This is a genomic window from Mucilaginibacter rigui, assembly GCF_014773275.1.
Classification (GTDB): Bacteria; Bacteroidota; Bacteroidia; order Sphingobacteriales; family Sphingobacteriaceae; genus Mucilaginibacter; species Mucilaginibacter rigui_A.
In genome coordinates this window covers 1,151,673-1,382,358 of sequence record NZ_JACWMW010000002.1, presented here as the reverse complement: position 1 = coordinate 1,382,358, position 230,686 = coordinate 1,151,673, and the positions used below count along the sequence as shown (strand labels likewise).

Annotated in this window: 217 protein-coding genes, 8 tRNA genes and 2 pseudogenes (2 of these 227 only partly in view); 64 read left to right on the top strand and 163 right to left on the bottom strand. The window is 42.1% G+C overall.

The genetic code is table 11. The features are described from left to right. The 3 genes from IDJ75_RS13245 to IDJ75_RS13235 all read left to right on the top strand — a co-directional run. Positions 1–3,668: the 3' portion of a translocation/assembly module TamB domain-containing protein gene (locus tag IDJ75_RS13245; RefSeq protein WP_191176067.1), read on the top strand. 1,447 nt of this gene lie to the left of the window's left edge; the window shows 3,668 of its 5,115 coding nt (coding positions 1,448–5,115); the start codon falls outside the window, past its left edge; its stop codon occupies positions 3,666–3,668. Between the two features lie 26 nt (positions 3,669–3,694). Next, on the top strand, positions 3,695–5,926 hold the full coding sequence (tamL, locus tag IDJ75_RS13240; protein ID WP_191176066.1) for a translocation and assembly module lipoprotein TamL: 2,232 nt from the start codon (positions 3,695–3,697) through the stop codon (positions 5,924–5,926). Between the two features lie 224 nt (positions 5,927–6,150). Then, positions 6,151–6,582: an aspartyl protease family protein gene (locus IDJ75_RS13235; RefSeq protein WP_191176065.1), complete on the top strand. Its 432-nt coding sequence runs from the start codon at positions 6,151–6,153 to the stop codon at positions 6,580–6,582. Between the two features lie 6 nt (positions 6,583–6,588). Here the strand turns inward: IDJ75_RS13235 and IDJ75_RS13230 are convergent, their stop codons facing one another. The 4 genes from IDJ75_RS13230 to gyrB form a co-directional block, all read right to left on the bottom strand. Then, a complete protein-coding gene (locus tag IDJ75_RS13230) occupies positions 6,589–7,269 on the bottom strand; it encodes a hypothetical protein (protein ID WP_191176064.1) in 681 nt (226 codons plus the stop codon). Beyond that, the gene (locus IDJ75_RS13225; protein ID WP_191176063.1) at positions 7,266–7,934 is read right to left on the bottom strand and encodes a hypothetical protein; all 669 of its coding nucleotides are present in this window, start codon (positions 7,932–7,934) and stop codon (positions 7,266–7,268) included. The genes IDJ75_RS13230 and IDJ75_RS13225 overlap by 4 nt, the downstream gene beginning before the upstream one ends. Next, entirely contained in the window at positions 7,931–8,269 is a 339-nt protein-coding gene (locus IDJ75_RS13220) for a PadR family transcriptional regulator (protein WP_191176062.1), read from the bottom strand. Before IDJ75_RS13220 ends, IDJ75_RS13225 begins: the two co-directional genes overlap by 4 nt. Before the next feature lie 259 nt (positions 8,270–8,528). Continuing rightward, a complete protein-coding gene (gene gyrB / locus IDJ75_RS13215; RefSeq protein ID WP_191176061.1) occupies positions 8,529–10,487 on the bottom strand; it encodes a DNA topoisomerase (ATP-hydrolyzing) subunit B in 1,959 nt (652 codons plus the stop codon). Between the two features lie 176 nt (positions 10,488–10,663). On the opposite strand from gyrB, the gene IDJ75_RS13210 reads away from it, so the two are divergent. Continuing rightward, positions 10,664–11,263 carry an OmpH family outer membrane protein gene (locus IDJ75_RS13210; protein WP_191176060.1) on the top strand — a complete coding sequence of 200 codons (600 nt, stop codon included), beginning with the start codon at positions 10,664–10,666 and terminating at the stop codon, positions 11,261–11,263. Between the two features lie 102 nt (positions 11,264–11,365). After that, positions 11,366–11,845, top strand: coding sequence for a nucleoside deaminase (locus IDJ75_RS13205; protein WP_191176059.1), 480 nt, complete (start codon positions 11,366–11,368; stop codon positions 11,843–11,845). On the opposite strand, the gene IDJ75_RS13200 is transcribed toward IDJ75_RS13205, so the two are convergent. The 29 genes from IDJ75_RS13200 to IDJ75_RS13060 form a co-directional block, all read right to left on the bottom strand. After that, positions 11,842–12,180: a DUF6122 family protein gene (locus IDJ75_RS13200; RefSeq protein ID WP_191176058.1), complete on the bottom strand. Its 339-nt coding sequence runs from the start codon at positions 12,178–12,180 to the stop codon at positions 11,842–11,844. The genes IDJ75_RS13205 and IDJ75_RS13200 overlap by 4 nt on opposite strands. Positions 12,181–12,207: 27 nt before the next feature. Continuing rightward, complete coding sequence (gene kdsA / locus IDJ75_RS13195; RefSeq protein WP_191176057.1) at positions 12,208–12,987, bottom strand: 3-deoxy-8-phosphooctulonate synthase; 780 nt, start codon at positions 12,985–12,987, stop codon at positions 12,208–12,210. Beyond that, positions 12,974–13,714, bottom strand: coding sequence for a 3-deoxy-manno-octulosonate cytidylyltransferase (gene kdsB, locus IDJ75_RS13190; protein ID WP_191176056.1), 741 nt, complete (start codon positions 13,712–13,714; stop codon positions 12,974–12,976). Before kdsB ends, kdsA begins: the two co-directional genes overlap by 14 nt. A 3-nt stretch (positions 13,715–13,717) precedes the next feature. Continuing rightward, on the bottom strand, positions 13,718–14,653 hold the full coding sequence (locus IDJ75_RS13185) for a KpsF/GutQ family sugar-phosphate isomerase (RefSeq protein ID WP_191176055.1): 936 nt from the start codon (positions 14,651–14,653) through the stop codon (positions 13,718–13,720). 117 nt (positions 14,654–14,770) lie between these two features. Continuing rightward, positions 14,771–16,717: a polysaccharide biosynthesis protein gene (locus IDJ75_RS13180; RefSeq protein WP_191176054.1), complete on the bottom strand. Its 1,947-nt coding sequence runs from the start codon at positions 16,715–16,717 to the stop codon at positions 14,771–14,773. 271 nt (positions 16,718–16,988) lie between these two features. Then, positions 16,989–17,948, bottom strand: a complete 960-nt coding sequence (locus IDJ75_RS13175; protein ID WP_224746577.1) for an MraY family glycosyltransferase — start codon at positions 17,946–17,948, stop codon at positions 16,989–16,991. 6 nt (positions 17,949–17,954) lie between these two features. Next, positions 17,955–18,887 carry an NAD-dependent epimerase/dehydratase family protein gene (locus tag IDJ75_RS13170; RefSeq protein WP_191176053.1) on the bottom strand — a complete coding sequence of 311 codons (933 nt, stop codon included), beginning with the start codon at positions 18,885–18,887 and terminating at the stop codon, positions 17,955–17,957. After that, entirely contained in the window at positions 18,887–20,053 is a 1,167-nt protein-coding gene (locus IDJ75_RS13165) for a glycosyltransferase family 4 protein (protein WP_191176052.1), read from the bottom strand. The genes IDJ75_RS13170 and IDJ75_RS13165 overlap by 1 nt, the downstream gene beginning before the upstream one ends. Next, entirely contained in the window at positions 20,053–21,228 is a 1,176-nt protein-coding gene (locus tag IDJ75_RS13160; protein ID WP_224746599.1) for an alginate lyase family protein, read from the bottom strand. Before IDJ75_RS13160 ends, IDJ75_RS13165 begins: the two co-directional genes overlap by 1 nt. A 420-nt stretch (positions 21,229–21,648) precedes the next feature. Further along, positions 21,649–22,740 (bottom strand): non-hydrolyzing UDP-N-acetylglucosamine 2-epimerase, encoded by a 1,092-nt coding sequence (wecB, locus tag IDJ75_RS13155; RefSeq protein WP_191176050.1) that lies wholly within the window; start codon positions 22,738–22,740, stop codon positions 21,649–21,651. Between the two features lie 7 nt (positions 22,741–22,747). Further along, positions 22,748–24,913 (bottom strand): discoidin domain-containing protein, encoded by a 2,166-nt coding sequence (locus IDJ75_RS13150; protein WP_191176049.1) that lies wholly within the window; start codon positions 24,911–24,913, stop codon positions 22,748–22,750. A gap of 10 nt (positions 24,914–24,923) precedes the next feature. After that, complete coding sequence (locus tag IDJ75_RS13145; protein WP_191176048.1) at positions 24,924–27,047, bottom strand: bi-domain-containing oxidoreductase; 2,124 nt, start codon at positions 27,045–27,047, stop codon at positions 24,924–24,926. 4 nt (positions 27,048–27,051) lie between these two features. Next, complete coding sequence (locus IDJ75_RS13140; protein ID WP_191176047.1) at positions 27,052–27,537, bottom strand: acyltransferase; 486 nt, start codon at positions 27,535–27,537, stop codon at positions 27,052–27,054. Beyond that, positions 27,521–28,897, bottom strand: a complete 1,377-nt coding sequence (locus IDJ75_RS13135; RefSeq protein ID WP_191176046.1) for a hypothetical protein — start codon at positions 28,895–28,897, stop codon at positions 27,521–27,523. Before IDJ75_RS13135 ends, IDJ75_RS13140 begins: the two co-directional genes overlap by 17 nt. Before the next feature lie 5 nt (positions 28,898–28,902). Continuing rightward, positions 28,903–30,102: a glycosyltransferase family 4 protein gene (locus IDJ75_RS13130; RefSeq protein WP_191176045.1), complete on the bottom strand. Its 1,200-nt coding sequence runs from the start codon at positions 30,100–30,102 to the stop codon at positions 28,903–28,905. Further along, on the bottom strand, positions 30,099–31,607 hold the full coding sequence (locus tag IDJ75_RS13125; RefSeq protein WP_191176044.1) for an oligosaccharide flippase family protein: 1,509 nt from the start codon (positions 31,605–31,607) through the stop codon (positions 30,099–30,101). Before IDJ75_RS13125 ends, IDJ75_RS13130 begins: the two co-directional genes overlap by 4 nt. A gap of 9 nt (positions 31,608–31,616) precedes the next feature. Further along, positions 31,617–32,525, bottom strand: a complete 909-nt coding sequence (locus IDJ75_RS13120; protein ID WP_191176043.1) for a hypothetical protein — start codon at positions 32,523–32,525, stop codon at positions 31,617–31,619. 358 nt (positions 32,526–32,883) lie between these two features. Continuing rightward, positions 32,884–33,591 (bottom strand): acylneuraminate cytidylyltransferase family protein, encoded by a 708-nt coding sequence (locus IDJ75_RS13115; RefSeq protein ID WP_191176042.1) that lies wholly within the window; start codon positions 33,589–33,591, stop codon positions 32,884–32,886. Beyond that, on the bottom strand, positions 33,591–34,637 hold the full coding sequence (locus IDJ75_RS13110) for a nucleotidyltransferase family protein (protein WP_191176041.1): 1,047 nt from the start codon (positions 34,635–34,637) through the stop codon (positions 33,591–33,593). Before IDJ75_RS13110 ends, IDJ75_RS13115 begins: the two co-directional genes overlap by 1 nt. Continuing rightward, the gene (neuC, locus tag IDJ75_RS13105) at positions 34,624–35,736 is read right to left on the bottom strand and encodes a UDP-N-acetylglucosamine 2-epimerase (protein ID WP_191176040.1); all 1,113 of its coding nucleotides are present in this window, start codon (positions 35,734–35,736) and stop codon (positions 34,624–34,626) included. Before neuC ends, IDJ75_RS13110 begins: the two co-directional genes overlap by 14 nt. A gap of 5 nt (positions 35,737–35,741) precedes the next feature. Next, a complete protein-coding gene (neuB, locus tag IDJ75_RS13100; protein WP_191176039.1) occupies positions 35,742–36,758 on the bottom strand; it encodes an N-acetylneuraminate synthase in 1,017 nt (338 codons plus the stop codon). Next, complete coding sequence (locus tag IDJ75_RS13095) at positions 36,755–37,378, bottom strand: acetyltransferase (protein WP_191176038.1); 624 nt, start codon at positions 37,376–37,378, stop codon at positions 36,755–36,757. Before IDJ75_RS13095 ends, neuB begins: the two co-directional genes overlap by 4 nt. Then, complete coding sequence (locus IDJ75_RS13090; RefSeq protein ID WP_191176037.1) at positions 37,368–38,510, bottom strand: LegC family aminotransferase; 1,143 nt, start codon at positions 38,508–38,510, stop codon at positions 37,368–37,370. The genes IDJ75_RS13095 and IDJ75_RS13090 overlap by 11 nt, the downstream gene beginning before the upstream one ends. Next, positions 38,510–39,697: a UDP-N-acetylglucosamine 4,6-dehydratase gene (locus tag IDJ75_RS13085; RefSeq protein ID WP_191176036.1), complete on the bottom strand. Its 1,188-nt coding sequence runs from the start codon at positions 39,695–39,697 to the stop codon at positions 38,510–38,512. The genes IDJ75_RS13090 and IDJ75_RS13085 overlap by 1 nt, the downstream gene beginning before the upstream one ends. An 11-nt stretch (positions 39,698–39,708) precedes the next feature. Then, complete coding sequence (locus IDJ75_RS13080) at positions 39,709–41,022, bottom strand: nucleotide sugar dehydrogenase (protein ID WP_191176035.1); 1,314 nt, start codon at positions 41,020–41,022, stop codon at positions 39,709–39,711. Positions 41,023–41,063: 41 nt separating this feature from the next. After that, positions 41,064–43,436 carry a GumC family protein gene (locus IDJ75_RS13075; RefSeq protein WP_191176034.1) on the bottom strand — a complete coding sequence of 791 codons (2,373 nt, stop codon included), beginning with the start codon at positions 43,434–43,436 and terminating at the stop codon, positions 41,064–41,066. Positions 43,437–43,466: 30 nt separating this feature from the next. Continuing rightward, entirely contained in the window at positions 43,467–44,273 is an 807-nt protein-coding gene (locus IDJ75_RS13070) for a polysaccharide biosynthesis/export family protein (RefSeq protein WP_191176033.1), read from the bottom strand. A 223-nt stretch (positions 44,274–44,496) separates the two neighbouring features. Next, positions 44,497–44,889 carry an RNA-binding S4 domain-containing protein gene (locus IDJ75_RS13065; RefSeq protein WP_191176032.1) on the bottom strand — a complete coding sequence of 131 codons (393 nt, stop codon included), beginning with the start codon at positions 44,887–44,889 and terminating at the stop codon, positions 44,497–44,499. Positions 44,890–44,895: 6 nt separating this feature from the next. Then, positions 44,896–45,846, bottom strand: coding sequence for an ADP-ribosylglycohydrolase family protein (locus tag IDJ75_RS13060; protein WP_317173768.1), 951 nt, complete (start codon positions 45,844–45,846; stop codon positions 44,896–44,898). 76 nt (positions 45,847–45,922) lie between these two features. Between IDJ75_RS13060 and IDJ75_RS13055 the strand changes: the two genes are divergently transcribed. From IDJ75_RS13055 to miaA, 6 genes are all read left to right on the top strand, one after another. Beyond that, complete coding sequence (locus tag IDJ75_RS13055; RefSeq protein ID WP_224746576.1) at positions 45,923–46,738, top strand: 2,3,4,5-tetrahydropyridine-2,6-dicarboxylate N-succinyltransferase; 816 nt, start codon at positions 45,923–45,925, stop codon at positions 46,736–46,738. A gap of 92 nt (positions 46,739–46,830) precedes the next feature. Then, positions 46,831–47,817, top strand: coding sequence for a glycosyltransferase family 9 protein (locus IDJ75_RS13050; RefSeq protein ID WP_191176031.1), 987 nt, complete (start codon positions 46,831–46,833; stop codon positions 47,815–47,817). After that, complete coding sequence (locus IDJ75_RS13045) at positions 47,810–48,376, top strand: L-threonylcarbamoyladenylate synthase (protein WP_191176030.1); 567 nt, start codon at positions 47,810–47,812, stop codon at positions 48,374–48,376. Before IDJ75_RS13050 ends, IDJ75_RS13045 begins: the two co-directional genes overlap by 8 nt. 53 nt (positions 48,377–48,429) lie before the next feature. Beyond that, positions 48,430–49,842 carry a CCA tRNA nucleotidyltransferase gene (locus tag IDJ75_RS13040; RefSeq protein WP_191176029.1) on the top strand — a complete coding sequence of 471 codons (1,413 nt, stop codon included), beginning with the start codon at positions 48,430–48,432 and terminating at the stop codon, positions 49,840–49,842. Between the two features lie 39 nt (positions 49,843–49,881). Beyond that, complete coding sequence (locus tag IDJ75_RS13035) at positions 49,882–50,529, top strand: IS1096 element passenger TnpR family protein (RefSeq protein ID WP_191176028.1); 648 nt, start codon at positions 49,882–49,884, stop codon at positions 50,527–50,529. 94 nt (positions 50,530–50,623) lie between these two features. Beyond that, complete coding sequence (gene miaA / locus IDJ75_RS13030; RefSeq protein WP_191176027.1) at positions 50,624–51,550, top strand: tRNA (adenosine(37)-N6)-dimethylallyltransferase MiaA; 927 nt, start codon at positions 50,624–50,626, stop codon at positions 51,548–51,550. Positions 51,551–51,735: 185 nt separating this feature from the next. On the opposite strand, the gene rfbA is transcribed toward miaA, so the two are convergent. The 32 genes from rfbA to IDJ75_RS12870 all read right to left on the bottom strand — a co-directional run bounded on the left by rfbA (position 51,736) and on the right by IDJ75_RS12870 (position 82,898). Further along, on the bottom strand, positions 51,736–52,602 hold the full coding sequence (gene rfbA / locus IDJ75_RS13025) for a glucose-1-phosphate thymidylyltransferase RfbA (protein WP_191176026.1): 867 nt from the start codon (positions 52,600–52,602) through the stop codon (positions 51,736–51,738). Positions 52,603–52,680: 78 nt separating this feature from the next. Next, on the bottom strand, positions 52,681–53,547 hold the full coding sequence (gene rfbD / locus IDJ75_RS13020; RefSeq protein WP_191176025.1) for a dTDP-4-dehydrorhamnose reductase: 867 nt from the start codon (positions 53,545–53,547) through the stop codon (positions 52,681–52,683). Positions 53,548–53,606: 59 nt separating this feature from the next. Continuing rightward, entirely contained in the window at positions 53,607–55,004 is a 1,398-nt protein-coding gene (locus IDJ75_RS13015; RefSeq protein ID WP_191176024.1) for a UDP-glucose 6-dehydrogenase, read from the bottom strand. A 50-nt stretch (positions 55,005–55,054) separates the two neighbouring features. After that, complete coding sequence (gene fcl / locus IDJ75_RS13010; RefSeq protein ID WP_191176023.1) at positions 55,055–55,999, bottom strand: GDP-L-fucose synthase; 945 nt, start codon at positions 55,997–55,999, stop codon at positions 55,055–55,057. A gap of 82 nt (positions 56,000–56,081) precedes the next feature. Next, positions 56,082–56,393 (bottom strand): DUF3467 domain-containing protein, encoded by a 312-nt coding sequence (locus IDJ75_RS13005; RefSeq protein ID WP_191176022.1) that lies wholly within the window; start codon positions 56,391–56,393, stop codon positions 56,082–56,084. 68 nt (positions 56,394–56,461) lie between these two features. Then, positions 56,462–60,748 (bottom strand): DNA-directed RNA polymerase subunit beta', encoded by a 4,287-nt coding sequence (gene rpoC / locus IDJ75_RS13000; RefSeq protein WP_191176021.1) that lies wholly within the window; start codon positions 60,746–60,748, stop codon positions 56,462–56,464. Positions 60,749–60,884: 136 nt separating this feature from the next. Continuing rightward, complete coding sequence (gene rpoB, locus IDJ75_RS12995; protein ID WP_191176020.1) at positions 60,885–64,688, bottom strand: DNA-directed RNA polymerase subunit beta; 3,804 nt, start codon at positions 64,686–64,688, stop codon at positions 60,885–60,887. A 189-nt stretch (positions 64,689–64,877) separates the two neighbouring features. Next, positions 64,878–65,261, bottom strand: a complete 384-nt coding sequence (gene rplL / locus IDJ75_RS12990; protein WP_191176019.1) for a 50S ribosomal protein L7/L12 — start codon at positions 65,259–65,261, stop codon at positions 64,878–64,880. Between the two features lie 58 nt (positions 65,262–65,319). Beyond that, positions 65,320–65,838: a 50S ribosomal protein L10 gene (rplJ, locus tag IDJ75_RS12985; protein WP_191176018.1), complete on the bottom strand. Its 519-nt coding sequence runs from the start codon at positions 65,836–65,838 to the stop codon at positions 65,320–65,322. A 2-nt stretch (positions 65,839–65,840) separates the two neighbouring features. Then, entirely contained in the window at positions 65,841–66,539 is a 699-nt protein-coding gene (rplA, locus tag IDJ75_RS12980; RefSeq protein ID WP_191176017.1) for a 50S ribosomal protein L1, read from the bottom strand. A gap of 27 nt (positions 66,540–66,566) precedes the next feature. Next, a complete protein-coding gene (gene rplK, locus IDJ75_RS12975) occupies positions 66,567–67,007 on the bottom strand; it encodes a 50S ribosomal protein L11 (protein ID WP_191176016.1) in 441 nt (146 codons plus the stop codon). Positions 67,008–67,204: 197 nt separating this feature from the next. Then, a complete protein-coding gene (gene nusG / locus IDJ75_RS12970; RefSeq protein WP_191176015.1) occupies positions 67,205–67,747 on the bottom strand; it encodes a transcription termination/antitermination protein NusG in 543 nt (180 codons plus the stop codon). Positions 67,748–67,758: 11 nt separating this feature from the next. Continuing rightward, entirely contained in the window at positions 67,759–67,953 is a 195-nt protein-coding gene (gene secE, locus IDJ75_RS12965; protein WP_191176014.1) for a preprotein translocase subunit SecE, read from the bottom strand. A gap of 17 nt (positions 67,954–67,970) precedes the next feature. After that, positions 67,971–68,041, bottom strand: a tRNA-Trp gene (locus tag IDJ75_RS12960). A 126-nt stretch (positions 68,042–68,167) separates the two neighbouring features. Beyond that, entirely contained in the window at positions 68,168–69,355 is a 1,188-nt protein-coding gene (gene tuf, locus IDJ75_RS12955) for an elongation factor Tu (RefSeq protein ID WP_191176013.1), read from the bottom strand. Positions 69,356–69,421: 66 nt separating this feature from the next. Continuing rightward, positions 69,422–69,493, bottom strand: a tRNA-Thr gene (locus tag IDJ75_RS12950). Between the two features lie 79 nt (positions 69,494–69,572). Then, a tRNA-Gly gene (locus IDJ75_RS12945) sits at positions 69,573–69,645 on the bottom strand. A gap of 85 nt (positions 69,646–69,730) precedes the next feature. Then, positions 69,731–69,811: transfer RNA gene (locus IDJ75_RS12940), tRNA-Tyr, on the bottom strand. A gap of 64 nt (positions 69,812–69,875) precedes the next feature. After that, positions 69,876–69,948: transfer RNA gene (locus IDJ75_RS12935), tRNA-Thr, on the bottom strand. A 243-nt stretch (positions 69,949–70,191) separates the two neighbouring features. Continuing rightward, positions 70,192–70,539 (bottom strand): ribosome hibernation-promoting factor, HPF/YfiA family, encoded by a 348-nt coding sequence (gene hpf, locus IDJ75_RS12930; RefSeq protein ID WP_067059688.1) that lies wholly within the window; start codon positions 70,537–70,539, stop codon positions 70,192–70,194. A gap of 12 nt (positions 70,540–70,551) precedes the next feature. Beyond that, positions 70,552–71,466: a tyrosine-type recombinase/integrase gene (locus IDJ75_RS12925; protein ID WP_191176012.1), complete on the bottom strand. Its 915-nt coding sequence runs from the start codon at positions 71,464–71,466 to the stop codon at positions 70,552–70,554. Positions 71,467–71,553: 87 nt separating this feature from the next. After that, positions 71,554–71,748 (bottom strand): 30S ribosomal protein S21, encoded by a 195-nt coding sequence (gene rpsU / locus IDJ75_RS12920; protein WP_067059690.1) that lies wholly within the window; start codon positions 71,746–71,748, stop codon positions 71,554–71,556. Between the two features lie 108 nt (positions 71,749–71,856). Continuing rightward, the gene (locus tag IDJ75_RS12915) at positions 71,857–72,540 is read right to left on the bottom strand and encodes a peptidase associated/transthyretin-like domain-containing protein (RefSeq protein ID WP_191176011.1); all 684 of its coding nucleotides are present in this window, start codon (positions 72,538–72,540) and stop codon (positions 71,857–71,859) included. 107 nt (positions 72,541–72,647) lie between these two features. Further along, complete coding sequence (locus IDJ75_RS12910; protein WP_191176010.1) at positions 72,648–74,627, bottom strand: M1 family metallopeptidase; 1,980 nt, start codon at positions 74,625–74,627, stop codon at positions 72,648–72,650. Between the two features lie 125 nt (positions 74,628–74,752). Further along, entirely contained in the window at positions 74,753–75,433 is a 681-nt protein-coding gene (locus IDJ75_RS12905; protein WP_191176009.1) for a hypothetical protein, read from the bottom strand. An 86-nt stretch (positions 75,434–75,519) separates the two neighbouring features. Continuing rightward, positions 75,520–75,864, bottom strand: coding sequence for a Spx/MgsR family RNA polymerase-binding regulatory protein (locus tag IDJ75_RS12900; RefSeq protein WP_191176008.1), 345 nt, complete (start codon positions 75,862–75,864; stop codon positions 75,520–75,522). A gap of 29 nt (positions 75,865–75,893) precedes the next feature. Then, positions 75,894–78,311 carry an outer membrane beta-barrel family protein gene (locus tag IDJ75_RS12895; protein ID WP_191176007.1) on the bottom strand — a complete coding sequence of 806 codons (2,418 nt, stop codon included), beginning with the start codon at positions 78,309–78,311 and terminating at the stop codon, positions 75,894–75,896. Positions 78,312–78,398: 87 nt separating this feature from the next. Then, positions 78,399–78,959, bottom strand: a complete 561-nt coding sequence (gene pth, locus IDJ75_RS12890) for an aminoacyl-tRNA hydrolase (protein ID WP_191176006.1) — start codon at positions 78,957–78,959, stop codon at positions 78,399–78,401. A 148-nt stretch (positions 78,960–79,107) separates the two neighbouring features. Beyond that, on the bottom strand, positions 79,108–80,964 hold the full coding sequence (locus IDJ75_RS12885; RefSeq protein WP_191176005.1) for a DUF4185 domain-containing protein: 1,857 nt from the start codon (positions 80,962–80,964) through the stop codon (positions 79,108–79,110). Between the two features lie 179 nt (positions 80,965–81,143). Further along, positions 81,144–81,722 (bottom strand): 50S ribosomal protein L25/general stress protein Ctc, encoded by a 579-nt coding sequence (locus IDJ75_RS12880; RefSeq protein ID WP_191176004.1) that lies wholly within the window; start codon positions 81,720–81,722, stop codon positions 81,144–81,146. Between the two features lie 54 nt (positions 81,723–81,776). Further along, positions 81,777–82,721 (bottom strand): ribose-phosphate pyrophosphokinase, encoded by a 945-nt coding sequence (locus tag IDJ75_RS12875; RefSeq protein WP_191176003.1) that lies wholly within the window; start codon positions 82,719–82,721, stop codon positions 81,777–81,779. A 106-nt stretch (positions 82,722–82,827) separates the two neighbouring features. Beyond that, positions 82,828–82,898 (bottom strand) — tRNA-Gln (locus IDJ75_RS12870). A gap of 212 nt (positions 82,899–83,110) precedes the next feature. On the opposite strand from IDJ75_RS12870, the gene IDJ75_RS12865 reads away from it, so the two are divergent. Further along, positions 83,111–86,254 carry a glycosyltransferase family 117 protein gene (locus IDJ75_RS12865; protein ID WP_191176002.1) on the top strand — a complete coding sequence of 1,048 codons (3,144 nt, stop codon included), beginning with the start codon at positions 83,111–83,113 and terminating at the stop codon, positions 86,252–86,254. A gap of 140 nt (positions 86,255–86,394) precedes the next feature. Then, positions 86,395–87,771, top strand: a complete 1,377-nt coding sequence (locus tag IDJ75_RS12860; protein WP_191176001.1) for a serine hydrolase — start codon at positions 86,395–86,397, stop codon at positions 87,769–87,771. Positions 87,772–87,957: 186 nt separating this feature from the next. Here IDJ75_RS12860 and IDJ75_RS12855 read toward each other — a convergent pair whose 3' ends face one another. The 3 genes from IDJ75_RS12855 to IDJ75_RS12845 all read right to left on the bottom strand — a co-directional run bounded on the left by IDJ75_RS12855 (position 87,958) and on the right by IDJ75_RS12845 (position 91,312). Beyond that, positions 87,958–88,914, bottom strand: coding sequence for an acetyl-CoA carboxylase carboxyltransferase subunit alpha (locus IDJ75_RS12855; protein ID WP_191176000.1), 957 nt, complete (start codon positions 88,912–88,914; stop codon positions 87,958–87,960). Between the two features lie 51 nt (positions 88,915–88,965). Beyond that, positions 88,966–89,466: a hypothetical protein gene (locus tag IDJ75_RS12850; RefSeq protein WP_191175999.1), complete on the bottom strand. Its 501-nt coding sequence runs from the start codon at positions 89,464–89,466 to the stop codon at positions 88,966–88,968. A 94-nt stretch (positions 89,467–89,560) separates the two neighbouring features. Continuing rightward, positions 89,561–91,312: a family 43 glycosylhydrolase gene (locus tag IDJ75_RS12845; RefSeq protein WP_191175998.1), complete on the bottom strand. Its 1,752-nt coding sequence runs from the start codon at positions 91,310–91,312 to the stop codon at positions 89,561–89,563. 283 nt (positions 91,313–91,595) lie between these two features. Here IDJ75_RS12845 and IDJ75_RS12840 point away from each other — a divergent pair, with 283 nt between their 5' ends. Then, positions 91,596–92,582 (top strand): aldo/keto reductase, encoded by a 987-nt coding sequence (locus IDJ75_RS12840; protein WP_191175997.1) that lies wholly within the window; start codon positions 91,596–91,598, stop codon positions 92,580–92,582. A 1-nt stretch (position 92,583) separates the two neighbouring features. Here the strand turns inward: IDJ75_RS12840 and IDJ75_RS12835 are convergent, their stop codons facing one another. Further along, positions 92,584–93,576 (bottom strand): hypothetical protein, encoded by a 993-nt coding sequence (locus tag IDJ75_RS12835; protein ID WP_191175996.1) that lies wholly within the window; start codon positions 93,574–93,576, stop codon positions 92,584–92,586. Positions 93,577–93,691: 115 nt separating this feature from the next. Here IDJ75_RS12835 and IDJ75_RS12830 point away from each other — a divergent pair, with 115 nt between their 5' ends. Then, positions 93,692–94,129 (top strand): hypothetical protein, encoded by a 438-nt coding sequence (locus tag IDJ75_RS12830; RefSeq protein ID WP_191175995.1) that lies wholly within the window; start codon positions 93,692–93,694, stop codon positions 94,127–94,129. On the opposite strand, the gene IDJ75_RS12825 is transcribed toward IDJ75_RS12830, so the two are convergent. Continuing rightward, positions 94,130–96,559 carry an AsmA family protein gene (locus IDJ75_RS12825; RefSeq protein WP_191175994.1) on the bottom strand — a complete coding sequence of 810 codons (2,430 nt, stop codon included), beginning with the start codon at positions 96,557–96,559 and terminating at the stop codon, positions 94,130–94,132. 174 nt (positions 96,560–96,733) lie between these two features. On the opposite strand from IDJ75_RS12825, the gene IDJ75_RS12820 reads away from it, so the two are divergent. Together IDJ75_RS12820 and IDJ75_RS12815 are read left to right on the top strand one after the other, a co-directional pair. After that, positions 96,734–97,528: a HipA family kinase gene (locus IDJ75_RS12820; RefSeq protein WP_191175993.1), complete on the top strand. Its 795-nt coding sequence runs from the start codon at positions 96,734–96,736 to the stop codon at positions 97,526–97,528. Beyond that, positions 97,506–97,898 (top strand): DUF3037 domain-containing protein, encoded by a 393-nt coding sequence (locus tag IDJ75_RS12815; protein ID WP_191175992.1) that lies wholly within the window; start codon positions 97,506–97,508, stop codon positions 97,896–97,898. Before IDJ75_RS12820 ends, IDJ75_RS12815 begins: the two co-directional genes overlap by 23 nt. Here the strand turns inward: IDJ75_RS12815 and IDJ75_RS12810 are convergent. Further along, positions 97,895–98,620: a hypothetical protein gene (locus IDJ75_RS12810; protein ID WP_191175991.1), complete on the bottom strand. Its 726-nt coding sequence runs from the start codon at positions 98,618–98,620 to the stop codon at positions 97,895–97,897. The two genes, IDJ75_RS12815 and IDJ75_RS12810, sit on opposite strands and share 4 nt — an antisense overlap. Before the next feature lie 194 nt (positions 98,621–98,814). Between IDJ75_RS12810 and IDJ75_RS12805 the strand changes: the two genes are divergently transcribed. Both IDJ75_RS12805 and IDJ75_RS12800 read left to right on the top strand, forming a co-directional pair. After that, a complete protein-coding gene (locus IDJ75_RS12805; RefSeq protein ID WP_191175990.1) occupies positions 98,815–99,666 on the top strand; it encodes a ThuA domain-containing protein in 852 nt (283 codons plus the stop codon). A 42-nt stretch (positions 99,667–99,708) separates the two neighbouring features. After that, on the top strand, positions 99,709–101,172 hold the full coding sequence (locus IDJ75_RS12800) for a glycoside hydrolase family 30 protein (protein WP_191175989.1): 1,464 nt from the start codon (positions 99,709–99,711) through the stop codon (positions 101,170–101,172). A gap of 169 nt (positions 101,173–101,341) precedes the next feature. On the opposite strand, the gene IDJ75_RS12795 is transcribed toward IDJ75_RS12800, so the two are convergent. Beyond that, positions 101,342–102,034, bottom strand: coding sequence for a hypothetical protein (locus tag IDJ75_RS12795; RefSeq protein ID WP_191175988.1), 693 nt, complete (start codon positions 102,032–102,034; stop codon positions 101,342–101,344). Between the two features lie 193 nt (positions 102,035–102,227). Then, positions 102,228–103,232, bottom strand: a complete 1,005-nt coding sequence (locus IDJ75_RS12790; protein WP_224746575.1) for a coiled-coil domain-containing protein — start codon at positions 103,230–103,232, stop codon at positions 102,228–102,230. Between the two features lie 399 nt (positions 103,233–103,631). Between IDJ75_RS12790 and IDJ75_RS12785 the strand changes: the two genes are divergently transcribed. Beyond that, a complete protein-coding gene (locus IDJ75_RS12785; protein ID WP_191175987.1) occupies positions 103,632–104,915 on the top strand; it encodes a PAS domain S-box protein in 1,284 nt (427 codons plus the stop codon). Positions 104,916–104,919: 4 nt separating this feature from the next. Here the strand turns inward: IDJ75_RS12785 and IDJ75_RS12780 are convergent, their stop codons facing one another. Further along, positions 104,920–105,678, bottom strand: coding sequence for a DUF72 domain-containing protein (locus IDJ75_RS12780; protein WP_191175986.1), 759 nt, complete (start codon positions 105,676–105,678; stop codon positions 104,920–104,922). 74 nt (positions 105,679–105,752) lie between these two features. Between IDJ75_RS12780 and IDJ75_RS12775 the strand changes: the two genes are divergently transcribed. After that, entirely contained in the window at positions 105,753–106,220 is a 468-nt protein-coding gene (locus IDJ75_RS12775) for a hypothetical protein (RefSeq protein ID WP_191175985.1), read from the top strand. A gap of 3 nt (positions 106,221–106,223) precedes the next feature. Here IDJ75_RS12775 and IDJ75_RS12770 read toward each other — a convergent pair whose 3' ends face one another. Beyond that, positions 106,224–106,940: an SIP domain-containing protein gene (locus IDJ75_RS12770; RefSeq protein ID WP_191175984.1), complete on the bottom strand. Its 717-nt coding sequence runs from the start codon at positions 106,938–106,940 to the stop codon at positions 106,224–106,226. 75 nt (positions 106,941–107,015) lie between these two features. After that, a complete protein-coding gene (locus IDJ75_RS12765) occupies positions 107,016–107,876 on the bottom strand; it encodes an AraC family transcriptional regulator (RefSeq protein ID WP_191175983.1) in 861 nt (286 codons plus the stop codon). 135 nt (positions 107,877–108,011) lie between these two features. On the opposite strand from IDJ75_RS12765, the gene IDJ75_RS12760 reads away from it, so the two are divergent. From IDJ75_RS12760 to IDJ75_RS12750, 3 genes are all read left to right on the top strand, one after another. After that, positions 108,012–108,566 carry a carboxymuconolactone decarboxylase family protein gene (locus IDJ75_RS12760; RefSeq protein ID WP_191175982.1) on the top strand — a complete coding sequence of 185 codons (555 nt, stop codon included), beginning with the start codon at positions 108,012–108,014 and terminating at the stop codon, positions 108,564–108,566. A gap of 103 nt (positions 108,567–108,669) precedes the next feature. Further along, complete coding sequence (locus tag IDJ75_RS12755; protein WP_191175981.1) at positions 108,670–109,086, top strand: nuclear transport factor 2 family protein; 417 nt, start codon at positions 108,670–108,672, stop codon at positions 109,084–109,086. A 6-nt stretch (positions 109,087–109,092) separates the two neighbouring features. Further along, the gene (locus tag IDJ75_RS12750; protein WP_191175980.1) at positions 109,093–109,992 is read left to right on the top strand and encodes a helix-turn-helix domain-containing protein; all 900 of its coding nucleotides are present in this window, start codon (positions 109,093–109,095) and stop codon (positions 109,990–109,992) included. Here the strand turns inward: IDJ75_RS12750 and IDJ75_RS12745 are convergent. Continuing rightward, positions 109,989–110,918 carry an AraC family transcriptional regulator gene (locus tag IDJ75_RS12745; RefSeq protein ID WP_191175979.1) on the bottom strand — a complete coding sequence of 310 codons (930 nt, stop codon included), beginning with the start codon at positions 110,916–110,918 and terminating at the stop codon, positions 109,989–109,991. The two genes, IDJ75_RS12750 and IDJ75_RS12745, sit on opposite strands and share 4 nt — an antisense overlap. Before the next feature lie 156 nt (positions 110,919–111,074). Here IDJ75_RS12745 and IDJ75_RS12740 point away from each other — a divergent pair, with 156 nt between their 5' ends. From IDJ75_RS12740 to IDJ75_RS12730, 3 genes are all read left to right on the top strand, one after another. Continuing rightward, positions 111,075–112,577, top strand: coding sequence for an aldehyde dehydrogenase family protein (locus IDJ75_RS12740; RefSeq protein ID WP_191175978.1), 1,503 nt, complete (start codon positions 111,075–111,077; stop codon positions 112,575–112,577). Between the two features lie 139 nt (positions 112,578–112,716). After that, complete coding sequence (locus IDJ75_RS12735; protein ID WP_191175977.1) at positions 112,717–113,091, top strand: DUF779 domain-containing protein; 375 nt, start codon at positions 112,717–112,719, stop codon at positions 113,089–113,091. 84 nt (positions 113,092–113,175) lie between these two features. After that, positions 113,176–114,282 carry a DNA alkylation repair protein gene (locus IDJ75_RS12730; RefSeq protein WP_191175976.1) on the top strand — a complete coding sequence of 369 codons (1,107 nt, stop codon included), beginning with the start codon at positions 113,176–113,178 and terminating at the stop codon, positions 114,280–114,282. A gap of 7 nt (positions 114,283–114,289) precedes the next feature. Here the strand turns inward: IDJ75_RS12730 and IDJ75_RS12725 are convergent, their stop codons facing one another. From IDJ75_RS12725 to IDJ75_RS12650, 16 genes are all read right to left on the bottom strand, one after another. Then, positions 114,290–114,577: a type II toxin-antitoxin system RelE/ParE family toxin gene (locus tag IDJ75_RS12725; RefSeq protein WP_191175975.1), complete on the bottom strand. Its 288-nt coding sequence runs from the start codon at positions 114,575–114,577 to the stop codon at positions 114,290–114,292. A 1-nt stretch (position 114,578) separates the two neighbouring features. Next, positions 114,579–114,779 (bottom strand): DUF2683 family protein, encoded by a 201-nt coding sequence (locus IDJ75_RS12720; RefSeq protein ID WP_191175974.1) that lies wholly within the window; start codon positions 114,777–114,779, stop codon positions 114,579–114,581. A gap of 61 nt (positions 114,780–114,840) precedes the next feature. Next, positions 114,841–116,760 carry a glucosamine-6-phosphate deaminase gene (gene nagB, locus IDJ75_RS12715; RefSeq protein ID WP_191175973.1) on the bottom strand — a complete coding sequence of 640 codons (1,920 nt, stop codon included), beginning with the start codon at positions 116,758–116,760 and terminating at the stop codon, positions 114,841–114,843. Positions 116,761–116,764: 4 nt separating this feature from the next. After that, positions 116,765–117,796, bottom strand: coding sequence for a UDP-glucose 4-epimerase GalE (gene galE / locus IDJ75_RS12710; protein WP_191175972.1), 1,032 nt, complete (start codon positions 117,794–117,796; stop codon positions 116,765–116,767). A gap of 14 nt (positions 117,797–117,810) precedes the next feature. Further along, a complete protein-coding gene (locus IDJ75_RS12705) occupies positions 117,811–119,160 on the bottom strand; it encodes a Gfo/Idh/MocA family protein (protein WP_191175971.1) in 1,350 nt (449 codons plus the stop codon). A gap of 26 nt (positions 119,161–119,186) precedes the next feature. After that, positions 119,187–120,479 (bottom strand): sugar MFS transporter, encoded by a 1,293-nt coding sequence (locus IDJ75_RS12700; RefSeq protein WP_191175970.1) that lies wholly within the window; start codon positions 120,477–120,479, stop codon positions 119,187–119,189. A 23-nt stretch (positions 120,480–120,502) separates the two neighbouring features. Continuing rightward, the gene (locus IDJ75_RS12695; RefSeq protein ID WP_191175969.1) at positions 120,503–121,162 is read right to left on the bottom strand and encodes a carbohydrate-binding family 9-like protein; all 660 of its coding nucleotides are present in this window, start codon (positions 121,160–121,162) and stop codon (positions 120,503–120,505) included. After that, the gene (locus tag IDJ75_RS12690) at positions 121,162–122,286 is read right to left on the bottom strand and encodes a phosphotransferase enzyme family protein (protein WP_191175968.1); all 1,125 of its coding nucleotides are present in this window, start codon (positions 122,284–122,286) and stop codon (positions 121,162–121,164) included. The genes IDJ75_RS12695 and IDJ75_RS12690 overlap by 1 nt, the downstream gene beginning before the upstream one ends. A gap of 279 nt (positions 122,287–122,565) precedes the next feature. After that, positions 122,566–124,173: a glycoside hydrolase family 31 protein gene (locus IDJ75_RS12685; protein WP_191175967.1), complete on the bottom strand. Its 1,608-nt coding sequence runs from the start codon at positions 124,171–124,173 to the stop codon at positions 122,566–122,568. A gap of 14 nt (positions 124,174–124,187) precedes the next feature. After that, positions 124,188–125,735: a DUF4832 domain-containing protein gene (locus IDJ75_RS12680; protein WP_191175966.1), complete on the bottom strand. Its 1,548-nt coding sequence runs from the start codon at positions 125,733–125,735 to the stop codon at positions 124,188–124,190. An 11-nt stretch (positions 125,736–125,746) separates the two neighbouring features. Next, on the bottom strand, positions 125,747–126,871 hold the full coding sequence (locus IDJ75_RS12675) for an acyltransferase family protein (RefSeq protein WP_191175965.1): 1,125 nt from the start codon (positions 126,869–126,871) through the stop codon (positions 125,747–125,749). A gap of 57 nt (positions 126,872–126,928) precedes the next feature. Continuing rightward, positions 126,929–127,795, bottom strand: a complete 867-nt coding sequence (locus tag IDJ75_RS12670; protein ID WP_191175964.1) for a PKD domain-containing protein — start codon at positions 127,793–127,795, stop codon at positions 126,929–126,931. Between the two features lie 32 nt (positions 127,796–127,827). Continuing rightward, the gene (locus IDJ75_RS12665) at positions 127,828–129,345 is read right to left on the bottom strand and encodes a RagB/SusD family nutrient uptake outer membrane protein (RefSeq protein WP_191175963.1); all 1,518 of its coding nucleotides are present in this window, start codon (positions 129,343–129,345) and stop codon (positions 127,828–127,830) included. Between the two features lie 29 nt (positions 129,346–129,374). Continuing rightward, positions 129,375–132,383 (bottom strand): SusC/RagA family TonB-linked outer membrane protein, encoded by a 3,009-nt coding sequence (locus IDJ75_RS12660; RefSeq protein WP_224746574.1) that lies wholly within the window; start codon positions 132,381–132,383, stop codon positions 129,375–129,377. Positions 132,384–132,649: 266 nt separating this feature from the next. Further along, positions 132,650–133,684 (bottom strand): LacI family DNA-binding transcriptional regulator, encoded by a 1,035-nt coding sequence (locus IDJ75_RS12655; protein ID WP_191175962.1) that lies wholly within the window; start codon positions 133,682–133,684, stop codon positions 132,650–132,652. Positions 133,685–133,872: 188 nt separating this feature from the next. Further along, positions 133,873–136,074: an alpha-galactosidase gene (locus IDJ75_RS12650; protein WP_191175961.1), complete on the bottom strand. Its 2,202-nt coding sequence runs from the start codon at positions 136,072–136,074 to the stop codon at positions 133,873–133,875. A 334-nt stretch (positions 136,075–136,408) separates the two neighbouring features. Between IDJ75_RS12650 and IDJ75_RS12645 the strand changes: the two genes are divergently transcribed. Together IDJ75_RS12645 and IDJ75_RS12640 are read left to right on the top strand one after the other, a co-directional pair. Beyond that, complete coding sequence (locus IDJ75_RS12645) at positions 136,409–137,014, top strand: DUF1684 domain-containing protein (protein WP_191175960.1); 606 nt, start codon at positions 136,409–136,411, stop codon at positions 137,012–137,014. A 67-nt stretch (positions 137,015–137,081) separates the two neighbouring features. Next, positions 137,082–137,885, top strand: a complete 804-nt coding sequence (locus tag IDJ75_RS12640) for a DoxX family protein (RefSeq protein ID WP_191175959.1) — start codon at positions 137,082–137,084, stop codon at positions 137,883–137,885. A gap of 19 nt (positions 137,886–137,904) precedes the next feature. On the opposite strand, the gene IDJ75_RS12635 is transcribed toward IDJ75_RS12640, so the two are convergent. Continuing rightward, positions 137,905–138,633: a tetratricopeptide repeat protein gene (locus IDJ75_RS12635; RefSeq protein ID WP_191175958.1), complete on the bottom strand. Its 729-nt coding sequence runs from the start codon at positions 138,631–138,633 to the stop codon at positions 137,905–137,907. A gap of 12 nt (positions 138,634–138,645) precedes the next feature. Continuing rightward, complete coding sequence (locus IDJ75_RS12630; RefSeq protein ID WP_191175957.1) at positions 138,646–139,200, bottom strand: RNA polymerase sigma factor; 555 nt, start codon at positions 139,198–139,200, stop codon at positions 138,646–138,648. 166 nt (positions 139,201–139,366) lie between these two features. On the opposite strand from IDJ75_RS12630, the gene IDJ75_RS12625 reads away from it, so the two are divergent. The 3 genes from IDJ75_RS12625 (at position 139,367) to IDJ75_RS12615 (ending at position 145,176) form a co-directional block, all read left to right on the top strand. Beyond that, positions 139,367–140,368 carry a hypothetical protein gene (locus IDJ75_RS12625; protein ID WP_191175956.1) on the top strand — a complete coding sequence of 334 codons (1,002 nt, stop codon included), beginning with the start codon at positions 139,367–139,369 and terminating at the stop codon, positions 140,366–140,368. Positions 140,369–140,479: 111 nt separating this feature from the next. After that, positions 140,480–142,489: a DUF7849 domain-containing protein gene (locus IDJ75_RS12620; protein WP_191175955.1), complete on the top strand. Its 2,010-nt coding sequence runs from the start codon at positions 140,480–140,482 to the stop codon at positions 142,487–142,489. Between the two features lie 38 nt (positions 142,490–142,527). Further along, positions 142,528–145,176 carry a CHAT domain-containing tetratricopeptide repeat protein gene (locus IDJ75_RS12615; protein WP_191175954.1) on the top strand — a complete coding sequence of 883 codons (2,649 nt, stop codon included), beginning with the start codon at positions 142,528–142,530 and terminating at the stop codon, positions 145,174–145,176. Between the two features lie 3 nt (positions 145,177–145,179). Here the strand turns inward: IDJ75_RS12615 and IDJ75_RS12610 are convergent, their stop codons facing one another. The 3 genes and pseudogenes from IDJ75_RS12610 to IDJ75_RS12600 form a co-directional block, all read right to left on the bottom strand. Continuing rightward, on the bottom strand, positions 145,180–146,157 hold the full coding sequence (locus tag IDJ75_RS12610; RefSeq protein WP_191175953.1) for a ligand-gated ion channel: 978 nt from the start codon (positions 146,155–146,157) through the stop codon (positions 145,180–145,182). Positions 146,158–146,296: 139 nt separating this feature from the next. Continuing rightward, positions 146,297–147,013 (bottom strand): 2OG-Fe(II) oxygenase, encoded by a 717-nt coding sequence (locus IDJ75_RS12605; protein ID WP_191175952.1) that lies wholly within the window; start codon positions 147,011–147,013, stop codon positions 146,297–146,299. Between the two features lie 523 nt (positions 147,014–147,536). After that, positions 147,537–148,391 (bottom strand): annotated as a pseudogene (locus tag IDJ75_RS12600) (ROK family protein). A 366-nt stretch (positions 148,392–148,757) separates the two neighbouring features. Between IDJ75_RS12600 and IDJ75_RS12595 the strand changes: the two are divergent. The 6 genes from IDJ75_RS12595 to IDJ75_RS12570 all read left to right on the top strand — a co-directional run bounded on the left by IDJ75_RS12595 (position 148,758) and on the right by IDJ75_RS12570 (position 156,504). Beyond that, the gene (locus IDJ75_RS12595) at positions 148,758–149,081 is read left to right on the top strand and encodes a hypothetical protein (RefSeq protein WP_191175951.1); all 324 of its coding nucleotides are present in this window, start codon (positions 148,758–148,760) and stop codon (positions 149,079–149,081) included. Positions 149,082–149,214: 133 nt separating this feature from the next. After that, positions 149,215–150,570, top strand: a complete 1,356-nt coding sequence (locus IDJ75_RS12590) for a TolC family protein (RefSeq protein WP_224746573.1) — start codon at positions 149,215–149,217, stop codon at positions 150,568–150,570. A gap of 6 nt (positions 150,571–150,576) precedes the next feature. Then, complete coding sequence (locus IDJ75_RS12585; protein ID WP_191175949.1) at positions 150,577–153,816, top strand: efflux RND transporter permease subunit; 3,240 nt, start codon at positions 150,577–150,579, stop codon at positions 153,814–153,816. Between the two features lie 3 nt (positions 153,817–153,819). Next, positions 153,820–154,902 (top strand): efflux RND transporter periplasmic adaptor subunit, encoded by a 1,083-nt coding sequence (locus IDJ75_RS12580; RefSeq protein ID WP_191175948.1) that lies wholly within the window; start codon positions 153,820–153,822, stop codon positions 154,900–154,902. An 87-nt stretch (positions 154,903–154,989) separates the two neighbouring features. Continuing rightward, complete coding sequence (locus IDJ75_RS12575; RefSeq protein ID WP_191175947.1) at positions 154,990–156,018, top strand: c-type cytochrome; 1,029 nt, start codon at positions 154,990–154,992, stop codon at positions 156,016–156,018. A 30-nt stretch (positions 156,019–156,048) separates the two neighbouring features. Beyond that, complete coding sequence (locus tag IDJ75_RS12570; RefSeq protein ID WP_191175946.1) at positions 156,049–156,504, top strand: DsrE family protein; 456 nt, start codon at positions 156,049–156,051, stop codon at positions 156,502–156,504. A gap of 94 nt (positions 156,505–156,598) precedes the next feature. Here IDJ75_RS12570 and IDJ75_RS12565 read toward each other — a convergent pair whose 3' ends face one another. The 4 genes from IDJ75_RS12565 to IDJ75_RS12550 form a co-directional block, all read right to left on the bottom strand. Beyond that, positions 156,599–157,033 carry a VOC family protein gene (locus IDJ75_RS12565; protein WP_191175945.1) on the bottom strand — a complete coding sequence of 145 codons (435 nt, stop codon included), beginning with the start codon at positions 157,031–157,033 and terminating at the stop codon, positions 156,599–156,601. A 41-nt stretch (positions 157,034–157,074) separates the two neighbouring features. Further along, a complete protein-coding gene (locus IDJ75_RS12560) occupies positions 157,075–157,566 on the bottom strand; it encodes an SRPBCC family protein (RefSeq protein WP_191175944.1) in 492 nt (163 codons plus the stop codon). Beyond that, positions 157,566–157,883: an ArsR/SmtB family transcription factor gene (locus tag IDJ75_RS12555; protein WP_191175943.1), complete on the bottom strand. Its 318-nt coding sequence runs from the start codon at positions 157,881–157,883 to the stop codon at positions 157,566–157,568. Before IDJ75_RS12555 ends, IDJ75_RS12560 begins: the two co-directional genes overlap by 1 nt. A 386-nt stretch (positions 157,884–158,269) precedes the next feature. Then, complete coding sequence (locus IDJ75_RS12550) at positions 158,270–158,635, bottom strand: winged helix-turn-helix transcriptional regulator (RefSeq protein ID WP_191175942.1); 366 nt, start codon at positions 158,633–158,635, stop codon at positions 158,270–158,272. Positions 158,636–158,766: 131 nt separating this feature from the next. Between IDJ75_RS12550 and IDJ75_RS12545 the strand changes: the two genes are divergently transcribed. The 3 genes and pseudogenes from IDJ75_RS12545 (at position 158,767) to IDJ75_RS12535 (ending at position 160,574) form a co-directional block, all read left to right on the top strand. Then, entirely contained in the window at positions 158,767–159,141 is a 375-nt protein-coding gene (locus IDJ75_RS12545; RefSeq protein ID WP_191175941.1) for a DoxX family protein, read from the top strand. Positions 159,142–159,144: 3 nt separating this feature from the next. Further along, positions 159,145–159,858: pseudogene (locus tag IDJ75_RS12540) on the top strand (DsbA family oxidoreductase). A 29-nt stretch (positions 159,859–159,887) separates the two neighbouring features. After that, on the top strand, positions 159,888–160,574 hold the full coding sequence (locus IDJ75_RS12535; protein ID WP_191175940.1) for an SDR family NAD(P)-dependent oxidoreductase: 687 nt from the start codon (positions 159,888–159,890) through the stop codon (positions 160,572–160,574). A gap of 359 nt (positions 160,575–160,933) precedes the next feature. On the opposite strand, the gene IDJ75_RS12530 is transcribed toward IDJ75_RS12535, so the two are convergent. Next, positions 160,934–161,007, bottom strand: a tRNA-Asn gene (locus IDJ75_RS12530). An 87-nt stretch (positions 161,008–161,094) separates the two neighbouring features. Here IDJ75_RS12530 and IDJ75_RS12525 point away from each other — a divergent pair. Beyond that, positions 161,095–162,012 (top strand): PfkB family carbohydrate kinase, encoded by a 918-nt coding sequence (locus tag IDJ75_RS12525; RefSeq protein ID WP_191175939.1) that lies wholly within the window; start codon positions 161,095–161,097, stop codon positions 162,010–162,012. Positions 162,013–162,311: 299 nt separating this feature from the next. On the opposite strand, the gene IDJ75_RS12520 is transcribed toward IDJ75_RS12525, so the two are convergent. From IDJ75_RS12520 to IDJ75_RS12500, 5 genes are all read right to left on the bottom strand, one after another. Then, entirely contained in the window at positions 162,312–163,310 is a 999-nt protein-coding gene (locus IDJ75_RS12520; RefSeq protein ID WP_191175938.1) for an ABC transporter ATP-binding protein, read from the bottom strand. Positions 163,311–163,471: 161 nt separating this feature from the next. Next, positions 163,472–163,795, bottom strand: a complete 324-nt coding sequence (locus IDJ75_RS12515) for a hypothetical protein (RefSeq protein WP_191175937.1) — start codon at positions 163,793–163,795, stop codon at positions 163,472–163,474. 179 nt (positions 163,796–163,974) lie between these two features. Next, positions 163,975–164,790 (bottom strand): outer membrane beta-barrel protein, encoded by an 816-nt coding sequence (locus IDJ75_RS12510; protein WP_191175936.1) that lies wholly within the window; start codon positions 164,788–164,790, stop codon positions 163,975–163,977. A 96-nt stretch (positions 164,791–164,886) separates the two neighbouring features. Next, positions 164,887–165,651 carry a hypothetical protein gene (locus tag IDJ75_RS12505; RefSeq protein ID WP_191175935.1) on the bottom strand — a complete coding sequence of 255 codons (765 nt, stop codon included), beginning with the start codon at positions 165,649–165,651 and terminating at the stop codon, positions 164,887–164,889. Next, the gene (locus IDJ75_RS12500; protein ID WP_394368097.1) at positions 165,635–166,207 is read right to left on the bottom strand and encodes an RNA polymerase sigma factor; all 573 of its coding nucleotides are present in this window, start codon (positions 166,205–166,207) and stop codon (positions 165,635–165,637) included. The genes IDJ75_RS12505 and IDJ75_RS12500 overlap by 17 nt, the downstream gene beginning before the upstream one ends. Before the next feature lie 116 nt (positions 166,208–166,323). Between IDJ75_RS12500 and IDJ75_RS12495 the strand changes: the two genes are divergently transcribed. Beyond that, the gene (locus IDJ75_RS12495) at positions 166,324–166,824 is read left to right on the top strand and encodes a hypothetical protein (protein ID WP_191175934.1); all 501 of its coding nucleotides are present in this window, start codon (positions 166,324–166,326) and stop codon (positions 166,822–166,824) included. Between the two features lie 276 nt (positions 166,825–167,100). Here IDJ75_RS12495 and hemJ read toward each other — a convergent pair whose 3' ends face one another. The 9 genes from hemJ to hemA all read right to left on the bottom strand — a co-directional run bounded on the left by hemJ (position 167,101) and on the right by hemA (position 176,387). Beyond that, positions 167,101–167,634 carry a protoporphyrinogen oxidase HemJ gene (hemJ, locus tag IDJ75_RS12490; RefSeq protein ID WP_191175933.1) on the bottom strand — a complete coding sequence of 178 codons (534 nt, stop codon included), beginning with the start codon at positions 167,632–167,634 and terminating at the stop codon, positions 167,101–167,103. A gap of 109 nt (positions 167,635–167,743) precedes the next feature. Continuing rightward, on the bottom strand, positions 167,744–168,769 hold the full coding sequence (hemE, locus tag IDJ75_RS12485) for a uroporphyrinogen decarboxylase (protein WP_191175932.1): 1,026 nt from the start codon (positions 168,767–168,769) through the stop codon (positions 167,744–167,746). Positions 168,770–168,856: 87 nt separating this feature from the next. After that, positions 168,857–169,384 carry a tetratricopeptide repeat protein gene (locus tag IDJ75_RS12480; protein ID WP_191175931.1) on the bottom strand — a complete coding sequence of 176 codons (528 nt, stop codon included), beginning with the start codon at positions 169,382–169,384 and terminating at the stop codon, positions 168,857–168,859. A gap of 3 nt (positions 169,385–169,387) precedes the next feature. Continuing rightward, a complete protein-coding gene (locus IDJ75_RS12475) occupies positions 169,388–170,095 on the bottom strand; it encodes a response regulator transcription factor (protein WP_191175930.1) in 708 nt (235 codons plus the stop codon). 13 nt (positions 170,096–170,108) lie between these two features. Beyond that, positions 170,109–170,984 carry a sensor histidine kinase gene (locus IDJ75_RS12470; RefSeq protein ID WP_191175929.1) on the bottom strand — a complete coding sequence of 292 codons (876 nt, stop codon included), beginning with the start codon at positions 170,982–170,984 and terminating at the stop codon, positions 170,109–170,111. A gap of 49 nt (positions 170,985–171,033) precedes the next feature. Further along, positions 171,034–172,344: a glutamate-1-semialdehyde 2,1-aminomutase gene (gene hemL / locus IDJ75_RS12465; RefSeq protein WP_191175928.1), complete on the bottom strand. Its 1,311-nt coding sequence runs from the start codon at positions 172,342–172,344 to the stop codon at positions 171,034–171,036. A gap of 22 nt (positions 172,345–172,366) precedes the next feature. Further along, positions 172,367–173,338 (bottom strand): porphobilinogen synthase, encoded by a 972-nt coding sequence (hemB, locus tag IDJ75_RS12460; protein WP_191175927.1) that lies wholly within the window; start codon positions 173,336–173,338, stop codon positions 172,367–172,369. A gap of 81 nt (positions 173,339–173,419) precedes the next feature. Next, positions 173,420–174,994, bottom strand: a complete 1,575-nt coding sequence (gene hemC, locus IDJ75_RS12455; RefSeq protein WP_191175926.1) for a hydroxymethylbilane synthase — start codon at positions 174,992–174,994, stop codon at positions 173,420–173,422. 169 nt (positions 174,995–175,163) lie between these two features. Then, positions 175,164–176,387, bottom strand: coding sequence for a glutamyl-tRNA reductase (gene hemA / locus IDJ75_RS12450; RefSeq protein ID WP_191175925.1), 1,224 nt, complete (start codon positions 176,385–176,387; stop codon positions 175,164–175,166). A gap of 166 nt (positions 176,388–176,553) precedes the next feature. Between hemA and IDJ75_RS12445 the strand changes: the two genes are divergently transcribed. The 8 genes from IDJ75_RS12445 (at position 176,554) to trxA (ending at position 184,364) form a co-directional block, all read left to right on the top strand. After that, positions 176,554–176,949: a DoxX family protein gene (locus IDJ75_RS12445; protein WP_191175924.1), complete on the top strand. Its 396-nt coding sequence runs from the start codon at positions 176,554–176,556 to the stop codon at positions 176,947–176,949. 86 nt (positions 176,950–177,035) lie between these two features. Next, positions 177,036–178,562, top strand: a complete 1,527-nt coding sequence (locus IDJ75_RS12440; RefSeq protein WP_191175923.1) for a carbon-nitrogen hydrolase family protein — start codon at positions 177,036–177,038, stop codon at positions 178,560–178,562. Between the two features lie 105 nt (positions 178,563–178,667). After that, positions 178,668–178,943, top strand: a complete 276-nt coding sequence (locus IDJ75_RS12435; protein ID WP_191175922.1) for an ArsR/SmtB family transcription factor — start codon at positions 178,668–178,670, stop codon at positions 178,941–178,943. 75 nt (positions 178,944–179,018) lie between these two features. Beyond that, complete coding sequence (locus IDJ75_RS12430) at positions 179,019–180,212, top strand: MFS transporter (RefSeq protein WP_191175921.1); 1,194 nt, start codon at positions 179,019–179,021, stop codon at positions 180,210–180,212. Positions 180,213–180,903: 691 nt separating this feature from the next. After that, complete coding sequence (locus tag IDJ75_RS12425; protein ID WP_191175920.1) at positions 180,904–181,734, top strand: alpha/beta hydrolase; 831 nt, start codon at positions 180,904–180,906, stop codon at positions 181,732–181,734. Between the two features lie 75 nt (positions 181,735–181,809). Next, positions 181,810–182,808, top strand: a complete 999-nt coding sequence (locus IDJ75_RS12420; RefSeq protein ID WP_191175919.1) for an MBL fold metallo-hydrolase — start codon at positions 181,810–181,812, stop codon at positions 182,806–182,808. Between the two features lie 16 nt (positions 182,809–182,824). Further along, a complete protein-coding gene (locus tag IDJ75_RS12415; RefSeq protein WP_191175918.1) occupies positions 182,825–183,700 on the top strand; it encodes an alpha/beta hydrolase in 876 nt (291 codons plus the stop codon). A gap of 361 nt (positions 183,701–184,061) precedes the next feature. Beyond that, entirely contained in the window at positions 184,062–184,364 is a 303-nt protein-coding gene (trxA, locus tag IDJ75_RS12410; RefSeq protein WP_191175917.1) for a thioredoxin, read from the top strand. 3 nt (positions 184,365–184,367) lie between these two features. Here the strand turns inward: trxA and IDJ75_RS12405 are convergent, their stop codons facing one another. The 33 genes from IDJ75_RS12405 to IDJ75_RS12245 form a co-directional block, all read right to left on the bottom strand. Further along, positions 184,368–185,558 carry a DUF1624 domain-containing protein gene (locus IDJ75_RS12405; RefSeq protein ID WP_191175916.1) on the bottom strand — a complete coding sequence of 397 codons (1,191 nt, stop codon included), beginning with the start codon at positions 185,556–185,558 and terminating at the stop codon, positions 184,368–184,370. 209 nt (positions 185,559–185,767) lie between these two features. Beyond that, the gene (locus IDJ75_RS12400; RefSeq protein WP_191175915.1) at positions 185,768–186,433 is read right to left on the bottom strand and encodes a phosphatase PAP2 family protein; all 666 of its coding nucleotides are present in this window, start codon (positions 186,431–186,433) and stop codon (positions 185,768–185,770) included. Positions 186,434–186,436: 3 nt separating this feature from the next. Further along, positions 186,437–188,173, bottom strand: a complete 1,737-nt coding sequence (locus IDJ75_RS12395; protein ID WP_191175914.1) for a thiamine pyrophosphate-dependent enzyme — start codon at positions 188,171–188,173, stop codon at positions 186,437–186,439. Positions 188,174–188,312: 139 nt separating this feature from the next. Further along, the gene (gene rplQ, locus IDJ75_RS12390; protein ID WP_191175913.1) at positions 188,313–188,915 is read right to left on the bottom strand and encodes a 50S ribosomal protein L17; all 603 of its coding nucleotides are present in this window, start codon (positions 188,913–188,915) and stop codon (positions 188,313–188,315) included. Positions 188,916–189,102: 187 nt separating this feature from the next. After that, complete coding sequence (locus IDJ75_RS12385) at positions 189,103–190,095, bottom strand: DNA-directed RNA polymerase subunit alpha (protein WP_191175912.1); 993 nt, start codon at positions 190,093–190,095, stop codon at positions 189,103–189,105. Between the two features lie 96 nt (positions 190,096–190,191). Continuing rightward, positions 190,192–190,800, bottom strand: a complete 609-nt coding sequence (gene rpsD / locus IDJ75_RS12380) for a 30S ribosomal protein S4 (RefSeq protein WP_121245928.1) — start codon at positions 190,798–190,800, stop codon at positions 190,192–190,194. Between the two features lie 66 nt (positions 190,801–190,866). Continuing rightward, positions 190,867–191,256, bottom strand: coding sequence for a 30S ribosomal protein S11 (rpsK, locus tag IDJ75_RS12375; RefSeq protein ID WP_191175911.1), 390 nt, complete (start codon positions 191,254–191,256; stop codon positions 190,867–190,869). 129 nt (positions 191,257–191,385) lie between these two features. After that, a complete protein-coding gene (gene rpsM / locus IDJ75_RS12370; RefSeq protein WP_121245926.1) occupies positions 191,386–191,763 on the bottom strand; it encodes a 30S ribosomal protein S13 in 378 nt (125 codons plus the stop codon). Positions 191,764–191,832: 69 nt separating this feature from the next. Continuing rightward, positions 191,833–191,949 (bottom strand): 50S ribosomal protein L36, encoded by a 117-nt coding sequence (gene rpmJ, locus IDJ75_RS12365; RefSeq protein ID WP_082855993.1) that lies wholly within the window; start codon positions 191,947–191,949, stop codon positions 191,833–191,835. 8 nt (positions 191,950–191,957) lie between these two features. Then, positions 191,958–192,176 carry a translation initiation factor IF-1 gene (gene infA, locus IDJ75_RS12360; RefSeq protein WP_022833270.1) on the bottom strand — a complete coding sequence of 73 codons (219 nt, stop codon included), beginning with the start codon at positions 192,174–192,176 and terminating at the stop codon, positions 191,958–191,960. 63 nt (positions 192,177–192,239) lie between these two features. After that, entirely contained in the window at positions 192,240–193,031 is a 792-nt protein-coding gene (map, locus tag IDJ75_RS12355; protein ID WP_191175910.1) for a type I methionyl aminopeptidase, read from the bottom strand. Positions 193,032–193,038: 7 nt separating this feature from the next. Beyond that, complete coding sequence (gene secY, locus IDJ75_RS12350; RefSeq protein WP_191175909.1) at positions 193,039–194,382, bottom strand: preprotein translocase subunit SecY; 1,344 nt, start codon at positions 194,380–194,382, stop codon at positions 193,039–193,041. A gap of 5 nt (positions 194,383–194,387) precedes the next feature. Next, entirely contained in the window at positions 194,388–194,834 is a 447-nt protein-coding gene (rplO, locus tag IDJ75_RS12345; RefSeq protein WP_067059735.1) for a 50S ribosomal protein L15, read from the bottom strand. A gap of 4 nt (positions 194,835–194,838) precedes the next feature. Continuing rightward, positions 194,839–195,018 (bottom strand): 50S ribosomal protein L30, encoded by a 180-nt coding sequence (rpmD, locus tag IDJ75_RS12340; protein WP_067059736.1) that lies wholly within the window; start codon positions 195,016–195,018, stop codon positions 194,839–194,841. 6 nt (positions 195,019–195,024) lie between these two features. Next, on the bottom strand, positions 195,025–195,543 hold the full coding sequence (gene rpsE / locus IDJ75_RS12335) for a 30S ribosomal protein S5 (protein WP_138806717.1): 519 nt from the start codon (positions 195,541–195,543) through the stop codon (positions 195,025–195,027). Positions 195,544–195,555: 12 nt separating this feature from the next. Beyond that, positions 195,556–195,903, bottom strand: a complete 348-nt coding sequence (gene rplR, locus IDJ75_RS12330) for a 50S ribosomal protein L18 (protein WP_191175908.1) — start codon at positions 195,901–195,903, stop codon at positions 195,556–195,558. Positions 195,904–195,908: 5 nt separating this feature from the next. After that, entirely contained in the window at positions 195,909–196,466 is a 558-nt protein-coding gene (rplF, locus tag IDJ75_RS12325) for a 50S ribosomal protein L6 (protein ID WP_191175907.1), read from the bottom strand. 17 nt (positions 196,467–196,483) lie between these two features. Next, entirely contained in the window at positions 196,484–196,882 is a 399-nt protein-coding gene (gene rpsH, locus IDJ75_RS12320) for a 30S ribosomal protein S8 (RefSeq protein WP_191175906.1), read from the bottom strand. A 161-nt stretch (positions 196,883–197,043) separates the two neighbouring features. Further along, positions 197,044–197,313 carry a 30S ribosomal protein S14 gene (gene rpsN, locus IDJ75_RS12315; protein ID WP_067059741.1) on the bottom strand — a complete coding sequence of 90 codons (270 nt, stop codon included), beginning with the start codon at positions 197,311–197,313 and terminating at the stop codon, positions 197,044–197,046. Further along, complete coding sequence (gene rplE / locus IDJ75_RS12310; protein ID WP_224746572.1) at positions 197,306–197,875, bottom strand: 50S ribosomal protein L5; 570 nt, start codon at positions 197,873–197,875, stop codon at positions 197,306–197,308. Before rplE ends, rpsN begins: the two co-directional genes overlap by 8 nt. Then, complete coding sequence (gene rplX / locus IDJ75_RS12305; protein WP_067059743.1) at positions 197,875–198,219, bottom strand: 50S ribosomal protein L24; 345 nt, start codon at positions 198,217–198,219, stop codon at positions 197,875–197,877. Before rplX ends, rplE begins: the two co-directional genes overlap by 1 nt. Before the next feature lies 1 nt (position 198,220). Continuing rightward, complete coding sequence (gene rplN, locus IDJ75_RS12300; protein WP_067059744.1) at positions 198,221–198,589, bottom strand: 50S ribosomal protein L14; 369 nt, start codon at positions 198,587–198,589, stop codon at positions 198,221–198,223. Position 198,590: 1 nt separating this feature from the next. After that, positions 198,591–198,845 carry a 30S ribosomal protein S17 gene (gene rpsQ, locus IDJ75_RS12295; protein WP_129876199.1) on the bottom strand — a complete coding sequence of 85 codons (255 nt, stop codon included), beginning with the start codon at positions 198,843–198,845 and terminating at the stop codon, positions 198,591–198,593. A 20-nt stretch (positions 198,846–198,865) separates the two neighbouring features. Further along, entirely contained in the window at positions 198,866–199,075 is a 210-nt protein-coding gene (rpmC, locus tag IDJ75_RS12290) for a 50S ribosomal protein L29 (RefSeq protein ID WP_067059746.1), read from the bottom strand. Between the two features lie 111 nt (positions 199,076–199,186). Next, positions 199,187–199,609: a 50S ribosomal protein L16 gene (gene rplP, locus IDJ75_RS12285; RefSeq protein WP_067059747.1), complete on the bottom strand. Its 423-nt coding sequence runs from the start codon at positions 199,607–199,609 to the stop codon at positions 199,187–199,189. A gap of 47 nt (positions 199,610–199,656) precedes the next feature. Continuing rightward, complete coding sequence (gene rpsC / locus IDJ75_RS12280) at positions 199,657–200,517, bottom strand: 30S ribosomal protein S3 (RefSeq protein WP_191175905.1); 861 nt, start codon at positions 200,515–200,517, stop codon at positions 199,657–199,659. Positions 200,518–200,523: 6 nt separating this feature from the next. Next, on the bottom strand, positions 200,524–200,952 hold the full coding sequence (gene rplV, locus IDJ75_RS12275; protein WP_067059749.1) for a 50S ribosomal protein L22: 429 nt from the start codon (positions 200,950–200,952) through the stop codon (positions 200,524–200,526). A gap of 3 nt (positions 200,953–200,955) precedes the next feature. Continuing rightward, positions 200,956–201,222 (bottom strand): 30S ribosomal protein S19, encoded by a 267-nt coding sequence (gene rpsS, locus IDJ75_RS12270; RefSeq protein WP_067059750.1) that lies wholly within the window; start codon positions 201,220–201,222, stop codon positions 200,956–200,958. 2 nt (positions 201,223–201,224) lie between these two features. Beyond that, a complete protein-coding gene (gene rplB, locus IDJ75_RS12265) occupies positions 201,225–202,052 on the bottom strand; it encodes a 50S ribosomal protein L2 (RefSeq protein WP_191175904.1) in 828 nt (275 codons plus the stop codon). An 8-nt stretch (positions 202,053–202,060) separates the two neighbouring features. After that, the gene (gene rplW / locus IDJ75_RS12260; RefSeq protein WP_067059752.1) at positions 202,061–202,351 is read right to left on the bottom strand and encodes a 50S ribosomal protein L23; all 291 of its coding nucleotides are present in this window, start codon (positions 202,349–202,351) and stop codon (positions 202,061–202,063) included. A gap of 2 nt (positions 202,352–202,353) precedes the next feature. Then, positions 202,354–202,983 carry a 50S ribosomal protein L4 gene (gene rplD, locus IDJ75_RS12255; protein ID WP_191175903.1) on the bottom strand — a complete coding sequence of 210 codons (630 nt, stop codon included), beginning with the start codon at positions 202,981–202,983 and terminating at the stop codon, positions 202,354–202,356. 1 nt (position 202,984) lies between these two features. Further along, a complete protein-coding gene (gene rplC / locus IDJ75_RS12250; RefSeq protein WP_191176130.1) occupies positions 202,985–203,602 on the bottom strand; it encodes a 50S ribosomal protein L3 in 618 nt (205 codons plus the stop codon). A gap of 411 nt (positions 203,603–204,013) precedes the next feature. After that, positions 204,014–205,273: a prephenate dehydrogenase gene (locus tag IDJ75_RS12245; protein ID WP_191175902.1), complete on the bottom strand. Its 1,260-nt coding sequence runs from the start codon at positions 205,271–205,273 to the stop codon at positions 204,014–204,016. Positions 205,274–205,501: 228 nt separating this feature from the next. Between IDJ75_RS12245 and IDJ75_RS12240 the strand changes: the two genes are divergently transcribed. From IDJ75_RS12240 to IDJ75_RS12225, 4 genes are all read left to right on the top strand, one after another. Continuing rightward, the gene (locus IDJ75_RS12240) at positions 205,502–206,230 is read left to right on the top strand and encodes a hypothetical protein (RefSeq protein ID WP_191175901.1); all 729 of its coding nucleotides are present in this window, start codon (positions 205,502–205,504) and stop codon (positions 206,228–206,230) included. Beyond that, positions 206,230–206,673 carry a hypothetical protein gene (locus IDJ75_RS12235; RefSeq protein ID WP_191175900.1) on the top strand — a complete coding sequence of 148 codons (444 nt, stop codon included), beginning with the start codon at positions 206,230–206,232 and terminating at the stop codon, positions 206,671–206,673. The genes IDJ75_RS12240 and IDJ75_RS12235 overlap by 1 nt, the downstream gene beginning before the upstream one ends. Next, the gene (locus IDJ75_RS12230) at positions 206,670–207,035 is read left to right on the top strand and encodes a glyoxalase superfamily protein (RefSeq protein WP_191175899.1); all 366 of its coding nucleotides are present in this window, start codon (positions 206,670–206,672) and stop codon (positions 207,033–207,035) included. The genes IDJ75_RS12235 and IDJ75_RS12230 overlap by 4 nt, the downstream gene beginning before the upstream one ends. 93 nt (positions 207,036–207,128) lie before the next feature. Continuing rightward, positions 207,129–207,539, top strand: a complete 411-nt coding sequence (locus IDJ75_RS12225) for a VOC family protein (protein WP_191175898.1) — start codon at positions 207,129–207,131, stop codon at positions 207,537–207,539. 175 nt (positions 207,540–207,714) lie between these two features. On the opposite strand, the gene rpsJ is transcribed toward IDJ75_RS12225, so the two are convergent. The 4 genes from rpsJ to rpsL form a co-directional block, all read right to left on the bottom strand. Further along, entirely contained in the window at positions 207,715–208,020 is a 306-nt protein-coding gene (gene rpsJ, locus IDJ75_RS12220) for a 30S ribosomal protein S10 (RefSeq protein ID WP_022830652.1), read from the bottom strand. 106 nt (positions 208,021–208,126) lie between these two features. Then, positions 208,127–210,238, bottom strand: a complete 2,112-nt coding sequence (gene fusA / locus IDJ75_RS12215; RefSeq protein WP_191175897.1) for an elongation factor G — start codon at positions 210,236–210,238, stop codon at positions 208,127–208,129. 101 nt (positions 210,239–210,339) lie between these two features. Further along, a complete protein-coding gene (gene rpsG / locus IDJ75_RS12210; RefSeq protein WP_067063090.1) occupies positions 210,340–210,807 on the bottom strand; it encodes a 30S ribosomal protein S7 in 468 nt (155 codons plus the stop codon). Positions 210,808–210,826: 19 nt separating this feature from the next. Then, on the bottom strand, positions 210,827–211,240 hold the full coding sequence (gene rpsL, locus IDJ75_RS12205; protein WP_067063087.1) for a 30S ribosomal protein S12: 414 nt from the start codon (positions 211,238–211,240) through the stop codon (positions 210,827–210,829). 711 nt (positions 211,241–211,951) lie between these two features. Between rpsL and IDJ75_RS12200 the strand changes: the two genes are divergently transcribed. Continuing rightward, positions 211,952–212,024, top strand: a tRNA-Gly gene (locus tag IDJ75_RS12200). A 111-nt stretch (positions 212,025–212,135) separates the two neighbouring features. Further along, positions 212,136–213,020 (top strand): hypothetical protein, encoded by an 885-nt coding sequence (locus tag IDJ75_RS12195; protein ID WP_191175896.1) that lies wholly within the window; start codon positions 212,136–212,138, stop codon positions 213,018–213,020. A gap of 4 nt (positions 213,021–213,024) precedes the next feature. Here IDJ75_RS12195 and IDJ75_RS12190 read toward each other — a convergent pair whose 3' ends face one another. Further along, positions 213,025–213,720, bottom strand: coding sequence for a hypothetical protein (locus IDJ75_RS12190; protein WP_191175895.1), 696 nt, complete (start codon positions 213,718–213,720; stop codon positions 213,025–213,027). Between the two features lie 114 nt (positions 213,721–213,834). Between IDJ75_RS12190 and IDJ75_RS12185 the strand changes: the two genes are divergently transcribed. Beyond that, a complete protein-coding gene (locus tag IDJ75_RS12185; protein ID WP_191175894.1) occupies positions 213,835–214,086 on the top strand; it encodes a hypothetical protein in 252 nt (83 codons plus the stop codon). Between the two features lie 195 nt (positions 214,087–214,281). On the opposite strand, the gene IDJ75_RS12180 is transcribed toward IDJ75_RS12185, so the two are convergent. Together IDJ75_RS12180 and IDJ75_RS12175 are read right to left on the bottom strand one after the other, a co-directional pair. Then, positions 214,282–215,946 carry a serine hydrolase domain-containing protein gene (locus tag IDJ75_RS12180; protein WP_191175893.1) on the bottom strand — a complete coding sequence of 555 codons (1,665 nt, stop codon included), beginning with the start codon at positions 215,944–215,946 and terminating at the stop codon, positions 214,282–214,284. A gap of 218 nt (positions 215,947–216,164) precedes the next feature. Next, positions 216,165–217,337, bottom strand: a complete 1,173-nt coding sequence (locus IDJ75_RS12175; RefSeq protein WP_317173767.1) for an acyl-CoA dehydrogenase family protein — start codon at positions 217,335–217,337, stop codon at positions 216,165–216,167. 250 nt (positions 217,338–217,587) lie between these two features. Between IDJ75_RS12175 and IDJ75_RS12170 the strand changes: the two genes are divergently transcribed. Continuing rightward, positions 217,588–218,106, top strand: coding sequence for a DinB family protein (locus IDJ75_RS12170; RefSeq protein ID WP_191175892.1), 519 nt, complete (start codon positions 217,588–217,590; stop codon positions 218,104–218,106). Here IDJ75_RS12170 and IDJ75_RS12165 read toward each other — a convergent pair. The 3 genes from IDJ75_RS12165 to IDJ75_RS12155 are packed head-to-tail and all read right to left on the bottom strand — an operon-like array spanning position 218,103 to position 220,205. Further along, a complete protein-coding gene (locus tag IDJ75_RS12165; RefSeq protein ID WP_191175891.1) occupies positions 218,103–218,558 on the bottom strand; it encodes a DinB family protein in 456 nt (151 codons plus the stop codon). The genes IDJ75_RS12170 and IDJ75_RS12165 overlap by 4 nt on opposite strands. 2 nt (positions 218,559–218,560) lie before the next feature. After that, complete coding sequence (locus tag IDJ75_RS12160; protein ID WP_191175890.1) at positions 218,561–219,862, bottom strand: alpha-L-fucosidase; 1,302 nt, start codon at positions 219,860–219,862, stop codon at positions 218,561–218,563. 13 nt (positions 219,863–219,875) lie between these two features. Continuing rightward, positions 219,876–220,205 (bottom strand): L-rhamnose mutarotase, encoded by a 330-nt coding sequence (locus IDJ75_RS12155; RefSeq protein ID WP_191175889.1) that lies wholly within the window; start codon positions 220,203–220,205, stop codon positions 219,876–219,878. Between the two features lie 200 nt (positions 220,206–220,405). Here IDJ75_RS12155 and IDJ75_RS12150 point away from each other — a divergent pair, with 200 nt between their 5' ends. Next, positions 220,406–220,921 (top strand): GNAT family N-acetyltransferase, encoded by a 516-nt coding sequence (locus IDJ75_RS12150; protein ID WP_191175888.1) that lies wholly within the window; start codon positions 220,406–220,408, stop codon positions 220,919–220,921. Positions 220,922–220,981: 60 nt separating this feature from the next. Next, entirely contained in the window at positions 220,982–223,546 is a 2,565-nt protein-coding gene (locus tag IDJ75_RS12145; RefSeq protein WP_191175887.1) for a phosphocholine-specific phospholipase C, read from the top strand. A 202-nt stretch (positions 223,547–223,748) separates the two neighbouring features. On the opposite strand, the gene IDJ75_RS12140 is transcribed toward IDJ75_RS12145, so the two are convergent. Continuing rightward, the gene (locus IDJ75_RS12140; protein WP_191175886.1) at positions 223,749–225,413 is read right to left on the bottom strand and encodes an ArnT family glycosyltransferase; all 1,665 of its coding nucleotides are present in this window, start codon (positions 225,411–225,413) and stop codon (positions 223,749–223,751) included. Between the two features lie 522 nt (positions 225,414–225,935). Between IDJ75_RS12140 and IDJ75_RS12135 the strand changes: the two genes are divergently transcribed. The 3 genes from IDJ75_RS12135 to IDJ75_RS12125 all read left to right on the top strand — a co-directional run bounded on the left by IDJ75_RS12135 (position 225,936) and on the right by IDJ75_RS12125 (position 228,535). Then, positions 225,936–226,793 (top strand): alpha/beta hydrolase, encoded by an 858-nt coding sequence (locus IDJ75_RS12135; RefSeq protein ID WP_191175885.1) that lies wholly within the window; start codon positions 225,936–225,938, stop codon positions 226,791–226,793. A 95-nt stretch (positions 226,794–226,888) separates the two neighbouring features. Continuing rightward, positions 226,889–227,785, top strand: coding sequence for an MBL fold metallo-hydrolase (locus IDJ75_RS12130; protein WP_191175884.1), 897 nt, complete (start codon positions 226,889–226,891; stop codon positions 227,783–227,785). Positions 227,786–227,806: 21 nt separating this feature from the next. Beyond that, complete coding sequence (locus tag IDJ75_RS12125; RefSeq protein ID WP_191175883.1) at positions 227,807–228,535, top strand: LolA-like protein; 729 nt, start codon at positions 227,807–227,809, stop codon at positions 228,533–228,535. A gap of 48 nt (positions 228,536–228,583) precedes the next feature. Here IDJ75_RS12125 and IDJ75_RS12120 read toward each other — a convergent pair whose 3' ends face one another. Together IDJ75_RS12120 and IDJ75_RS12115 are read right to left on the bottom strand one after the other, a co-directional pair. Next, positions 228,584–229,069, bottom strand: coding sequence for a hypothetical protein (locus IDJ75_RS12120; RefSeq protein WP_191175882.1), 486 nt, complete (start codon positions 229,067–229,069; stop codon positions 228,584–228,586). An 84-nt stretch (positions 229,070–229,153) separates the two neighbouring features. Continuing rightward, a protein-coding gene (locus IDJ75_RS12115) for a penicillin acylase family protein (protein ID WP_191175881.1) crosses the window boundary here: on the bottom strand, positions 229,154–230,686 show its 3' portion. 657 nt of this gene lie beyond the right edge of the window; 1,533 of the gene's 2,190 nt are visible here — the last part of the coding sequence; the start codon falls outside the window, past its right edge — the gene reads right to left on this strand; it ends in the stop codon at positions 229,154–229,156.

Genomic DNA, 230,686 nt, shown 5'->3' with positions numbered 1-230,686 from the left:
GCAGGGTTAGCGGGCAGGTAAATAACCTGCGCATCCCTAATATCGAGATCAGCGGGTTTGGCAATACTTATGTGAAAGCATCGGCTACCATGCGCGGCTTACCTGATGTGGAGAAAGCATATTTCGACCTAACGATAAATGATTTCCGTACCACCCGTACAGATATTGCCCGCCTTGTACCAAAGGGAACCATCCCGCCCAATGTAAGCGTGCCCGAAAACATGGACCTGAAAGGTACTTTTAAGGGTACCATGAAAACCTTTAACACCAAAATGGCGCTGCGCAGCAGCTATGGCGCGGTTGATCTGGTAGCTGCTATGAAGAGCGGCAAACGCAAAGGCAGCGAAACCTACTCGGCCAATATTAAGGCTAATAATTTAAACGTTGGCGCATTAACCAAACAGCCGCAAATGGTAGGTTTTGTAACCATGAAAGCCAACATCAGCGGTACCGGCCTCGACCCTAAAACCGCCAGCCTTAAATTTAACGGCGATGTGGTAAGCGCAAATGTTAAGGGTTATACCTACCGTAATTTAGTAATGAATGGTACGGCGCATAACGGGGCCTATGTGGCCAAAGCCCGTATGAAAGACCCTAACATCAACTTTACACTTGATGCTAAGGCCAACATGAACAAAAAATACCCATCAGTTAACGCTACCTTAATGGTAGATAGCATAGACCTGCAAAAACTGAATTTTGTAAAAGGCCCGATGCGTTTTCATGGTAAAATTATTGCCGATGTGCCAACTGCCGACCCTGATTACCTGAACGCCAACATATTGGCAACCGACCTTTTGGTGATTAATAAAGGCGAGCGCATCAATTTAGATACCGTTAGCCTGATATCAACCGCCACTGCCGATAGCAGCACACTGCGCTTAAAAACGCCTATGTTTTACGCACACATGGCCGGTAAGTATAAGCTAACCCAAATTGCCCCTGCCCTGCAGGATGTGATTGATAAATACTACAACACCAGCCTTGGCAGTAAAACCCCAAGGGCAAAAGTTAAATACTCGCCGCAGCAGTTCACGTTTGATGCCCGCCTGGTGAAAACCCCGCTGGTAGCTAAATTTGCCCCTGATTTAAAACAGCTTGACCCGGTTTTATTTAACGGCCGCTTTAACAGCACCACCGGCGAGCTTATTGTAAATGGTGCTGCACCTAAAGTTATTTATGGCACTAATACAGTAAATAACTTAAAGCTGGCTATTAACACGGGTAATAATGCCTTAAATTACAATTTAACGGTTGATGAAATAAAAGTGGGTTCGTCATTAGATCTGCTTTATACCAGTGTATCGGGTAACGCCCAAAACAATAAGCTGGGCATTAGCTTACAGGTGCGCGACAAACTAAAGAAAGAACGCTACCGCATGGCCGGCCAGTTTAGTGTATTGCCAGATCAGTATCAGTTCAGCTTTTTACAAAACGGGCTGATGTTTGATTACACCCCATGGGATGTTAACCCGGATAACGCGCTGTTTTATGGCGCAAAAGGGATACTGGCGCGTAACTTTAGCATCACCAACAGCAACCAGGTATTAAGCGCCAATAGCTCGGGGGGCGTAAATTCGCCTATTACGGTTGATTTTAAAAACTTCAGGATAGAAACCCTGACCAAAATAGCACAGCAGGATTCACTGTTTGTAGGCGGAACCATCAATGGCAACGCGGTAGTAAGCAATTTCCAGAAATCGCCGGTGTTTACTGCCGATATGAATGTGAGCGACTTTAACTTTAAAGGCGATACCGTAGGTAATATAGCGCTTAAGGTAAATAACCAAACTCAAAACGCATTTGCGCTGCAGGCAAGTGTTACCGGCAAAGGCAACCAGGTTGATTTGAACGGTATGTACTATACCACTCCCGAAAGCCGGTTTGACATGAACCTGAATATTGTAAACCTGGGCATGAAGAGTATAGAGGGCTTTAGCTTTGGGGCTATTAAAAACTCGAGCGGTAATATTACCGGCCAGCTAAAAATAACCGGTACCACCGCCGCACCAGCTGTGCGGGGCGATGTGCACTTCAATAAAGTTGCGTTTAACGTAAGCATGCTTAACTCCTACTTCACCATGCCGCAGGAAAGCATTACGTTTAATGATGAAGGGATAAGGTTCAACGATTTTACACTGGTTGATTCAACCAACAACAAGGCGGTTGTTTCGGGTTCTATCTACACCAAAACTTATACCGACTTTAAATTCGGGGTGAATATACGTGCAAACAACTTTAGGGTTATCAACTCTACCAAGGCAGATAACAAGCTGTTTTATGGCAAGTTGTTTATGGATACCGATATAAAAGTAAGGGGCGATATGGCCAAACCTGTGGTTGATGCAACATTGACCGTTAATGATAAAACAGACTTTGCTATTGTATTGCCAACCAGCGACCCCGGTGTGGAAGACCGCAAGGGGGTAGTTGAGTTTTTTGACGCAAGCGCACCAAACACAGATTCGATACTCATAGCCCGACAGCTTGATTCGCTAAAACAATCGGAAGTTACCGGGCTTGATGTAAATGCTACGGTGAACATTGATAAAAACGCGGCCTTTACTATTGTAGTTGATGAGCGTAACGGCGATGTGGTACACTTAAAAGGCGAAGCACACCTGAGCGGCGGTATAGACCCAAGCGGCAAAACAAGTTTAACCGGTACTTATGTGGTTAGCAGCGGCTCGTACAACCTGTCGTATGCCACCGTATCGCGTAAGTTTAACTTTAAGCCGGGCAGCACCATTACCTGGACGGGCGACCCAACAAGCGCTAATATAGACCTTACTGCCATTTACATAGCCAACGTGCCACCGATAGACCTGGTTGCTAACCAACTAACCGACCAAAACTCGACCCAATACAAGCAAAAGTTACCGTTTAATGTAAACCTTAACTTACGTAACGAGTTAATGAAACCCGATATCAGCTTTGATATTACCCTGCCGGATAGTAATTACAACGTATCGTCTGAAGTAACCACCACTGTTGGTACCCGCCTTGCCCAGGTAAGGCAGGACCCTAACGAGTTAAATAAACAAGTATTGGGTGTGCTGGTACTTGGCCACTTTATTGGCGATAACCCACTGCAAAGCCAGGGCGGCAGCGCCGGTGTTGAAGGTGCTATACGCAGCAGCGTGAGCGGTTTACTTACCGACCAGTTGAATAACCTGGCTGGCGACCTGATCACAGGGGTCGACCTTAATTTCGGGTTAACATCCGGCGAAGACTACTCATCCGGAACGGCAACAAACCGAACAGACCTTAACGTTGGGCTAAGTAAACGCTTCCTTAACGATAGGCTAACAGTGAGCGTAGGTAACAACTTTAACCTGGAAGGCGCACAGGCCGGGCAAAAAACATCAAACATTGCCGGCAACGTATCGGTTAATTACAAACTGAGCAAGGATGGGCGCTATACCCTGCGCGCGTATCGTAAGGATGAATTTATAGTTATACAAGGCCAGGTAGTTGAAACCGGTATAGGGTTTTCGCTCACGGTAGATTATAACCGTTTCCGCGAGATCTTCCGTAAACGCACAGCAAAAGAAAGGGAGATGCGTAAAAAATATAAAGAAGAGCAAAAGCTAAAAGACGAGCAGGAAAAAGCATCGCAGCAAAAAGATAAAGACGAAAGAACCAAGACACAGACCACAACCTTATGATTAAACGTATAATATATTTAGTACTTATGGCTGTAGTGTTAAACGCCTGCAGCACTACCAGGTACCTGCCGCCAAACGAAAAGCTTTATACCGGCGGTACTGTTAAGGTTGATGATAAAAATATACCTAAAAGCGATGCAAAGGCTCTGGAGTCGGAATTGAAAACCTATATCAGGCCTAAACCAAACTCATCTTTATTAGGGATGAGAATAAAACTTTGGTTGTATTACAAAACCCGCAACCGCCATGGGTTTATTCAAAAATTTCTGAGCAAATACGGCGAGCCGCCGGTATTGGTTAGCCAGGTAGATCTGGCTAAAAACAGCACCATTATGCAAAACCGCCTGCAAAATATCAGCTACTTCCAGGCAACGGTTAGCGGCGATACTATAGGCAAAAAGAAAACGGCCAAAGCTTTATTCACCGCGCTGCCGGGGCCATCATACACCATCAATAACGTTACCTTCCCTGCCGCTACAGATAATAGCCTTGATACCGCCGTTAAAGGCACCATGGCGCAAACACTGTTAAAAAAAGGCGAAAAATACAACCTTGATGTGATCAAGAACGAACGCATCAGGATTGATACCCGCCTTAAGGAAGAGGGCTTTTTTTACTTTGCGCCCGAGCAATTGGTTGTAAGGGTTGACAGTACCATTGAAGACCATAAAGTAAACATGATAGTTCGTATTAAACCCGAAACACCAGAGAGGGCACGCGAAATTTATTCTGTCCGTAATATTTACGTGTACCCAAATTACTCGTTAAGGGATACATCCTTAAGGTTAGACCAGGCAAAACCTTACCGCAATTACAACATCATTGACCCGCGTAACACCGTGAGGCCATATTTATTCTCCAATACCGTGTTGCTGCATCCTAATGATGTATACAGCCGCACCACCCATAACAATTCGTTAAACAGGTTTATTAACCTGGGGCCGTACCGTTATGTAAAAAACAGGTTTGAAGATGTAACGCCCGATTCGCCCAAGCTGGATGTTTATTATTTCCTTACCCCGTATAAACGCAAATCGTTACAGGCCGAGATCATAGGCCGTACATCATCTGCCAACTATACCGGTACGCAAATAAACCTGAGCTGGAAAAACCGCAATGCTTTTAAAGGCGGCGAGCTTTTAACAGTTACCCTATTTGGTAGTACCGATGTGCAGGTGGGCGGCCAAAACAGCGGCTACAACGTTTACCAGTATGGTGTGCAAACCAGCCTTTCGTGGCCAAGGCTGATAAGTCCGTTTGCTTTGCGGGCCGATAACGGGTACATCCCGCGCACTATATTAACGCTGGGTTACACCTCTGTTGTACGGCAAAAACTGTACTCACTTAACTCGTTCACAGGGTCGTTCGGGTACCAGTTTAAAACAAGCGAGCATAAGATACACGAGTTAAATGTACTGGAGGCCACTTTTGTAAAGCCACGTAATATAAGCCAGTTATATTTGGATAGCATACGTAATCCAAACAACCGCAACCCGGCGCTTAAACACGTAATTGACCCGCAATTTACTTTAGGCCCAAGCTATGCTTATACATTTGATAACACCACCGAAGACTATCGTACCAACAGCCTTTACTTCCGTGGCAAGCTTAGTTTATCAAACAACCTTTATGGCATTATAAGCGGTGCCGATACCCTTGGCGGCAAAGTGAAAACACTGTTTGGTACCGTATTTAACCAATACGTTAAAGCAGAGAGCGAGATCCGCTTTTTCCATAAACTTAGCGCTAACAGCAAAATTGCTACCAGGCTTATTGCAGGTGTTGGTTTGCCATACGGTAACTCAACCATTTTACCGTATAACCAGCAATTCTTTATTGGCGGGCCTAACAGCTTAAGAGGGTTCAGGCCAAGAACACTGGGCCCGGGAACCGTAGACCCGACCAGTGCAAACGGTAACGCCTTTATTGCAGACCAATCGGGCGATATAAAACTGGAGGCTAATATTGAGTACCGCCAAAAGCTATTCAGCATTGTGTACGGTGCGTTATTTGCCGATGCCGGTAACATCTGGAACGCTAAACCACACCAGCCGGGCGGCACATTTGGCCCTAATTTTTTATCGCAAATGGCTGTTGATGCGGGCTTTGGTTTAAGGTTTGATGCTACCATCCTGGTACTGCGTACCGATCTTGGTTTCCCGCTGGTAAGGCCGTATACACCGGCAGGCGGGCAGCGCTCTATAAGCCCGAGTTTTAAAAACAGCATCTTAAACATTGCCATAGGGTATCCGTTTTAATTGGCTCAATAATGGATTGGCAGCTAACTTTACCGCAGAGAACCACAGAGTGGAAACACAAAGGTCACAGAGATATTTCATACAATATGCAAAAAGCAATCCCCATTCATCTCTGTGCAACCTCTGATAATGCTGTGGTTAACCTGCTTAAAACCATATAATTGTTACGTTGATTTTATTGATTGAATTATAGTTGGATAGCTATATTGCACCAACACGACTAAATGGCTAAAAAAACTATATCTATTCCGCTAAACATCATCGACCTGCATGGCGATGGCTTTCACCCTGTGCTGGATATTGTGATCTTCAATAAGCCTTTTAAAGTGGTACTGGATACCGGCGCATCGCGTACAGCCTTTGACCGCGACCTGCTGATACTGGCCAATGAGATGGCTGATATAGTAGCCAGCGAGAGGCTTTCAACCGGTTTGGGTACCAACACCATGGAATCGGCAACGGCAGTAATAGAAAATATATGGATAGGCGATATGATGATCCCCGAATTGGAAGTAGCCGTGCTTGACCTGTCAACCATCAACATAGCTTACCGCGAACTGGGGTACCCTGAGGTACTGGGTGTTTTGGGCAGCGATATATTAATGAAGTACCACGCGGTAATTGATTTTGGGAAGAAAACGTTAAAGCTGAAGTAAGAAAGACTACCCTCTTTTCTTTAACACCTGGTTACAAAGCGTTATCGAACTCAAATTCAGCACCGCAAAAAATATCAATATTACCATTAGCGCCGGCAAGGGCCAATGCTGCATTATTTTAAACCCGTTAACATCATCGCCGCCTTTAAAAAGCACAGGCAGGTAAATAATGCCGTTCAGCAGCATACCCGGCAGGTAAGTTTGCGATATTAAACGCCCTTTTAACAGGGACTTCTTCCCTTTTACAGATGTTCCCTTGCGGGATATTAATAAAAAGGCATACAGCAACGGCGAAAAAGCCAGCAAAAGTATAGCAATAAAGAAAACGCCGTGCATGGCTTTATTATCGGGCAGGGTATATGCCAGGGCTGATATAACTATTGTGAAAACCAATAGGCCCCAATTTAAATAGCCACGAAAAATAGCTTTAAATACCCCTCCAATATACTTATTGTATATATTTTCCTGTTTAACAGCCAATGCCTCAATACCCGAATAGCCACCAAAATCGGTATCCACCACATCCTGAAAAACAACCGATATATCCCGCGTGTCACCGTTATCGCGTTTAGTTTCAATAGCCGTTAAGATATGGTCGAGTATCTCGAAATAACTCTCCTGGTATTTAATGTCGTATATCTTCATACGCTCGGTTACCCATTGCAGTTCATGTGGCGATAGTATCATATTGCGGCAGTGGTTTGGAATTCGTTTTTATATAGTTTGTATAATGATAAGTTATACAGTATGGCAATCATAAACCATATTGCCAACAGGTAATTATTAGTTCCTAAAAAAACTTTGTAAAATCCTTCACCACTCCAAATAGCAAAAGTATTTACGATCACAAAAAAACGAACAGGTATACTCGCCAATATTTCAAACGATTTATCTTTAGCCGATTTTTGCGTAGTCCCTAAAATATACCCGGTATCATACAGTCGTAAAAGATAAATGATGTAGGGTGCTAAAATCATCAAAAAAGCCATCACAATAATTAACGATATACTGACCCTAATTTGTGCAAAGCCGTAACAAGTTGCCCCTACAGCTAATAGTAAATAAAACAGATTAGGGAATGTAAAGTACGATACAATGTATGAACGGTACTTTTTATACATATCATTAACCAAAGCATCTTTGTGAGCTTTTTCAACCTTCAATAAATTACTATGCCCTCCAAAATCATTTATAATAATGCCGTTTATAGCGTCCTGGAAACTTATATCTGCCGGCTGATGCTCAAGCGCCGATAAAATGTGGTCGTAAATTTCTTCGTAGGTTTCCCGGTAGGTAAGCGTTTTATGCAGATAGGTTTGCAATACTTTTAGCTGCTGTTCCGTAGGTTTCATTTGGTTGCGGGTTTAAGGTTCAACAAAGTTTGCAGCTGATCTATAAAGGCCTGTGCTTCGGTTAATTTACTGGTCACCTCTTTGCCCCCCTGCTCGGTTAGGCGGTAATACTTGCGTACACGGTTATCAACCACCTGCGTAAATGTTTCCAGGAAACCATCAGCTTCCAGTTTATGCAAGGCCGGGTACAAAGCGCCCTCTGTAAGCATTATCTCTCCATCTGATACCTCTTTAACCTTTTGGGTTATCTCGTATCCATACATCTGGTCGTTATCTTCCAGTAGTTTTAAAATGATGGTTTGCAGGCTTCCTTTTAATAATGGGTTGGTGCTCATAATTCAAATATATAAATATTTATATACATAAGAAAATTATGTATATAAATTTAAAAGTATATTTTACCGGCATTTAATGTTTTATACCCCCATTTAGTGCCTTATAAAGTCATAAAAAAACCTTCAAAGGCAAATGAAGGGCGAAAAAGGGCGAATAAAGGCCGAAAAAAATACCAAAAGGGCACCCATAAAACCTATTACGTAAAAAAGCCTCCTGAAGGTCAGGAGGCTTTAATATTTTGGGCACGTAATAATGATATTAGGTATCTATACGGGCGTAACGTGCATTTTTCTCTATAAATTCTCTGCGGGGTGCAACCTCATCACCCATCAGCATCGAGAAGGTGTGATCGCATTCGGCAGCGTTCTCAATGCTTACCTTTTTAAGGGTACGGTGGGCCGGGTTCATGGTTGTATCCCATAATTGCTCGGCGTTCATCTCGCCCAAACCTTTATAACGCTGTACGTGTACGCTATCCTCTTTACCCTGGCCTTTAAGGCGTTGTATAGCGGCATCGCGCTGTTCATCGTTCCAGCAGTATTCAGATTCTTTACCTTTTTTTACCTGGTAAAGCGGTGGGGATGCGATGTACACATAACCATACTCAACCAGTTCCTTCATATAACGGAAGAAGAAAGTGAGGATCAATGTGGTAATGTGCGAACCATCCACGTCAGCATCCGTCATGATCACAATTTTATGGTAACGCAGTTTGGTTAGGTTAAGTGCTTTGGCATCTTCCGGCGTACCTATACTTACCCCGAGGCCGGTAAACATATTTTTTATCTCTTCGTTCTCGTAGATCTTGTGTTCCATGGCTTTCTCCACGTTCAGGATCTTACCCCTTAAAGGCAATATGGCCTGAAACTCGCGGTTACGCCCCTGTTTGGCGGTACCACCCGCCGAGTCGCCCTCTACAAGATATAACTCACATAGTGTTGGGTCGCTGTTAGCACAATCAGACAGTTTACCAGGTAAGCCTGAACCGCTCATTACACTTTTACGCTGCACCATTTCGCGTGCTTTACGTGCGGCCGCGCGTGCGGTAGCAGCAAGTATAACTTTCTGCACTATCATTTTAGCTTCACGAGGGTTTTCTTCGAGGTAGTTACCTAAAATTTCGCCTACGGCCACGTTAACGGCACCACTCACCTCACTGTTACCCAATTTGGTTTTGGTTTGCCCTTCAAATTGCGGCTCTTGTACTTTAACCGAAATTACGGCAGTTAACCCCTCGCGGAAGTCATCACCTGTAATTTCGATCTTCATGTTTTTCAACAAGCCCGATTTATCAGCGTAAGCCTTCAGCGTACGTGTTAAACCCATCCTGAAACCCGCTACGTGTGTACCACCCTCAATAGTGTTGATGTTATTTACATACGAATGCACGTTTTCGGTATACGTATCGTTATACTGAAAAGCCAGTTCAACCGGGATACCTTGTTTTATACCTTCCAGATAAATAGGCTCAGGAATAATAGGTACACGGGTACCATCCAGGTATTTAACAAATTCTTTCAACCCACCTTCAGAGAAAAACTCTTCTGAAATGAAAGAACCATCATCGTTGGTTTCACGTTCGTCTGTTAATGTTAAACGGATACCTTTATTTAAGAATGCAAGTTCGCGCAGGCGGGTAGCCAGGGTTTCAAACTTGTATTCGGTAGTTAATGTAAATATTTCGGGGTCGGGCTGGAAAGTTTGTGTAGTACCTGTACGTGCCGATACACCAATCTCTTTAACCTCAAACAAAGGTTTTCCCTGAGAGTATTCCTGAGTAAATATTTTGCCTTCGCGTTCAACAACCGTTTTCATGTGTGTTGATAGTGCGTTAACACAACTTACACCCACACCGTGCAAACCACCGGATACTTTGTAGGTATCCTTGTCAAACTTACCACCGGCGTGTAATACAGTCATTACAATTTGTAATGCCGATACTTTCTCTTTTGTAGTGATACCTGTTGGGATACCACGGCCGTTATCTACAACAGTAATAGAGTTACCTTTATGAATAGTAACATTAATGGTATCGCAATACCCCGCAAGAGCCTCATCTATCGAGTTATCAACTACCTCATATACCAAATGGTGAAGGCCCTTTACGCCTGTATCACCAATGTACATGGAAGGCCTTTTACGTACAGCTTCTAAACCTTCTAAAACCTGTATATTATCCGCTGAATAATTTGATCTATCTTGATTTTCTTCGCTCATATTTGATTAAAACAATAACCTTCAAATTTACGATTTTTGCTTCACATTAAGCTCATTATTGTTTAACAATAGTGCGATTGTGGATAAATATGACCGGTAATAAACATGTTAATTAATGGTTAGGAAACTTGTGCCGAAAGATTATATTTGTCAAAATTTTTTTTAAGATAAACACAATGAAAATCAAGGCATCAATCGTTACAAATTCAGTATTAGCAATATTAATTGCTGCAGGTGTATCTGCTTGTAACCAAAATAAACCAGAAACTAAAGCAGCTGCTGCACCTACTGCAGGAACAACTGCCAGTAATCCTGAAATTGTTTACATCAATCAGGACTCCTTGGTTGCTAAATACGACTATATTAAGGATATGGATAAACGCCTTGGTGATAAAGGTAAAGCCGCGCAAGCTGATGTACAATCGCGCCAGCAGGCTATACAGCGCGAAATTGCTGAGTACCAGAAAGCGGCCCCTACTATGGCTGCCGACCAACGCCAGGCTACTGAGCAACGTTTACAGCGTAAAGGCCAGGAGTTTCAGCAATACCAGCAAAATGCAGGTGCACAGGTACAAAACGACCAGGTAAGCGAGCAAACCAAACTTTACGAAAAACTGGTTGACTTTACTAAAGCTTATGCTAAAGAAAAAGGTTATAAATTGATATTAACCTACCAAAAGGGGAACGCTACCGTACTTTATGGCGACCCAAGCCTTGACGTAACTGCCGATGTTATTAAAAGACTGAACGAAGCTTACGCTAAAGACAAAAAATAATATAACCAGATGGGCAGATGCGTGAATATGCAGATGCTCAGATAAAAAATAATTTAATTTAAAACCCCGGCTTATTGTTGGGGTTTTTTAATTTAGATGCATATGGAAGATAAAGGGAACCAGAAATTCATGCAGATGGCTATTGACCTGTCTGAATATAATGTAACACAGGCGCAGGGCGGCCCCTTTGGTGCTGTGATCGTGAAAGATGGGATGGTTATAGCACGCAGCGCGAACAGAGTTGTACCAAATAACGACCCCACCGCGCATGCCGAAGTTTCTGTTATTCGCTTAGCCTGCCAGGAATTGGAGACATTTAATTTAGAAGGTTGCGAGATATACACCAGCTGCGAACCATGCCCTATGTGCCTTGGCGCTATCTACTGGGCTCGCATTAGTAAAGTGTATTACGCCAATACCAAAAAGGATGCTGCCGATATAGGCTTTGACGATCATTTTATTTATGATGAGTTGGAAAAACCCATGGAAAAACGCCAAATGCCGTTCGTACAAATGATGCACAATGAAGCGTTGGCTGTATTTAAACAATGGGAGATCTCGGAAAGTAAAAAAGATTACTAACCAATTAGCCCTATCCACTGGCAATCCTGAAAATCTGTAAGCATATGGAACAGTAAGCCTACAGCTACTATCCTTGCTTTTGGGAAAAACAGCATAATTACATACACACCTACTGCATAATAAGAGTGAAGTGGGTGGAAACCTATACTGCACCGCGTAGGGTCAAAAATAGGCTTGGCCAATAGGTGATCGGCATCAACCACCATGGTTGCCACCATAATTAACCATGCCTTTTGCCACCGGTCTCTAAAAAATATAAAAGCCAGTAAGCCAGGGGCTAAAAAATGCAGGCTGTAGTGTAATACAGGGCGCAGTACGGTTAAAAATTGTTCCAACCCTTATTAATTATAAAAGCTTCCTTATTAGCTTATCAGCGATTTTATTAACTCTTCCAGATCCTTTAGGTATAGCATGTTAGGGCCGTCGCTCAGGGCGTGGTCAGGATCGGGGTGGGTTTCTATAAAGTAACCGCTTGCCCCAAAGGCCCTTGCCGCGTGCGACATGTAAGGCACAAATTTACGGTCGCCGCCGGTTTTGCCACCTGCGCCGCCCGGGCGTTGTACCGAGTGGGTACAATCCATACAAACCGGGTAACCAAATTCCTTCATATCATAAATATTCCTGAAATCAACCACCAGGTTATTATAGCCAAATGAGTTGCCGCGCTCAGTCAGGATGATCTGCTCATTACCGGCTTCCTTTACTTTTTGCGCCGGATAAAACATATCCTGGCCGGATAAGAATTGCGCTTTTTTAATGTTTACTATTTTACCGGTTTCGGCCGCCGCAACGAGCAGATCTGTTTGGCGGCACAGGAATGCCGGGATCTGTAAAACATCAACTACCTCGGCCGCTACAGCAGCCTGAAATGGCTCATGGATATCTGTAGTAACGGGCAGGTTAAATTTTTCCTTTACATTGTTCAGCATTTCAAGCCCCTTGCCAATACCAGGACCACGATATGCATGGATACTGGTACGGTTAGCTTTATCAAACGATGATTTGAATACCACTGTTACCGGGTATTTGCTGCCAATTTCTGCAACCTTTTCAGCTACGGTATATAGCAGTTCCTGGTTTTCCATTACACATGGGCCAACAATAAAAAAAGGTTTATCGGTAATATCTTTATATAATGCCATTGTCTTTTATCTTTTTACGTGCAAGTGTCAGGTCTTCCGGGGTATCTATTCCCTTTTCAATATCTTTCACTTCAATCATTTTAATTTTATAACCGTTCTCAATCGCTCTTAGCTGTTCCAATTTTTCGGTACTCTCTAAAAACGAAACCGGCATGGTAATAAACTCTTTCAGGAACGACGTCTTATACGCATAAACGCCCATATGCTTTTTATAAGCAGAAACATCTTCCACCTCCCTATCTCTTGAAAATGGGATTGCAAACCTGGAGAAGTATATGGCATTGCCGTTTACATCAGTAACAACTTTAACCAGGTTTGGGTTGTTTAGTTCATCTATATTTGCTACCGGCGCATAAACACTGGCCATAACGGCATCGCTTTGTTGCAGGGCGGTTATAAGCCTGTCAATAATTCCGGCATCAAAAAAGGGTTCATCGCCTTGTACGTTTACAACCATATCGCAAGATACGGTTTCAATTACCTCAGCTATACGGTCGGTACCGCTGGGATGCTCTTCTTTAGTCATAAGTACATTGGGAGTAAACCCTTTGCAAATATTAAATACTTCATCACTATCCGCAGCTATCCATATCTCGTGATGAAGCGTAGCTTTTAAGCAAGCCTCGTAAACTCTTTGTATAACCGGCTTACCACCCAAATCGAGCAATACTTTGCGTGGTAACCGGGTCGATTTTAACCGGGCAGGTATAACAATATTCGCCTTCATGTATTAAGCCTGGTTAAATATCTGATAAACGCCCGTTAAGATGTTTTGATCGTTATGTACCAAAAGTGTAGTGATTTTTCGTTCCATCATTAACGCTTCGGCATCGTAAACCAATTCGTGTTCGTTAATGGTTTGAGGAGCGCTGTTCATTATATCGGTAATGGGCAAATTATGCAGGTCGTTATATTTAACTAATCCGCGGCGCAGGTCGCCATCGGTTATTACCCCTGCTACACTTTCTGGAGTGCCTACTATAACCATCCCCAGTTTTCCCTCGCTCATTTTCAGAACCAGTTGCGTAAAGGTAGCTGCTCTATCAATGAACGGAAGTTTATCGGTTCGCATCAAATCTTTTATTCTCACCAGTAGTTTACGGCCAAGCCTGCCTCCGGGATGAAACCTTGCAAAATCGGCCGGAGAAAAGTCTTTAGCCGTCATCAAGGCTACTGCAAGTGCATCGCCCATAACCAGTGTGGCTGTAGTTGATGAGGTTGGCGCAAGTTCAAGGGGGCATGCCTCCTGCTTTACACAAACATTTAAATGGTACGTGGCATTTTTTGCCAACGTTGAACTGGCATTACCTGTTATTGCTATGAATATATTTTTATTATACTGCAGGTATGGTACTATTTTTAAAATCTCCTCGGTTTCTCCAGAGTAAGATACCAGTATCACAACATCATCAGCACTTATCATCCCCAGGTCGCCATGGAAGGCTTCGGCAGGGTGCATAAAAAAGCTGGGGGTACCTGTGCTTGTGAATGTGGCCGATATTTTTTTACCAATATGGCCGGATTTACCCATTCCGCAAACCACCAGTTTACCTGTAGAATTTAGCACGGCATCAACAGCCCCACTAAATTGTTCATCTATCATCGATGCTACATACTGTAAGGATGCTATTTCTATATCAAATACTTTTTGGGCAATACTTTTCATAAGCTGTAAAAGCTCGGGGGAATTATTTTGTATTGCAATTATACTCAATAAAATCAGATTTAGCTAAACAGCGCCCTAATACGATTAACACCCATACCTTACAGGTATCAGCATTGACTAATCCTGCAATATCCTTAACTTTTTAGCTTCTACCTGCAGAGGTGCGGTTCTCCTGTTGTCAAGGCCCTCAAATTCTGAGTTTTTGCTGATAAATTCAGGAACAATTTCCTTCATTTTATTTACCATGGCCATATCATTGTTTTGCTTATTTAATAAAAGTAACTCGTTAATATCATCGGCAACTTTTTGATACGGATAATTGATCACCTCAGATATCTTGATCTTTTCGTGATGAGTAGGCATAGTATGCTCACCATCATTAAGCAACTCTTCGTAAAGCTTCTCGCCAGGGCGTAAACCTGAGTAAACAATTTTAATGTCCCTATCGGGCTGTAAGCCGGCAAGTTTTATCATTTTAAGTGCCAGATCAACAATTTTAACAGGTTCTCCCATATCAAAAATGAAGATTTCGCCACCACTTCCCATAGTACCGGCCTCTAATACCAGGTGTACAGCCTCCGGTATGGTCATGAAATAACGGGTTATTTCGGGGTGAGTAACTGTAATGGGACCACCTTTTTGAATCTGCGCCCTAAAGCGTGGAATAACCGAACCATTAGACCCCAGTACATTCCCAAAACGGGTTGTTATAAAACAGGTGCCTTTATTAATAGGGTTATCTTTTAGCGATTGGATGTAAATCTCGGCAATACGTTTTGTTGTGCCCATGATGTTTGATGGGTTTACAGCCTTATCTGTAGATACCATAACAAACTTATGTACACCAAAAGCTACCGACAGATCTGCAATGTTTTTTGTACCCAATACATTTGCCCTTACCGCCTCAGACGGGTTTTCCTCCATCATTGGCACGTGTTTGTAAGCTGCGGCATGGTAAACTACCTCGGGCCGGTAATCTGTAAACAGTTTACTCATACGGTCGTAGTTACGTATATCACCTATAAAAATCTTAATAGGTACTTTCGCAAACTTCTCTTCAACCTCTAAACGGATATCATGAAGCGGCGACTCGGCCTGGTCGCAAAGGATAACCATAGCAGGGTTATATTGCAATACCTGCTGAACAATTTCAGACCCGATTGAACCTGCCGCACCTGTAATTAAAACACGTTTACCCTGCAGATCTTGTGATATACGGGTGGTATCTATCTGTATGGTTTTACGTTGAAGCAGATCCTCAATTTTAAGATCCTTAATTTGTTGCATGTTAAGCTTACCGTAGATCCATTGATCAGACGGCGGTACGGTTAATACCTGTATACCCAATGCAAGGCAGGCCTCCAGTGCTGTTTTTTTCGACTGTTCATCAAGATGGTGGTTCATGATGATCATTTTATCGATAGCGCGTTTTTCTTTTAATTTGGGAAGTTTGTTAATGTCATAAACTCTAACTTGCTGTATCTCTTTATTAATTTTATTGGTATCAGCATCCACGAAACCGGCTATAACAAAGTTAGTTTGCGCACTTGCTTCTAAAGCTTGTTTAACTAATACTGCACTGGTATCTGAACCGTAAATAAGTACCGTGGTTTTTTTTGAGCTTGAATAGTTATTAATATAGTTAAAGGCACTTTTTACAGCACTTCTGAGCAGGATAAGGAGTGTACTTGATACTGAAAAGTTAACCAGCAGCACAAGATCGATGGTGGACGAATTAACATGCAAATATGGTTTTACCCAAATGGAAATTATAAGCATGTATAATATACTACTAATAAACACCGACCCGAAAATACGCAGTACATCGCGTGTGTTTGAATACCTGATAAGGCCTATATGTACCCGCATGAGGTACATAACTATCACAGCAACTATACAATAAACACCTGTATAAATAAAGAAGTATCCTCTTAATATATTAGCAAATTCAAACCTGTTTACAATAAGATAAGAGGAAGCAAATGACCAGGTAACAATTACAAAGTCTAATAACATTATTATCCACCTTGGGAGTACCTTACTGAATAGTAAATATTTTTTCATAAATGTATTTTCTGGGGGCAAATGATGCAAATTTAATAATTTCAGGCATTAACTAATGCTTTAATTTAAGTATTTATTTAGTTTAAAGAAACCATTATCTCATAATTAAACCTTTTTTGTGAATTAATACAGATAAATGCAAACCAAAAAGTACTACTTATTAAACAATAGTAATATAATGACTAAAGTCTACAACACATTTGGGGGGAGTTTGTTGCTGAACATTACAAATATAAAATATTACAAATAAAAAAATAATACATTTATTAATTTACTGTATAATTCTAAGTTTCATCAAATAAGGTTTAATAATTAAATAACTAAGCATTAAGGGCAAAATTACTATTGCAACTATCGTTAACGGGTTCAAATTTTCATTAGTTATAATTAATATAATTACTGCTAATTGCACTATAGCATAAATAGATGAAACAATTAAATGAGGCATTTTATACTCATTAGATAGTAACTGATAAAAATGCAGCCGGTGTGCTTTAAAGATATTTTGTTTTAACATTAAACGATGGATGATAGTTAGCACAGCATCTACGCCGTAAACTGCCAGGAAAAGTATGTAAAGCCAGTTGTTAGTAATAAATATAAGCTTTAAGAGTAAAAAGGTTATCCAAAAGGCAATTGTTACACTACCCACATCACCGGCAAAACATCTTGCTTTCTTACGGAAGTTAAAAATCAGGAATGCGATACATGCTAACATGGGCACCCATATCATCTCGGGGGATATAAAGCTATTATGCCGAATATTTACATATTGTAACCCCGCAAATGTCACCAAACTGTATGAACCGGTAATCCCGTTAATGCCATCCATAAAGTTGTAAGCATTAATAATGCCTATTGCTAATATATATAATAAAGCAACCCCTAACAATGAGTATGAAGAATATACATGAAGTGATAGAAACATTAAGCTTACTGCTATTCCATGTATAGCCAAACGCAATTTATTTGGCAATGTATATATATCATCGGCAAAGCTTATTGCGCCTATCGCTATCGCGCCGGCTAACACCAAATAAAACTCATTAAAGTGCCACACCAATAAAATAAGCGCCGCCAGTATAAATATAATTCCCCCACCGCGTATGGTAATTGCGCTATGCGAACTACGCTCGTTGGGGTGATCGATAATATTGTATTTATCGGCTATTTTAAAGTATAATAACATGGCTCCAATAAACACTAAAAACAAAAGCAGGTATATCATCATTATATATTATTTATTAAAACTTTTGATGGTTTGTGTAAGCCCATCTTGGGTTCTAACCGGTAGATTTGTTATCTGCAAAGCATTTTTTATTTTTTGATTTGAAACAACGTAATTTTCTGTTAGTTTTTTTAGTCTTTCGGAATTGAGGGGTAATTTAAGTTTATCTCCAATACTTGCTGTAAACTTTAAAAACGATTGATTAACATACCATAAATTAGGTTTACGGTTTAATGTTTGAGAAATTATTTTTACAATCTCAACTGTTGACAAGCTTTCGTCATCGGCAATATTATAAACACCAGAAGGCGCGGTATTACTTTCAATAAGTTTGCCAATTATAAAGTTGAGATTTTCTATATACAAAAATGACCTACGATTGTCAAACGCAGCAAGCGGATAAGGAATACCCTTACTAACAAACTTATACAATAAGTTTAGGTTTCCTTTATTACCCCGCCCATGAATCATACAGGGCCTTAAGATATATACATGCTTATCTTTAGGTAACTCCTTACTAATTATGTATTCCTCAGCTTTTAGCTTTGACTTACCATATGCAGTTTGTGGATTAGGTTTTACCGTTTCGTTTAAAACGCCATCAACTGTATCAGCCACAGCTTTAACACTGCTAAAATAGATAAAACGGGTTGCCTTACTTTTTAAAAAATTGTCAAATAATTTTATAGTAAGGCCGGTGTTTATATCAAAATACTCTTGCGGGTTGCTGGTATTTTTAATGTCGTGTGCTTTTCCGGCTAAATGAATTATAACATCAATATCAATTGTAAAAAAACTGCTTAGGTTTGTCCATGATATTTCATTGCTATCCGTATTTGCGCCCCTGATTAATTTAAAAACATCATGGCCGGCATCTGTAAGATATTCACTTAAATTCTGCCCAACAAAACCCGATGCACCAGAAATTAATATATTATTCATTACAGGTAGCTTAGTATAGAGGTTGCCATCTGTTTGTTAATTTGCTCCCTTCTAAAGTTCTTTAAAAACTCGTTTCTAAAGCCTAAAGAATATTGATAATTGTTAAGCTGCCCAACCATGTCATTTACATCTCCCGGCAGGAAAAGAATTCGGTTAGGAATGTTTTTATCAATAAACTGATTAGCAAAACCCGCTACACCTGCTATTATAGGCTTATCATAGGCGCCTAATTCAAATATCTTTGATGGCAACACCTTTTTAAATGCGTCGTAATCGTTTAGATGCAAAAACAAAAAGTCGGACTGGTCATAAATAGAAAGCAGTTCCTTACGGGATACCGGCCCTCTCAATTCTACATTGTTAACGCCTGATTCAGCAATGCCATCCACAAGCTTTTGTTTCGCACCACCGTCGCCAATAACCAGGAATTTAAATTTATCACCAAGTGCCTTTGCCGCTTGCGGGATAATTTTATGCAAACCCTGCCCTTCTCCAAAGTTGCCGGCATAGGTTATTAAGCGCTGCTTCTTATCAGTATAAATAGTTTCTTTTAGATCTATAAATTCCGGATCAATGCCGTTTGAGAAATACGAATATTTTGCTTTTTTATACTTTGTGAAATATTGCTCGAAGCCTCCGGATATCAAATTAATGTGGCTTGCATAGTTAAATATCTGTGTTTCTACAGTTTTCAATATAGGTATCAACCCACTTTTTAAAACTTTACTTTGCAATACATCCTGCATGGTATCGATAAAGATGTCACGTATATCAAGGTAAAGCGGTATATTCTGCTTTTTGGCTATTCTATAGCCAAGATACGCCGTAAATAAGCGAGAGGAAGATGCAAATACCAGATCATACTTTTTACCTTTAATTATTTTTTGGGCTTCTAAAAAATAGGTTTTAAAGGAATTGATCTGATCCATAAACCCACTTTGGTGTTTAGGTATCAGGATACGGTGTATGTTAATGTTACCATACTCTTCAAAAGCCGGGGCTGCAGTATCGAATGTGTTATAACGGTTTGGAAGCGTAGTAACTATATCAATTGTAGCTACACCATTAGCTTGTTTGGCCAATTCTTTGGCTAAAGGAGAATTTCTGAAAGAGCCTGCGCAGAGGTCTGGTTCGAAATAAAAGCTCAGGTAAAGGATATTTTTCATTAATTATTATTAAACCGCATTATGCTTTTTAATTCTTTATTAAAAAACACAACAAGGCAAACTGCCGACAAGTATTTATTATACCCATTGGCTAATTCATATTTCTGTATATCAAGTTTAATTGCATTTGTAAAAGCAATAGTTGCTATATTATCAATGAGTACCTTATCATTCCCTTGTATTATTACATTACAATTTGAGTGAAAATGAAACAAAGCTTTGCAAACCAATTTCTCTTCGGATATTGTATCCTCTATTTGGATAAGATCTTCGGCAAAAATAAAAGTTCTTTGATGAATAGCTGCAAATTTCTTTTGATAACCGTTATGCAACGCAGTTAGCGAATGCGTTACATCAGCAGTTATTGTAACCTGGGCACGCCTGCCTACCCTAAAACCTCCCCAAACTTCCGATTGGTTTGTATCCTCTACTTCAACAGTGTTATGTGCATTGGTTGACCGTTCATAGTTTCTTTTCTCCCCTATCTGATAAGTTGATGTACCTGCATCAACAACTATAGGTAACCCTTTGCTATATAAAACAAATGATAAAGCGTCTGAATGGCCGTGCCCCGGTTGGTAAGACGGCCCTACTGCACCAACATCAACAACACATTCGTAATTATCAAAGCCATATTTACGATAGCCAGAGGCGGCTAACTTTAATTGTTTATTAGGGTTAACCCCAAGTTTCTGCGCAAGACCAAACAATTGTTGGCTGGTAAAAGTTATTCCTGCTGCGCTATCATTAAAATGAGGGATATCGCCATTGTTAAAGGTAATAATTTGAAGCCACCCTAGCATATCTCTTGCCTTTGTTTTAGCAAAGGTTAAAAATTCAATATCGTGACCATCTGTATTACTATACCAATCGACAAGTTCCAACACCCTAAACAGGATAATTTGATGGTACATAGGGCTTAATTCAAAGTGCCCTCCATCGTTTAGTATCTGCTCTTTCAGTTCTCTGTAAAGTATATTTTTGGCTTTTTGCTTCCAATCAGGCATATTAAAAATATGCCCTCCCATAAACAATGCAAAAGCATCTTCCAAAAGGTGGTTACCAAGTAAATGATATTCAAGGTTCCTGTTAAGATACGCGAACTGCGCATATAACTCATCAATAATTACCGAATTGGTAATGTTTTCTGTACTAATGAACCTTACCGTATTCATAGCCCTCAATGCAACCGGGTATGGCTCGAGCTTAAGTTTACCTGTTTTTAGCCATAGTCCGATATCTATAAGCAAATTTTGCTTAGCCTGTGATGAAACATCGGGCTGGTGTAAAAAATTGAAGTATTGTAAATTATAATTCCATAATTTGCCGTATTGCTGGTAATCCCAATCTATTTTATTTTCAAAATTGTGGCTTATATTTAAAAAATTGAACGTATCGCCTTCAATTAAATTTTCTGTGGTATAATTTAAAGTAAAGTTTAGCGGTATGTAACCCGGCTGTATATTATTTTTATTTATATACCAGTTAAGATTACGAACTGGTTTTAGCCTATTGTATAATTGATGAGTAATTTGAACGGGTTTTAAATGCCGAACAGTACGTATGAGTAGTAGAATTTTGCTAATCACAGTTAATTATTGCTGTAGTTTTAAAAGCGCATCAACAATCCGTTCCCCTGTTTTACCATCCCAAAGTTCGGGGATTCCACCCTCTTTCCATTCACCTTTAAAAAGCTTTTCAAACGCAGGCTTAATTGCGTTAGGGTTGGTTCCTAAAAGTTCGTTTGTGCCTATTGTAATAGTTTCGGGGCGTTCGGTATTGTCACGTAATGTCATGCAAGGCACTCCCATTACAGTAGTTTCTTCTGTTATGCCACCAGAGTCGGTTACAACCACTTTTGCCCGTTCAACCAAGTAATTAAATTCAAGGTAACCTAATGGTTCTATCATGTGCAGGCGCGGGTCGGCTATGCCTAAGCCTTGTAAAATTTTAGCGGTGCGGGGATGCACCGGGAATACCAAATGAAGATCATTGCTATTGTTTATGATCTCCTGCAGTAATTCTTTTAATTTACCTTCTTCATCAACATTTGCAGGCCTGTGCAAAGTCATAACAACATATTTACCACTTTCTAAACCCAGGGTATCCCAAATAGCGGGTTTTATAAATTGGTGCTTATTTTTTAGTAGCGTATCTATCATCGTGTTCCCCACAAAGAAAATACGATCATCAGTTACACCTGTTTTAATAAGGTTATCGCCTGCAATTTTGGTAGTGGTAAAAAAGTAATTCGTTATGCTATCAGTTACCAGACGGTTTATCTCTTCGGGCATTGTCCAGTCTCCAGACCGTATCCCCGCTTCAACATGGGCAACTTTTACATGTAGCTTTTGGGCAACAATTGCACAAGCCATTGTAGATGTAACATCGCCAACAACTAATACAATATCAGCGGGATTGGCCATTAATTCTTTTTCGAAGCCTACCATAATTGCTGCTGTTTGCTCCGCCTGGGTTCCGCCCCCAGCCGCAAGATTGGCATTGGGTTCGGGTATTCCTAACTGCTCAAAAAAATCACCAGACATTTTCTTGTCATAATGCTGGCCGGTGTGTATCAATCTATAATTTATTTTTTTGCCATTAGATATAGCATTTTCAATAGCGCTAATTATTGGTGCTATTTTCATAAAATTGGGCCGTGCACCCGCGATAATAGATATAAGCATTGTTGGTTTAGTTTACTAATTCTTTGATCATCCTGTTTCTTACCTCGTCGGCTTTATTTAATGATGATGGGGCTGAGGTGACTGACAGTACAAGATCTTTTGTTTTTTGAACCCCAAATTTTTTGCTGTATGTACTTATAATTCGATAATCTTCAATTCCAAGCTTGAAAGCCTCCCACCTCCTGCTTGTAATTATACCATTGTCTGGCGAATTATAGATAACTGCAAAATCATTCCCTACATTTTTAAACGGTGCCGAAATAAGATTGGTGCTTCTGTCACTCCCTATATCGGCATAGTTCCAAAATCCAATACCTTTTAAGCCTTTTGCAAATGCATTCCAAGCCATTAACCGGTAATACTGATATGGCGATAATGATCTCGATACGCCTTTTGTATCGTATATCCAAACGTCTGACTGACTGGCAGCAATTGCTGCTAATAAAGACGCGTCATTCTTTACTTCAGATACACTTAAATAGGGGCTAACCTGTTTTATAGCATCCGCATTTGTTAAGGTTCCGAACAGCTTTAAATTTGAGACACTCTGTTTAGCCCATTTTGCAAATACATTAAAAGCAGTGATATCATTTTTACGCGCCTCATCATATGGGTACAGGTAAATATTTGTTATCCCGCCGTTATTTTTAATAGTAGCGATCATAGCAGCATACCACTTTATGAAATTTGCTTTCCACGCATCAGTCATGAATTTCACGTTAGGGTCTGAGCTTTGGTTGGCAGCCGCGCTATAGTTGGCAAATAACAAAATGTTTTTTGCCGGTTTTATATTTTGTATATAGGCGTTTAAAGCGGTAAAATTAAAATCGCCCGGTTTAGGTATAACCTTAGCAGGTATTACAAATGTGTTTATATGGTGGTCCTTTAAATCTTTAACGGCGGCAGCTTTGATATTTTTTAACATGGGGTAATTCAGGTAAGCCCAATTAACGGTGTTAATGTCATTATCTGCAGCCCCAGATATATTTATAATATTTGTATTTACACTGATGCTGCTGTTAAACCCTTGCGAAGTTATACCTATAGTTGATGATGCAGCGGTAGCAGATGCTTTCCCTGTAACCTTAAACACAAACATTTTTGATTCTCCGGGTTGCACATTCGCGTTTCTCATGATAGGTACAAGCGGGTCTACTACCTGCGAGCCATCTAACGATGGTACCTGTCGGCCTTCAAATAAATCTATTGATGCAATTGAAGGATTATTATTTATGTTAAATGAAACAGTTTGCGATGTGGTATTAGTGTTGGTAATCACAAAAGCTCCATATTGAACGCCACCTACACTAATTGCAAAATCATATAATAACGGCCCATTAGCTGCAACAGGCTTTCTTATTGCGCTTAAGGTATCCCAGGGATTATACTTTTCAATGACAAAGCTGGTAGCAAAGCTTTTCTTTAACTTATTGGCATTGGCAACACCAATTTCGCCCTTAACTTGTGCAATACTTTTATTAGCCATTGTGGTTATACTGTAACCTTTTCTTGCAAGGTCTTTTTTATCAGATGTCGCTTGGGTTAAAGAATCAACAACATCTTTAATTTTGGCAACAGGGATGTTTTTTGCAATAGCCTTAGCCACACCATTGCCCCTTATGATCTCTATCTCATCACAAAAAATAAATTTTCCGTTTGGCACAACCACCAATTTAACATACCGTCCGGTAGCGTTTAAATTATCAACGCTAAATTTTTCAACCTTATAAGTTCCAGAGGCGTTATCATCAGTCTGAGCGGCATCACCTAAGTAAGCATAGTTTTGGTTATCGCTGCTTATAAATACATAAATATTAGCAGGAAAGTTAACACCGGCCTCGCTCCCCCTAACAGAGTTAAAATTGACTGCTCTTACCGGCGCCTGGCGTTGCAAATCGATAGTTATAGTAACATCGTTCCTTCTTGTCCAGCCTACTGTGGTTTTATTTGTCCACAATTTTCCGCTTGTATAGCTACCATCAGTTAATGACGTTTTATCAGTAGACGGGGCGGTTAAATTATAGTTTGGTAAAACCGATAAAGTGTATGGCTTATTTAAAGCGATATTTTGTGCTTTACCTTTAACCGTGCAACCCACGCAAAATGCGCACACAAGAAAAAATTGTGCTAAATAGTTGATATAGAAATTGTGTTTGCCGGTTAAATTTTTCATGCGCTTTTTATTACGTTATATTAATCCAAGTGCCTTGCTTTAGGCTATCAATTGCGGCAAAGCTTGCTAAAGTAGTATTAACAATTTCATCCATAGGGATAATTGCATCGCCACCGCTTTGCACGCTGTTTACCAAAAGCTTAAACTGATCTAAATGCCCTTTGTTTTGTCCGGATGATTCTGAGGAAAATCCTTTAAAGCCAAACCCGCTCAGTTTGCGCCAGTTATCCATTACCAGGGTTTTCTCCTGGCTATAAACCTCAATGCGTTCTTTTGAATAAGCTTTGCTACCGTTTGCAAAATAATTTATTACTGCGTTAGAACCATTCTCGTACTTTAACAATATGGAGGCGTTATCTGTTTGTTCGTCAGGGTTTGTACCCATCGCATTCATACATACCGCTTTCACTTTCGACCCGGTAAGAAAACTGCAAAGGTCAATAAAATGGCAAGCCTCTCCAATTATGCGCCCGCCGCCAATGGCCAGGTCATGTACCCAGGCATTGCCCGGTATAAACCCCGCATTCATTGTTGCTACAATATTCACCGGTGTTTCCCCTTTGCCTAATAACGATTTCATTTTCTTAGAGAACGGAGCAAAGCGCCTGTTAAAACCTACTGTAATTGTTTTTTGGGTTGCACCATACACTGCTAAAATTCCATCAAGCTCTTCTTTATTTAAAGCCAATGGTTTTTCAACAAATACATGTTTGCCGGCATTTAAAGCTTCAACAACCATACCAGCGTGTAAATTGTGGCGGGTAGTAATAAGTATTAGGTCTACTTCCTTATCAGTTAATACATTTTTATAGTCGGTGGCGGAGTTTAGTATGCCAAATTTTTTTGCCAATGTGGTGCCTGATAAACCACCCGAGCTAACAATGTATTTTACTACGGCAGGCGTTTTTTTTAACGATGGTAATATCATGGCGCTTGTAAAGTTACCCGCACCAATTACCCCTAAAATACCTTTGCCTCCGGTAAATACACCATCGTTTATGGCAATCACCCTGCCCGGCTCTTCGCTTTTTTCACTGTAAGTTATAATAGAAGCTATTGCTTTTGAGTTAGATATATTACCATAAATTTTATCGTAATCATCAAGCGTTACATGCTCCGTTATAAGCGATGTAACGTTCACCTGCTTTTGGCTTATTGCCTGTAAAACTGCTTCAAAATTTCTCTTTTCAGTCCATCTTACAAAAGCCAGAGGATAATCTTGCCCTTTTTGCTCATAATCTTCGTCATATCTGCCCGGGCCATATGAGCATGATACCTGAAACGTTAATTCTTTCTCATAGAAATCGGCACGGCTTATATCAAGGCCAATAACACCAACCAGCACTATCCTTCCTCTTTTTCTTGACATTTTTGCCGATTGGGCAATTATCTCGTTCCCTTTGTTAGATGCGGTAATAATAACGCCATCGGCACCAATGCCATTTGTTAGCGATTCTACATACTGAACCTGGTCGGTTCCATCGGCCGGGTTTACAGCAATAATTCCAAACTCGGAAGCTAGTTTTACTTTTTGAGAATCATAATCAAAACCAATTACACGACAACCATTTGCCTTTAATAACTGAGCAGTTAACAGGCCAATAAGCCCTAAGCCCACTACTACAACCGTTTCGCCCAAAGTAGGTGCAAGTAAACGTATCCCCTGAAGGCCAATTGCGCCTATTACAGTAAAAGCGGCTTCATCGTCAGTTACATCGTCCGGTATTTTGGCAACTAAATTTTGAGGGATAGAAACGTATTCGGCATGATTGCCATTTGATGCAACACGGTCGCCTACTACAAAGTCGGTTACCCCGCTGCCTACAGCAATAACTTTACCTACATTACAATACCCTAATGGTAATGGCTGCCCTAACTTATTAAAAACAGCTTCCAGAGTAGGTTTTAAGCCATCTGTTTTTACTTTATCAAGTACCTGTTTTACCTTATCGGGCTGTTGACGGGCCTTTTGCAAAAAATTAGCCTTGCCAAATTCAACCAGCATCCGTTCGGTGCCTAAAGAAACCAGGCTCCTGGTGGTTTGAATTAAAACTTGCCCTCTTTTTACTATTGGTGCCGGTACTTCTTCTAAGATTGTACCACCGCTTTTAATATCCTGAATAATTTGTTTCATAGTGCTATGTATTCTTTCTATAACGTATAAATTTTGCCGGGTTACCGCCATATATTGCATTTGCTTCAATATTTTTGGTAACCACTGATCCAGCTGCTACAACAGCGCCAGTTTCAATGCACACACCGTGCATAATAATTGCGCCATGCCCTATCCACACATTATCTTTAATAATAATTGTTTTTAATTCATTACGGCCAGATAACCGCATTGTTGTTTTTATATTATCAATTTTGTGATCGCCCCCTACTAATGATACAAATGAGGCAAATAAAACATCGTCACCAATAATTGCGTTTGCTGCCAGGTGGCAATTATTGCCCATATAAAAATTGTTGCCAATTGATATAGTGTTCTTTGAGCTCATGAAGCAATTAACACCACAAAAAAAACCTTTCCCCACCTTAAGTCGCGACGAAAAAAACTGTAGTTTAAAAAGCCTGTAGCCTCCTAGTATGTTTCTCCTAAAACTCTTAAGCTGTTGCTTCATATTTTATATCATCTTTTATTTTGCTCTCCAACTGTTCAATCATGCATGATGTAATGCCATCAAAGTATACGCCTGGCTCAAAAAATCCTTTATTAATGAAATAGAACCTACCCAGATTTTTCCATCCAAGGTATAGGGTTGAATACAGATTTATAAAAATTGGCTGTTTGTTGCCCCATTCTTCCTTATTATTAATAATCTGCAAATGCGGGAAGTTGGCTTTTAGTTTTTCTAAACTGCTACCGCTTCTGTTTGGATGCACCTTTAACATCACCGGCATATTTAAATTATCAGCAATATCTTTTACGTCGCTATATAGCTTTAACTGCAATTCATTCTCAAAATATAAATTATACCGGGTAAGTTCGCCCTGATCAATCAACACTAAGCAATACTCGGCGTTTCTTATATTTAGTTGGTTTATAACTGGCTCTACTTTAGTATCGGTATGCAATAGTATGTTACAATCGTTCCTTTTTTCGTAAAATTTACGCTGGATCTCATTAAAAACATAAAAATCAGAATATTCAACAAATGGACTGTAAGTACCAATACCGTGTGCTGTATTGGTAATATGGCAACCGTTTGCTTTTAATAGGTGGTGGAGCACCAATGACCCGGGCTCAAACTCGTCCGTAGTAAATAATTCTTTCGCGTTTTTAAAATCTTTAAAATGTTTGTAGTACCCGCTATATTCAAAATTAAGTATGTTGTTATCGTTGTTTTTTGATAATAACAATTTAATAAGTGGTTTTATTGAATATGGGACACCCATTAAACTAACTTGCTTACGGTGGTTTTTAAAAAGGAATTTATAAAAAGCCCATGCCCGGGAATAGTTTAAAAAAAATGGGTATAAATAAATTACCGCAGTTGGAAACTGTTTACTGTAAATGTTTGAACTTACCTCTACCCAAGCCCTTATATAACTATCACCATCAATTTTTCTTTTAAAAATTCTGAACGCCCGGTTCACAAAGTATTTTAAGAAAAGTGCTTTTAAGGATTGATTATCTAAGTAATTATTATCGCCTGTGGTATAATTTAGCTTTGTATTAGGGAAAATTTCTAAAAAATCATCTGAGATGATATTACTTTCGATGACCGCTATTCCGTATTTATCATTTATTAATGATAAGGCTGTTATGATTTTTGCCTTTTCTGATTTAAGGAATAAGAGGTTAACGTAAAGTTTAACCTGCATGTTATCTTTAATACCAGATCTGTTAGCAATATATTCGCATATATCTTTATGCCGCTCAGATATCTTAATCATCGAAAACGGGAACCTAAGCCTTATTTCGTTTAATAAGAATTCTTCTTTATTTTTTAATACAACTTTACCTGTAACCGCGCTCATTACTTTTAATTATACATCAACCTATCGTACTCGCCTACATATTTTAAAGCCAGGTTATCCCACTGCAACTGAATGACAGATGATGCTACTTCACTCCTGTCAAATTTACGTTCACCAATACGCTCTAAAACATTTGCGATCTCCTCTACCGATCCGTCTTTAAGAACAATGGCATTTGTTTGATTTAGTATGCCGGGCTCCTTGGCCAGCGGTAATTCGGCAGGAAGCATAACAGGCGTACCGCAAGCAATACTCTCAATATATACTTTACCAAAACCCTCACTTGTGCTGGGTAAGATCATAAAATCGGCCTTGCCTATATAATCTTTTAGTTGGTTTTGTGGTAAATAAGAAATATGATCAAACTTCACATCGTTTTCGGCGCTAAGTTTCACAATCTCTTTTAAATATGCAGCGTCTGCGTTCCCTATGCAGGTGTACGTTATTTGCTTTGTTAAATTAGCTTTAACTATGGCTTTCATTACATTCAACTGCCCTTTTCTTGAGTATACAGTTGAAAAAGTAAGCAACTTTATAAAACTTACATCTTTAACAATATTATCATCAAAATAAAAAACCTCTTGATTGTAGCCATTCAATATAGATACGGCCCGGCAAACCGGGTTACCGTATTTGATCTGAAAGTCGTTCATAACATCTGTAGCTACAAACGTAATTAGCTGATACGTACTTTTAGTAAATAGAAACTTTTCGATTTTTCTGAACGACAGATAATCGTCGATATTTTCATCATAACCATTCATCCCGTGAATACGTAATACTTTTTTGCTTTTCCCTCCAAAAACATAATTTCCATACAATCCCCAACGCGCGCCATGAAAGTGAATGATATCGGGATTAAATGAATCTGTTAAGCTTTGGAAAAATAAAAAATACCCTACCCCCCTTGAAAAAGGTTGTCTAAAAAACAGCTTCAGGTAAAATGCACGATACGCCAGCACTAAAAATTTAAACGGGTTTTTCAGCATCCATTTTAACAGGTTTGATTTATTCCAGCCCGTTACTTTCAGATTGCTGATCGTGGATGTGGTGCTAATATCCGTACTTGCAAAAAGGATGTCATAGTCAGTCTCTAAACCGGCTATTGCGTTATGAAGATCAAATATGCCGGTTGCCAGGCCCGTTTCCTGTTTACCACCTTTATCTTTTGGCAAGTAGCCAAAAATCAGGATCTTTTTCTTCATATATATTTACTTATTAAAGCACCAACCAGTGGTGCTTTTACCAACAATGCTTTTTCTATAGGGCCTGATACCAATTTTACATATATAATACATGATGCTATTGATAACACCGAGAGGTTTAATCCTAATTTTATTAATACCGGTATTGCCAAAAGATTTAATCCATTATATAAAGGCCAGGCTAATAAGGGTATTATAAAAAAGTATAAGTATTTAACATCATAGGGCACCAATTTATATTTAATGTACAAAAATATGCACCTGATAACGTTAAGGGATAATTGTATTACAAAGTAACAAATTGCAGCCCCCTTTAAGCCGATAAACCTTACCAGTAAGAAAAGAAGTAAAAAGTTCAGCGCTGCTGCGATAATAGTATTGTAAAATTCAAATTTATAGTGCTTTGACATTACAATTAACGGATAGTTGGCACCGGTGATTGCATTGATAAACACAGCCGAACTTAAAATTGGCAATATTACACTGCCTTTTACGTACTCTTTACCGTATAGTGCAAGTATGTTAGATGAGTACAATAACAAGCCTAAAAACACCGGTAAAACAACCATAGTAATGACATTGCTACTGAATTTGTATAACGATTGTAACGCCGGAACATTGTTATCTTTATAATATTGGGCAGCCTTTGGCATTACTATACTGTTAACAATTGATAGCCCCACAAGTATAATTACCGAAAGATTAAGGCAAATTGTATAAATGGCAACATCAGAGTAAGAAAGATATAAACCTAAAATGATCTTATTAATCTCTCCTAAAAATAATGCAATAATTGATGACGCTGCTATGGAAATAGAATAAATAATGTACTTATTTTTTTCTGTCTTGGATAATGGTTCTTTTATCAGATCAGCTATCTTAAGGCCTTTTTTACTTTCTAACGTAAAGTAAAAAATAAACATTGTTATTATCTCGCCGATCAGGAAGGACAAGCACATGGTTAAAAAACTAAAGTTTAATGCAAAGCCGATTACCAGAAAAATAGCAAGTTTAATAAGCCTTCCTAAAACTTCTTTATTTAGTATAGAAAAGCTTGAATGCGATAATCCGTCAAATACTCCCTGAAATATCCTGTTTAATGAGAATGCTACTAAGTAAACAGAAAATAGTGGAATGTAAGGAATCACAATACTTTTATCCGCATTAATAATATGCGGAAACATGTAACTTAATATTGACGCTAAAACACCAAGGATTACACTGATAAAGAAAACTAACTTAACAGAGTAAAATATATATTTGCTACCAGAAGTTTTATCTTTTTCAAACCCGCTAAGGTGTTTTATAATACTGGTAGGGATCCCTAAAACCGAAAATACACTTAACACGTTCACCATTGCCAGGCAAAAAGAGAAGGCACCGTATTTATTTGCGCCGAGTTTATGCGCAAATAAATAATCTAAAATGAACCCGAACAGCAATCCGGAAAACCTTGTTACAAAATTTCCCAGAAATTGTCTGCTTATAGATGTAGATAAAAACATTAATAGATATTAAGATAAAACAAATTTAATCCTGCTTTTTAAAGGCAGTATATCCCAATTATAAATTACACTTATTAAAACCCATTTAAACAATTCAGGGAACCACGAATAATTCCCGAACGTTAATGATTCAAACATCCCCGGAATAAAAGTGCATAGTAACAATAGTTTTAAGTAAAGTGGTGCCGGCGTGTTTTTACACGTTTTAAATAACCAATAAATAAAGTAAACGGTAAATATTACGCCCAGTTCTAATTGCCAGCCTAAAACAGTGTTAAATGCCCCGAAAGTATCAGCGTCCCTATTAAAAAAATCAAAATCGCTGTATGCCCCTGATATTTGAGTTGCACTATTGCCAATACCTTTTCCAAAGAAAAATACCTTAACACTTGATACTGCCTCTGTTAAAACTGCTTTATAAATAACCAGCCTCGAATTATCAAAGATTGATGTTTCACCATTTCTGGAAATTGATTTTGCCTGAAAAATTGATAAAAATATGTAGTTATATGCTATAATGGCAACAACAACCGAGAGCATAATAAATACGTTTTTCCTCACCCTCACATTTTGTTTTTTATTAGCAGAAACATCGATGCTTTTTGTGCTGAAGATGTTTTTACCTTTTACGAAATACAACACTATCAAAAGCACGTAAATAACAATTGAAAGGATAGAATTTCGGCTTACGATACCCAAAATAAGATAGAATGATACTGCGGCAGAGAGCATATAAAGCCAAATACTGCCACGTTTCCCCTTTAAGTAGTTAATTATAAAATATGTAAAGCTTACGTTAAAAAATATCACGAATCTTTCAATCAACATATTGGGGTTTAGGTAAGGTGCTACAAAGCTTGCCGCCTTACTGGTTATATCAACCTTGAAAGAGCCACCAAACATTCCAAATGTTATCAAAAACAGTATCGGATAAACTATGATATATTTTTTTATATATTCTAACAATCTAACAGCTACATAAGGGGATTGCTTTAGCCCTAAGCCCATTATCATAAATAATACTGCTGGTAACCCGTAAGTACGACTATGCGCTGAAATATTAATTAAAAAACTAATGCCGAAAATGATCAGTAAAGTTAAATCGTTCTTCTTAAATCGATTTGAGTTTCTAAAAAACAAGAACAGGCTGACCATCAAAAGGATAATCAATAGAAGTTGATTCGTTACGCTGGTAGATTCGTCTTTATAAAAGATTTGATTACCGGCTATATAAGCCGTCAATATCGTTAATACAAATAAAACCCTGGCAAAAAATCTACTTTCCATAATTTTTACCGTTTAATACTGATAAATTGTATTCCGTCAACATCCAGTCTTGCGGGGTATCAATATCAGCATTGTATATATCTTCCATTACGTACTTAGAAATATTCTGAAATTGACTTAGTGGTCTTTTTTTTAATGCTGTTATCCTAATTAGATATATAGATCCATTGTATGCATAAACTTTAGGGCAATCTTGTCTTCTAACATAGTCGCCGTGTTTAGATTTTTCAAGAAACCCGCCATCATTTTCCTCAAATAGGTTAAAGTATGGGTTTTCTTTTGATTCTTTTACAGATACCACCATTTCGGCTTGTGGAGTAGTATCCAATAATGCTATAACATCTAAAATATGTTGTTTAACCCTCACTGGAGAAGTTGGCTGTAGTAACAGTACACTATCAAAATCGGTTCCTAATTCTTCATAATAACTTACGGCATGCAGCAATACATCATATGATGATGAGGTATCTGTAGCCAAGTGGGCCGGTCTTGTAAAGGGAATGGCCAATCCGCTTTGCTCTACTAAATTTTTTATTGCGATATCGTCTGTAGATACACAGATCATACTGTCATCAAATAGTTGCCTGGCCAGTTCTGTAGAATATAAAATAAGCGGTTTCCCATTAAGCGGCTTTAAGTTTTTCCCAGGAACACCTTTAGAGCCACCTCTTGCAGGAATAATTACTAATGGTTTCATTAAAACTTAATCTGGGTTATATCCTTTTGTCCTTTTTCAAAATCATCATGCTTACCAACATCCAGCCAATACCCTGCTAAAGGATATGAAACTACATTAAGGCCTTCCGCTAAAAGTTTTTCTATAAGATCTGTTGCATCAAAAAAAGTATCGGTAGGCAAATAACTCAATACATCTTTTTTCATCAGATAAATACCCGCATTTGAATAGTAGGTATATGTTGGCTTTTCTTTGAGGCTTTTTACGTTTCCGTCTGTTGTTTCCAATACCGCATAAGGTATTTTCACTTCGTATGGTATAGTAACTACTGCAAAGTCTGCGTCCTTTTGCAAAAAGGAAATGTATAAGTGCTCATAGTCAAGGTTAGTTAAAATATCAGAATTGGTAACCAATACATAATCGTGTTGAAAATCTTTTATTTTTGATACTGCACCTATTGTTCCTAAAGCTTCTGTTTCCCATACATATTTTATGTTAACATTCTTGCTTGTACCATCGCCAAAATAGTTTTCTATTTGTTCGCCCAAATATTTTACAGACACCCAAAAGTCGTCTATCCCAAATAAGGCAAGCCTGTCCAGGTTATGCTCCATTATAGGTTTATCACCAATTTTAAGCAAAGGTTTTGGTGTGGTATCTGTTAAGGGTTTTAGCCTTTGCCCACGCCCGCCGGCCATTATTACAGCATCAATAGGTAAGTAAGACCTGGTTTCCCTGAAATTTATTACGTTAACTACTCTATTACTTTTATCAAGTATTGGTATTATCCTGAAATTTGCTTCCCTATACTCAACAACCTTGTTGATATCGGATTCGCCTTTCCTTAAGTAACGGGGAGATGATTGTATAATATCAGTTACTGGATGCTTTGTTGATAATCCTTTTATCAAACCCCGTCGTATATCTCCGTCGGTTAATGAGCCAATTAGTTTATCATCTTCATCCACAACAAATAAAATAGCATCCTTGGCAAGTTTATCCAATTGTATAAGTGCTTCTATAATAAGTGTTCCTGTAAGTATTAAATGGTCCTTATAATTCCTCATAATTGTCAGCTTTCAAATGGTAAAGTATCTGCTCGGCGGTGCCTGGCTTACTATAAATATTATCCCCCAAATAGGGGCCTAATTGAAGCGCGCAAGTAGCTGCTTCAATTATCTTATCTGCGTTAAACGGAACATTGATAATGTTGCCGCTTTGTGCCCTACCTTTTTGCCTGTCGCCAACGTTAACAACATATTTATTAAATGTTGCAGCTTCAATGATACCACTTGATGTATTACCTATCATCAACTTACAGTAGCGCATTGCCGCAAAATAATTCAGCTTCCCAAAATTCTCTATTAACAATATATTCTGAGACGTCCCAGCCTGTAGGTCTAAAAGCATCTGCCTGAAAACACTTCCAAAGGTATCTGCATTTGGCATGGTTATAACCAATAGCATTTTTTGTGCAAGCGCGGTTAAGGCAAGTTTGGTTTCACTTGCAAAATCAACATTTTGCTCAGGCGATACAGTTTCAGGATGAAAAGTAAGTAAGGCAAACTCTTCTTTTATTTTATAATTTCTCTTAAAATCCTGTTCAGAAAGGATGGGTAACCCATCAAGTTCATCAATTGATAATGACCCGACAGTATATATATTATTTGTTGTGCCTGTAAGTTGGGTTATCTTTTCTGCAAAAACTTCTGTTGCCGCAAAATGCATTTGTGATGCTAAAGTCATTTGATGCCGATAAATGTTATCAATTGCACCTAACGTGGTTTCACCACCATGTAAATGGGCAAATTTTACACCATACGGTATCCCGGCTTGTACTGCAGCAGCCATTTCAAATCTGTCGCCAAGGCATAATACCCAATCATAAGTATGGCTGTTCCAAAAGTCGGCAAATTTTAATGCAGTAAGGCCGAATGCTGTAGCTATGGATGCCTCATCATCATTGGTTAAGAGGCTTGTAATTGTATGGATATTTTTAAAGCCAGCTTGTTTTATATTATCTATTGTATATCCATGAAATTTGGACAAATGGGTGCCAAAAGCAATAATATCCAATGAACATTCCGCATCCTGTTCAATTCGCTTTAGTAAGCAAAGGTATATGCCAAAATCGGCACGCGAGCTTGTTAATACAGCAATTTTCATAAATATTATTCAGCCCTGTCAATTAAATCATCGGCAAAAAAATCGCGGGTTGCCTTTTGGCCTATAACTTTATCCCACTCCATTGGTGATATGCCGTTTCCGGGGCGCTTTACGGTAATGTTGTCCTCGGTTAAAATCTCCCCCTTTTTAATATCAATTTTGGCTATTATGCTTTTCCTGGCTATAGTGATATTTTTCATCTCAGATGCCGATGGCTCTTTTAGCCCGGTTCCTGATATAGCAGCTTCAATATTGCGAATGCCAGTAACCATAGCTTTAAGTTCCGCCGGTTCAAGAGATGCTTTATGATCAGGTCCGTCCATGGTTTTATCAAGCGTAAAGTGCTTTTCAATAACCGATGCACCTAATGCAACTGCGGCGATGGGTACTTCAATGCCCAATGTATGATCAGAGTAACCTACTGCTGTTTTAAATTCCTTTGCAATACTCAACATAGCCTTTAAGTTAACATCCTCCATTGGTGTGGGATATTCAGTGTTGCAATGTAGGATTGTAATGTTTTCTTTAGGTGTACCAGAGGTAATAAATACGTTAACAGCCTCGCCAACCTCTTTAAGGGTAGACATGCCTGTTGATATGATAACCTTTTTGAATAAATCAGCCGCTTTTCTCAGATATGGCAAATTGGTTATTTCGCCCGAAGGTATTTTAACCATATCCATCCCAATTGTTGCTAGATATTGTAATGATACAAGATCAAAGGCCGTTGAGAAAAATTTAATATTTTTTAACTCACAATAGTTTATTAACTGCTCATGATCAGCTTCTGATAGTTCCAGTTTCTGAAGCATCTCAAATTGTGATTCTTCACTATTGTTAGTATTTTCTATTTGATAATCGGCTTTTTTGGCTTTTACCGATACTAATTTATCAGCCTTAAAAGTTTGGAATTTCACATAATCGGCGCCGGCTTCAACAGCCGCATCGATAAGCTCAAAGGCTTTGTCCAGGCTCCCGTTATGATTAACACCAGCCTCCGCAATAATTATTACCTTATTCATCTTAAATTTCTTGCTGGGTTACCCGCTACTATTGTGTTATCAGGTATATCTGTAATAACTACAGTCCCTGCCCCTATAATAACATTCGCACCAATTTTGATTCCTTGTTTTATACTTGCGTTAGCGCCCACAAAACTCATGCTACCAACTTGCACACTACCCGCAAGTACTGCGCCGGGGCCAATATGTGCGCCATTAGCTATTAAACACTCATGCTCTATAATACATCCTGTGTTTAGTATGCAAAAATCTCCAACCCGTGATAATGCGTTTATGGTTGCATTCGCTGATATAAAATTTCCAATACCTAACTCTATATGTTTTGATAGGTAAACATTGCGGTGAATAACATTGGGTAGTTTACCATTTGCATGAAGCACCACTTGTGCAATTCTGCTTCTTATATTATTATCGCCAACCCCCAGTATAAAGTTGTAACCTTTATCCCAGCTATCGAAACTTTTATCAGTTTCATCGCCTAAATATTCAAGGCCAAATGGGTTTATGTTTACTACATTTTTTTCGCAGTAATATTGTAATGGCATACCAGCACCAATTGCAGTATCTGCTACCACTATACCGTGTCCCGAGTACCCAATTATTGCAACTTTACCTTGCACTACTTGGAATGTTTATTATTCGTTCTTCTAAAAATTCAGCATTCTCCTGCCCATCTCTTTGACAATTTGAATACATCGGTAACCGGTACATTAATTGCCATATTGGGCGCGTCATTACTCCCGATGCATTTGTCACCTTCAAAAATTCGTCTCTTTCTATTTTGTCGGCCAATTCAACGCACATCAGCCAATAGTTGGCTTTAGTATCAGGCAACTCTGTACGGAATTTTATATGTTGTTTGTTGAAAAAATCGCTATAGATACCAGCAAGCTCGCGTTTGTTTGCTAATAAAGTATTTAACTGCTCTAGCTGGGCACAAGCAAGGGCTGCATTTAAATTGGGCATCCTGTAATTGTATCCTAACTCGTCGTGAAAAAACTCATAAGGATGCGGCCTCTTTGCAGTAGTGGTTAAATGTTTGGCCCGGGCACCCAAGTCTGCATCATTGGTTACAATAGCGCCACCACCGCCAGCCGTAACAGTTTTGTTCCCGTTAAATGAGAACACTCCTAACTTACCAAAGCTACCTGTTTGCCTGCCTTTGTACTCGCTGGTTAAAGATTCGGCAGAATCTTCTACTATCGGTATATTCCATTTATCACACACCTGTATCAGCTCATCCAGATGTACCGGGAAACCAAATGTGTGCATTGGCAAACATGCTGCAATTTTATTACCGGTTTGTTTGTTATAACAACCATCATTCCTTAAGTCGCCGTGTTGCTGTAAAAAAGCGTCAACTGCTTTTGGCGACAAGCCCATGGTATCAATATCTACATCAATAAAAACAGGTATTGCCCCATTATATGCAATGGCATTGGCAGTAGCAATAAAAGTAAGGGCCTGAGTAATTACCTCGTTACCGGGTTTAACCCCAACCAATCGTAGTGCAACCTGTAAACCTGCTGTACCATTTACTACGGCAATAGCCTTTTTTGTATTGGTAATAGCCTGCATCATTTCTTCAAATCTGTCTACGTAAGCGCCTACAGAAGAAACGAAGGTAGAATCAATGGTATCTATTAGGTATTTTTTTTCATTACCTCTAAAGCGTGGCTCATGTAAGGGGATAAAAGCCTTTGTATTAAAAGTATCCTGAATAAATGAAACGATATCCTTAATATTTTCCATTACATTTTAGCATCTAAATACTTACCGGTTTCCTTATGCCCAAAATCAGGGATCATTTTAAAAAACAGGTCAACAATTTCTTTTTTTGACCATTGCCTTTTAGTTTTCATCTCTTTGATAGAGCCTGCAAACATTTCTAATTTATCCTCTTCAACAGAAAATTGATTTTTGATTACCCCTAAATTTTCAAAGGTGTCCATATCTAAAACTTCATTTTCCGTATAAAATTCTTCAAAGCTTTTTTCGCCCGTGGTGTCGCTCGATGTAAACAAACAAGGCCACATCCCTTTTTCAGGCAAGGTTTCAATAAGTATACGCGCCTCTTCTTCGCTGTTACACAAGTAAGGTTCATATCCTAAATTTTTAAGATATTTTACAGCTATGTCTGCAAAAGTTATCAAGTGCAGGCTCTCGCTTAGCTTAGGAAAAAAAATATCCCTGTTTTCACCAAAAATACACGACATTAAACACAACTCACCCGATTCTTTGGGGATAACAAAATAGCGTTTTATATCATTAGGAGCTACTATAGGTTGTTGTTTTTGTATACGCTGGTTAAACCCATGCAGAAGAGATCCATCTGAAAAAGCCACGTTCGCAAACCTTGCAGTTGAGATACTGATGTGTTTACTTTTACGCATTAGGAACATTTCCATAATACGTTTTGATGCTCCCATCATGTTTACAGGGTTCGCGGCTTTATCAGTAGATACGCAAAAATATTTTTTTACATTCTTGTCTATTGACTGTTGGATGGTTTTGTCGGTATTAAAAACATTTACATCAATCATACGCATTAATGTAAATGGGTCTTTCTCGCTTCGTACGTGTTTTAAAGCCGATAAATTAAGTACATAATCATACTTACCGTCGGCCTCAATAAAAGCATCATACTCGATTGAGCCTATATCAAGTGCAAAGGTTTGAAAATCGCCATTGATATAGCCATAAGAACTACGGATATCCCTAACTAATTCTACCATATTGTTTTCGCTAATATCAACAACATGCAGCTTTTGAGGGTTCCGTTTAAAAATTTCCTTTGTTACAGCTTGGCCGATTGATCCTGCACCACCAATAACTAGAAATTTTGATTCTGACACAATTCTGCTCAATTCAGATTCATGTGATTTTATATCAGTGAAAAACAGCTCGCTATTGCGGCCTATAAGTTGTAAAATATTCATCTGCCAACTGATTATAACCTACCATCAATTAATGACCGATCTAAACATCCTTTAGTATCAAATATAACCCCGTTGTTTCTTTTAATTTTTTCGTAATCAAAGGTTAAAAACTCATCATGAGATACGGCCACAATAATGGCATCATAAATATTTTTCTCATCGAGTTTATTCAAAACGTCAACCCCATATTCATGCTTTACCTCCGCAATATCTGCCCATGGGTCATAAACATCAACCGATAATCCAAACTGCAAAAGCTCATGATATATATCTACAACACGAGTGTTCCTAACATCCGGGCAATTCTCTTTAAAGGTAATACCCATAATGAGTGCCTTTGAACCCTTTATTTTGTGATCCTTCTGTATCATAAGCTTAACAACTTTATCGGCCACAAAAGGTCCCATATTATCATTAACCCTTCGGCCAGATAATATAACTTGTGGGTGATAACCTAACGCCTGCGCTTTGTGTGCAAGATAGTACGGGTCTACACCAATGCAGTGCCCCCCCACTAAACCTGGCTTATATTTTAAAAAGTTCCACTTAGTGGCTGCAGCTTCAATAACATCATTAGTATCGATGCCAATGCGTTCAAATATCAATGCAAGCTCGTTTACAAATGATATATTAACATCGCGCTGTGCATTCTCAATGGCTTTTGATGCCTCGGCGACTTTAATGCTTGGTGCCTTATGGGTACCGGCAGTTATGATAGAGCCATAAAGGTTATCTACTTTTTCAGCAATCTCGGGCGTTGAACCGCTTGTAACCTTTTTAATTTTAGTTAGGGTGTTTACCTTATCACCAGGATTAATACGTTCTGGCGAATACCCTGCAAAAAATTCCTTGTTAAATTTAAGGCCCGATACCTTTTCAAGTACAGGTACGCAATCCTCCTCAGTACAACCAGGATAAACGGTAGACTCGTATATTACCAAATCGCCCGGTTTTAGAATAGAACCTAGCATTTCTGATGCTTTTATGAGCGGTTTAAGATCAGGCGCTTTAAACTGATCAATTGGAGTTGGTACAGTTACTATAAAGGTATTGTATTTAGCCAGGTCAACCTTATCAAAAGAAAAGCTTAATCCGGTTTCACTTTTTTGTTGCTTACGCTCAATAACTTCTTTAAGATCGGTCACATTTGCTTCCTGTGTGCGGTCACTTCCAGTCTTTAACTCTTCTATGCGATCTTGGTTGATATCAAATCCAAGTACATCATATTTCTTGGCAAACTCTATAGCAAGCGGCAAACCCACATAACCTAAACCAAGTATTGCTATTTTAAAATTATTAGGAGTTTCTGTATTTATAAGGGCCATGTTTATTTAGAATTACAGGTTAATGTTGTAGATAAAATTTTTTATTTTTTTAATAATTTTTTAAGTACCGATTTACTTTGAACCTCTTCTTCCTGGTAATATCCACCATAGCCATAGCCGTAGCCGTAGCCGTAACCATAGCCATAGCCATAACCATAGCCTCTTTGAATATCAATTGAGTTTATTACGATATTAATATTGGTAAACTTCTTGGTTCTGTAATAATTCTCAATAGAATGCACATGCGCTTTAGCGGTATAGTTATGCCGCACAATAAACAGTGTAGAATCAGCATATGATGCAAGTATCTGTGCATCGGTAACTAAACCAACCGGAGGCGCATCCAAAAGCACATAATCAAACTGTTTCTTAAGCTCCTCTATCAAAACTTGTATTTTCCCATTAACAAGTAATTCTGCAGGGTTCGGCGGTATAGGTCCACTTGTTATAATAAAATAATTTTCTTGCTGAGGTATAATTTTTAATATCTCTTTAATACCAACCTCGCCAATAAGGTAATTAGATAAACCCTTCATGTTATCTATCTCTAAACCTGCATGTAGTTTCGGTTTTCTAAGGTCGAGTTCCAAAATAACCACTTTCTTACCTGACATTGCCAAACTTGCACCCAAATTCAGAGAGATAAATGACTTACCCTCTCCGCTTATGCTTGAAGTAAACAGCAGTACTTTTTGTTCCTTATTTGGAATAACAAAATTTAAATTAGTACGTAAGGCCCTGAGCTGCTCTGCAACCATTGATCGTGGCTTGCTCGCAACTAACAATGAGGAAGAATCTTGTGAGTGTGAAATTTCGGCGATAATAGGTACTTTGGTTACCTTTTCAATGTCCTGACGTTTCGAAATTTTGAAGTTTAAAATATCCCGCAAATACAATATCGCAACAGGTACAATTACACCAAGCAAGAAAAACATTAAAAATGTTATCGGTTTTACCGGTTTTACCGGGAACCTGCTGCTGTAGGCTTCGTCAACAATACGGCTATCTGCAGCTGTAGAAGCCAGTGAGATTTCTGACTCCTCACGTTTCTGCAATAAATAGGTAAACAGGTTATTTTTAATTTCCTGTTGACGCATAACGTCAATTAAGCCACGTTCTTTGGAAGGCACCTGACTTATAATAGACTGGAATTTTGAATTTTTTGCCTGCAGTTGTTTTTGCGTAATCTGCAACCCAATTTTTAAATTATTAACCGCTTCTTTTATAGATGATCGCAACGCGGCTACCTGATCGCTTAACGAAGTTAAAATTGGGTTAGTTTCCGGAACTGTTTGTAGTAAGCTTTGTCGTTTAAGTTGTGTCTCAGCTAACTGGTTTACTAATGATATTAAGGTTGGGTCATCAATGCCTAACATTGATGGTACCTGCTCCTGCCCTTTCGGTGACGAATAGATATATTGTTCTAAATTTTTAAGTACACTAAGCTGAATGTTAACCTTACTAAGCTCTGTATCATTACCTTGTACATTTTGTAAAAATATTTGCGACTGAGAGCTGATATCAATTATCTGGTTATTTGATTTGTATTGTTCAACATTCTTTTCAACAGACCCTAGCTCATCCTGTAACTTTCTCAGCCTGTCTTCAATGAATGCCAGGGTGGCGGAAGTAACTTTATTTTTATCTTCAATTGCTGCTTTGTTATATTCAAAAACCAGTCTGTTTAATATATCTTTCCCTCTTTGCGGAAGCGCATCTTCTAAGGTTACAATCAGAACAGTACCTTGTTTACTTACAGGTGTTATTGTTAGTTTTTGACTATAATTATCTTTAACATCCCTTATATCGTTGAATTTAAATTCATAAGTACTCCCCTTTGAGGCATCCTTCATAAAAGTTGGATCGACCTTAACTAATATTAATCCAGCTTCAGTATTAACAGGGCTATTTATCTGATATTTTTTCCCGTTAATTTCAACCTGACCTGCATTTAATAAACTAATATTATAACTAACACCATAATCTATCCCCGGCGCAGCTTTAATAAGCTCCACACTAAAAGGTATATTTTTATACATCTCACGTCTTCTAACCCCTTCGGTGCTATAATATGAGGTTAATAAATTTAGCGCGCTTATAGTTTTTTCGAGTATGGTATTAGATTTTAGTATCTGCACCTCATTGTCTATTATCTTATCAGATGAAAATAAGTCCAGATCCTTCAACAGATCATTTTGTCCACCCAAATTATCTTTGTTATCTTTTATTAAAAGATCAGTTTCTACCTTAAACTGTGGTGTAGTTAATTTAATATATACGTAGCCTAAACACATTGAAATTATCAATGATAAAAGGAACCATTTCCAGTGAATAATATATTTGTGCAATATATCTCTCAGATTAACGTCATTCTCTTGTGAATCAAAATCAGCCGTATCGTTATTATTTGTCATAAAGAAATTTTCAGCAATAAAGGGTTTGAATTATTTAAACCTAACTATTATAAGACCAATTACCGTTAACGCGCTCAGAACGATTGGTAATACCCTGTAGGCTTGGTCGCTTTGTGCAGCTTTCGCTTTACCCTGTTCAACGTAAATTACATCTCCAGAGTGAAGATAGTAATAGGGCGAATTAAATACGTCTCTGTTATTAAGGTTAACTCTTCCAAATTCTTTTTTACCCTCACTATTATCCCTTATTATTAAAACGTTATCTCGTTTAGCATAAATTGTAAGGTCCCCAGCCATTGATAAGGCTTCAGGTAGTGTTACTTTTTCATTTGGTATAACGTAAACTGATGGACGGGCTACCTCACCCATTACAGATATTTTATAGTTTAAAAACCTTACACTAACTGTTGGCTCTTTAAGATAGGTGACCTTAAGTCTGTTTTTAATAGTATCACGGGCTTCAGAAGTAGTAAGTCCGCCTACTTTAACGGCACCTATAATAGGAAACTCTATTAAACCGGATGCGTCTACAAGGTAACCATTTGTAGATGGTAAGGATGGTGTAACATTTAAAGTATTTGGATCCGGAGTTGTCGGTACTACATTACTGTAAGGGTTGAAGAAACTACTGGCTGCCGGATTTAATGAGCTTACGGGTATGGAAAGTATATCACCTGGTTGTATCTTAGGTATATAAACCTGCGATACATTCATAGTATCTGACTGATTAACTCCTTTTTGAAAATAAACTATTTCTTTTTGAGAGGTGCAGGAGGTTATAAAAATAATGCCGACAAGCAACAATATACTTATCCTAAAGTAGATATTTTTTTCCATAAGTTACGGTAGCGTATTTTGCGCAAAAATAGATTTTTTTATTAATTAAACCAATGTAATAAACAGATTTGCTTTTAGGCATATTATTTTTATGTTAAAATAATGCAAATGTATTAGTGCCTTTTTAAAAAAATCATAACCAAATACTATTTAAACATATCATTTTATCAAATGCTCTATTTGATTGCGAGGTTTAAACACATTAACAAGTTAATTGTTTTAATTAATTAAAAAAATCGTCTTTTAAGTCGTCAATTTCTCTTCTGTCGCGTTTGGTAGGGCGTCCTGTACCGCGGTCGCGTATTAATAAAGGGGCATGAAAAACCGATTTAAACGCGTGCGTTTCTTCCTCTGGTGTTATATCTTCATAAAACATAACAGCCTTTTTGGCGTCTGTACGGCTTTCAAGTAAGCCGGTTACTTTTAACACTCTTTTATCAGGCCCTTTTGATACCGTGTATACCTCACCTATCTTAACCTCGTGTGATGGTTTTATATTATTACCGCCCAGTTTAACACGCCCGGCCTTGCAGGCATCAGATGCCAGTGTGCGGGTTTTAAATGCGCGTATTGACCATAAATACTTATCAATCCTTAATTTTTCTTTCTCAGCCATTTAATTTCATTCTTTACTATACTTTTTAGCCATACTAACAGATAGGGCTTCAATATCTTTATTTCGTGCAAGCATTATAACCCATTCTTCAGGAATATTTTGATATCCATAATATAAGCCCGCTAAGCCTCCTGTTATTGCACCGGTGGTATCAGTATCCTCGCCTAAATTTACAGCTTTTAACACTGCTTCCTGATAGGATGACGTATTTAATAAACACCATATACTTGCTTCAAGTGTATGCAATACGTAACCGCTACTTTTTATTTCGGCAACATCTTTCGTATGAATATCATCAACCAAAACACTATTGAATGACGTTATTTCCTCCCTGTTGATGTTAGTGGAGTTCAGATAATTTAAAACTTCACTTTTTAATTCGGCATAAATATTCACCGGGCTATAGCCAAATAATAGCTTTCTTGCAAATTCAAGGTAGTAAAAACATGCAATTGCCGACCTGATGTGCCCATGTGTAATAGACGAAACTTCTTTAGTGATATTAAATCTTTCTTCAACAGGCCTATTCTTAATATAAGCGAGTAGTGGTAATATTCGCATTAATGAACCATTTCCGTTTGATCGCGAATCGAAGCCTCCTGCTAAATCCGGCCTTATACCTTTAGCAATCTTCTCAATAGCTTGCTGAGTTCCCATGCCCACATCAAACACTTCTCCACGCGCCGTCCAAAAGTTCTCATAACGCCATTTAACAAAATTCCTTGCTATTTTTTGCAGGTCGTAATTATCAACCAATGCATCAGCCAGGCAAAATGTCAATGAACTATCATCCGACCAAGTACCGGGCGGCATTCCATAGCTGCCATAACCAATCATATCCGTTATAGGATTCTCTGAAATTTGTTGTCTTGATTTAAATTCAACAGGCACACCTAAAGCATCACCTATTGCTACTCCAAACAGAATGTCTTTATAATAATCTCGTTTAATAATCACTTTTTTGATTTAGAAAGTTGTATCTCAAACAAATCTCCTTAAAATTCCTTTAATTTGACAAAATTTATATTCTGTAATGATCGACCTTAAAAAAATGATTGAGGATGCATGGGATAACCGCACCCTTTTAAGTGAAAACGACTACATTAATGCCATAAATACCGTTATCGAACGCCTTGATAAGGGAGAAATGCGTGTTGCCGAACTGATCGGCTCCCGCTGGCATACAAACGACTGGATAAAAAAAGCCGTTATATTATACTTCCCTACCCGTGCTATGGAAGAAATTAAAGTTGGCCCTTTTGTGTTTCATGATAAAATGAAACTAAAAACCAACTATCAAGAACTTGGTGTACGCGTAGTGCCTCATGCTATTGCCCGTTATGGCGCTTACCTGGCTAAAGGCGTTATCATGATGCCATCGTACGTAAATATTGGCGCCTACGTTGATGAAGGCACCATGGTTGATACCTGGGCTACTGTGGGTTCGTGCGCGCAAATTGGCAAGCACGTGCATTTAAGCGGTGGTGTTGGTATTGGCGGTGTGTTAGAGCCAGTACAGGCAGCCCCGGTAATTATAGAGGATAACTGCTTCCTGGGCTCACGCGCTATTGTAGTTGAAGGTGTACATGTTGAAAGCGAAGCCGTTTTAGGCGCTAACGTGGTGTTAACCGCTTCAACAAAAATTATTGATGTAACCGGCCCCGAGCCTATTGAATATAAAGGCCGTGTGCCTGCCCGCTCGGTAGTTATACCTGGCTCATACACTAAAAAATTCCCTGCCGGCGAGTTCCAGGTGCCATGTGCTTTAATCATAGGTAAGCGTAAAGAATCAACAGACAAAAAGACATCGCTAAACGATGCTCTAAGGGAGAACAACGTAGCTGTATAGTGAACCGGTTGATTGGGTTGATTAAGTGAGTGGTTTTATTGTTTAATTTTCAACTATTCACTTAATCAACTACTCACCTAATCAACACAAAAATGAAGATACTAATAAGGCTGCCCAACTGGCTTGGTGATGTGGTAATGAGTACTGCTTTCGTCAATGCTGTAAGGCAGCTTTACCCCGGTGCATCTATTGATATTATCATCAAAAAAGAACTGGGCGGCATTGCTAAGCTAATCCCAGGATTAAATCATATTCATCTTTTCTCAAAACAGGAGTACAGCGGTTTAGGTGGCGTGTATCGCTTTGGCAAAAACCTGCGTAGCCAGCAATACGATATCTATTTTAACCTCCCTCATTCTCTGTCGTCTTTCGTAATGGCATGGGCAAGCGGTGCCAAACAACGCGTAGGTTTTAATAAAGAGGGTGGTTTCTTTTTGCTAACGCGATCTTTTAAAAAACCGGCTAACCTGCACCGGGTTGATGAGTATGTATCCCTGCTTGAAAACTTTACCGGTAAACCAATCAATTATAAAGTAATTAAACTGCAAGCGGATCCCCCCCCGGCAATAAAAGATAGTGTTATAATCAATTTCAACTCCGAAGCGTCATCCCGCAGGATGCCTTTGGAGAAGGGCCGAAGTATTATTAAGGCACTTGCCGCTACTTTTAAGGATACCACCTTTTTGTTTGTTGGTTCGCCAAAAGAGGCTGCATTTGTTAATGAATTACTGGCAGGCTTAGATAATACCGACCGGCTGCAAAATCTTGCCGGTAAAACCGATCTTACAGGCCTGGCCGAATTAATGGCAAGAAGCAAAGCTGTATTAACAACAGACTCGGGCCCCGCGCATCTGGCAAATGCCGTGGGTGCGCCTACCATTGTTTTGTTTGGAGCGGGTAATGAAAATAACACCGCACCTTATAATAAACAAGAACTTACTATTATAAGGTATGGCGAATTGATATGTGAGCCCTGCGTACGTAATACCTGCAAATTATACGGTATACCCAAGTGCATGGAAATGTTGGATGAAATAAAAATAATAAATGCATTAAGTTTGTATCTGAATTATGCTTAAAGACGAAGTAAACAAGGCGCTTAAAATTGTACAGGACGGTGGCATCATCCTGTACCCTACCGATACTATATGGGGCATTGGCTGCGATGCCACAAATACCGAAGCTGTTAAAAAAATCTACGCCCTTAAACAGCGCGAAGAAAGTAAAAGCATGATCATCCTGTTGGATATCGACAATAAATTGCAAACCTACATCAGCGAGGTGCCCGATATTGCTTATGACCTGATAGAATACGCCGAAAGTCCCCTTACTTTGGTTATGCCGGGTGCTAAAAATATCTCGCCCGCATTAATTGCCGAAGATGGCAGCGTGGGTGTAAGGGTAACCAGTCACCCTTTTTGCCAGCAGCTTATACAGCGTTTACGCAAGCCTTTAGTATCAACATCGGCCAATATAAGCGGTAAACCATCGCCTGAGTACTTTTCAAAAATAGACCATGATATTATTGACGGGGTTGATTATGTGGTTGACCTCGACCAGTATAGCACCGAGATAAGGAAGCCATCAACCATTATGCGGTTAAACCCAAATGGCGGTTTTGAATTTATTCGCCGTTAGTTTTAATAATCGCTAAATTTGCGCCGTAATACAAGCCTGTTCGCAGCCTACTTATGAAACAACACCTGCAACATCCGGTATTTTCTGTTATTTGTAAACTTGCTGCCGAACAAAATGTACAGGCCTATGCAATTGGCGGCTACGTGCGCGACATTTTCCTGAACCGCCCCTCAAAAGATATTGATATTGTTATTCTTGGTAATGGCATTGCCTTTGCCGAAGCCGTTGCTGCAAAACTTAACGTTAAGGTATCGGTATTTAAAAACTTTGGTACGGCCATGCTGCGTTACCAGGATGTGGAAGTTGAGTTTGTTGGCGCCCGCAAAGAAAGCTACCGGTCAGATTCGCGCAAGCCCATTGTGGAGAACGGCACTTTAGAGGACGACCAGAAACGCCGTGATTTTACCATCAATGCATTAGCTATTGCCTTACATGGCGATGAATTTGGTACGCTGATAGATCCATTCGACGGCATTGCCGATCTGGAAGCTAAGCTTATCCGCACCCCGCTAAATCCGGTTGAAACTTTCTCTGACGACCCCCTACGCATGATGCGGGCCATCCGCTTTGCAAGCCAGCTCGATTTCAGGATTGATGATGAGGCAATCGCAGCTATAAAAAGTAACCTGCAGCGCATCAAAATTGTATCGCAGGAGCGGATAACCGACGAATTGAATAAGATCATCCTGTCGCCAAAGCCCTCAATAGGTTTTAATTACCTGTTTGATACAGGACTGCTGCACATCATATTCCCGCAAATGGTAGCGTTGTATGGCGTAGAGATTATTAACGGCAAAGGCCATAAAGATAATTTTTACCATACCTTACAGGTATTGGATAACATTTGCGAAACCACCGACGACCTTTGGTTACGCTGGGCGGCCATACTACATGATATTGCAAAACCTCCCACCAAACGTTTTGAGCCCACACACGGCTGGACATTTCACGGCCACGAGGATAAAGGCGCCCGTATGGTGCCTAAGATATTCGCACAGTTAAAGCTGCCGCTCAACGAAAAAATGAAGCTGGTGCAAAAGCTGGTACAGCTGCATTTACGCCCAATTGTGTTGTCACAATCAATCGTTACCGATTCGGCTGTGCGGCGTTTGCTTTTTGAGGCGGGTGATGATATTGAAGCGCTGATGCTGTTATGTAAAGCAGACGTTACCACCAAAAACGAATACAAGGTTAAAAAGTACCGTAACAACTTTGAGCTGGTACAGCAAAAACTAAAAGATGTTGAAGAACGCGATAACATCCGCAATTGGCAGCCGCCGGTAACCGGGTTAGATATTATGCAGCTTTTTGGTATTGGTGAGGGCCGCGAAGTGGGTATAATAAAGAATAAAATACGCGAAGCCATATTAGAGGGCGAAATACCTAACGAGCGTGAAGCAGCAATTAACTTTACAATTGAAAAAGGTAAAGAAATTGGCTTGAAAGTTGTGGCAAACACAAATTAAATTAAACATTACTATTTTTGACAAAAAACTACTTATAAAATGGCACTATACAGGTTCAGGGTTACTTTTGAAGATTATGACGACGTTTCGAGGGATATTGATGTAAAATCAAACCAAACTTTCGAGGATCTTCACAAAGCTATACACCAAAGCACCGGTTATAACCCCGAATATCCGTCTTCCTTTTACATCAGTAACGACCAATGGATGAAGGGTGAAGAGATCACCTACATGCCTAATCAGAAAAGGATTGACCGCAAAATCCCGCTGATGGAAAAAATAAAACTGAGCAGTTTTATTGATGATCCGCATCAAAAATTTTACTACACCTTTAATTTCGACAGGCCGTTTGATTTTCATGTAGAGCTGATGAAGATCATTCTTGACGAAGCACCAGGCACTACCTACCCTGCTGTTGTACGCTCGGTTGGTGAAGCACCAAAACAATTTGGGAATGTATTTAACCCCGAAATAGCTGCAAGCGCCGATGCCCCTAATGAGGATTTTGACTTTTTAAATGAAATGGCATATAATCATGATGATGCCGATGATTTCTCTGAAGTAACCGAAAGCGGCGACGATGAAGAAGAAAAGAAAGTTGACGACGAAGAGGAAGAAGACGAATTTGGCTTTGGCGACGACGCTGAATTTGAAGACGAAGACAAACCCGGCCGCGACGACTATTAATTGTATCTTATAAGATCGAACACTGAATTTTGAATAATGAATTTCGAAATTCATTATTCAAAATTCAGTGTTCATTATTTCATAAATTACAGCCGTGAAGGATGAACCCCTAAATAAAACCCTTATTGTAATTGCCGGGCCTACGGCAAGTGGTAAAACCGCAGCTGCCATACAACTGGCACAGTATTACAATACGGTTATTGTATCGGCAGACTCCAGGCAATTTTTCCGCGAAATGTCTATAGGTACGGCGAAACCTACAGAAACAGAACTGGCTGCTGCTCCACATTATTTTATTAATTCGCACAGCATAACAGAGCCTTTTTCTGTTGGCGATTTTGAGCGCCAATGTATGCAACTGCTCCATGAGCTTTTTAAGAAACACGATATAGTGATACTGGTTGGAGGATCGGGACTGTACATTAAGGCTATCACAGAGGGATTTGATGAATTACCTACCGCCGACCCGGATATCCGCGACCGCCTGAATACCGAGTTAGCGGCAAATGGCATAGCAACCCTACAGGAGCGATTAAAACAAGTTGACCCCGCATACTACGCCGAAGTAGATATCAACAATCCACAGCGTGTTATAAGGGCATTGGAGGTTTACGAAGCAACGGGCAACCCAATATCATCTTACCGCAAATCAACTGTAAATAAAAGGCCGTTCAATATTATCAAATTTGGATTGGATATGCCACGCGAGAAACTTTACGACAGGATAAACCAACGGGTAGACATCATGGTAAAGGATGGCCTGGTGGAAGAAGTGGCAGCGCTGACGCCGTATCGCAGTTACAATGCGTTAAACACCGTGGGATATTCTGAGCTGTTTAATTACTTTGATGGGAAGACTGATGTAAGTACTGCTATTGCAGCCATTAAACAAAATACACGCCGCTTTGCAAAACGCCAGCTTACCTGGTTCCGTAAGGATAAGGAAATTATTTGGATGGATGCGATGGATGAAAAGCTTGTTGATAATATGATAGCGGATATCGACAAGTTAATTATTTAACTTATTGATAATCAAAAGCGTTCACGTTCACTGCCGTGTCACACGTTAATATTTTCAAATATCTGATTATAAGGTAATTAAATAAAACACCAACAGCGATAAGAATTACAAATAACTGGTTGACAATAGCTTAAACAATCACTAAGCATGAACGCTTGAGTAACCTATCACGCAGCCAACTTCCTCTATCCGTTATCTAATACCGACTGGATATACACCCCATAACCACTTTTAATGTATTTGTTGGCCAGTACCTGTAACTGTTCGGCACCAATATAGCCCATTAGGTAAGCTACTTCTTCAATACAGCCAATTTTCTTGGCCTGGCGTTTCTCAATTACCCGCACAAACTCTGTAGCATCGCTTAAGGAATCGACCGTACCAGTATCCAACCATGCTGTGCCTCTATCCATCACACCTACATGCAGGTTGCCTTGCTCCAGGTAAACGCGGTTTACATCGGTTATCTCATACTCGCCCCGTGCAGACGGTTTAATATTTTGAGCAATCTCAACAACAGTATTATCATAAAAATACAATCCTGGCACTGCAAACTTTGATTTGGGCTTCAGTGGCTTTTCTTCAATAGATACCGCTTTCAGGTCTTTATCAAATTCAACTACACCGTAACGTTCCGGGTCGGCAACGGGGTAGGCAAATATGGCAGCGCCGCTTACATCATTAAAGCTTTGTATCAATTTACTAAAGCCCGATCCGTAGAAGATGTTATCGCCCAAAATAAGCGCCACTTTATCATCACCAATAAAATCGGCACCAATTACAAAGGCCTGTGCAAGCCCGTTAGGTTTTTCTTGTATAGCATATTCAAAACGGCAGCCAATATCCTCGCCTGTACCCAATAAACGTACAAAGCCCGGGTTATCCTCTTTTGTAGTAATGATCAGGATCTCATTTATTCCCGCCAGCATTAAAACGGATAGCGGATAGTATATCATTGGCTTATCATAGATAGGCATTAACTGCTTACTTATGGCCTGGGTTATTGGGTAAAGCCTGGTGCCCGATCCGCCTGCTAAAATGATACCTTTCATGTGAAGATAATTAGTGAGTTATTAAATTGGTGCGTTAGTGATCTTATCCCGAAAGACTGATATCCTTATAATCACCAATTAGTTTTGTTGTTTTAACCTGTTAATACAAATAACCAGGCTATCCCTCCAATACGGAATTTCCAGCCCAAATGTTTGCTTTACCTTTGTTTTGTCCATAACTGAGTATGCCGGCCTTACCGCCCGCGTTTTATATTCGCTGGTGGATATAGGTATAACTTTTATGCTGTTCCCAGCCAACTCAAAGATGGCTTTAGAAAAATCGTACCATGAGGCTACCCCCTCGTTACTGTAATGGTATGTACCGTATGCCGCACTTTCCGATTTAATAATGTGAAGAATGCAGCCGGCAAGGTCAATAGCGTAGGTAGGTGTGCCCACCTGATCAGCAATTACTTTAAGTTCATGGCGGTCGGCGCCGAGCTTAAGCATGGTTTTTACAAAGTTGTTGGCGAATTCAGAATATAGCCACCCCGTGCGAATGATGAAATAGTTATCCAGCAAAACCGGGATCACTTTCTCACCGTCGAGTTTGGTTTGGCCATAAACACTTATGGGTTTTGCCACATCGGTTTCTTTTAATGGTGATGATATATCACCTTTAAAAACAAAATCGGTTGAGATATGGATAAGCGTTGTATCATACTTGCTGCAAAGCCTTGCCAGGTTCTCCACCCCGGTTTTATTAACTTTTAATGCCGCTTCAACATCATCTTCGGCTTTATCAACAGCAGTATAGGCTGCGCAATTAATAGCGTATGCTGGTTGATGAGTAGTAAACAGTTTTTCTAAAGTATCGGTATCCAATATATTGCCTTCACCTTCCGCAGGGAAAATCAAGAAATCGAGGTTCTCATCTGCGCCAAGCTTTTTAAAACATTGCCCTAACTGACCTGAAGCCCCAAATACAATACTTCTGTTATTCATATGTGTTAAACGTTAAAAAATCATATAGCTATTACACTATATGATTTTTTATTAATGGATTATTCCCGTCCGATGGTGTAAACCTTAAAGCCAATTTCTTTTAGCTTATCCACGTTTAGCAAACTCCTGCCATCAAATACAAAAGCAGGCTTCTTCATATTATCATAAATGCGCTGCCAATCGTAATCTTTAAATTCATCCCATTCGGTAAGTATGGCAATTGCATGTGCATCTTTACAAACCTCATACGGATCTGTATAAACAGTCAACAACTGTTTATTTGCATCACTTGGCCTGGTGTTCAGATAGTCCAAATCATCATAGATCTTGGTTTCAGCAACCTTTGGATCATAAACTGCAATACCGGCCTGCTCATTCAATAGGTCATCTGCAACATAAATAGCAGCCGACTCACGGGTATCATTAGTGTCCTTTTTGAAAGCCCAACCCAAAAATGCGATCTTTTTACTTGAAACCGTATTATATAGCGTTTTTACTATTTTATTTGCGAATCTGCGTTTTTGGTGATCATTCATAATAATAACCTGTTCCCAGTAATCAGCTACCTCACGTAATCCATAAGATCTGGCGATGTAAACCAAATTCAGAATATCCTTTTGGAAACAAGAGCCTCCAAACCCAACAGATGATTTAAGAAATTTGGGGCCGATACGGCTATCAGTACCAATAGCACGAGCTACTTCAGATACATCAGCCCCGGTATGCTCGCACAACTCAGATAAAGAGTTTATTGACGATACCCGTTGCGCAAGAAATGCGTTAGCCGTTAACTTTGAAAGTTCTGACGACCACAGGTTTGTTGTAAGCACCCTGTCTCTGGGTACCCATCTTGTATAAATGTCAACCAATGCCTGAATTGCCGCTTGCCCCTCTTCGGTAGTATCTCCGCCTATAAGTACACGATCTGGAGAGTGAAGGTCTTCTACTGCTGTACCTTCAGCCAAAAACTCGGGGTTCGACAGGATCTGGTAATTAACATTGTTACCGGTATTTTGCAAAATGTTCTTCACAGCTTCTGCTGTTCTCACCGGCAGTGTAGATTTCTCCACAACTATTTTATCGGTTTTTGCTACGCGTGCTATTTGCCTTGCGCAAAGCTCAATATATTTAAGGTCGGCAGCCATCCCTTTACCAGAACCATATGTTTTAGTTGGGGTATTAACCGATATAAAGATCATCTCTGCTTCGTCAATTGCCTCATCAACATCAGTAGAGAAGAAAAGGTTGCGTCCTCTTGCCTCAGCTACAACTTTATCCAGTCCCGGCTCATAAATAGGGATATTGGCGGTATCAGGATCGTTCCATGCAGCGATACGGGCCTCGTTCAGGTCAACTACTGTAACTTTTATGTCCGGGCATTTTTGTGCGATAACCGACATGGTTGGCCCACCTACGTAACCTGCGCCTATACAGCATATGTTGGTAATTTTTGTCATAAATAGATGCTATTCTTTGTTAATATTTATACTTATAAAGCTAACACAAACTAGCTTTTTTTAGTGCTTACATTTTTGTTAAGAAAATCATTATAGGCTAAAACAATACCGTCACTGAGTTCGGTCTTGTATGTCCAGCCTAATGCTGCCAGTTTTGATACATCCATTAATTTGCGGGGTGTACCATCGGGTTTAGTAGCATCAAAGGTTAATTCGCCCTTATAGCCTACTATATCCTTAATAAGCAGGGCCAAGTCTTTTATAGTAATTTCCTTACCGCTGCCAATATTAATAAAGCCAGCTTCGCTAAAGTTTTGCATCAGATAATAGCAAGCCTCGGCCAAATCATCGGCAAATAAAAACTCACGCAATGGCGAACCGCTCCCCCATATGGTAACAGATGGCGCATTTTGCTCTTTAGCTTCATGAAACCGGCGTATAAGCGCCGGCAAAACATGCGAGTTTTGAGGATGATAATTATCATTATAGCCATACAAATTGGTTGGCATCACCGAAATGTAATCGCATCCATATTGCGCGCGGTAAGCATCACACATTTTAATACCGGCTATTTTTGCAATAGCGTATGGCTCGTTCGTTGGTTCGAGCAAACCGGTTAACAAAGCATCTTCATGCAATGGTTGTGGAGCCAGTTTGGGATATATGCAACTGGATCCCAAAAACATTAGTTTTTTAACATTATTAAGATGTGCCGAATTAATAATGTTATTCTGAATTTGCAGGTTATCATACAAAAACTCGGCGCGATAGGTATTGTTGGCAACAATGCCACCCACCTTGGCTGCCGCCAGAAAAACGTATTCGGGTTTCTCCTGTGCAAAAAAAGCAGCTACAGCCTGCTGGTCTCGCAGGTCAAGCTCGGCCGAGGTACGGGTTACAAAATTGGTAAACCCTTCGCTTTGCAGCTTGCGTGTTATGGCAGAACCTACCATTCCCCTATGGCCGGCAATATATATTTTATCGTTTTTATTCATTGAGTTATTAGGTCATTGAGTCATTAGCTTGATGATTGAGTAATGACTCAATAACAGCGAAACAAATGACTCAGTGAATTATCTACGCCTGCCCCATAGTTCCGCCAAAATTCATGGGGAAACCTGTAGGGTCGTTCTGAATTTTAACACGGCCGTTCACGGCTTCAAATTTCTCAATATTATCCTCTAACGCGGTTAACAGGCGCTTGGCGTGCTCGGGCGTAAGCACAATACGCGATTTTACTTTCGCTTTTGGCACACCCGGCATAACGCGGATAAAATCGAGCACAAACTCTGAACTGGAGTGGGTTATGATAGCCAGGTTGGCGTAAACGCCTTCGGCAACTTCTTCAGAAAGCTCAATGTTAATTTGGTTTTCGTTTTGTTCTTCCATGATCGTATAAAAATAGCAAAGCCTTCTATTTTCATAGAAGGCTTTGCAAAAGTATTTAAAAAATCTGATTAAGCTTCCACTTCCTCAGTTTTTGAAGCCATCAGGCGATCAAACTCTTCCTGAGAACCTACACGGATATTTTCGTATTCGCGTAAGCCGGTTCCTGACGGAATTAAGTGACCAACAATAACGTTTTCTTTCAGGCCAAGCATTAAGTCTTTCTTACCTGCTATGGCTGCTTCGTTCAGTACTTTTGTAGTTTCCTGGAACGATGCCGCTGAAATGAACGATTTTGTACCTAATGATGCTCTTGTAATACCTTGTAGCATCGGGCTTGAAGTTGCTGCAATTGCATCCCTTACCTCAACCAATTTTAAATCTTTACGTTTTAAAATTGAGTTTTCGTCCCTTAGTTTTCTCAGAGAGATGATCTGACCAGCTTTTAATGTTGCAGAATCACCTGGCTCAACAACTACTTTTTTGTCAAATATTTCATCATTCTCTGTCATGAAGTCCCAGCTATCAACTGCTTCCCTTTCAAGGAAACGGGTATCACCGGCATCTTCAATGGCAACTTTCTGCATCATTTGGTGAACAATCACCTCAAAGTGCTTATCGTTAATTTTTACACCCTGTAGGCGGTAAACTTCCTGGATACCATTAACAAGATACTCTTGTACTGCAGCAGGGCCTTTAATTGCAAGGATATCTGCCGGAGAGATAGACCCATCAGACAATGGCATACCTGCTTTAACAAAGTCGTTATCCTGTACAAGGATGTGTTTAGATAATGGCACCAGGTATTTTTTAACCTGGCCATCTTTACTTTCGATAGTGATCTCGCGGTTACCACGTTTAACACCACCTAAAGTTACCACACCATCAATTTCGGTTACTACAGCCGGGTTTGATGGGTTACGTGCTTCAAATAACTCAGTTACACGTGGTAAACCACCTGTAATGTCTCGCGTTTTACCGGTTGAACGAGGAATTTTAGCGATAACCTGGCCGGTTTGTAATTTCTCACCATCTTCAACAGATATGTGGGCACCTACCGGGATGTTGTATCCTTTTATAACATTACCTTTATTATCAGTTATCTGGATAGAAGGGTTTTTAGTTTTATCCCTTGTATCGATAATTACTTTTTCACGGTGACCTGTTTGCTCATCGCTTTCTTCACGGAAAGTAATACCTTCTAATACCGCCTCAAACTGAGTTATACCGGCAAATTCAGATATAATAACCGCGTTATATGGATCCCACGAACAGATACGATCACCTTTAGAGATTGTAGCACCATCTTTTACATACAGGTATGAACCGTATGGGATGTTGTTGGTAACAATAACTTTATTAGTACCTGCCTCGATAATACGGAACTCGCCTGAACGACCCAATACCACATCAACAGTTTCTTCTTCAGTTTTGTATGCAACGGTACGTACGTTCTCAAATTCAATAACACCATCAAACTTAGCGTTGATCTGTGACTCGGCCGCAATATTTGATGCGGTACCACCCACGTGGAATGTACGTAGTGTTAACTGTGTACCCGGCTCACCGATTGACTGTGCAGCAATTACACCAACAGCCTCGCCCATTTGCACGCGCTTACCGCTTGCAAGGTTACGGCCATAGCATAATGCACATACACCACGCTTGCTTTCGCAAGTTAATACCGAACGTATCTCAACACCTTCTAAAGGTGAGTTCTCAACTTTTTTGGCAATCTCTTCAGTAATATCCTCACCTGCAGAAATTAACAACTCGTTGGTGATAGGATCATGAACATCATGCAGGGTTGTACGGCCCAAAATACGGTCATACAACGGCTCAACAATATCCTCGTTATCTTTTAATGCAGTTGTGTAAATACCTCTTAAAGTACCGCAATCAACTTCACCCACAATCATATCCTGCGCAACATCATGCAACCTACGGGTTAAGTAACCAGCATCCGCTGTTTTTAACGCCGTATCCGCCAAACCTTTACGCGCACCGTGAGTAGAAATAAAGTACTCTAATACCGACAAACCTTCTTTAAAGTTTGAAAGAATAGGGTTTTCAATGATCTCGCCACCTGAACCTGATTTTTGAGGCTTAGCCATCAAACCACGCATACCTGCAAGCTGACGGATCTGCTCTTTAGAACCACGCGCACCTGAGTCAAGCATCATATAAACAGAGTTAAAGCCCTGGTTATCGTTGCTCAGGATATTCATTACATTCGCTGTTAAGCGGTTGTTGATACGTGTCCAGATATCGATGATCTGGTTGTAACGCTCGTTATTAGTAATGAAACCCATGTTATAGTTAGCCATAACGTCTTCAACTTCTTTAGAAGCCTGCGCTATCAGCGTAACTTTTTCTTCAGGGATGTTAATATCCTTCAGGTTAAATGATAAACCACCCTGGAATGCCATACGGAAACCTAACTCCTTAATATCATCAAGGAACTGGGCAGCGCGTGCCATACCGGTAATTTTTACTACTTCACCAATAATATCACGCAGTGATTTTTTGGTTAACAGTTCATTTATATAACCAACTTCTTCGGGCACATGCTGGTTAAACAACACGCGGCCTACAGTGGTCTCAATTATTTTAGAAACTATCTGCCCGTCGCGTTCTTTTGCTTTCGCTTTTACTTTGATAAAGGCGTGCAGGTCGAGCTTTCTTTCGTTGTAAGCGATAATTACCTCTTCTGCAGAATAGAAAGTTAAACCTTGCCCTTTTACCACACGGGTTTCATCAGTTTTACGGCCTTTGGTTATGTAGTACAAACCAAGCACCATGTCCTGTGAAGGTACCGTAATAGGTGTACCATTTGCAGGGTTAAGGATGTTGTGTGATGCAAGCATTAATACCTGGGCTTCCAAAATTGCTGCGTTACCAAGTGGTACGTGCACAGCCATCTGGTCACCGTCAAAATCCGCGTTGAAGGCGGTACAGGTTAACGGGTGCAATTGTATAGCCTTACCTTCAACCAATTTTGGCTGGAAGGCTTGGATACCCAACCTGTGCAGCGTTGGCGCACGGTTTAGTAATACAGGGTGGCCTTTTAATACGTTTTCCAAAATATCCCAAACTAATGGGTCTTTACGGTCAACAATCTTTTTGGCAGATTTTACTGTTTTAACCACACCACGCTCAATCATCTTGCGAATGATAAATGGTTTGAACAGTTCGGCAGCCATATCTTTTGGTAAACCGCACTCGTGTAATTTAAGGTTTGGCCCTACAACAATTACCGAACGTGCTGAATAATCAACACGTTTACCTAATAAGTTTTGACGGAAACGGCCTTGTTTACCTTTCAGAATATCTGAAAGTGATTTTAAAGCACGGTTACCTTCGGTTTTTACCGCGTTAACTTTACGTGAGTTATCAAATAACGAATCTACAGCTTCCTGTAACATACGTTTTTCGTTACGTAAAATTACCTCCGGTGCTTTTATCTCGATCAAACGTTTTAAACGGTTATTACGGATAATTACACGGCGGTAAAGATCGTTAAGATCGGAAGTAGCGAAACGGCCACCTTCCAATGGTACTAACGGGCGCAATTCAGGAGGTATAACCGGAACGATCTTAACGATCATCCATGAAGGGTTATTCTCGATCCTTGTAGCCGCACCACGGAAAGCTTCAACAACCTGTAAGCGTTTTAACGCTTCGTTTTTGCGTTGCTGAGAAGTTTCGTTAGCTGCCTGGTGACGAAGATTATATGAAAGCTCATCCAAATCGATACGTTTCAATAATTCTTCAAGTGCTTCAGCACCCATTTTAGCCACAAATTTCTGTGGGTCTTTGTCATCCAGGTATTGGTTCTCTTTTGGTAAAGTATCCAATATATCCAGGTATTCTTCCTCTGTCAGGAAATCCATTTTAGAGATCCCGTCTGATTCTTTAACACCCGGCTGTATAACTACGTATCTTTCATAATAGATGATCAGGTCAAGCCTTTTAGTTGGTAAGCCCAGCAGGTAACCAATTTTATTTGGCAACGAGCGGAAATACCAGATATGCGCAACAGGCACCACCAAATTGATGTGGCCCATACGCTCACGGCGAACCTTTTTCTCAGTTACTTCAACACCGCAACGGTCACACACTATACCCTTGTAACGGATACGTTTGTATTTACCGCAATGGCATTCGTAATCTTTAACCGGACCAAAAATACGCTCGCAGAACAAACCATCACGCTCAGGTTTGTAGGTACGGTAGTTAATTGTCTCAGGTTTTAAAACTTCACCGCTTGAACGCTCCAGTATAGATTCCGGAGAAGCTAAACTGATGGTAATTGTGGTGAAATTACTCTTGATTTTATTATCCTTTTTGTAAGACATAGTCTCCCTTTGTTTTTTAATGATTGAATTAGTGATTTAGCGAATTAGTGATATAAAACCACTTGCTTACTATGTTGAATTAGTGAGGAAGCGAACTGTGATAAATCACTAATTCAATCCCTCACTAAATCACTAATTATTCTAACGTGATATCCAAACCTAAACCTCTTAACTCATGAACCAATACGTTGAATGATTCAGGAACTGATGGAGTAGGTAAGTTTTCACCTTTAACAATAGCCTCATAAGTTTTGGCACGGCCGATAACATCATCCGATTTAACGGTTAATATTTCCTGCAGTATGTTTGATGCACCGAATGCTTCTAATGCCCAAACCTCCATCTCACCAAAACGCTGACCACCAAACTGGGCTTTACCACCCAATGGCTGTTGTGTAATTAATGAGTATGGCCCGATAGAACGCGCGTGCATCTTATCGTCAACCATGTGACCAAGTTTCAGCATATAGATAATACCTACTGTAGTTTGCTGGTCAAAACGGTCGCCTGTTAAACCATTGTATAAATAGGTACGGCCAGATTCTGGTAAGCCTGCTTTTTTAACCCACTCTTCTACCTCTGTGTGGCTTGCACCATCAAAAATAGGAGTAGCGAATTTAACGCCAAGCTCTTTACCTGCCCAACCTAATACGGTTTCATAAATCTGGCCAAGGTTCATACGTGAAGGTACACCCAGTGGGTTCAACACAATATCAACCGGGGTACCGTCTTCTAAGAAAGGCATATCCTCGTCACGTACAATACGTGCAACAATACCTTTGTTACCGTGGCGGCCCGCCATTTTATCACCAACCTTAAGCTTACGCTTTTTAGCGATATAAACTTTAGCCATTTGTACGATACCTGATGGCAGCTCATCCCCCACACTGATGGCAAACTTATCGCGACGGTAAGCGCCCAGTTCTTCGTTCACTTTAATGTTATAGTTGTGAAGTAAGGTTTTTATCTGGTCGTTCTTATCATCATCAGTTGTCCATTTTGTTGGGTTGATGTTTTCGTAGTTAAGCTCAGTCAGAATTTTCTGAGTGAATTTAACGCCTTTAGCAACAAATAGCTCTTTGTAAACATTGTAAACACCTTGTGATGTTTTACCGTTAACAATCTCAAATAACTTTTCGATCAAAGTGTTTTTAAGATCTTTTACAGCTTTATCATGTTTAGCATCAAGTTTTTCAATTTGTGCTTTTTCTTCTGCTTTAGTGGTTTTCTTAGCACGGCTGAAAAGTTTGGTATCAATAACAACACCCGCGATAGACGGCGGAGTTTTTAATGATGCATCCTTAACATCGCCTGCTTTATCACCAAATATGGCACGTAACAGTTTTTCTTCCGGTGAAGGGTCTGATTCACCTTTTGGAGTGATCTTACCGATCAGGATATCGCCTTCTTTAACCTCGGCACCAACACGGATGATACCGTCTTCGTCAAGGTCTTTGGTAGCTTCTTCTGATACGTTAGGGATATCCGGTGTCAATTCCTCTTCGCCACGTTTTGTATCACGTACTTCCAGTTCAAATTCTTCAACGTGAAGTGATGTAAATATATCCTGAGATACTACACGCTCAGAAATTACGATCGCATCCTCAAAGTTGTAACCCTGCCAAGGCATAAATGCCACTTTAAGGTTACGGCCCAAGGCAAGCTCACCATTCTGGGTAGCGTAGCCCTCGCAAAGTACTTCACCTTTTGTAACTCGCTGACCTTTCTTAACGATAGGTTTTAAGTTGATGGTAGTGCTTTGGTTGGTTTTCTTGAATTTAGTTAACAGGTAACTTTTTGTGTCGCCATCAAATGATATCAGGCGGTCAAGCTCGTTACGGTCATACTTAATTTTTATTTCGTTAGCATCAACATACTCAACCACACCATCGCCTTCGGCGTTGATCAGTGTACGAGAGTCTTTTGCTACACGGCCTTCCAAACCGGTACCTACAATTGGCGCTTCAGGGCGTAATAATGGTACAGCCTGGCGTTGCATGTTTGATCCCATCAATGCACGGTTAGCATCATCATGCTCCAGGAACGGAATTAATGAAGCCGCGATTGAAGTGATCTGGTTTGGAGCGATATCCATCAGATCCAGCTTATCCGGGTCGATAATAGGGAAATCACCTTCAAAACGTGCTTTTACACGTGGGTTAGCGAATACACCTTTATCATCGTAGTAAGCATTTGCCTGGCCAATGGTTTTTCCATCCTCATCTTCGGCAGATAAGTAGATAACCGGTTCATCAACCTGTACTTTACCGTCAACCACACGTTTGTATGGTGTTTCGATGAAGCCTAAGTTGTTAATCTTGGCGTGTACGCAAAGTGATGATATCAAACCAATATTTGGTCCTTCCGGGGTTTCGATAGTACACAACCTACCGTAGTGGGTGTAGTGAACGTCACGAACCTCGAAACCTGCACGCTCACGCGACAGACCGCCGGGCCCAAGGGCTGACAGACGACGCTTGTGCGTGATCTCTGCCAGTGGGTTGGTTTGGTCCATAAACTGTGATAACTGGTTTGTTCCGAAGAACGAGTTGATCACAGATGATAATGTACGCGCATTGATCAGGTCGGTTGGTGTGAACACCTCGTTATCACGAATGTTCATACGCTCGCGGATGGTACGTGCCATACGCGCTAAACCTACACCAAACTGTGCATAAAGCTGCTCACCAACAGTACGAACACGACGGTTTGACAAGTGATCAATATCATCCACCTCAGCTTTTGAGTTGATTAATTTGATCAGGTATTTCACAATCGCTATGATATCTTGCTTGGTTAATACTTTTGTATCGTCAGAAGTATTCAGCTTTAATTTACGGTTGATGCGGTACCTGCCCACATCACCCAAATCATATCTTTTATCAGAGAAGAATAACCTGTCGATGATACCACGTGCTGTTTCTTCATCAGGTGGTTCAGCGTTACGTAATTGACGGTAGATATGCTCAACCGCTTCTTTCTCTGAGTTTGAAGTATCTTTTTGTAACGTATTATATATAATAGTATAATCACCACTGGTGGCAGCATCTTCCTTGTTAAGGATGATGGTTTTAACACCTGCATCAATGATCATATCAATATGGTCGTCTTCCAATACGGTTTCACGCTCAAGGATGATCTCGTTACGATCGATAGAAACCACTTCACCGGTATCTTCATCCACAAAATCCTCAACCCATTTTTTAAGCACCCTTGCAGCAAGCTTACGGCCTATGAATTTCTTCAGGCCTGATTTGCTTACTTTAACCTCGTCTGCAAGCTCAAATAATTCTAATATGTCTTTATCAGAATCGTAGCCTATTGCACGAAGAAGCGTAGTAACCGGGAATTTCTTTTTACGGTCAATGTATGCGTACATCACGTTATTAACGTCAGTAGCAAACTCAATCCATGAACCTTTGAAAGGTATAACACGGGCCGAGTATAATTTTGTACCGTTGGTGTGGCGGCTTTGGCCAAAGAACACACCTGGTGAACGGTGTAACTGTGATACAATTACACGCTCGGCACCATTGATAACAAATGTACCTTTAGGTGTCATGTAAGGGATAGTTCCCAGGTACACGTCCTGTACAATTGTTTCAAAATCTTCGTGCTCAGCATCATTACATGATAAGCGAAGTTTTGCTTTTAATGGCACACTGTAAGTTAACCCGCGCTCAATACACTCGCGTATATCGTAACGTGGCGGATCAATAAAGTAATCAAGAAACTCTAAAACGAAGATGTTCCTTGAGTCTGAAATAGGAAAGTTTTCGGCAAATACTTTAAACAACCCCTCTTTGTAGCGGTTGTCTGACGTGGTTTCCAATTGAAAAAATTCCTGGAAAGATTGTAACTGTACATCCAGGAAATCGGGGTAATCAAGTACCTTTCTGCTGGTTGCAAAGTTTACTCTTTGGTTATTATTGTTTGCCAAGGTGTTATAATTTAATTTATTAAACCTGTATTTATGTTGGGATTTGTGGTGTACTACAGGCAGTTAGCTTGCTGTACTTCATCGTAAAAAGCAAATCCCGGGCTTTATACTGTTTCAAGACGTGTATAAACAGCAATAGACCCCGACCAAAAATGGTCGGAGTCTGATGCTATTGTGTGTGTGGTTAAATTATTTAACCTCAACTACTGCTCCAGCTTCTTCTAATTGAGATTTCAAAGATTGAGCTTCTTCTTTAGTAACACCGGTTTTAACCTCTTTAGGTGCACCGTCAACTAAATCTTTAGCTTCTTTCAAACCTAAGCCAGTTAAGTCTTTTACTAATTTAACAACTGCTAATTTTGAACCACCTGCTTCTTTCAGGATTACGTCAAATGCAGTTTGCTCAGCAGCAGCAGCAGGAGCGTCATCGCCACCACCAGCAGCTGGTGCAGCAGCAACAGCTGCAGCAGCAGGCTCAATGCCATACTCGTCTTTTAAGATCTGAGCTAATTCGTTTACTTCCTTTACTGTTAAGTTTACCAACTGTTCAGCAAACGCTTTTAAATCCGCCATTTTATTTTTTATTTTTTACTTAATGCTTTTTGTTTAATATCGAACTTTAAGGTGTTCGTTAACCTCTTTCTTGTAATGTTTTTACAACACCTGCTAATATATTTCCGCCTGATTGTAATGCAGAAATAACGTTCTTTGCTGGTGATTGCAGTAAGCCTACTATCTCGCCGATCAATTGTTCTTTTGACTTCAATTTGGTCAAAGTATCTAATTGATTATCGCCGATGAATATCGCTGAATCAATGTATGCTGCTTTTAAAACTGGTTTATCACCTTTTTTCCTTAAAGCTTTGATCAACTTTGCCGGGGCAGTTGCTGATTTTGAGAAAAGGATTGATGAAGAACCTTTTAATACATCATAAATCGGGGTAAAATCACCTTCTGCTGCTTCCATAGCTTTTTTGATCAAGCTATTTTTTGCAACCTGCATGGTGATATCAGCCTCGAAACACTGACGACGGATATTGTTTACTTTTGCAACCGTTAGATCAGCAGTATCAGTAATATAAAAATTACCGTACTCTTTAATCTGATCAGCAAGGGCAAGAACAAGGTCGTGTTTTTCTTCTTTATTCATGATTAGATCCCCGCTACTGATTTAGTTTCAATTGTAATACCCGGCGACATGGTTGAAGAGATATGTATGCTCTTAAAATATGTGCCTTTTGCTGCTGATGGTTTTAATTTAGAGATAGTTTGCAATACTTCTAATGCGTTCTCATAAATTTTCTCAGCAGTGAAAGATGCTTTTCCTATTGAGGTATGGATGATACCGGTTTTGTCAACCTTGAAATCGATCTTACCACCTTTTACGTCAGCAACAGCTTTACCAACTTCTGGTGTTACTGTTCCTGATTTAGGGTTAGGCATAAGGTTACGCGGGCCTAATATTCTGCCCAAACGACCTACCTTAGCCATAACGCTTGGCATAGTGATGATAATATCAACATCAGTCCATCCGCCTTCAATCTTGGCAATATAATCATCCAAGCCAACAAAATCCGCACCTGCATCTTTAGCTTCTTGCTCCTTATCTGGAGTACAAAGCACCAATACACGTACAGTTTTACCGGTTCCATGAGGTAATGTTGCTATACCACGTACCATTTGATTGGCTTTACGCGGGTCAACACCTAAACGTACATCAATATCAACAGATGAATCAAATTTGGTATTGGTTAATTCCTTTACCAGTGATGATGCTGCTTCTAAAGTGTATGTTTTGTTTGCCTCAATCTTGGAGAGTGCCACTTTTTGATTTTTTGTTAATCTAGCCACTGTCTTAAACTGATTTGTATAAATTAATTAATTCCAGGGTGCCGTACCTGATACGGTTATCCCCATACTGCGGGCAGTACCTGCCACCATTTTCATGGCTGATTCTACTGTAAATGCATTCAAATCAGTCATTTTATCTTTAGCAATGGTCTCAACCTGCTCCCAGTTTACACTGGCAACTTTTTTACGGTTGGGCTCTGCCGAACCACTCTTTAGGCCTGTAACTTCTAAAAGTTGTATAGCCACCGGAGGTGTTTTAATGATAAAATCGAAAGACTTGTCGACATAAACAGTAATAACTACAGGTAACACTTTACCAGGTTTGTCCTGGGTACGTGCGTTGAACTGCTTGCAAAACTCCATAATGTTCACACCCTTTGCACCCAATGCTGGGCCAATTGGTGGAGATGGGTTTGCAGCGCCGCCCTTCACTTGTAGCTTTACCATCGCACCGACTTCTTTTGCCATTTTGATTTGTTTTAATTATAACTCAATGTTAGTAAGTGGAAGCTAAGTAACATTTAAGATTTTGTGAGTGGTTGATTTTGGGAGTGGTGAGTAGTTGCCACTCGTGTATTATCAAACGCTCTGTGTATATAATATTGTATATGTTAGGTCAGGCTTGGGTCAACTATTCACAAATCAACCATTTACCAATCACTAAACTATTCTTTCTCTACCTGCATGTAATTCAATTCAAGCGGCGTACGGCGCCCAAATATCTTTACCATTACTTTTAATTTCTTTTTCTCTTCGTTCACCTCTTCTATCACACCGCTAAATCCGTTGAAAGGTCCATCCATTACTTTAACGTTTTCGCCAACGTAATATGGCACATTCATGGTTTCGCCTTGTGCGCTCATCTCATCCACCTTACCTAAAATACGATTAACTTCGGCCTGGCGTAAAGGGATGGCATTACCTGCCTTATCACCCAAAAAGCCAATAACGCTATTAATATTCTTAATAACGTGCTCCAGTTCACCATCAAGCGCGGCTTCCATTAATACGTAGCCCGGGAAATAATTACGCTCTTTAGCTATCTTTTTACCATCACGCATCTGGTAATATTTCTCGGTAGGGATCAATACCTGCGGCACAAGGTGTGTTATACCCAACCTGTTTACTTCCGCATCTATATATTGCTTTACCTTTTTTTCTTTACCACTAATGGCCCTAACTACGTACCATTTTAATTGCTCACTCATCTATTATATAATTAGGTTAGTGATGTATAAAACTGATTAAGCAAATAGCCGATTATCTGGTCCATACCAAAAATAAGCATAGCAATAATAATTGCAGCTACCAACACCAATACGGCGCTGCTTTGCAACTCTCTCCAGGTTGGCCAGGTTACTTTCTCGGTCAACTCAATGTATGATTCTTTAATATATTCAGCTACGCCTGCCATTTTATTAATTGCTTATGCACGGGAACAAGGATTCGAACCCTGATCAAAGGTTTTGGAGACCTCTATTCTACCGTTGAACTATTCCCGTGTATACTATCTCCAAAATATCGAAGAGTTGTATTGTATTTGCTTATTGTGAATAAAGTACCGAGACAAAAGCCCCGGTACTTTATACAAAATTAACCGTTTTGCTACCCAATTAAGGGTATTGTAATTATGCTAATATTTCAGTTACCTGACCAGCACCTACTGTTCTACCACCTTCACGGATAGCGAAACGTAGACCTTTTTCCATAGCAATAGCGTTGATCAGCTTTACAGTGATAGTAACGTTATCACCTGGCATAACCATTTCTACACCTTCAGCTAAGGTGATCTCACCTGTTACGTCAGTTGTACGGAAATAGAATTGCGGACGGTATTTATTGAAGAATGGAGTGTGACGGCCACCTTCTGCTTTTGATAATACGTAAACCTCTGCTTTGAAATCAGTGTGTGGGTTTACTGAACCTGGTTTACAGATAACCATACCCCTGCGGATATCAGTTTTCTCAATACCACGTAGTAATAAACCTACGTTATCACCAGCTTCGCCACGGTCAAGGATCTTGCGGAACATCTCAACACCTGTTACGGTTGATTTTAAGTTCTCAGCACCCATACCCAGGATGTCAACCTGCTCACCAGAGTTGATAACACCACGCTCGATACGACCGGTTGCAACAGTACCACGACCAGTGATCGAGAATACGTCCTCAACAGGCATCAAGAAAGGAAGGTCAGTTAAACGTGGAGGAATTGGAATGTAGTTATCTACAGCATCCATTAATTCCATAATTTTTGCAACCCATTTCGGATCAGCATTTAAGCCACCCAATGCAGAACCTTGGATAACCGGGATATCATCACCAGGGAAATCGTAGAATGATAATAATTCACGGATCTCCATTTCAACTAATTCTAATAGTTCAGGATCATCAACCATATCCACTTTGTTCATGAATACAACCAATGAAGGTACACCTACCTGACGAGCAAGCAAGATGTGCTCACGAGTTTGTGGCATCGGACCGTCAGTTGCAGCAACTACGATGATAGCACCGTCCATCTGAGCAGCACCTGTAACCATGTTTTTCACGTAATCCGCGTGACCTGGACAGTCAACGTGTGCATAGTGACGGTTAGCAGTTGAGTACTCAACGTGCGCGGTGTTGATAGTAATACCACGCTCTTTTTCTTCAGGAGCAGAGTCAATTGATTCAAATGAACGTGCTTCTGATAAACCTGCATCAGCTAATACTTTAGTGATAGCTGCAGTAAGGGTTGTTTTGCCGTGGTCAACGTGACCGATAGTGCCGATGTTTAAGTGCGGCTTGCTGCGGTCAAACTTTTCTTTTGCCATGATTTATTTTTTATTTGTAGGTTAATTTATTAAACTTAATGTACTTTATATTATTAAAAGTATCTGAGCCAACAATGGGATTTGAACCCATGACCTCTTCCTTACCAAGGAAGTGCTCTACCCCTGAGCTACGTCGGCTAATGTTGGTTTGCAGTTGTTAGTTATCAGCTTACAGTTACCTGCCTGCCGCGAACCGCATGCTGCTCACCTTTTAAAGAGCGGAAGAAGAGGTTCGAACTCTCGACCTATAGCTTGGAAGGCTATCGCTCTACCAACTGAGCTACTTCCGCAAAAATAGTTAGTGAATTACTGATTTAGCGATTGAGTGAATTTTAATTCACTAATTCACCAATTCAATAACTCACTAATTAAAAGTGGGGGGAGAAGGATTCGAACCTTCGTAGCCGAAGCAGCGGATTTACAGTCCGCCCCATTTGACCGCTCTGGTATCCCCCCATTGTTGATTTCGGATTTATAATACTCAATTGGAAGCTAAGTACCATATTTCCGAAATAAACAGAGCCTCCTATCGGGATCGAACCAATGACCTACTGATTACAAGTCAGTCGCTCTACCAGCTGAGCTAAGGAGGCTTAAATTGTCGCCGTTACCGTTTTTACCTTTCGGCAATTTGGGGTTTGGGCTGCAAAATAATATTTCGCTTATTTTTTTCTATTTAAAGAACCACCCTCTCAATAATCAAGGGACTGATTAAAGCCTCTCTGAAAGGGATTGCAAATCTACAAAAATTTAAGGCTGTACAAAATATTTTTGCAAAAAAAATCGGCAGGCTTTAAACCTGCCGATCCGGGCTTTAATTTTGCCGCGCTATATGCCTAAAAATCATCTTCTTCCGTTACAAGGGCCGCTTTTTTAGCAGCTTCGGCAGCGATAGATTTTTTTGTTTTATGTTTCTCAATTTGCTTCCTTAGGCTCTCAACTACCAAATCAGTAGCCTCTTCAAACGTTTTGCACTTCTCTTTTGCAAATATTTGGTTACCCGGCAGCATCAGTTTTATCTCTGATATCTTATTAGCCTCATCCTCTACGTTCTCCAGCTTTAAATATACTTCACCACTTATTATGTGATCGTAAAACGTCTCCAGCTTATCTACTTTCTTTTGGATAAAATCAAGTAATCTCTTGTCTGCAGTGAAGTGAATAGATTGCACTGTAATTTTCATTTTTCCTCCTTTTTATGCCTTTGGATGGGCTTGTTTATAAATAGATTTAAGTCGTTCTACTGAATTGTGCGTATAAATTTGCGTAGCGCTAAGGTTAGCATGGCCAAGCAATTCCTTTATAGCATTTAAATCGGCACCGTTGTTTAGCAAGCTTGTTGCAAACGTATGCCTTAACACGTGCGGGCTCTTTTTATCCTGAGTTGATATATGTGAAAGATATTTCTGCACTATTAAATATATAAGCTTGGGATATGCATCCGCTCCTTTATTTGTAACGATAAAGGTTAAGGAATTGTTATGAAAATTTTCACTTTTCTTTGCCCCGCTATATTGCTTTAACAGTAGTATAAGCTCGTTATTTAGTGGTATTATCCTCTGTTTGTTGCGTTTACCTAAAACTTTTATAGTTCCTTCGTACAAATTAATATCTGTTTCTTTTATGCCGGTAATTTCGGCCAGGCGCATGCCGGTACCAAAAAGCATCTCAATAACCAGTTTATCGCGCAGGCCGGCAAAATCATCTGTAAAAATTTTCTCATTGGCAGCATCCATTTTACCATCAAGCATGCCGGTTAGCTTATCACTATCTACCACTGTTGGCAGGTTCTTGGGTACTTTAGGTGTGTTGATGCGCGATGCAGGGTTGGTAGTTATTATCCCCTCCTGCAGTAAAAATTTAAAATATTTGCGCAGTGTGGCTATTTTACGGTTAACTGAGCGTGCAAGCAGCTTGTTATCCATTAATTGCACCATCCAGTTACGGATGTCGTGATGGCTGATGTCTGTTGGGGTTGTAACCTGTACCGGCTGGTTGGGCGGGTTTAAAAAGAGCATAAATTGCTCAAGGTCGCTCTGGTAGGCTGATACCGTGTGGGGCGAGTATCTTTTCTCGAACCTGATGTGCTGTATAAACCTGTCTAAAAACATAAAAACTATTTGAACACCCAATAAATTGAATGTACAAATAGTTTTTTTATAGTGACAAGAAAATCTGTAAATTTCTTTTAAAAGAAATTAAACAGTAGTTTCCAGGTTCATATTCTGCTTGTAGATAGCATGTTTAATTTCATGCCTACGGGTAATTGATTTCTTTTCAAAAGCCTGGCGACTACGCAGTTCTCTTAAAACACCTGTTTTTTCGAATTTCTTTTTAAAGCGTTTTAGTGCTTTGTCTAATGATTCGCCGTCTTTTACGTTAATGATGATCATAATTCCTATATACCTCCTTTCAGGGACGTCAAAGGTAGGAAAATAGTTTTAAATCTGAAATACAATATTTTATAATTTTTTATGCCTGTTTACACATGTGCTAACCAGTTATGGTTTCAACGCCTGGGGTGCACGTTTATCTGCAGGCAGGGCCATAAATTTCTTATAACTGTCATTGATATACGCCGCCATCGATTCGCGGTTGTTGCTGCGTAAAAACGCGTAGCTTGGCCTAAACATCGTCATAAAATTCTCCAGGTCATTGCCTTTTAATGGTACAATACTACTTACATAGCCCGGGCTAAACGCGGCATCAATACTACGTTGCTCTGCCTCGCGCTGAAAATATTTTTTTAAACGGCGTGCCTTTTTACCTTCGCCGCTAAACCAGGTTGATGGCGAAAACACATACACTTTACTTTTTTCGTAAACTTCGGGGTATTCTTCCCGCGGGTTAAAATCGGAACGCTTGGCTGTAATGTTAACCTGGCTCAACGAGATTCTTTGCGTGGTAAGCATTATCTTTTTTGGAGTCATGTCAATCAGGTACAAGGTATCTGAATTATACCCCGGCGAATTAAAGATAAGCGTATGGCCCACGGTTGTGTTTATGGTAAAATTCCCGTTCTTATCTGTAATACTTACCTGTCGGCTATTGGCATCGCGGATAAATACATCGGATAGGCGGGTATTTGTGCCATTCTCGTAAACAGTACCTTTAAAGGTGTTTTGCGCCCGGGCAAATGATGCTATAAATAATAAAATGGCGGCAACAAATAATAGTTTTTTCATGGCTGATGGATTAGCTAACAGGATAACCTGCCTATAGTGGCAAAGGTTTGCATTTTTAATATTTAAAACAATAAAAAACCCGGTTTAAACCGGGTTTTTTATAATAATTACTTCTTCCAAACATTATTGTCCGGGTTATAATCCGGTAATACTTTGTCAGGGTCATAGGTAACAGATTGTATTTCTTCTGTTGATGGGTATTTAAAAACAAAGGTGTTATTGCGTTCCCATATTTCAACCGGTAGTTTTACCCTTTCGGTTTTACCGCTAACGGTTTTAATTTCAAGGATGGTTGGCATAACCAGTTTATCCAGGTTATCAATGGTAATTAATGCGCCTTTGCTTGCGTCGCCACTAACATATTTAACATCGCGCACAGCAACATCCAGGCGCCAGTTGTTTACAAACCAGCCTCTCCAAAACCAGTTCAGGTTTTCGCCGCTTGCATTCTCCATTGTGCGGAAAAAGTCATCAGGCGTTGGGTGTTTAAATGCCCAGCGCGCAACGTAGGTACGGAAAGCAAAATCAAAACGCTCAGGGCCCAGGATCTGCTCGCGCAGCAAGGTTAAACCCATAGCCGGTTTAAAATACAATAATATACCGGTGTTTTGTTCTTTAAGGTTTTCTGGAGTGCTTAACACAGGCTCAAATATTGGCTGAGTTACAAAAGCGCCGGCTTGCTGTATATTTTGCTTTTTGCCTGCATACTCGCCTTTGTTAAAATCGGCGGTGCTTAAAGTGTTGATGAATGTGTTAAAGCCTTCATCCATCCAGCCGTATAAACGCTCGTTAGAGCCAACGATCATTGGGAACCAGGTGTGGCCAAATTCATGGTCATTTACGTTCCAAAGATCCCCCCTTTTTGCTTTGTATCCACAGAATACAATACCCGGATATTCCATACCCCCTACTTTCCCAGCAACAGCTATAGCAGCAGGATAAGGGTACTCAAACCATTTTTGTGAATTAAATTCGATAGATTTTTTTACGTACTCAGTAGAACGGCCCCACGCGTTGTTGCCATCACTCTCTACCGGGTAAGCTGATATCGCTGTTGATTTTTTACCGCTTGGCAAGTCCATCTTGGCGGCATCAATAATAAAGGCCGCCGATGAACCCCATGAGGCATCACGTGCATTCTTTATTTTAAAACGCCAGATTAGTTCTTTTTTACCAGCCGGGCGCGATGCCGCATCGGTAACTTCGCTTGCAGAGCGGATAACTACTGTTTGCTCGCTTTTTTCGGCAAGTGCCCAACGTTTCAATTGCTCGGGTGTGTAAACCTCCTGTGGGTTTTGCAACTCGCCGGATGCTACAACAATATGGTTTGCAGGAGCTGTGATACTCAGGTCAAAATCACCATACTCCAGGTAAAATTCGCCCGGGCCGGTATAAGGCACAGCATTCCATCCCATAATATCATCATACACATACATGCGCGGGTACCATTGCGCAACGGTGTATATTTTACCGTTTTTAGTGTCCTGGATACCGGTACGATCAGATCCGTAATCGGGTACAATGAATGAATATTCAATAGACAGTTTAACCTGGCCCCCATTGGCAGTTACACATGTAGGCAAAAATATCTGCATACGGGTATCATCAATTAAATATTTAACGGCTACAGGAGCAGTACCTTTTGCACCGATAATTTTAACAGATTTGATATTATAACCACCTTTTGACAGATCGCCTTTACCGCCATTGCGGCTGCCGCTTGGCGGGATGATAGCCGTACCGCGGGAATCTGATTTAAACAAGTTCTGGTCTAACTGCATCCACAAAAAATCAAGCTTTTGCGGGCTGTTGTTGGTGTAGTTTAAAATCTCTGAACCTACAACCTCGTTGGTTTGGTCGTTAAGTTTTGCCGATAGCTGATAATCGGCACGATTTTGCCAGTATTTGGGGCCTGGCTGCCCATCAGCAGCACGGAATTCAGAACCATTTTTGGTATAGAAGAACGGCGCGAAAGCTTCGTGGTAATTATAGCTGCCTGCAGGTGCCTGTGGCTGCTGTTGGGCCTGGTTAACGCCGGCAACAGACATAAAAGCCAGCGTAAAACCGGCAATTAGTTTCAATTTCATAATTTTTTATAATGATTTGGTAAAAACAAACACAAGTATAGTAATTATTGAATTACCGTTTTACATAATCATTAAGTTGTAATGAGGAAGTTACCTATTTGTTATTAAACCAATACACTGATGGTCTATTGAGTTTCGAACTCGGCGGTGTAAATAGATACAAGTTTGCCAGTGGTAAAATTTAGCGTAACATACATATACCGTTTAGCAGATTTTGTTGAAACAAAGTACCATTGCGGCGAAGCGCTCATTTGCGGGTCATATGGTTTATTGGTATCCTTAAAAAATATTGAAAGGCGTTCGAGTTTTTTTGCCGATAGCGGGTCTTTTTTTATGTTTACCAGCTTCTGGTATATTTCGTCAACCGGGTCGCCTATGGCAATGGCATTATTTGAGGTAATACTAACCGGCCAGCGTGTAAGCCCAGCACCATTATTAAGGAAAATAGTTTTTACTCTATTATTTTCGAAGCTTAGCTGCACACCGGTTGACGTGCCTACCGCCTCATCCATAAAAATGCCTTTGTATAAAAGCAACCTTGTTTTAAGGCTATCAATGCTGGTGTATATGTTGTTAACTACAGATAAGCCACCTATTTTTTCTGCAGCCTGCACTTGCTGTATTTTTGCATACAACTCTGCACTTGTTTGCCCAATTGTTAGCCCAAAAAGCTGCCCGCTGGTAAGTGTATCGTTGGCTATCAGTTTTTGGTAAGGCGGTTCAATTATTATCCTGTCTTCTGTATCCGCTTTCTTACAGGCAGTAAATAACGCCACGGCTAACAAACAAGTGTATATTTTTTTCATAAGGTAGTTTTATTTAATTACGTGCCTCATGCCAAAAGCGCTACATTAAGGATCAACAAATTTTTGCTTTCAGGGATCAGAGCAAGCTATAGCAACTCTTTGTTATACACCGCCTCGTCAAAACCAAAAAACAGGAAATCGCCGTGCTCAATAACAGGACGCTTGATCATGCTGGTTTTTTGTTGCAGTAGCTGCAGGGCATCATCTTTGGTTTTAATGCTTTCTTTCACGGCCGGGTCAAGCTGTTTCCAGGTGAGGCCTTGTTTGTTCATGAATTTTTCGTACCCTGCTTTTTTATCCCATTCATTTAATTTTTCGGCACTTACGCCAAGCTTTTTAAAATCATGAAACTCATAGGCTACATTGTTGGCCTTTAGCCAGTCGAGCGCTTTTTTTACCGTGTTACAATTGGTGATGCCGTAAACTTTCATCGGGAATGTATATTTTGCCCGCTAAATTATTAATTTTTAGAACCGCTGCCGCTGGAATCGTCATTATTAATTCCGCGCTGATTTTTCTTGATGCTGCTGTTAAGCTTCCCAAATTTGTAATTAAAACTGATATTGATGCTGCGATAGTAATTAAAGCTATAAGCAGTGGTTTGGAAATCGGGCGTACGGGTGGGGAAATCAAACCTGATAAATTTTTTGAACGGATTATTGGCATAAAGCGATACCGTAGCTTTTTTACTGAACAATTCTTTCGATACACTACATCCGGCGCCTACCCAATAGTTATCATTACCCTGTAGCAACACCTGGCGCCCATCGTATCCGCCATTTACGCCTATACGGTAACCGTCATCAAACTTATAACCGGCATTGATAAATGCGGACCCCTGTGGCCCACTGTTTGCATAAAATCTACCGTTAAAGGTACCCTGCAGCCATACTTGTGCTATTTGGGAGTTGAAATTAAAGTTCAGTTTAGTGGTAATAGGGTAATTGATGCTTATATTTAAGGCAAGCTTTTTATTTTTGCCAACATTGCCAAAAGTTGTGGTAGTTACGGCATTTTCATCAACCTTAAGCAGGTTTTGAATAGTGTTGTTGGCAAAAGAGTAACTTGTGTTGATATTGATAGATCCCTTTGCAAAATTGCTGTAACCCAATTCAAAATTATTATTTACAGCAGGCTTAAGCTCGGGGTTACCCATTACTATAAACTTTGGATTGGACGTATTAACAAAAGGGTTTAACTGATATATACCAGGCCTTTGTATACGCTGGGTAAAGCCGAAAGTAATGCTGCTGCTTTTAAGGCTGCGTTGTATAGATATTGATGGCACTACGTTGGTAAAGTTTTGTTTCAATGTGCTGCCTGTTGATGAAAAGTTGGCATCAATACCGGTATGTTCAACACGCGCCCCACCTTTAAACGTCCATTTGGTGAATTTTAACTGGTAAGAGTTGTATAAGCTATATACATCCTGATGATAACTAAAATCATTCTCTTGCTTGCTATCGGTTATGTACTGGTTATTAGCATTAATCGTATCGGTGTGAAAATCACTGAAGCTGTTCCTTGCTATCATTTTACCACCGGCTTCAATGGTAATAATTTTCAAGGGATGTATGTAATCTAACTGCGTAGTGTATTCCTTTGATCCCGCCTTGTTATATTGCCTGTAATTTGGGTTATCATAGTTAACAGTTTGATCGGCCTGCACATCATTAAACTGTTGGCTACTGTTATTGCTGTATTTAAATGATGCGGTTAGTAACTGGTCTTTATTGTTTTTAAACCCAAGCTGATAATTAAGCCCGGCATCAGTACCGTGGTATTTGCTATTGTTAGTACCCATTATATTATAAGCCTGGGTAATATCATTTAAACCATCGCGTTGCACGGAGTATTGGCTGTTACCATTATCGTTGTTGTTGTTATAAAAATTGAAAGTACCTGTAATTAAATTAAGGCTATCGGCTTCGTAACTTAATTCGTTGCTGTTGTAAATATTTCTGCCGCTGAAAAAGCGTGTACCATCCTGGTTTAATGATGATACCGGGTTTGAAAAAACGCTTTCGCTGCCAAGGGCTGTTTCCCGTTTTGGGCGGGCGCCGGCACCTACATAACCATTAAATCCTAATTTACCCTGCTTTGCGGTAACATTCAAATTAATATTTTCGCCCCAAACGCTGTTGTACCTACTGTTTATTGAGCCGTTGTACCCCTGGTCTCCTTTTTTTTGGGTAATAATGTTAATAATACCGTCAAGCCCTTCGGCATCGTACTTGGCCGGAGGGGTTGTGATCACTTCTATCCTTACAATATTGGTACCCGGCATTGCTTTTAATATATCTGATGGATTTTGCGCCATTAAAGCCGACTCCTTACCATTAAGCAGGATTTTATAATTACCGCCCCCTTTCAGTTTTATATTATCAGATGCATCAACCGACAGCATGGGCACCTTGCGCATCATATCAAGAGCGGTTAGGGCTTTACTTTCCGGGTCGGCCTGTACATCGTAGCTTATACGGTCAACCTCCTGTTTCATCAATGGTTTTGCCGCCACAATAGATACCTCTTTAAGCTGGTTGCTCGCGGGCGATAACATCATCCGACCAACATCAACAGCCGCTGTTGCCCCGTTTATATCAATAGTTTTTGTTTTGTAACCCATAAACACCAATGACAGTTTGTAAGGTTTTGCCGGGATATTGGTTAGTTCAAAGGTTCCATCATCTTTGGTGAGGGTGCTTTTTACGGGCAAATTGGTTGCAGCATCTGTTAAAGCAACAGTAACAAAGCCAAGCGGCTTATTCGCAGCCGAATCTATTACTATACCTTTAATGCTTAGGTTTTGCTGCGCTGTTTGTGCGAAAGAGGCAACTATTAAGAAACAGCCAAATGCTGCCAGTAAAAGTTTTTTCATTGGTGTTATTTAGGGTTAAAAGACCCCTAAACACTCCTAACGTTGCACAAAAACAACTTTTAAACTATTTTTTAGGTAACAACCTGATTACCTGTTATATTTTGTCATGGTAAGCTCGGTACCAATGGTGGCAAAGCTTTTTATCATCTCAATTGAGCGATCTATTAATGCAGGCAGTTCGGGTTTTTCATCGTCATCAAAACCACTTAGTACGTAATCAACCTGGCGGCCTTTGGGGTAATTATCGCTCACGCCAAAACGCAGGCGGGCATACTCGTTATTGCCGAGGGTAGCTTCGATATGTTTTAAGCCATTATGCCCGGCAGCGCTACCTTTTGGTTTAAGGCGCAGGGTGCCAAATGGCAGGGCAATATCATCTACAATTACCAGCACATTTTGCACTGGTATCTTCAGTTCCTTCATCCAGTGGTTTAGCGCTTTGCCGCTAAGGTTCATGTAGGTGGTTGGTTTGATGAGGTGCAGGGTACGGCCTTTATAATTAACTTCGGTATACCCGGCATGGCGCATATTATAAAACTTAGCCCCTTCCTTTTTAGCCAGCTCATCAAGCACCATAAAACCTATATTATGCCGTGTATCGGCATATTCCGGCCCAATATTTCCTAAACCAACAATTAAATATTTCATACCTCTCCGCCCCCATTGAAGGGGAAACTTTTTACAAGCGCAATTATACAAAAATAGCGAGGGGTTTAAAACCCGCCGCTATTTTATTATTAAAACAAAAACAGCGATAAGAAAACTTATCGCTGTTATCGGTACAATTATACTTTATTTATAAACCCACTATCGAATACGGTACACGGATATTTTTCACACGATAGTAATACGGATCGAGATAACCATCCTGGCAATCTGAAACGCCGCAGCCCGAAAAATTAAGGCAAAAGGTCAGTAACAGTTCGTTACGGCCATTAACCGATTCGGGGTGAATAGATGGAGTATAGTAACGTGCGTACTTACCGCCAAAATATTCGCTAACGGAATAAATATATTTCTGAGCAGTGAACGGTCCTGTTGGGCTGTTTGATGTAGAGATGTAGATATCGCGCTTATCTTCGCAATTAAAGCCCTGATCCATTGACATCATGATGTATTTACCATTGAGGTACGAGATGCTGTTGTTACCCGGGCCGACGGCGATTTTTGCAGCATCACTGGTAGTGGGCGCACTTGCCCATGACGAACCGTTCCAAAACGTCCAGGTCAATGGGTCATCCTGTTTAAACCTGGCCACAAAAATATTATTGGCATAGCCAAAGTTAAAGCCCTGCGAGCCGAAAGAATACACATACCCATCATTACCCTTTACCATACCAGTAGAATAACTGATATCTGTTTGGCCCGACATACCTGCCGGTGTATAACGTACAGCCGACCATTCATCGCCCGCATTAGGGGTTAGTTTGTATAGCGACTGGTTAGTGGCGCCCAGGCCCCTGCCCTCGCCGCACTGTACCCAAACATTGTTACCTATCTGCACACCCAATCCCGGCCATGACCAATCCGTTCCTGGCTGGTTATTAAATACCTGCCTTGGCCTCCCATGCGCGCTGTTTGGTATCGTCATATTAGTGGTATGATCCGGATTCCAGTCGGTTGCCGTTGGCTGGATCATTACCGAGTTGTTGTAGTTAAAAAAGTCTGAACATGAAAATTTATGATTATCGCGCAGCCTCGAACCGTCCCATGCATCCTGCGTTATCCATAGCACACGGCCATCACTCAGCGGTACACTGGTACCCTGGTCAAATGCTACCGAGCCCTGGCTGGTATTATTTCTTTCAAAAAATCCTATTGCAGAATCATCCCTGTAGGCTTGCTCGGGCAGTGGCTTAAGGGTAAAGCGCTGATCGCTGCTTTTCTCATCCGCATTTTCCAGCGTTACTTTGCTATCTGTAGCCGATGTACTCAGGGCCAGGCCTGTATTCTTATTAACAATGTTATATACGCCCAGGGTTGATGATTGCACAACCATCCACAGTTCGCCGGCAGTGGCCGATTCGCGATATTGCTCGGCCTGTGTCCCCGCATGTGCGCCGGTACTGGCATTCAAAAATTTACCGGTGTACAAATTCCGGATCTGGTAATATCTTACACCCGCGGCTGTGCTGTTGTATATCATGTGCCATTTTTGCCAAACAGGCATTACGTCTACGCTTTTCCCGGTTTCTATTTTTTGATTATCCTTATACTTCTCATTAAAGGTATAATCGCCTGCTACCTGCAGCATGCTACCGTTGGTGCCAGTAATAGCAAATACACCATAGTCTGTACTGTAAAAATCGTACACTTTAAACTCAACGTTCCATTCTATTTTTTCGCCCGATTCGGCGGTGACTACAAATACCTGCTTTAACGAGGTAGCGTTAAAACTCGTACCTGATGCCGGGGATACTTTTGAACCGTCGGATATCACCATATTGGCGATTAAGGCGGCCATATTAACTCCTTTTTGCACAGTAACTGTTATGGTGTGTTTGGAGTTATCAAAAATTGCAGGGCCTATTTGCCCTTCGGCAAGCGCGAACTGTTTGATCATTCTTCCCGGACTTGGGTACCGTTTGTAATCCTTAGAACAGGATATAACAAGTACAATTGCCGAAAGCAGTAGTAGTAATGGTTTTCTCATAACAAAGGTTTATGCTAAATTGGTTTAGCACAAACATTATAAATATAAATCGTTTTAGCAAATTTTAGTGAAAAAATTTTATGCGTTAATAACCTGTGTTATAAAACAATAAGCATAAAAAAAGCGACGGTGTATACCGTCGCTTTAATCAATTAGAATTGGTGAAATCACCAACAAAATTATTTTTTACCTGCTTCTTGTTCAGCCTGGCGTAATGCACGTGAAGTAGTTACAGATACAATTGTATCTTCTGCTGCATTGGTGATGGTAAGGTTAGGCAAACTGATTTCGCTAACTTTTACTGATTTACCAACTTCAAGCGCTGCAATGCTAACTTCGATGTTATCCAAATGATCTTTAGGTAATGCTTTAACACGCAGTTTCCTTAGTTTTTGAACTAATTTACCACCCACCTTAACACCCGGAGAAGTACCTGTTAATTTTACAGGGATCTCGATAGTTACCGGTTTCTTTTCATCTAACAATAAAAAGTCGATGTGGATAAGTTGTTCCGTTAACGGGTGGAACTGCATATCTTTAATAATAGCTTGTGATTTAACACCAGCTATGTCAATGTCGATGAAATGAACAACCGGAGTATAAACTACGGCTCTCAAATCAGCTGCGGACACTGCAAAGTGGGTTTGGGTTGCACCACCGTAAAGTACTGCAGGCACTAAGCCCTGATAACGCAGTCCTTTAGCGTCTCTTTTCCCTACGTTCTCTCTTGGAGAACCGCTAATAGCAATTGATTTCATTATTTATTTATTATACAAAGCCACACCAACATGGTATGGATATTTTAATTCAACTTAATCTACCCTAAACAACTGGCTTATTGAGCCATGCTCGTTAACGTTGCTTATCGCTTTTGCAAACAGATCGGCAGTAGTTAGCACCCTTATTTTAGGGCTCGAGTGTTTTAATGGTATTGTATCGGTTACTATCAGTTCGGTTAAAGCCGAATTTTCGATAGTTTCATAAGCCTTGCCTGATAATACCGGATGTGTACAAACCGCGCGAACGCTGCGTGCACCACGCTCCATAATTAAACCGGCAGCTTTTGCAAGTGTACCTGCAGTATCGCAAATATCATCGATCAGTACAATATCCTGATCGGTAACATCCCCAATGATGGTCATGCTTTCAATTTCATTTGCACGCTTACGCCGTTTATCGCAAATCACCACTTCTGCATTAAAGAACTTCGCAAAGCTGCGTGCCCTGTATGAACCGCCCATATCCGGCGATGCAATGGTTATATTGCCTAAACCAAGGCTTTTTATGTAAGGTACAAATATGATAGATGCATCCAAATGATCTACCGGTACATCAAAAAACGCCTGGATCTGCGCAGCGTGCAGGTCCATCGTCATGATACGGTTTATACCTGCGGCTACCAGTAAATTAGCTACCAGTTTTGAACCTATTGCAACACGGGGTTTGTCTTTCCTGTCCTGGCGGGCCAAACCAAAATATGGTATAACTGCTATAATATAATGGGCAGATGCACGCCGGGCGGCATCTATCATCATTAACAGCTCCATCAGGTTATCGGTTGGCTGGTGCGTGCTTTGTATCAAAAACACATCGCAACCGCGGATAGACTCATTAAAATGCGGCTGAAACTCGCCATCGCTGAAACGCGATAGAACTACATCGCCCAGCTCCTGACCGTATGATGAAGCAATGTGTTTAGATAGCTCCTGCGAACCTGAACCTGCAAATAGCTTAACCGTATTGAACTGTAAAGGCATTTTTTTGTGATTTCGATAGTATCAAACCCCTATAAAAAACAATCGGATTTCAATTTTTCTATCAGATGTAAATCCGAAATTGAAAATTCGAAATCCGAAATTTTTGTTGCCCGACCAGGATTCGAACCTAGACAAACGGTACCAAAAACCGTCGTACTACCATTATACTATCAGGCAATCTCCTTTGGTTTGTAAGCCATCCCAAAAAGGAATGCAAATATAAGACGATTTTTCGGAAGTCAAAAGCAAAATTTAAAAAAGTATTTTAAATAATTTTTACAGCCAAAACATGCGTTAAAAAGTGTTAAGGTTTAGCGCTTTTAACGCAAACATCGTAATGTTTTTCTTATTTTCGGCTGCTTAAACCTACTATAGCTTGTAACAACAGCATGAACTACAATAAGATAAACAATATTTTTGGCTGGGCAGCCGGCATTATTGCATCCATCACGTACATTTTAACGCTCGAACCCTCAACCAGTTTTTGGGATTGCGGCGAATTTATAGCCTGTATTTACCGTTTGCAGGTAGCCCACCAGCCGGGGGCGCCATTATTTACCATGATAGGCAAGGTATTCTCATTGTTATCCTTCGGTAATAACATGAAGGTGGCTTACTTTACCAACATGGCATCGGCCCTGGCCAGCGGCGCAACTATCCTGTTCCTGTTTTGGACCATCACCGCATTGGCTAAAAAGCTGGTTGTTAAAGCCGGCGAAGAAATTACCCAAACAAACATTATACAAATTATAGGTGCAGGTTTAGTAGGTGCATTAGCTTATACCTGGTCTGATACATTTTGGTTCTCGGCTGTCGAGAGCGAGGTTTATGCGCAATCGTCACTTTGTACGGCAATTGTATTTTGGGCTATCCTTAAATGGGAAGCTCATGCCGACGAGCCACGCGCCGATAAATGGATCATTTTTATTGCTTACGTAATGGGTTTATCCATCGGTATCCACTTATTAAACTTATTGGTTATACCGGCTATAGCGCTTATTATTTATTTCCGCAGGGCAAAAAACGTTACTGCTACAGGCACTATCTGGTCGTTTATATTAGGGGTTATTACCGTTGCCCTTATACTTTGGGGCGTTATACAGTTTACAGTTAAAGGCGCAGCCTTCTCCGATCTGTTATTTGTAAACACCCTTGGTATGGGCTTTGGCAGCGGTGCTATTGTTTTCTTTTTACTGGTTATTGGTGCCCTGGCATCAGGTATTTATTATACCGTAAAACCATCAAACGTATTTTTAGGTATAGCTGTGGTTTGCTTTATATTGATACTAACCATCAGCGCAAGCATTATTGGTTTTATAGCGGCTTTAGCCATACTGGCTTTATTAGAGTATGTTTTAAAAGTACGCGAAAAACGCGTTGCACTTAACCGTGTGTTAATTTGCGCCGCGTTTATTTTATTCGGCTACAGCTCTTTTGTAATGATCGTTATCCGTGCGAAAGCTGGTACAAACCTAAATAACAGCGATCCGCAGGATGCCTTTGCGCTAAACAGTTACCTAAACCGCGACCAGTACGGTGATACGCCCTTAATGTATGGTAACTATTTCGATGCGCAGGTTATCGACCAAACCGAGGGTGCCAAGATATATCGCCGAGGCGAAAAGAAATATGAGGTTGCCGGCAAAAAACTGAATACCATTTATGACCGTAATACCTTGTTCCCACGTATGTTTAGTCAGAAAGCCGGCCACGCCGAGTTTTACAGGATGTGGTCGCAGCTCGGCCCCGAAGAGCATCCTACAATGGCTACCAACCTCGGCTTTTTCAGCAGCTGGCAGGTTACGCAAATGTATACCCGCTACTTTTTATGGAACTTTGTAGGCCGCGCCAATGAAATGGACGGGCAAACTAACCAGGGTGCCGATGGCAGCTGGCTTAGCGGCTTTAATTTTGGTAAAGAATTGCCAAGCACAGTTACGCTAAGCAAATCATATAACAGATTATACTTTTTACCACTTATTATAGGGCTGATAGGTATGGTTTATCATTTTAAACGCAACCAGCGCGATGCCGGTGTTGTAGTAGTACTATTCTTTTTTACAGGTTTAGCCATTGTGCTTTACCTTAACCAGGACCCTTTACAGCCCCGTGAACGTGATTACGCTTACGCGGGTTCCTTCTATGCATTTGCTATATGGATAGGCCTGGGCGTATTATTTATTGCTGAATTACTCAGCAAAAAGCTCAATGCCAAAACAAGTGCAATCATTGCAACTGTAGCATGCTTACTGGCAGCGCCTATATTAATGGCCAGCCAGGAATGGGATGATCATGACCGCTCTACAAAGCTTACCCCGCATGACCTGGCTTACGATTACCTAAACTCATGCGCACCTAATGCTATATTGTTTACCTATGCCGATAATGATACTTACCCGCTTTGGTATATACAAGAAGTTGAAGGCGTTCGCCCGGATGTACGTATAGTAAACTTAAGCTTGCTTGGCACAGATTGGTATATCCGCCAGATGAAGGGCGAGATGAACCAATCGGCACCGCTGCCTATTACCATGCCTAACGATAAGTTTAAAGCGGGTATACGCGATGTTATTTACTATAACGATGCTAAAATTGCCGGGCCGGTTGAGCTTAAAGAGGTGTTTGACTTTATTACATCAGATAATAAGGAAAGCATGGTACAGTATCAAAGCGGCGAAAGCGCCAATTACCTGCCTACCAAAAACTTTAAATTAACAGTTAATGCTGATGATGTTATTAAAGGAGGCACAGTTACTGCCGATAAAAAAGACCTGATAGTACCTGAAATGGACTGGACCTACCCCGGTAAATATGTAACCAAGGATAACCTGGCCATGATGGATATACTGGCGCATAACAACTGGAAACGCCCTGTATATTTTGCATCAACCGTACCAAGCGATAACATGCTGGGCCTCGACAGGTACCTTTACAGCGAAGGCCTTACCTACCGCCTGATGCCGTTTAAACCGGATACCACCGCCGCTCCACAAGAAAACAGCAACACCCTGGTGATGTATAACAACATGATAAACAAGTATAGATACGGCAATTACAAAACCGCTAAATATCTTGATCATGAATCTTTGAATTTATTTTACCCGTTGATAACCCGTTTATATGCCACCCTTGCCGATAACCTTTTAAAAGAAGGACATATAGATCTGGCTAAAAACGCGCTTAAAAAATATGATGAAGTGATGCCATCACAGATCATATCGTCAGAACTGGCCGTACGTAAGTATTATATGGTTGAAAGCCTTTACCGTATGGGCGATGCTACATTAGCCAATAAGCTGGCCAACCAGATTGATGATTACATTATCGATCAGTTAAAATACAGCTACATGCTTTATCAAAAAAGTGATGCAGGTCTAAACACACGCGATGTGCAGCTATTTCTATCGTTACTTAACGGTATGGAAGGGCTTACCAAAACCTATAAACAAGATGCTTTAAGCACCAAAATAGGTGCACAGTTGAAAGACTATGGCACCAAGTTTGGCGGCTTGCAAACACAACAGCCACAGTAATAAAAGCATTAATATTAAAAAAGCGGCGATAAGCCGCTTTTTTTGTTTCTAAATACGTGTATTACCCGGCACCAATTATATAAGCACCTGCCAGTAACAATACCTCATCAGCTTGCGTCTTAATTTTATAACCTAAAATAATGAAACACGCTTACATCCTGCTTTCACTGCTTTTGATATCCGGCATTACATCTGCCCAAAACAAAACAGCCACTATAGATTCTATGCTGAACCGTACAAATCGCCTGGGTTTATTTAAAGGGAATGTTTTGGTAGTTGATAACAATAAAATTGTTTATAAAGGGGCATTAGGATTTACCGATGCATCGCAAACCACTAAACTGACCACAGCATATCGTTTTCACATCGGTTCAATAGCCAAAGAGTTTAATGCTGTTGCCATTATGATGCTAAAAGAACAGGGCAAGCTAAGTGTGGATGATAAAATATCAAAATACCTTACAAATTTACCGGCATGGGCAAATACCATTGCTATAAAAAACCTGCTGCAGTATACCAGTGGTTTGCCCGATCTTAAATGGAAAACCGTTAAGAACGACGCCGATATATGGGCCGATATGCAGAAAATTGACAAGCTTGATTTTGAACCCGGAACAAAGTATGCTTATAATAATAGTAATACATTTTTACAACGCCGCATAATTGAAAAGATAACGGGTTTAACTTTTAATGAATTTGTTGCCCAAAAAATGTTGAAACCCTGCGGTATGAGCAATTCAGTGATCGATCCGGACGACAATACGCCGCTAATGGCTAAATCATACAACAATAATTTCCAGCAATCATCCCTAGTCTATCCCATTACCGGCTGGACAGCAGTTACCCTTGACGATTTTTACAAATGGGAAAAAGCTTTGGAAAACTTTAAGCTAATAAACCCGGCATCTACCAAAGAAATACTTACCCCCTTTGCCCCCAATAAACAGTGCGGCCTTGGCGGTGGCAGCATAGAGGGTAATAAAATTATTATACATGAGCATGATGGCACCAGTTTAAATTACCAGGCCCTGCTAACAGCCAATACTACCTTAGGCAGAACAGTTATTTTAATGACCAACAATAAGCAAAATAACCTGTACGATATAGGCCGCGCCATACAGGCCATATTAGATAATAAGCCCTACCAGCAGCCAAAAAAATCTGTGTTAGCTGCTTTTGGCAAACAACTGGATAGCCTTAAAGGCCAGCAAATAATTAGTTTTTATAATGACCTAAAAACAAAATACGCTGCCGATTATGGCTTCGATACTGAGGCATCGCTAAACGAGATCGGATATTCTCTTAAGAATAACAACCGTATGGATGATGCAATAATGGTTTTTGAATACAATACCACGCTGTTTCCAACATCGGGCAATGTGTTTGACAGCCTTGGCGAAGCTTATTATGCCAAAGGCGATAAAGAAAAGGCGCTGTTAAACTACAAGCGTTCGTTACAACTGGACCCAACAAACACTACGGCAAAAGCTGTTATAACAGAACTGGAAAAGAAATAATGTACCTATGTAAGAAGTGTTCACGTTCACTACCGTGAACGCCGTTAACACTTACAAACCCCTCATTATCAAAAGTTATACATTTAGCACTTATCTACTTTTTATTGATAAGCGTGAACAGTGCATAAAAAAAGCGGCTAAAGAGCCGCTTTTTGTTTCTTATCTTTTCGTACTTAATCCTAAAGATCAATCTTCTTCCACAACACCCATGTTGCAGAATTTCTCGATACGCTCGGCAACCAGTTCGTCTACGTTGCGTTCTCCTAAGTTTTTAAGGTCTTTTATCAATTGCTTTTTAAGGATGGCAGCCATAGCAACCGGATCCTGATGGGCGCCTCCAAGAGGTTCTTTTATAACGCCGTCAATCAGGTTGTTCTTCAACATTTCTGTTGAGGTTAGCTTCAGCATTTCGGCGGCACGCTCTTTTTGCTCCCATGTTTTAAACAGAATGGTTGAGCAGTTCTCTGGAGAAATAACCGAGTACCAGGAGTTATCAAGCATCAGTACCCTATCGCCAATACCTATGCCTAATGCACCGCCTGATGCACCTTCGCCTATCACCACGCAAATAACGGGCACTTTTAATACAGCCATTTCCAGCAGGTTACGGGCAATGGCTTCACCCTGTCCGCGTTCTTCAGCTTCAAGGCCGGGGAAAGCTCCGGGGGTATCAATTAAAGTAACTACGGGCTTGCCAAACTTCTCGGCCATTTTCATTAGCCTTAAGGCTTTGCGGTACCCCTCGGGATTAGCCATACCAAAATTACGATACTGCCGCTCTTTGGTGTTGCGCCCTTTTTGGTGACCAATAAACATCACCGTTTGACCATTTAACGTCCCAAAACCGCCTATAATCGCCTTATCATCGCCTACCGTGCGGTCGCCATGAAGTTCGATGAAATCATCGCACATCAGCTCAAGGTATTGTAAGGTATAAGGGCGCTCGGGGTGGCGGGATATCTGCACTTTTTGCCAGCCGGTTAGGTTGGTATAGATCTCTTTCTTGGTGGTTTCCATCTTGGCTTCCAGTTCTGCAACTGTGGCCGACATGTCAAGCTTGTTTTTTTCTTCAACCTGCTTTACTTTTTCTATCTGCCCCTGCAATTCTGCCAGTGGTTTTTCAAAATCAAATGTAATCTTCATACAATTTTATTGGCCGCTAAATTAAATAATTCCATCGGCATATTGTTTTAATTATGATTTTTTCAATTTATTAAGCATGGCGATCTGCCCCGGCGAGAGCAAATTATACGCCGCTACATAGGTTTTCAAAATAGCGTTTCGAAGTTCGCCCATATATAAACCATAGCGGTTTGTATAAAAGATTAGGTCGCTTTCGCTTATCTTTTTGGCGCGAAAAAGGGCATCAATCTTGGTTTCGTTAGTTACCATAAAGTTGCCCATTTCTATCTTTTTACGCTTCAATTCGGTAGTTATGCCGGTTAAGGCCGTCACCTGCGAGGGGCTCAGGTCAAGCTCTTTCTTATATTTCAAAGCCTGCTCTGCCGATGGATATTTATTTACATCGGCCACCAAACTCATGTTATAAAAGTCTTCACCTTTTATTAAAGCGTTGTATTGCACATCACTTAGCGTTTTTACCGGCGATGGTTTTAAGGTGCTGTCAGGTGTTTGGGCATTAGCGCTGAGGCTGATAAATATTATTAATATAACGGCAGATAATAGTTTAAGCATGCTGATCTGTTTTTAGAAAACGCGCAATTTTTGAGCCAAAGCAACCGCGAATGTCATCCTATACAAACATAGGATAACAAGATGATTAAATTCCTCAGTCCACCTTTATCACCTTCGTTCTTTTACTAATGCCATTCTCGTTAAAAGCTTCTATCTGGAAGTAATACGGTAAGCCTTTTTCCATCCCGTTAAAGTAGTATTCGTTTACATTATATACCATAATGTTGTTGTACAGCTTATCCGGCTCGGTGCCCATATAAATGGTATAACCTACTGCCCCATCCGTTTGCCTCCAGCGGATCCACGAGTTACGGCGTTCGGCATCGCCACGTAGCACAATCAGGTTCCTGACCGTATCCGGCGCAACTCCTGCCCCTTTGCCAAACACCCTGAAGCCTGATAATGCAAACTTGCCCGTTGGCATATGCAGGTTGGTTATTTTAAGGTAACGGGCTTTAGCCGGGGTTTTCAGCTCCACATAATCGTGCGGTACATCGGTTTTGTTTTTGCTTTTATCAACCAGTGTTTTCCAGGTTTTGCCATCTAATGATGAGCTGATCAAATACTGATGATATACGCCCAATGATTTCCCCATAAACGTAGCATCCTGATCGGCGTAGTTGATTTGGATAGCTTTTACGGTGCTTACTTCGCCAAGGTCGGTTTGCAGCCATTCGCCTTTGTTGGCAGTTTTTGCGCTCCAGTAGGTTTTAATATCCTCATCAACCGCAAGGTTTGGCTCGTAAGCGCCAAGGGTTGATGAAACCTGCACAGGCTTATTATAATTCAGCAGCATCCAGCCGGTAAAATTGCTTTTCAGGTGGTCTTCCTTACCATTGGCTAAATAGTGCGGATAATCGCCATAAGAGGTATTGGTATACAGTACGCCATCCTTATCAAAACCTGCGGGCCAAAAGCCGTTACGGCGTTCAAAGTTGTTCTTTACATTAATAACCATGGTGCTGATGTGCCAGTAGTTGCCATATTTATCGGCCCAGGTAGCGCCATGCCCCGCCCCTTTTGCAAAACCGCCGGGTTTGTAACTAAAGGGGTTATGTTTTTGGTAAGTGAACGGACCAAGCGGTTTATCGCCTACGTAAACGCCATCGCCATAACCGCGGCCTTCGGTACCCGGCGCGGCATATTGCAGGTAGTATTTACCGTTATGCTTGTTCATCCAGCCGCCTTCCATAAAACCGGTCAGGAATACATTATCGTTATTCTCGCCAAAACGTTCCCAGCCATGTTCCTTCCAATCCAGTTTGATCATTTCTTTTTTGGGGCCGATGGGTTCAAACGTTTTGCGGTCTATCTCCTGCCCGTACATAGGCAGGGTATTGCTGCTGCCATGATAAATGTAAACGCGACCATCATCATCGGCAAACAAGCCCGGGTCCCAGGCACCTACCTGAAAGTAATCCTTTGCGGCTTTCCAGGTGTCGTGGGTTGGGTCGGTACTCATCCAAAGGGTAAAATCTTTATTATAGGTCGATCCTATCACCAGCAAGGTATCGCCCAAAACTAAAGTACCCGGCGCGCAAAGCTCGTCACCTTTTACCTGGTTATACGGACGCACAAATTTGCGCGAAACAAATTTCCAGTTTAGCATATCGCTGCTCCACCAGTAGCCAAACTGGTTGGTGCTGAACAGATAGTAATTGCCTTTAAAAAGTGTAACAGTTGGGTCGGCAGTGGCGCGGTGTTTTCCCCATGCGGCAAAATTCTCAAACGGGGTGTAGGCGTAATCGAGATTAAGCGGGTTACAATAGGTAAGGCGTTTGGTTTGTGCCGATACATTAAACGCAAATGCAAATATGAGTATTGCTAATAGAATACGAAACTTCATAGCAGATAGGTAATTGGTTAGCGGTTTCAAATATCTGCTTTTATGGTGATAAATATTAAGATAGTTTTATTAACCACAGAGGTCACAGAGAAAAAACACAAAGATCACAGAGGCCTGTCAAGTTATTAAAGCTGTCTTTGTGCCCTCTGTGAAACCTCTGCGTACTCTGTGGTTACCCCCTTGCTTTTGTCAGTTTAATGAAACATTACAACAACAATTGGTATACTGCGTTGCTTATTTTACATACACCTCTTATCTTCATCAAACATTTACACCACCTGCTATGAAATACAGAACTTTAGGCAATACCAATGTAAAGCTATCCTCAATTGGCTTAGGCTGCATGGGCATGAGCCACGCTTACGGCGAACCGGATGATGCGGAATCTATTGCTACGTTAAACAAAGCACTTGAACTGGGTATTAACTTTTGGGATACTGCCGATGTTTACGGCAACGGGCAAAACGAAAAACTGATCTCGCAGGTATTAAAACCTAACCGGGATAAAATTTTCCTGGCTACCAAATTTGGCTTTACCGCCGATAGCAGCGGCAAACTTACGGGCTTTGATGGGTCGCCCGCTTACATGCGAAAAGCGGTTGAGGCAAGCCTCACACGTTTGCAAATTGATGTGATAGACCTGTATTACACCCACCGTGTTGACCAGAACATCCCCATAGAAGAAACCGTTGGCGGCATGGCCGATCTGGTAAAAGAAGGCAAGATTAAATATATAGGCTTGTCGGAAGCGTCACCTGCAAGCATCCGCAGGGCGCATGCGGTACACCCCATATCGGCACTGCAAAGCGAATATTCGTTATTGACCCGCGATGTGGAAGCAGAGATATTACCGGTTTGTAAAGAACTTGGCATTTCCTTTATACCTTTTAGCCCGCTGGCGCGCGGACTGGTAACCAACAAACTGGATGTAAGCGAATTAAAAGATGGCGATTTCCGTAAAACACTGCCGCGCTACCAGCAGGGCCATGCCGACAATAACCGCTTACTGGCCGAAGGCTTTGCCGCTATTGCTGAAGGTATAGGCTGCACATCGGCGCAACTGGCTATTGCCTGGGTATTGGAACAGGGCGAAAACATTATCCCTATCCCCGGCACTAAAAAACGCAAATACCTGCAGGAAAACGCCGGCAGTGTAGATGTACAGTTATCAACCCAAAACCTGGCTGATATAGAGGCTTTATTAAAGAAATACCCCGATACCGGCGACAGGTACAACGCAGGCAACTTAAAATTTGTGGATAAGAATTAAGCTACTGTAGCACATCTTTCATATCATAATGCGGCACTATCCGGGTGCTTACGGGCATCTCGTTATAGGCCGTGTATAAAATGATCTTGTTGGTTTTATCTATGCCGGGGATAACGCTGCCAATATTTTTTCTGATCTCCTCATTCTCCTTTTTAATAGCATCAATGTTTTTGAGGCTGATATGTGTCTGGTAGCCAATGGTAGGGTAACTCCCCTCGTCGTTTGTAGTAAAATACACCCTTATAATGCGCGGTTTGGTGCTCACGCCATCGAGCATTATAGGGTAATGATACTTCGCGTTAGCCTGGTTTGTAACGGTTTTGCTGAACTCGTATAGTTTGTCTTCTGCTAAATACTGCCATATATCATTAGGCCTGCTGCAGGTTGTGGCAAGCGTTATGGTATTTGCGGCACAGAATAAATATCCCGATTTGTATTCCTGCTTTGCCTGTTCATAAAGCTCGGGGGAAGTTTTACCGTTAAAGGTATAGGTACCAATGTCCAGCTTACCCAGTTTCCATCCGTATGAGTAACGGGCGTAAACTGCTGTTATCATTGACCGGTTTAGCGTTTTGGTGTTCTTTGGCAAAAACATAGCAATGTACATTTCTTCGGCCATACCCGGGTAAACCAAACGAAAACTGTTAACACCCTGTTTAGGGCTATTAATGGTATCTGCACCTGTGTACTTATTTACAACGTAGTATTCATTAAAATTCACAAAGCTATCCAGCTTTAACTTATTGCCTGCAAGCTCTACCAACCGGCTGGTGTAATTATCGTCTAATAATTCCTTTGAAATATACGCACCAAGGCTTTTGGTATCGTTTGCTTTCAGGCATTTAAACACTTGTGCATTAAGCGCATGCAGTTCGTCGCGGTTACTTTGTTTTATCTGTTCGTTTTTCCAGGCGCCTATTTCGTTACTGCAGCTTTGCAATATAACAGGGATTAAAAGGCAGTAAATTACTTTCAACGGGTTTAGGGTTTTCATCGGTACTAATATAAAAAAATTGTGATACCGGTTTACATAAGGTATAATCTGACATTGTACAGAAAACCCGTTACGGAGTAATTACTATCTTCGGCCTTTTAAATAAGCCAACCCTATGAAAAACTTTGCAAAAATATCAGCACTCGTATTACTTGTTATTACCATTACATCCTGCGACAGATCTGCGAAAACCACCACTGCCAAAACAGATAGCACTGCTGCCGTTAAACCTGCACCCATGAAAGTTGATTCGGGTAAACTGATCGGTGCATGGCATGATGAGGCCATTAAATCTGACAAGGGCGAAGAAATTGCATACGAGGTGGTAAGCAGCGGCCATAAAGTATACATACAGGCTATAACCTTTACCGGTACAGATTTAACCCTAAATGATACTCCGCCCATTACACCGGCAGCTACCGAAATTAAAAAGGATGGCGATAAATACGTAAGCGTTGAACGACCTGACGAGAGCTACAAAATAGACAAAGAAGGCAACCTGGAGCTATATGATAAGGGCGTATTGGTGGCAACCTGCAAAAAGATACTATAGCTATTTGTGGTTCTTGTTCCAGCCTATCTTCATTTTACCATTCTCCTCGTGCGCGCGGATGTGAAGCACTATGCCTTTAAAACGTTTTCTGGCTAACTCTACCTTATCGGTTATCAGGCTGTCTTTACCGGGGTTGCGCAGCGGGATGTCGAGCGCGATATCTGTCCCTTTGGTAAGGCCGTAAAAACCGGCCACATCCACATTTAATACGCTGCTGCTTACCTCAAGGGGTTTAATAGTGATCATATCGCCATTTACGGTAAAATGCCCATCCAGCTTAGGGATGCGGATGTTTTTCAGATTGCGGAACGGGAACGCGAACTTACCCACCCCCATTAAAGGCTTAAAGTTTAGTAAAGCTGCATCACGCAAGCTAAGGTCAAGGTTGCCTGCTATAGAGTGCGGCGCCAGGTTACCCGCATCGGTTATGCCACCGGTAATATTTGTTTTGGCAGATAAAAAGCCTTGCAGGTTCTCGTAAGTAAAATCCTGCAGGCCAAAGTTGTTAAACGCGTAGAAAAATTCGCGCATGTTTACATGACTAACAGTAGTATTTACCGCGAATTTGTTTAAAGCTTTCCCCTGCATCATGCGCCCGTTTATGGTTAATGAGCCACCTGAGTGTTTTAACCCGATATTTTGAATGATGATACCATTGTCGGTAGTCAGCAAGTCTGCACGGGCATCAGTAGCCAAAAACTTTTTATAATATACTTTTGCCACCTGCATGTGCATTTCGGCCTTGCCCTTATCAAGCACGGTGCTTAACTGATCTACTATGTTACCGCTATTGCCCCGCCTTTTTGCGGCGGGCGCACTTTTACGCTCGCTTAAAAAGCCCAGAAATTCGCCCAAATACAATTGCGGGCTACGGATCTGCCAGGTAAGCAAGATCTTCTCGGGTGCGTTATAATACAGGTTCAAAAAGTTTTTCACACGGCCTTCCATGGTTACAATGCTCTTGCCGCTTTGCAGGCGAATATTGTTCAGCACCAGATCGTTCCCAATAAAATTCAGCGAGATAGATGAGTTTTTTAATTTAAGGTTGCGCGGCAGGTAGTATATATCGGTATTACGCAGGTTAATAGAACCCCTTATAATGGGTTTGTTTATTTTATAGTCAACAACATCTGCGGTATACCGCAGGTTCATATCTGCAGAGCCATTATTAAATTTAGCAACGTCATCCTGCAAAAACCAATTTAGATCGGCAGCCGGGAAGCTTGATCTAAAGTTACCTGTGGCAACAGGCTTTTCCAGGTTAATAATACTGCCGGTATCAATAGTAAATGGTAAGTGATTATATGTCCCTTTTAAGCTTGTCAGTTTGATGATCGAGTTATCATCCCCATAGCCTTTATCCTTAACATAGTTATTGCTATATATCCCATCGAACGAACAGTTATCAAGGTCGCCCCCCGGAATGGTTATTTTGCTATCCTTAACTTTGGCTGTAACATATATTTTAGGCCCGCCGTCATTGCCGCCAAAACTGCCGTTTAAATTGCAGGTAACATCCATTGGTTTGCTGATGTTAAAGCGGTTAAGCACCTCTGTAATATTGGGCGCCAGTAAAGATGAAGCCCGCCGCCACAATATTTGGTCGGCAACAATATTAATGGTAAAAGTTGCTGATGGTTTATCCGCAGTAGCAAAAACAGCATTTATTTTAAACGGAGAATCGCCAATGTTCAATGGCAAAACCGATACGTTTATTTTACCGGTTTTTTCATTATAACCTGCATCAAAATCGCCTTTTAATTGCTGGTTTTTGATAAAGCTACCGCGCAGGCTGTTAAAGGCCATACTTTTAGCCATCACATCCGAATGGAACTTAGCTCGCCAGCCGCTATCCGGGTAATTCATTTTCCCGTTTATATCGTTCACCGCAAAATTGAACAACTTATGCGCCTTGCGGTCATCAACCGTAAAGGTAACGTTGCTTAGGCTAAACTCTTTCAACTGGGTAGACGAACTGCCTTCGGATGGGTTATCCTTTACCTTTTTATGATCTTTTTTAAATACGGCTGTATTGCTGTAACCCGTGCTATCGGTAAAAAGATCGATGGCGGCATCACTAATATCAATGTGGTTAATATCAATAGTACCCCTAAAAAGCGCTGCTGTATTTACAGATATGTTAAAATCTTTAGCATCAAGCAATGTGTGTTTATGCTGAGCGAAGTTTTTATCGCGAATAATTACATTCTTTAGCGTAAGGGAAACATCCGGGAAACCCTTAAAAAAACGTGGGCTCATATCGCCAATGGTGAGGGTACCATCAACGCTTTTTGCAAGCTGGTCATTCACCATTTTAAGCACCTTGGTCTTATTATAAGTAATGTATAGCGTAAAGCCTATCACAACCACTACAATAAGCAATATAAAGCCGGCAATTATTTTCAGGGAAGTTTTTAACCACTTTGGCATAAGCGTAATTTACAGGTAAATAGTCAAATAGCCTATTTTGTTTGTTTTGTAATAGAATGATTAATAGCTGGTGGGAATAATTTGGTGACAGGAGACGCGAAGTTTCGTGTCTTTGAATAAGTATGCTACTCTGCCTTCTCAAAAAGATATCCCTATATTAGCCCCACACAAACCATGGCTGATACCACACCTCAATTACGCACCGTTAACGTTACCCGCTATGTTACGCCATTGCGCGAGGGCGGTTCATTACCTGCCATTGCCGAGGCGGACGACGGTTTCTTATATGTACTAAAATTCCGCGGTGCCGGGCAGGGGCCTAAAGCCCTTATTGCCGACCTGATTGGTGGCGAAATAGCCCGCAAACTGGGTTTTAAAGTACCCGAACTGGTATTTGCCAACCTTGATGAAGCCTTTGGCCGTACCGAACCGGATGAGGAGATACAGGACCTGCTGAAATTTAGTGTAGGCCTTAACCTGGCGCTCCATTACCTTTCGGGCAGTATCACCTTCGACCCGACCGTTACTTTTGTCACCACCGAAATGGCATCCAAAATAGTTTGGATGGATGCCCTGCTGATGAATGTTGACCGTACTGCACGCAACACCAATATGCTGATGTTTAACCGCGAACTTTGGCTGATAGACCATGGCGCTGCGCTGTACTTCCATCACAGTATGGAGAACTGGGAAGAGCAGGCCAAACGCCCGTTCACTCAAATAAAAGACCATGTATTGCTGCGTAAAGCATCCGAGTTAGATGCGGTTGATACCGAGTTTAAAGCAGTGTTAACGCCTGAGTTTATCCAGCAAGTAGTTGATCTGATACCTGATGCCTGGCTTACCGACCGCTCTTTTGAGACCGAAGATGAGCAGCGGCAGATCTACGCCAAATTTTTGAACACCCGTTTAGCCAACTCAAATATCTTTGTAAAGGAAGCACAAAATGCAAGATCGTCACTTATTTGAGTATGCCGTTATCCGTGTTGTACCGAGGGTAGAACGCGAGGAGTTCCTGAACGTGGGGGTTATTTTACTGTGCAGTAAACAAAAGTTTTTAAAGATGATGTACCACATTGACAAAGACCGCCTGCGGGCCTTTTCAAAAGACCTCGACATTGACGCGTTGGAAGAGAACCTGTCATCCTTCCAACGGATAGCTACCGGCGGTAAAGATGCCGGCCCTATCGGCGAACTTGATGCCGCATCGCGGTTTCGCTGGCTAACGGCTACACGCAGTACAGTGGTACAAACCTCAAAAGTACATCCGGGCTTTTGTTTGGATGGGGAGGATAGCCTGACACGGTTATACAATCAGCTAGTTTTACAGCAGGATTAATTTGATCCTGCCAGGGTTGACGCTACCGCACCCTTTTCATCAAGCGTTTGTATAACCGGCCTGTTAAGACTGTCTATATAGATCTTTAACCTTGGCTTGCCTTTGTTGTCGCTTAGGAACAAGCCCGTTTGCCCGTTTTTAGCTTTGCCTAAAAACAACCGTTCGGTACCCAGGTACCCTTTTGCTTTAAGTCGTGCCACCTCATCCCGGTAGGCCTTGCTGCTATTATCCAATTTCAACGAATCAAAATGGCTCACTAACTGCCCCATGGTGAAGTCATCACTGCGGTCCCAAAGTTTAAATCCGTAGCTTCTTATCTTTTTATTTTCACCATTTTGGCTGTACTGCAACTGCATGATCTGGTCATTTTTATATTGATCGATGGAGTAAACCATACCTGCGCCGTTTTTATCACCGCTATACATAAGTCCTCCGCATTCGTCGCCTTTGTCGTTAAAAAACACCATACCTGCATCGCGCTCTCTTTTTGGCAAATCCTTACCATCAATAGCGCCCGGGTGTTGTTTTTCTTTATTGCTGATAACCATACGCAGCGTACCATCGGACTCAACAATATTTAAGCGTTGTACCGTAAGTTCGGCAGCCGATGCCTTATCACCGGTAAATAGTTTTATTCCAAAAACCACAAGTACTATGAGCAATACTCCTACCGTTATTGTCAAAATTTTAACCTGTTTTGCCAGTTGTTCTATTGTATCCATAAAATTTGTTTTGCCGGAGAGATCCGTATTGATTACCTAAAGCTACAATTTCATACAACGCACAATAAAACTTGTTTACATTTTATCAAAGCAGAACCTACTCAATCGTTTCGTAGAATAAAAAACCGAGTATGTAAAATGTACACTATATATATTAAATTAGCTCTCCGAAACCAATTATAAGTTCTAACCTCATGGCCTTCTTTAAAACAAAAGCACTTATGCTTTGCCTTATATCCCTATGCTTTACGCAGGGCGTAATCGCGCAAAAAAAAAATCCGGCGCAGCCAAAGTTTAAAGTAATTGCATTTTATACGGGCAAGGAAGACCAGGCGCACATCAGCTTTATGCACGAGGCCAATAAGTGGTTCCCCCAGATGGCCAAAAAATACAACTTCACTTACGATTCTACCAATAACTGGAGCAACCTCAACACTGCTTTCCTGGCCAAATACAAGGTGGTGATATTTTTAGATACCCGCCCCGAGGATTCTCTGCAGCGGGTGGCTTTTGAAAAATACATGAAGGATGGCGGCGGATGGATGGGGTTCCACTTTTCGGCGTTCGCGCTTAACCAGTCGGCGGTACCGCAAAACTGGGATTGGTACCATAACGATTTTTTAGGATCGGGAGAGTATGGCAGCAATACCTGGCGGCCAACATCGGCAATATTAAAGGTTGAAGGGAAAGACCACCCTGCTATGAAGGGCCTTGGCGATACCTTTAAGGCATCGCCAAACGAATGGTACCGATGGGAAAAAGATCTTACACAAAACCCAAATATCCAGATCCTGGCATCAATTGACCCGGTGAGTTTCCCTTTAGGTACAGGCCCAAAACAAAGCGAGATATGGCACAGCGGCTACTACCCTGTAGTATGGGCAAACCGCAATTACAAAATGGTATACTTTAATATGGGGCATAACGATATCGATTATGAGCATAAAACCAACAAGGACCTATCACACACTTTTGGTAACCCCGCAGAGGATAAACTCATTTTAAATACCCTGCTTTGGCTTGGTACATCAAATAAACTGAATTAACCATCAACTAAATATTAACCCAATAACCTTCAGCCCTCACCCATGAAGAAAGGATTTTTAATAGCCGGCCTTGTTTGCTTTACAGCAAGCACGTTTAGCCAGGCGCCTGCGGCTAAAAAAATGCAGCCTTACTCTGCAGCCAACAGGACAGTAAAGGTTTATGTTACCGAAAAGGAATCGGCCAAAAGGCTTTTCCCTGCCGGCGAACTGAAATTTGAAACAGAAGCACAGCCCCCCGAAACCGAAACCGTGGTATTTGTTGACCCGGCGCAAAAATTCCAAACTATGCTGGGTATAGGCGGTGCCTTAACCGATGCTGTTGCCGAAACATTTTACAAGCTGCCAAAAGATAAACAAACCGAACTTTTAAATGCTTACTACAACAAAACAACCGGTATTGGCTTTACCCTTGCACGCACCAACATACAAAGCTGTGATTTTAGCAGCAGCAGCTACAGCTATGTAAGCAATAGCGACAAAAGCCTGTCGACATTTGATGTTAGCCACGACAAACAATACCGCATACCTTTTATAAAGGCCGCAACAGCTGTAGCGGGCGGTAAGCTAACCATGTTTGTATCGCCATGGAGCCCGCCTGCCTTTATGAAGGATAACAACGATGTGCTGCACGGCGGGAAGCTTAAACCTGAGTTTGCGCAAAGCTGGGCAAACTTTTACATCAAATTTATTAAAGAGTACGAAAAGCTGGGTATCCCTATCTGGGGCCTATCGGTACAGAACGAGCCAATGGCTACACAAAAATGGGAATCGTGCAAGTACACCGCTGAGGAAGAACGCGATTTTGTAAAGAACTACTTAGGCCCAACACTTTGGAAACAAGGCATGAAAGCTAAAAAACTAATTGTGTGGGACCACAACCGCGACTTACTTTACCAACGCGCAAGCACCATATTAGAAGACCCTGCCGCTGCTAAATATGTTTGGGGTATAGGTTTCCACTGGTATGAAACCTGGACCGGTGCGGGCCAAAACTTTGAGAACACCCGCCTTACACATGCCGCGTTCCCTGATAAGAATTTGATATTTACTGAAGGTTGTGTGGAAAAATTTGATTTTGCCCGGTTAGACGACTGGGCCCTGGGCGAGCGGTACGGCCTGTCGATGATAAATGATTTTAATGCCGGTACCGTAGGTTGGACAGATTGGAACATTCTTTTAGATGAAAAGGGTGGCCCTAACCACGTAGGTAACTTTTGCTTTGCACCGGTACATGCCGATACCCGCACAGGCAAGCTGTTGTATACCAACTCTTACTATTACATCGGCCATTTTTCAAAATACATTCAACCCGGTGCAAAACGTATCGCGGCATCTGCAAGCAGGGATAAACTGTTGACCACCGCTTATCAAAACCCAAATGGCTCAATAGCCGTAGTGGTAATGAATCGCACCGACGAGAAAATAGAATACAGCCTATGGATAAAAGGCAAAGCTGCCAAAACCACAAGCGAGCCACACTCAATAGCCACTTTGGTAATGCAATAATTATTTAGCAGCCCTCGAATTGAGGGCTGCTAATTTTATACGCTATCCTTGTTCTTGATGCCTTTCAAGGTGTAAAAACGACAGTTTAAAAGCTATTAGCTACTATCCGCCACAAAAAAAGCGGGCAACCACATGGGCTACCCGCTTTATCATCACTCACTCACAAAAATTATCCGGCAGTTGGGGCTTTAGTACCTCTCCTGTTTTTCATTCTTTCTTTCATCTGGGCTTTTAGCTCAGTGTAGTTTTTTAACTGGTCGGCTGTTAATACGGCTTTCAGTTCGCCATCTGTTTGTACCAGTATCGCTTTGCGGCTTTCTTTGTTCGCTTTACGGTCGGTAGCAGAACGGTTTGCTTTTAAGCTATCCATCTGGGTAGCACGTTTCAATAAAATAGTATTCACCTTAGCGTACTGATCCTGGGTCAGGCTCAATTTTTTCTGCAACACCTTTGATATACGTTGTGCTTTTTGCTCTGGCGCTATACCTTTATGATCGCCACGTTTACCATGCATCCTGCCTTTAAAGCTTGCTTTCATATCTGCAAACTTAGTTTGCTGGTCGGCAGTTAAAACGTTTTTAAGGCTGGCATTTGTATTTGCCATAATAGCTTTGCGCGCCTGCATATTTGCTTTACGGTCGGCAGATTTATGAGCCTTCAGGCTATCCATGCTTACCGCACTTTTAGTAAAAATGGCGTTTACCTTTGCAGACTGATCTGCCGACAAGGCTAACTTCTTATTTAAAGCCTCGGTCATGTGCTGGGCTTTTTGCTCGGGTGTTTTATGCACCTTCTGGGTTTGTGCCTGGGCTAATACAGCTGTACCGGCCAGGAAGGTTATCATCAATAATATCTTTTTCATGTTTCTTAATTTGCATATATGACGGTACCTAACCGCCCATGGTTTAACCCGGGCTTTGGCATTATAGTAACATTTGTATTACAAGTACCCTACAGGCGAAGATGAGCCTAATGAAAGGTATATTCTAATGAGGTGAGAATACCTGAAAAGTAGATACCCGCAATAACATAACAGGCTATGCAAACCTTTTATGTTATTGCGTTTTCTTTTTAACTTTTTTATCCCAAGCCCCTATTAATACAGTAAGTTCTTTGGTGAAAGTATCCAGATCTATGGCAGATACTTTCATATAACCAACCAGTTTGCGCAAAGTAACCGGTGCTTTAATGTACTTCTCCAGCATTTGCGATAAACCTAATATATTGGCTACCGGCTGCCGTACTTTATGATGGGTCATAAACATCATTTGTTCCAATCCTTTTATATATTCTCTCAGTACCTCTTCTGCTTTTTTAATTTTTTTGTACGCTACGCTCAGCTCTTCAGCGCGCTTTTCCTTCTCAGCATTCTGAAAAACAAGTTCCTTATTGGCAATGATCAATTCTGCAGCACGCTTTTCTTTTTCTCCGCTCTGAAAAACCAGTTCCTTATTTGCAATGATAAGTTCTGCCGCACGTTTCTCTTTCTCATTATTTTGAAACGCAAGTTCTTTATTAGCAATGATGAGTTCGGCTGCTCGCTTCCACTTCTCCTCGTTCTGAAAAACGAGCTCCTTATTAGCCAAGGCTAGTTCTGCAGCACGTTTGCTTTTTTCTCCGTTTTGAAAGATAAGCTCTTTATTGGCGATGATCAGCTCAGCCGCACGTTTTTCTTTTTCCCCATTTTGAAAAATGAGTTCTTTATTAGCAACTATCAACTCTGCAGCACGTTTAGCCTTTTCATCGTTTTGGATAACAAGCTCCTTATTAGCAATAACCAGTTCTTCTGCCCTTTTCTCCTTCTCTTTATTCTGAAAGGCAAGCTCTTTATTGGCGAGCACCAGTTCCTGCGCCCGTCTCTCCTTCTCTTCATTCTGAAAGGCAAGCTCTTTATTGGCGATGATGAGTTCGGCGGCCCGTTTTTCTTTCTCCTGGTTTTGAAAAGCAAGCTCATTATTAGCAACAATTAATTCTGCGGCGCGTTTTTCTTTTTCCTCGTTGTGAAGAACAAAATCTTTGCTATAGGCTATCAGATCGCTCGGTTTAGCTTTTTTATGCATAAGTGTCGGATAAGATGGTTTTCAATTGAAAAACTGCTGCATTTCAATATAACACTTGTTAATTTATCATAATCCTATAATATTAAAATAAATTATTTAATAAAAACAGTGTTTAGTGTGTATTTTAACTAGTATATTGCTTTATAAGAAAACACATACCATATATGGTGCAATTTACTGATGTTAAATGCCGTTCTGCATTGCAGCCTTACTATCATATTGTAGTATTACTGCAGCCTGTAAGCTAATAGCATACCACCATACTAATACAATAAGTTACCGGCATAGCTATTATTGCACTATTCTTTTATTTTAATTACGATGAAAATTAATAACCACTTTCACCAATTGTATATTTAATTAACTTAGATAAAAATATATTAATTAAACCCCAATAATATGTTTCTATTTTTAAAACGTATTTGGAAAACTTATAAAATATTTATTAAACACGCTTTTAATGATAATGTAGCGGATGAGTTAAAAGATATACACTTTTGGAGAGAGGACCTTTTCATCAAAATTATCCTCTATGCTACACCATTAAGCCTTGTAGCCATAATACCAAGCATTATAATTTTATTAAATAATGGTTACAGGTTTATACCATTTTATTATACGTTCGCGTTAATCACCATCCCTGCATTAGCCCTTAATAACCATATAAAGCCATATTACAAAAAGCTGTACGTTATTGTGGTTTTTTATCTGATGACTATTTTTATGATGGCATCCTTAGGATCATTTGGCGGGGGGAGCATTTATTTGATGGCAATGGCGGTATTTATAACAGCGCTGTTTAGCGGCCGTGCAATAGCATGGTCTTTAATCGTAAACATCGGCATTTACTCTTTTTTTAGTGCTGTTATATATTTTAAGCTATTCAATTCTCCGCTTATTGTTAAATACCCATTTGATTCCTGGATACTTTACTCCTCCAACTTTTTGTTTCTAAACATATCTGTCGTGGTGGTATTGCGCCATATTATTATTGGACTCGAGAAAACAATAATTGAGGAGGCCTTGCTCCGAAAAAGCCTGCAGCAACAGGTTAATGAAAAAAACGCCCTCAATTCACAGCTTCTCGAGTCGGAAGGGCATTACAAAAGCCTGTTCTTTCGCAACCCGTCGCCCATGTGGATATTTGATACCGATACCTTACAGTTTTTACAGGTAAATGGTGCGGCTATACGCAAATATGGATATACACGCAGCGAATTTAAGAGCATGACCATAAAAAACATAAGGCCTGTAAGCCATGTTGAAGACCTTTTAAAAACAATTGAAAAAATAGACCCTACTACCCCCTCAGTATCAACCGTAATGCATAAAACTAAAAACGGGAAAGAGTTTTATTCGGAAGTGAGGTGCAGCAATATTGTTTACCAGGGGAAAAATGAACGATTGGTAATTGCGAGGGATATTACTGATAGCATAAAATATACACAGGCCATAGAAAAACAAAACGCTCAACTAAGAGAGATTGCCTACATGCAATCGCATATTGTACGTGCCCCTTTATGCCGCATATTAGGCCTGATCAATATGATAAATATAGATAAGGAGAACATCGTTGATAAAGAACTGATGGGTTTTCTTGAAATATCTGCCAATGAGCTTGATGAAGTGATCAAGGCAATTATCAGTAAAACCGAAAGCACAAATATTAATATTGAAAAGTAATTAGCTATAGCTCATTAACATACTTATTCAGCGTTATTAAATTATTAATGGCATCGCCCATGGTGTTATTAAAGTATGCGTAAACTCTTTTCCCATCTGCAAGCCAATCATTAATATACCCGGCGTATTCATATAAAAAAGCATCGGTATAACTGCCCCGGTAACCGCCGTTTGGCCCATGAAAGCGCAGGTAAACAAAATCCGTGGGCATATCTATCATCGGCGTAAGCGATTTTGGCATATCCTGTACCACCATACCGACGCCATAATTATCAAGCATAGTATAAATGTTATCCTTATACCACGAGGGGTGCCTGAATTCTACCGCTACATCCCAGCCATACGCAGGGTTTGCATCCCTGATGTTTTCTAATAATTGTTCTAATTGTGCAGCATCTGCTATTGTTGTGCCCGGCGGCAGCTGGATAAGCAAACTACCTTTCTTATCGCCGGCGGCATCAATCACCTGTATAAAGCGTTCAACATCCGCTTGATTAAAAAGCAATGGTTTATTATGTGTGATATCGCGCCAAAGCTTGTAGGTAAACATAAAATTATCCGGAACATCATCGGCCCATTTTTTTACGGTGGATGCCTGCGGTACTTTATAAAACGAACTATTTACCTCTATACTATTAAACAGCGATGCGTAATAGCAAAGCCGCGACTTATCCTGAAAAGCCGGTGGGTATGATGATTTATTGGGAACAGGCAACACCAATCCGCTGGTGCCCGAGTAGTAATTTCGACTTGTTGTTTGCATACAATAGCTTAACAAACTTGCATTTACTATTGTTGCGCTTATATTAGCAGTAAAATCAACAAAACCTCAATCTCATGAAATTATTACGTTTACTGCCCCTTGCGGCAATTGCCTTTGCAGCCTGTAGCCCAAAAATGCCTGCAACACCTGATACACCGCCAACAGCGTCGCCAATGGAGGGCACCTGGAAACTGGTATCGGCTGTTACGGTTACCAAAGGCGATACCGTAAAAGACTACCCTGTGCCTAACCAGGAAATGATAAAAGTTTTAAACGCCACTCACTTTGCCTTTATGCGGCACGATCTAAGCAAAGGGAAAGGCAAAGATGCTACCTACACAGCCGGTGGCGGTACTTACGATTTTAAAGGCGACAAATACACCGAACACCTGGCCTACCTAAACGCCCGCGAATGGGAAGGCCGCAGCTTTGATTTCACCGTTCAGTTTAAACATGATACGCTGGTACAAAAAGGCATCGAAAAGATAGACAGCCTCAACATTAACCACGAGATCATAGAAACCTACGTGAAGCAGAAATAATAATTACGACCAAAAGCCCTGCGCTTTTATTTGCGATGATGGATAGCCCTGCTGTTTAAGCAATTTACGCAGCTGGGCTACCATTGTATTATTACCTGCAAGGTAAAATATAGTATTCTCCAGGCTGTATTGCTGTTTAAGCACCCATTCCATTAGGCTATTGTGGCCGTAAACATCCTTGCGCGCTACGGGTTCAATAGGTGTCCAAAAATATTCGTTAAACAACCTGCGGTGCTCATCCTCGCCAATAACAATGCCGCCCGAGAAACGGGTATGCGGCAGTACCATTTTTTGCAGGGCAAGCAAATGTCCAACGCTGCTTTCATCCCCCAAGGCAATTACTGCCGATACCTGATCGGGTTGGTGGTGGGTAAAGCCTACTTTTTTAATATAGCTGATGGTATCACCTTTTTTTAGTTGGCGTGCCCATTTGCTGCCCGGGCCGTTATGCACCGCGTCAACATAAATGGTGCAGGTGCGGGTTTCGGCATCCCAGCCGGATGGGGTGTAGTCCCTGAATGTAAAATGATCCACCTTGAATTTGATATAGGGTATGTAATCCCATTGCTGCATATCAACAAGGGGCAAATGCAAATCAATTTCAATTAAAGTGGATGGTGCCCATGGCCTTACTTCCAGCACAGTGCCGGTTTGCAGGAACCGTGGTTCGAAAAATTCGCCGGCCTTTTTTTTGAGTTTATATAATGTAGATGTTTCCATGTGAGTAATTTTGATACTACAAAGAAACGGGGTAAATCATCGCATAACAATGGCAACTATGCGGTAATAATTGGACTATTTACGGTAAGTTACCCTAAAGGTAAGGGGTGTTATCCCCTCGGCTTTTTTAAACAAACGTGAAAAATAAGCATGGTCATCATAACCCAAAGCATGGGCTACTTCTTTAACATTACATTCGCTATAGTATAAAAGGCGCTTGGCTTCCAGCATAATCTCGTTCAGTATCCAGTAACTTACCGAGAAGCCGGTTGCTTTTTTTAAAACCTCGTTCAAATACCTTTCAGATACGTTAAGCATCCCTGCATAAACGGATGGGCTTTTTATGGCTACGTAATTATCTACCAGTAATTGCTTAAACATTCGCGAAAGCTCCACCGGTCTTGACACCCGTACATCTATGTCGTTGATCTCAGCATAGCAACCGGCAGCGATCCCGATAAATGACTGCAAAAGTGAATGCACTATAGATACATTGAAGGTACTCTTTTCATGTTCCAAAAAACGTTGAAGCAGCAGATCAAGCAACCCCATACATTGTTTCATTTGCCCGTCATCTAACAAATATGGCTTTTGCAAAGCCAACTGCCCCTCAAACACCTTACGGTAATCGGGCGGTATCAGCATGGTATCTACCGCCATAAACCAGCCCGCAGCCCGTTCGTCGCTCAGGCCGTGGTGCACCTGCCCGGGCAAAATGTAATATAAAGTATGAGGGGAAAACTTTATTTCGTTAAAATCTATCATTAAGGCCGTATCACCCGCCTCCACAATAAAAAATATATAGTGGTCATCCCGGTGGGCCTTCATTATCTCTTCATCAAGAGTATCATTTTGGATCTCCCCGGCTTGATAACGCCATATCTCCATACCGATGCTGCCCCTTTTCTCTAACTGATGTACAGGAATATCTTTCATGACGGGTAAAAATAAACATTAAATAATATCAGTTGGGAAAATTGTCCATCCACTAACGAACATCATCCATGGTACAGCGGGGCGGCTGTTTGCACATTTGTATTGTCAATATCGACAAACAAAAAACTTAAAACAATGGCACGCTTAACAGCTCTAAACCCCGACGAAACTACAGGAAAAACAAAAGAATTATTTAACGCTATACAAGGTAAACTTGGTGTAGTACCAAATATGATGCGCACCATGGGTAACTCGCCTGCTTTATTAGAAGGCTACCTAAACTTAAGTGGCGCTTTGGCCAAAGGCACACTTGGTGCAAAAACCGGCGAACTTTTAGCCCTGGCTATAGGCGAAAAAAACAGTTGTGCTTACTGTTTATCCGCACACTCATACATAGGCGAAAAATTGGCTCACATTGATGCCGAAACCATACTAAACGCCCGCCACGCAAATGCAGCCGATGCAAAAACAGATGCCGCCTTAAAATTTGCCACAACATTAATTACCAAACAAGGCCTGGTTGCCGCCGGTGATGTTGATGCTGTAAAAGCTGCAGGTTTTACAGATGGTGAAGTGGGCGAATTGGTTGGCCACGTTGCGCTAAACATCCTGACCAATTATTTTAACAACACAGCCGACACCGTGATCGACTTCCCGGTGGCAAAACCATTACAGGCTATAGAAGCTTAAACCGATAATAGAAATATCAGGTAACAGTAAAAGTCGGTAATAAAATACACCGGCTTTTGCTGTATTGTTTACTTTTATTAACGCTTAAAAATTATCCGTTTTTATGGAACCAAAAAAATACCCGCTGCCACCATTTAATATGGAAACAGCCCAGCAAAAAGTACAGGCAGCAGAAGATGCCTGGAACACCCGCGACCCTGAAAAAGTAAGCCTTGCTTATACCATTGATACCGAATGGCGTAACCGTACCGATTTTATAAACGGCCGCGAAGAAGTAAAGCAATTTTTAAAAAGTAAATGGGAAAAAGAACTGGATTACAAGCTAAAAAAAGAGCTATGGGGCTTTAAAGACAACCGCATGGCAGTACGGTTTGAGTACGAATGGCATGACCACAGCGGCCAATGGTACCGCAGCTATGGTAACGAGCTTTGGGAGTTTGATGAGAACGGCTATATGCAAAAGCGTTTTGCCAGCATCAATGATTTGCCTATTGCCGAAACCGACCGTAAATTAGTTTAATACGCCATGACAGATATTAAAGACGCCCTTACCCTTATCGACCCGGCAAACGGCCATTTCCTGTTCAGATGGTTTACGTTTGATGATAACAGCCATTTTAACTACTTACGGCGCAATAATTATTACTCGGTGATATGGTTAAAACAGGGTGCCGGGAAACTACGGGCAGATTTTTCGGAATATGAGTTTGCGGCTAATGATCTGCTGGCTTTTACCCCTTACCAGCCATTTATGCTTACCGAAAGCCAACCGGTAAGCGGCGTTTGTATTGAGTTTCACCCCGATTTTTTCTGCATCCATAAACATGACAAAGAGGTATCATGCAGCGGGGTATTGTTCAATAACATATATCATCCGCCATTTGTTAAAATTGATACCAGTACCGCTATTACCCTTGATATGCTGCTTGGCCAGATAAAAGCCGAAATGCAAAACGAGGCGATGGCCCAATACGAGATATTGATATCATACCTCAAGATCTTCCTGATCACGGCATCGCGCTTAAAAGCCCAGCAGCAGGAACTGGAAAGCCAGGATACCGACACCAAAAACTTCATCCTGCAAAACCTTAAAGAATCAATAGAGCTTAACTTCAAAACCAAACATAGTGCAAGCGATTACGCCGATATGCTTAATATATCGGCAAAGGCGCTGGCCCGCATCACCAAAACGCATTTTAATAAAACAGTTAGCAACCTGATTGCCGAGCGTATAGTTATTGAGGCCAAGCGCGAGCTATACCTCACAAACCGGACTATCAAAGAGATAGCCTACAGGCTGGGTTATGAAGACGAGTACTACTTTAGCCGCTTTTTTAAAACCAACGCCGATGTATCGCCCCAAATGTACCGGGATACGGTTGGCTTTGCCAAGGCAGTGGTAAACGGTAAGATCATGGTCAATTAATGCACCTTGCCATTGATGCCGGCTTTGTATAAGCTTGGTGTTATGCCTTCAATTTTCTTAAATGCCCTGCTAAAGTAGTTCAGGTTATTAAAACCGGCTTTAAAGCAAGCTTCAGATATGCTGTTGTATGGGTTGTTCATAAATTGCTTGGCCAATTGGATACGCTCTTTAATGATATAATCAACCGGGGATATGCCTAATTCGTGCTTAAAAGCACGGAAGAAACTCGGCTTACTCATAAAAGCCATTTGGCTAAGGGCATCAATATTCAATTTCTCGGTAAGGTGTTGTTTAATATATTCAAGCACGTACGCAAACCTGCTGCCCGTTGATAGTTCGTGCATATTATCTTTTACTTCGTGCAAATTCTGCATCTGCATAATGCGGATAAGCAGTTCCTTTAATGTAAAACTGGCCAGCACATCTTTAGTTAAGGCATCGCCCGTACTTATGCGTATCAGTTTATTGATGAGTTGTGCCAGTTCATAATTGTTAAAGAAGTGAAACTGTTTATAGTTTAATTGCCAGGCATATTTATCCTCGCGCGGGTAATGCTCATTCAGGTAATCAAGCGTATTAGTTATCTCCTGCTGATTGATGGCCAGCGCCGTACATTGCGATGGCTGCTGCGCCGTAGCCTCCGGGAAATCAATGGTCATGGTGATGTTCGGCGGTACAATAACGGTTTCGCCGGGCAGGTAATCAAAGCCGGGCTTATCAAACAAGTGCATCACCTTTTTACCGCGCAACATGCTGGTTATTACCAGGTCGCTAAAGGTTAGGGGTACCAGCTCGCTGCGCTCATAAGTTTCAAAAACATTCAGCTCGCAGTGGTTCATAGTATAAGCCTTGCGATTTTCCACCAGGGTACGCAGTTCTTTTCCATTAGAGAGGCCTAAAGGCGTTAGTAGGTTTACATTATTCATGGCTGAATATTTAGTACAAATTAGGCATTGTAAACAGTAATAACAATAACCCAAACATATTGACATTATTGTGCTACCAATTGATAGCATTGTGCAAATGGCCAACCCCCGGCCAGCCTAACTTAGCAAAACCAATTCTAATTAAAACCTGTAAAAATGACTATCAATAAAAAACCTTCCTTTAAGGATAAGTATGATAATTTTATTGGCGGCAAGTTTGTTCCGCCGGTTAAAGGCGAATATTTTCATAACGTTTCGCCTATTGATGGTAAAGCATTTACTAAGGCCGCCCGCTCTACAAAAGAGGATATTGAACTTGCGTTAGATGCCGCGCACGCCGCCTTTGCTACCTGGGGTAAATCATCTGCTGCCTATCGCGCAGGCATCTTAAATAAAATTGCCGATACCATTGAAGCCAACCTTGATTACCTGGCTACTGTTGAGGCCATAGATAATGGCAAAGCTATCCGCGAAACCAAAAATGCCGACCTCCCTTTGGTAATAGATCATTTCCGCTACTTTGCCGGTGTTATCCGTGCCGAAGAAGGCGGTATATCTGAGCACGACGAATTTACCGTAAGCATTGTTTTAAGCGAACCGCTTGGCGTTGTAGGCCAGATCATCCCATGGAATTTCCCGCTGCTAATGGCCACCTGGAAAATTGCCCCGGCCCTTGCTGCCGGTAACTGTTGCGTGGTAAAACCTGCCGAGCAAACACCAACATCCATTATGGTATTGATGGAATTAATAGGCGAAATTTTGCCGGCGGGTGTATTGAATATTGTAACAGGTTTTGGGCCGGAAGCGGGTAAACCACTGGCATCCTCGCCACGCATTGCCAAAGTATCGTTCACCGGCGAGACTACTACAGGCCGGCTGATCATGCAGTACGCGTCAGAAAACCTTATACCGGTTACCATGGAGCTGGGTGGCAAATCGCCAAATATCTTTTTTGAATCGATAGCTGATGCCGACGACGCGTTTTTTGATAAGGCCATTGAAGGTGCTGTAATGTTTGCGCTTAACCAGGGCGAGGTTTGTACCTGCCCATCACGCATCCTGATCCAGGAAAGTATTTATGATAAGTTTATTGCCCGTGTTATTGAGCGTGTGAACGCCATAAAAATGGGCAACCCGCTTGATGATAGCACCATGATGGGCGCGCAGGCATCAAACGACCAGTACGAGAAGATCCAATCGTACCTTAAAATTGGCCGTGAAGAAGGCGCCGAAGTATTATGTGGCGGCGAAGTTAAAAAGCTGGACGGTGATTTAAGTACCGGCTATTACATACAGCCTACCCTGTTTAAAGGGCATAACAAAATGCGCATTTTCCAGGAAGAGATCTTCGGCCCGGTTGCTTGTGTTACCACTTTTAAAACAGTTGAAGAAGCTATTGAAATTGCCAACGATACCATGTATGGCTTAGGTGCCGGCGTTTGGACACGCGATGCGCATGAGATTTATCAGGTACCGCGTGCTATACAGGCAGGCCGTGTTTGGGTGAATAATTACCACGCCTACCCTGCACATGCACCGTTTGGGGGGTACAAAAAATCGGGCTTTGGCCGCGAGAACCATAAGATGATGCTTGAGCATTACCGCCAAACAAAAAACATGCTGATCTCTTACAATAAAAACAAGCTGGGTTTCTTTTAGGCCGATAGCTTATTTGTTAAGTTTAACCACAGAGATAACAGAGATTTGCATGGTTAAATTCACAGGTAGCACAAAGAAAAGTTCTGTGTGTTCTCTATGAAAACCTCTGTGTACTCTGTGGTTAATAAAACGTAGCAAAATGTTAAAAAGAGTATTGGTATCACCCGAAGCATCCGCCCTTATAGCCGAATTAAAAGGACGTTTTGGCGACCTGATGTTTCACCAAAGCGGGGGTTGCTGTGACGGTTCATCGCCCATGTGTTTTGAAAAAGGTGAGTTTAAACTGGGTGGCAGCGATGTAAAACTGGGCGAGATTGACGGTTGTGAGTTTTGGATGAGTAAAGACCAGTTTGAATATTGGCAGCATACACAGCTAACGGTTACCATTACTAAAGGCCGGGGGGCCAGCTTTTCGTTAGAGATACCTACCGGGTACAGGTTTCTGATCCAGTCGCGGTTATTTACCGATGCGGAGTTGCCTGATTTAGAACCGGTAACATTTATAGCAGACTAAGAACTTGTGAGGGTTTATATTTTGAGTAAAGGTCCGGTACGAAAGTGCCGGGCTTTTTTTTGTTTTAATGCCTATTTTTACCCCATGGCAAGCCCTCTCAAAGACCTTTACTCCCCCATGTTTTATAGCCGGTTATCAGATTCGTTAACAGATGTGTTGCCCGGTTTTGACAAGCAAGCGTTTACACAGCAGATCTACACCCCTGCATTCGACAATATGGAGCTGAAAGAGCGTATGCGCCATACGGTTAAAACCCTGCATAGTTTTATGCCTGCTGATTTTAAGGAAGGTGTTGCCATCATCAAAAACCTGATCAGCCTGCTCAGAGAAAAAGGCATTGGTGAGGATGGGCTCGCTTACATGTTTCTGCCCGATTATATTGAAGTTTATGGGCTTAATGATTACGATACAGCCGTTGATGCGCTTGAATTTACTACACAGTTTGTAAGCTGCGAATTTGCGGTAAGGCCGTTCCTGATCAAATACCACGAGCCAATGATGAAACAAATGCTGGCGTGGTCAAAGCACGAAAACCATAAAGTACGCCGCATGGCAAGCGAAGGCAGCCGGCCGCGTTTACCCTGGGCAATGGCCGTACCTGCTTTAAAGAAAGAGGTTACCTTGATACTGCCTATACTGGAAAATCTGAAGGCCGATCCATCCGAATGGGTACGCCGCAGTGTGGCCAATAACCTGAATGATATTGCCAAGGATTTCCCCGAAGTAGTGCTGGATATTGCCGCCAGGTGGACAGGCATCAGCAAAGAAACCGATGCCATTATTAAACACGGCAGCCGTACCTTGTTAAAACAAGGCCATACCGAAATACTGGCGCATTACGGCCTGCATACCAAAGGTATCGAACTGAATAACTTTAAGGTATTAACGCCAAAGATCAGCATCGGCGACAGCGTGGAGTTTACCTTCACGGTAGCAAACACCAATACCGATGAACAAAAAATACGTTTAGAGTACGCCATATTTTACCCCATGAAGAATGGAAAATTTTCAAAAAAAGTTTACAAAATAAGCGAGCGGATCTTCGCACCGAAAGAAACGTGGAGCATCAACCGCAAGCAAAAATTCATACAGATAACTACCCGCACTTTTTATGTTGGCTTGCATAAGATAGCCCTGATAGTAAATGGTGAAGAAAAAGCTACAGGTGAGTTTGAGTTGTGTAGCGTTTAACGAGTTTTTAAAAAATAGGTTCCTGGCGATTATCCCAAAAAAACAATATATGAATAGCGGTTTCGGTAACTCTATAAAACAACGAACATTGTTTTGTAATCAAGCCCACTCTAACATCAGGCGCAATCGTTGAAACTTTAAACATTAATGGATGATCAGCTAATAAATAAATCGTTTTGTCAGCTTTGATTGAAAATTTATCAGCCGCGCTACTTCCGAATTTATTTTTAATGAAATTATAGGTGGATTTAAATGTCTCTCTTGAATTGGGAGTATAATAAATCTGTAAACTCATACTAATTGAGCATATCCTTAACACCTGTAAAAGCTGTTAATTGGCCTTCTGACGCTTGTTTTAAAGATTCTTTTACACCCTCTATCACATACTCCGGGTAAACAATACTTTTTTGCTCAAACGAAACTTTCATTGCCTTCATAACAGCTTTTAAAGCGGTCAATTGCTCTTTATTTTCCGGGTAAACAATTAATGCATCCATACACAAATATAATATATTTATAAACAGTATAAAAAGCTTAATGGTTACCGAAGCGTTAAGTTTAATCAAGTTTCCAACGTACAAATGCTTCAATGGCTTCGTATTCGGCAAGGCCGAGCTCGTTGTACATGCGGGCAGTTTCGTGGGTACGGTCCTCTGCCCTCACCCAAAACTCGCGCGCGTCATCACCCGGAAATACCGGGATATCCTTTTGCGATTGATGCTTAAATATGGCCAGGCGCTTGCGTAAAACCTCCTGCGGCGATAGCGGCACAGCCATTTCTATCTCGTGGATCTCAAACTCGTGCCAGGCACCCCGGTACAGCCATATCCAGCAGTCTTTTGTCCAGTCTTCAATCTGCCGCAGGCGGTTGAAGGCTTCCAGCATTATTTCAAAGCAAATTTTGTGCGTGCCATGTGGGTCGGCAAAATCACCGGCCGCGAAGATCTGATGGGGCTTCACATCCTGCAAGAGCTGCATCGTTTGCTGTATATCATCCTCAAAAGATACGTTCTTTTGTATTTTACTGCGATCGTAAAAAGGCAGGTCCATAAAATGGATGCGCTGATCTTTTAGCCCCGCAAGCCTTGCCCCTGCAATAGCCTCCCCTTTACGAATGAGCCCCTTAACCGTGCGGATAGCTTCGGGATCGCTCTGGTTCGGTGTTTTACTTTTCAGGAAGGTTACCATGCTTTTATACAGGCCTTCCAGGTAAGCCGCGTCCTGCGATTGTGATTTGGCAAAATCCATCGCAAACTCAACATAGCGCAGCATCTCATCATCCCAAACAGCGGTATTGCCCGATGTTTGGTAGGCTACATGCACCTCGTGCCCCTGATCGGCCAGGCGGATGAAAGTGCCCCCCATCGAGATCACATCATCATCGGGGTGCGGAGAGAACACGATAGAACGTTTTACAGCAGGGTTAGCACGCTCGGGGCGTTGGCTATCATCGGCATTAAACTTACCACCCGGCCAGCCGGTAATGGTATGCTGTATATTATTAAATATGCTGATATTGATATTATACACCGGCCCAAGCTGTGTAGCCAGTTGCGCCATACCGTTGTTGTTATAATCGTTCTCGGTAAGCTTCAGGATGGGTTTGTTAAGCGTTTTGGCCAGCCATATTACCGCTTTTTTGATGAGCATATCATCCCAAACGCAATCTTTAACCAGCCATGGGGTATCAAAACGGGTAAGATCTACAGAAGCATCGCGATCGATAACAAACTCAACATTATCTGAATTTTGCAGGTAGGTGGCAGGTACATCCGGGGATATTACACCTTCTACGGCTTTTTTGATGATGGATGCCTTTTTACCGTTCCATGCCATCAGGATAATTTCGCGGGCTTTAAAGATGGTACCGATGCCCATGGTGATGGCTTTGGTGGGTACATTCTCTTTACCACCAAAATCTTTAGATGCATCGCGGCGGGTAAGATCGTTCAGGGTAACTAAACGCGTACCCGAGTTTGGCGCCGAGCCCGGTTCGTTAAAACCAATATGGCCGGTACGCCCAATACCTAAAAGTTGCACATCAATACCACCATAGCTATTTATTTTTTTCTCATACGCCAGGCAAAATGCGGCAATGTCCTTTTCTTCCAGCGTGCCATCGGGAATGTTCACATTGGCCATATCAATATCGATATGATCGAACAATTGCTCCTTCATGAACCGCACATAGCTCTGTGCCGAACCTGGCTGAATTGGGTAGTATTCATCCAGGTTAAAGGTTACCACGTTTTTAAAACTCAGGCTTTCTTCTTTGTGCAACCTTATCAGTTCCTGGTAAACTTTTATGGGCGATACACCGGTTGCCAAGCCCAGCACAGCGGTTTTTCCTTCAGCCTGCTTTTGTTTGATGATGGTTGCTATGCGTTTGGCAACATCCAAACTCGCCTCGCTATCGGTATCGTATATTTTTACAGGTACTTTTTCGTACCGGGTTTCTTCTAATAAATTAAGTAGCATCTGTTTAGTTGATCTGATTGTTTTGTAAATATTGCTCCCATGCCCAGGCCGACCGCATCATCTCCTCAATACTCAGTTTGGCCTCCCATTCTAACTTCCCTTTCGATTTGGTTACATCACTCCATACTTTTACAATATCGCCCGCTCGCCTTGGGCCAATTTTATAGTCAAGCTTTACACCAGTGGTTTGCTCAAAGGCGTTGATCAGTTGCAGCACCGAGTAGCCGTTGCCCGTGCCTACGTTAAATACATCGTAGTTGGTGGCCTGCTTGCCATTCAGTAGTAATTTTAAGGCAGCTAAATGTGCTTCGGCAAGGTCAACCACATGGATATAATCGCGGATGCAGCTGCCATCCGGGGTATCGTAATTATCTCCAAAAACAGTTATGGGGCCACGCTTGCCTGCCGCGCTTTGGGTTACAAAAGGCACCAGGTTTTGCGGAACACCGGCAGGCAATTCGCCTATCAATGCAGATTCATGCGCACCAACCGGGTTAAAATATCGCAGCGAAATAATCTGCTTTAATTTATCGGCCGCGGCAATATCCTGCAAAATCTCTTCGGCTACTTGTTTAGTATTGCCATAAGGCGATTCGGCCTTTTTAACGGGTGCGGCCTCATTTACCGGTAACACATCCGGCTGACCGTAAACGGTGCATGATGAAGAGAACACAAGGTTTAGCGTGCGTCCCTCAAACGCTTTTAGCAAACTAAGCAACGAATTAAAATTATTGCGGTAGTATTTTAAAGGCTCGCTAACCGATTCGCCAACTGCTTTGTGCGCTGCAAAATGGATCACGCCTTCCAAATCTTTTTCACTTTTTATCAATGCAGCTGTTTTAGCCTCATCGCACAGATCGATGTTGTGAAAAGCAGGCCTTACGCCTGCTATCTTTTCTATCTGATCCAAGATCCCAAGTTTGGAATTGTCCAGGTTATCAACTATGATGGGCTCAAAATTTGCGCGCAGCAATGCCACTACCGTGTGGGAACCTATATAACCAAGTCCACCGGTCACTAATATTTTTATTTTCATGTGTGTCTGTTTCTTTAGAAGCCGCTATCGTCTAACGCGAAGGTGTTCTTACGCTCTTTCCATTTGCCTTTTGTAAAATCAGGAAATGCCTGCGGTGCGTTCCCTTCTTTAAGTGATTTTTCTGAAAGTGGTGTTATCACGCTCATGGTTAATGAATCGTATATATCTATCGGCGTATCTTTTTTCTGTTTTACCGATTGTACAAAGGCGTTAAACACAAACCAATCCATACCACCGTGGCCTGCGCCCTCAGCATATTTCTCAAACTTTTTCCAAAGCGGGTGGTCGTATTTATCAAACCATACGCTTGCTTTGTCCCACTCATCGTACTTGGCCGATTTGCCTTCGATGTAAACCGCATCGGCAACATCCATCCAGATACCTTCGGTACCCTGCACCCTAAAGCCTAACGAATATGGGCGTGGCAGATGGGTATCGTGGCTAAGTGTAACCGTTTCGCCATTAGCACAGTTAAGTGTGGTTGTGGTAACGTCGCCATTTTTAAAGTGGATCTTAGCGTTTTTATTCCCCGGTGATACTTTATTTACGTAAGCGTTTAGCCCGCGCGATTTTGAAGAGAATGATACCAGATTGGTAAACCTGTTACCACGGTTAATGTCGATATAATTCATTACCGGGCCTGCACCATGTGTAGGGTAAATATCACCGTCGCGGTCAATATTCCATTGGGTACGCCATTGCGCTTCGCCTACGGTATTAGGGCCAAATTCAGCACCTTTACCATAAGGGTTTTTACCATCGTTAAATAATACCCCACGCAGATCGTGCTGGTAACCACCTTCCAGGTGTATCAGTTCGCCAAAAAGGTTCTGGCGGCTCATGTTTAGTGCAGCCATTACATCGCGGCGGTAACAAACGTTTTCCAGCGTCATGTAAGGCATTTTGGTTTCTTCGTGTACTTTTAATATATCCCAGTGGTCCTTCTCGGTAATACCGGCAATAACCTCGCAGCCCACATACTTGCCGGCACGCATGGCATCAATAGCCTGGTCTTTATGGAACTGCCATGGGGTGGCTATAATAACGCCATCAATATCTTTACGGTCGAGAAGTTTTTTGTATGCGTCCAGTCCGCCGGTGTATTCTGCAGGAAGTTTCTTTTTTGCCTTTACAAATTGCTCGCGGCAAAATTTCAGGGAGCTTTCCTGTATGTCGCAAATAGCAACTATCTCCACATCATCGCGAAGCAAACCTTCACCTATATGGTTGCGGCCGCGAAGCCCCACACCTATATAACCCAACCTTACCTTATCTGCATTTTTTGCGAATAATAACCCTGAAGGCAAAATTGTTAATCCTGCTAATCCAACAGCCGAATTGATAACAAATTGTCTGCGATCCATAACTTTTAGTTTTTATTTATTGATGATTATAATTGTTCGTGTGATAGTTTGGCTTTACCTACTTTATGCCCACTTATGGCGTAGTAAAGAATGATCAGATAAGCCGGTATTAGAATAATGTACCCATAGCTTGGGTTTAAAGCCTGCGCCAAAGCACCGTATGCCAAAGGCACAATTGCGCCGCCAGCAATCCCCATAATTAATAGCGATGAGCCAATTTTGGTGAACCTGCCAAGCCCTGCTAAGGCCATTGGCCATATGGCAGGCCAAACCAGGGAGTTCGCCAATCCCAGTAAAGCGACAGCCCCTACTGAAACGTACCCTGTGGTTACTATTGCCACTACAGATAAGATTAAACCTAAACCAGCAGAAAGCTTCATGGCTTTTTCCTGGCTCAAATATTTAGGGATGCAAAGGATGCCTACGCCATACCCTAATAACATAAATATGAGTGTGCCGGTGGTGAAGAATTTGGCCGTACCCAACGCAATGCCCTGCGTACTGCCGTAATTGATAATGGTATCGCCCGCAATAACCTCAACACCTACATAAAAGAACAGGGTTACAACACCTAAAAGCAAATGCGGAAACTGTGTAATACTTGTTTTGCCGCTGTTGCTAATAGCAGTCGATTCATCTTCCTGATCGGTATCAACCTCGGGCAGGCTGGAGTAGTAAATAACAACGGCCAATATTAGCAGCACTATTACGATAACGATGTAGGGTAAAATCACCCGCGATGCCAATTCGTTCAGCTCCGCAACTTTTGCGGCCGGGGCCATTGCGGCCAGGCGTTCTTTTAAGCCATCAGCATTTTTGAGGGTGATGGCTCCGAGGATAATTGGGGCTAACGCACCCGCCACCTTATTACAAACGCCCATAATACTGATACGCTTTGCAGCGCTTTCTGGCGGGCCTAATATAGTAATGTAAGGGTTTGATGCAGTTTGCAACAAAGCCAACCCGGAACCCTGTACAAATAAACCTAACAGGAACAGCCCATAATAACGTGTTAACGCTGCCGGGATAAATATTAATGCACCTACCGCTATAATACCCAACCCTACCGACATGCCTTTTTTAAACCCGGTAATTTTTAAAATACCTGCTGATGGTATGGCCAGCACGAAATAAGAAATATAAAAGGCGGTGGTTACCAGGTAAGCTTCAACAGTAGTTAATTCGCAAGCCAGTTTCAGGTAGGGTATTAATACTGAATTTAACCAGGTGATAAAACCGAAGATAAAAAATAGCATCCCGATAATAAATATGGGGCTGAGTGTTGGTTTTTTACTGCTTACTGCTGTTGCTTGTATCATTAGGTCGGGATTTGTGTTTAGCGTTAATATACTTGCGGACTAAAAGTTATCTCTTTAAAAAACCTGCTCAGATGGAACTCGGGCTTTTGCGCCTCTACCTTGCTCCAGCATAAAAAATGAGGTTCGGGCAGGCCATCGCCGCACTTAAAAAAGTTAACCTTTGCATTGCTTTTTTCTAACGAAAGCGCAGGGTGATACTTGAATATTTTTTTAGGGATGCACAAAGTTAGTTCCCATTGTATGTTACCTGTATCACCATTTTTAACCTGCGTTTGATGTTTGATGGTTTTAAGCAGGCTTACAGGTAAAAATGTACGCCCTGTTTTGTGCCTGCCGTATTGCCCTCTGCATGTACCCATACAGTTAAACTCCAGGTTGTAATAGCTTGCATCACCATCAAAAGCAATAAAGAACTCTACACAGCTATCTTCAAACACCGGGTCGTTAAATTTACTGTATTCGGCCTTTAAAGTATGCTCGGTTACGTAATATTTCAGATAGATCTCGTCGTTACTATAAGCCAGTGCAAAGGATGCCTGCGGCTGCTGCGCTCCGTTTGCCCAGGGCGCATACTGTATTAGCTGTTGCTCAAACCCGTCTAAAACCTGCGATACCGCCTCTACCGCACGCAGATCATCAAAGCCATTAAGGTACGGAATATTTATACCAGTTGCCATATCCATCAGTACTGCGCAGTTTTATAGATGTCCATTTCGTTCAATATTGTATTGTGCATAGCGGCGGCATTGGCATCAAGCATTTTCACCAGTTGAAACTGCGCCCTGGCCCTTTGCAGGTTATGGCCTTCAAATTTTATTTTAAAGTATTTATCGCCGTTAATATGGTCGGTTAAAAACCTAACCGCCTGCATGTAAGGAAGCAACAATGCGCCTTTCATCAGCGAGTTAACCTCGGCATCAGTTAAAAATTTCGATGCTTCTTTTAAGTACCCCTTTACATAGGCATTAAACAGCGGCATATTCAGTTGAATTTTACTCAGATCGGCCTCATCTTCGGTTGTGGTATTGATGATGGTACGGATGGCATCACCAAAATCATAAGCCACGTAGCCATCCATTACGGTTTCCAGGTCGATAACGCATTGGGCTTCGTCATTTTTATCCAGCAGTACATTGTTAAACTTAGTATCGTTATGAATAACGCGCTTTGGCAAAGTTGCCACTTGCTCGGGCTGCTGAAAGTATTGCATTGATGCAGCATACTTCGCCACAATATCCAGCTCATTTTTAACAGATGCCACACGGCCTAAATGATCATTGGCTACCGCTTCATCAAGGTGTTGCAAGCGTTTCTGAATGTTATGAAAATCGGGGATCACTTCAAATATTTCTCCCGCCGGTATATCACACAGCATAGCCTGAAACTTCCCGAAGGCTTTACCGCCTTCATAAGCCTGCTTTTCGGTTTTCACTACATCATAGCTTTTGGTATCGCTTAAAAAGTAGAACATACGCCAGTAATCGCCTGAGCTGTCTTTATAAAAAAAACGGGTACTATCTGTAGGTATCAGGGTCATTACCTCCTTTAACGGATCGCCATAACCGTGCTCTTTTATTTTGTTTTTAAGGTGCTCGGTTACACGGCGCATATTATCTGTAAGCTTTTCTACATTGGTAAAAATACGGTGATTGATTCGCTGTAACAGGTAATCGGGGCCTGATGGCTGCACATTTTTTAACAGGAACGTATCATTAATATGGCCAGATCCATAGGCCTTTTGCGAACCCACATCAGCCGCACATTTAAAATGCGATACAACCTCAGCTATGTTTTTAGAACTTTGCATTTATACTTTTATTATACTGTTATATATCAATCCACACATGGGGCGGGTTGTTTATGATAATATGGTTATGTATTGGTTACCTATCTGTAAAAATGATGTAAAATTATTGCTAACGAAAGCTCACTGCCGGGGCACATATTAAATATGCCGCTAAACAACCGTTTGCATAAACCACGCAACCGATTGTTCTATTTTACGCAAACGGTTGTTCAAAATTTACTTATGTACGCATCAGCCACCTTAACTATGCTTTACAAGCTAACACTATGTATTCTAATTTCATTTTTTTATTAATTCAAACACCGGCAACCTGTCTGCTGCAACTTCTATTTCTATTTTAGCCGGCCCCTTTACAATTTTACCCAGGTCGTTTTTCCAGATACCTTTTGGCAGGTAAACTGTTTTCATTGTTCCACTTGCAACCATAGGCGCTACCAGGTATTTACTGCCCAACATAAACTGCCCCTTTACATCGGCAAAGCCCTGGTTAGGAAATTCATACTCCATGCTGCGGGCAATCGGTTCGCCGGTTACAGCGGCCTGTTTTACCAGCTGCATAATGTATGGGGTATATTTTGCTCGGATATTGACCGCCTTTTTTACAATAGCCAAATTATCTTTTGATAACACACGCCACGGCGCTACCGAAAACTGCATCATGGGCATTAACGCCGAGCATTGCGCCGAACGTACAACCAGTTGCTCATCCAGCTTATCCCTGCCAATGAACGAGCCATACTCGCCGCCGCCTATCATATCAGGGCAGGTAAACTGGTAACCCAGCAAGCCCGCCGTGGTTAAATGCGGTATCAATTTTTGCAGGTCTTCCCAGTTATGCTTTTTATCGCGCAGGCGCTGTACCAATGGTTCGCCACCCATTTTCCACATGGCGCGATATTCGTTGAGGGGGTAATTTAATCCTATTTCGCCCCATAACCTGCTATGCTCGTTAGGCGTTGCCGGTTTAAATGATACAGCATCAGGCGGATAAAAATCAGCATCACCTGCGTCAAACTTAAATCCATCAAGGTGGTAGGTTTTCACCATGTGATCCAACCTACCCTGGTACCAATTTTTTGCATCGGAGTTGGTAAAATCAAGCACCGCACTGTGGCCGTTCCACCATTCTATAATGGCAGGCTTATCAATATCTTTCTGCGGGTCGCCGGTTTTTACCGTTTTAGCCAACAGCAACAACTTTTTATCCAGCAGTTCCCTGAATACTTCTGTATCAGGCGATACAAACGGGCTAACCCATATCATCACCTTAAAGCCCAGGCTGTGCAGCTCATCAACCATTGCGGCGGCGTTGGTAAACCTATCGGCACGAAAATCAAACCGGCCATAATAATCGGCCCAGTTATCATCGATCATGATAACGCCCGGCGGGAAACCATTATCAATAATGGCATGGGCATAGCTTAAAATATCCTTTTGGTTTTGGTTATAAACCAGCTCTATCCAGGTATTGTACTGCGGCTTGCTGAACAGCAGGGTATCGGGCAATTTATTTTTTGACGGGAAGAAAAGCTTGGCTGCATTCCTGAATGCCGCGCGCAAATCATTACCTGTCGAATCAATTGTCAGCGCGCCTTTTGCATTGCTGATAACTAATTTGTTGTTCTCAACAGTAAACTTAAAAGGCTCCTCACTCCAGATGAAACGCCCTTTGGTAGATACTAATAAAGGAGCGGCCTGGTTGCCACGGGTATCGGCATACATATCATAACTGTAACCATCCTTAAAAGGCATTTTATGGGCTTCGTTCACTGCACCGCCAAACCACTTTTCGCCGTTTTTAATAGTGATGCTTGTTTGCGCGCGCAGTTGCGTATATGCTGTACAAAACATCGCGGCAAGCAAACATATTTTAAGGGCCTTTATCATGTATAACAGCGGTATTAATTTACTTTTATAGTGTGGTTTAACTTATTGTACCCTGTAGCAGCTTCCCAAACATTATTGTTGGCTAAGCGAATGCTAAACTCGGGCCTTTTGGCAATACTCGCGTAGGCATCGGGCAGGTTAAGCAGCATCTCATAATCGCCGGCAGGGAAATCAGCAGGGATAGCTACACTTTCAGTAACTTTTACATCGCCGCTATACCATCTGCGTACATCTGCCGCCAGGTCTATCGATTTCACTTCTCCGGTTTTGGTATTGCGCAACAGCAACTGGGCAGGGCGTTTATTATATGGCGAGGCATAACCACGGTTTGTAATATTCAGGGTAATGGTCATGTTAGTGCCTTTAACAACATTATCGGGCAATACTGCGCTTTGTAAAACAAAACGGTAACCCAGGTTACGTTTAATGTTATCCATACAGCCACCGTCCTGCCAGTCGTTATTAACTGCAGTATTGTAATGGGCGTTAATGAAGCTGTAATGCAATGCGGCAAACTCAGCCTGGATCTTACCGGCAGGTTCACAATCGTTGGTTGGGCTGTAATCGTCAGAGCAGGTTTCGCCGCCAACCACTACAAATTTACTGTCGGCTTTAAAGTAATCTTTAAGGGTGTTTAGCACGGTGCCGTCAGATGTGCGCGGAGTTGCGCTGTTGCCATAATCCTCATACGTGCCAAAATCATTGCTGCTGGCCATAAAGCAATCATTATGGTAGCCTAAACGGGCGATATCAGTTTCGCTGAAAGCGCCGCTTTCTGTTAATGGTGCAGAGGTTAGCAGCGCGTTAACACCATAAATGTAACGTTGCTTTAATTGTGGGTAACGCAATTGTATCATTCTGTCGGCAGGTACGGCATCCAGCATGGCTTTGATTACTTCTATCCTGTCTTTCCAGTTTTGGTCAAGCAGTTTACCTTGTGCCGCGTTTGGAGAAGCATCGCCGAAAAAGTCGCTGTAGTATTGCTCGCCCCATACACCAATAAAGCCTAATTGCACGCAGGCAATAATATCGGCATTATCATGCAGCAATGGTTTTAACTGTGCGATATGACTAAGGATAATAGCTTTAGGTGCATCGCCATAGAGCGGACAAATAAAACCTTCGGGGCAGTTGCCCGGTTTTGCCGTAGCGGTATATACAAAACGGGGGATAAGCTTAACACCCGCAGCACGTGCGGCATCAAAATCCTTTTTTAGGTTGGTTAAGAACGATGCTGAAATAGCCTTGTTAACCACATCATCTAAAATATAATACCTGAATACCAGCGTACTTGCCACCTGGTAATTGGCTGTTTCTATAGATTGCGGCGAACGGTAGGCCTTCAACTCGGCTTCGTTTAATACGGTGTAGTTGCTTGAATGCACCTCCGAGTAGCGGTAAAACCCACGCTCGGGGTTGGGGAAATCTTCCCCGCTTTCGGTATAAGTTACGTTTACCTTTTCAACGTTTACAAGGTTAGCGTCTTTATCCTTACACGATGAAGACACCAGTATGGCTGCAAGGGATACGCTCAGGGCATATCCTGTAAGTTTTTTTATCATGATTTAGGGTTTTATAGTTTAAAAAAGATGTTTCGTTTATAAAGCCAGTAACACAGGCCCCACTCGGCAATTAATGCGGCAATAGCAGATACCAATGCTGCTGCCCCTATAGGTACATTCAGGAAAAGATGAAGCATATCGCCGGTAAAAATGGCCACTTTAGCGTTAACCCATTGCGCACCTACCGTTTCAAAAAACAAGTAAATAAAGATGGCATTCATGCCCACAACAGTGAATACCCAGGCATATTTGGTGTTACGCTTTACATCAACCAGCCAGTAAACGGCGGCCAGCATGAGCAACACCCACCCTACCGATGCAAAAGCAAATGAACTTGTGCTGATACGTTTGATAATAGGTGTAATGCCCGACAGATCTAACCCGAAACCAATTACCAGCGCGATAATGCCGGCTATAACCAAAGCCTTTATTTTGTAAGCTATGGTTTTGTTTGATACAAGCAGCTTGCCTGCAAGCACTCCCCAAATGGTGTGTGCCGCGGTTGGGATGCAGTTGATAGTTACCCACCCGTCGCTGTTTATTTTGCCCATAAGCAGGGTATCAACGTAAGCACCAAAGTTATGCCCTTCCGCAAATGGCTGGTCAAAGCCAGGCATCAGTATGGTGCGGTATAAAACCTCGGTAAGGATCAATAAACCCAAAGTAAATACCAGCTGCCAGGTGTATGACCTGCTTATGATAAGGTAAGCCACTAAAGTAGTGAACGATAGCTGCGTTAACACATTCCAAAGTTCCCAAACGGGTTTGCCGGCATAAAAGCAATGCAGGGCTACACCGCAAATAAATAGCTTTAGGCTGCGTAGTAATATATGCGGCAGGTTTGCCTGCCAGCTTTGGCCTTTATCCAGTTTACGGCTGTAAGAAATATACATCGCGGCACCGGCCATGAACATAAATGCAGGCTGAACTAAATCCCAGAAATGCAGCCCGTGCCATGGATGATGAAAGAATTGGTTGATCAGCCCGCTCATAGGCTTCGCCGGATCGATGTGCTTTATTGCTTCATAAAGCCTGCAGCTTTCGCCGCAAAGCAGTATCATGATCATGCCGCGCATAACATCTAACGACACTAAACGCCCGTTAGCCAATTGATCAGCAGTTGAATTCTTTATCATAAAGCGCCCCGATATATATTTTGCTTACAGCTTAAAACAGATATTAACCAATTAAACCTATTCACTCATGTCAAGGAAGTAGCTCGGGCCACCATCATCTGGTGCGCTACCTAAAGTTACCGACCAATCGCTTTTGGTGGCTTGTAAGGCTATGCGCATACCTGAGCCTGTAAGGCCTTTAAGTTTGCCACGCGCAATACGCATTTCAAACTTCACAACACCGGCTTCTTCTTTTACCGTGCCTACTGTATAGGCATCTGCAATTGATTGCTGGGCAAACGAGAAATCGTTTTGATTTGCGCTATTGTGATAAAATATATCCACCCCTGCTGTAAGCAGTTGACCTTCCAGCAGTATATCGTAACCACCATCGGTAAAAGTACCGGTTAACAGGCCCGTGGCCGGGTTATTGTCAGAATCCATGTAAAAATCAAATATAACCCCGTCTGCTTTTTTGCCGGTCATTTCGGCATACATGTATATGTAATTACCGTCATAATCAAACTTAACATTTCTGAAAATGCCTTTTTTGGCCCCAAGCTGCACAACATCTTTGGTAACAGCGGCCCAATCGTCCAACGTATTATCATTGATCTTTACCGGCGATGTTTTGGCTATGCGTAACACGGTTGATGCTTCTACACTTTTACCGTTTACAGATGCCGTTAAGGTTGGTACGTATTTGCCTTTGCCCGGGTAAGTATGGGTTGGTTTAGCATCGGTAGATGTTGTACCGTCACCAAAATCCCACTTGTAACCGGTTACACCTTCTGTTTTCACAGTAAAGGTTGCCGTAGCGCCATCAACCTCTACATCGTATAGCAGGTCGGTTTTTGCTACGTAGTTATCCTTTTTACATGAGCTGAATACAGCACACGTAAAGGCTACCGATAGCATGAACATATAAGCTTTTAAATTTTTCATATCAATATGTATGTTACTGTGTGATAATTAAATTATGGGTTTTGTGTTGCTAACGGATTGCTCAACACCTCATCAATAGGGATATAATATATCGTACGTGGGTTGGTGTATGGCACTGTTAGGTTAGGGTAACCTGTTGGTGTTTTTGACAGGTCAATGTCGGTTTCTTTTAAACCCGCCAGGTGGTACCCCCAGTAAGCCTTGTTCAGGGTACGTTTGTTACGGAACACATCATAAGTACGGTGGCCTTCAAATGCCATCTCAATACGTTTTTCATCTAACACCACATCTAACGCAGTTTTACCCGCAGGTAAAACTTTGTTGTAAAGCGAGCCTTCCAATCCGCGGTTTTTGCGGATCTCATCCACATCATCAAGCGCGGCAGGGGCTGCCCCTGTTTTTGCTTCTGCCTCGGCACGTATCAGGTACAATTCTGCTATCCTGAACATAATTGGGGAGCTTAAATTTGGCGACCCGCCCTGAAAAGAGAACTTGCTGATGTAGTACATTTCAATACCATTCTTCTTTTGTACATTCCCGCTGCCATCTTTTGCCGGAACGATGTATGACCAGCGAACATCCTCTGGATGCGGGGCCATTGCAGCGCGTAATGATGATGAGGCATATTCTTCTCCCCAGCCCGAGTTACCATCTGAGTAGATCATAGAGGCGATAGAACCAAACTTACCGTAATCATCTACCGTTGTAAAAGCTACACAGAAAATGGTTTCGCTTGCAGTTGTGGCATTGGCAAATAAGGCCGGGTAAGTTGCTTTAGTAGCTAAAGTGAATTTACCTGAGTTGATCACTTTATTTGACCATTCAATAGCTTTTGCGTTATCTTCTTTATAAAGATTAACGCGTGCAAGTAATGACCATGCTGCCTCCTGCGAAGCATATTGCACACCACGTGGCTGGGTCATTAAGGTAGCTGCCTTTTCTGAATCAGCAATAACCGAATCATAAACCTCTTTAACTGTCGACCGCGCTTTTTTGGCATCATCGGTTAAATTGGTACGCAGTATAATACCGGGTGCATTAGGGTCAACACTATATGGTTTACCAAATAACCTTACCAAGTTAAAGTGGCAGAACGCGCGCAGAAAGTAGCACTCGCCTAATAGTTGATTAGTTTTTGCATCTGTTTTGCCCGATTTTTCAACCGCATCAATAACCGTATTTACACCGGTGATGATCTTATAAGATATATACCAGTAGTAACGGGTATTACCCTGCGATGGCGAGTGGCCAAGGCTAAAGCTGTAGTACAATGGATCGGTAGTTACCTGGCCGCAAACAATATCATCGCTGGCAAAATCGCTCAGGTGATAGAACTGGCGCAGGTACATATTATTCTGATCTACCAAACCATTAAACTCTATATGGTCTTTAAATAAAGCGTAGGCCCCGTTAAGGGCGTTGGTTAAACCATCACTGGTAGTAACAATGGTACCCGTGCTAATAGCGTCGCTTGGGTTAACATCTAAGTTTTTACAGCTGCTTGCGGCAAAAACTACAAGTGCGATTATGGTGAATATTCTCTTTTTCATATACTTAATTTTAATAGGCTGGGACCTGCTTAAAAATTGAAATTAACGGTTAACAAATACTGACGGTTGTTTGGATACTTAAAGTCGGAAACGCCCGGTGTTGAAAAGCTGTTAGGGGTAATAGTAGTTTGCGGATCCTGACCTAAGAAATTAGAGAACGTAGCAACATTATCGGCAGTTACACCAACACTTACGCCCTTCATAGCTATTTTGTTAGCCCATGCTGTTGGCAGGGTGTAACTAAAAGCAATGTTCCTGATGGTGAAATAGCTGCCATCTTTTAAGTAACGGGTTGAGTTTTCGGTAGAGTTAGCTGAGTTTTGCGGGCTTGGCTCTGTAGCCTGGGTATCGCCCGGGCCGCTCCATACTTTAGCACCGTCAGGTAACTTTATCTGGTTGTAATATGGTTCGTGGCCATCGTTCATCATAAACCTTAGGTTGTTACTAAATACTTTGTTGCCATAGTTAAAGTAGGTGCTTACACGTAAGTTAAAGTTTTTATACCTGAAACTGTTGTTAAACCCACCCTGAAACTTAGGCAACGCCGAACCCACTTCCTGTATAGTAGCCTGCGCATAGTCTGATGTTTTTTCGCGGGCTACAGCTTTACCTTCGGTATTATAAATAACTTTCTCCCAAACCGGCGCGCCTGTTTGTGCATCAACACCTAACCATTTTGGCATATAAAATTCAAAAAGGTTACCACCGTTGCGGTATATCTGCGAGATGCTCCATGAACCCGTCTTTACGATATCTGACGGGAAGCCCTCTAATTTGTTATTGTTAAAGTTGATGGTAAAATCAGTATTCCACTCAAAATCTTTCGTTTTAATGTTGGTTGAATTGATACCAACCTCAATACCCTTATTAATTACGCTACCCGCGTTTTCCCACTTGGTCTCAAAACCTACTGATAATGGTTGAGATACTTGTAGCAACAGGTCTTTGGTATCGTTACGGTAAACATCTACTGTTAAATTAACCCTTTTAAATAAACCGATATCGATACCGGCATTAATCTGGCGTTTGCTCTCCCAGGTAAGGTTAGGGCTTGCTAACTGGTAAGGTACCGCGCCAACCAGTGAATTATATTGTGTAGTTAACGAGAACAGCCCCAGGTAGCGAGATGCGCCAATATCCTGCGTACCGGTAATACCGTAGCTACCGCGTATTTTTAAGTTATTGATAACACTGTTATCTGATAAAAATTCTTCATTACTGGCCAGCCAGGCTGCAGATACTGATGGGAAACCACCGTAATGTTTACTTGGTGCAAAGTTTGAAGAACCATCATACCTGTATGAACCCGACAGGAAATACTTTTCTTTATAATTATAGTTTACCTGCGATATTAATGATTGCAGGATATATTTACTGTTAGCGCCGTTTACCAGTTGTGTGTTAGATGCAACACTTAACACTTTTAAACCTTCAGGCAAGCCCTGGCCAGATCCGCCGGAGTATTCATTCTTGCTGCTTTCGAACGCGCCGCCTACAAAGCCGCTGATAGAGTGGTCGCCTAATCTAAAATCAAACTTAAATAACTGGTTGCTGATAACACCGTAGTTAAGGGTGTTTAGCTCATCAATGTAACCTTTGCCATGATAAGTACCCGCAGCAACCGGCGATACATAGTTTGTGCCTTTATCAAACGATGCTGATACCCTGTTTGTGCTGGCAAATGTTAACCAGTTGGTAATGCGGTAGTTGATACCCAAATCATAGTTTACGTTAAACCCTTTATATGAGTGATCGGAGTTTTGTACGGTGTTAAGCGGGTTTATTTTATCTCTCGACCACCATTTAAATGCAGAATTACCATCTACATAAATTGGGTTACCTGCGGCATCGTATGGGTTATCCCACGGCATATTCAGGAACGAGTAATACACATCCATGTAATCGTAGCTTTTGCCTTGCGATGCGCTAAGGTTGATGTTGTTGGTTACATCAAGTTTTTTTGAGAAATGATAGGTTGAATTACCACGTAAGTTAACACGCTCAAAGTTTGTGTTAACAAAAGTACCCTTCTCTTTATAATATGATGCACCTACATAATAATCGTTCTTTTCTGTTTTGCCGCTGGCAGACAGGTAGAAGTTATACACCGGTGCCGATTTAAACGACTCTTTAGACCAGTTATAATTTTGGTTGCGAAGCGATAAAGGGCGTTCCGCGTAAAACTTCACTAAATCTATCTTGTAAGAGTTATCTGGTGCGCCTACAATATAATCGCGGTAAAACTCTTTCTGGTAATCGTACAGCTCGTTGCTGTTCATCAGGTTCATCTTACCAAAATCGGCAGTACGGAAACCTGTTGAGATTTTTGCCTCGAACCTGGTTTCGCCCTGTTTGGCGCTTTTGGTAGTTACAATGATAACGCCCGCGTTTGCCTGCGAACCGTATAAAGCGGTAGCACCGGCATCTTTCAATACGGTAATGCTTTCCACATCATTAGGGTCATAATTACCGCCAATTATACCATCAACCACAAAAAGCGGGCTTTGGCTGGCATTAACAGACGATACACCACGCAGCCTTATCTCGGCTACAGCACCCGGCGCACCCGAACTGTTAACTACGTTTAAGCCGGCAACCTTACCCTGCAGCATGGTACCAATATCGTTAGCGGTAACATCCTTCAGTTTGTTAGCAGATACCACAGTAACCGCGCTGGTTAGCTCGTTTTGTTTTTTGCTGGTGTAACCAACCACAACAACATCGTTAAGCTGTTGCACATCCTCGGCTAGTTGTACCTGGATGTTGGTTTGGCCGGCAGTTACGGCTACCTCTTTTGGCAAATAACCAACAAAACGCACAACAAGTGTTGCTTTGCCTGCCGGTACATTTAAAGAGAATTCTCCGTTAGTGTTTGTCATGCCACCAATGGTAGTGCCTTTAACAGACACTGTTACGCCCGGCATTGGCTGCTTATCGAGCGCTGCTACAACGCGCCCTGTTACCGGTAAGGTTTGCGAGAAACCCGGCAGGCAAAACAAAAGAGCGCAAGTACAGATGAGTAAAAGTTTTCTGATCATATTGTGTAAGTTAGTTTATAGTTTTTAGCATGGTTAATTGCTTATTTGTAAAAGTGATGTAAAATTATTGTTAACGAAAGGGCGCGGCCAGAACGTGAATTGAAAACACAGCTACGCAAACGTTTGCACGGTTTACGCAAACGTTTGTTCTATTTTACGCAAACGGTTGCGCAAAATTCACTTACGTGCTGATTAGCAGATTATTATTGGCTATTCGGGGCATATTACACCCTTAATTAGCAGCATTGCCTAAAAACAAAAGATAATTATTTGGCAGGAGTATAATCAATCATCTCCGAATCGATGATATGCTGCAACAGCGGGAGTTCTGTTGCATTGGGTTTTGTTGCGTTGTTGATGAGATCGAAAAGAAAGCCCGCTGCCATAGATGATTGCTTATAGGCAAACTGTTCAATAGATGCAAGTGGCACGCTATCCATGTATTCCCAAATGGGCAGGTTAGCAAAGCTGATAAAGCTGATATCCTTATTTACCACAAGCCCGGCGGCTTTAACCGCGGCTATACAATCCAGCAAAACGTAATCGTTAAATACAATAACAGCCGTGGGCGATTCCTCAAGCGAGATGAGTTTGTTTATCGCCTTAAGGTTATCGGCCTTGCCCAATGTTGTTGATACAATAATATCCTGATCTACCGGCAGGTTATTTTCTTTTAAACATCTGAAGTAGATCTCTAAACGTTGCAGGGTTGCAGCCAGCTTTGCCGGGCCGTTTATAAGGCCAATACGGGTATGGCCTATGCCAACGAGTTTGGTTATAGCCTGCAACATACCCGATACCAGGTTACATGCTACATAATTAATGTCTTTGCGATTAGGCACTCTATCAAAAAACACTACTGGTATGTTATATTTTTTCAGACTGTCGAAATGCTCATACGTCGAAGTTTCTTTGGTGAGCGATACCAATACGCCGTCAACACGGTGGTCTTTCATGTTCTCCACTATCTTTTTCTCGCGCTCAAAATTATCAAGCGATTGCCCGATGATCACATTATAGTTGCTGGCTTCAGCGGCGTCCTCCACCCCGGTTAACGCGGCCGAGAAGAAAGGTTCGGAAAGGTCAGGGATAATAACACCTATAGTGTATGTTTTTCGTTCTTTAAAATAGATGGCCATTTTATTGGCCTCGTAGCCAATCTCTTTGGCTACCTTGTGTACCCGCATAGTAGTTACCAAACCAATGCTCGGATGATCATGCAACGCCCGCGATACGGTTGATGCAGATACATTAAGCCGCTTGGCTATTTCTTTTATGGTTGGTAACTTGTTTTTCGACATTTATAAGCTGGTGGAGGCAGTTTTCTTAGTTAGCTAAATTACTATATTAATTATGAAGCTACCAAATTTACATGCCGATAACACACGCAGACTTGTTTATGCAAAGCAACTATTACTTACAGCGAAGGCCTTATTTGTTCCGCCTGTTCCATTTATGAACAGAACAAAGCGGAACAGTGTGTAATTTATTAATTTACCGCATCTAATTGCAATACTACACTGGTGTGGTAGCTGCTTATTTCGGGGTTAATACCAACAGCCATCAGGAAATCGCCGGTGTAAACCTGGTTATCATGTAATACAGAGCCACTACCCGGGTAAAGGTTTATCTCCTTAACCGTATACTTCTTTTGCGGGTCTAAGCCCTTAAAACGGATAGGTGATTTTGTGCCGGTACCGTAACGGTTATTTACAAGGTAGTTAAATACAACCGCTTTTGATTTTGAATCGTTTACATACATTAATGCCGCTGCATCATTATCCCATGGGTTTTGCAGGCGGTACTGGTCGCCATGCCAAATTACATCTTTTAAGGCATCGTAGTTTTTTAAAGCCTGCTGGCAAAAGCCAAGGTCTTTATCATTTAATTTACCTACCACAATATCAAAACCCATTTTGCCCATCATAGCTACATCCACCCTAAATTTGATTGGCTGTTTACCCCAGTCGGTAACATGGTTTGAGCTTGCAATGGCAGGGAAGAAATATGAATACTCCCATTGAATAAAGATTCTTTCCAGCGGGTCGGTGTTATCGCTTGGCCAATACTCCGTAAAGTATTTAAGCGCGCCGTAATCTACACGGCCGCCACCGCCAGAGCACAGCATCAATGGAACTTTTGGGTACCTGGCGCGTACGCGATCAAGTACTTTATACAGCCCTTTCACATAATCAACATACAGGTGCGACTGGTCTTTCTTCAGGTATTGTGAATGTGCGTTATAAATAACCGCGTTACAATCCCACTTAATATAAGCCAGGTCGGGGTTCCTGGTAAACAGGTTATCAACCACACTAAATACAAAGTCCTGCACTTTAGGGTTTGTCAGATCGAGCACCAACTGGTTCCTGAAATATTTTTCGGGACGGTTAGCTTCTTTTATCACCCAATCAGGGTGTGCTTTGTACAGATCGCTGGCCGGGTTAACCATTTCGGGCTCAATCCATATCCCAAATTTTACGCCATTTGCCTGCGCTTCTTTTACCAGCGAGCTTATCCCGTTTGGCAATTTCAGTTTGTTTTCCTGCCAATCGCCCAGGCCGGCATTATCGCCATTACGGGGGTGGTTATTACCAAACCAGCCATCATCCAGCAAAAACATATCGGCACCAAGTTTTTTGGTGTCTTTTATCAGCTGGGCCAGTTTAGCCTCGTTAAAATCAAAGTAGGTAGATTCCCAGTTATTTAATAATGTTAGCCTTGATCCGTTTCCGTCAACAATTTTATATTGGCGCGCCCAGCGGTGCAGTTGCCTGCTGGCATCGCCACGGCCATGGTCGGAGTAGGTATACACCAATGCAGGTGTTGTAAACTCTTCGCCCGGCTTTAATCGGTATTCTGAGGCGGCGTTATTGATACCGGCTATCAGCCTTAGGTTATCTGCCGGGTCGTATTCAAAATCGACTCTGAAATTGCCCGACCATTCCAGCGAGCCTAAAAATACTTTACCTTCATCTTCAGTAGCGGGTTTCCCCATCGATATCATAAAGGTTGATGGCTCGTACAAATTAGCGCGGGTACCCAGTTTACTATCGATGGTTTTGATACCATGGGTAAGTTTGCTTTCCTCGGGCTTCATTTCTGACGCCCAATTACCGTGATAGTGTTTCAGCCAAAAACCCTCGCCTTCTTTTTTAAAGTTAAGGTTGGCCGATGCATACTTATTAAGCGTTACTATTCCTTTTTCGTTGTTGGTAATTACCGACCATTGTTCAGTAACATCTTCCTTATAAAATGTTTTATAATACAGCTTTACCTCGAACGGATAAGCCGGATCTTTCAATGTTATAGTTAACAGGGAAACATTGTCATCTGCCTTAGTTATTGTATGATTTACATATAGCAGATCGAGCGATTTGTTGCCATCGGCATGGGTAACAGTCAATGCAGGCTCTGCAAGGTTAGCCGAACCCGACGGGGTATAGGCATCATCCAATATTCCCGAATCATCATTTGGTTTGTACAGCTTTTTAATAGCGGCATACTCCGCTGCATTACTCAGTTTTGCGCCAAAATAAACCATCTTCAGGTTTTTCCGGGCATCTGTTTGCAGCACAAGTGCATTGTGAATCGTTTCTACCGGGATGGTTACAACTTGTGCTTTGGCAAATGAGCATACTGTAATAAGGCAAACTATCGCTAAAGATAATCGGGTTCTTTTAAATCTCATAACTGGGTTATAAATGTATGGCAGACAATAATACGGTAAAAAAAAAGCCTTAACAAAATGCTAATGGGTAATAATTATTGGGGTGGGCGTTTATAATAATTCAACAAAACAGGAAATGTAGTACTTCCGGTTTTCCAGGTGCTGTTTATCTGCATTATTGTCCGCACTGTTCACCGCCATGCCATATAATCACTTTCGCCAAGCTGTGTGCAGGGTGCAAATATTTAATTGCATAGCCAAGGCTTGCCCGCAAATTTTAGGAACTCATCACAACCTCATGCCCATTATTGGCGTAGGTTTTATAAATTGCAGGATACTTTTGGAAACAAGCCTTATGAAATACCTTATTATTACCCTGCTTACTTTTATAACGCTAACTAGCTATTCGCAAGGCTATAAAAGCCGGTTAGAAACGTATCGTAAACAGTATCAAGCAGATTTCCTGACGGATAAAAACTCTCCCTTAAAAGAAGCCGACCTTAAAAACCTGCGTTTTTATGATCCGGATAGTACCTACCGTATTACAGCCGATGTAGAAGTTTTGCCAACCGAGCCATCATTTATGATACCCACCTTTAATGGTGCGAAGCAGGAATATGTACGTTACGGACGTGTAAAATTTGTATTGAATGGTAAATTGTTGCACTTAACTATTTATAGCAATACGTTACTGGCCAAACGGCCCGGTTTTGCCGATTACCTGTTTATGCCATTTACAGACCAAACAAACGGAAAGGAAACTTACGGCGGCGGCCGATATCTTGATTTGAAAACCACCGACATCAAAAACGGCCATTTGGAAATTGATTTTAATAAGGCTTATAATCCTTACTGCGCCTATAGCGCGGGCTACCAATGCCCTATGCCCCCACAAGAGAATGACCTGGCACTAAAAGTACAGGCAGGCGAGAAACAATACACAGGCGAAAAAAAGCATTAAATATTTAATTATGAATACGTAAGCTATTTTGTAAATTGCATTAATTAACCTTTATAACCCCTTATCAATGCTAACCTCAAATAGATTATGGAGGGTATTATTTGCCTTATCCATTATTGGTATTGCCTTATTGCAAATTGTATTTTTAGTGTTTATGCCTGTCATTATCCCGTGGCCGGCTGATATTGCCGTTTCGCATTTTTCGGCGTGGATAGGTAGTATTGTACTGGCGGCAATATGCTTGCCTGTATTGGTAAACAGTAAAGCCCGGCCTGCTGCCATTTATTTAGGGCTGCTTTTTTTACTATTACTGATTGTTTTTCATATCCCAAACCAATTTTTAACTACTCCCGATTTTTTAGGTAGCTGGGCCAATGCGTTTAAAATATTTGCATTAAGCGGCTGCGCTTTTATAGTGGCATCGGCATTACCGCAGGTGGGCGAATTTACCACCGGGTTTGAAGGGATACTGCCTGCAGGCAAATACTTCCTGGCTTTAACTATACTCATATTTGGCATTGAGCATTTTATTTACATTGGCTTTGTACCCGGCCTTGTACCAAAATGGATCCCCTTCCCGGTTTTTTGGACGTACTTTACAGGTGTTGCCCTCATAGCAGCCGGGCTTGGCATCTTACTGAATATACAACGCCGGCTGGCGGCAAAACTACTGGGTATAATGCTGTTGATATGGGTAATTATACTACACATTCCCCGCGCCTGGGCCGACACAAAGGGTATGCACGGTAACGAAATAGTAAGCGCATTTGAAGCCCTGGCTTTTAGCAGCGCGGCTTTTATATTATCTAACGTGCCCAAAAAGGGTATTAAAACTACGGCTAAAACCAAAGGCAAAGCAAAAAAGCGTTAGCATATGCCAACGCTTTAGGTTAAAGTTTACTTTCCAATTCTTTCGCTTTGGTGTAATTAGATGTACCTGGTGGTACATGTTTGAGCCATTTGCGGGCGTTTGCCTTATCGTTCTGTTTAACATAACTTAAAGCCATGTAATACGCGGCATCATACTTAAATGCCGATTCGCCCCGGTAAAGCTGTTGCAAAATACCGCGTGCTTTGGCCTCCTGCTTATCCTGTATCAAAGTAATACCGTAATAATAAGCCGCCATACTGTTATTAGGGTTAGCTGCATATTCTTTCGCCAATAGCTTTTCGGCTGCCGCATAATCCTTTTTATTGTAGTAAGCTGCTGCCTTTTCTAAATTGGTTTGCGCACCCTCGCCCCTTTCAGATACCGACATGCTGCTTGCTGTACTGTATTCCTCATACAAACTCTTCTTCCACGGGTTAAAAACGATAAGCCCCAGTATAAGCACCGCCGCTACGCCCGAGATCCACCTTGTGTATGATTTAAATGATACTACTTTGGCCTCGGCTTTAAAATGCGTTTTATTTAGGTTACCAAGTGTTTGTTTTAAATTATTAAGGCTGGCATCAGGCGCAAGCATTGTTTTTAACGCGATGCTTGCCTCCCGGTATTGCTCCACATATTCGCGCAATTCGGCATCGCCCTGCATTTGCAGTTCAAAATCTTTTTGCTGCTGCAAATCCATTTCTCCATCTACATAATTTGATGCCTGTAGAATGCTCTCGTTGTCCATTGCTGCTAAATATTAAGATTGAACCATTTTTACTAAAGATGCCATACACTCCGATTTCTTTTTGCGCAGGTACCCGTAAGTAACACCCATGGCTTCAGCCACTTTTTCCTGTGCCTCGCCCTGCATGCTCCAACGGATAATTTCCTTGCACTTTTCGCCCAATTTTTCAAAAGCAGCCATAAACCTGTTGTTCTGTTCTGTTTGGTGCTCCAGCTCTTCGGCAAGCGCAAAAGTATCTTCGCTGCTATCTAATACATCGTCGGGGTTATTTGTTACCTGTATTAATGATCTTTTTTTTAATTCATTAAACCATTTGCGTTTGCATATCAAAAAAACAAAGGCATTAAAGGGGCAGGTAAGCTGCAGGTTTTTGTTTTTAGCCTGGTGATATATATCTATTAAGGCTTCCTGGAAAATATCGGCGGCATCATCCTCATTCCCATTATTAAAACAGATGTATGATTTTACCTGCCGGGCGCAGCTTTTATATATCTCATCAATAAGCCCGGCATCATTATTTAATAAGGCCGTTACGTAACGCTGATCGGGATGGGTTGCTTTTGCCATAAAATAGGTTGTGGGAAAGTACGAAAAATAATATTTAAAAAATATTTCAAAAAAGGGGGGTAACAAATTTTAAGCGCCGCTGATATAGATGCAAACAACGATAAATCACGGCGTAACGCTGAAAAGCCAAAACAGAGTAAGCGATAAAAAAATTAAAACTACAATTATGAAAAAGTTCAATTTAACCTCAGTATCAGTAGCAGCATTATTGTTATTAGCAGTATCCTGCACAAAAGACAAAAACGACATGGGCTTCGTTCCAACAAACCCAGATGGCAATGCACAGCAGTTTGTAGCCAGTAATGCGCCTAAAACCCAAACCATGCAAATTGATGCATCAAACCTGCCGCAAAGCGTAACGTTAAAAGGCGGCACCAAAATCACGTTCCCGGCAGGGTCATTAACCGTAGGCGGTGCAGCGGTAACCGGTACAGTAACGGTAGAGGCTGTTGAAGTATTGAAAAGAAGCGACGTACTATTTTACGGTAGCAACACTAACCACATCAGCGGCGCCCCGCTTGCATCAGATGGGTTTATATATGTAAATGTTAAAGCAAACGGCACAAGTGTAGACAATATGATGCCTGTACCTATGCAAATTTCTATTCCGGCGAAACGAAGCGGTGTTACCCAACTTTGGGAGGGGGTCGACCAGGGTGGTAACCCGCTTGTAGCCGGAGCCGCGGCACAAATGGCCTGGGCTGCACCACGCAAAGGCGCTAACGGCCAGGATGGCGGTAAGGAGGTGGCTTCGGTTAATAACACCTTCACCTTTAACTTTGGCACTACCGGGTGGATCAATACCGACGTATTTTACAGCTACAGCAACCCAAAAACTACTGTGAATGTTGATCTGGTTGGCAACCCGGGCACACTATCTTCTTTCCACTCATACAGCGGCGAAACTTATGTTTACTTCTGCGCAAAGGGTAGTAATGTTGCCGCGCAATTGTACACTACAACCGGCCCAAACAGTGTTAAAAGTTATGACAATGTAATGCCAATAGGTGTTGAAGGTAAATTTCTTACCTTCTCAATAAAAGATGGCAAATACTACTACGGCGAACTGGAAAGCACTATTACAGCCAACCAGCACGTAACCTTAACCCTTACAGAAACTACCGAAGCTGCGGTACAAACAGCTATAAACAGTCTGGATAGTTACTAATTCTACCTATCTCTAATCAGCTAAGCGGCCCTGGTTTCAGGGTCGCTTATTATCATTTTAAGTTTTTATATTTAATTGTTTTTTTACCTAACCAGTTGCCCCTGCCACACCATGAGAAAGCTCTTGCTACTTACCTTCATCTGCATTGCTACCAAACTGAGCGCGCAGGTACTCCCCCCGGCGGTAATACCAACAGATACTATCCCGGCTATTATTAATTATACTGACGACAATGGCACGGTAAAATTCACCCCGCAGTTACGCGCCTTAAGGCCAATTGCAGGTGCCCCCGCCCCATTCTTTACCTACTTTTGGGAGTTTGGCGATGGCACCTTCAGCTTTGAAAAAGAACCGGTGCATACTTATTTAGATTCCATCCTTACTTATAGCGCCCGGCTTTACGCCACTAATAATTATGACGATGGCAAGCGCCCGCCCACCCGGCCAAAAAAAGTGATCATTAAACGATCAAAGGCCATGCTGGCCTCGGCACCTGCGCCCAGTAATATCTTCCAGCCCGGCAGCAGTATCACCCTAAAAAATAACTGTATGCCCAAACCCGGCGATGATATGATGCTGGTATTAGGCTATCGCAACAAAGCCGGCAACCTAACCAATAACCTGGGCGGCACCATTGCCATTTTATATAACGATAAGGAGTTTAGCAGCAACAATTTCGACCTGACCGAAACACGCACCTATCATGGCGAGAAAACCGAAGACCTGCAAAAGTTGAACACGTTTGCCTATTCGCCGGTAAAAAAAGCAAAAGATAATTTGTACTACGCATCTGTTAGCCCGGGTATTTCGCAAGCGCAAATAGATGAGATATTGGCAAAGGAGGCTTTGGTATTGCGCGACCAGGTAAAGAACTTTAAAAGCAGCAAGGCATGGCATTTTGAAAATCTGAAAGCCGGGCAGGAAAACTTTGTTTTTATGGATTTTAAAACCACGCCCGAGATGATCAAAGATACCAACGCCATAGTGCGCCTGAGCGGTGTTTTTATCCCCGATGATCCTAAAATAGAGCGGGAGATATTTAACGTGGAGTTGCAGATAGTGGCCTCGCACGATCCCAATAAAATGTCGTTACGCAGAACGCGGATGGATTACCGTTTTACCGGCAAACACCGCGAATTGACCTACCGGGTAGATTTTCAGAACACAGGCAAAGGGCCTGCAAAAAAGGTAAATGTGGGCGTTAGCCTGTCGCCGGTATTTGATGCCGGCACCATCAAGGTAAGCCGCACCAAACCAGAGGTAAAAAGCTGCGACAGCGCATACGCCAACCAAAGCTGCCTGAAGGTTGTACCGGGTGCCGACAGCGTAAATTTTATTTTTAACAATATTTACTTGCCCGGCACACAGCAGGAAGGTGTGCACGATGCCGACTCGACCAAAGGCTTTGTGGAATACAAGATCAAATTTAAGGAGAAACCAAAAAAGCTTCCCATTTATACCCGGGCATCTATCATATTTGATAAGAATGAACCCATTGTAACCAACAAGGCTACCGGCAGGTTTAAACCCGGCTTATCGCCGGGGATCATACTGGGTTATGGCTTCCCGTTACAGTCAAAGGGTAGTGATTACCTTACGCAAAAAAATATTACTGTTGGTGCAAGCATCTCTCCTTATTCATCTTATGGCAAATATTTACAGGCCGAGATCTACCTGAGCGACTTTAAGGAAGTATCACAAACACGCACTGTAGCCGGTAACAGGGACACCACAATAGGTAAGGTGCCATACATTATTAGTAGCCGTACCCGAACTACCTCCACCAAAGTAACCACGTTAAACATGGTGCCTGTATCCTTACGATATAACTTTAACGATTACATTGGCGCTGGTGTGGGCGCGCTGGTTTCCATAGACCTGAACAATACCTTCAAAAACAATATAAACTATGCGTTAAAAGGTGTAAATGGCGTTCCTGATGAAAATTTGGCTGTGCTTGCCGACAAGTTTAGGAAGGTATTTTCGGACGCGCGGGCCTCCGTTTTTGCTGATGTTGTTGTGGGCAAAGTACGTGTAGGGCCGGCTATTGGGTTCAGGTATTTTTACGACCCAAAATCTTCAGTATCACATGCAAGCACCTATGTAACCTGGAAATTTTAACTTAAAATAACTTATTTTAGTGGCACTAACCATAACCTATGCCGCTACAGCGTGTACGATACATTGTACTTTTTTGCCTGATGCTTTTGCAGGTGGTTATTCATGCGCAGGATGCTGCGATCAGCAAAAAACTGGCCGACCTAAAAAACAAAAACGACCTTACCGAATGGCTTTACCAGCGGATAGATTATGTAACTGCTAACTCGCAGCAATTACCCTTTCTGCTTGCCACGCAAAAACAAGCATGGCGGCAACCCGCCACACTTGAAGAACGCATTGCCTGGCTAACCCTGTTAAGCACACAGGGGTATGACCAACTGCAAGCCGGGGATATACTCAGTTCTATTAACTACTATGAAGATGCTTACGCATACTTCTATAAGTATAAAGTAATACAGTTTGATGTAGTGGAATATGTGTTTAAACCACTTGGAAATAACTATACCCGCCTGGGCGATTATGAACGGGCTATATTCATCCAGAAAAAGGCAATTGAACAATTGAACGCCTTTGAGAATACCAGGGATATGGCATCGGCTTATTGCAATATGGCCATATCATATTACACCATGGGCAATTATACCGCCGCCCTGAATTGCATAACCAAAGGCCAAAAACTTACAAAAAACCCCGGGGTGAATTTTCGGCTTCAGAACGTCCTGGCTGACATTTTAAACGACCAAAACCGCCCTTCGAATGCCCGGGAAATACTTCAAAAGAACATTAAATCGCAAAAAAGCGCCAACAGCCAAAACGCCTATAATTTGCTCGGCGCTTATACAACTTTGGGGAATATAGAATTAAAAAGCCACCACCTGAAATTTGCCGGGAACAATTATAATTCGGCCCTTAACATCATTAACACCTGGTACCCCGGCGACCGGCTGCGCGAAAAAGCAAACCTGGTTGCACAACTTGCCAAAGTTAAACGCTTAGAGAAGCAGCCACAAAAAGCACTTTTATTAGCCGATGAAGCTTTAAGAATATTACGTATAAATACATCGCAAAATAAAACCCTGGCGCAAAACATTTATGGCGAAATTAACCTGGTTGATATCTTCACCGAAAAAGCGCTTACCTACCAACTATTAAAACAACCCGAAGCAGCCCTGCAAAACATACGCTACGCCCTGCTGGCAACTGATAAAATAAGAAAGGAATTTGCCGATAACAAAACCAAAGAGCGCCTGCAAAACAACGGCAAGGAACTGGCCGAAACCGCCATAGAAATGGCGTTGGGCTTATACCAAACATCGCACGATGAAAAATACCTGAACCTGGTATTGGAAATTACCGAGCAAACAAAGGCCCGCACCCTTGCCGACCAGATACAGCACAACAACCAGCAATTTGCAAGCAACCGCCACGATAGCTTATTGCGCAAACGTACAGATCTTGAACGTGCCATTGCCTATAACGAACGGTTAATTATGACCGAAAAAAGCGGCGCAAAATACCAGGAAAAAGTTAACGCATTAAAATACGACCTATCGCTGCTCAACAAAAAATACCGCGAACAATCAGCCGGGACGGTTTCATCGCCAACAGATATGTTATCGGCTTTACCAAAAGGCCTGCATGCCATCGAGTTCTTTTTTGGTACGCGCGGCGTATATATGATAGATATAAAAAACAGCGGTGTTAAAAAAGTTGCGAGAATAGCCGGCGCTGATAGTCTGCGGCAGCAGCTTACCCAATTCATCAACACCTATTACCGTAACGGGCCGGATGCCATGCTTAATTCGCCAAAGGAGTTTTTCATAACATCAAATACTATCTACAGCACACTTTTTAAAAATACCACGTTACAAGCAAATGAGCGCCTTTGTATTATTGCAGATGATGTACTCGGCTACCTATCGTTCGATGGGTTAATAACCGGGGATAAGTATGCCCCGGCCACCTCGCAATGGCCGTTCCTGCTCAAAAAGCTGACAACCACGTATGCATTCTCATTGAATGCCCTGATCAAAAACAAAGCGAAGGATACCGGCAGGGCAACATTTAGCGGGTTGTTTGTTACGCACGAGGGCAACAGCAACACGCCTATCATCGCAGTAAAAAAAGAGGCTGCTGCCATTAATAAATTGGTAAAGGGCAATTACCTGTACAATGAGGAGGTGAACACCCGGACGTTCTTTAACAGTTTTGAAAACTCGGCCACGCTGCACATCAGCACCCATGCTTACTTATCAGGCATCAATAAAGAGCCAACGCTTGATTTTGGCAAACAGAAACTGTTTTTGTTCGAGCTATTATCAAAACCCCATAAACCCAACCTGGTGATATTAAGCGCCTGCCGCACGGGAGATGGGATGCTGGCAAACGGCGAGGGCATCATCAGCCTGTCGCGCGGGTTTACAGCTATTGGTACACCCGCAACTATTGCTGGTTTATGGAACGTGAATGATGAAGCTGTAGCGCAGATAACCGCCAACATATACAAACACCTGCTTACCGGTAAAAGCAGCGGTACGGCACTGCATCAAGCTAAACTTACGTGGTTAAATACTGCGCATCCATCTGATGCCATGTACCTGCCTTACTATTGGGACAGCCTGATACTGATGGGTGCCGACGGGCCTGTACATTTACAGGCAGCCATAAATCCTATTTATTGGTATGCTGTAAGCGGCTTTATAGTAATTACGCTCGGCTTGTTTTATTGGATAAAAAAGAAACCTTGATTTTTACCTGCTTGCCGTGTAAATAAACCACGCATTCAGCAAAACATAACCTGCCAGCATTACCTGGGCGCACCAAAAATCGAACTTTTTAGCATCCTCTACTTTATCCTTTTTTACCAAACGCAGGGAGTAAGCGGTACTGATAATTATTGTAAGGATAAATAACAGGGTGATGCCGTGCAGCGTATCAACCAGGGTAAACGTGGTAGATTCGGGCAGGGATGAGTCTACAATATACTTGTTACCAATTACCGCAAACAGGGCACCCACACTCAGTCCAAACCTCGAATCGATACTATCCGTATGGATGTAAAAGCACATATAAGCGATGAGGAAAGCCACATACATGCCCAGGAACATTTTCCAGAACAAACCCATCGCCGCCCTGTCAAGCAATAACTTCACTTTAAAATTACTGTATTCGGTATGTGGCTTAGGCACGCTTTCGTCCCCAAAGGCGGTTTCATATACCTTTATCCCGGTTGTCACATTAATACTATCTATGTTCCATCCCCGCAGGGTGAAACGAGGGTCGAAGTGTTTGCCCAGTGTATCTGCTGCAAAAACAAGGGCTTTTGAATCGAACTGTGAATTTTCGATAGAAAAACGCAGTGTTTGCTTATCAAAAGGGAAATTATTTACTGCCCATGAATCTTTCATCACACATTGCAGCTTCATCAGGATGTAAACCCTGTTATCGCTGGAGTCGACAGTAGAATAGGATTGCGTAACCGTTTTTGCCTGCGGCACTTCCAGGTTATGCAAAAAATCGAATTTTTTGTTCTTGTACTTTAACCACAGCCAAAGATTTATGCTGTATTCTTTATCCTTAAAATTTATATCGTGGATGCTGGTAATATAAATACCGCTGTAAACCGTATCCGGTTTTTCGGCCTGTGCATTAGCCTGCAGGGATGCAAAAACGGCCAGGATAAAAGCAATGGCTAAAATAACTTGTTTACGCAGGGGTATCGCTATCATAAATTGAAACTACAAGCTAAAAATAGTTATTTTGTTTTGATCAGCAGCCTATTAACAGGTGTAAATGAAATTATCTTACATCTATCAAACGTTCCTATGGAACGTAATGCTTTTATAATTGGAACTACCAATATGGCCTTTAACTCAGCGCATCATGAAAGATAATACCCAGGCTATGCCTGTTGCCGCTATGCAACGGACTAACCCCATGCTTTATATTAACCCGGTGATAACCCTTTGCACCTTTAGCAGGGCGAAAGCTTGTAGTGAAGATAACCATATCGCCCCTATCGGGCACCAGCACATTGTTTTTTGATTGCGCGCGTGGTATTTGTTCTGTTATAACAAATTCGCCGCCCGTAAAATCTTCATTGGCCTGGTTTAACACAAACACCATTTGCATAGGGAAATATACCTCACCGTACAGATCCTGGTGCATGGTATTAAACCCGCCCGGCCCGTATTTTAAAATAAGCGCCGTTGGTTTTAGCTGGCCGTTGTCATGACTTAACTGCTTCATTTCCGTATGCGTTAGCGGGAAAGTTTTATCAATTCCCAGTTCCTGCATCCAGGCATTGGCAACCGGCGCAATGCTGGGGTAAACATTTTCGCGCAGTTCATTTATTAAATGGGGTAGCGGGTAGTCGTAGTATTTATATTCGCCGCTACCATACCGGTAACGATCCAGACTAACCGTTTTACGGTAATTGCCGGTATCGTAATTATCAATCAGGGTATCGCATTCCTGCTTGTTTAAAATGCCCTTTACAATTACAAATCCTTTGTGGTGCAGTGTACGGGTAATTTGCTCCCAGTTAATTGCGGCTATCCTATCCGATATTTCAGGTGTTTGCATAAATTTAATTTATCCAAAACTGCAATGATCAGCACGTAGTTTAAACCCGTTTCTTGCGGAATTAAACCTTTGTATTTAATAAAATTGCCAGCATGCGCTTAAATCAGGAAACAATTTAAATATCAATCCATCATCCAGCGGTTACGCACACATCTGTCGCATTTATATCTTTTAAGCGGCAGCCAAAAAAGTAATGTTTTCATCAAAAAAGTTCGCCGTATCCTTTGCATATCCGTTTTAAGGCCTTTTCCACAAGCGCAGGGGGCAACCCTTTTTATGGGTACAGATTGAGGGGTAGTTGTCATTTGTTAGGGGTATTTATAAATAGACGGGAAACCTATAGTACCCGGCCTATTTTTATTACAGGCAAAAATACTGGTTGTTTATTAACATAATATTAAGATGCAGGCATAATATTATAATTATACCATATCAAATTAAAACTCAGGTTAATTATTTTTACTGCCGGCGGTTGTGTTCTGTTTGTGGCCCGGCATCATAATATATGCCCCTATATAACTATTTAATTCTGCGAATCCAGATACAAAGCAGCAGCGCCTACAATACCGCTATTATGCAGTTCTGAAATTTCTATTTTGATCTTTTCGACAGATCCCGGGAAGGCAAATGTTTTGAGCTCATCCCACATGGCGGTTTTAAAATATTCAAACCCGTGGCGGGCCGATCCGCCCAGCACAATAAGTTGCGGATCGTAAGTGTACATCACCATTTTTATGGCATAGCCAACATGTTTGCCAAACTCATGGTACAGGCTTAAGGCTTCCGCATCTCCTTTTTGCGCGTTTTGGAAAACCTGCTACCCGTTTACCCCTTTGGTAAGGGTAAAAAACGAGCCACTTGCATGGTACTCTAAAAGGTTGGCTTCATAAGGTAAAAAGCCAAACTCGCCTGCCCCGCAGTTAGCCCCTGCATACAAATGCCGGTTTATAATAACACCGGCCCCAAGGCCCGTGCCCATGGTTAAACCTATTACAGATGAATACCCTTTCCCTTTACCGTAATAGTATTCACCAACGGCAAAGCAATTGGCATCGTTATTTACATAAACCGGCAGGTTATACCGTGCCTGCAGTATTTTCTTCAGGTGTACTTCTTTCCACGAAGAGATGTTCAATACATTGTAAACTATCCCCTGTTCTACATCAACTATACTTGGTACGCCTATCCCAATAGCAAGGATATCGCCTTGCGTTAACAGCTTTTCAATTACCAGGTAAATATCAGCAAGCACTTCATCAACGGTACCGTCGCTTTTTATTTGCAGTGCCTCTATAGCCGATACCTGCCCATCCTCAACCACAGCGCCCCTAACGTTTGTTGCCCCTAAATCTATCCCTATAATTTTAGTACCTGCCATGCTTTATATTGCTATCAATTTCTTTTAAATATCTGTAATGCTTCGTTATTTCTTGCCACTAATATATATGTTCCTTTTACTGTTTTTATATTTATCAGGCCTTTCCATAAATTTTCATAATCAAACCAACCGCGGCATTGCTTTTATATATAAGGGAAATTAGATATGCAGGCAAAAACGGGTTGTTTTCCTGTAGCCGATCGTAAGTTTTTCATCCCTCCACATAAGTTTAAACAAATGAGAATGCAACTTTACTGTTACATAGCGGTTACTGACTAAATTGTTATCAACTTTGAATATAAAGTTGCGTTAATAGATATTATGCTTTCGCTAAGGGTCCATTACTTTCTGTTTATTGCCGCATTAATGTTAGCTGCGAAACCATTTATAGGTTTCAACGCGCTTGAAAAACTCCAGGAATGTAAATTGCCAGGGATATGTGTTAAAGCGTTTACTAAACGCAAACAGGAGTATGTGGAAGATAGCGCCTTTGATATTTCAACTATTCAAAAACGCCTGGCCAACCCGGATCTGGCTTTAACTCTCCTTTTTTCTTTGCTTTTAAATACCCTGTTCCCATCGGTATTCAAAAAAACACAAAACATTACGGCGGGTATTTTATCGCATATACATCTCAATTTATCCCCGCCCCTGCACAGATACCTGCTTTCAGGAAAATTAGTCATTTGATCATTTCTCTTCCCGGGGAGTACCATTATTGGTATGTCCATATCATAGCCGCTTAACTGAGGCTATACTACTCTCTATTTCTTAATTTTATTAATACATCATCAAGATGCACTATCTTAAACGATATGGCTGCATGGCCTTATTGCTACTATTGGCCATAACTGCACATGCCCAACAACGGGTTACCCTAAAAGACCTGTTAAAAAAAGTTGATCAGAACGCTCCGGCTTTAATTACCGATTCGGCTTCTATAGCTATAAAACAGGCACAAGCCAACGAAACGAGGAGTAACTGGCTCCCTGCTTTAAAACTTAATTACCAGGCCGATGTAGGTACCAATAATAATACAGCAGGGCCTTACTTTGGCTTCGGTATCATCCCGTCAAACTCGCGCGGCGTACGTACCCAAAGCAATACCAATGCCGTACTTACTAATTTAGGTATTGCCGCTTTAGATTGGGAGATCTACAATTTCGGGGCTTATGCTGCCCAAAATAAGGTAGCAGGGTCGGATATTACGGTTGAGCAAAACCAATATCAGCAATCTAAATACCAATTGCAGGCTTATACCATAGGCAACTACCTGCAACTACTACGCCTGCAGGATTATCTAACTATACAATCCCGCAACATCAAACGTAACCAGCAGATCAGGCGGTCTATTCAGTCGCTTGCCAAAAGCGGCATCAGGCCGGGGGTTGATACCAGCATTGCCGAAGCAGAACTTTCAAAAGCACGGCTAACCTATATTGAATTAAATAACCAGCTTAAACAAACACAATTGCAATTAGCCGCCATCAGCGGCCTGCCTTATCAAAGTATCATGCCCGATACTATGGTAGAAACCCGGCTGATTATGCAAACCAATACGCCTGAGCTTATAGGCGCTGATACTGCTAACCATCCTGTTATTAACTATTACAGATCAGTAGTACAGAATAGTTTACAAAAAGAAGAACTGGTGAAAAAGCAATATAATCCAAAGGTGCTGCTGGAAGCAGCTGCCTGGGCGCGTGGCTCAAGCGTTGATGCTAACGATAACTTTAACAGTTTATCCAGTGGCTGGGGCTTTAGCCGCAGCAATTACCTGGTTGGCATCGGCATCTCTTATAACCTGTTCGATCTGCGCCACAGGCAATTAAAGTTACGTACACAAAAAACAGCTACCGACTATGCGCTGAAAAAACTGGATGAACAAAAAAAATTACTGGCTTTAGGTGTAAACCAGGCCGATGAGGAACTCAACACAGCAAAACAGCGGTTAGCGGAGATCCCCAATCAACTGAAGGCCGCTAACGCCGGGTACCGTCAAAAACTTTCGCTTTACAAAAGCGGGCTAACAGATATTATTGAGTTAAACGCAGCCCTAAACATCCTGTACCGTGCCGAAACGGATTACGCGCAGGCCCGGTTTGCTTACACCAGCGCCATCTTTCAAAAGGCGGTTACCGGTAACCAGGTCAGTTCTATCTTAAACCTTTTAAATTAAATTATTATGTCAATGGTAAGCTCTGCGCTTAAACGGCCCATTACGGTGGTAGTTATAACCATCAGTTTGATGATCTTTGCCGTACTCAGCGCCATCAATATACCTATAGATATTTTCCCGCAGTTAAACCTGCCAACTATCTATGTGATCGAATCATACGGCGGCATGTCGCCGCAACAAATGGAAGGTTTTTTCAGTACCCGTTTGCAGGATCAGTTCCTGTATGTAAATGGTATCAAAAACATCTCTACCAAAAATATCCAGGGCCTCACCATGCTCAAGATCAGCTTTTACGAAAGCACCAATATGGCCGAAGCCCAGGCGCAGGTAGCCTTACAGGTTAACCGCGCTATGAAATTCTTCCCGCCGGGCGCTTTACCGCCGCAGGTGGTGAGGTATGATGCTTCATCACTGCCGGTAGGCCAGTTGGTGCTATCGGCCCCCGGGCGCAGCCTCAAGGAAATTTACGATATGGCGGCAACCCGCATCAGGCCTATGTTTGCTTCGGTGCCGGGGCTATCGGCTCCGCCGCCCTTTGGGGCCAACTCCCGCTCCATAACTGTAAATGTAGATCCGGCCAAACTACGCAGTTACGACCTCACGCCCGACCAGGTGGTAGAGGCGCTGGCCAAATTCAATGCCATGTCGCCATCGGGTAACCTGCGGATAGATAATACCATGTTTACCACCACTATTAATTCGCTGGTAAAAAAGGCTGATGAGTTTGGCGATATCCCCATCAAAACAAAAAACGGCGTATCTGTACTTGTTAAAGATGTAGCGCGTGTGGCCGATGCTTCGGATATTACGGTAGACTATGCCCTCATCAACGGAAAACGCTCGGTTTACATCCCCATTGTAAAAACAGCCGATGCCTCTACCTGGTCGGTAGTGCAGGGGTTAAAAGCCAAACTGCCCGAAATGCAAAGTTTGCTGCCCGATGACATCAAGGTAACATATGAGTTTGACCAATCGGTTTTTGTGATAAACGCGGTAAAAAGCTTAATGACCGAAGGTGGCTTGGGCGCTTTGCTTACCGGTTTAATGGTACTGTTGTTTCTGCGCGACTGGCGCAGCAGTTTAATTGTTGTGATCACCATCCCGGTTTCTATCCTGTTAGGGGTAATGCTTTTAGGTGCGTTTGGCCAAACCATCAACATCATGACCTTAAGTGGTTTGGCTTTAGCCATTGGTATTTTGGTTGACCAGGCCACGGTTACAATAGAAAATATTCACCAGCACCTGGAAATGGGCAAATCAAAAAAGCTGGCCATTTATGATGCCTGCGAAGAGATCTCTTTCCCGTTGTTACTGATCCTGCTTTGTATCCTGGCCGTGTTTGCACCATCATTTATGATGAACGGGGTACCCAGGGCCATGTTCCTGCCGCTGTCTATGTCTATCGGTTTAACCATGATCGTGTCTTACGTATTAGCCCAAACCCTGGTGCCGATACTCAGTAACTGGCTCATCAAGGCGGAGCAATACCAGCATTATCAGCATGGCGAACTACACGCCCATGCGGGGGAAGCTTTAGATCGTATTGAGGAAATACAGGTAAACAAACATCTTAAAGAAGAAGATGAACATCCTGAAAAGAATGACCTTTTTGAGCGGGTTAAACTCCGCTTTATGCAGATCATTACCCGCTGGATGCCTGCTAAAAAACTCATAGTACCGGTTTATTTAGTGGTAGTTATTGTTTTAGCCGGGGTTGGCTTTGTTATTATTGGGAAAGACATGATGCCTAAACTGAATAACGGGCAGTTCCTGATCAGAATTAAAGCGCCTGACGGAACCCGCCTGGAACGCACTGAAGATAAATTTAAACAGGTGCTGAGCATTATCGATAAAACTGTTGACCACCACATCGAAATAAGCTCGGGCTATGTAGGGATCATACCCAGCAGCTATGGCAGCAGTAACCTGTATATTTTTAACACAGGTACGCATGAAGCTGTATTGCAGGTAAAACTTGATGAAAGCTATAAAGTGAATATGGACGAATTGAAAGACGCCCTGCGTAAAAACATCGGGCATGCTATGCCAGATCTGCGCATCACTTTTGAACCTATTGACATGACCGAAAAGATAATGAGCCAGGGCGCAGCCACACCGATAGAATTGCGTGTAGCCGGCAAGGATATGGCGCAGATAGAAACTTACGCTAACAAAGCAGTTGAAAAGCTTAAAAAGATAAGTTACCTGCGCGATGTACAAATTGCACAGCCATTAAAGATCCCCGTTATTGCCATAACGCTCGACAGGCAAAAGGTATCGCAATTTGGCTTAAACGTTACAGATATTGCCCGTTCGGTTACAGCGAGCACCTCGTCAAGCCGGTTTACCGAAAAAAACCAATGGCTGGATGAGGATAAACAATACACCTACCAGGTACAGGTACAAATACCCGAATACACCATGAACACGATGGATGAGTTAAAGGAGATCCCTTTATTGAAAGGGCAAAGCACCCCAACACTTGCCGATGTAGCCGATTTTAAAGTCACCTATGCACCGGGGGAATATGACCGCACCGGGCCGCGCCGCTTTTTAACCGTAAGTGCAAACATCTATAAAAAGGATTTGGGTACGGCTACCGCCGATGTACAAAAAGCAATGAAAGAGATCGGCACCCCGCCAAAAGGCCTGGTGGCAGAACTAAAGGGGATGACAAGCCTGCTAACCGAAACCATGAGCAGTTTGCAAAGTGGCCTGGGTTTCGCCGTGTTGGTTATCTTCCTGCTGCTTGCTGCCAATTATCAATCGTTCAAATTGTCACTCACGGTACTTTCAACAGTCCCGGCGGTAATTTTGGGGTCGCTAACGGCCTTACTGCTTACGGGTTCTACGCTCAACCTTCAATCTTATATGGGTATGATCATGTCTACAGGTGTTTCTGTGGCCAATGCCATCCTGATCGTAACTAACGGTGAAAAACTAAGGTTAGAGTTTAGAGATGCTACCCGTGCATCCATCACCAGTGCCGCTATACGTTTACGCCCTATTTTAATGACCAGCTTAGCCATGATGGCAGGCATGGTTCCCATGGCATCAGGAATGGGCGAAGCCGGTGAACAGACCGCACCTTTAGGCCGCGCGGTAATTGGGGGCTTGTTTGCCTCTACACTGGCCGCGCTATTTATTTTACCATTGGTATTTGCCTGGGTGCAGGATAAAACTACTTACGAGTCTCCGTCATTAATGCCCGAAGAAACAAAAGACATTCAAACATCAACAATATAAAACATGAAAACGAAATTGATCATACTGGCCTCAATAGCTTGTTTTTTTGCGGCCTGCTCAGGTAATCAAAAACCGGTAGACCTGACCGAAGCTAAGGCAACAGATGCTAAAAAATACGAGATCGGGAGCATCACCGAAAAGGCCTTGTCAAGCTATGCCCGCTTGCCGGGGATATTAAACCCGTTTAACGAAGTGAACCTGTTCCCCAAGGTAAATGGCTTTGTTAAACAGATCTTTGTTGACCGCGGGTCGCAGGTAAGCAAAGGGCAATTATTACTTACGCTGGAAGCGCCCGAAATGGAATCGCAGCTACAGGCGGCTAATTCCCGCTTTATGCAAGCGTTGGAAACCGCCAGTGCCAGTAAAGAAAAATACAACCGTTTAAAACAGGCTGCCGCCGAGCCCGGTTCGGTTTCGCCGCTCGATCTGGATAATGCCATATCCCGGATGAAGGCAGACATGGCCATTGCCAATTCCGAAAAATCTAACATGCAATCGGTAAGGACCATGCAGGGTTACCTGCGTATTTATGCGCCGTTTGATGGTATGATAGTGCAAAGAAATGTTTCGCCCGGTGCTTTGGTAGCTCCCGGTAAAGCAACCGACCAACCAATGCTGGTTTTACAGGATACCCGTAAACTGCGTTTAGAGGTAGCTATACCTGAGAACTATGTGGATAAGGTTGATTTGAAGCAGGCCGTAAGTTTTACTTTTAATGCGATGCCCGGCACAGAGCATAGCGCAAAAATAAGCCGTTCGGCCAACGCCCTGGGCAGTATGCGCTCTGAAGCCATCGAAATTGATGTGCTCAACAAAGATGGCCAGCTAAAGCCCGGCATGTATGGCGAAGTTAAAATACCCATGTTATCGGGTGCTAAATCTTTATTGGTACCCAATAGCGCCATCGTTCGCTCTACCGAAAAAAAGTATGTCATTGTTGTTAAAAACGGCAAGGCCCAATTAGTGGATGTGAAGGAGGGGCTGGCAGGGAAAGATTCGACCGAGGTGTTTGGCGCAATATCGGCAGGTGACAAGATCATCATGAATGCCAGCGACGACCTTAAAGACGGAGATGTGGTAAAATAAAGTGAATTTTATACAGGCTTGGCAAATTTAAAAAGCGATGAACTTTAAATCTGTTACCATTTTACCCGACATTTACCATACTTAACTATGTCGCGATATACAATTTATATTACCTGTATTGCTGTAGCTTGTTTCGTCATCGTTGTAGCATCATTGTTCAGCACCAGGCTGGCCCGTAAGGATGCCGGAGCGGTTACCGCAACAAATAACATTGCGGCCCCGGTTGCAGGAGCTGCAGTTGCGGGTCCGCAGCGTATAGTTCCTAAAGATGCCTGGAAAGCACCCGATGATGCTACAATACCAGTTGGAGAAACCGGTGATGCTATCCGTTATGGCCGCGAGTTGCTGGCGCATACGGCTAAATATTTTGGGCCCAAAGGCACCATAGCTACAATAACCAACGGTATGAATTGCCAAAATTGCCACCTTGCAGCCGGAACCAGGCTTTTTGGGAACAATTTCGCCGGCTTTATATCTGGGTACCCCCGAATAAGCAATCGTAGCGGGAAAATTGAACAACCGGCACAACGTATTGCCGAATGCTTTGAGCGCAGCCTTGCGGGTAAGGTACCGGATACTACGGGTAAAGAAGTGCAGGCCATGCTGGCTTATATGAAATGGGTGGGCAAAGATGTAGGAAAAGGGCAAAAATTATTTGGCAACGCCACAGAGAAACTACCCTTTATGGATTATGCTGCCGACCCGGCAAAGGGAAAGATAGTTTTTGTGGCTAAATGCCAAAGCTGCCACGGCGCAAATGGAGAAGGAACACTTGCGCCCGATAAAATAAGCTACATAAACCCACCATTATGGGGCAAACATAGTTATAACGATGGCGCAGGCATGTACCGGCTTACCAACTTTGCCGGGTTTGTTAAAAATAATATGCCATTTGGCGCTACTTATCAAAACCCGCAATTAACTGATGAAGAAGCCTGGAATGTGGCCGCTTTTGTAAATTCACAACCCCGACCCCATAAAGACCAGCACCGTGACTGGGCTAACCTTAAGAAAAAACCGATCGATCTTCCGTTTGGCCCTTATGCTGATAATTTTAGCGAAAAACAGCATAAGTTTGGCCCTTTTAAACCCATCAAATACAAACAAATAAATTAGCCAATACAAAATCATAAAAATATAATCATCATGAAAAAGTACATTTTCCTATTAGTGTTCGCTTTACCGTTTTTTGTAAAACCGGCCATCGCACAGCAAACAGACCCTGTCGCTTTCACCGGCGCAACGGCCAAACTCAAACATTATAATGCCTTGTACATCCTCAACTCAAACGACGAGAAAAAGATAAAAGGCACCCTGCGTAATATTAATAACGCCTTAGAAGACCCACGGCTTAAAGGTAAACTGCATGTGGAATTAGTAGCTTTTGGCGATGGTGTTGCTGTTTTTATGAAAACCGGCATTTATGAGCAAACTTTAAAAGATCTGCAAGCCAAAGGTGTGGTATTAGCGCAGTGCAACAACACCCTCAACGAGCGGAAGATAGACAAGAACGATCTGTTTCCCTTTATATCTTTTGTGCCCAGCGGTAACGGCGAGATCATCATCCGCCAGTACGAAGGTTGGGCAACTGTGCATCCATAGTTAATACCTCAACCAAACAAATTATAGTATAAACATAGCAAAGGCAGTACCTATAGAACTTAAATCTAACAGGTACTTCCTTATTCCGTTAAATTTATCCGTTATAAGCGGGGTCAAACTCCACTATCCATTCAATGCCGTATTTGTCCCTGAACATTCCGGCGTATGTGCCCCATGGACTGTCGCCAATAGGCCCTTCTACCTCTCCACCTACAGATAATCCCCCGAATATTTTATCGGCTTCTTCACGGCTTTCGGCAGCCACTACTATTTTAGACCTATTCTCGTTTTCGTTTACACGCCCCATAAATGCAGGTACGTCATTGGCTATTAATACATTGTGTTTGCCAATAGGCAAAGCAATGGTCATTATTTTGTTTGCATCATCGTCCGCTATCGGAAATTCCTCGCTTGCGAGTTCCTTGAAACGGACAATCCGTGTGAACTCGCCTCCAAAAACCGATCTGTAAAAAGTAAACGCTTCTTCGGCATTTCCGTTGAAGTTGATCCATGGGTTAATTGCTCTCATAATTTAATTTTTAAGTGATTATAGTTTTCTTTTTATGTTTTCTACGCTAAGGTGGCCAACAGTTCTTCCAGGTTTTTTAAGGTGATGGTGAAGCCTATTTTGAAGCCCTCTAATAATTTCTCCAATCGCTCAAACGATTCATTAAAAATGGTAATATCCACTTTGGTTTTGCCGTTTTGCCCGCTGAAATTGTAATCCCATTCAGAACCCGGCAGCTCACGGTTCTCGTTTTCATCTGCAAACGCGTTGTACATCTTAAAATTGGTTTTCGGGGTAATGGAAGTAAATTCCTGCACCGCCCAGCGCTCCTGCCCATCGGGGCTTATCATCGCGTAAAATCGCCGCCCGCCAACTTCAAAATTCATATATTTAGTTTTGGCGCGCATAGGTGCAGGTGCTCCCCATTGATCCAGCAATTCGGCTTTGGTAAAGGCATCCCATACTAAAGACTGTGCAGCATTAAATTCCCTGGTTATATAAACCGTTTTCGCTGCCTTGTCTACGTTAAAATCAAATAGCAAATCGTTGTTCATTATTTCTGTTCATTAATTGTTGTTAATAAATGGTCGAGCTGGTTAAACTGGGTTTCCCAGTTTTGCCTGAATTGGGCTAACCAATGGTCAAACTCCTGCATCTTTTTAGCATTAAAGTGATAATAGATCTCCCGCCCACTTTGCTCGGGTTTAATTAATTCGCATTCGTGCAACACTTTAATATGTTTAGATACTGCCTGCCGGCTCATATCAAATTTTTCTGCCATTGCATTTGGCGTTAGCGCCTGTATAGCAATTAAGGTTAAAATAGCCCTGCGTGTTGGGTCGGCTATTGCCTGGAATATGTCTTGTTTCATTTTACAATTTAATTACGCAACCTTCAGGTTGCAAATATATATGCAACTTTTGAGTTGCGCAAATTTATTGTAAACTTTTTCCGTGGTAAATTGACGGGGATAAATTTCGCTTAAGAAAAGTTTAAAATTTGCAATAGCAACCTAAGTGCAATATTGGCCGGCGTAAGCCGCCCATTTATAATAGCAAGCCAATAAAAAGTTAAGATCAAGCTTCAATCAAGAGGAAGAAATCTATTGTATATTTATATTACCAAAGTTATTGGTATGTACGTTTGGTTTAGCGTGCACTCCAATAGAATTCTGTAGGTGGCATCGATAAGCACAATTCGCCTTTTATCTAACGAAAACGCAGTTTGAATCTAGTATGCATAATATAAACGACCCAATTAGTTTGCTTTTTTAAACAGGAATTTACGGTGGGTAACTCCCCAGGCTGAAATAGCGGTAATTACCCCACTTAAAGTCTTCCCATGTTCCGTTAACTCGTATTCAACAGTTATCGGTTTTGTGGGCATCACGGTTCTGGCCACTATTTGATTTTGCTCCAGCTCCTGTAACTCTTTAGAAAGCATTTTTGCAGCAATACCATCTATGCCCCGCAACAGATCCATAAAACGAACCTTACCGTATAGCAGGAGCCATCCAATGATCTGAATTTTCCATTTTCCCGATAACAAGATCATCGTATCCTTTATCGCCATCAATTGCTCTTTACAATCAGGTATTTCCGGGGCTTGCTTTTTTGTGTTCATATGCTGCAAAATTACGATGGTTGATATATGGTTAGCGACCTACTTTCATTGAGGAAACCAGTTTCCAAAGGGTAACAGATAACATTTATAAAGTTACTTCAAAATAATTTTGTGCCATAAATATTAAAATCATGCAAAAAGAAAAAAGAATTTATTGGATAGTGACCATTATAGCTATGGCGCTGATCGTGCTACCATCCTATTTTGCCCCGAAGGCATACCTGGTCGAGGCAATACGCAGGATGGGCTTCCCGGCTTATTTTGGCCTTGAACTGGACATCCTTAAAATCGTTGGCGCGTTGATCATACTCATCCCGGCCATACCGGCTATGTTTAAAGAATGGGCTTATGTCGCTTTCGGGATTTTACTGCTTTCCGCCAGCCTGGGTCATTGGCTCGCTGATGGCCCTGCAAAAGGGATAGCACCACTGGTTCCGTTTGCCATACTATGCGTATCCTATTATTATTTCAGAAAACTAAACTATCCGGTGACCGCAAAAGTATAAAACATGAAAATAGAGATCTGGAGCGACGTGATGTGTCCGTTTTGCTATATCGGCAAAAGGAATTTTGAAGCTGCCCTGGCACAGTTTCCTGACAGGGACAATATAGAGGTGGAATGGAAAAGTTTCCAGCTTGACCCTGCCATGCCCGAAGTGCCGCAGCATCAGGAAAACATGCACCAGTTTGTAGCTTCACGTAAAGCAATCAGCTATGAGCGCTCCGTTGCCATGCACGGACAGGTAGGAATAATGGCTAAGGGTGCGTGACTTGTTTATCATTTTGATAAGATGCTTGTGACCAATTCGCTGAAAGCGCATCGCCTTATCCAGATGGCAAAAACAAAAGGGCTGGTAGAAGATGCGGAAGAGCGCCTGTTTTATGCCTACTTCACAGAGAGCATGAACCTTTCTGATGAAGCCGTTTTAACAGAACTGGGGAATGAAATAGGGTTAACGAATGCTGATGTAAAAGAAGCCCTTACCAACCCTGTTTTTCAACATCAGGTGGAAGCAGACGGGGAAGAAGCATCCAGGCTGGGGGTAAGAGGGGTTCCTTTCTTTGTGATCGATCGCAAGTATGCCATTGCAGGCTCTCAACCCGGCAATGAAATTCTTAACGTACTGCAAACTGCTTATACGGAATGGGAGAAGAACAATCACGGTCTGATCAAGGTTACTCAAGGTGCCACATGTACCTCAGGTGAGGATTGTACAAATTAATTGATCAATAAAAAAACAAAAGAATAAAGATGAAAAAAACAATAGCCATTGTCGGTGCGGGTCCGGGTGTAGGATTTGCCGTGGCAGAAAAATTCGGAACTGAAGGCTACAATGTTGCGTTGCTTGCCAGGAACGTAGAAAAACTAAATGCGCTGAAAGACGATCTGTTGAAAAAAGGTGTTGAGGCTGCAACTTTCCAGGCCGATATATTAGACTGGGAACAGTTGACCCGCGCGCTGCAGGCGGTTATACATCATTACGGTGCGATTGATGTATTGGAATTCAGCCCGACACCCACCTGGGACAGTATGCGGACTGCCCGGAATATAGATATAGCAAATGAACAGCATCACCTCGACTACCAGGTACTTGCTGCAATAACTGCTGTGCAAGTTGTGCTTCCACAAATGCTGGAAAGAAAAGACGGTAGCATCTTGTTTACCACGGCGTCCTCCGCCCAGCATCCGGTAAATAGAACCGCCAGTTTCGGCGTTGCTGCAGGCGCTTTATTAAATTATGCGCGGTTGCTCAACATGGACCTGAAGGAGGACAATATATACGCAGGTATCGTGTCTATCGGTGCTTTGGTTGTAAGTGAAGGTAAACACAAAGGGGATTTTCCTGAAGGTATGCCAACAATAACAGCAACTGAGGTTGCAGAAGCGCACTGGAAACTTCATCAGCAGCGAGAAGTTGCAGAGATCGTCTTATCGTAAATTTCGCGGGAAAATTTTCCCACCCAGCACTGAACAACTTGTAAATGTTAGGCAGGGGCACTTAAGTATGCACTTTGTTACAGTTTCAACCCAGGTTCGGGTTTCTCCGGGGTTTCCGTTACAAACAGATCAAATAAAAGCAATAAAGAGGACAATTGAGAACGCCATACATAGAGGGGAAGATAAAAATGAAAGGGGCGATTTTCGAATTTTTCACTCAAATAACCGCTTAAACAACATTCTTAAACAAGGGAACAAAAATTGTTGGAAATATGCGACAGTAGAAAAACTATGCGAAAACTATGCAAATAAAAAACCCTTACTCGCCAGAGTAAGGGTTAAATCATTGATTTTAAGTGCTCCTGAGGCTGGGCTCGAACCAGCGACCCTCTGATTAACAGTCAGATGCTCTAACCAGCTGAGCTACTCAGGAGTGTTTTCCGGTTTGGAGTGGTGCAAAAGTATGATTTCTGAGGTAATTTCACAATATTTGCACAAAAAAAAATTAAAAATATTTTACATGAGTTTGTTAGTTATTGGTACTGTGGCGTTTGACGCAATTGAAACCCCCTTTGGGAAGACAGATAAAATTGTTGGAGGGGCCGCAACCTACGCAAGTTTGGCCGCTTCGTACTTTTATGACAAGATAAAAATAGTGGCTGTAGTGGGCGACGATTTTCCGCAGGAGGATATTAAGGACTTTAACAATCACAATATCGATACTGAAGGCCTTCAAATAAAAAAAGGCGAAAAATCATTCTTTTGGAGTGGCAAATACCATAATGATATGAATAGCCGCGACACTTTGGTTACCGAACTTAATGTACTGGCCGACTTTGACCCTATTATCCCTGAGGCTTACCAGGACTGCCAATACCTTATGCTGGGTAATCTTACCCCACAGGTACAGCAAACGGTTATTAAACGCCTTAAAAACCGCCCTAAGCTGATTGTAATGGACACCATGAACTTCTGGATGGACATTGCTATGGACGATTTACTGGATACCATTAAATTGATTGACGTTTTAACTATTAACGATGCCGAGGCACGCCAGCTATCAGGCGAGTACTCGCTGGTTAAGGCCGCCAGGAAAATTTTGACAATGGGCCCAAAATACCTGATCATTAAAAAAGGTGAGCACGGTGCATTATTGTTTCATGAAGATCACATCTTCTCTGCCCCTGCCCTTCCCCTTGCCGAGGTATTTGACCCAACCGGCGCAGGCGATACTTTTGCAGGTGGCTTTATTGGCTATATGGCTAAGGTTGGTACCGTTAATTTCAACAACATGAAAAATGCTATCATATTTGGTTCGGCACTGGCATCGTTCTGTGTAGAGAAGTTTGGGACAGAAAAGATCAAAAACCTGTCACAAGAAGAGATTGCGGCACGTGTACAACAGTTTGTACAACTGTCATCATTCGATATTAAATAATCCCAAGCCTGTGCGATTCCCTCCAAACGGGAGGGTGCAGGGAGGAGTTTATGCAACTATGCACGTAAAACCCCTCCCTGCCACTACATGGGCCATCGCACCCCTCCCCGGGGAGGGAATTTAGTTGTGAGATAACTCCTTCGCCATATAATCATAATTGTTCAGAAGATTGTACTAAAGTTAAGGATCTCACCGTGAGCTTGCCGAAGGGCGTGCGGCAGAAATAGTTAGCGAGTGTTTCGACAGGCTCAACATGACATATATAATCTTCCGAACTTTTGTAGTTATTTAACGGGCTCCTAATACTCCAGCCATTTTTTTATTTTAAGGCCTGCTATATCGCCTTCGGCATACTTCCCGCTTTCATCGTTCACCACACGCAATAACGTGCCGTTGTTCTCCAGTATCAGGTCTTCATAAAAACCCTTAAATAACACTTCTTTTACGGTCCATTCACTGGTTTTCAGGATATTGTTCAGGCGGATCCACTCCGGGTAGATCACCACGTACTCTTTTTCGGTCATAATACCACAGGCTTTGGCTTCTTCGGCATTCAGCACGTTGCAGTTGGTCAGCAGTTCGGCAGTGTATAAATTAAGCGGGGTTCGATACAGCGATTTAGGGCTGCCGCTTTCTACTATTTCGCCATGTTTTAGTACGATCAGCTCATCGGCCATAGAGAGCACCTCTGCCGGGTCGTGTGATACCATTACCACCGTAAGGCCGGTTTCCTTTACAATCTGCCTGATATCGTGCTGCAGGCCTTCCCTGAACGAGGTATCAACCTGGTTAAAGGGTTCGTCGAGCAAAAGCACTTCGGGGCGGGTAATAATGGCGCGGGCTATGGCAACACGCTGCTTTTCGCCGCCGCTCAGGTCGGCAACGCGTTTGTAGGCCAGTTGCATCATATTTAGCTGGGTAAGTACCTGCTCTGTCTTTTCTTCCTTCAGCTTTACGTTGGTACTGGGCAGCATGCCCGATACGTTGTCCCATACGCGGGCAAAAAGGTTCAGGTCGTCGGTATGCTGGGTTACCATTTTCATGGCATCATGGCCGGGTATCAGCTTTTCTTCGGGCCCCCAAATGCGTTCGCCTTTAAAGTTTACGGTGCCTTCGTCCGGCGATAGCAACCCGTACAACAATCGTAGTAAAGTACTTTTACCACTGCCGCTTTCGCCTATTATAGCGGTTATTTTGCCGGGAACAATATCAAGAGAAATTTGCTTAACCCCCGACGCTTCGGCCCCGCCGTATGATCTGCTTACTGAATTTGCCTGTAAAAAAGGTACACCTGCCATTGCTGCAAAGATAACCGGGATTAAGCAGATTTAACAGATTTTTAGGATTTTGAATAGCATGCTCGTATTTAAACCGGGATTTAGCGGAATTTCGCCCTTGTTGGTGTTGTCACCAACAAGCCGCCATGCTTGTTTAATAACTACCTAAGCCAATTATCCTTTCAGCCAATCATTTTTCTTACAAGTTCTTTGGTAATTTCTCCATTTATTACAGGGTTAGCTAAGTCGAAAATGAATTCACTAAGTTCGCCATTCTCAAACCCTATATCATCCCGGCTTTCGATAGCGTTTGCCCAATTCTCTAAGTCATCAGTAGAGAGTACCCCATTCAAAAAACATTGCGCGACAATAATGAAGTCCGATTTACGCATTATAACTAATGGCTCCTCGGCATCCCATGTATATTCGGATAGTTCGTTTTGAACCCTGTTAAGTTTTGTTTGAAACCTTATCAAGTCGTTTAAAATGGCTATTCGGGTTCTCATAGTTTTGGTTCACGTAATATGCTACCATCAGGTGCAAATGTGGTTTTGCGCCCTTGTTGGTGTTGTCACCAACAAGGCGCCATGCTTGTTTAATACCTGCCCGAAGGTTGTTGGTGACAACACCAACAACGGCTTAACAGATTTTTAGGATTTGAATAGCAATTCGCTAAATCCCGATCCTACCACCCAACGCTCATCCCGAATGAGAAGTTACGCAGGCCATCCTGTGCGGGGCTGTTCTCAAACATATTATTGAAATAGTATTTACCAAATACGCCTATTGCGCCATAACCCACGCGTAACGATGCGCCGTATCTGAATTTAGAGAAATTGTAGTTACCGCCCAGTTTAAAGTCGCCGTTCTCTTTACTTTCCTGCTTCAAGCTGCTGCTTATCAGCACACCCATTTCGGCAGCGGCCACAAAGTGGAACCTGCGGCCATCATCATCATCGCGGGTACGGAAATCAAACGCAACGGGCACACGTATATAGGTTGCCGAAAGGCGGTTCTTATCATACTTAATATCGTCTTGCCTGTAGCTCAACGGGGCTTGATCGCGCAGTATGGTGATGCTTTGGCGCAGGCGCAGGTTTGTCCAATCGAACCCGCCGGCGGTGTAGATCCTGAATGAGCTGTTGAAACGGTACCCAAGTTGAATTACGTCAAAACCAATATTGCTGCTCCTCCATGAGCGGTAGCTTAAAAACTGGTTGGCCGGCGACAGGTTGAAGCTGCCATTATCATTTAAGGTTGTCAACCCGATATCAAACCTGGTTAAGGTTATCCCAAATGAAAACCCGGGAGCTTTTGTGGCAGGGTAATCAGTTGTATCGTTAATCCTCACCTGCGACACATCATCACCAAAACCGAGGCGGATCCTGGTATGGCGGGTTTTAGTGCTATCGGTAGTGGTAGTAGTTTTAACACTATCTGTTTGCGCAAACACAACTGTTGCTGCCAGGCATATTATAGTTGTAAAGATCAGGCGTTTCATATATGAAAACAATTATTGATTTAGTGAATTATTGATTTAGTGATTTCATCTGCATATCTGAAATCCGCACATCTGCATATTTACACATTTGCATATCTATTTATCTTCTTTTTTTATTTTGATAAACCCAAGGTTAAGGCCCGATACTATTGATTCATCCTCATCCTTCGTGCTCGAAAACTCTATCAGCTTATCCTTGCGCTTATCAACTTTGCTTACCACAACATTTATCAGGTCGCCAAGGCTGCGGATGCGGTGCTTTTTTGCAGCCACTACAGCCATTGTTTTGGGCACTGTTACCGATTGCGCTGCTAAGGTATTTGTTTTAAAAGGCATATCCTCGGGTGCATCAATTTTTTCGAGTATCGGGGTATTTTTATCGGGCACAGTAAATTTTATGCTCTCTGTTGATTTGCGACTTGCCTGCGCCAATTGCTGTTCAGGCTCTTCCACTTTCAACAGGGGGGTAACAGGTAAAACATGTTGTTGTTTAACCCTCCTTGTTTTTTGCTTGCGCGATGCTGTGCCTGCATTTACCGCTGTAACTTTATCTATCTGCGGCTGTACTATTTTTGGCAATGCTGTTTCCGGCGCTACAGTCGCTTTTACAGGCTTATCGTTTTTAACCGCAGCCAATTGTACCGTTGGTTTTATATTATCCTTTGTTTGCGCTACAAAATATAACCCAGCAGATAATAAAACCAGTAAGCTTGCAGCTACAGACAGGGAGGTTTTTAACGATCGCCTCTTCTTATCAAGTTGCGATGCTACATTGCCCCAAACCGCAGCGGAAGGCTCCACCTTAAAATCATCAAACTCAGACCTGAATAGTTGGTCAATTTCTTTATCCTGCATATCCATATCTTTTATTGTCCATTTTCATTACCTGTTCCTTTAAAATAGCCCTCGCCCTTGATAACTGCGACTTTGATGCCCCCTCGCTGATACCCATTATTTCGGCTATCTCCTTGTGCGAGTAGCCATCAATAGCATACAGGTTAAACACCATCCGGTATCCCGGCGACAGGGCTTTGATCATTACCAGCAGGTCCTTTGCTTCTAAGCTACTTGCGGCAGCGGCATTAACCGATGGCTCGTGCCCGGCGGTATCAATATCAACCACCTGCATCATTTTGTGGTGGCGGCGGTAATACTCAATAGAGCTGTGCACCATAATGCGCCTTACCCAACCTTCAAATGAACCATCGCCCCGGTAATCGGCTATTTTCTGAAACACTTTTATAAATCCGTTCTGCAACATATCCTCTGCTTCCATCTTATCGGTAGCATAGCGCATACAAACCCCCAGCATTTTTGAGGCGAACTGCTTATACAACAGCTCCTGCGCCTTACGCTGCCCTGCCTTGCAGCACTGCACCAGATGATCGATAGTAGTTTTAGGTTCCAAAAACATCATTTAACAGTTAGATGTAAAGGAACCCCGTTTGGTTGCATGGGTGATGAAATAAATTTTAATTAAGTTTAACCGCTACAATGTCTGCAATTACTCTATATTAACAAGGGGTTGAAAATATGAAACTTATCTATACTTTAACTTTAATCTTGATTGCCAACGTTGGATATTCCCAGAGTGCTGCCCCTGGCGTGAATCAAGTTTATAAATTGTTAAGGTCTAGCATAAATCAAACTTCTAAAAAGAGTATTAGTATCGGCTCAGGCGAATGGCTGATTTGTAACCAAGATAGTGCCTTCTTTAAAAACGACACTTTAAGACTTTATGATAACATCAATTACTTTTATCAATTAAGCAAATGTTGTGATTTTATTGGATGGACTTTTTATGAAAAAAATGCTTTTGTTCAATCAAAATCCCAAATATGCAATGAGCCAAGCTCAATGTCAATACAAACGGAATATTACAATATTCAGGTTTTTTCTAAAGATAAAAGCACATTTATGTTTGTTATAAAACAAGGAGTAGTATTTGGTAAGTTTGAAATTATTAATATTAAAAGTATTGCGCTGGCTAACAATAACTCAAGCAAAATTATAGTTCTAAAAAGGTTTAAATAATAGCAATTTATTCCCCCTTTTACTCAGTCTCCCGGCTCTTTCCGAGTGACGACTATTCAGCGATGTTACTACAGTTTATAAATTAGCAGGCGAAGGCCTTAATATTTGTTACCCGTCAAATCCGAGCGGCCAAATGAGAACCATGACAATATGTCATTTTGACAAAAAAAATAACGCTTTTTTAAATGATGCGTATGTGGAACTTATACGATTTTGAAGGCGTTTTAAAGTCGAAAAAAGGCGAGTAAAAGGCGTCAAAGATCGCCAAAATTCACTCTATTTCTTTTCCCTGAAGTATTTATAGATCTTCACAGCCGACATGATGATGAGGCTGAAAAGGATAATCCCAATTACCCCGAAGATCCAGTTAAGCGCACTTTTGAGAACCACCAGGAATACTATGGCAAACAGGATAATAGTAGCCAGTTCGTTCCATAAACGGAGCTGGATAGAAGTCCACTTGTATACCCCTTTTGCCATCTGTTTCATTATTTTTTGGCAAATGAAATGATAAGCGATTAGCCCTATTACAAAAGTGAGCTTTACATGTAACCAGGGCATTTTCCACAAGGCCGGGTTAAGGTGCAGCATGGTTGCCCCCGCTACAATCACAAAGTACATGCTTGGGGTGGCTATGATCCACCACAGCTTCTTCTCTATTATCTCGAATTGTTCGGACAAGATGGTACGTGCAGGTTCGGGTTTATCCTGCGCTTCGCGGTGGTAAATAAACAGGCGTACAATGTAAAACAGCCCCGCCATCCAGCAGACTACAAAGATGATATGTATAGCTAAAACGTATTGGTACATGTGCCTGTTTCTACATGTCATTGCGAGCGTAGTGCAGCAACCTCAGCGAGTAAGCGGATGTGCTAAGATTGCCGCGTCGCTACGCTCCTCGCAATGACAAGTTGTATTATTAATATCTAAACTCTTTTATCACTTCAACCGCGTACTTCACATTATCAAACGGGATATCGGGCATAATGCCGTGGCCCAGGTTGAAGATGAAACCGTTCTGGCCGCGCATGCGCTCGAACAAGCGATGGATGCGGTCTTTAATAACAGTTTTATCTGCATATAAAATATGCGGATCAAGGTTGCCTTGTACGGCTATGCCTTGGGGTAAACGGTTTTTAATATCCAGCAAATCAACATTCCAGTCGATAGATATTACATCCGGCTTGGCTTCGGCCATCAGCGGTGCAAATACCGAGCTGCCTTTGCAGAACGATATTACAGGAATATCCTTCCTGTTCAGTTTGCTAATGATCTCGACAATATAACGATGCGAAAACTCGGTATAATCATCCCATGATAATGCCTGTGCCCAGCTGTCAAATATCTGTACGGCGTTAACACCGGCAGCAATTTGCAGGTTCAGGTAATCAGCCGTAACCGTAGCAATTTTTGATAGTAACTGATGTGCCATCTCCGGATGGTTGTGCAGCATCAGTTTAGTCAGCTTAAAATCTTTTGACGATCCGCCTTCAATCAAATAGCTCATCACCGTAAACGGGGCGCCTGCAAAACCTATCAGCGGGATGCTACCGTTAAGGCGCTGCTGAATAACTTTTATAGCATCAGCAACGTACTGTAACCTATCGCCTACATTGGTTTGCAGGTTATCAATATCAGCCTGTGTGCGTACCGGGTTGGCAAACTTGGGGCCTACACCCTGCGTAAAGCTTAGGTCGCCACCCATAGCTTCGCCGGTAACTAAAATATCTGAGAATAAGATAGCGGCGTCGATACCCAAAAGATCAACCGGCAGCATGGTAACATCGGCAGCCAGTTCGGGTGTTTTACACATCTCCAGGAACGAATATTGGTTTTTGATCTCCCAATACTCGGGCATAAAACGGCCTGCCTGGCGCATCATCCATACGGGTGGCCGTTCTGTTTTCTCCGAAAATGCGGCTTTTATAAATAGCGAATCTTTCATGTTTCTTTTGAGAGCCAAGAATCAAGAGCCAAGAATCAAGAGCCAATCTGGTGGTTTTTCTTGATTCTTGACTCTTACATCTTGATTCTATTTTTTGTGTTTTTTAAGTTCCTGCTCAACCTTTTGGATCACGTCCTTCATTTTGGCAGTTATGTTGTCTTTATGTTTATCGGCAAGCTGCAGGTAGGCGGTAGCTTTATCAAAGTTGCCATTGCGGATACTTATGTTGGCTACATGTACCAATGCCGCTACGTGGTCGTTAGCGGTACGCAGCGGGTATAAAGCCGCTAATTCGTAATGCTGTTCGGCTTCGGCATAGTCTCGCTTTTGCAGGCATACACCACCATATATAAACTCGTAAAACCCACGGCGTTTTTTACTTAGCCATTGGGGGTTTGGCACCTGTTTTAAAAGGCTTTCGGCTTTTTCATAATCTTTTACGTGAAACGCCTTAGCTGCCAAAACAATGGTATTTTGCTTAAAATACCCCCATATAAGCAGGGCAATAAACATTACGGCCAAACCTGCCAGCTCATACACCTTCATTTGAAGGCTAACGGCCAGCATTATTACAAAAAGCCCGGCTACTAATATTCGTGCCCTGTTTGTAAACATGTATTAGTGCTGGTTGTCGGTAAATTTATAGCCTACGCCGCGGATAGAGTGAAAATAAACCGGGTTTTTGGGATCAGGTTCAAAATACTTACGGAAGGTTAATATAAAGTTATCGATAGTACGGGTTGATGGGTACACATCGTAGTTCCAAACAGTTTCCAATATCTGCTCGCGCGATACGGCCTCGTTACGGCGCTCTATCAGCAATTTCAGCAACATGGTCTCTTTCTTGGTAAGCGGAGTAATGCTTTCATCGCCGTTCACTAACTCAAACGAGTTAAAGTGAATGGTTTTATCACCAATTTTATAGCTGTTAAACTCTTTAAGGTCTTCGCCTTTAAGGCTGCGTTTTACCAGGTTGTTAACACGCAGTATCAGCTCTTCCAGGTTAAATGGTTTGGTCAGGTAATCATCAGCACCTTTTTTAAGGCCCGATATTTTATCTTCATTCGTGTTTTTAGCGGTCAGGAACATAATAGGCACCTCAGAGTTTTCAAGCCTAATGGTTTCTGCCACCACAAAGCCGTCAATCTCGGGCATCATTACATCTAATATCACCAGGTTAAAACGCTCTTCTTTAAATATCTGAAGGGCTTTTTTACCATTGTTTGCAGTTGATACCTTGTAGCCTTCCAGCTCCAGGTTTAACTTAATGGCCTCTAACAAATGGTCTTCGTCTTCGGCTAATAAAATTCTTTTTTTGTTGAGCATGATCTCTATTTGTTTAGGTTAATGCAAATACTACTTCAAATATGCTACCGGCAGGGCGGTTATCTTTAACTTTTATGCTGGCCTGGTGTTTATCTAATACTTCTTTTACAATGTACAAGCCTAAGCCGGTCCCTTTTGTATTACGTGTATCTTCACTGCCTACACGGTAAAATTTATCAAAAATGCGGGGCTTCTCACTATCTGCAATACCTATGCCATGGTCTGCCACCTGAAAGTAAATTTTCCCGTCCTTCTCAAACAGTTTCACGTTAACCGTTTCGCATGGGCTTGAATATTTCACAGCGTTCTCCACCAAATTGGTTACTACCGATGTTAAAGCGAACTTATCGCCCGTTATTTCAATTTTAGGTTCAATCTCGGCGTTAATGATCTGCTGGTTGCAATCGCACTTGCTTATTTGCAGGCGGTTTACAATGCTATCAACCAGTACCGACATATTAAATTTAGCTTTAGGGAAGGTGTATGAGCGGTTATCAATTTTTGATGCCAGTAACATATTCTCAACCATATCGTCCAAACGCTCTACATCCAGCAGAGATTTATCAATAAAGTTGAGGATCTGGGCTTTGGTAAGATCTCGTTTCTGAATGGTTTGAAGCAATATCTTAATAGATGCCAGTGGCGATTTCAGTTCGTGCGTTACCGAAAGCAGGAAGTTTTTCTTCTGTTCCTGCAGTTTGGCCTCTTTGTTCAGTGATTGGTGCAGAAAATATGCGCCTATCAAAAATACCATCACAAACATCATCCCCTCTCCCATGATCATCCCTTTACGGCTTGGGTTAAGATGCACCAGCATATAGCCCCACCATACCAATTCTGCAACCGCATAAATGATTATGGCATAGAATATTACGAGTGTTTTTCTCATTCCTTATAGTATTTTATTGCCTGCAAACTGCATGCCTTGTGCTGCAAACTTATTTCCCAAATACAATATCCAGACTCTCAAATATAGCTGTTTTTGTTATTTCTAAGTCAGCTGTTGTATGAGCAGCCGATATAAAGCCTACTTCATAGCCAGATGGGCCTAAATAAATCCCCCTGTTGATCAGCTCGCGGTGCATTTCCTTAAATTTTAACATGCTTGCCGGGTCAATCTGCTCGGCTGTGGTGATGCTTTCCTGGTCGGTAAAGGCAAACCAAAAAATAGAGCCAATAGTAAATATTTTTAACTGGTAGCCATGCTCCGTAACAAAGTCCTGTATATCTTTCACAAAGCCCGCCGTTTTGGCATGTAATTCGTCATAAAAGCCGGGTTTTAATAATTCGCTTAACTGCGCGATACCAGCTGCCATAGCTACCGGATTGCCCGATAATGTACCCGCCTGGTAAACCGAACCAACCGGCGAGATATGATCCATCACCGCTGCCGATGCACCATAAGCACCAACCGGCAAACCACCACCTATAATTTTACCATAAGTAATAATATCCGGCCGGATGCCGTAATATGCGGCAGCCCCCTCAAAGCCTACACGGAAGCCCGAGATCACTTCATCAAAGATCAGCATGGTGCCGTTATCGGTACAGATCTGGCGCAGGTAATTCAAATAATCCTGTGTTTGCAAAAGCAACCCGTTGTTAGCCGGAACGGGTTCAATGATAACTGCGGCTATTTGCCCCTTAAACTCTTCAAAGGCCTCTTGCAGGGCTTTTTTATCATTTAACGATACAACTATGGTTTCATCAGCAAAAGCCTTTGGTACGCCCGCTGATGAGGTTTCGCCAAAAGTAACAAGGCCCGAGCCCGCCTTTACCAATAAGCTATCTGAATGGCCATGATAACAACCTTCAAACTTTAATATTTTATCGCGTTTGGTGTAACCCCTCGCCAGCCTGATGGCCGACATTACCGCTTCGGTGCCCGAGCTTACAAAACGTATTTTTTCGATGAATTTATTATTGCCCAGGATAAGCTCTGCCAGTTCATTCTCCAACGCTGTGGGCGCGCCGAACGACATTCCCTTCTGCATCACTTCGGTTACTTTATTACGCACCGATGCATGGTTATGCCCCAGGATGAGCGGTCCCCATGAACAGCAAAAATCTATAAACTCGTTCCCGTCGGCATCCCATATATGGCTGCCATTGCCTTTTTCAATAAAAAGCGGTGTGCCGTAAACAGATTTAAACGCCCTTACCGGTGAGTTTACCCCACCCGGGAAATAGGTTTTCGCTTTCTCGTACAGTTCTGCAGATTTTGCTCTGCTTATATCTTTTATTTGCATTTTTATTATTGCTAAAAGCTTCCTAAAGCCACTTATTCAACAACACTTCCTTAGCGTGGTAAGTTAATATCGCGGTAGCACCGGCACGGCGAATGCTGGTAAGCACTTCGGTAGTGGCGCGCTGCTCATTTAACCAGCCTTTTTGTACGGCGGCTTTTATCATCGCGTACTCGCCGCTTACGTTGTAGGCTGCAACCGGCAGTTCAGTATCATCTTTTATCAGTTTAATAACGTCCAGGTATGATAACGCCGGTTTCACCATCAGGAAATCGGCACCCTCAGCTTCATCCAGGCGGGCTTCTATTAAAGCTTCGCGCTGGTTGGCAGGGTTCATCTGGTAAGTTTTTTTGTCGCCAAATTTTGGTGCGGAGTTTAATGCATCCCTAAACGGACCATAAAACGCACTGGCATATTTTGCCGAATACGACATGATGGAAACGCCCGTAAAGCCGTTATCATCCAACACTTCGCGGATGTAACCCACACGCCCATCCATCATATCTGACGGGGCAATGATATCGGCACCGCTACGGGCGTGGGCTAAGGCCATTTTGCCCAATACCTCTAAAGTTTCGTCGTTCAGAATCTGTCCATTCTCTACAATACCATCATGCCCATCGCTGCTGTAAGGATCCATCGCTACATCGGTTATCACGCAAGCTTCCGGAAACTCTTTTTTTACGGCACGGATGGCACGCAGGTAAAGGCTCTCATCGCGGTGACTTTCGGTAGCGAATTTATCTTTTAATGCTTCGTCGATATTAGGGAACAGATCGAACGAGTTTAAGCCCAGTTTCATGCAGCTTTCTACCTCGCGCAGCAGGTTATCTATCGAATACCTGAAAATACCGGGCATTGATGCCACTTCGGTTTTCTGGTTCTCGCCATCCACAATAAACAGCGGGAATATCAGGTTAGCCGCGCTAACATGTGTTTCCTGCACCATCTGGCGGATAACTTCACTCTTACGATTTCTTCTTGGTCGTTGTAACATTTTATAGTCATTGGGTCATTGAGTCATTGCGTCATTGGCCTCAATTATAATGACCTAATGACCCAATGACTCAATGACTAATTATATCCCAAACACGGCCTCTGCCAGCCCAACTTCGTCGGGAGAGAAAGGCAGGGTGTATTTTACACCCATTTCATCAAACTTTTTACCGGTTGATTTACCTATGGCTATTACCTTTTGTCCGGGTTCAAGCAGGTTATCGGCAAAGTAAGCTTCCACATTGCTTGGGCTGGTAAATACTACCACATCGGCACCTGTTGGCTCTACTTCTTCTTCCAGCACGGTTTCGTAAACGGGCAGGTCAATTATTTTTGTTTCGGCAGATAAGCCTTGTTGTATGCTCCTCATTGGGTTATCGGCACCCGGAAATAATATTGCACTGCCGTTTGCCAGTGCGGCAAAATCGGCAGCTACATCGGCCGTATCATTGCTCTCGCCAACAAAATCGGCAAAGTGACCGTTGCGGCGTAGCATATCCTCGCTGCCTGCGCCCATTACCCCAAATTTTACTTTTTTAGGGAACTGGGGCAATAATTTAAAAAAATACTCTACAGCATTCTTGCTGGTGAAGAATATCCAATCAATATTCCTTAAAATGTAAGAATCGAACTTGGTAATAACCGGCACCGTGCGGATAAGCGAACGGGCCTCTATCTCTATTTTATGTTTCTCTAATGCTTTGCGGAAATAGCTGGTCTCCGAAATATCGCGGGAGATAAACACCTTGTTTGGGAACTTCCTGTCTTTTGCAAAACGGGCCACTATTTTATCGGCAACACCATCAAGGGTATCACTTTCAATAAAATACCTGTCCGGGAAACCTTCGCCATCTTCGGCCTTTGAGGTAAACACCTGGAATTTACCATCATCCCTGCGGCAATAAACACCAAGGGGCAGGTGGCAGCCACCGCCAAACATTTTTAGCACACCGCGCTCTAACGAAAGCTCTTCGGCTACATCAGGGTGGTGCAAAGCCTGTAATATCTCAAATAACTCGGTATTGCTCTCGCGGATCTGGATAGCCAGTGCGCCTTGGGCCGGAGCAGGAATAAATTCGGTAGCGGTTAGTTCCTCTACATGAAATTCGCTCAGGTCTATTCCCAAACGGGTAACACCGGCTTTTGCCAGCATAATGGCATCATACTTTTCGTCGCGCAGTTTGCCTATGCGGGTTGGTACGTTGCCGCGCAGTTCATCTATTTCCAGATCGGGGCGCACGGCAAGCAATTGCGCCTTGCGCCTGTTTGATGATGTGCCCACCATACCGCCATATTTTACAGATAGCTTTTGGCGTACATCAACACAGTCTTTCAAGATCAGCAACAGTTCAGCCGGATCTTCCCGTTCTGAAACTGCTGCGATGATGAGTCCCGGAGGGTTTTCTGTTGGCAGGTCCTTGTGCGAATGCACAGCCAGATCTATAGTACCTGCCAATAATTCTTCTTCCAATTCTTTGGTAAAAAAGCCTTTACCTTCCAGTTTATCAAAACTGAGGTTCAGGATACGGTCGCCCTGTGTTTTTATAATTTTAAGTTCGGCGGTAATGTTAATTGCGGCAAGGCTATCCTTTACAAAGTTTGCCTGCCATAAAGCTAATTCGCTGCCACGCGTTCCTATTATTACTGTTCTGTCCAAGGGGATAAATTTTTACAGCACAAATTTAAATTTTTATGCACAGTAATATAGCATTAATTAAGGATATGAAAGTAGGCTGACTAAGTGAGTGTTTAGTAAGCTGAAAGCTTACCTTGTGCTGTGTCACAAGTTAAGCTGCACCAAACTCGCGACAATGATAGAAAGAAGCCTAATTATTGATCAATATATCTTTCGCCATGATCATGGGAACGCTGATATATTTTTTTTCCATGTAGTTGATCACCTTCTCCAGTATCTCGCGCGATTCTTTATCAAGGCTTTGCACCTCGTCGGCAAAAACGGTATTTACCGCGTTATTGCGGATCTCTTTGATCTTTTCAGGCACCTGTCGCATAGCCAATTCAATTTTGCGTTGCTTCAGCATCACTAAAAACTCGGCAATATTTTGCTCTATAATGGCTTCGGCGTGTACAAGCTCCTGGTAGCGTTCCTGCAAATTCTTTTTTGCGATCTCGTTAAGGCTGTGTACCTCAATAAAATTAACATCAAACTGCTCAAGAACTTCAGGCGCGGTATCGTTGGGGATAGCAAGGTCAACAATTGTTTTCTTGCCGGTATCGCCATTTAATAACGAGCTATAAATTTCAGTAGTAAGGATAGGTTCAACTGCCGATGTACAGGTGATAATGGCGTCAAAACCGCCTTTAAAGTTCTTTAGTTCATGCAGCTCAAAAGCTTCGCCGCCCAAATCATCGGCCAACTGTTGTGCTTTTGAAAGCGTACGGTTAAATACCGAGAAATTTGAGAATTTATGCTTTTGCAGGTATTTTGAAATGTTGCGGTTAGTTTCGCCGGCGCCAATAATAAGCACACGTGCGTTTGAGCAAAGTTTCAGGTCCTTTAATTTGCGGTATGCCAATGACACCACCGAAATTGGATTTTTTGAAATATTGGTATGGGTGTAAACTTCTTTGGCACCTTTTACAACACACTCCATAACCAGGCGCAATTTATCGGCGGTAAGGCCCGCCTCGCGGCAATCATCATAAGCTTTACGCAGTTGAGCTAAAATTTCTTTTTCGCCAACTATCAGGCTCTCTAATGAGCATGATGTACGCAGTAAATGATTAAGTGCTTCCTGCCCTTCATAAATAGAAGCTGCATCCAAAAAAGTTTGGGTAGAGTGGGTACAAAGGCCCATTTGCATCTCTGTTAAAAAAGCCTCTGCAAATTCCCTGTCAACCTTATGCTGGGTAGACAGTACAAATTCAACCCGATTACAGGTTGACAAATAAAAAATTTCGTCAATACCGAAATGCCCTTTAGCTGCATGAAGTTTTTCGGTAATGTTTTCCTGGCATAATACCAGTTTACCCAATTCCTTCAGCTCGATCTGTTTATGTGTAAAAGCAATAACTTTTAAATACTTCAAAGCAATTTCTATTTTGACCCAACAAAAGTAACATACCAATAAGGATGCAATGTCAAGGATATGTCAAACAGACGGATTTAGAATGATTATAAATAATGTGTTTTCTTCAATAAAAAGCCATATTTTTACAATATTCTTTATTAATCAATCGATTAAACAATCAAAAATGCGAATTTTAAAAAATGTCAGCCTTGGTATTTTGGTGATTGGATACCTCGCTGCCGGGACCAATCATTTTATCCATCCACAAGGCTATTATCGCATTATCCCTTCCTATTTGCCTTACCCGGTTTTACTAAATATACTGGCCGGTTTCTTCGAGATCTTGTTCGCGTTATTGTTGATACGGCCAAAAACGCGCAAGGTTGCTTCATACGGCATTATATTAATGCTTATCGCCTTTTTACCTGTGCATATCACCATGCTTACGGATGCACCCTTAAAGGTTGGAGATTTATGGGTTACACCAACTATTGCATGGATAAGGTTATTGTTGCAACCGGTATTGATACTTTGGGCGTGGTGGCATTCTAAGTCGAGAGTATTTAGTAATAAGTATTAAGTATGGGCACTTATATAAAATCCGATTTTGGACTAAAGACTTCAGGCTGCAAACAAACATTCTTGCCCTAACAGGGTTACAGAAAAATGGATCTGCAAAGTATCGAACTACGTACCCTGGAAGTACAGGATTACCAGGAACTAAAAAAATCAATGAAATCGGCTTACCTGGATATGGATGACGACCATTGGGACGCCGCATCTATCAGGAAGCTCATTAAACTTTTCCCCGATGGGCAGGTTTGTGTTACCGTGAATGGCGAAGTTGTTGGCTGCGCACTATCCATTATTGTTGATTACAGCAAGTTTGGCGATAACCATACCTACAAACAAATTACCGGCGACGGCAGTTTCAAAACACATACCGATAAAGGTGATGTTTTATACGGCATTGAGGTATTTATACATCCAAAGTATAGGGGCTTACGTCTTGCACGCCGTTTATACGATGCCCGTAAAGCGCTTTGCGAAAAACTGAACCTGAAGAGCATAATAGCCGGTGGGCGCATCCCTAACTATCAAAAATATCAAAACGACCTTACTCCCCGCCAGTATATTGATAAAGTAAAATATAAAGAGATCTTCGACCCTACGCTTTCGTTCCAATTGTCAAATGATTTCCACGTACGTAAAATACTACGCAATTACCTGCCCGAAGATGCCCGTTCAAAAGGTTTTGCCACGCTGATAGAATGGAATAACGTTTATTACGAAGAAATAAGCACGGTAATTAACCAAAAAACTGTGGTACGGATCGGGTTGGTGCAATGGCAAATGCGGCCATACAACAACATTAGCGAGTTAATGAAGCATGCCGAATACTTTGTGGATGCCGTAAGCGATTACCAGTCGGATTTTATATTGTTTCCCGAACTGTTCAACACCCCGCTGATGGCCGAGTATAACCACATGGATGCGGCCAAGGCCATGCGTGAGCTGGCCAAATTTACCGAACCCATCACCGAAGCGTTTACCAAGCTGGCCGTATCATACAATGTAAATATTATATCGGGCAGTATGCCTGTTATAAAGGATGATTCACTTTACAATGTATCCTACCTGTTCAGGCGTAACGGCAGCATGGAAGAAAGCGTAAAGCTGCACCCCACCCCATCCGAGATCAACTCATGGGGGATGCGCGGCGGCAACGACCTGAAGGTTTTTGAAACCGATGCAGGCCGCATAGGCATCCTGATATGTTATGATGTGGAGTTTCCGGAACTGGGTCGTATACTGGCCGGCCAGGATATGCAGATCTTGTTTGTGCCTTTCCTTACCGATACGCAGAATGGCTACAACCGGGTTAAGTTTTGCGCCCAGGCCCGCGCGGTTGAAAACGAGTGTTACGTAGCTATTGCCGGTTGCGTAGGTAACCTGCCAAACGTAAACAATATGGATATTTCCTATGCGCAATCGGCGGTGTTTACTCCGTCTGATTTTGGGTTCCCTACAAACGGCATACAATCTGAAGCGACCCCGAACAGTGAGATGATCGTAATTGCAGATGTTGACCTATCTACCCTAGGCGAGTTGCATGAATACGGCAGCGTGCAAAATTTAAAGGACAGACGTACTGACCTGTATGGGATTACTTTTAATGGCAAGAAAATTTAACCTGTAGTGACAATAAAACACATAGACACATTTCTATATATCAATAATAACTTTTACCTTTGTATCGTTGGTTGATCAGACACTAAAATTGATCGGCCCTAAATAATGGACAACAAAAAAATAGAGAAAATATCCCGTGCACTGAGCGATACCAGCCGGATAGCTATTTTACAGGAGTTTAAAAAAAAGAAGGACTGCCTTTACTGCGCCGAGGTTAACGATCTGCTTGATCTTACCCAGCCTTCAGTTTCGCATCACCTAAAACAACTGGTTGATGCTGAACTGTTGTTGCCCAAAAAAGAAGGCCGCAACCTTAAATACGTGCTGAACCAGCAAGTACTTAACGACTACATAGACTGTTTGAACGATCTGAAAGATTAGGATCGCTTTATTAAAATCACATAAATCTACACCTAAATATATCGAAATATTTAAATATTTGAATATTAAAACTACATGAAAAGATCAATTTACATACTTGCCCTCGGCGCTTTCGGCATCATTACTACCGAGTTTGGGGTTATTGGAATTTTACCCACCATTAGCCGCGAATTCCGGGTATCTATTGATACGGCGGGTTGGCTGTTAAGCGCTTTTGCACTCACCGTTGCTATATCGTCGCCATTTATAACTGCACTTACCACAAAATTGAACCGCAAGTTTTTGCTGTGCCTGGTACTGGGGGTGTTTATACTATCAAACCTGCTATCGGCTTTTTCGCCAAACTTTACAGTGCTGATGATAGCCAGGATATTACCGGCATTTTTCCACCCTTTATTTTGGAATATCTCTTTGGCAGTAGCATTTAAACAGGGTGGCGCCAAAGCCGTTTCTGTGGTAATGACGGGGCTTAGCATCGCCACGGTATTGGGTGTACCGCTAACCACCTACGCAGCCGATTTTTTCCACAACTGGCAGGCATCCTTTTTCCTTACCAGCCTAATAAGCTCGGTTGCCTTTTTGGGTTTACTACTTTTCGTGCCATCTATGCCGGGTAATAAAGAGAAAACTGCAGAAAGCCAGTTACATGTTTTAAGAGAACCGAAACTATGGCTTAACCTTGTTTCAACAGTTCTTACACTCGCCGCTATGTTTTCAAGCTATAGCTATCTGGCTGCTTACCTCGAAAAAATATCGCATATGGACGGTGCTCAGATCAGTATTATGCTGCTTTTGTTTGGCGGTATGGGTATAGCCGGTAATTGGCTAATGGGTATTGCCCTGGGTAAAAATGTAATGCTGGCCAGCCGCGCATTTTTTATGCTCCTGATCGGAGTTCAAGTATTAGCGTATTATTTTGGAGGCATTTTTATACCCATGATCATCATTGTTTCTTTTTGGGGGATGATACACACCGGCGGGTTTTTAGTACCTAACATACGCACCACCCAAAGTGTACCACATAATGCCTTAGAATTTGTAAATAGCCTGCTCACGTCATGTTACAATATCGGCATCTCACTGGGGGCCTTCCTGGGTGGCTTTGTTATAGCAAAATATGGCGTTCATGAAATAATCTGGATGTCTGTACCCTTATTGTTACTAGCATACGGACTAAGCTTTATAGTTACCAAAACACAAAAGGCCGGCAAGAAAGCAACCGAAGAAATAATTGAACAAGAACCTGTACCGGCGGTTGTTTGCGAGTAATCGCTAACTTACCTATTCGCCATCCTACTCACCCGGTCTTTGCTTCGCCCGACCACCCTCTCTTCGCTGCGCGGAAAGAGGGTTTTTGCTTTTCTCCTCACCCTCTTTGTGAAGCAGAGAGGGTCGACAAGCGAAGCTCAGTCGGGGTGAGTAAAATTCGCTAACCTACCTATTCAACATTCCACTCACCCGGTCTTTGCTTAGCCCGACCACCCCCTCTTCGCTGCGCGGAAAGAGGTTTTTTGCTTTTCTTCTCACCCTCTTTGCGAAGCAGAGGGGGTCGACAAGCGAAGCTCAGTCGGGGTGAGTAAAATTCGCTAACCTACCTATTCAACATTCCACTCACCCGGTCTTTGCTTAGCCCGACCACCCTCTCTTCGCTGCGCGGAAAGAGGTTTTTTGCTTTTCTTCTCACCCTCTTTGCGAAGCAGAGGGGGTCGACAAGCGAAGCTCAGTCGGGGTGAGTAAAATTCGCTAACCTACCTATTCAACATTCCACTCACCCGGTCTTTGCTTAGCCCGACCACCCTCTCTTCGCTGCGCGGAAAGAGGGTTTTTGCTTTTCTCCTCACCCTCTTTGCGAAGCAGAGAGGGTCGACAAGCGAAGCTCAGTCGGGGTGAGTAAAAATATAAAGCGGCATTACTATTTAGGCTTGCTGCTTTTTGCATCAAAAGCCGTAATTTTCGGGCTATGATCGTCAAGCAAAATTACACCATCCCCGGGGCAAAAGGCCGCGGGATGACAGCCGATATTACGTACGATACCCTGCTCCCTTACGCGCCGCTGGTAATTTTCGCCCATGGCATCAGGGGGTTCAAAGATTGGGGCGCACATAACCTAGTTGCCAGATATTTTGCAGAGAATGGCTTCCGCTTTTTGAAATTCAACTTTTCGCATAACGGTACTACGGCAGATAACCCTACAGAATTTGCCGACCTGATAGCATTTAGCGATAACACTTTCACCATCGAACTTGAAGACCTTAAATCGGTAATTGATTTTGCCTGCGGCGGGTCGGCCATCCCCCGGGTAAATAGCGTTTATCTTATCGGCCATAGTATGGGCGGTGGCATAGGCATCATCAAAACAGCCGAAGATAAGCGCATTACCAAACTGGTTACTATGGCGGCCTTATCGAGTTTTCATAACCTTTGGCCAAAACAGGCCGAGCAGCAATGGCGCTTACAAGGGGTAATGTACATGAAAAACTCGAGTACAGGCCAAAATATGCCTTATAAATCGTCGTTGTTAAAAGATCTGGACGATAATGTTGCCCGTTTACACATCCCGCTTAAAGCGGCTGCAATAAAACAACCGTGGCTAATTATTCATGGCGATGCTGATACCAGCGTACCATTAAGCCATGCCGAACAGTTACATGCCGCGCAACCGGCTGCTGCGTTTCTGGTTATCCCGGGTGCCGACCATACTTTTAACGCGAGCCAGCCTTATGAATTACCGGATTTGCCTGTGCAACTTTTGGCTTTCTGCGACGCCGCTATCAGTTTCTTTAAGAACTAAAGCTTGTTTGATCATCTTTAAGCAAGGTTTTACCGTTATTATAACATATTTAAATACAAAGTTTTATAATTGTTCATGAGTTTAGCCGGAGCACAAAAAAAAGGACGCAAATTTTTAAACCCTATACCTACTGAAGATGCCGGTTTTGGCAAAATGATCCCTATCCTGAGGGAATACATGAATAACAAGGCCGAAAACGTTCCAAAGATCGCCTTAGGGCCGTTCAAAACAGATACTTCCATTTACAAAACGCCACCGGCAAGCGGTTTACGCATTACCTGGGTTGGCCATAGCAGCCTGCTGATAGAGATTGATGGTATCCGTATTTTAACAGATCCGGTTTGGAGCCAGCGGGTTTCATTTTCGCAGGCGTTTGGCCCTAAAAGGTTTTTCCAGCCCCCTATAGCGCTGGAAGACCTACCCCAACTGGATGCGGTTATCGTATCGCATGATCATTACGACCATATGGATAAGGCCACAATTAAGTTTTTTGCGGGTAAGCACATCCCCTTTATCACCCCTATGGGTGCTTGCAAATACCTGGAGGATTGGGGCATACTAAAAAACTATACCCATGAGGTTGACTGGGGTGATAGTGTAATGATAGGCAATTGCAATATCACTGCTACACCTTCCAGGCATTTCTCGGGTAGGGGTATTATAAACCGCAACGAAACCCTATGGGCGTCTTTTGTCATAAAAGGCCCGCAGCATAACATCTTTTTTGGTGCCGATTCGGGTTGGTTTCCGGGTTTTGCAGAGATAGGTGAAGCCTTCGGCCCTTTCGACCTGACTATGCTGGAGATTGGCGCTTATGGCAAATACTGGCCGGATATACACATGGGCCCTGATCATGCCACAAACGCGCACCTGGCACTTAAAGGAGATGTGATGATGCCGATCCATTGGGCCACTTTTAGCCTTGCCCCGCACGCCTGGTATGAGCCCGGTGAAAGGCTGGTGAACTTCGCAAAAGAAAAAGACATCAAACTATTTATGCCCGAGCCGGGTAAACCTACTGAAGTGAGCGGTCCTTATAATTCGGAATGGTGGAAACGTTTTATGAGTAAATAAATGTAAATTTACTTGTATGAAGAAAACGGTATCGCCCTGCAAAATTCTATTTATGCTGATGCTGTGCAGCTTTGCAACGCAGGCCCAAACGGTTATACCACTATGGGCAAAAGGCGCACCCGGTTTTGAGGACCGCCGTAACGAGCCGGAACAGGCCAAAGATTACTGGGTAAAAAATATCCATAACCCATCTTTAACGGTTTACATGCCCCCCGCCGATAAGGCCAATGGCGCGGCTGTGATAATTTGCCCCGGTGGTGGGCACCGTTTACTGGTTTATAATGCCGAAGGTGTGGCACCTGCTAAATTTTATAATAATTTAGGCGTAACCGTTTTTATACTAAAATACCGGTTAGGCAGGGATACGTTGTCACCATATAAGGTTGATGTACATCCCAAACAGGATGCTTACCGCGCCATGCGTTTGGTGCGCAGCAGGGCGGCCGAGTTTAATATCGATACCAACCGTATTGGTATGATGGGGTTTTCGGCCGGCGGCGAGGTAGTGGATATGGTTGCTTTTAGTGGCTGGAAAGGCGACCCAAAGGCCACCGACCCGGTAGACCGCGCCAGCGCCAAACCCAACTTTATTGTACAGGTATATCCCGGCCCGGGCTTTGTGCCCGAAACCATCCCGGCAGATGCGCCACCTGCTTTTTTAGTAGCCGCTAATGATGATGCCTGCTGCTCGTTGCCTATCATCCAGCTTTTACAGCGCTACCGCGAAGCTAAAGTACCGGTAGAGATGCATATGTACGCCAAAGGAGATCATGCCTTTAACATGGGTACCAACCGTAAGCTGGTATCCATTAATAACTGGCCGCAGCGTTTGGCCGACTGGCTGCAGGATAGCCACATTTTGCAACCCGAGCGGAAGAAGATATTGCATTAAGGTTTGTTTGAGGTAAAGACGCTAAAGGGTAGCTCCCGCGGAGCAAATAATCTTCTATCTTCTTCTACAAAGCGGTAACCCGATGGGGCATGCTGTAAGGACGGGATAACAAATTGCCTTATCCGGCTTTAGCTTAATACGGAATGTGGCTAAAGCCCATATCATTTTGTGCTATATTCCGTTGACTAAAGTCAACGGCAATGATAATAGATATTTAAAGATGTCCCGTAGGAACTACCGCTTTGTAGCAATAACCAAATGAATATGTGCCATAGATACGTAACCATAAATTGCATACAAATGATCAATCTGTAAAAACGTATTCTCACATTTATAGTTATTATTAAAAGGAGATAAACCAATGGCAAACTTCCAGGAGATTATAGCATCAGACAAACCCGTGTTAGTTGATTTTTCGGCAGAGTGGTGCGGGCCGTGTAAAATGATGCCCCCTATTTTAAAACAGGTTAAAGATGCACTTGGTGATAAGGTTACCATCATCAAAATAGATATAGACAAAAACCCTGCGGCTGCCAGTGCTTACCGTGTACAAAGCGTGCCCACGCTAATGGTTTTCCAAAACGGGCAAAGCAAATGGCGAAAAAGCGGTGTAATGCAGGCTAACCAGTTACAGCAGGTTATTCAGCAGTACATTAAAGCTTAATGGTTACAAATAGCTAAGCCACCATTGTTTATGGGTTTTCTTATAATTAGAGAACCACTTACATGGGTAATAAAGTGACAGGATGATAGCCAGCCATATTAAGTAAACTATGCCTATGTTAAACCCAAACCCCGGGGGCGCAAACAAAAAAGGGCTGTTTGGCGTAATGATCTGCGAGGGCTTAAATGCCTGCAAAAAGAAAACAATAACGGTTAAGGTGCGGATCAAATAAAAATGGCACACGTAATAAAAGAAAGGCACGCTGCCATATACCTTGAAAAACCCCGCCAGTTTCCCGGCCGAGTTTTCTGTTAATGCCAATACTAATAAAGCCGCTGATAAAGTAAGGCATGTATACATCAGCGAAGGCGGGTACTTGCTTACATTTAAAAACGACATAAAAGTAAACAGCCCGTTTTTTTGTACCGACCATGGCGCAGGATCGCCATAAGCGTTAACCAGGCGCAAGGCCATAAATACCAGGAATAGCAACAGCGATGCATATATCAATAGTACCTTTCTGTTAACAGGCCTGTATTTAGCCTGATATAAACCACCAAAAGCATAACCCAGTAACATTACACCCGTCCATGGTATAACCGCGTAAAGGGCAAACACCGCGTGAGTTTTGTCTAAAAAGAAAACGGTACCACGGGCGGTAAAAAACAGTTTCATTAACACATCTTCGGTGCCGTTTGGCGGTAGCTTTATGTTATTAAGCAGATCATGGCCCACAATTATTAATATTCCTATTAGTCCAATTACTCGAGCCGGTAACCGCACCAGTAAGCCCAGCAATATCATACTTACACCTATAGCCCATATTACCTGCAAAGCTATGGCGTTATAAAGCGGATTAAGGGATAAGGCTAATGTAATAAGGGCAACCTCTACAAACACCAGCCATACCCCTCGTTTTATCAAAAACCCGCTTAACCCGCCTTTTGTTCGGCGCGTGCCGGCCAGGTATGCCGAGAGGCCGCTTAAAAAAACAAATGCAGGCGCGCAAAAGTGGGTTATCCAACGGGTAAAGAACAGCAGCGGTGTAGTTGTAGCAAGATTTGTTGGGTCGCTTGTAACGGCACCTATATGGAAATACTCGCGCGTATGGTCTATCGCCATTATCAGCATAATTACGCCGCGTAATATATCAATAGATTGCACCCGCTGTTTGCTGGATAGGCTTGTGGTCATGACTTTAACGTTCAGGGTTTTATGATTTGAAATTACAGAAAATTATCAGTCAATAAAAATTTCGGCTTTTGGCTAAAGCCCAAGCTCCCTTTATTAATCCGTTGGCTAAAGCCAACGGTAATGAATTTCCTTTTCTTTCATTACCGTCCCATTTATGGGGCGGATAACAACATGATCAAAATGGCTTTAGCCAAAATAGAGGAAGATATTTATTCCGTTTCGGCCACCGGGGCTTCTTCTTTACCAGCACGCTTACGAAGGTATAACCATGATAACAGGTAAAGCGAAAGCAACCCTAATAAAAAGCCCCCCAGCACATCGGTAAACCAATGCGCCCCCAGGTATATGCGGGAGAATGGTATGGTGAAAATAAATAAGAGACTGATTACGATAACGATATATTTAAAAGCTTTAGAGATATGCTCTAACTGAACCATCAGCAGTATTAAAAAACCAAAAAACACTACATAAAACATTACATGCCCGCTGGGGAAGCTTTGCTGCGTAGTTTCAAAAACAATGCGTACCAGATCTTTTGATGGCCTTGGCCGGTTAACCAAAGCTTTTACTATGGTACTTACCAACCCCGAAAGGCTGGTAAGCAATACAAAAACTGCGGCTTTTTTATATTTAAACATGAAAAACAGCAGGCTGCTTACCGTTACCAATATCACCGACTCGGGCATGTAACCCGGCGTACTTACCAGGTACATTACCATATCAATAAATTTGTTCTGATGCTCCTGTATCTCTTCAGAAAATTTAAGGTCGATAGCCAGTGTTGGGTATATAGCCACGATGATGGAAAGTACTATAAAACCCAGTGTAATTACAGACAGTACCAACAGCAAAATATGCCGCCTGTGTATATTCATATATTATATCAGGTCTTTTAAATGTTTATAGTTGGCTTTTATAGTATCTACAACCTCGTCCATACGCCCGTTAAGCATAAGTTTGGTCATGGATAAAGCCATTCCCTTCATCTGCCCCAATTCAATTTTTGGTGGCATGGCTAAAGCGTTAGGGTCTGTAAATATATTTATTAATGCCGGGCCTTTGTATATCAATCCTTCAATTAATCCTTGTTTTGCTTCATCCGGGTCTTTTATGGTGATGCCTTTTATACCCATTGCTTTGGCAACCATAGCAAAGTCGGGGTTATGCATATCAGTTTGCCAGTCGGGCAGGCCGGCAACTTCCATTTCCAGCTTCACCATCCCTAACGATCGATTGTTGAATACGATGATCTTGATGGGGAGGTTATATTGTGTAATAGTAGCCAGATCGCCCAATAGCATCGACAGGCCGCCATCGCCACATAAAGCCACCACCTGCCTGCCGGGGCAGGCCAAAGCAGCGCCAATAGCCTGCGGCATAGCATTAGCCATTGACCCGTGGTTAAAAGAGCCTATCATTTTACGCTTACCTGTAGCATTAATATAGCGCGAACCCCAAACGCACGACATCCCCGTATCTACCGTGAAAATAGCATCATCCGTAGCCAGTTCATCAATCAGGCTGGCAATATACTCGGGGTGGATGTTCTCTTTTTTACCGGCATCTTTTACATACGTCTTCATGTTATCCTTAACATGGGCATAAAATTTCAGCTGTGCCTGCAAAAAGCTGTCGTCGTCGTGCTGCTCAATCTGTGGTAATAATTCAGTAAGGGTATCTTTTACAGATCCGCTTAAACCCACATCCACTTTAGCGCGGCGGCCAATGCGTTCGGGCTTAATATCTATCTGTACAATTTTACAATCGGTAGGCATAAAAGGCGTATACGGAAAATCCGTTCCCAGTAAAACCAGCAGGTCGCTCTCATGCATACAATGGTAGGCCGATGGCAGGCCTAACAAACCCGTCATGCCAACTTCATTGGGGTTGCCGTACTGTATATCCATTTTAGAGCGGAACGAGTAAGCCACCGGCGCATTAAGTTTTTGCGATAACGCAACCACTTCATCATGCGCATCAGCGGCACCTATCCCACAAAACAGCGTTATCTTTTTATGCTGGTTAAGCAAGGCTGCCAGTTTAACAAGGTCATCGTTTGATGGCCTTATTACAGCAACCGGATCAAAGTTTTGGGTAGATGTAGTAATATCCTCCGCATCCATGCTGGTGAGGTCGCCGGGCACACCTATTACTGATACCCCCTTACGATGCAACGCAGCCTGTATGCCTGCCTGCAGCATCCTCGGGAATTGTTTAGGTGTTGTAGCCACCTGGTTGTAATAACTGCAATCATCAAATAATTTAATGGTGTTGGTTTCCTGGAAGTATTCGGTGCCATACTCAAAACTGGCAATGGTTGATGCTATGGCAATAACAGGTGCGCCAGATCGGTGAGCATCATATAAGCCATTTATCAGGTGCACGTGGCCCGGGCCGCTGCTGCCCGCACAACAGGCAAGGTTACCGGTTATCTGGGCCTCTGCACCTGCTGCATAGGCACCGGCTTCTTCATGCCGTACGTGTATCCATTGTATGCTGCCTTCGCGTCGTACAGCATCATTTACCTCGTTTAAGCTGTCGCCTGTTACGGCGTATATCCTTTTGATGCCCGCGTTCACCAACATCTTTACCATTTGGTCTGCTACGTTTGCCATTTTATGTTTAAATAGTATATTATCTAAACCCAATAAGTAGGCGGGGGTTTTAAAATTCGGCAAACATTACAAACCTGGTTAAACAAAAAAAGCCCTGGTTAAATAACCAGGGCTTTAGTATGCTTAAGGGAGGAATTAATTACTCACCTTTTTCAGCGTTTTCTTCCTTATCATCAGCTGCAGGAGCTTCAGTTGCAGGAGTTTCTTCTACAGCAGGTGCCGCTTCAGCAACCGGAGCCTCAGCTACAGTTTCTTCGGCTACAACAGGCGCTGCAGTTTCTTTTGCTACAGGTGCAGCAGTTTCAGCTTTTGCTTTTGAAGCACCACCACGGCGACGTGTTGATTTTTTCTCAGCTTTAGCAGCAACATCTTTACCGTAAACAGTGTTGTAATCAACTAACTCGATGATAGCCATTTCAGCGTTATCGCCTAAACGGTTCTCTAACTTAACGATACGAGTGTAACCACCCGGGCGGTTAGCAATTTTCTCAGCAACTTCACGGAACAGGATGTTCACCGTGTCTTTGTCTTGTAAATAGCTAAATACGGTACGGCGTGAGTGCGTGGTATCGTTTTTTGATTTAGTTAAAAGTGGCTCAACATAACCGCGTAAAGCTTTTGCTTTTGCTAATGTTGTTGTAATACGCTTGTGTTGGATAAGCGAAGAAGCCATGTTAGCCAACATCGCTTTGCGGTGGCTGTCTGTACGACCTAAGTGGTTAACTTTTTTTCCGTGTCTCATTTGTTTTTGTGTTGTGGCACGTGCATACCGTTGGGCGACTTATAAATCAAGCCCGCGGAATTACGCGATATTTAGTGACTTGTTAATTAGCAGTCAAAGATTCGTCACCGTATCATCTTCAACCAAAGTTCTATTTAAATAAAAAGAGGTTAGTGATGCGGAACATCGCTAACCTCTAATCATAAAATTATTCTTCGTCTAACTTAAATTTAGACAGGTTCATACCAAAAGATAAACCTTTTGATTTAACCAGGTCCTGAATTTCAGTTAATGATTTTTTACCAAAGTTCCTGAATTTTAACATGTCAGCAACGTCGTAAGAAACCAAGTCTGCAAGGCTGCGGATATCGGCAGCTTTTAAGCAGTTAAGTGCACGCACTGACAGGTCAAGATCAACCAATTCAGTTTTAAGGATCTTACGCATGTGTAAGATTTCCTCATCAACTTCTTTAGTTTCTTCTTTAGCCTGTGCTTCAAGCATCATGTTCTCGTCAGAGAACAGCATGAAGTGCTGGATAAGAATTTTCGCAGCTTGTTTCAAAGCATCCTCCGGATGAATTGAACCATCTGTAGAAATATCAAGGATCAGTTTTTCGTAATCTGTTTTTTGCTCAACACGATAGTTCTCTAAAGTGTATTTTACATTTTTGATAGGCGTAAAGATAGAATCGATAGCTATCACACCTACGTTAGCATCAGGATTTTTGTTTTCCTCGTTGCTGATGTAACCACGGCCTTTAGCAACAGTAAGCTCAACTTCAAGCGTTACTGATGAATCCATGTTACAGATAACCAGCTCAGGGTTTAATACTTCAAAGTTGTTTGAAAACTTGGTAATATCGCCTGCTTTAAAAGCATCCTGGCCGTTAATGATCACAAATATTTTCTCATTATCGCCCGATTCACCTATCTTTTTAAAACGAACTTGTTTTAAGTTAAGGATGATCTCGGTTACATCTTCAACCACACCTTTGATAGTTGAAAACTCATGCGTTACACCCGAAAAACGAACAGATGTAATAGCAAAACCTTCTAATGAAGAAAGTAAGATACGACGCAGAGCATTACCAATGGTTACACCGAAGCCTGGTTCTAACGGACGAAACTCAAACGTGCCATCAAAATCATTTGATTTCTGCATGATAACCTTGTCTGGTTTTTGAAATGCTAAAATTGCCATTTATATCTTTTATTTATTGTTAACTAATTTGAATAGATTTTAACCACGAAAATGATTGACATAGTATGCCAACCATCCCGCGGATAATTATCGTTATTATTTTGAGTATAACTCGACGATTAGGTTCTCTTTGATATTCTCAGGGATCTCGTCGCGGTTTGGATAGTTTAAGAACTTACCTGATAATTCATCAGCGTTCCATTCTAACCAGCTATATTTATTTACTTTACGGCCAGCTACTGATGTAGTGATGCTTTCAAGTGATTTTGATTTTTCGCGTACTGCAATAACGTCACCAGCTTTAAGTTGGTATGAAGCGATGTTTACAACGCTACCGTTAACAGTAATGTGCTTGTGGCCTACTAACTGGCGTGCACCAGAACGTGTAGGAGCAATACCTAAACGGTAAACTGCATTATCTAAACGTGCTTCTAAGAATTTTAACAAATTCTCACCGGTGATACCTTCTTTAGCAGAAGCAGTATGGAATAAGTTTTCGAACTGACGCTCTAACACACCGTAAGTGTATTTAACTTTTTGTTTTTCCATTAACTGTACTGCGTACTCAGATTGCTTTCCTCTTCTTTTAGAAGCACCATGCATACCTGGTCCGTAGTTTTTTCTCTCTAACGCTTTATCCGGACCGAAGATCGGCTCGCGGAACCTACGCGCAATTTTTGATTTGGGGCCTGTATATCTTGCCATTGTTTGTGTGTTTTAAAGTATCAAACAGCCCGCAGCTGCCGAATCTTAGCTTTAAAATTTGATTAATTAAACTCTTCTACGTTTTGATGGACGGCAACCGTTGTGCGGAAGCGGGGTGATGTCCTTTATGGTTGTTACCTCGATACCTGTTGTTTGCAGGGTACGGATAGCAGACTCGCGGCCAGAACCCGGGCCTTTAACAAACACCTCTACCTTACGTAAGCCAAGGTCATAAGCAACTTTACCGCAATCGGCAGCAGCCTGACCGGCAGCATAAGGGGTGTTCTTTTTAGAACCTTTAAAACCCATTTTACCCGCAGAAGACCATGATATAGCCTGTCCGTTTTTGTTGGTAAGGGTGATAATGATGTTGTTAAAAGTTGCGTTGATGTGTGCTTCGCCAACTGACTCAACTACTACAATACGCTTTTTGGTAACTTTTTTAGATTTAGCCATTTTCTTAATTATTGATTTAATGAATTACTGAGTTAGTGATTTAACTCGGACCCACTAATCGTTTTTATAATTTTATGTATTCCTGGCAAAGGCATGTATCACTACTCACCACTCACCAATCACTATTTACTATTTAGTAGCTTTCTTTTTGTTAGCAACTGTTTTACGTTTTCCTTTACGGGTACGTGAGTTGTTTTTGGTCCGCTGGCCACGTAGAGGTAAACCTTTACGATGACGGGTACCACGGTAGCAACCTATATCCATTAAACGTTTGATGTTAAGCTGAACTTCTGAACGCAGTGCACCTTCAACTTTAATTTGATCGTTGATAATGGTACGAATAGCAGTTAACTGATCATCTGACCAATCCTGAACTTTAGTGTTAAAGTCGATACCTGCTTCAGTTAAAATGTTTTGAGCGGTTGTACGGCCTATACCGTAAATGTAGGTTAAGCCTATCTCGCCTCTTTTATTTTTTGGTAAATCAATACCGGAAATCCTTGCCATATTTGTTTTTTGTTTTACGTAATACCGAACGGCGGGCCACCGTTGTACGGGTTATTACAAATTCTTTAATTATCCCTGACGTTGTTTAAACTTCGGGTTCTTTTTGTTTATAACGTAAAGTTTCCCGTTGCGGCGAATGATCTTGCAATCAACACTGCGTTTTTTAATGGATGCTCTAACTTTCATCTCGTTTATTATTTATATCTGTAGGTTATTCTTCCTTTTGTTAAATCGTATGGGCTCATTTCCAGTTTCACTCTGTCGCCAGGTAAAATTTTAATATAGTGCATACGCATTTTGCCGGATATGTGTGCAATAATCTCGTGGCCGTTTTCAAGTTCAACTCTAAACATAGCATTTGATAATGCTTCGCGAATTGTACCGTCTTGCTCAATCGAGGATTGTTTTGCCATATTTTACTGATTATTACTTAATTATCCGCCCTGAAAGCGGGATGCAAAATTAATAAAAATTATTTAATTATTATTCTTTTCTTCTAAAACTTTATCAATGTATTCAAACGTCGATAAAATGTCTGGTTTTCCCTTACCAACAGCTACTGTATGCTCATAATGTGCCGATGGTTTTTTATCAACCGTTGATACGGTCCATCCATCATCCCAAAACTTAACACCAGCACGGCCTGCATTTATCATCGGCTCAATGGCAATTACCATCCCTTCCTCTAATTTAATGCCCGATCCACGTTTACCGTAGTTTGGTACTTCTGGTTTCTCGTGTAAGCGAATACCCACACCGTGGCCAACCAATTCCTTAACAACACCAAAGCCATGCTTCTCGGCATGTTCCTGAACTGCGTAGCCGATATCGCCAATGCGCATACCTACTACTGCTTTCGCAACACCAAGGTCTAAACATTCCCTGGTAACGCGCATTAGGGTTTTGGTAGTTTCATCTACCTCGCCAATAGCATAAGTGAATGCCGAGTCGCCAAAGTATTTGTTAAGGATCACACCGCAATCAACCGATACCAGGTCGCCTTCAACTAAAACATGTTTGCCTGGGAAACCGTGTACCACCTGGTCATTAAGCGATATGCACAATGAATAAGGGAAGCCGTTGTAGTTTAAAAATGCCGGAACCCCTCCGTTGTCACGGATAAAGGTTTCGGCAAGTTTATTCAATTCCATTGTAGTAACACCCGGGGCAATAATTTTTGCTACTTCCGCGTGTGTTTTAGAAACAAGTAAAGAACTTTCTCTTATGAGTTCTATCTCCTCGACAGACTTATAATTGATCTTTGACATGTATTAATTAGATAACTGGCGGGGTAGCACCCGATGCTGTAGGGATACTTGCACGGCCTTTTATCCTGCCTGTTTTCATCAACCCGTCGTAATGGCGCATTAACAAATGGCTCTCTATCTGCTGTAAAGTATCTAAAACTACCCCCACAAGGATGATCAATGATGTTCCACCAAAAAATCTTGCAAACAAGCTGCTTACACCTACCAAACTGGCCAGGGCCGGGATAATAGCAACAATAGCTAAGAAAATAGAACCCGGTAAAGTTATTTTTGAGATTACCCCGTCAATAAAATCAGCCGTGCTTTTACCTGGTTTAATACCCGGTATAAAGCCACCGTTCTTTTTCATATCGTCAGCCATCTGGTTAGGATTAACTGTAATAGCTGTATAAAAGTAAGTGAATAGTATAATTAATATACCAAACGTTAAGTTATGTTGCCAGGAGTTAGGGTTTGATAATGCTATTAACACACCGTTTGAGGTTGCATTAGGGAAAAACTGCGAAACTGTTGCCGGTATAAACATTAATGCCTGCGCAAATATAATTGGCATTACACCCGCAGCATTTACCTTTAAAGGTATATACTGGCGCACACCACCATATTGTTTGTTACCCACAATACGTTTTGCATATTGCACAGCAATTTTACGAGTTCCCTGCACTATCAATATGGTAAACATTACCACACCAAGCAGTGCAACAATCTCAACAATGAAGGTAATTAAACCACCTGCACCACCTGTACGAGACTGGAACTCTACAATAAACGCCTGTGGCAATTGAGCAATGATACCCACCATGATGATCAATGAGATACCGTTACCGATACCTTTATCAGTGATCTTCTCGCCAAGCCACATTACAAATAAAGTGCCCGCGGTTAATACGCAAACATTTAGTATTGTAAAGTATGGGTTGGGGATAAGCATAGCATCAGCCGTAACCTGCGATTTTAAATAGCCAATAGCCTGTAGCGCTGTGATACCTATAGTTAGGTAACGTGTCCACTGGTTTATTTTGTTACGGCCGCTTTCGCCCTCTTTTTGCAGTTTAATGAAGTAAGGTACCGCAATACCCAACAGCTGCACCACAATTGAAGCAGAAATGTAAGGCATAACACCTAATGCCAAAATAGACGAACGTGAGAACGAACCTCCGGCAAACATGTTTAACAGCCCTACAAGGCCTTCTTTGTTTTGGGTACTATTAAGTGATGCCGCGTTTACACCCGGCAAAACAATAAACGAACCAACACGATATATCAAAAGAAATAAGAGTGTGTTTGTAATACGCACTCTTAGATCTTCAATTTTCCAGATATTGGATAATGTGGTGAAAAATTTCTTCATCGAAATTATAACTTTACAATAGTTCCGCCAGCTGCTTCAATAGCTTTTTGTGCAGTAGCAGTAAATGCGTGTGCTTTAACCTCTAATTTAGCTTTTAATTCGCCACGACCAAGGATTTTTACCAAATCGTTACGAGAAGCTAAACCGTGCTCTTTCAAGATATCGAAATCAACTGTTGCCAGTGAATATTTCTCAACCAGTTGTTGCAACACATCAAGGTTTACACCTGTATATTCAACACGGTTAGGGTTTTTAAAACCAACCTTAGGCACACGGCGTTGCAATGGCATCTGGCCACCTTCAAAACCTACCTTGGTAGATGTACCTGAACGTGAACCGGCACCTTTATGGCCACGGGTTGATGTACCGCCACGGCCAGAACCTGTACCACGGCCAATTCTTTTTCTATTTTTAGTAGAACCTTCTGCAGGTTTAAGATTACTTAAATTCATGATATTAAATATTTTCTACTGCTACCAGGTGGTTAACTTTTCTAACCATACCTATAATAGCCGCAGTGGCTTCAACTTCCACGCTGTGGTTAATTTTCTTAAGGCCTAAGGCCTCAACGGTTTTCTTTTGGCGCTCGCTTCTGTCGATAACGCTTTTGATCTGTGTTATTTTAATTTTCGACATGACTGATTATCCGTTAAATACTTTACCTAAACTAATACCGCGTTGTTGCGCTACAGTAACTGCATCACGTAATTGTGATAATGCAGATACGGTTGCTTTAACCACGTTGTGCGGGTTTGATGATCCTTTTGATTTTGCCAATACATTGTGTACACCGGCAGATTCTAATACCGCACGCATCGCACCACCGGCTATTACACCGGTACCGTTTGCAGCTGGTTTTAAGAATACAAAACCACCAGAGAATTTACCAATTTGCTCATGCGGGATAGTGTTGTTGATAATCGGAACTTTAACTAAGTTCTTTTTAGCATCATCAATACCTTTTGCAATTGCTTCGGTAACCTCTTTTGCTTTACCCAAACCGTAACCTACAACACCGTTCTCATCACCTACTACCACAATGGCAGAAAAGCTGAATGTACGGCCACCTTTGGTTACTTTGGCTACACGTTGTATGCTCACCAGGCGATCTTTTAATTCGATCTCGCTGGTTTTTACTCTTTTTATGTTGATTGTTGACATTTCCGTTTTCGATTAAAAGTTTAAACCACCTTCACGTGCACCTTCAGCCAGTGATTTAACACGGCCATGATACAGGTAACCATTCCTGTCAAAAACTACATCTTTAATACCTGCAGCAATAGCTTTTTCAGCTACTAATTTACCTACAGCTACCGATTGATCTGACTTTGTTGTACCGTTTGCTACGAAATCTTTTGATAATGATGAAGCAGATACAATAGTTTTTCCTGTTACATCGTCAATGATTTGTGCATAGATGCCTTTGTTGCTTCTGAATACAGATAGACGAGGGCGTGCTGTTGAACCTGAAAGGCGTTTTCTGATGCCTTTTTTAATCCTGTCTCTTCTTGATAATTTCATGACGATTATTTTTTAGATGCTGATTTACCTGCTTTTCTTCTCAATACTTCGCCAACAAACTTGATACCTTTACCTTTGTAAGGCTCTGGTGTACGTAACGAGCGTATTTTTGCCGCTACCTGACCGATCAATTGTTTATCGTTTGATTCCAGGATGATTGTTGGGTTTTTACCCTTCTCAGCAGTGGTTGTAACTTTAATTTCTTGTGGTAATTGAAACACATAGTGGTGAGAATAACCCAACACTAAATCTAACGTGTTGCCGGTGTTAGTTGCGCGGTAACCCACACCCACTAATTCCTGCTCAACTTTGTAACCTGTGGTTACGCCAACTACCATGTTATTGATAAGCGAGCGGTATAAACCGTGCAGCGCTTTGTGACGTTTCTGGTCAGACGGGCGTTTAACTAATAAATTACCCTCTTCTTGCTCAATGATGATATCTCTATCAACTGCCTGTTGCAATTCACCTTTTGGGCCTTTAACGGTAACAACATTATCTGCTGATACTGTAACGGTAACACCGCCGGTTAATGCAATAGGTGCTTTTCCTATTCTTGACATTGCTTAATTTCCTCCTATTAATAAACGTAGCATAAAACTTCGCCACCTACATTCTGCGTACGCGCTTCTTTATCGGTCATTACACCTTTAGAAGTTGACAGGATAGCGATACCTAAACCATTTAACACACGCGGCATGGTGTCCATACCTGCGTATTTCCTCAAACCTGGTTTACTAATACGAGAAATGCTGCGGATAGCAGGGATCTTAGTTATCGGGTGGTATTTCAAAGCAACTTTGATAGTGCCTTGCGGACCATTGTCCTCAAACTTGTAATTAGCAATGTAACCTTTTTCGAAAAGCACTTTAGTGATTTCCTTTTTCAGATTTGATGCAGGAATTTCAACAACCCTATGGTTGGCTTTAATAGCATTCCTTACTCTTGTAAGATAATCTGCGATTGGATCTGTATTCATTATTGTTGTTTATGATAGTGGTTTCCTCCCAGTAACATCCCGGGCGACCTGCTATCGGTTTAATTCTTCTTGTAAAATTCGAGCCGCGAAAATACACAAAAAATTCAAAACATATTTAGTGTATGTTTTGAATTCTTAATTGCTTACGAATTATATGATAATTACCAGCTTGCTTTTTTAACACCCGGTATTTTACCAGCTAAGGCCATATCACGGAATGTTACACGTGAGATACCAAACTGACGCATGTAACCACGCGGACGGCCTGTTAATTTACAACGGTTATGCAATTTTACCGGTGATGAAGCTTTAGGTAATTTATCTAAACCTATATAATCGCCGGCTGCTTTTAACGCTGCCCTTTTTTCAGCAAATTTTGCTACTAATTTGGCACGTTTTACTTCACGAGCCTTTACGCCTTCTTTAGCCATTGTTAGTTGGTGTTTGATTTTTAAATGGTAAACCAAATTGTTTCAGTAACTCCAATGCTTCAACATCGTTAGTTGCCGAGGTTACAAAGGTAATATCCATACCTTGGATTTTATTGATCTTGTCAATATTGATCTCAGGGAATATGATTTGTTCAGATATACCTAAAGTATAGTTTCCGCGTCCGTCAAAACCTTTATCGTTGATACCTTTAAAGTCACGGATACGTGGCAGGGCAACAGCAATTAAGCGGTCTAAAAACTCATACATTGTATTATCACGTAAAGTTACACGAACGCCGATAGGCATGTTTTTACGTAATTTAAAGTTAGAGATATCCTTTTTTGATTTTGAAGCAACTGCCTGTTGGCCGGTAATGGTTGTTAGCTCAGTGATGGTGTTCTCGATAAGTTTTTTATCGGTAGTAGCACCGCCAACACCCTGGTTAATGGCAATTTTCTGCAATTTAGGAACCTGCATTACGCTTTTGTACTGAAATTTGTCTTTCAGTGCGGTGCGAATCTCGTCCTTATATTTTGTTTTTAATCTTGGTATGTAAGTCATTACTTAATTTCCTCCCCTGATTTTTTTGATACTCTAACCAATTTGCCGGCATCGTTTAATTTACGGCCAACGCGGGTTGTTTTACCTGTTGAAGGCTCAACCAGCGCCAGGTTAGAGATGTGTATAGCAGCTTCCTGCTTTACAATCCCACCGTTAGGGTTGGCTGCATTAGGCTTAGTGTGTTTTGATACCAGGTTGGCACCTTCAACAATAGCCCTGTTTTTATCAATGATAATTTCAACTATTTTACCTTGTGAACCTTTTGAGTCACCGGCAATTACCTTAACCAAATCACCCTTGCGGATCTTTAATTTGGCTGGTTTTGTGTTTTTCTTACTTTCCATATTACAATACCTCCGGTGCTAATGATACAATTTTCATAAATTGTTTTTCACGTAATTCTCTGGCAACAGGGCCGAAAATACGTGTGCCCCTTGGCTCATCCTGGTTGTTTAACAAAACGGCTGCGTTATCGTCAAAGCGGATATATGAACCATCTTTCCTGCGGATCTCTTTCTTGGTTCTTACCACTACGGCTTTAGATACAGTACCTTTTTTTACGTTACCCGATGGGATAGCGCTTTTTACGGTAACTACGATCTTATCGCCGATTGAGGCATATCTTTTACCGGTACCACCTAATACGCGTATTACTAAAACTTCTTTAGCACCGCTGTTATCAGCTACATTTAATCTTGATTCCTGTTGTACCATGTTATTTAGCCCTCTCTAAAATTTGAACTAATCTCCAGTTTTTGTTTTTGCTCAACGGACGGGTTTCCATAATCAATACGGTATCGCCAACACCACAGGTGTTTGCTTCGTCATGAGCCATAAATTTGGTAGTTTTCTTAACAAACTTACCATAGATGGGGTGCTTCACCTTCCGCTCTACAGCAACCACAATAGATTTTTCCATCTTATTGCTTACTACCAGGCCGGTACGTGTTTTTCTTAAATTTCTTTCCATTGTTTTCCGACGCTTAAAAATTAATTCTGTTCAGAAGCTGACGCCGCCTTGCGCTTTGTTAATTCAGTATTTAAACGAGCAATATCCTTACGTACTTTTGTAATACGGGTTGGGTTCTCAATAGCCGAAACCGCGTGTGCAAATTTCAGTTTAGTAAGAGTTGATTTTTCCTCGCCCAGTCTTGCTGCCAATTCTTCGGTTGAAAGCTCTAAAATTTCTGAGTTCTTCATTTTCTTTATTAGTTGTTGTAATGTTGGAAAGTTTAAATGTTTTAATGTTACCTATCGGCGGTTGCAATAACTTTACAACCTTTCAACATTTACAACTTTTCAACCTTTTATTTATGCTTCTACGTAATCCCTACGTGTTACAAATCTGGTTTGCACAGGTAATTTCTGTGCTGCAAGGCGTAATGCCTCTTTTGCAATTTCCAAAGGCACACCTTCTGCTTCAAAAATCATGCGGCCCGGGCGTACAACTGCTACCCAATACTCGGGAGCACCTTTACCTTTACCCATACGTACCTCTGCTGGTTTTTTGGTTACGGGTTTGTCAGGGAATATCCTGATCCACACCTGGCCTTCACGTTTCATGAAACGTGTAACAGCAATACGTGCAGCCTCGATCTGGCGGCTTGTTATCCAAGCTGCTTCGAGTGATTTTATACCGAAAGATCCGAATGAAAGCTCAGTACCACGAGTGGCTAAACCTTTCATCCTGCCTTTTTGCATCTTTCTGAACTTCGTTCTTTTTGGCTGTAGCATTTTATTAAGCTTTTATATCCTCACGGATATGTCTTTTCTAATTATTATTATCTTCTTCCCGGGCCGCCTGGACGGTTACCACCACCTTGACCTGGTCCACCTGGACGGCCACCACCGCCTCTGCGGTCGTTGTTACCTCCTGGTTTACGATCGCCTCTGCGCTCGCCGCCTCTTTCGCCGCCACGTGCATTATCACGTCCGCCAAAACCAGCGCCACCTTCAGGGCGTCCGCCTTTACCGCTCGCGCTGCTTGTACCACCAATGTTTGGAGATAAATCGCGTTTGCCGTAAACTTCACCTTTACAGATCCATACTTTAACACCTATTTTACCGTAAGTGGTTAAGGCTTCTGCCAAAGCATAGTCAATATCAGCACGGAAAGTATGCAAAGGGATTCTTCCTTCTTTATATTGCTCGGTACGTGCCATCTCAGCGCCACCTAAACGGCCTGATGTCATCACTTTAATCCCTTCAGCACCCATTCTCATGGTTGAAGCAATTGTAGTTTTCATGGCACGACGGAAAGAGATACGTGCTTCAAGTTGTTTAGCAATACCTTCGGCAACTAACTGCGCATCAAGCTCAGGGCGTTTTATCTCGAAGATGTTGATCTGAACATCTTTTTTTGTTAATTTTTTTAACTCTTCCTTGATCTTATCAACCTCGGCGCCGCCTTTACCTATTACAATACCCGGACGGGCAGTATGGATAGTTACGGTGATGCGTTTTAAAGTACGTTCTATAACTACTTTAGATACACCGCCTTTGTTTATACGTGCTGATAAGTACTTGCGGATCTTTTCGTCTTCAACTAATTTGTCGGCATAGTGATTTCCACCGAACCAATTAGAATCCCAACCGCGGATGATCCCTAACCTGTTACCTATTGGATGTGCTTTTTGTCCCATTTCAAATTAGTTGTTATCGTTTTTACTATCCACAATAAGAGTTACATGGTTAGAACGTTTGCGGATACGGAAACCTCTACCTTGTGGTGCAGGGCGTAACCTCTTTAACTGACGACCACCTCCTACTGATACTTCTTTAACAAATAAAGCGCTATCCTCAACACGTTTGCCTTCGTTTTTTGCTTCCCAGTTTTTAATGGCTGATAACAAAAGTTTCTCTACACGTATAGCTGCTTCCTTGTTTGTAAATTTTAAGATGTATAACGCTTTCTCAACGTTTTCACCACGGATCAGATCAACCACCAAACGCATTTTGCGTGGTGAAGTTGGACAGTTCTGTAATTTAGCAACTGAAGAGCCACCCACTACGAGTTTAGCCGCTTCTTTCTGTTGCCTGATCAATACAGACTTTTTGATTTTAGTTGTTGCTTCCATGCCTTATTTTTTCTTTTCTGCGTGACCGCGGAATGTGCGGGTTGGTGCAAATTCTCCCAACTTGTGACCAACCATGTTTTCTGTTACGTACACAGGGATAAATTTATTACCGTTGTGTACTGCGAATGTATGACCAACGAAATCAGGAGAGATCATGGAACGACGTGACCATGTTTTTACAACTGATTTTTTACTTGCATCATTCAAGGTAAGAACTTTTCTTTCCAGGTTATGATCTATGTAAGGTCCTTTTTTAATTGAACGTGCCATTATTATTTCTTCCTTCTTTCAATGATGTAACGATCTGATCCTTTTTTCTTGTCACGGGTTTTGTAGCCTTTAGCTAATAAACCTTTACGTGAACGTGGATGACCACCTGAGGCTCTACCCTCACCACCACCCATAGGGTGATCTACCGGGTTCATGGCAACACCACGTACCCTTGGGCGACGGCCTAACCAGCGATTGCGGCCAGCTTTACCTAACACAGCGTTTGCTTTTTCGCCGTTTGAAACGGTACCGATAGTTGCCAAACAAGTTGACAGTATCATACGTGTTTCGCCCGAAGGCAATTTGATGATGGCGTATTTACCATCACGCGCTGATAGCTGAGCATAAGTACCGGCACTGCGTGCTAATACACCGCCCTGGCCAGGGTTTAACTCAATATTGTGGATGATAGAACCTAACGGGATGTTTTTCAAAGGCATGGTATTACCAACCTCTGGTGCAGCACCTTCGCCAGATACAACTATAGTTCCAACGGTTAAGCCTTCAGGAGCTATCATGTATCGTTTTTCACCATCAACAAAATGTAACAGTGCTATACGTGCAGATCTGTTTGGATCGTACTCAATAGTTGCAACTTTTGCAGGGATGTCAAATTTATTCCTTTTGAAGTCAATTAACCTATATGCTTGTTTATGGCCACCACCAAGGTAGCGCATAGTCATTTTACCGCTGTGGTTACGTCCGCCTGATCTGGTGTTGGCTGATACAACCAACGATTTTTCAGGAACGTTTGTTGTAATGTCCGAGTTAGATACATCAATTCTGAAGCGGGTACCCGGTGTTACCGGTTTAAATCTCTTTACTGCCATGTCTTATATTATATATTGCTGTAAAAATCTATTGTTTCACCATCCTTCAGCGTGATGATGGCTTTCTTGTATGTAGCCGCACGGCCAGACACTGCACCTGCTTTTGTGTTGCGGGTTTTAAGTTTACCTACATATTTCATTGTGTTAACTGCTGTAACGTTAACACCATACATAGCTTCAATAGCGCCTTTTATCTGAATTTTGTTGGCTCTGTGATCAACTTTAAAAGCATAACGGTTAAGCTTCTCAGTTAATTGAGTTACCTTTTCAGTAAGTAAGGGTTTCTTTAAAATTTCCATAATTACTTAGCTAATGCTTCCTCCAAAGTTTTAACAGCGCCTTCAGTTAACAAAAGTTTGCCAGCGTTTAACACGTCATAAGTGTTTAACTGATCGGCAGTGATAACTTTCGTTTTCTTAAGGTTCCTGCTTGATAAATACACATTCTCATTTGCAGAAGCTAATACTAATAATGTTTTAACATCAGTAACATTTAGGTCTGCAACCATTTTAACATAAGTTTTGGTTTTAATAGCGTCGAAGCTGATATCTTCCAATACTAAAATGTTATTGTCTTGTGCTTTGTATGATAAAGCCGATTTACGTGCCAGTGATTTAAGTTTTTTATTCAACTTAAAGCTGTAATCACGTGGCTGCGGACCGAAAACACGACCACCACCATTAAACAATGGAGATTTGATGCTACCTGCACGGGCGCCGCCTGTACCTTTTTGTTTATGTAATTTGCGGGTTGAACCTGCAATTTCATTACGTTGTTTTGATTTGTGCGTACCCTGGCGTTGGTTTGCTAAGAACTGCTTTACATCTAAGTAAATAGCATGATCGTTAGGCTCTACTCCGAATACGGACTCAGGCAGCTGCACCTTGGCACCTGTTTCTTTACCTGATAGATTTAATACGTTGATTTCCATCTTATTTATCCACTATTACGAATGAACCCTTAGCTCCGGGGATTGAACCTTTTACCACGATTAAGTTTTGCTCGGCAAATACTTTAACCACTTCAAGGTTTTGCACTTTAACACGAACGTTACCCATTTGACCAGCCATACGCATACCTTTAAATACACGTGAAGGCCAAGACGAAGCACCCAATGAACCTGGTGCACGTAAACGATTGTGCTGACCGTGAGTTTGCATACCCACACCACCAAAACCGTGACGTTTTACAACACCCTGAAATCCTTTACCTTTTGAAGTACCTACCACATCAACGTAATCGCCTGCAGAGAATATCTCAACGGTAACGGTGTCACCAAGAGCTTTCTCTTCTTCGAAAGTTTTAAATTCAACTAATTTACGTTTTGGAGTAGTACCGGCTTTTTGGAAATGGCCTTTTAACGGACCAGAGGTGTTTTTTTCCTTCTTCTCGCCATACGCTAACTGAACAGCAGCATACCCGTCTGTTTCAACAGACCTGATCTGAGTAACTACGCAAGGGCCAGCTTCGATTACTGTACAAGGAATGTTTTTCCCTGCCTCATCGAAAATGCTGGTCATTCCTACTTTTTTACCAATAATTCCTGACATTTTCTTTATTTTATTTGTGCCCATCGAAGCAGTAGGGCTTCGTTCAAGGCATATTATTTCCCCCTTAAGGGACGGCAAAGATAGAAACTTTACATTAATTTTCAAATAGTTATCAAGTTATTTTTAAATAAATATTCGGTAAAGCGAAATAGTTGGTTTTGTGGGAGATGCATAGAACGGAAAAGGAATAATTACAACGGCATTTTATGCAGATCAACCACACTAAAGTATACGCGGCCAGGGCGGCCGCATTTTTTAATGATCGCATCATTTAATTTATGGATGTTGCCTTTGGCCGGGCTATACGCTCATACTGCGCAGGCGTTAGCCAGAGGCCGGTATCCACTGCAATACCTAACGCAAAGTTCGCCAATATATTCCTGGCGATGCTCAGGATAACAACCAGCGGGACTACTCCATCATCAGCCTTCGTATCAGTTCGGCGCTTTGTTTGTTGCCTTCTTCCAGCCTGCCTTTAAAGAAGGCCTGTACCTCGTTAAAATGCTTCTTGTAGCCTTCCATATCGCCATAGCCGATAATGGCACTCCACTCCCGCACGGCCGAATGAAACTCCAGATCATCCCCGCGGATGGTTTTATCATACAGTGCGGTTTCTATCGATTCCTCAAGCAGATCTTCGTTCTTAAACAGGTATTCGGCAATACCAAGGCGCAGCCTGAATGGCGGCGTTTGGCATATCAGGTTATCATACGGGTTTACCCCCAGGTGGTACCAGGCATCAACCATACTTAATATACTGAGGTGCGAGTTTGGTTTTTGATGGTCGGCATTTTGCGATAACGAAAACTCCCGCATCACACTATCATTAAGCATAATGGGCTTACGGCTCTCATGGAACACAAAATCGCGCGCCTTGTATAACCGGGCCTTAAATTCTGCCGCTTCCTCTTTTATCATCAGCTTAAACAACTCAGATTCGGACATGGCGTATTGCCGTACCTGCTGCCGCGCGTATGGGTTAAGGATTGCCAAACCGGCATACACGTGCGCTTTGTAACTAAAGATACGCAAGGTGGTCAGGATCTTTACATTATCTATCCCGCCTACGTATGAAGCATTCTCCCAGGGGAAAAAACCGGCAGATTTCCACGCGGTGCCCATACTCTCGAAACCTACGTGGGTAACAGCCTGGGTATCGGCCACTATTTTATCGTGTTCGTGGTAATCTTTTATCTCAACTATATCGGTTTCCACTGCAGTGAACAGGTCCAGCATACGCTGATAAGCATCAGGTTCGCTGCGATGGTTTATCAGGATAAGTTTCTGGCCTTTAGGTTCAAAACCCGGCCCGTGCATGGCATGGAAGGTAATGATCTGCGCATCTGCAGGCAGGTATTTTTCAAATATGGCTATTTCGGGGTGTTTAACCGAGGTTTGCCCGGCTACTATGGCGCCGTACTTAGTTGCAGGCCCGTATTGGGCCACCACCTGTTCCAGCTTATCGGCCTCAACCGAGTAGATGATCAGGTCGCTTACACGCGATACATCTTTCCCGTGATCCATCAGGGTAATCCCCAGGGGGCTTAGTTCGTTTTCCAGTCGTTCCCGGTTAATGGGCATATCGCAACCGCATACTGTATAACCCGCTATTGCAAAAGCTTTGGCATACAAACGGCCCATATCGCCCAAACCTATAATACCTATCCGCATAGTATAAATTAAAAAGGCTAATATATGCTTTTGATAATTACACGCTATAATATATAGTTAACATCTTTTTTATACATTACAGCTGCTTATTGTAAAGATAATAGTGAAGTTTGCACTATATATGAAGAATATTTATAAACTTTAAAGTAATTTATTACGTTAAACATATTATACCAAATTAAAAAAACTACCCTATCCTATAATCCGCCCCCCGAACCTAATATTTATATGATGAAGCTTTTTAAATTACAGATACTATTCATAACACTCCTATTAAGTTACAGCGGCTTTACTTACGCGCAAGACACCACAAAAAAAGCCGCTGCTGTAAAAACAACTGCTGCAAAACCTACATATAACGCCTATAAAAAACCGGTAACGCCACCCGTTAATGCGGCGGCAACAACTCCCGTACAGCAACGAGCACTTGCCCCTGCACAACCCGCTGCACCGGTAGATAAAAGCTTACGCGGGCAATATCAATATTTACTAACCAAAGTATATAACTATCAGCAGCCACTGGTAGCTGCTTTATTTAAAAATTATAACGATACCCTTCGTATAACGCGCAAGCAATTAACAGAAGCAAAGGCTACGCTTGCGGAGCAAACAAAAACCATAGATACGCTAAAAGCGTCAGCAGCTACAAAAGACCAATCCCTCGCCCAGTCAAAAGCAAAGGTTGATGAGGTAAGCTTATTAGGCATGCCGCTTTCAAAATCAACCTATAACTTAATTATGTGGGGGCTTGTAATAAGCTTTGGCGCAATAGCTGCTATTGTTATTGCCCGTTCTGGCAGCCACAGCCGCGAAGCCAGCTACCGTATTAAGCTTTATAACGAACTGGAAGAAGAATACAAAGCTTATAAAACCAAAGCCAACGAGAAGGAAAAGAAACTTGCCCGTGAGCTGCAAACCGAACGTAATAAAAACGACGAGCTAACGGGTAAAGGATAATGAAAGCTTACCTTTTTGGCTGGAACCCCGTTAAGTTTAAGTGGGAAAATATTGACGCTGATATAGAAAAGCTTAATACTACCGGCAAATTAGTAGATAACTGGAGCGTTGCCAGCCATAAAACCATCCAACCCGGCGACAGGGCTTACCTGGTACGCCTGGGTGTTGAACCAAAAGGCATTTTCGGCTCGGGGTACATCCAATCTGAGCCCTACCTGGCATCGCGCAAGGGGCGCATCTATTACCGCATTAACATCAGTATTGATGTTTTACTGAACCCCGAAAAAGAACCTATATTAACATTTGATATATTAAAAACAGGTAACCTTGCCGAACAAACCTGGGCGCCACAGGCATCGGGTATTTCCATCAGGCCACATTTGGTTGATGAATTGGAAGGTGTTTGGCTTGATTTTTTAGCAAATAAGGAGGACTATCTATGACAACTATAAAACCCATCTTCAGGATGTTTGATTATGATAAAGCTATTGAGTTTTATGTAGACTGGCTTGGTTTTAAAATCGACTGGAAACACGGTGTAGAAGGCGTGCCTGTTTACATGCAACTATCCTTAAACGATGTGCAATTCCACCTGTCCGAACATCATGGTGATGCCAGCCCCGGTTCGCAGTTTCGCGTTGAAAACTTCACAGGCTTAAAAGCCTTTCACGAACAGTTGATAGCCAAACAATACAAATATAACTACCCCGGTTTAGAAGTACCTGAATGGAACACCGATTCGATAGAGATGACGGTGAACGACCCATTTTTAAACCGTATCACTTTTACAGAAGTGGTTAAATAACATGTCGCAAAAGCCCCCTAAAATTGTCGTTTTTGCGCATTTGCAGTATAGCTTTGCGCCCATACCTTTGGATAATAAAAACAACTCAAAAACATGGCAACTCAAATTTTTTTAAACCTTCCCGTTAAAAACCTTGATAAGTCGGTAGCATTCTTTACCAAACTTGGTTATACGTTTAACCCGCAATTTACCAACGAGAAGGCAACCTGCATGATCATCAGCGATACCATTTATGTGATGTTGCTAACAGAACCGTTCTTCCAAACCTTCACTAAAAAAGAAATTGTAAATGCCCGTAAAGCGGTAGAATGCATCATATGCCTATCTGCCGGGAGCAAAGATGCCGTTAATGAAATGATAGGCAAAGCAGAGGCAGCGGGTGCTAATATACCTAACCCACCAACCGATTACGGCTTTATGTACCAGCATAGCTACGAAGACCTTGACGGCCACCTATGGGAAATTGCGTGGATGGATCCAAATGGCATGCCGGAACACCAATAAGCAACAAATGTTATTACGAGGAGCGATAGCGACGTGGCAATCTTAACATATCCGCTTACCCTATGAGATTGCCACGCTATCGCTCGCAATAACATTTGTTTATAATAACGCATTGCAGCAACAAAAAAGCCATTCTTTTTCAAGAATGGCTTTTTTTATAGATCTTCCGGTACTATCACACTTTGATCTCAACTTCAACACCGCTTGGCAATTCAAGCTTCATCAGCGCATCTACAGTTTTTGAGTTTGAGCTGTAGATATCCAATAAACGCTTGTAAGAGCATAACTGGAATTGCTCACGTGCTTTTTTGTTAACGTGTGGTGAACGTAAAACAGTGAAAATTTTCTTTTCGGTTGGTAACGGAAGTGGCCCGCTAACTACAGCGCCTGTTGGCTTTACTGTTTTAACGATCTTCTCGGCTGATTTATCAACCAAGTTGTAATCGTACGATTTTAATTTGATCCTGATTCTTTGGCTCATTTTGTTTTTGTTTATGACCGTTATAAGAGCTATTTATTATAGCGGCCGATTATTTATTTGATTTGAAAAGTTGATCGGGGATTACACCCGATCAACTAATCTTTATTTACGCGTTTGCAGCAGCTCTTTTGCCTTTTGCTTTGGCAACTACTTCTTCCTGTACGTTACGTGGTGCTTCAGCATAGTGATCAAACTCCATGGTTGAAGTAGCACGGCCAGAAGTGATAGTACGTAACTGGGTTACATAACCAAACATTTCTGAAAGTGGTACAGTTGCTTTAATTACCTGTGCACCTGCGCGGCTATCCATACCTAACAGCTGGCCACGACGACGGTTCATATCACCGATAACATCACCCATGTTTTCTTCAGGGGTAAGGATCTCGATCTTCATGATAGGCTCAAGCAATACCGGTTTACATTTTGGCAATGCCTCACGGTAAGCCATCTTAGCAGCTAACTCAAAAGATAGCGCATCTGAATCGACCGCGTGGAACGAACCATCAATTAACCTTACTTTTAAGCTGGTTAACGGGTAACCTGCTAATACACCATTTGCCATTGAAGCAGCGAAGCCTTTTTCAACAGATGGGATAAACTCACGAGGGATTGAACCACCGCTAATTTCGTTCACAAACTGTAAACCTTCTTTACCTTCGTCATTTGGTGATAATACAACCTGTATATCGGCAAATTTACCACGGCCACCGGTTTGTTTCTTGTATGTTTCGCGGTGTTGTATAGTACCTGTGATAGATTCTTTGTAAGCAACTTGTGGGGCACCCTGGTTAACCTCTACCTTAAACTCGCGTTTAAGACGGTCCATGATGATATCCAGGTGAAGCTCGCCCATACCGCTAATTACAGTTTGGCCGGTTTCTTCATCAGAATTTACACGGAAGGTTGGATCCTCTTCGGCTAATTTACCCAAAGCCATACCTAATTTATCAACGTCAGCCTGAGTTTTTGGCTCAATAGCCAAACCGATAACCGGGTCAGGGAAGTTCATAGATTCAAGGATGATAGGGTGTTTCTCGTCACAAAGTGTATCACCTGTTTTGATATCCTTAAAGCCTACTACCGCTGCAATATCACCTGCACCTACGTTAGGGATAGGGTTTTGCTTGTTAGCGTGCATCTGGAAGATACGGGAGATACGCTCTTTGTTATCTGAACGCATGTTGTGTACATATGAACCAGCATCCAGGTTACCAGAGTATACGCGGATAAAGCATAAACGACCTACGAATGGATCGGTAGCAATTTTAAATGCCAATGCAGCAAATGGCTCTTTAACATCCGGTTTACGTAATACTTCTTCGCCTGTATCGGGGTTGGTACCAATAATACCTTCAACATCCATTGGTGAAGGAAGTAACTCCATCACATAATCAAGCATGGTTTGTACACCTTTGTTTTTGAAAGATGAACCGCAAACCATAGGAACTATCTTAGCATCTAAAACCGCTTTACGTAAAGCATCAAGTACTTCGCGCTCAGTAATGGTTTCAGGAGCATCAAAGAATTTCTCCATCAGGCTTTCGTCGTACTCAGCAACTGATTCAAGCAATTTCTCTCTCCACTCGGTTGCTTCTTCAAGCATATCATCAGGAATAGGCACTTCAGTAAAGGTCATACCTTTATCATGCTCGTTCCAAACAATACCTCTCCAGTTAATTAAATCAACCACGCCTTTAAAGTTCTCTTCGGCACCAATTGGTAACTGAAGCGGAACAGCGTTGCTGCCTAACATGCTTTTTACCTGTTTAACAACGTTTAAGAAGTCGGCACCAGAACGGTCCATCTTGTTAACGAAACCTATACGGGCAACGTTATAGTTGTTAGCAAGCCTCCAGTTGGTTTCTGATTGTGGCTCAACACCATCAACCGCGCTGAAAAGGAAAACCAAACCATCCAATACACGTAACGAGCGGTTTACCTCAACGGTAAAATCCACGTGTCCCGGGGTATCGATGATGTTCATGTGATAGTTTTGGCCCCTGTATTTCCAGTTAACGGTGGTAGCTGCAGATGTAATGGTAATACCACGCTCCTGCTCTTGCGCCATCCAGTCCATGGTAGCTGCACCCTCGTGTACTTCACCAATTTTATGGCTAACACCCGAGTAATACAGAATACGCTCTGTAGTAGTGGTTTTACCGGCATCAATGTGGGCGGCAATACCTATGTTTCTTGTATATCTTAGATCTCTTGACATTTCAATTATTTATTTATTGAATTAGCGAATTAGTGATTTTAGAATTAGTAACATGTTACCAAATCAATAAATCACCAATTCGCTAAATCGCTAATTATTTTTTAGAATCTAAAGTGAGAGAACGCTTTGTTAGCCTCAGCCATTTTGTGCGTATCTTCTTTCTTCTTCACGGCAGCACCTTCACCTTTAGCAGCAGATATGATCTCGCCGGCTAATTTCTCCATCATGGTTTTTTCACCACGGCGACGAGCATAGCTGATCAACCATTTCATACCCAAAGCAACTTTACGTTCAGGGCGAACCTCTGTAGGTACCTGGAAGTTTGCACCACCAACACGGCGGCTTTTTACTTCAACAGCAGGCATTACATTGTTCAAAGCTTTTTTCCAGGTATCTAACCCGTTTTCGCTTGTTTTTTTCTCTACTATCTCAACTGCATTGTAGAATATGGTGTAAGCGGTAGATTTTTTACCGTCAAACATCATGTTATTTACAAACCTGGTTACCAAAATATCATTGAATTTCGGATCAGGAAGAAGGATTCTCTTTTTCGGTTTTGACTTTCTCATTTTTACTATCCTCCTTTAATTATTTCTTTTTACCTTTTGCTGGAGCCGCTGCTGCTTGCCCTGGTTTAGGACGCTTGGTTCCGTATTTAGAACGACGTTGGTTACGGCCGGCTACACCTGATGTATCTAACGCACCACGGATGATGTGGTAACGTACACCCGGTAAGTCTTTAACACGACCACCACGGATCAAAACAATAGAGTGTTCCTGTAAGTTGTGGCCTTCACCAGGGATGTAGGCGTTAACTTCTTTACCATTTGTAAGGCGCACACGTGCAACTTTACGCATTGCTGAGTTTGGTTTTTTAGGGGTAGTGGTGTACACACGGGTGCACACGCCTCTTCGCTGTGGACAGCTGTCCAACGCTGGTGACTTACTCTTGTCAACCATAGCTACTCTACCTTTTCTAACTAATTGCTGAATAGTAGGCATTTTTGCTTTTTTGTATTTACAGTTTTATCCTTATTTTAAGGACTGCAAAGGTAGATTTTATTTTTTGATTTTCAAGGGCTTGCAAGAAAAGTTTTTTTGTAAAGGATTGATTAAGTGGAGTGAGTGGACGGGAATGAATGATTCTACGTTATCAACTTGTCATTCTGAGCAATAGCGAAGAATCTAAAAACGCGCGACAGGTTACCTTTTATTTATTAAGGTATCAATACCAAACCTAATTATGAACGCAGCCTGGTTATACCCGTTGTTATTGAGTTTTATTTGAGCAGCATGCAGGTACAGCTTAAATAATTTGAAAAACAGTTGCTGTGCAGCTATCGCCAGCCGGCCCCGCTTTCCGCTCATACTGCACAGGCTTTAGGCGCCGGGCCGGTATCCGCTGCAATCGGGTTTAGTTGGCAATGCCTGTGCCCACGGGCCTCATAGTAATTATACCAAATAAAATGGTGGCAATATTTTGTCATTAGCTGATTTTTAAAACAACTGATTATCAACTATTTATTAACTTTCACAGGTGTTCACGGCAGTGAACGTGAACGCTTGTGAGTTACCGGGGCCGTTTCAGGGCGTTTTAAGGGCGTTTTAAGGCGTTTATAGTCCCCCTTTAAAACGTCATCAAAGCTGCCGATTCAACTATTTCAAAATATTTTTTTGCCATTTAAACTAAAATTATACTTTTGCCACCCCAACGCGAAAGTAGCTCAGTTGGTAGAGCACGACCTTGCCAAGGTCGGGGTCGCGAGTTCGAATCTCGTCTTTCGCTCAAAATCCTTCCCATAAAACGGAGGGATTTTTTGTTTTGCGCCTTTTTGTACGCCGTCTAATCTCCCAATCAGTATAAAATTATTATTTTTACCCCTGCATAACCTTATATATGAAACTATTATACCCGCGTTTTTTTATTGCTTTTACAATTATATTATTTGCTGTAACAGGCTGTAAAAAAGATAAGCTGGCTACCAATACTATTCCAAACGTAAGTTTAATCAGGCAGTCGGTATTGCCATCAGGCGATGAAAACTCATTATTTACATTTACATATGATGGCAACCAAAACCTTGTATCTGTTAAGCACCTCAACCCCACATTTAGTAGCAATCAAAACGAGATTATTACTTACGAATATGCAAACGGGCGTATAATCGCAGCAACAACCAAAACAGCTGATAAAACCTCAACAAAAAAACATGTTTACGACGCGGCAGGCCGCCTAACTACTATACAGGTAATCCCTTTACAATATCATCAAATAGCCGATGGCACCTTTGTACCTTACAATCAAATAAAAGATCAGTACAATTTTAGCTATGATAGCGGTGGCAGAATCACCCGTATTGAACTTGTAAATGTACTAGGAATATACAATGATCAGGAGAAACGCTATTATTACGATTATGAATACAATAGTAATAACGAATTGACCAAGCTTACCTGGCAGGAAAAAGGTGATTACCCCGGCGGCAATACCTGGGTATTTGAAGGATGGACAGAAGAAGTTGGTTTTAACCCCGAGGTTATTCGCTCTTTTGATTACGGGGATTTGAATCCAATGGTTCTTTCCTTAATCAAAAAAATGCCAAAGTCTATGAAAATGTACTTTAACACCGATTTGAATGGCAAAGTTTATGATGAACACCAATTTGAATATAAGATAACCAACAAAAAACTGGAAAGTTTAACCACTACCAAAGTATACCACTCCTGGGATACAGATACCATTCTTTTCACCCTTATTTACAAATACGACTTTAGCTATTAAACTGCTATTTAATAAGCTTTACCAGCCTTTGCTGTACCACAATGGTATCTTTTGAAAACAATTCTTTGGTAAGATCGGGGTTTAAAAGGTCGTAGGTGTATGAATTGCCATAAACATATGAAGTTCCGTTTTGGTAATGATAATAATATGCCAGTTCTGACAAATATAGCTCACCCCCTATTATTGCCAGCCTTAATTGAGGCAGGCTTATTGTAAAGCCACCAAATGGCGCGGGATAAAGCATAACGCTAGTTATTGGTTGTGTTTTACCTATCCCCCCTCCAACAGGATTATACGTCGAAGGGATAGTATCAGGTTTATTACCCTTTATCAATAGCTCAGATGATGATTGTTCGGCAATAAATCCATTAATATCCTTATAGGCATTGATAAACCCTTTAATATATACCCGGCCTGTTACTTTTGAGGCTGCATCTATATTGATATTTAACAGATCTGCTTGTACCGCACTAGGCGTAAAAAGGTCTGTTATTTTTTTGCGGCTTAAGTAATTATTAATAATTGAAGCATCGGTTATTATACCCCTCTGGGTATACATAACGGGGGCGCCGAAATCCGCAGTAGTTGATGAATGATAATTACCTTGCAGGTTTACCAGTTTTTCTTCTGGCTTGTTAGATTCCTTTTTACAGCCTATTGCAGCTAAACCTAATAATATAATTAGTAGTTGTTTCTTCATACAGATATTCAAATCGTCCCGAAAATAGCCAAATACTCATACATTTTATAAAAATGGACAAGTAGAATTTAACCTAAACCACTATCTTCAAACCACAAAACCAATAAACACATCATGAAAACAGACCTGTACACCAAAATCATCCTAACCGTTATTGCAGTTGCCTTAACCGTAAACCTGTTTAAAGGCAGCATTACCCCCGCCATGGCCGACACAAAAAAATATGTTACCCTGCCAGCCAACCCCGATGGCAGTATCAACGTAAATATTAATAAGATGAACGAAACGATGGATGTAAACATTAAAAGCGTTGACAGAGGGGCTTTTTATTACGTAACGCCAATACCCGTAAAGGTTACCCAATAAAGCGCTAACTATCAGCCGATTGTTTACCTATTGTAATTTTGAATAGATTATCAAATTTGATTTATATGATAATAATTAAATTAAAAAGATAATTTATTATATTTGTACTAACTAACAGATTTAATCAAACTGTCGGTTAATAGTTAATTAAAAATTTATGAAAGCAGGTATAGCGCAAGGCCAAGCCTGCTTTTTTTATTTCACTTTTATCCATGCTACATTGTTTGTTACAAAAGCTTTATCAATAGCTCCCGAAGTATCTTTTTCAAACCTTAGTTTAAATTGGGTATCTGTATTATAAAATTCCAGGTCGCCTATCCTGAAAAACTCCAGTTTGTTACCATCCCATGATTGGGTGAGGATGATCCTGTTCCTCTTAGCCTCTAACTTTAGAAATACGTCGGCTTTATCTAATTTGGTAAATTTGCCGGTAAATACATTGAGCTTATCCGCAGTAAAAGCGGGGTTCTCTAACCCTTTGATATGATAACGAGCGGCTACATTTGTAGTATCTAATCCCAACGAGCGTTTATAGCTGTTAATAGCCAATTGCTTATTGCCTAAACCTTCGCTGGCTTCAGCAAAGCTATCGTAAGCGTTTGCGCTTTGCGGGTACATGGCTACCTGCTGCTTAAATATGGCAAAAGCCTGCTTATATAGCATCTGCTTCATTAGTACATATCCGTAGGCATTAATATCCCTTTCAGAGAATTGATAACCTTTGCTTTTAAGATTATTAAACACCAATGGCACATTATTAAAGCCTTGTTGGCGTAAAGCATTATATAGCCGCGGCATGGTTTCGGGATGGTCATACCCTAATCCAAGCCAGCGCATAGCCCAGGTTGTTTGCTTGCCCATAAAAATATCAGCCAGCTGGTCGGTAATTTTTAAGGCTGATGTGCCACACGTAAAGAAAACCATGCTTTGTTTGCTAACCGGGTTGGCTATAAAAAACGAGTAAAAATCGCCGGTACTGCCCCAGTGCCACAGCATGTTCCCTTTTTGGTTGTATTGTAAGCCAAGGCCAAGTCCCCAGTTGATATAATCATCGGCTTTACCGGCGGGGTGGCCAAACCATTGCGCGTTGCTTTGTTTGCTAAACATTAGCTTCTGCGTAGCGGGTTTCAACCCTTTACCTGCTAATAGGGCCTGCAGAAACAGATTATAATCATGCGCGTTGGTAAGTAGTGTAAATGCTGCATTTGGCATCATATCGGCAAGGTCTTTATTCTCCGGGCCAATTACGCTGATATCCATGCCTTGGTTTTGCACATAAGTACTACTTTGCATTCGCAGCGGTTTAAATACCTCTTCCTGCATCAACTGCTCAAGCGGTTTGTTGGTTAGCTTTTCTAACACCTTTTGCAAAAACCAGTAGCCCTCGCCCGAATATGAAAAAGAGCTGCCCGGTGCAAACAGCAGCTTTACAGGCTCACCTGTATCAAATTCCTGAAACTCGGCCAGGCCGGACGTATGACTTAAAACCATTCGCGCGGTTATCATACTATACCGCGGGTCTTTAGCGTCGAACCTTTTGTAGCTGCCTATATAACGCAGTAACGGTGTATCTAACGAGAGCACGCCCCTGTCATAAAGGCGCAAAACAGCATAAGCAAATACACATTTACCTAATGAGCCAGCCCTGAATATGGTTTTGGAATTTATTATTTGTGTTAAACCCTCTTTACCAACACCGGCATTATAAGCCGTTGTTTTACCATTGGCTGTATACACCAATTGAATGCCCGGCAGATTGGCATCTGCCAGTACTTGTTGTAGTATTTGCGGCCTGGTTTTTTGTGCATATAATTCGATACACGGGAAGAGTATCGAAAGTAAAAAGACAATTCGTTTCATTTTTACGGCTGTGACGATTTAACATTCCAAACATATTGAATTATTTATAAAAACAGAATTATATTTTAAATAAAAAATTTTAACAGAATTATATTTTAATATATAACTATGTGATGTATTAATACTATGCGGATATTTTGAATTTGCTAAAAATTAAAAAGCCTGCAGTGGTTAGCTGCAGGCTGTACTTAGGTGTATAATTGATCAGTATAGTTTCTTTATTTTAACACTTCCCGGCTGATAACAATTTTCTGTATCTCTGAAGTTCCTTCGCCAATGGTGCAAAGTTTGGCATCACGGTAAAATTTTTCTACCGGGAAATCTTTGGTATATCCATATCCGCCGAAGATCTGCACAGCCTCGTTAGCGCAGCGCACCGCTACTTCAGATGCAAAGTACTTGGCCATAGCCGATTGCCTGGTAACCGGTAAATGGCGGTTCTTCAAATCGGCAGCCTGCATAATTAATAACTCTGCAGCTTCTATTTCAGTAGCCATATCGGCCAGTTTAAATGCAATTCCCTGAAAGTTGCTTATCGGCTGGCCAAACTGGTGGCGTTCCTTTGAGTAAGCAACGGCAGCCTCAAAAGCGCCTTTAGCAATACCTAATGACAATGCCGCGATAGAAATACGTCCGCCATCCAACACTTTCATAGCTTGTTTAAAGCCTTCGCCTTCGGCACCTAACAGGTTCTCTTTAGGTACGCGGCAATTATCAAATACCATTTCAGTGGTTTCAGATGCACGCATGCCCAGCTTATTTTCTTTTTTACCTGCATTAAAGCCCAGGGTACCCCGCTCAATCACTAAGGCAGAGATACCTTTGCTATCTCCTTTTTCTCCGGTACGAACCATCACTACAGCAACATCGCCACTTTTGCCGTGGGTTATCCAGTTTTTCGACCCGTTTACAATATAGTGGTCGCCATCTAACACAGCGGTTGTTGCCATACGCATCGCGTCGCTGCCTGTATTAGCTTCAGTTAATCCCCAGGCACCAAGCCATTCAGCAGTAGCTAATTTAGGTAACCAACGGTGCTTTTGCTCTTCGTTTGCAAATGCCAAAATATGACCGGTACATAACGAGTTATGTGCCGCAACCGACAGACCAATCGACCCGCAAACCTTAGCAATCTCTACAATGGTAGTTACATATTCGGCATAACCAAAACCCGAGCCGCCGTACTCTTGGGGCACCAATATGCCCATCATACCTTGTTCGCCTAATTGCTTAAACAACTCTAATGGGAAATGCTGCTCCTCATCCCAGGCCATTACGTTTGGGCGGATGTGTTTTTCGGCAAAATCTTTGGCCATCTGGCCTATCATTTTTTGGTTATCGCTTATTGAAAAATCCATGCCCGCAGGGGCATCGGTTAGTAAATGATCCATTTTAAAAAGTAGATTTATAATTGGTTGCCGGTAAAACTAATAATTAATTTATGTACTTGAGAAACCCAAAAAGCTGCTCAAATCAACACCAAAACGGTATACGGTACAAATATTAGCTTTAAACGCTGCAACATAAATTTATTATGCATGCATAGTAAATAATATTTTTTTAATTATTTTTTTCTCTGCTGACATAAGGCTGTCATACCCCGGTTGTTTCTTTGAATCATAAACCAAAAACAACAACGTTATGTCATTTATCGAATTTTTCCTGAAACAGTTAAACGAAGAAGCTTTAACTACCCGCAACATGTTATCGCGCATCCCGGATGACCAATACGATTACAAACCGCACGAAAAAAGCATGGTGCTGCGCAACCTGGCTACACACATTGCCGAAATCCCAACCTGGGTTACCATGGCGCTGACAACCGATGAACTTGATTTTGAAAACAACGCCTGGGCACAAAAAAATGTGAACGATACCGCAGCTTTAATGGAAGTTTTTGAAGCATCATTAATTGATGGCCGCAGCCAGCTGATTGCCGAGAACGAAAGCAGATTGGATGAAATTTGGACCTTACGCAGCGGGGATACCATTATTAGTAAAAGAACCCGATTGGAAGTACTTAGGATGGCGCTTTCGCAGATCATCCATCACCGTGCACAACTTGGCGTTTACCTGCGTTTGCTTAACATCCCTATCCCGGGTAGCTATGGCCCAAGTGCCGATGAGCAAAGCTTTACCCCCAAAGAAGCCGCTGCCTAGTTAATAAGCCCAAACTGCCTTAAATGATGCGCCAAATGTTTGCCATGCCATATAAGCCATTCGTTGTAATCCATAGGGCCATACGCACCGTGGTTTACAACGGTATCGGCTTGTTCAAAATAGCGGTCAAAATCTTCCAGTTCCAGCATCAACTGCTTTATCGCGGCATGCAGATCGGGATATTCATTTGCAGTGGGCAGTGGCCCTAAAATCAGGTTTGGCGGTATTTGCGCGTCAGTATAGATCCATTTTTTTTTGGCTTGATTGGCCTCATCTTCGGGGAAATTAAAAACAAAGGTGAGCTTTTCATAACTGTACCTTACCTGCTCAATCATATGCTCAACCATCTGTTGCGCCGTCATTTTACCCCAAACAGGTATAGCATCCGGCTGTAGCTTTAACAATAAGTGATGTAATGTTTCCCTGTTAGCCGGGTATGCCAGTTGTTTCATTATTAATTAACAGATAGTTTCACAATAGTATCTACCGGATCTAATGCAAGTCCATCGGTGTATATAAATACCCCTTCTGGTTGTTGCTTAAATTTAACTGTGTTTCCATTACTCAGCAATACCGCCTTGCTTACCTTCTCTTTTACCTTCGGGATAAAAATATACCCTTCGCCATGCGGGGTGGTAATATGCACATACATATTTTTTGCTTTAGTGGTAATAACACCCCAGGGTTGCGGTGGTACATAGCTGCCGCGTGTACCATAAATACTTTCGCCGTTTTTTTGCACCCAGGCGCCAACAATAGCCAGCGTATCGGTAAATTCCGACTGGATCTTACCATTCGGCATAGGTCCTATATTTAGCAAAAAGTTTGCATTGCGCCCGGCATCATTCACCAGGTAATGTATAATTTGTTTAGACGATTTAAAGCTCCTGTCGTTAATGTTAAAGCCCCAGCTGTTGTTGATGGTTTCGCAAGTTTCCAGTGGCAGTTTACCAATAGTTTGGTCGGGCGCGAAGCCTGTGGTATTGGCACCCGGCAAATCTTTTTCAAACATCTGAAAATCCTCGCCGTCCTTTGGCGCTACGTGGTGATTGTTGCCTACCAGTATAGCAGGGATTAGTTTATGGATCAACCCATAAATTTCATCATAATGCCAGTTAACCTTGGTACGCTCCCAATCGCCGTCAAACCAAATACCTTTTACACCCGGGTATTTGGTTATCAATTCGGTTAGCTGGTCTTTCATGAATTTAATATAGCTGTCCCAATCACCTTTAACGGGTTTGCCATCTACTATCTGGCTGCCAAAAGCATAATCGGGCCTGCCCCAGTCAAGTAATGAATAATAAAAATGCAGTTCGATGCCTTCCTTCTCGCATTCTTTAGCCAGTTCCATCAACGGGTCTTTATGATATGGCGTAGCATCCACAATGTTATACGGCGACATTTTAGTACCGAACATGCTGAACCCATCATGGTGGCGCGATGTAATGGTAATATATTTCATGCCCGCCTTTTTGGCGAAGGCCACCCATTCTTTAGCATTAAACTCTTGCGGGTTAAAGAAACCTGCTAGGCGTTTATAACTCTCATAAGGGATGTTTTTATTATGCATCACCCATTCGCCATCACCCAAAATGCTGTAGATGCCCCAGTGAATGAACAGGCCAAATTTCATGTCCTGGAATTTTTGCCGGGCGGCCAGGTTATCGGCAGTCGGCACGTACGGCTCCTGCGCGTTTGAACGGCCTGCAATAACGGCAAATTGTAAGCAAAGCAGTAATATTTTCCTTCTCATATTTGTGGTGTATTTATAGTTGGAATATTTTATCCATCAAAACCCATTTCTCGCCGGCAAGCGCACCTTTTATAGGCTGCTGATATTTCCACATCAGGTTTTCCCATTGCTGTACTTTGGCGTTGCCTGCATCCATAGCGGCCTTTTTTGAAAAATTGAAACTTTCATTGGCTTCTATGATCATAAACAGACGGGTACCTAATCGATAGATCTCCATATTGGTGATACCTGCTGTAGTAATGCTATCCCTTATTTCGGGCCAGATGGCTTTGTGCTGCTCTTCGTATTGGGCAATCAGGTCGGCATCGTCTTTTAAGTCGAGGGTGAGGCAGTATTTTTTCATAGGCTTTTGGATGAGCAGCAATCCGTTTATTGGTAGTACAAATAAGCAAATGTTTGCGAGAAAAGCAAGGTTAACGTTTTAACCACAGCGGGCACTGAGTGGTGATTGCATATAGTTTAGCACAGAGGTCACAAAGCTTTGATTTTCCCTTTACATAAAATTTGTACTGTTTGCAGGTAATTTTATAGCTTAGATTTAATATGTCTGATAAGCTCTTTCAATCAACAAATCTCTACCTAAGGCGCTTTACTGCTGATGATGGCCCCTTTATTTTTGAATTGCTGAATACACCAACCTGGAAACAATTTATTGGCGACAGAAATATTAACACACATCATGATGCCGTTAATTACATTACAAATGGCCCGCAGGGTTTATATGCCAAATATGGTTATGGCCCCTGGTTAGTGAGCCTTAACAACACCGGCGAACCCATTGGTATGTGTGGCCTGTTTAAACGCGAATACCTTGACAAGCCCGATCTGGGTTTTGCATTCCTGCCCGGGTTTGAAGGGCGCGGGTTTGCCTATGAGGCCTGCCTGGCATCCCTACAATATATAAAGGATGCTTACAAGGTGGATAAAATATTTGCTACCACAACAGATGCCAATGTACGCTCACAACGTTTGTTAGAAAGGTGCGGTTTTGTAAGCAATGGTTTGGTTAGCCCGCCGGGCGAAGCACCGCTTTTGTTATATGTGCTTACTTTACAATAATATAATAATATCATTACTATACTTTACAGCCAATTAATTTGGGTTTGATAACTTAGCGCTATGTCAGATACTCGCAGAGATTTTATAAAAAAGGCCGCCATACTTACCGGTGCTGCCGGGTTAACAAACTTATTACCTGCCTCTATCCAAAAGGCTATGGCAATTAACCCCGCTCAGGGTTCCACCTGGATGGATGCCGAACACGTAGTGATACTCATGCAGGAGAACCGCTCGTTCGACCATTGCTTTGGCACTTTAAAAGGTGTGCGGGGCTTTAACGATCCGCGGGTTATAGATCTTCCGAACAAAAACCCGGTTTGGCTGCAATCAAACAAAAAGGGCGAAACTTACGCCCCGTTCCACCTCGATATCAAAAACACACGGTCAACCTGGATGAGCTCGTTACCGCACAGCTGGAGCAACCAGGTAAACGCCCGCAACGATGGCAAGTTTGACCAATGGCTTAATGAAAAAAGGTCTGGCAATGAAGAATATAAAGATATGCCATTAACGCTGGGCTTTCATAACCGGAGTGATCTCCCATTTAATTACGCCCTGGCAGATGCCTTTACCGTTTGCGATCAGCATTTTTGCTCATCGTTAACCGGCACTACACCTAACCGCCACTTTTTGTGGAGTGGGACTATCCGTAAGGAACAGGATGAAAATTCGAGGCCAAACGTGTGGAATGAAGATTCTGATTTCGGCACACTCGACTGGACCACCTTCCCCGAACGTTTGGAAGATAACGGCATCTCCTGGAAATGTTACCAAAACGAGATCTCAGTTGGGGTTGGTTTTGAAGGCGAGGAGGATGCCTGGCTATCAAACTTTACCGATAATAATCTGGAATTTTTTAAACAGTACAATGTTAAATTGCACGATAAGCATATAGCACATTTAAAACGCCAGCTAATTGCATTACCAAAACAGATTGCAGATACCCGGGCAAAATTGAATAGCCTCCCTGCCGATGATAGCAGTCGTGCTAAAGTAAAAAAACAGTTAAAACAACTACAGGAAGAACTGGATAGCATTAACAATAACAAAGCTATTTTAGAACCCGACGCTTTCGACAAGCTCTCCGCACGCGAAAAAAACCTGCACCTTAAGGCTTTTACCACTAATAAAGGCGACCATGATTATCATAAACTTACCACGCTAAAATATAATGACAATGGTGTTGAACGCGAAATGCAGGTACCTAAAGGTGATGTGCTTTACCAATTCAGGCAGGATGTAAAAACCGGCAAATTGCCAACCGTATCGTGGCTTACCGCGCCAGAGAACTTCTCCGATCATCCCGGTGCGCCATGGTATGGGGCCTGGTATCTGTCGGAAGTTTTGGATATACTTACACATAACCCCGAGGTTTGGAAAAAGACCATTTTTATACTCACTTACGACGAAAACGACGGATATTTCGACCATATTCCGCCTTTTACCGCCCCTCATTCGCACAAAAAAGGCACCGGCAAGGTATCTGACGGGATTGATACGCGCGTAGAGTTTGTAACCTTAGAACAGGAAAAAGAGCGCAAAGGTTTCCCTAATAATTACGACCGCGAAAACGCCATTGGCTTGGGTTACCGGGTGCCGATGATCGTTGCCTCGCCATGGAGCCGGGGTGGCTACGTAAATTCTGAAGTATTTGATCATACATCGAGCCTGCAGTTTTTAGAGAAATTTATCGCTAAAAAAACAGGAAAAAAAATCAAGGAAAGTAACATCAGCGAGTGGCGCAGAACTGTTTGTGGCGACCTTACATCGGTCTTCAGGCCGTATCATGGTGAGAAACTGGCACCGCTTCACTTTTTGAATAAAGAAACATCTGCAGAAGGCATCCATAAGGCGCAATTTAAAAAACTACCTGATGATTATAAGCTGTTAACCGCTGATGATATAGCGCTGATCAAAAAAGCGCCGCACGCCTCGCCTTACATGCCAAAACAGGAACCGGGCATCAAACCATCATGTGCCTTGCCATATGAGCTTTATGCCGATGGTATGTTAAGCGAGGATAAAAAAAGCTTCGAAATTAAATTTAAGGCAGGCAATACTGTTTTTGGTGCGCAAGCAGTTGGTGCGCCGTTCAACGTTTATGCCCCGGGTAACTATACCTCTTTCCATAATCCGCAGAAAATGGAAGCCGTACGCACCTGGAGCTATGCCGCCAAAGCGGGCGATACACTGACCGACAACTGGCCGCTAAACGAATTTGAGAACGATAACTATTACCTGCGCACCTACGGGCCAAACGGTTTTTACCGTGCATTTAAAGGCAATGCTAACGACCCCGGCATTGGCGTGCAGTTCACCTATCAAACCAACGGGAAAAAATTAACAGGCAATGTGGTGCTTACCTTTTGGCTTATTGGCACTAATACGCCTGTAACGGTTGATGTGGTTGATAACGCTTACAAAACCGGCGCAAAACAGCTAACCATTCAACAGGAAAGCTTTGCCCCGCAAACCATCAAACTCGATTTGGGCAAACAGCATGGCTGGTATGATTTCAGCATCAAAGTAAAAGGCTACAGCGATTTCGAAAAGCGTTATGCAGGCAGGGTAGAAACAGGTAACTCAAGCTATTCTGATCCGCTGATGGGTGGGGTTATTGCTTAAAAAAGAACGCATCATCCCTCATCACCTTTATGCATTGCCGGCAATTACCAGGGAAATTGCGGGCAATAGCCATGCTTTTGCACAAGCATTAAAGGCTTAAAAATAAAGAGTGATGCGCTCATAAGATCAGCATGTATTTATATTTTCACCCGGTGATTATATTACGCAGGCGTTAAACAATGTGATACAAGGGTTTATATAATTATTTCACCATTACTACTTCCATGGGGTTAACCTGTTTTTGGCGGGTGGCTTTGTTTAAAAAAGCAGGCTTAAGCCTTGATACCCAATACCGCTGAAACGATGCTAAATGCTCAACCTTATAACCTTTTATAGCTAATGATGTTGCCACAGTGGCCGGGCCGTAAAATATAAATGGCGGTGCCGGTAATTTGCCCGAGCCATCTTCACTAACCACCGTAAGCGGTTGGTTAAGGTAAAACTCCATCGGGTAATTGGCATCCTCCCAGCTTTGTACAACGGGCAGGTTTTGCGGGTTGTGTCGGTTTATCCAAACAGCGGCTTCGCTACCGGCCTGGTACTTTAATAGCGATGGATAAAAAACCAGGTTCAGATACAGGTTCACCACAAAAGCTACAATGAGTGTACGGACAGCCGTTTGCCTGAAATCGGTATTGGCAAAATTGCCCGGCAGTATAATCAGCAGCGCAAGCCATACCAATATTGTAAGCCCGTTATCCCACCAAAACTCACTGGGTTTAAAAAAGTAATGCAGTGCGGCTATTACCACAAGCAGCAAAGTCACCAGCCCTATCTGTACCGTCCTGATGGTTTTTATTGTACGCTCGGATTGCAAACCCACCAGGTATTGCGCTGCGATAATAGCAAAAAACGGGAACACAATATTCAGGTAATGTGGCAACTGGAATTTTGATGCCGAAAACAGCAGGAAGGTAAGCAATGCCCCGCTAATGCAAAACCACTCGCGTTTCTGCACATCCTTTACCCCTGTTTTTATAAAATGCCATATAGCGGCAAACAATACCAACGACCATGGCAAAAACGCCCAAAGTGTGGTATGCACAAAAAAACTGGGGTCGCCGTGACCTTTGATTGGGCCGGTATTAAAGAAGCGCCCAAACTGGCTATCCCAAAAAAAGAATTTGATGCCCGATACCCCGTGCGTATCAAACACCAGTTTCTCGGGGTGCGCATCAAACTGCTCATACAGGCAATATATCTCGGGCAGGATAAATATCAATATCAATACAGCGGCAAGCAGCCAGCGCAGGTTAAAAAGCTGTTTCCATTGTTTGGTGATGGCCAGGTGCCCAACTATAGCCCCGCCAATAGGGATCAGTGCAAACATCCCCTTAGTCATGATAGCGCAAGCGGTAAACAGCGATGCAAGTACCAGTTGCCAGAAACTTTTGCTGCTATAAGCCCTATAAAAATGATAAACCGAAGCAATGACCAGCCCGGTTAAGTAAGGCTCAGCACGTACATCGTTATTTGATAGGATGATGTGTTGTGCAGTAAGCAAAATCAACACCGACCACAAGGCGATCTCTTTTGTGTAAAGCGCCCTGGCCAGTTTATAGGTATAGGCTGCCCCCATCAGCATAAATAAAATACCCGGCATTTTGTAGGCCCAGGTGGTAAAGCCAAAAAGCTTAAACGAAAATGCGGTTACCCAAAACGGAAAATGCGGCTTATCCAGCCAGTCGGCATTGTGTACAAACAGCTGCACGTAATCGTTACGCTGCACCATGGTTTTGGCAATTACTGCGTAAAGGGTACCATCAGGCGCCAGTATGGGGATAAACAACCCGCTGAAATTTAGCAGAACAGCCAGCCCTATAAAAAGGTAAAGCCATTTGGTTCTATCGGCGGGTGGTTGTTGCATGTGTGGGTAAAGTTAATGAGATACGGGGAAAATTGAGCATTGGGGTAAAAATGTTTGTTAACCCCCTCCCCGCGTATCTTCACTGCGAGGCATGAAGCCATCTCTTTAGGTCAATTAACAACTATTCTAACCACTATAATAATCCGCCGCTCATTGACGCGGAGGCTACTTCTTTCTCTTGATAGAAAGAAGCAAAGATCAAGACAGAAAAAGCCCCCCCCCCGCACAGGCTTTACCTTTTGGCCCGCTTTTCTGCAGGCCACCGCGCGTTCATTACCAGTCCTCAAATCCTTAATCAGGTAAATCAGGGTTCAAAAATGCGTTAGCGATTGTAGCGGATACCGGCACTGTGGCTAACGCCTGTGCGCGTATGAGCAGAAAGCGCGGGCCGAAGGCAACGCCATGTAAATAGTGATTCCCTCACCCAACAATTTAACAATCAAACAATATAACAACTAAAATTTATCCCTAAATTTAACCAACCGCAAACGCCCCTGTTGCACAAACCAAATTTAAACCTTCATGAAAAAACTTTCTGTACTGTTGCTATCGCTTTGCCCGCTGCTGTTATTCGCGCAAACCGGTAAGGTTTATGATAATTTAACCCTCACCAGTAAGATCCTGAAAAGTGAACGCAAGTACGCCGTTTACCTGCCGCCTGATTATGAGAGCAGCGGCCGCAGTTACCCCATACTTTACCTGCTGCATGGTGCCGGTGACGACCAAACCGGCTGGGTACAATTTGGCGAGGTGCTTAACATTACCGATAAGGCCATCCGCGATGGTATTGCCACCCCGATGATCATTATTATGCCCGATGCCAATACAGGCAGGCGGGGTTACTTTAACGATATAAAAGGCGACTGGAATTATGAAGACTTCTTTTTTAATGAACTGATGCCTTTTGTTGAGAAAAAATACCGCGTAAAAACCGACAAGCGTTTCCGCGCGGTGGCAGGCCTTAGCATGGGCGGCGGCGGCAGTTTTGTATACGCCCTGCACCACCCGGAGATGTTCTCATCTGCATGCCCGCTGAGCGCGGCCACGGGTTTCCTGAGTTTAGATGATGCAAAGGCCGGCCTCAGCAAAAATAACCCTAACCTGCCCGATAGTACCATAAGCAACTATTATAACCGCTATAGCGTAATACCCCTGATGAACGCCATGCCCGACGCACAGAAAAAAGCCGTGCGCTGGTTTATGGATGTTGGTGATGATGACTTTTTATACGAAGGCAATGGCTTGGTACATAACCTGATGCGTAAAAAAGAAATTCCGCATGAGTACCGTGTTAGGGATGGCGCCCATAACTGGACTTACTGGCGCGCATCGTTACCCGTTGTGCTGCAATTTGTGTCGGATGCGTTTCATCAGTATTAATTGGAAAATTCTAAATCCTTAAAGCAGGACTAATACTTTAAAATAAAACATAACTTTAACTGATCTCTGGTCATCTAATATCTATCTCTAACTATATGGAACGTCGTAAATTTTTAATAAACACCGCCTTAGCTGCCGGTTCGCTGTCGTTTTTAAGTAATAAAAGCCTTGCTGCAATGCTGGCCGCTCCAGAATATAAACTTACCCCGCTACGCAACAACGTAGGCATTTTTACCGAGCAGGGCGGTACCATTATTTGGATGGTGAATAAAGAAGGTATTGTTTGTGTTGATGCCGAATTCCCTGAGCCGGCAACACACCTGATAACCGAGCTTAAAAAGAAAAGCGACCAGCCTTTTCAATGGCTGATAAACACCCACCACCATGGCGACCATACCAGTGGTAATATTTCTTTTAAAGGCATCGCTAAAAACGTTGCAGCGCATGCCAACTCGTTAACCAACCAAAAAGCAGCTGCCGCAAAGCAAAATACCGACGATAAGCAGCTATACCCCAACATTACCTACACCGATAAATGGAAGGTTAAAGTTGGCGACGAGCGCATTACCGCCTACTATTTTGGCCCCGGCCATACCAATGGCGATAGCTTTATACACTTTGAGCATGCCAACATTGTACATTGCGGCGACCAGGTGTTTAACCGCATGCACCCCTACGTTGACCGTAGTGCAGGTGCATCATGCAAGCACTGGGCCGTGGCTTTAGAGCAGGCGCAAAAGCAATTTAACAAGGATACCATATTTGTTTTTGGCCACGCGTTCGACCCCGTAAAAGTTACCGGCACCATGGCCGATCTGAAAGCCATGCAAAACTACATGGAAAAACTTGTGGCTTATGTTGATAGCAGCATAAAAGCCGGCAAAACCAAAGAGCAAATTTTAGCCAGCACCTCAATACCGGGCGTAACCGAATGGCAGGGCGATGGCATACAGCGCAGCCTTACCGCCGCTTATGAAGAATTAACCGCATAGTGCGTAAATATCCCTGATTATATGAAACGCCTGTTGTCCATCCTTACCTTTGTAGTAACACTATCAGTATGGGGTTTTACGTTACCAACGCAGCTAACATCAACCGAGGTTATTAAAAAAATGTATAGCCGTTACCATAACAAATGGCATACATCATTAACGTTTACCCAAACTACCGGGCGCTACCGTAACGATACACTGGTAAAAACAGATATATGGCATGAGCGTATTGTTTACCCGGATATGCTGCGGATTGATTTTGGCGAGCAAACAGGCAACGGCGTTATTTACCGGGGCGATTCATCGTACGTTTTCCGCAACAATAAAGTGGTACGCGCCACAAAAGACGAGAACGAACTGATCTTCTTTTTGGGCGGCATGTATTTTACCACCATCGACCGGGTGTTTGCGCATTTTAACACCCTGCATTTCGACCTGAGCAAGAGCCACGAAAGTACCTGGAAAGGGAAAGCGGTTTATGTTTTAGGATCGGCTAATGATGACGAGAAGGTGAACCAGCTTTGGATAGATAAGGAAAAACTGGTAGCCGTACGTTATTTTAAGTACGATAAAAACGGCAAAATGGAAGCTACTTTTGAGGAGCATAAACTGGTAGAAGGCGCCTGGAGCGAAACCCTTTGTAAGTTTTACATTAATGATAAACTATTGCAAACCGAAGTTTATCAGGATATTAAAGCAAACCAGCTGATAGATAAAAGTGTGTTCGACCCTGCTTTAATAGGGAAATAGCAACTAACATATTTAAACGATCCCTGGCAAGCGTCGGGGATTTTTTATTTAATATCCCGCAAATTCTTTTTGCGTAACCACTACCGATCCTTTGTTTTCTGTAGTGCTTATCAGCATGGTGATGAAGTAAAATTCGTTATCAAACTTGTAGATATTGTTATACGCATCCTGCCCCTGAAATTTCATGATAAGTTTTGCACTGCGGGCCTGCGCTATCAGGTTAACAATATGTTGCGGGTCGCGGGTTTCATAGGTAACGGTACGTAAAATAGTACCGTTTGATAGTATGGTATTTTCGCCAATGGTAATGCTTTGTTCCTTTACCTTGTTAGACCGTGAACGGAAGTGTTCGATCTTTTTACCATCAACCTCTTCCAGGTACTGATGCTTAAATACGTTGCCAAGGGTTAAGTAAGTGTGCGCCTGCCCATTGCTAAGGTTGGTTAAGTTTGTCAGGTCGAAAAAAGAAATGCTTTGCGCCCGTACACTTGAGCAAAAACAAATAATCGCCAGTAATAAGCAGTATCTTTTCATTTAATTGTGATAAACAAATGTAATCAATTTTTGATTACAAGGTTACCCGCAAACGGGTTGCTTTATAGCTTATAGTTTTAGCAACTACGGGTGATAACTTTTCTCCACATGCTTTAATACATCCTCTTTATAAAACAGCACATCCTTAAACTTCCCGTTAATGTACCCTTCGGCCTGGTCTGTAAAATGTTTGGATTGCGCGTTGAAGGATTGCCCGCCGGTTATAATTGTTTTTGCTTTTACTTTAGGCCCAAAATCAATAGCGGCAATAAAGCTATTGCCCGAGTAACCATACCTTTTATTGGTTTGCATGGTACGGCTTTGGTATGAGGGCAACTGCCCAAAAAGTGATGAGGTTGCCCCAACGGGGATACTCGGCTCGCTATCGCTAAAGGTTACACCATCCGCTGGGCGCTGGTAACGGTTGATATCGCCCCATTGTACCTTCCAAGTGCCGAAACGTGTTTGAAGGTCCTGCAGAGCCATACCAAGTATTTGCAGCGGCTTGTTTGCCGGCTGGGTTTGCAACATCTCCCGGGTTCGTTTTACCTGGTAGCTGCCCTCGCCGGGTTGGGCTGCGGGCATAGCCCCGAACATTAAGGCTCCCCAATTAACCGCTAATGTAGTAGCTATCGATGTTGCCGAACTGCGCTTGTCCCATGCTTTTAAAATGGCAATAGGTTCGGCAAGCTGGGTCTTCAGGCTGTCGGGCGCATTATTATATGATGTAAATAAAGCGGGCAGCAAGTCATCAAAAGCAGCCAGGTATTTATCGTAACCTTTGGCAATAAGGCCATCCAGCGTGATGCCTTTTGCGTTACCGAGCAAATTAATGGCGTTGATACCACGATAATTTTCACCATCAGGCGCCATATAGGCGGGGTATTTTTTTTTATCGGGACTGGCAACGCCCGATGATGTAAACGGTGTTGAATTACAGTTTTGAATATATCCTGTTGCCGGGTTGTAAACATGTACAATCTCGTCAACATCATGTAAACCCTTCCATTCGGTAGCAGAAGTGCTGCCATCAACAGGCTGATTCCAGTTAAACTTCACATCACGTTTTGGCATAAAATTACCGTACCAGAACGCGATGTTACCTTTATCATCCGCATACACCGTATTGTTGCTGGTGTTTGATAACAGGCTCATGGCCCTTTTATACTCGGCCATGCTGTTTGCCTTAGTGATCTGCCATGATTCCAGCAAAGCTTTATACGAGCGGTTGTTGTGTTTCAGCGCCAGCCACTTGCCATCTTTACCGGCTATTACCGGGCCGTGATGCGTATAATAAGCGGTAATATTACGGGTAACATGGGCATCGCCCTGTTTTATATTCAACTTCAGCTGGCGTGTAGTTACGGGTTTTAGTTTGCCGTCATACTCATAAAACCATTTGCCATCTTTTTTTGTCACCTTTTCGGCGTACAGGTCACCTACATCGGCATAGCTGCTGGTATGCATCCAGCCGCAATGTTGGTTAAAGCCCTGGTATATAAAAAATTGCCCCCAGGTAACCGCACCGTAGGCATGCAGCCCTTCTTTACTGTTTAACCCAACCTCGCTCCTGAAATAGAACGGCACATGCGGATTGATATATAGCATAGCATGCCC

Coding starts and splice junctions, on each gene's coding strand:
- tamL (WP_191176066.1), top strand. CDS start 3,695: ATGGCTGTAGTGTTAAACGCCTGCAGCACTACCAGGTACCTGCCGCCA.
- IDJ75_RS13235 (WP_191176065.1), top strand. CDS start 6,151: ATGGCTAAAAAAACTATATCTATTCCGCTAAACATCATCGACCTGCAT.
- IDJ75_RS13230 (WP_191176064.1), bottom strand. CDS start 7,269: ATGATACTATCGCCACATGAACTGCAATGGGTAACCGAGCGTATGAAG.
- IDJ75_RS13225 (WP_191176063.1), bottom strand. CDS start 7,934: ATGAAACCTACGGAACAGCAGCTAAAAGTATTGCAAACCTATCTGCAT.
- IDJ75_RS13220 (WP_191176062.1), bottom strand. CDS start 8,269: ATGAGCACCAACCCATTATTAAAAGGAAGCCTGCAAACCATCATTTTA.
- gyrB (WP_191176061.1), bottom strand. CDS start 10,487: ATGAGCGAAGAAAATCAAGATAGATCAAATTATTCAGCGGATAATATA.
- IDJ75_RS13210 (WP_191176060.1), top strand. CDS start 10,664: ATGAAAATCAAGGCATCAATCGTTACAAATTCAGTATTAGCAATATTA.
- IDJ75_RS13205 (WP_191176059.1), top strand. CDS start 11,366: ATGGAAGATAAAGGGAACCAGAAATTCATGCAGATGGCTATTGACCTG.
- kdsA (WP_191176057.1), bottom strand. CDS start 12,987: ATGGCATTATATAAAGATATTACCGATAAACCTTTTTTTATTGTTGGC.
- kdsB (WP_191176056.1), bottom strand. CDS start 13,714: ATGAAGGCGAATATTGTTATACCTGCCCGGTTAAAATCGACCCGGTTA.
- IDJ75_RS13185 (WP_191176055.1), bottom strand. CDS start 14,653: ATGAAAAGTATTGCCCAAAAAGTATTTGATATAGAAATAGCATCCTTA.
- IDJ75_RS13180 (WP_191176054.1), bottom strand. CDS start 16,717: ATGAAAAAATATTTACTATTCAGTAAGGTACTCCCAAGGTGGATAATA.
- IDJ75_RS13175 (WP_224746577.1), bottom strand. CDS start 17,948: ATGATGATATACCTGCTTTTGTTTTTAGTGTTTATTGGAGCCATGTTA.
- IDJ75_RS13170 (WP_191176053.1), bottom strand. CDS start 18,887: ATGAATAATATATTAATTTCTGGTGCATCGGGTTTTGTTGGGCAGAAT.
- IDJ75_RS13165 (WP_191176052.1), bottom strand. CDS start 20,053: ATGAAAAATATCCTTTACCTGAGCTTTTATTTCGAACCAGACCTCTGC.
- IDJ75_RS13160 (WP_224746599.1), bottom strand. CDS start 21,228: ATGAATACGGTAAGGTTCATTAGTACAGAAAACATTACCAATTCGGTA.
- wecB (WP_191176050.1), bottom strand. CDS start 22,740: ATGCTTATATCTATTATCGCGGGTGCACGGCCCAATTTTATGAAAATA.
- IDJ75_RS13150 (WP_191176049.1), bottom strand. CDS start 24,913: ATGAAAAATTTAACCGGCAAACACAATTTCTATATCAACTATTTAGCA.
- IDJ75_RS13145 (WP_191176048.1), bottom strand. CDS start 27,047: ATGAAACAAATTATTCAGGATATTAAAAGCGGTGGTACAATCTTAGAA.
- IDJ75_RS13140 (WP_191176047.1), bottom strand. CDS start 27,537: ATGAAGCAACAGCTTAAGAGTTTTAGGAGAAACATACTAGGAGGCTAC.
- IDJ75_RS13135 (WP_191176046.1), bottom strand. CDS start 28,897: ATGAGCGCGGTTACAGGTAAAGTTGTATTAAAAAATAAAGAAGAATTC.
- IDJ75_RS13130 (WP_191176045.1), bottom strand. CDS start 30,102: ATGAAGAAAAAGATCCTGATTTTTGGCTACTTGCCAAAAGATAAAGGT.
- IDJ75_RS13125 (WP_191176044.1), bottom strand. CDS start 31,607: ATGTTTTTATCTACATCTATAAGCAGACAATTTCTGGGAAATTTTGTA.
- IDJ75_RS13115 (WP_191176042.1), bottom strand. CDS start 33,591: ATGAAACCATTAGTAATTATTCCTGCAAGAGGTGGCTCTAAAGGTGTT.
- IDJ75_RS13110 (WP_191176041.1), bottom strand. CDS start 34,637: ATGAGGAATTATAAGGACCATTTAATACTTACAGGAACACTTATTATA.
- neuC (WP_191176040.1), bottom strand. CDS start 35,736: ATGAAAATTGCTGTATTAACAAGCTCGCGTGCCGATTTTGGCATATAC.
- neuB (WP_191176039.1), bottom strand. CDS start 36,758: ATGAATAAGGTAATAATTATTGCGGAGGCTGGTGTTAATCATAACGGG.
- IDJ75_RS13090 (WP_191176037.1), bottom strand. CDS start 38,510: ATGGAAAATATTAAGGATATCGTTTCATTTATTCAGGATACTTTTAAT.
- IDJ75_RS13085 (WP_191176036.1), bottom strand. CDS start 39,697: ATGAATATTTTACAACTTATAGGCCGCAATAGCGAGCTGTTTTTCACT.
- IDJ75_RS13080 (WP_191176035.1), bottom strand. CDS start 41,022: ATGGCCCTTATAAATACAGAAACTCCTAATAATTTTAAAATAGCAATA.
- IDJ75_RS13075 (WP_191176034.1), bottom strand. CDS start 43,436: ATGACAAATAATAACGATACGGCTGATTTTGATTCACAAGAGAATGAC.
- IDJ75_RS13070 (WP_191176033.1), bottom strand. CDS start 44,273: ATGGAAAAAAATATCTACTTTAGGATAAGTATATTGTTGCTTGTCGGC.
- IDJ75_RS13065 (WP_191176032.1), bottom strand. CDS start 44,889: ATGGCTGAGAAAGAAAAATTAAGGATTGATAAGTATTTATGGTCAATA.
- IDJ75_RS13055 (WP_224746576.1), top strand. CDS start 45,923: ATGATCGACCTTAAAAAAATGATTGAGGATGCATGGGATAACCGCACC.
- IDJ75_RS13050 (WP_191176031.1), top strand. CDS start 46,831: ATGAAGATACTAATAAGGCTGCCCAACTGGCTTGGTGATGTGGTAATG.
- IDJ75_RS13045 (WP_191176030.1), top strand. CDS start 47,810: ATGCTTAAAGACGAAGTAAACAAGGCGCTTAAAATTGTACAGGACGGT.
- IDJ75_RS13040 (WP_191176029.1), top strand. CDS start 48,430: ATGAAACAACACCTGCAACATCCGGTATTTTCTGTTATTTGTAAACTT.
- IDJ75_RS13035 (WP_191176028.1), top strand. CDS start 49,882: ATGGCACTATACAGGTTCAGGGTTACTTTTGAAGATTATGACGACGTT.
- rfbA (WP_191176026.1), bottom strand. CDS start 52,602: ATGAAAGGTATCATTTTAGCAGGCGGATCGGGCACCAGGCTTTACCCA.
- rfbD (WP_191176025.1), bottom strand. CDS start 53,547: ATGAATAACAGAAGTATTGTATTTGGGGCTTCAGGTCAGTTAGGGCAA.
- IDJ75_RS13015 (WP_191176024.1), bottom strand. CDS start 55,004: ATGACAAAAATTACCAACATATGCTGTATAGGCGCAGGTTACGTAGGT.
- fcl (WP_191176023.1), bottom strand. CDS start 55,999: ATGAATAAAAACGATAAAATATATATTGCCGGCCATAGGGGAATGGTA.
- IDJ75_RS13005 (WP_191176022.1), bottom strand. CDS start 56,393: ATGGAAGAACAAAACGAAAACCAAATTAACATTGAGCTTTCTGAAGAA.
- rpoC (WP_191176021.1), bottom strand. CDS start 60,748: ATGTCTTACAAAAAGGATAATAAAATCAAGAGTAATTTCACCACAATT.
- rplL (WP_191176019.1), bottom strand. CDS start 65,261: ATGGCGGATTTAAAAGCGTTTGCTGAACAGTTGGTAAACTTAACAGTA.
- rplJ (WP_191176018.1), bottom strand. CDS start 65,838: ATGAATAAAGAAGAAAAACACGACCTTGTTCTTGCCCTTGCTGATCAG.
- rplK (WP_191176016.1), bottom strand. CDS start 67,007: ATGGCAAAAGAAGTCGGTGCGATGGTAAAGCTACAAGTGAAGGGCGGC.
- nusG (WP_191176015.1), bottom strand. CDS start 67,747: ATGAGTGAGCAATTAAAATGGTACGTAGTTAGGGCCATTAGTGGTAAA.
- secE (WP_191176014.1), bottom strand. CDS start 67,953: ATGGCAGGCGTAGCTGAATATATTAAAGAATCATACATTGAGTTGACC.
- tuf (WP_191176013.1), bottom strand. CDS start 69,355: ATGGCAAAAGAAAAGTTTGACCGCAGCAAGCCGCACTTAAACATCGGC.
- hpf (WP_067059688.1), bottom strand. CDS start 70,539: ATGAAAATTACAGTGCAATCTATTCACTTCACTGCAGACAAGAGATTA.
- IDJ75_RS12925 (WP_191176012.1), bottom strand. CDS start 71,466: ATGTTTTTAGACAGGTTTATACAGCACATCAGGTTCGAGAAAAGATAC.
- rpsU (WP_067059690.1), bottom strand. CDS start 71,748: ATGATCATCATTAACGTAAAAGACGGCGAATCATTAGACAAAGCACTA.
- IDJ75_RS12915 (WP_191176011.1), bottom strand. CDS start 72,540: ATGAAAAAACTATTATTTGTTGCCGCCATTTTATTATTTATAGCATCA.
- IDJ75_RS12910 (WP_191176010.1), bottom strand. CDS start 74,627: ATGAAATTGAAACTAATTGCCGGTTTTACGCTGGCTTTTATGTCTGTT.
- IDJ75_RS12905 (WP_191176009.1), bottom strand. CDS start 75,433: ATGAAAAAAATATACACTTGTTTGTTAGCCGTGGCGTTATTTACTGCC.
- IDJ75_RS12900 (WP_191176008.1), bottom strand. CDS start 75,864: ATGAAAGTTTACGGCATCACCAATTGTAACACGGTAAAAAAAGCGCTC.
- IDJ75_RS12895 (WP_191176007.1), bottom strand. CDS start 78,311: ATGAAAAAACTTTTACTGGCAGCATTTGGCTGTTTCTTAATAGTTGCC.
- pth (WP_191176006.1), bottom strand. CDS start 78,959: ATGAAATATTTAATTGTTGGTTTAGGAAATATTGGGCCGGAATATGCC.
- IDJ75_RS12885 (WP_191176005.1), bottom strand. CDS start 80,964: ATGAGAAAACCATTACTACTACTGCTTTCGGCAATTGTACTTGTTATA.
- IDJ75_RS12880 (WP_191176004.1), bottom strand. CDS start 81,722: ATGAAATCAATTGCTATTAGCGGTTCTCCAAGAGAGAACGTAGGGAAA.
- IDJ75_RS12875 (WP_191176003.1), bottom strand. CDS start 82,721: ATGCCTTTACAGTTCAATACGGTTAAGCTATTTGCAGGTTCAGGTTCG.
- IDJ75_RS12865 (WP_191176002.1), top strand. CDS start 83,111: ATGAACTACAATAAGATAAACAATATTTTTGGCTGGGCAGCCGGCATT.
- IDJ75_RS12860 (WP_191176001.1), top strand. CDS start 86,395: ATGAAACACGCTTACATCCTGCTTTCACTGCTTTTGATATCCGGCATT.
- IDJ75_RS12855 (WP_191176000.1), bottom strand. CDS start 88,914: ATGAAGATTACATTTGATTTTGAAAAACCACTGGCAGAATTGCAGGGG.
- IDJ75_RS12850 (WP_191175999.1), bottom strand. CDS start 89,466: ATGCTTAAACTATTATCTGCCGTTATATTAATAATATTTATCAGCCTC.
- IDJ75_RS12845 (WP_191175998.1), bottom strand. CDS start 91,312: ATGAAGTTTCGTATTCTATTAGCAATACTCATATTTGCATTTGCGTTT.
- IDJ75_RS12840 (WP_191175997.1), top strand. CDS start 91,596: ATGAAATACAGAACTTTAGGCAATACCAATGTAAAGCTATCCTCAATT.
- IDJ75_RS12835 (WP_191175996.1), bottom strand. CDS start 93,576: ATGAAAACCCTAAACCCGTTGAAAGTAATTTACTGCCTTTTAATCCCT.
- IDJ75_RS12830 (WP_191175995.1), top strand. CDS start 93,692: ATGAAAAACTTTGCAAAAATATCAGCACTCGTATTACTTGTTATTACC.
- IDJ75_RS12825 (WP_191175994.1), bottom strand. CDS start 96,559: ATGCCAAAGTGGTTAAAAACTTCCCTGAAAATAATTGCCGGCTTTATA.
- IDJ75_RS12820 (WP_191175993.1), top strand. CDS start 96,734: ATGGCTGATACCACACCTCAATTACGCACCGTTAACGTTACCCGCTAT.
- IDJ75_RS12815 (WP_191175992.1), top strand. CDS start 97,506: ATGCAAGATCGTCACTTATTTGAGTATGCCGTTATCCGTGTTGTACCG.
- IDJ75_RS12810 (WP_191175991.1), bottom strand. CDS start 98,620: ATGGATACAATAGAACAACTGGCAAAACAGGTTAAAATTTTGACAATA.
- IDJ75_RS12805 (WP_191175990.1), top strand. CDS start 98,815: ATGGCCTTCTTTAAAACAAAAGCACTTATGCTTTGCCTTATATCCCTA.
- IDJ75_RS12800 (WP_191175989.1), top strand. CDS start 99,709: ATGAAGAAAGGATTTTTAATAGCCGGCCTTGTTTGCTTTACAGCAAGC.
- IDJ75_RS12795 (WP_191175988.1), bottom strand. CDS start 102,034: ATGAAAAAGATATTATTGATGATAACCTTCCTGGCCGGTACAGCTGTA.
- IDJ75_RS12790 (WP_224746575.1), bottom strand. CDS start 103,232: ATGCATAAAAAAGCTAAACCGAGCGATCTGATAGCCTATAGCAAAGAT.
- IDJ75_RS12785 (WP_191175987.1), top strand. CDS start 103,632: ATGTTTCTATTTTTAAAACGTATTTGGAAAACTTATAAAATATTTATT.
- IDJ75_RS12780 (WP_191175986.1), bottom strand. CDS start 105,678: ATGCAAACAACAAGTCGAAATTACTACTCGGGCACCAGCGGATTGGTG.
- IDJ75_RS12775 (WP_191175985.1), top strand. CDS start 105,753: ATGAAATTATTACGTTTACTGCCCCTTGCGGCAATTGCCTTTGCAGCC.
- IDJ75_RS12770 (WP_191175984.1), bottom strand. CDS start 106,940: ATGGAAACATCTACATTATATAAACTCAAAAAAAAGGCCGGCGAATTT.
- IDJ75_RS12765 (WP_191175983.1), bottom strand. CDS start 107,876: ATGAAAGATATTCCTGTACATCAGTTAGAGAAAAGGGGCAGCATCGGT.
- IDJ75_RS12760 (WP_191175982.1), top strand. CDS start 108,012: ATGGCACGCTTAACAGCTCTAAACCCCGACGAAACTACAGGAAAAACA.
- IDJ75_RS12755 (WP_191175981.1), top strand. CDS start 108,670: ATGGAACCAAAAAAATACCCGCTGCCACCATTTAATATGGAAACAGCC.
- IDJ75_RS12750 (WP_191175980.1), top strand. CDS start 109,093: ATGACAGATATTAAAGACGCCCTTACCCTTATCGACCCGGCAAACGGC.
- IDJ75_RS12745 (WP_191175979.1), bottom strand. CDS start 110,918: ATGAATAATGTAAACCTACTAACGCCTTTAGGCCTCTCTAATGGAAAA.
- IDJ75_RS12740 (WP_191175978.1), top strand. CDS start 111,075: ATGACTATCAATAAAAAACCTTCCTTTAAGGATAAGTATGATAATTTT.
- IDJ75_RS12735 (WP_191175977.1), top strand. CDS start 112,717: ATGTTAAAAAGAGTATTGGTATCACCCGAAGCATCCGCCCTTATAGCC.
- IDJ75_RS12730 (WP_191175976.1), top strand. CDS start 113,176: ATGGCAAGCCCTCTCAAAGACCTTTACTCCCCCATGTTTTATAGCCGG.
- IDJ75_RS12725 (WP_191175975.1), bottom strand. CDS start 114,577: ATGAGTTTACAGATTTATTATACTCCCAATTCAAGAGAGACATTTAAA.
- IDJ75_RS12720 (WP_191175974.1), bottom strand. CDS start 114,779: ATGGATGCATTAATTGTTTACCCGGAAAATAAAGAGCAATTGACCGCT.
- nagB (WP_191175973.1), bottom strand. CDS start 116,760: ATGCTACTTAATTTATTAGAAGAAACCCGGTACGAAAAAGTACCTGTA.
- galE (WP_191175972.1), bottom strand. CDS start 117,796: ATGAAAATAAAAATATTAGTGACCGGTGGACTTGGTTATATAGGTTCC.
- IDJ75_RS12705 (WP_191175971.1), bottom strand. CDS start 119,160: ATGGATCGCAGACAATTTGTTATCAATTCGGCTGTTGGATTAGCAGGA.
- IDJ75_RS12700 (WP_191175970.1), bottom strand. CDS start 120,479: ATGATACAAGCAACAGCAGTAAGCAGTAAAAAACCAACACTCAGCCCC.
- IDJ75_RS12695 (WP_191175969.1), bottom strand. CDS start 121,162: ATGGATATGGCAACTGGTATAAATATTCCGTACCTTAATGGCTTTGAT.
- IDJ75_RS12690 (WP_191175968.1), bottom strand. CDS start 122,286: ATGCAAAGTTCTAAAAACATAGCTGAGGTTGTATCGCATTTTAAATGT.
- IDJ75_RS12685 (WP_191175967.1), bottom strand. CDS start 124,173: ATGATAAAGGCCCTTAAAATATGTTTGCTTGCCGCGATGTTTTGTACA.
- IDJ75_RS12680 (WP_191175966.1), bottom strand. CDS start 125,735: ATGATAAAAAAACTTACAGGATATGCCCTGAGCGTATCCCTTGCAGCC.
- IDJ75_RS12675 (WP_191175965.1), bottom strand. CDS start 126,871: ATGATAAAGAATTCAACTGCTGATCAATTGGCTAACGGGCGTTTAGTG.
- IDJ75_RS12670 (WP_191175964.1), bottom strand. CDS start 127,795: ATGAAAAATTTAAAAGCTTATATGTTCATGCTATCGGTAGCCTTTACG.
- IDJ75_RS12665 (WP_191175963.1), bottom strand. CDS start 129,345: ATGAAAAAGAGAATATTCACCATAATCGCACTTGTAGTTTTTGCCGCA.
- IDJ75_RS12660 (WP_224746574.1), bottom strand. CDS start 132,383: ATGATCAGAAAACTTTTACTCATCTGTACTTGCGCTCTTTTGTTTTGC.
- IDJ75_RS12655 (WP_191175962.1), bottom strand. CDS start 133,684: ATGTCGAAAAACAAGTTACCAACCATAAAAGAAATAGCCAAGCGGCTT.
- IDJ75_RS12650 (WP_191175961.1), bottom strand. CDS start 136,074: ATGAGATTTAAAAGAACCCGATTATCTTTAGCGATAGTTTGCCTTATT.
- IDJ75_RS12645 (WP_191175960.1), top strand. CDS start 136,409: ATGAAATACCTTATTATTACCCTGCTTACTTTTATAACGCTAACTAGC.
- IDJ75_RS12640 (WP_191175959.1), top strand. CDS start 137,082: ATGCTAACCTCAAATAGATTATGGAGGGTATTATTTGCCTTATCCATT.
- IDJ75_RS12635 (WP_191175958.1), bottom strand. CDS start 138,633: ATGGACAACGAGAGCATTCTACAGGCATCAAATTATGTAGATGGAGAA.
- IDJ75_RS12630 (WP_191175957.1), bottom strand. CDS start 139,200: ATGGCAAAAGCAACCCATCCCGATCAGCGTTACGTAACGGCCTTATTA.
- IDJ75_RS12625 (WP_191175956.1), top strand. CDS start 139,367: ATGAAAAAGTTCAATTTAACCTCAGTATCAGTAGCAGCATTATTGTTA.
- IDJ75_RS12620 (WP_191175955.1), top strand. CDS start 140,480: ATGAGAAAGCTCTTGCTACTTACCTTCATCTGCATTGCTACCAAACTG.
- IDJ75_RS12615 (WP_191175954.1), top strand. CDS start 142,528: ATGCCGCTACAGCGTGTACGATACATTGTACTTTTTTGCCTGATGCTT.
- IDJ75_RS12610 (WP_191175953.1), bottom strand. CDS start 146,157: ATGATAGCGATACCCCTGCGTAAACAAGTTATTTTAGCCATTGCTTTT.
- IDJ75_RS12605 (WP_191175952.1), bottom strand. CDS start 147,013: ATGCAAACACCTGAAATATCGGATAGGATAGCCGCAATTAACTGGGAG.
- IDJ75_RS12595 (WP_191175951.1), top strand. CDS start 148,758: ATGTTAGCTGCGAAACCATTTATAGGTTTCAACGCGCTTGAAAAACTC.
- IDJ75_RS12590 (WP_224746573.1), top strand. CDS start 149,215: ATGGCCTTATTGCTACTATTGGCCATAACTGCACATGCCCAACAACGG.
- IDJ75_RS12585 (WP_191175949.1), top strand. CDS start 150,577: ATGTCAATGGTAAGCTCTGCGCTTAAACGGCCCATTACGGTGGTAGTT.
- IDJ75_RS12580 (WP_191175948.1), top strand. CDS start 153,820: ATGAAAACGAAATTGATCATACTGGCCTCAATAGCTTGTTTTTTTGCG.
- IDJ75_RS12575 (WP_191175947.1), top strand. CDS start 154,990: ATGTCGCGATATACAATTTATATTACCTGTATTGCTGTAGCTTGTTTC.
- IDJ75_RS12570 (WP_191175946.1), top strand. CDS start 156,049: ATGAAAAAGTACATTTTCCTATTAGTGTTCGCTTTACCGTTTTTTGTA.
- IDJ75_RS12565 (WP_191175945.1), bottom strand. CDS start 157,033: ATGAGAGCAATTAACCCATGGATCAACTTCAACGGAAATGCCGAAGAA.
- IDJ75_RS12560 (WP_191175944.1), bottom strand. CDS start 157,566: ATGAACAACGATTTGCTATTTGATTTTAACGTAGACAAGGCAGCGAAA.
- IDJ75_RS12555 (WP_191175943.1), bottom strand. CDS start 157,883: ATGAAACAAGACATATTCCAGGCAATAGCCGACCCAACACGCAGGGCT.
- IDJ75_RS12550 (WP_191175942.1), bottom strand. CDS start 158,635: ATGAACACAAAAAAGCAAGCCCCGGAAATACCTGATTGTAAAGAGCAA.
- IDJ75_RS12545 (WP_191175941.1), top strand. CDS start 158,767: ATGCAAAAAGAAAAAAGAATTTATTGGATAGTGACCATTATAGCTATG.
- IDJ75_RS12535 (WP_191175940.1), top strand. CDS start 159,888: ATGAAAAAAACAATAGCCATTGTCGGTGCGGGTCCGGGTGTAGGATTT.
- IDJ75_RS12525 (WP_191175939.1), top strand. CDS start 161,095: ATGAGTTTGTTAGTTATTGGTACTGTGGCGTTTGACGCAATTGAAACC.
- IDJ75_RS12520 (WP_191175938.1), bottom strand. CDS start 163,310: ATGGCAGGTGTACCTTTTTTACAGGCAAATTCAGTAAGCAGATCATAC.
- IDJ75_RS12515 (WP_191175937.1), bottom strand. CDS start 163,795: ATGAGAACCCGAATAGCCATTTTAAACGACTTGATAAGGTTTCAAACA.
- IDJ75_RS12510 (WP_191175936.1), bottom strand. CDS start 164,790: ATGAAACGCCTGATCTTTACAACTATAATATGCCTGGCAGCAACAGTT.
- IDJ75_RS12505 (WP_191175935.1), bottom strand. CDS start 165,651: ATGGATATGCAGGATAAAGAAATTGACCAACTATTCAGGTCTGAGTTT.
- IDJ75_RS12500 (WP_394368097.1), bottom strand. CDS start 166,207: ATGATGTTTTTGGAACCTAAAACTACTATCGATCATCTGGTGCAGTGC.
- IDJ75_RS12495 (WP_191175934.1), top strand. CDS start 166,324: ATGAAACTTATCTATACTTTAACTTTAATCTTGATTGCCAACGTTGGA.
- hemJ (WP_191175933.1), bottom strand. CDS start 167,634: ATGTACCAATACGTTTTAGCTATACATATCATCTTTGTAGTCTGCTGG.
- hemE (WP_191175932.1), bottom strand. CDS start 168,769: ATGAAAGATTCGCTATTTATAAAAGCCGCATTTTCGGAGAAAACAGAA.
- IDJ75_RS12480 (WP_191175931.1), bottom strand. CDS start 169,384: ATGTTTACAAACAGGGCACGAATATTAGTAGCCGGGCTTTTTGTAATA.
- IDJ75_RS12475 (WP_191175930.1), bottom strand. CDS start 170,095: ATGCTCAACAAAAAAAGAATTTTATTAGCCGAAGACGAAGACCATTTG.
- IDJ75_RS12470 (WP_191175929.1), bottom strand. CDS start 170,984: ATGAGAAAAACACTCGTAATATTCTATGCCATAATCATTTATGCGGTT.
- hemL (WP_191175928.1), bottom strand. CDS start 172,344: ATGCAAATAAAAGATATAAGCAGAGCAAAATCTGCAGAACTGTACGAG.
- hemB (WP_191175927.1), bottom strand. CDS start 173,338: ATGTTACAACGACCAAGAAGAAATCGTAAGAGTGAAGTTATCCGCCAG.
- IDJ75_RS12445 (WP_191175924.1), top strand. CDS start 176,554: ATGCGAATTTTAAAAAATGTCAGCCTTGGTATTTTGGTGATTGGATAC.
- IDJ75_RS12440 (WP_191175923.1), top strand. CDS start 177,036: ATGGATCTGCAAAGTATCGAACTACGTACCCTGGAAGTACAGGATTAC.
- IDJ75_RS12435 (WP_191175922.1), top strand. CDS start 178,668: ATGGACAACAAAAAAATAGAGAAAATATCCCGTGCACTGAGCGATACC.
- IDJ75_RS12430 (WP_191175921.1), top strand. CDS start 179,019: ATGAAAAGATCAATTTACATACTTGCCCTCGGCGCTTTCGGCATCATT.
- IDJ75_RS12425 (WP_191175920.1), top strand. CDS start 180,904: ATGATCGTCAAGCAAAATTACACCATCCCCGGGGCAAAAGGCCGCGGG.
- IDJ75_RS12420 (WP_191175919.1), top strand. CDS start 181,810: ATGAGTTTAGCCGGAGCACAAAAAAAAGGACGCAAATTTTTAAACCCT.
- IDJ75_RS12415 (WP_191175918.1), top strand. CDS start 182,825: ATGAAGAAAACGGTATCGCCCTGCAAAATTCTATTTATGCTGATGCTG.
- trxA (WP_191175917.1), top strand. CDS start 184,062: ATGGCAAACTTCCAGGAGATTATAGCATCAGACAAACCCGTGTTAGTT.
- IDJ75_RS12405 (WP_191175916.1), bottom strand. CDS start 185,558: ATGACCACAAGCCTATCCAGCAAACAGCGGGTGCAATCTATTGATATA.
- IDJ75_RS12400 (WP_191175915.1), bottom strand. CDS start 186,433: ATGAATATACACAGGCGGCATATTTTGCTGTTGGTACTGTCTGTAATT.
- IDJ75_RS12395 (WP_191175914.1), bottom strand. CDS start 188,173: ATGGCAAACGTAGCAGACCAAATGGTAAAGATGTTGGTGAACGCGGGC.
- rplQ (WP_191175913.1), bottom strand. CDS start 188,915: ATGAGACACGGAAAAAAAGTTAACCACTTAGGTCGTACAGACAGCCAC.
- IDJ75_RS12385 (WP_191175912.1), bottom strand. CDS start 190,095: ATGGCAATTTTAGCATTTCAAAAACCAGACAAGGTTATCATGCAGAAA.
- rpsD (WP_121245928.1), bottom strand. CDS start 190,800: ATGGCAAGATATACAGGCCCCAAATCAAAAATTGCGCGTAGGTTCCGC.
- rpsK (WP_191175911.1), bottom strand. CDS start 191,256: ATGGCTAAATCTAAAAAAGTTACCAAAAAGCGTATTGTAGTAGTTGAG.
- rpsM (WP_121245926.1), bottom strand. CDS start 191,763: ATGGCAAGGATTTCCGGTATTGATTTACCAAAAAATAAAAGAGGCGAG.
- rpmJ (WP_082855993.1), bottom strand. CDS start 191,949: ATGAAAGTTAGAGCATCCATTAAAAAACGCAGTGTTGATTGCAAGATC.
- infA (WP_022833270.1), bottom strand. CDS start 192,176: ATGGCAAAACAATCCTCGATTGAGCAAGACGGTACAATTCGCGAAGCA.
- map (WP_191175910.1), bottom strand. CDS start 193,031: ATGTCAAAGATCAATTATAAGTCTGTCGAGGAGATAGAACTCATAAGA.
- secY (WP_191175909.1), bottom strand. CDS start 194,382: ATGAAGAAATTTTTCACCACATTATCCAATATCTGGAAAATTGAAGAT.
- rplO (WP_067059735.1), bottom strand. CDS start 194,834: ATGAATTTAAGTAATCTTAAACCTGCAGAAGGTTCTACTAAAAATAGA.
- rpmD (WP_067059736.1), bottom strand. CDS start 195,018: ATGTCGAAAATTAAAATAACACAGATCAAAAGCGTTATCGACAGAAGC.
- rpsE (WP_138806717.1), bottom strand. CDS start 195,543: ATGTCAACAATCAACATAAAAAGAGTAAAAACCAGCGAGATCGAATTA.
- rplR (WP_191175908.1), bottom strand. CDS start 195,903: ATGAAATTATCAAGAAGAGACAGGATTAAAAAAGGCATCAGAAAACGC.
- rplF (WP_191175907.1), bottom strand. CDS start 196,466: ATGTCAAGAATAGGAAAAGCACCTATTGCATTAACCGGCGGTGTTACC.
- rpsH (WP_191175906.1), bottom strand. CDS start 196,882: ATGAATACAGATCCAATCGCAGATTATCTTACAAGAGTAAGGAATGCT.
- rpsN (WP_067059741.1), bottom strand. CDS start 197,313: ATGGCTAAAGAAGGCGTAAAGGCTCGTGAAGTAAAACGTGCCAAATTA.
- rplE (WP_224746572.1), bottom strand. CDS start 197,875: ATGACTTACATACCAAGATTAAAAACAAAATATAAGGACGAGATTCGC.
- rplX (WP_067059743.1), bottom strand. CDS start 198,219: ATGGAAAGTAAGAAAAACACAAAACCAGCCAAATTAAAGATCCGCAAG.
- rplN (WP_067059744.1), bottom strand. CDS start 198,589: ATGGTACAACAGGAATCAAGATTAAATGTAGCTGATAACAGCGGTGCT.
- rpsQ (WP_129876199.1), bottom strand. CDS start 198,845: ATGGAAAGAAATTTAAGAAAAACACGTACCGGCCTGGTAGTAAGCAAT.
- rpmC (WP_067059746.1), bottom strand. CDS start 199,075: ATGAAGAACTCAGAAATTTTAGAGCTTTCAACCGAAGAATTGGCAGCA.
- rplP (WP_067059747.1), bottom strand. CDS start 199,609: ATGCTACAGCCAAAAAGAACGAAGTTCAGAAAGATGCAAAAAGGCAGG.
- rpsC (WP_191175905.1), bottom strand. CDS start 200,517: ATGGGACAAAAAGCACATCCAATAGGTAACAGGTTAGGGATCATCCGC.
- rplV (WP_067059749.1), bottom strand. CDS start 200,952: ATGGAAGCAACAACTAAAATCAAAAAGTCTGTATTGATCAGGCAACAG.
- rpsS (WP_067059750.1), bottom strand. CDS start 201,222: ATGGCACGTTCAATTAAAAAAGGACCTTACATAGATCATAACCTGGAA.
- rplB (WP_191175904.1), bottom strand. CDS start 202,052: ATGGCAGTAAAGAGATTTAAACCGGTAACACCGGGTACCCGCTTCAGA.
- rplW (WP_067059752.1), bottom strand. CDS start 202,351: ATGGAAATTTTAAAGAAACCCTTACTTACTGAAAAGGTAACTCAATTA.
- rplD (WP_191175903.1), bottom strand. CDS start 202,983: ATGGAAATCAACGTATTAAATCTATCAGGTAAAGAAACAGGTGCCAAG.
- rplC (WP_191176130.1), bottom strand. CDS start 203,602: ATGTCAGGAATTATTGGTAAAAAAGTAGGAATGACCAGCATTTTCGAT.
- IDJ75_RS12245 (WP_191175902.1), bottom strand. CDS start 205,273: ATGCGGATAGGTATTATAGGTTTGGGCGATATGGGCCGTTTGTATGCC.
- IDJ75_RS12240 (WP_191175901.1), top strand. CDS start 205,502: ATGATGAAGCTTTTTAAATTACAGATACTATTCATAACACTCCTATTA.
- IDJ75_RS12235 (WP_191175900.1), top strand. CDS start 206,230: ATGAAAGCTTACCTTTTTGGCTGGAACCCCGTTAAGTTTAAGTGGGAA.
- IDJ75_RS12230 (WP_191175899.1), top strand. CDS start 206,670: ATGACAACTATAAAACCCATCTTCAGGATGTTTGATTATGATAAAGCT.
- IDJ75_RS12225 (WP_191175898.1), top strand. CDS start 207,129: ATGGCAACTCAAATTTTTTTAAACCTTCCCGTTAAAAACCTTGATAAG.
- rpsJ (WP_022830652.1), bottom strand. CDS start 208,020: ATGAGCCAAAGAATCAGGATCAAATTAAAATCGTACGATTACAACTTG.
- fusA (WP_191175897.1), bottom strand. CDS start 210,238: ATGTCAAGAGATCTAAGATATACAAGAAACATAGGTATTGCCGCCCAC.
- rpsG (WP_067063090.1), bottom strand. CDS start 210,807: ATGAGAAAGTCAAAACCGAAAAAGAGAATCCTTCTTCCTGATCCGAAA.
- rpsL (WP_067063087.1), bottom strand. CDS start 211,240: ATGCCTACTATTCAGCAATTAGTTAGAAAAGGTAGAGTAGCTATGGTT.
- IDJ75_RS12195 (WP_191175896.1), top strand. CDS start 212,136: ATGAAACTATTATACCCGCGTTTTTTTATTGCTTTTACAATTATATTA.
- IDJ75_RS12190 (WP_191175895.1), bottom strand. CDS start 213,720: ATGAAGAAACAACTACTAATTATATTATTAGGTTTAGCTGCAATAGGC.
- IDJ75_RS12185 (WP_191175894.1), top strand. CDS start 213,835: ATGAAAACAGACCTGTACACCAAAATCATCCTAACCGTTATTGCAGTT.
- IDJ75_RS12180 (WP_191175893.1), bottom strand. CDS start 215,946: ATGAAACGAATTGTCTTTTTACTTTCGATACTCTTCCCGTGTATCGAA.
- IDJ75_RS12175 (WP_317173767.1), bottom strand. CDS start 217,337: ATGGATCATTTACTAACCGATGCCCCTGCGGGCATGGATTTTTCAATA.
- IDJ75_RS12170 (WP_191175892.1), top strand. CDS start 217,588: ATGTCATTTATCGAATTTTTCCTGAAACAGTTAAACGAAGAAGCTTTA.
- IDJ75_RS12165 (WP_191175891.1), bottom strand. CDS start 218,558: ATGAAACAACTGGCATACCCGGCTAACAGGGAAACATTACATCACTTA.
- IDJ75_RS12160 (WP_191175890.1), bottom strand. CDS start 219,862: ATGAGAAGGAAAATATTACTGCTTTGCTTACAATTTGCCGTTATTGCA.
- IDJ75_RS12155 (WP_191175889.1), bottom strand. CDS start 220,205: ATGAAAAAATACTGCCTCACCCTCGACTTAAAAGACGATGCCGACCTG.
- IDJ75_RS12150 (WP_191175888.1), top strand. CDS start 220,406: ATGTCTGATAAGCTCTTTCAATCAACAAATCTCTACCTAAGGCGCTTT.
- IDJ75_RS12145 (WP_191175887.1), top strand. CDS start 220,982: ATGTCAGATACTCGCAGAGATTTTATAAAAAAGGCCGCCATACTTACC.
- IDJ75_RS12140 (WP_191175886.1), bottom strand. CDS start 225,413: ATGCAACAACCACCCGCCGATAGAACCAAATGGCTTTACCTTTTTATA.
- IDJ75_RS12135 (WP_191175885.1), top strand. CDS start 225,936: ATGAAAAAACTTTCTGTACTGTTGCTATCGCTTTGCCCGCTGCTGTTA.
- IDJ75_RS12130 (WP_191175884.1), top strand. CDS start 226,889: ATGGAACGTCGTAAATTTTTAATAAACACCGCCTTAGCTGCCGGTTCG.
- IDJ75_RS12125 (WP_191175883.1), top strand. CDS start 227,807: ATGAAACGCCTGTTGTCCATCCTTACCTTTGTAGTAACACTATCAGTA.
- IDJ75_RS12120 (WP_191175882.1), bottom strand. CDS start 229,069: ATGAAAAGATACTGCTTATTACTGGCGATTATTTGTTTTTGCTCAAGT.